Source organism: Flavobacterium olei (assembly GCF_039749035.1).
Lineage (GTDB): Bacteria > Bacteroidota > Bacteroidia > Flavobacteriales > Flavobacteriaceae > Flavobacterium > Flavobacterium olei.
Genome location: NZ_JBDKWC010000007.1, coordinates 1 through 230,686 on the forward strand (window position 1 = coordinate 1; position 230,686 = coordinate 230,686).

The window sequence follows — 230,686 nt, forward strand, 5'->3', positions numbered from 1 at the left end:
GATTTTAGATTTTAGATTTTAGATTTTAGATTTTAGATTTTAGATTTTAGATTTTAGATTTTAGATTTTAGATTTTCAAAAGCAAAGCTTTTGAAAATCTAATTAAACCTTCTTCTAAACTTGGAGCTTACTACTAGATATTCTATTTTCTATTTTCTATTTTCTATTTTCTTTCCTCTTTCCTCTTTCCTCTTTCCTCTTTCCTCTTTCCTCTCTCCTTCCTCCCCTCTTTTTTAACAACTAACTTTTAACTTTTAACTTTTGACATTGATTATTATCTTCGTTACTTTGTAAAAACAGTTTCACTACATGATACAGGCAAAAAACATACATAAATTCTACGACAAACTTGAAGTTTTAAAAGGTGTCGATCTACATATCAAGAAAGGCGAAATTGTTTCGATTGTTGGGGCTTCGGGCGCAGGAAAAACAACCTTATTGCAGATTTTAGGGACTTTAGACAAACCCGATCACAATCCGGATTCTTCTTTGACCATAAATGGAAAAAATGTTCTCGAACTTCAAAATGTAACCTCTGATAATTCTAAACAAGAAAGAAATTTTAAAATTGTAACCTGGTTAGGATCTCTATATATCATTGTGCTGGCGATCTTTTTGATATTTTTCAGGAATAAAATAGAAGACGGTATGTTGGGATATGTAGAAACCGCGGCGATGTTTTTGCCTTTACTTTCCATGTTAATTTATTACAATCGTTATTTCAAAAAGAAAAGCAGACAGGACAAAATATTATCGGACTTCAGAAATTTAAACTTAGGATTTATATTTCAGTTTCATCAGCTTTTACCGGAGTTTACAGCACTGGAAAACGTTTGTATTCCGGCACATATAGCAGGCAAAAAACCTTCAGAAACAGAAGCCGAAGCAAAAAAACTGCTTTCGTTTTTAGGATTATCACACCGAATTAATCACAAACCCAACGAACTTTCAGGCGGAGAGCAACAACGTGTTGCAGTCGCACGTGCCCTAATTAATAAACCTGATGTTATTTTTGCCGATGAGCCATCTGGAAATCTGGATACAAATTCTGCAGAAAATCTTCATCAGCTGTTTTTTCAGCTTCGCGACGAATTCGGACAGACGTTTGTAATTGTAACCCACAACGAAGAATTGGCCAATATGGCGGATCGAAAATTAGTGATGGTCGACGGATTAATTAGTAATTAGGAGCTATTTCCAGCTGTCCACTATATCTCTCTTTGCCTCGTGAAAAAACGAGACAAAAAAAGGATGCCGTTCCCATCTGGGCCAGGACACCGGAATAAACAAGAAGATTTCATTTAAAATGAACCAAAAAGAACTTAAAGAATTTCTCGACGAAAAAGTCATCCAGTATAACAATCAGGATTTTATAGAAAGTGACCCTGTTCAGATTCCGCATCTTTTTTCTCAGAAAGAAGATATCGAAATTGCCGGTTTTCTAAGCGCTTCTATCGCTTGGGGAAACCGTAAAATGATCATTAAAAATTCGCACAGAATGATGGAATTAATGGGCAACGCGCCCTACGATTTTGTCATGTCACATTCTGTGGAAGATTTAGCACGACTGGAAACTTTTGTTCACAGAACTTTCAACGGACATGATTTTGCAGGTTTTATAAAAGGATTAAAAAACATCTATCAAAATCATAAAGGACTGGAAGCTGTTTTTGCTAAAAACCAGGAAAAAGATAGTCTGCAAAAGAGCATTAGTGCATTTAAAAAGATATTCTTCGAAACCGATCATTTAGCACGAACCCAAAAACACATTTCCGATCCGTTGAATAACTCAGCAGCAAAAAGGATCAACATGTACCTGCGATGGATGGTGCGTGAGGATGCAAAAGGAGTCGATTTAGGAATATGGAAAAGTATTTCGCCATCCGCTTTATCTTGTCCGCTCGATGTTCATTCGGGAAATGTTGCCCGTAAACTTGATATCCTTTCGCGAAAGCAAAACGATGCAAAAGCACTTGCAGAATTAGATAAAAAACTTAGAGAAATGGATGCTTCCGATCCTGTAAAATACGATTTTGCTTTGTTTGGTTTGGGTGTTTTTGAAGGGTTTTAATAAGTAAAAAAAGTAACTCATTAAATAACACTTAACGAATTACTTTTCATCATTTTAGCCTTTATCTGGAAGCGATTTCAGCAATTTGATTCAGAATTTCTTGTCTCATCTTAGAATTTCTTTGATCTAGAAGTATAATCACGCCCCAATTTTTAGCTCTATTGTAACAAATAACAGACGATTGCCCCATAGAATCTCCTGATTTTAAATACAACGTACCATTTTCGTCAGTAATAATATTGGTACCCAATCCTAATTCTCTTTTTTCATCTTTGTAAAAGATTTTTTCAGTCAGTATTGCTGCTTTTCCTACTTTAGATTCTGTAATCAAAACTGCTTTTAAAAACTTCACCATATCAGAAGCATCCGATTTTATTAATCCCGCAGCGGCTGTAACATTCCATTTTAAGAATTCCTGATTTCCTCCATTCTGATTATGTCTGGTTGTTCTGTTCTTTACATTAAAATCTTTGGTTAATGTAGTGGTCATTTTTAGAGGCTTTATAATTTTTTCTGTAATAATTTCATCATAACTTTTATCATAAACCGTTTCTAATATTTGTCCAAGCAAAGTATATCCAATTGTAGAATAACGATATTTTCCGTAATCTTTTAATTCTGTACAATTGTTTATTAAAACATTAAGCGTGTTTTGAGTAACACTGCTTAAAGGCTGCTGCGGATCTGTTTCTACCAATCTGCCAAAATCCAAATCAGGCAAACCGGATTGATGAGATGCCAAATCGGAAATTTTTATTTTATTTTGAATATTCTGATGTAGCACATATGACTTTGGAAGATAACCATCAATGTAATCATCCAATTTTATTTTATTTTCAACAACTGCCTGTGCAATTAAATTGGTAGTTAAAATCTTGGTTATCGATGCAATTTCAAATATTGAATTCTTATTAATTTGAGTTTTACTTTCTGCATTTAAAGTACCGTAGGAAGTATAATATTCCTCATTATTTTTAATGAAGCCAATACTAATTCCTAAACCGGGATTTTTTTGAAAATTACTTTTTACTATTGAATCTATTTTTTTAGTAATGTTTTGTCCAAAAGAAAAGTGGCTGGCTACTAAAAATGCTATTAAAAATTTTACTGAATTTTTCATGGTATCGAATTTTAGGTTAAAAATTTATTTCGATACAAAGATGTGGAAGTCTTTAAGCCTGTGCGACCGAATAAAATTACTCGAACGCATTTGTTGTAAAAAACAAGTACGAATAATTAAAACAAGACGTACGGGTAATTACAAAACACTAAATTACAAAGCTTTACGGTAATGAGTTGGCGTATTTCCGGTATGTTTTTTAAATGCAGTATTAAAAGAAGATTTTGAATTAAAACCCACTTCGTAGAGAATTTCAAGAATAGTGACCTTACTTTTTGTAACGTCTTTTAAAATATCTAAAGCATATTCGATACGATACCCATTTATAAAATCATAAAAATGCTGTTCTAATTTATGATTAATTAAAAGTGACAGATCACGAACAGGAATTTTAATGCCATTGGAGACATCCTGAATAGTCAGCGATGGATTAAGAAATGGTTTTTCTTCTGTCATATAGTGCTTCAGTTTCAACAATTCTTCATTGTAGATGTCTTTTACTTCAATTTGCCCTCTACTTTTATCTTCTAAAACAATATCAGAAACCAATTTTAGTCTGGAATCGACATTTCTAAATAAATCCGGATTATTTAAGGCTTTAAATAAATACCAGCAAACAATAAGAAGCTGAAAGACAAGTCCGCCGATTTTTATCCATTCTGAGATATTTTGATATTCAGAAAATTTAAGAATATTTTTTAAAAGGGCAATAGAATACAATATACTAAGTACAATTGTAAATTGAAACAGCCAGTTGTAAGAGTTGATACTGGTACCGGAATTATTTTCAAGATATAGTTTTTTGGCTTTTTTTAAAAGCATAAAAACAGCAATAATATAAGCAAATAACTGAATGTGTATAAGGATATGATTGAACTGAATCTCAATCATATTTTGATGGTTCTTAATAAAACTAATTTTAGAAGCAGCATCTACGGCGTAAAAACGCGGCAGCAAGATGATATTTGAAATTAAAAATGGAAGAAGATGTAGTAAATATAGGGGTTTCAGCTTAAAATCGGAATAGCAAACAGATACTACATAAAGGTAAAAAACAGGAATTTGCAAGAAAGAAAATGTAATTCTAAACATTCCCAGATTAGATGGATTATTGTTCAGCAACTCAAATAACGGAACGCTGCTATCCAGCGCACATAGTAACAAAAAAACAGCAAAAAGAGCATTACTTATCTTATGTTTGGTTTTTACTGTTACCAGAAAAAAAGCAAGAAACAAACAGATGAATAAGGAGATTACAGTAACTATAAGTAATAAATTAATCTTATCCATTCAGGTTATTTTACTTTTGGTTTTAGTAGATTTTCTATCACTTCAAAAATATTCAAAAAAAAATATAAAGTATCAATTGTTGCGTTTTATTTGACAGCAAAATACTGTAAAACATCATTTTGTATTTAGGATAACAGTCAATTCAAAAAATTTCATCTTTGAAAATCAAACAGTTAAACAACTAAAAATTCCTATTAGGCTGATGTTTTATTAATCAAACCGTTATTTTAATGTACCTTTGCACAAAATTAAAAAGCAAATGAGCACTTTCGAAAAATTTAATCTTCCAAAATCGGTACAAAAAGCAATTGATGATTTAGGATTTGTAACGCCAACACCAATTCAGGAAAAATCTTTTTCTGTAATTACTTCCGGACGCGATATGATGGGAATTGCTCAAACCGGAACCGGTAAAACATTTGCTTATTTATTGCCTCTTTTAAAATTATATAAATTTACCAATACCAATACTCCTAAAATCGTAATTCTGGTTCCAACGCGCGAACTTGTGGTTCAGGTTGTAGAAGAAGTTGAAAAACTGACCAAATACATGTCGGTTAAGACCCTTGGAATTTACGGAGGTGTAAATATCAATACTCAGAAAAAAGCAGTTTACGAAGGTGTGGACATTTTGGTGGGAACACCGGGACGAACAATGGACTTAGCGCTAGACGCGGTAGTTCGCTTTGATGATACTCAGAAATTGGTTATTGACGAGTTTGACGAAATGCTAAATTTAGGTTTCCGTACGCAATTAACGGCGCTTTTGGCAATGATGAAAAACAAACGTCAGAACATTTTGTTCTCAGCAACAATGACAGACGAAGTTGATACTATTTTAAATGATTATTTTGATTTCCCGGAAGAAGTTACTTTGGCCGCTTCAGGAACTCCACTAGAAAAAATTACTCAGATTACCTATAATGCTCCAAACTTTAATACGAAAGTAAATCTCTTAAAACATTTACTCGAAACTGACGAAAGCATGGAACGCGTTCTGATTTTTGTGAATAACAAAAAGATTTCAGACATGCTTCATACCCGTATTGATGAAATTTTTGACGGTCAGTTTGGTGTTATTCACTCTAACAAATCTCAGAATTATCGTTTGAGTACGATGGCAGAATTTCAGGAAGGAAATCTCCGAGGCCTGATCACCACCGACGTTATGGCCAGAGGTTTGGATATTTCTAATATTACGCACGTTATCAATTTTGAACTTCCTGAATTACCGGAGCTTTACATGCACAGAATTGGTCGTACAGGTCGTGCAGATGCCACAGGAACTGCCATTAGTTTTGTAACGCCTCGTGAAGAAGAATACAAAATTGAAATTGAAGTTTTAATGAATCAGGAACTTAAAATCGCTGATTTTCCTGAAAATGTTGAAATCTCAGAAAAACTAATCGAACCTGAAAAAGACAGACAGCCAATTAAGTTCTTAATGAAAAAACCAAAACTGGACGGTGAAGGAGCTTTCCACGAAAAGGCAAAAAAGAACAAGAAAGTAAATCTTGGAGGTCCGTCTAAAACCAAAAAGAAAACACACGGCTCTGTTAACAGAAATATGTTGAAAACAAGAGATAAGAAAAGAAAAGATAAGGATAAATAGCCCTTATTTTAGGAACAAAGGTTCAAAGGGAAAAGGAACAAAGGCTCAAAAGTGCATAAATCTTTGCACCTCTGAGCCTTTGTTCCTTTGAACCTTAATATTAAATCTTAGTAAACACCAATCCCACCGGTGAACACAATTGGATTCTTTTTCCGGTGTCTGTGATTTTTCCTGTTGTGATATCTCTTTTAAAAATAACGATATCATTTGTATATTGATGTCCTACCAAAAGGAAATTTCCTGTTGGATCGATGGCGAAATCTCTTGGCCCTTTTCCTAAAGTGCTTTGTTGCTCTACTAATTCTATATTTCCGTCTTTCAGGATTTTATAAACTGAAATTGCATTTGCATCTACACGATCAGAAACATATAAAAATTTTCCGTCAGGCGAAATTTTAATTGCTGCCGCACCCGTTCCTCCTTTAAAATCTTTTGCAAGAATACTGGTTTCGGCGATCTGTTTCAAATTTCCGGTTTTGTCGTAACTAAATGTCGTTAATGTTCCATCTAATTCCTGAACGAGGTAAACAAATTTACCGTCTTTGCTAAATGTCAGATGCCTTGGTCCGCTTCCCGGTTTTACAGCAACACTTCCTTTTAAAGTCAGAATTTCATTTTTAGAAGCCGGATTGTATTTATAAATAAAAACTTTATCCAAACCTAAATCATTAGATAAAACAAACTTTTTATCCGGAGAAAAAACAACCATATGCACATGCGCTTTTTCCTGACGAGCAGCATTTGGTCCTTTTCCTTCATGCTGAATTAACTGCTGTACTTCTGTAATACTTCCGTCGGCATTTTTCTTAAAAACCACGATACTTCCACCAGAATAATTGGCTACAAGTACGTTTTTATCATCATTAATTAAATGACAAGGATCGGCTCCCAAAGCATCATTTTTGTTTAAAAAATTTACCTTTCCGGATGCTGAATTGTATGAAAATGCACTTACTGTACTTTGTGTACCATTCTCGTTTACGGCATAAATAAACTTATTATCTGCAGAAACCGATAAGTAACTCGGACTTACCACATTTTCTGAGGAATTTTTTAATTTAAAATCGCCAGTTGCAGCATTAAATTCGTAAACATAGATTCCGTTACTTTGACAGGTATTGGTATAAGTTCCAACCAAAAGATTGAATTTACTTTGAGCTTTAAGAGTGGTTATTGATAAAGCTGAAAATAATATTAACGATATTTTTTTCATAGTTTGTTTTTTTGAATTAGCTAAAATAAGCAATAATATTGTTTTGAAATATCAAGATTGTTAGAAAGAAATTATAAAAATTCCATTTATCTGTTCTTATTTCATAACTATTAAGTTCAATCTGTCCGTACTTTTGTTTAGTTAGACAATTTACAATTAATAACACTCCTGCTTATAATCTCTATGGTTACGTATATGGTTTAAATAATTTAATTCGTACTTTTGACAAGTAAATCGAAGCCAGAATGCATTTTAAACATCCCGAAATTCTCTACTTTCTGTTTTTATTGATTGTTCCAATTTTGGTTCATTTATTTCAATTAAGACGCTTTAAGACTTCTTATTTTACCAATGTCAGGTTTTTAAAGGAACTTGCAATTCAAACCCGTAAGAGTTCCAAAATTAAAAAACGTCTTTTACTAGCGACTCGTCTGTTGTTGCTTGCCTTTATCATTTTTGCCTTTGCCCAGCCATTCTTTGAAGCAGCAGACAGTAAAAATGCCTCAAACGAAATGTATATCGTTTTGGATAATTCTTTCAGCATGCAGGCCAAAGGAAAAAAAGGCGAATTGTTAAAGCGTGCCGTTCAGGAATTACTGGAAAATACTCCCGAAACGGCTCAATTCTCACTGCTGACCAATACAGAAAACTTTTGGAACACCGATATTAAATCCTCTAAAAGTGCTTTGCAAAATTTAAAATACAGTGCCGCCCCTTTTGATCTTTCCGCCATCACTGCAAAAATTAAAGCTCATAAATCATCGCATCAAAAAGATATTATAATTATCACAGATGCCGTTGGTCTTAAGGAAAAAGATATTGCTATCATAGATTTTAAAGAGAAACCCTATTTTATAGTTCCGGAAGCCGAGCAAAAAAACAACATTTCGATCGACAGCGTTTATATTAACCAGACTTTGGAGAATTTTTATGAAATCGGAATCAATTTGTCGGCTTTTGGAGAGGACTTCAAGCCTGTTTCTACCGCTTTATACAATCAGAACAAATTAATTGCTAAGACGATTATCAATTTTGACAACAAGAAAAAGAAAATCAAATTTACAATTCCCAAAGAAGCTTTTCATGGTTATGTCGTTATTGAAGACAATGGATTAACATATGACAACAAATTGTTTTTCAGCATTTCTAAAAGTAAAAAAACAAATATCATCAGTATTGGCGAACCGGAAAAAAGTAATTTCTTATCGAGAATTTATACTTCCGGAGAATTTAATTACCACAACTACCCTATTAGTTCTCTAGATTACAATAGTTTAGACAAGCAGAATACCATTATTTTAAACGAATTAACCGAAATACCACAGGCTTTGCAAACTACCTTAAAATCGTTTGTTTCTAAAGGGGGAAATCTGGTGGTTATTCCGTCTGAGAAAAGTTCTGTTTCCAGTTTAAATGCATTACTTGGAAATTTGGGAAAAGTTCAGTTTGGAAATTTTGAAAATAACAGTAAACTGATCACAAAGATTAATTTTGATCATCCTTTATTTTCAGGAGTTTTCGAAAACCGAATTACCAATTTTCAATATCCGAAGGTAAACGGTTCATTTGTTGTTTCCAGTTCTTATCCTTCGGTGCTTTCATTTGAAGATCAAACTGCATTTGTAACTTCTGTTCAAAATCAGGTTTCAGGAATAACGGTTTTTACAGCTCCGATAAATGTTACGAATTCTAATTTTCAGCAGTCACCATTAATTGTTCCATTGTTTTACAAAATCGCTCAGAACAATCAGAAAACAGGCGTAAATGCCCTAACTATTGGAAACAATCAGCCTTATTTTGTTGATGTATTATTGACAAAAGATGCGATTTTGGAAGTAAAAGGAAATGAAGATTCTTTTATTCCAATTCAGCAGATCTTAAACAATAAAGTAAAACTAACGTTTAATGATTTTCCGGACACCGCAGGAAATTATGGGGTTTACGATAAGAAAGAATGGATTGAAAACATCAGTTTCAATTATAAAAGAACAGAAAGCGATTTGAGTCAGGTAAATACCAACATAGTCTCTGATTTTAAAACTGCCGACACAATTTCGACCATATTCGATACGTTACAAACGGAGCGAACCGACAGCCAGATTTGGAAATGGTTTGTTATCTTTGCACTGTTATTTTTAGCATTGGAAATGGCCATTATAAAATTTGTAAAATGATGAGATTCAAATTCTGAATCACCATATTTTTACAAAAATCATTTTACTAAAAAATATCTACATATATGAAAATAATCATCAAAAGCGCCAAAATTATCGACTCAAAAAGTCCTTTTCACAATCAAAGTGTTGATCTTTTAATTGCAGATGGTTTGATAGAAAAAATAGGCATTTCCCTGCCTAACGACGATGCAGAAATTGTTCGTCTTGAAAGTCTGTGTGTTTCTCCGGGATGGTTTGACAGCAGTGTTTCGCTGGGAGAACCAGGGTACGAAGATCGTGAAACTATTGCAAATGGTTTAAACGTTGCAGCAAAAAGCGGTTTTACTGCCATAGGTTTACAGCCTAACTCCTTCCCTGTTATCGACAATCAGTCTCAGGTTAATTTTGTAAAAAGCAAGGCAAATGGTTTTGCTACAGAAATTTTTCCTATCGGAGCTTTGACAAAAGGCAGCGAAGGAAAAGATATGGCAGAACTTTTTGATATGCAAAAAGCCGGAGCGATTGCTTTTGGAGATTACAACAAAAGTATTGAGAATGCCAATCTTCTTAAAATAGCACTGCAATACGTACAGGATTTTAACGGATTGGTAATTGCCTATTCACAAGATCCAAATATTAAAGGAAACGGTGTTGCAAACGAAGGAATTGTTTCAACAAGATTAGGTTTGAAAGGAATTCCGAATTTGGCAGAAGAACTTCAGATTTCAAGAAATCTGTTTTTACTTGAATATACAGGCGGAAAACTTCATATTCCGACCATTTCTACAGCAAAATCGGTTGAGTTAATCCGCGAAGCCAAAGCAAAAGGCTTAAGTGTAACATGCAGCGCTTCTGTACATCATCTGGTTTTAACCGATGAAAAATTAGACGGTTTTGATACCCGTTTTAAAGTTACTCCGCCATTACGAACAGAAGTTGACAGACAGGCTTTACTAAACGGAATTGCAGACCATACGATCGACATGATCACTTCTGACCATAACCCGATTGATATTGAATTCAAAAAAATGGAATTTGATACAGCAAAGAATGGAACAATCGGATTAGAAAGTGCTTTTGGAGCGTTGCTAACTGTTTTACCGGTCGAAACTATTGTTGCTAAATTAACTGCAGGAAGAGACGTTTTTGGTTTGGAACATAATACAATTGAAGAAGGTGCAAAAGCCAATTTCACCTTATTTACAACAGACGGAAAATCGACTTTTACGAAGGATGCTATTCTTTCAAAATCTAAAAATTCTGCTTTTTTAGGAACTGAAATTCACGGTGCTGTTTATGGCATTTTCAATCAGAATCAACTTGTTACAAAATAATACAAATGAAGAATACAATAGAAGAAGGAAAAGCAATTGCAATTACCAGTTATATTTTAATTATTGGGGTTTTAATTGCCATGTCAATGAATTCTGAAAATAAAAATAGCTTTGCTTCTTTTCATATCCGTCAGGCGTTAGGTTTATCTTTAACTTTTATTTCGCTGGGCGCTATCATCAGTAATTTTGACAGTTTTTTTATCACTTTCCCCATGTGGATCTGCATTTCGATTCTTTGGACTTTTGGTATTTTTAATGCTATCCAGGGACAAATGAAACCAATTCCGCTGGTTGGAGCATTATTTCAAAAATGGTTCAAAAAAATTGGCTAATTTTTTAATTTTCAACCTGAAAATTAAAAACTTCGTCAAAGTTGAGCAATTCCCAATTAATTTACAATTTACAATCAAAATGAATCTATCGTTAGAATATCAAATAAGAGAACCAAAAGTAATTTTAGAGAAAAATCCGTTATTGCTATTATTGCACGGGTACGGCAGTAATGAAGCGGATTTGTTTTCATTCGCTTCGGAACTTCCGGATAATTACTACGTCATTTCTGCAAGAGCTCCCTACGATTTACAATACGGAAGTTACGCGTGGTATGCCATAAATTTTGATGCCGATCAGAATAAATTTTCAGATAACGAACAGGCAAAAACTTCCAGAGATGCAATTGCTTCTTTTATTGATGAAGTAGTAGCAAATTATCCGATTGATCCAAATAAAGTAACTTTAATCGGTTTCAGCCAAGGATCCATTTTAAGCTATGCAACCGCACTTTCCTATCCTGAAAAAATTCAGCGTGTTGTGGCGATGAGCGGTTATTTTAATGAAGAAATTATTAAAGAAGGTTTTGAAAATAATGATTTTACAAACCTAAAAATATTTGCTTCTCACGGAACTGTGGATCAGGTTATTCCAATTGAATGGGCCAGGAAAACCCCTGCAATTTTAGAAAAATTAAATATTCTGGTTGTGTACAAGGAATATCCGGTTGGTCACGGTGTTGCGCCGCAAAATTTCTTTGATTTTAAGAATTGGCTAAATTCATAATAAAAACGACTCCGTTCTCACTATCGCATCTTAAGATTTAAACTATGAGCACCATAAAAATTGATAATCCGGCATTGATCTTAATTGATATTCAAAAGGGATTTCTGGATACTGCCTATTGGGGCACAGAAAGAAATAATTTGAATGCAGAACAAAAAGCAGGAGAATTATTGGAAATCTGGAGAGCAAAAAATCTTCCTGTGTTTCATATTCAACATTGCTCTTCAAATCCTGATTCTATTTTAAATGAAAAGAATTCTGGAAATGAATTCCAGGATGTGGTAAAACCTTTAGAAGGCGAAATTATCATACAGAAAAATGTAAACAGCGCTTTTATCGGCACTAATTTGAAAGAGTTATTAGATAATGCTAAAATTACAAATCTGGTAATTGTTGGTTTAACAACAGATCATTGTGTTTCTACAACTACGAGAATGGCCGGAAACTTTGGCTATGAAACTTATTTGGTTTCTGATGCTACGGCAACCTTTAATAAAAAAGGAGTAAATGGCGAAGAGTTCTCTGCGGAAATAATCCATCAGACTGCTTTAGCAAGTTTAAATGGAGAGTTTGCCCAGGTTGTAACTTCTGAATTTATTAGAGAGATGGTTTAATTTCTTTAATTGAATACAAAAAATTAAATCTCCAGATTTAGCAGATCTGGAAGATAAATGTCAATAAAAAAACTGCTAAATCTGCGAGAGTTAAATTTTCACAAACACAAAGTGAGATGTAAATTGGTGTCACCATTTCACATCTCACTTTTACTTTTTAATTGGAATATAGAATTTAATTTCCAGTATATATAATCTTTCCGGCTTTCTTCAGAACATATCCTTTCCATGGACTTAACTGCCAATCGCCATTAACCCAGGAATCGCCTTCGGATTTCCTTTCTAAAATAATTGATTCTTTCTGCGTATCTAAAAACAGTTCTGCTTTATTTCCGTCAAAAATCACATACGATACAGTGCTATATTTTTTGCCATCATCGAAATGTGATAATTTTGTTCCTTCAAAAATTCTGATACATTCCTTTTTTAGTTTCGACCAAGTGTAACCTGCCGAGGCTTTACATCCGTGAGAATCCTGGTCTGCCCCCACTGCGGCCTTTCTTTCGTTAGTTATTTCCTTTGGAGTCTTATTCTCCTGAGAAACTTTTTTAGCACATGACATGGCGCTTACAATAATCAAAAACAAAAACATCTTTTTCATAGTCCTATAATTTAGAGGTCAAAAAAAATAGGATTAAAAAATCCTATTTTTGGTATAACCAGGTTTGATTTACTTCAAAAGTAATATTATCATCGTTATCAACAAAATATTTTAACAAGACTTCTCCCCATAATTCGCCGTTACTGTAATCTGCGATGATCCATCGGTGATTCAGGATTTTTACTTTGTTAATAATAAATTTTGTCGAACCAATCTGATCCTGACCTGTATAAGGATTCCCTTTTGGATTTGCGTTGAAGTCTAATAATTTCTCGGTTACAACCGGAATTAATTTTTCGTACAAAATTACTTTTCCACCAGAAGCGCTGTTATCGAAGTAATTCTGCGCATTTTCGTTATGTTCTAATGAAAAATAATCAGCTTCTGCTAATTGGTTTTTTACGAGATTAATACTGTCTCTTAATTTCTTTGTTGTTTTATCATATCTATTTTGCGCAAATTTTACTTCTCCGCTATAAAAAGCGTAAGTAAAAACATTCATTAAAATGGCAAGAATAAAAAGATAAAGCATTAAGGATTTTTTCATTTTGTGGTATAATTAAATTGTAATTTCTAAATTATCGTAGGCCAGAAAAACATTTTCCGGAAGTTGTTTCTGTACTTCTTCATGAAAACCTAAAACGTGACTGATATGCGTTAAATAAGCTTTTTCAGGTTTTACCAAATTGATAAAATCAAGTGCTTCCTGAAGGTTAAAGTGCGTGTTATGAGGTTCAACACGCAAGGCATTTACAACCAAAATCTTTACACCTTTAAGTTTATCAATTTCAGATTGTTCAATTGTTTTTACATCTGTTAAATAGGCAAAATCATCAATTCGGTATCCAAAAACCTGTAAATCTCCATGCATAGCATTTATCGGAATGGCCGTTTTATCGCCGACAGCAAAAGGAGTATCATTTTCTACCTCAATAGTTTTAACGCTTGGTGCTCCTGGATATTTATTTACGGTTTCGAAAACATAATCAAAGCGACGTCTCAGATTGTCTAAAACCCTCGGATGTCCGTATACGGGAATTTCTCCCTGTTTAAAATTAAACGGGCGAATATCATCTAATCCTGCTGTATGGTCAGAATGTTCGTGCGTAAACAAAATCGCATCGAGTTTCTGACATCCACAGGAAAGCATTTGCTGCCTGAAATCGGGACCGCAATCGATTACATAAGAATGCTCGTTCCATGTAATCCAGATGGATACACGGAGCCTTTTATCCTTAGCATCAGTGCTTTTACAAACGGGATGATCGATTCCGATAATCGGAATGCCCTGAGAAGTACCTGTACCTAAAAAATAAACCTTCAATTGAACTTAATTTTTTTACAAAAATAGGATTATTTCTCTTTCATTAGAACCCTAATTTACTAACTTTGTAACAAATCTATTTAAAATAAAATGGGTACAGAAATAAAACTCAAAGGTGACAAGGTCATCGAACAGATTCCTTCTATAAAAGACAAAGCATTACGCATTAATTTAAACGAGAATATTTACGGAACGTTTGCTGAAATTGGCGCTGGACAGGAGACTGTGAGGCATTTTTTCAGATCCGGAGGTTCATCGGGAACGATTGCAAAAGCGATGTCTGCCTATGATAAAGATTTTAGTGATGCCGTTTACGGTGTTGAAAGTGACGGAAGATATGTTACTGAAGAAAGATTAAAAAAAATGCTGACTCATGAAGGTCAGATCATCGAAGAGCGTTTAAGCAGAGAGAAACATCCTACGAAACTTTTTTTTAGCTACGCCAACACTGTTGCCACCATAGATTTTGCCAAACAATTTAAAGGTCACGGATGGGTTGGAATTCGATACCAAATTGAACCGGACGAAGCTTATAACGAAATTATCCTTCACATTCGTTTTAAAGAAACAGACGCCAGACTACAACAGGAAACACTGGGAATTTTAGGAGTTAACTTAATTTACGGTGCTTTTTACAAATACAACGACCCAAAACGATTACTTCGCTACTTATACGATCACTTAGATAAAGACCAGTTAGAAATTGACACCATCAACTTTTCGGGACCTCGTTTTGCCGATGTCGACAATCGTCTGATGAGTTTACAGCTGGTTAAAAACGGTATGACAGATGCCGTAATGTTTAATCCGGAAGGAAAAAACATTCTGCCAGCCGCTATTTTATACAAAAAGAACCTTTTAGCATTAAGAGGAAGTTTTCGTCCGGTTACGAAAGTAAACATGGACATGTATGAGAAGTCGTTAAAAATGTTTCTTGAAGAAAATAAAGTTGAAAAAAGCAATACGCTTGTTATTTTTGAAATTACACTTTCTAACTTACGCTCGGATGGGGAAATTGATGAGCGTGACTTTATGGATAGAGCCGAATTGCTTTGCTCACTGGGTCAGACGGTAATGATTTCTAATTTTCAGGAGTACTATAAAGTGGTGGAATATTTTGCCAATTATACAAAAGCCCGCATGGGACTTGCGATGGGTGTCAATAATCTTGTTGATATTTTTGATGAGAAATACTATCGTCATTTAAGCGGCGGAATCCTGGAAGCGTTCGGGAAATTATTCTATCGTGACATGAAAGTCTTCCTGTATCCGATGCTTGATGAAAATGGCATTTTAATGGATTCAAACAATTTAAAAGTACATCCTAGAATGAAAGAGCTGTATAAGTTCTTTAAATTTAATGGTAAAGTAGTCGACATTGAAGATTACGACCCTAATATTCTGGAAGTTTTCTCCAGAGAGATCTTAAAAATGATCAATCAGGGAAAACCGGGCTGGGAACCAATGCTTCCGCCGGGAATTCCGGAAATTATAAAAGAACATCATCTTTTTGGATATCATCCGCAGAAAGAATTAGAACAAAATACATAATTTTTTTGTTTCAGGTTTTCTTTGTTTCAGGTTTAAGTTATTGAAATAGGAATTAGCGTAGACTGAAAATATATTTTTCACGTCTAAGCGCGCTAAGTTTTTTTTAAATATAAATAGTATATCATAAAGTCCGCAAAGCTAAATCCATAAAGCTTTGCGGACTTTGTTATTCTCTGACTGTAAAACTTTGTAAAACAGTACTGACTTTGAGTAATTCGTAGTTTATGTTGAGGTAAAATTACCGTCAAATGACAAACCTGAAACTTGAAACAAATAAAACCTGAAACAAACAAAACCCTGAAACAAATAAAAACCCTGAAACAAACAAAACCCTAAATAAAAATCTACTTCAAAATCTGCGAAGCGTGTTCTTTTGTTTTTACTTTTTCAATAACTTCCTCTATAATTCCTTTTTCGTCGATTACGAAAGTAGTTCTGTGAATTCCGTCGAACTCGCGGCCCATGAATTTCTTTGGTCCCCAAACTCCAAATGCATTGATAACCGATTTGTCTTCGTCTGCAAGTAAAGGAAATGGTAATTCGTATTTTTCTTTGAATTTTATCTGTGCTTTCTGAGTATCGGCGCTAACTCCTAAAAGCTGATAATTATTTGCCTGAAAGCGATGAAAATTATCTCTTAAATCACACGCTTCGGCAGTACAACCGGGCGTACTCGCTTTTGGATAAAAGAAAACTACTAATTTTTTACCTGAGTAATCTGCCAGTTTATGTGTTTTCCCGTCCTGATCTGTGCCTGAAAAATCGGGCGCTTTATCGCCTGCTTTTAATGTTGTCATATAGTATTTTAGATTTCTGTTTTAGATCCTGAAAATCCTTCACAAAATATTTTTCCTGTTACGGATTTCAGAATTCTTTCAAATTTACTATTTCTTCTGCAAACGGCATAACCTGAGTTTTCTTTTTGCCCCAGATTGAAGGGAAAACCCCGGAATTATGGTAGTTTACATTTTTTGTATTTAAAAAGCGAGTCCCGACGCTTCGGGAGAAGCTCTTTTAAATACTTAAAAATGTTACTACTATAATGAGGAGTTGAAACGGAAAGCTGGATTAGGCACATCATTAAAATTATAGTATTTTTACAATCGATAAATTTACGGAAATGAATAAAGAAGCCCGCGTTCAATTTGTTATAGATACTTTAAAAGAACTTTATCCCACAATACCTGTTCCGCTTGATCATAAGGATCCTTATACGCTTTTAATTGCGGTTTTATTGTCTGCTCAATGTACCGATGTGCGCGTGAACCAGATTACTCCTTTATTGTTTGCAAGGGCAGATAATCCGTATGATATGGTTAAAATGTCTGTGGAAGAAATTAAGGAAATTATTCGTCCGTGTGGTTTGTCTCCGATGAAATCGAAGGGAATTCATGGTTTATCTGAAATTTTAATTGAAAAGTATAACGGAGAAGTTCCGCAGAGTTTTGAAGCTCTTGAATCTTTACCGGCTGTTGGGCACAAAACGGCAAGTGTTGTAATGTCTCAGGCTTTTGGAGTTCCTGCTTTTCCTGTGGATACGCACATTCACAGATTAATGTACAGATGGAATTTATCTAATGGAAAAAATGTGACACAGACAGAAAAAGATGCCAAGAGATTGTTTCCAAAAGAAACATGGAACGATCTTCATCTGCAAATTATCTGGTACGGCCGTGAATATTCGCCGGCGCGAGGCTGGAGCTTAGAAAAGGATATTATCACAAAGACGATCGGGAAAAAATCTATTATCGAAGAAATGGAAAAATTGGCTTTAGGTAAGAAAAAATAAGGCGCAAATATCTTTGCGCCTTTCATTTATTTTTGTGAATAAAACTATCTTCCTGCTTTTAGAGCATTGTATTCGTTTGTCATGTCCAGAGATCTGTAAACCCCTAATAATGTTTTTGTTGCATCCTCATTTTTAGGTTCCAGAGTAAGTACTTTTTGAAGATACGGAATCGCACTTCTTGTCACATCGTCTTTTCTGGCGTTTAGTTTATCGTATTTCTGCATTTCGGCCGGTGAAGTTCCCAAAGTGGATATTTCATCTGCTAAATCCTTTTTCATCTGCAATTTCAAATAAGCGAGATTAATATAGGCATCCACATAATTAGGATTAAGTTCTAAAACATAATTATACGCCGTTTCTGCTTTTGCATATTCTTTTCTCTCCATATATGCGTAAGCCAGATTATTATTAACTTCGATTCTCTTAGAAGGCACTGATTCTGTTCTTGGTTTATCATAAAGTCCCTGCTGAATAGCGGATTCTCTTGCTTTAGGAGAAACAAAAGTATCTTCTTCTTTTGTTTTTTTATTTGAAGCGAAATACAAAACTCCTTTTCCTGAATAATTAATTTTTTTCAGAAGTTCATAATAAGTCACTGCCGAATTATAATCTTTGGCATTGATAGATGAAGAAGCTGCATTGTAAAGATTAAGCGTATCTTTTTTATCAAACAGATATACTTTATAGCTTTTCTCTGCGCTTTCTTTAAATCTTCCGGCTTTAAAATCGGCCATTGCCCCGTTTACAAGGCTGCCTTTCATATCTTTTAAAGCCATATTTGCTTTTACGGTATATTTGTATTTTCCAGATTCGTTCTCGTACAAGAACACATCCTGATAAGCCTGAGAGGCCAAAGTGAAATTGTTAACTGCATCTATATCTTTTGTTGCCAGATCTTTATAGACATTTCCTTTTAAATAATAATAATCTGATTTGTCCTCGTCTGCAGCATTAAGGATAAGATATTCTGCTTTTTTTAAAACGGCTAAAGATTCCTGGCTTTTTCCTTTATCATACAAAGACTGCGCTTCTTTAATTTGTTCTTTTTGGGCAAATGCACCCATACTAATCATAAATAAACATGATAGCATTCTAATGTTCTCTTTCATTTTTCGGTTAAGTTTGGTTGGATTAAATGATTTTTGGTTTTTCTGAATTACAGTATCAAAATACTTTTTTATTTCATTACTATTGGTGAGCAGGATATTTTCTGGTAAAAATATTGCCCGTAATCAGATGAGCACCAAACTTAACAAATTAAAGCAGGGTAGATTTTCTTCATAAACAATTTGATTTTTGGTTAACTATTTAATTCTCTTTATAAAAGCAATTTTAATGAATAAAAAATTACTTTTTAACTAAAATAAAATTAAAAACTATATAAACATATAAAATCGAATCAAAATATTAAATTTTAACAAAAGATCCGAAAAGTGACCTAAAAAACTTATAAAAATTTTTAAGGTTCAAAAAAAATGAAAATTTGTGACTCGAAATGTAAGCGAAGAATAATTTTACAATAAAAAAACTCACTACTTGTATATTCATACAAAAAGTGAGCTTTCAACCAAAACGACCATTTGGTTTTATTTTTATAAACATCCGACCGTAGGAAGCGGGCTGTTTAGTTAGCTATAATCTCAAAGTTTTTATCCTCAATCTTAACAACTGTTAAGGCTCTCGAATAATTCAACAAGAAAGAAACAACTTCTTTTTTTGGATTAAGATTTTTGGAAGCTAATGCTTTTTTTGAGTAAATTTTCCCCATACTGTTCAAAATGATTTATTAGAGTATAACGGGCTTATTATCAAAATAGTATTAGTTGGTTAAAATAATTTGATGTTTATCAATTATTTTTCTCAAATTCATTAATGCATAACGCATTCTTCCTAATGCGGTATTAATGCTAACGCCTGTTATTTCTGAGATTTCTTTAAAACTCATATCCTGATACATACGCATAACAAGGACTTCTTTTTGATCGTCCGGAAGTTCTTCTATTAACTTTTTTAAGTCAAGTTCTACCTGATCAACAATCATTTTACCTTCGATTGTCAACGAATCGTCTGACATGACAGAGAAAATAGAAAATTCTTCTGTTTCCCTGTACATTGGCATTTTTTTGGTTTTACGAAAATGATCTACAATAAGATTATGAGAAATACGCATTACCCAAGGTAAAAATTTACCTTCTTCGTTATAAGAATTACTTTTTAAAGTTTTAATTACTTTAATGAAAGTATCCTGAAAAATATCATTTGAAATATCTCTATCAGCAATCTTAGAATATATAAAACCATATATCTTAGATTCGTGCCTTTTTATTAATGTCGCCAGGGCAGCTTCACTGCCGTCAACATATTTTTTTACTAATAGAGCGTCTGGAGTATGCAGATCAGCCATAATAACTACTTTTTTAGTTTCTGTGTTAAAATTTGGAGTAAATTTTTCTAAAAAGTAGTTTTCTTATATAGGCAATCTTTTTTTGTGAGCAATGTTAATATTGTGACCAAATTTAACAAAAATAAATTCTATAAACCAAATAAAATCATTAATAATTATTAGAAAAAGTTTTGTTAATGAATATTAAACGCAAATTTAATGATTGTGAACTTAATTAAATTAATGAAACAGGAATAAAACCCTTACAAGGCACATTTTAAACCAGCACTTAATAAATATGAAATTAAGTTACGAATTTATATTTAATTAGCCCGTTTTCAATTTCGAATTTTAAAAGCTCCCGAAGCAGATTTTGAAGTTAAACAGCATTGAAAAATATATTTTACAATCAAAAAATATACTTTTAATGTGCTCGCTTTATGATAAAATAGTTAAAATTTGGAACTAAATCCTTAACAAAATCCAATTCAAAATTGTTTACTTTTGTAAAAATTGACTTTTTTATGCAAATTGATCTCTCTAAAATAGACCCAAAATCAAATATTATAATAAAAGGAGCACAAGTACATAATTTAAAAAATGTAGATGTGGTCATACCGAGAAACAAACTTGTAGTAATTACAGGTCTCTCTGGATCCGGAAAATCGAGTCTGGCTTTTGATACATTATATGCCGAAGGACAGAGACGTTATGTAGAAAGTTTATCTTCATACGCTCGTCAGTTTTTGGGACGTTTAGACAAACCAAAAGTAGAATACATTAAAGGTATTGCGCCGGCGATTGCAATCGAGCAAAAGGTAAATACTACCAATGCGCGTTCGACGGTGGGAACTTCGACCGAAATTTACGATTACATCAAACTTTTATTTGCCAGAATTGGTCGTACATATTCGCCTGTTTCCGGACAGGAAGTCAAAAAAAATACGGTTACCGATGTCATTACAGACGTTAAAAATTTACCCATAGACAGCAAATGGCTGCTGCTCTCTCCTATTCATCTTGAAGAAGGAAGACAATTAGAAGACAAACTAAAAATACTTTTACAGCAGGGATTTGCCCGTATTCTGGTAAATAACGAAATGGTTCGTCTGGATGATTTTTCTGCTTCAGATTTACATCAGTTTGACAATAAAGACATTTTATTGATTATTGACCGTATTGTGGTAAAAGAGGAAGAGGAATTTTACAACCGACTTGCAGATGCGGTTCAGACTGCTTTTTTTGAAGGTAAAGGGATTTGCTATCTCCAGGAATTAAATGGAGAAAAAAGATTTTCATATTCTAATAAATTTGAACTGGACGGAATTACTTTCCTCGAACCAAATGTTCATTTATTCAGTTTTAATAATCCATATGGCGCTTGTCCGGTTTGCGAAGGTTACGGAAATATAATCGGAATCGATGCAGATCTGGTTGTTCCCAATACTTCCTTATCTGTTTTTGAAAGTGCTGTTTACCCGTGGCGCGGCGAAAGCATGAGCTGGTACAAAGATGAATTGGTAAAACATGCTTACAAATTTGATTTCCCTATTCATAAACCTTACTTTCAGCTTACTGAAGAGCAAAAAGATATAATTTGGACCGGAAATAAATATTTTCAGGGACTTAATGATTTCTTTAGAGAATTAGAAGAAAAAAATTATAAGATTCAAAATCGTGTAATGTTGTCACGCTACCGCGGAAAAACAAAATGTCATGTCTGCAAAGGCAAGCGTTTACGAGAAGAAGCTTCTTATGTAAAAATCAACGGCAAAACAGTTTCCGATTTAGTCGATTTTCCAATTAAACATTTGGTTACTTTCTTTAAAAACATAGAATTAAATGTTTACGAACAACAGATCGCAAAACGTCTGATGGTCGAAATCAATAATCGTTTATCGTTTCTTACCGAAGTTGGTCTGGATTACCTTACTTTAAACCGAAATTCTGCAACACTTTCGGGAGGAGAATCACAGCGAATTAATCTGGCAACTTCACTCGGGAGCAGTTTAGTAGGATCAATGTATATTCTGGATGAACCCAGTATTGGTCTGCATCCTAAAGATTCTGAAAGACTTATCAAAGTATTATTATCGCTGCGTGATCTGGGTAATACTGTAATTGTAGTAGAACACGATGAAGATATTATGAAAGCTGCCGATATGATTATCGACATTGGCCCGGAAGCCGGAACTTTTGGTGGAAATCTGGTAGCGCAGGGCACTTATGATGAGATTTTAAAATCAGATTCGTTAACGGCTCAATATTTAAACGGTGATTTAGAAATTTCGGTTCCGAAGAAAAGACGAAAATTCAAAAACCACATTGATATTATCGGTGCACGCGAAAACAATTTAAAGAATATCAATGTAACATTTCCTCTGGATGTTTTAACTGTTGTAACAGGAGTTTCGGGCAGTGGGAAAAGTACGCTGATTAAGAAAATATTATTTCCTGCGATGCAAAAGAAGCTGGAAAGTGCTGCTGAAAAAGCTGGGCAATTTAGCGAAATCTCGGGCTCTTTTTCTCAGATTAAACACATTGAGTATGTAGATCAGAATCCGATTGGAAGAAGTTCCAGATCGAATCCTGTAACGTATATTAAAGCGTATGATGATATTCGGGATTTATATGCTAAAGAAAAATTATCAAAAATAAGAGGATATCAGGCAAAACATTTTTCTTTTAATGTTGACGGAGGCCGTTGCGAAACCTGTAAGGGAGAAGGCTCTATTAATGTAGAAATGGTCTTTATGGCCGATGTTTCCCTTCCTTGCGAAACCTGCGGTGGAAAACGTTTTAAGAAAGAAATTTTAGAAGTTACATTTGACAATCAGAACATCAACGATATTCTGACTATGACAATTGATGATGCAATTGCTTTTTTTGAAAAAAACAAACAGTCTAAAATCACTCAGAAACTACAGCCTTTGCAGGATGTTGGTTTAGGATATGTACAGTTAGGACAATCCTCTTCTACTCTTTCCGGAGGAGAAGCACAACGTATAAAACTGGCTTCTTTTTTAGTAAAAGGGGCGACAAAAGACAAAGCTTTATTTGTATTTGATGAACCTACAACGGGTCTGCACTTTCATGATATTAAAAAATTGCTGGCTTCGTTTGATGCGTTAATCGAAAAAGGACATTCTATAATAGTGATTGAACATAATCTGGATTTAATAAAATGTGCCGACTGGATTTTGGACTTAGGTCCTGAAGGTGGAGAAAACGGAGGTCATTTATTAGCTTCAGGAACTCCTGAAGAGATTGTAAAAGTAAAAGAATCTGTTACCGGCGTCTATCTAAAAGACAAATTATAGATGCTATTAAAAATTATAAAAGCCATAAATACAATTGATTAGTTTGTATTTATGGCTTTTTCTTTTTCTTCTACTTCTTTACGCTACCAGACATCGATCTTCAAATGGCAGACCATCTTCGTCAATAGCTACTAAAACCTTTTTTTGTTTTGACGCCTCAAAAGTAAGATACAGCCAGGCAAATGACCATAATCCGAGAGTTAAACAAAAAATCATGAAATTTAAACTGTGGTTAACCACTTTTCCTCCCTTAGATAAAACTGCAAAAAGCAATTCATCGTTTCTTTCTTCCAGCGTAAATCCATTATGAACTTTATTTGATATCATATTAGAAAATACCTGCATACTTTGTTCATGGCTGAGATGATCGTACTTCATAATTTAATCTACAATTTAATTCTGATTACACTTTTATTCGTAATTTCCTGCAAAATTAAGCAATTTTAAAATATAAAAAAATACCTACATTAAAGGGTTTTGTTAGAAAAAAATCTGTATTTTCCTGAAACGGATGCTAAACTTTCATGATAAAGTTAATTTTTATTAGATTAATTACAAAATATTTAAGTGTTAAAATTGTTTTATTAATCTCTAATTTTCAAATACTTAACCTACTTTTAAACTTTATCGCTTACTTCTCAATTATAATTTTATTGTCTGACTGGACTGTTGTTGCAATTCCATCGCGAAAAGCATTGTAATGTGGCGACATAATTTCTATACCTGCCGCATTAAACGAATCCTGAATATTTTGATGAAGTGAAGCTTAAAGTGTGGCTGATTTGCGGTTGCGAATAATTACTACTCTGATAGATAATTGCATTTCTAATTTTAGAGAGGTCTGTTAGCTACAATTAGAAATAATTAGTATCCTTCTACCAAAGAAAACAAAAAAGGTTTCTATTTAAATTACTTGCAATTTTGAAAGTAAAAACATTACATCTTAAATCCAATTTTTTTAAACATACTATCAATGACATTATTAATATCAATAGAAATTTTAAATTTATAATTCAGATATACATATAAAATAGTCACTAAAATAGATTTCAGTGCAATACTTATAAGCTGATAGAATGGAAATTCCCAAAAATAGAAAAGTAGAAATAAGATAAAAGTCAATACAATAGATTCGACTGTTTGCCTTGTAAAGGGATATAAGTGAAGCTTTTTAACCACAAACTGTAATTTTGCCAGACTGTATAAAGTAATCGATAATAAAGTTGCAAATGCAGAACCGAATATTCCCCATTTAGGAATAAAAATCATATTTAATACAAAGGTTAAAAACACCAACATTAATCCTAAATACAACACCATTCGATAATATTTGGTATTAAAAATAATGGCATTATTATTTCCTAAAATCAAATCAAAATATTTAGAAATGCCAATCATAAATACCACGGGAATTCCGCCCCTGTATTCATCGGGAACCAATTCATACAACTGATTGATATTAACGAAAATACATAACATTACAAATCCTCCTACAAACTGAAGATTAATGGAGGTTTTCTTATATAAAGAATTTAATTCGTCATGCTTATTATCATGCATTAATTTTGCAGTGATCGGATATACAATCTGATGCATGGCACGACTTGGAACAGAAATAACCAAAGCGATGTAAGTTGCCACAGAATAGAAAGCGATGTTGTCTATAATCATGTATTGATTTAAGATCATTTTATCTCCGTCTAAAAGCAAATTGGCCACGCTTCCCGATAAAATAATATAAAAAGTATAAATGAGTATGTCTTTGGAATTTACAGGTTTTGTAAATTGAAAATGAGGCTTCTGAATACTAAATGCATAAAACATTGTGATTAGGAAAGCTATAAAATATAAACCCGCCGTTGCATATACAAATCCCTCTACCGTAAGCCAGTCAAAATAAACTGCGATCAGTAAAAACAGAGAAAACAATCTTAAACCGACTTCTTTTATAAAATTACCAAAAACCGAATGCATGTGTACACGAGCCCAGGCATAAAAAATTTCAAAATAAGCCATACTCAAACCTATAATTGGAATAAGCCAGATATAACTTTTGACAATGGTGTTTTTTTTGGACAAAAAGAATAAAATATCATCGTAAAAGAAAAGCCCAATTAACAATAACGGAATTATTAAAAGCATTGGAAACAAAACTGTAAAGGACAAAAAGCGTGATTTTTCCTCGTCTGTTTTGTATTGGGAATAAAATTTTACCAGCGTATTCTGCATTCCAATCGCAAATAACGGCATAATGACATTTGCAGAGGATGTAATGTAATTAGTTAAGCCGTAAAAGGTTGAACCCAGAAAAATAGGATATAAATAAAGCGTATTTATAGCTCCAATTCCAAAGCCAATATAGGTTATTATAGTATTTTTAAAGGACTGGTTTAAGACAATACCCATTGTTGATTTTAGATTGTAGAGTTCAGATTTAGACTTTATATTATTATCCCTTAATCAGCTGTGCCAATTGTCCGGTTAGATTTTTTCTGGAATATTTCTGTAAACCAATTCCATGCGATTGCAATTTTCCTTCCAAAAACTGATTAAAAAAGTCCAAAATTACACTTTTTAACTTCGTTTTTTCAGAATAATCAAAAAATACTCCCGTATTGGTCTGCGTAACGATATCGGCAAAGTCTGAACCCTGCGGTCCGATGGCAATTATGGGACGATTGGAGACCATATATTCAAATAATTTCCCCGGAATTATACTTTTTGTATCTTCAGAATTAATCTCTATCAAAAGCAAAACCTGAGATTTTCGCTGATGGGCAACAGCTTCTTTGTGAGAAACGTAACCCAACAAATTCAGATAATCATTTAATTGATGTTCTTTTATCGCATCTAAAACTTCCTGGCTAACGGCACCAATTAATTTAATTTCTAAATGTTTTTTAAATTCTGGAACTTCGTTTAGCAGTTCAACTAAAGCTTCCCATAAGAAAGGCGGATTTCTGTCTGATAAAAAAGAACCAATATGCGCCAGACTAAATTTAGCATCTATTACCTGTTTTTCTACCGTTTCTATATCGTAACCATTTGTGATTACGGTAATTGGCTTTTTCGTAATGGCCTCAAATTCTGTTTTCGTAGTTTTACTTGTTACAATTATTTCGTCGGCAGAGTTTAATACTTTATGTTCTAATTTTTTATGTTTTTTTTCTGCGTAAGCAGATAATCGCAATGCTTTATGATAACCAATTGTAGTCCATGGATCGCGAAAATCGGCAAACCATTTAACCTTTAATTTCTTTTGAAGTTCTAAGCCAATTAAATGCAGACTGTGCGGTGGCCCCGAAGTTACAATGGTATCGATATTATTTTCCTGAATGTATTTTTCCAAATAAGACACCGATGGTTTTACCCAAAAAACACGAGCATCGGGAATGAATAAATTTCCGCGAATCAACAACAACATTTTATCTAAAAATGTCTGCTTTTTCTTTTGAGGAAAGATTCCGGAACTGATTTTTTTAGTTTTATTTTTTGAGAAAACAGAAGCTAATTGGTAAGGCTCCCAAATTTTATTTTTCAGAACAATTACTTTATCTGAAATTTCGCTTACTAATCCTTCATCAATAATTGGGTATGTTGGATTTTCCGGTACATAAACAATGGGTTGTATATTAAATTCAGGCAGATATTTTACAAATTTCAACCAGCGCTGCACGCCCGGTCCCCCTGCAGGCGGAAAATAATAGGTAATTATTAAAAGCTTTTTTTGTTCCATTTAAGATTTATAGTGTTCCGCAGAGATTCGCAAAGTATCCGCTAAGTGTCGCAAAGCTTTTAATTATTTTTGTGTATCTCCGCTATCCCTTTGTGAATCTTTGCGATAGAATTTTTCGAAATAAATTCCACCCGCTAACAGCAGCAGCATTCCAATTGTACTTATCAAAGTGATAGTTCCCCCGGTTTTTATAACCTGAGGTTCAAATTTGAATTCAATTGTATGTTTTCCTTTAGGAATTTCCATAGCTCTTAAAACATAATCAACAGGAAAATGATCGGTTAATTTTCCGTCGATATAGGCATTCCAGCCATTTTTATAATACATCTCAGAGAATACGGCCAAACCTTCGCCCTTATTTTCAGATTTGTATTTAATATAATTTGGCTTATACGTCACAACTTTAATGGTTCCTGTTGTATCAAAAGGTTTCTTTAAACGTGCATTTTGAAATTTACTTTCGTATTCATGAACATTAAAGACCGCTACTTTTTTAGTATCTAAAGTATTCAACGCTTTCATCACGTCGTCTGGTTTGTTTACCAGTTTTACAGATTCTACAAACCATGCATTTCCATTCGCATCAGGATTTTGTGTCGGAATTTGATTTCCTTCTTTATCCACCTGAATTACGTACTTAACATTTAACATATTAAGCACTTCCAAATTATTTTTAGCGATTTGATAATCGTATAATTGCTGCATTCTTCTTGGTCTTACAGCACTGTAACCACCAATTGTTTTATGGAAATAAGAAGATCTTCCCTGCAATTGTCCCTGAAGATCAAAAACACGGTAAATTGAAGTATCTTTTAAAATCTGAGAATCGGCCTGCGTTTCCTGAAAAGGCGCCGCAATCTGCACCGGACTTACAAAATCCTTTGCTGAAACATATTTCTTATCGACAAAAAACAAGTCAAAAATCATAACGATACCCACAATGATCAATGTTGTACTTTGCGAAAATCTCTTTTTAATAAACATCCAGAGAATCCCAAAAGTAAGTACGATTAAAAATCCGGTACGCAATAAATCTGCATAATACATCGTCATTCTGTCTTCTTTCAATGCGTCAACAAACTCCGGCCCATAACTTTCCATGAAATATTGATCGCTTACACCTGTAAAATGAAAAAAGCCTTTTGCAATTAGTAATATTGCCATTAATCCCAAACCAAAAACTCCAGTCTGAACCAACGCTTTTTGCTGCAATTTTGGCTCGTCTTTCGCTTTAAAAAACGATTGTAATCCCATAACGGCAAGAACAGGAAAACATAATTCTAATATGACCTGAATCGAAGATACTGCCCTAAACTTATCATACATCGGGACATATTCTATGAAAAAGTCAGTCAACAACGAGAAGTTTTTCCCCCAGGAAAGCACCAAAGTAAAAAGTGCGCCGGCAAGGAAAACATATTTTATTTTTCTTTCATCTATAAATAATGCTAAAACGGCCAAAAAGAAAACAACAGCACCAATATAGGCGGGCGCAGAAACAATTGGCTGGTCTCCCCAGTACGTTGGCATTCCTGAAACAAAATCTTCAGCCTGAGAAGCCGGAACTCCTTTTCCAAGCATAAATTCATACATATGACTGTCTGTTCCAACATTTTCATGGCTTGAACCACCAAATATTCTTGGAGCAATTAAATTTAAACTTTCTGCAATACCATAACTATATTCTGTAATATAATCTGTAGTCATTGCTGCAGTCGTCTCATTTTTAGATCCGTCAGGGTTAAAAGTCAATTCACTTTTATCTCTGATGCTATATTTGGCATATTCACTGGTTGCCAGTAAATTTCCTGCATTAGATCCAATAGCAAAAATTCCTGCCACGACTAAAACTGCAGAAGAAATTAAAAGTCCCCTGAAATCTTTTTCTTTTATAAAATTGAAAGCAAAATAACCTGAAAGTATCAATAAGAAAATCAATAAATAATAGGTCATCTGGAAGTGGTTGGCGTTAATTTCTAACGCAACCGCAAACATGGTAAGTAATCCTCCCCAGACATATTTTTTCTGAAAAGTGAGTATAAATCCGGCAATAACCAACGGCATATAAGCGATAGCATGCGCTTTTGCATTATGACCAACTCCCAAAATAATAATTAAATAGGTAGAAAAACCAAATGCAATGGCTCCGATAAAAGCTTTTAGCGGATCGGTTTTTAGAACCAGTAACAAACCGTAAAAACCTAAGAAATATAGAAATAAGTAATCTGCAGGTCTTGGAAGAAAACGTAAAACATCATCTACTTTACCTACAAAATCATTTGGATAATTAGCCCCAAGCTGATAAGTCGGCATACCTCCAAAAGCAGAATTTGTCCAATAAGGTTCTGCATTTTCAACCGCTCTAAAATCATTTTGCTCTTTTGCCATTCCGGTATATTGGGCAATATCAGACTGGAAGATTTGTTTTCCTTGTAATACCGGATAAAAATAAATTAACGATATAAGGATAAAGCCCAGAACGACAAGGGCATGCGGATAGAACTTATTTACTATTTTCAATTTTGGCTGGTTTGGGTTAAAAAGAATCCTAAATTTTCAGGACACAAATCTAATCTATTTCTTCGTAATCCACATAATCACCAACTTTTTTGGTTTCGCGTGGTTTTTTTGCATTCGCAGTATCAATAATGATTTCATCTTTATTAGTACCGGAATTCTGAGAATTATTACGCTGATTATATTGACCGTATTGTTGTTGCCTTTGAAAATTTTCGCTGGCATTTTCAACCGCTTTTTTGACCAATATCGGCAAAAAGATTTTAGCTAAAAATTTAAAAATGTAATAAAAAGCTATAACCCACATGATGGTTTTTATAAAACCTGAAAATGATGCTTCTTGCATAACTGTAAATTTTTTTCCAAAATTAATAAATCCGTTCCTTAAAAATAAAATATCAATCTTAAATAAATAATAAAATATGTACATTTGAAATGCGTTTACACTTTTTTAATCTTAAAAAAAATTTATGTTCAAAATTAAAAGCTTACTTGCCCCGGTACTTTTTTTTATTCCACAACTCTTTTTTGCACAATATACCGACGTCATTAATTCTAACCGACCAGGTGAAACCATGTCTGCTTACGCGGTTGGAAAATCTGTAATTCAGGCAGAGTTTGGTGTTTACGGCATCAAAGAAAAACACGAATTATTAAACTACGACGCCAGCGGCTTTGGTACAGATCTTACTTTGCGATATGGCGCTTTTCTGGAACAATTAGAATTTGTTGTTGACTTGCAATATCAAATGGAAAACGCCGAAACTCCTTATACTAATTACAAAAAAAATAATTTCAGACAAACAGTTTTAGGTGCAAAATACCTTATTTACGATCCTTATAAAAATTATAAGGAAGAAGCAAACATCTACAGCTATAAAGCCAATCACAGTTTTAAATGGCGTGAATTAATTCCTGCCGTTTCTATTTTCGCCGGAGCGAATTTTGTGGGTGCGGATAATCCTTATTATTTTTCTCCTGATGGAGCGATCTCACCTAAAATTTCCCTTATTACTCAAAATTTATTTGGTGGCGGAAGATGGGTTTTTGTAACTAATATTATTGCTGATTATATTGGAACAGATTACCCGAGTTACGGCTATGTCTTAACTTTAACGCGTGGATTTAATGATAAATGGTCTGGTTTTATAGAAAATCAGGGATACAAGAGTGACTTTTACAGCGACGCAATAGTTCGCGGAGGCGCTGCTTACCTTCTTTCTGCCAATATGCAGGTCGATGCTTCTATAAGTACCAATTTTAAAAACACACCGTCAGTTTTATACGGAGGTATCGGAGTATCATGGCGTTACGACGGATGGTATAAAGAAAAACTAATCGAAAATAAAGCTCAGGATAAAGCAAAAAAGAACTCTGATAATGAAGCAAACATTGACTATCAGGAAAAAGAAAGAAAACGTAAAGCGAAATATGAATAAATAACGTTGACTTTTCATCCGAATTAGATTCAAATAATTATGAACAAAGTAAAATATGCAATTCCATTTTTTCTGTTTTTTTATCTGTTCAATCTCAAAATTCGGGAGTAGAAAAATCTATTTATAATATTCAAACCGGCTTTTTAGGTTTTTGGATCAATAATGAATCCAGATTAGCCCATATGGGCTTTTTTTTATGCATTTTTTTTTAGTTATATTAAAGATAACTATCTTCGTTCTTAAATATATCATTTAGTTAAATCGCTAAATTAAACTAATAAAATCTTAAATGATTACAATTAAAGAAGCCAAAAGCAAGAAAGAATTAACAGAATACATCAAATTTCCTTTTTCAATATATAAGGACAGTCCGTATTGGGTTCCGCCCATTATTTCAGATGAACTGGAATCTTTTGACAAGACAAAAAACCCTGCATTTGATAATGCTGAGGCTTACTTTTATCTGGCTTACAGAGACAATAAAATCGTTGGACGTATAACTGCTATTATAAATTGGTCTGAAGTTAACAACCAGCATAAGAGAAAGGTACGCTTTGGATGGTTTGATGTAATTGATGATATTGAAGTTACAAAGGCTTTGCTTGAAAAGGTTTTTGAACTGGGAAGAAAACATAACTTAGAACATGCAGAAGGTCCGATGGGATTCTCTAATTTGGATAAGGTTGGTGTTTTAACCGAAGGTTACGATCAGGTGGGTACCATGATTACCTGGTACAATCATCCTTATTATGTAACCCATCTGGAACAATTAGGCTTTCAGGTAGAGAAACAATATATCGAAAGTATATTTCCTTTTTCTAACGTAAAACCGGAATTTTTTCAGAAAGCCCAGGCCCTAATAAAAAAACGTTACGAATTGAAATCTTTGACTTTCACAAAAACAAAAGACATTATGCCTCATGTAGATAAAATGTTTGATTTGTTTAATGAATCCTATGAAAAGCTGGCTTCGTTTGTAGCGATTTCAGATGTTCAGAAAGAGTATTTTAAAAAGAAATATATAAGTTTTATCAATCCCGAATATATCAAATTCGTTGTTGACAAAGACGATAATCTGGTAGCTTTTAGCATTGTAATGCCGAGTTTTACTGAGGCATTGCAAAAAATAAAAGGTAAGTTGTTTCCATTTGGTTTTCTTCAGTTATTAAAAGCCAGAAAACATAGTAAAGATGTCGTTTTTTATCTTATCGGAGTTCATCCTGACTATCAAAATAAGGGCGTAACAGCAATTATTTTTGATGAATATTACAAAACATTTTCTGCTAAGGGAATTAGAAATTGCATCAGAACTCCTGAATTACTGGAAAACAATGCAATCCATTTATTATGGAAGAATTTTGATCCGAAAATTCACTGCCAGAGAAAAACTTATTTGAAAAATCTGTAAGCTGAACTTTGTAAAGACATAAAAAAAATCCATTCGCCCCCAAACGAATGGATTTTTTATTATGAGTGCATTTTATTAATCTACTTTACAATCAATTTTAGTTAAAGTATTTTTTTGATCAAATTTTAATTTTTTTCTATCTTTAAAAACGACTTTATCATTTGCCTGTACAACATCTCCGTATCCTTCAATCAATAAGCCTTCTCTTTGCAGAAATACCACTTGTCTCATAGACGAAGTTCCTTCAGACATAAAAACATATTCGGCAATAAGCGTATCTCCGACCATATTACCATTTATTATTCCATCGTTTTTATCTTTTCCTCTTATGTTGTAACTTAATTTTCCGTTTACTTCCTGATGAGAATTTACATTAAAACTTAATTCAATCGTAGTATCATCTGTAGACAAGCTATAACACTGATTTCCGGAAGGTTCTACAATCTCAGCTTCTTTTGGCGAACTTGGTGTAATCTGCACTGGTTCTGTCGTAGTCACTTCTTTTTTGCATGAAGTAAGAAGAGCCAGTCCAACTGCTGTTAGCGTTAGTACTTTTTTCATATTCTTTATTTTTATTTTGTGATTATGAAATAAAGTTAACTTAAAATAAAAAAAAATCCATTCGTCAAGCGAATGGATTTTTATATAATTCCCATTTGAAGGGAATGCTATTTTAGAATTATGCGTCCAAATCAACTTTAGTTCTGCTCGCAATTTCTTTATAAGTACCGTTTTCCAATTTTTCACGAATTGCTTCAAATGCGACTAACGTTTCATCAATATCTTCCATTGTATGTGACGTAGTCGGAATCATTCTCAACAAAATAATTCCTTTTGGAATTACCGGATAAATTACAATCGACAAGAAAATACCATAGTTTTCTCTTAAATCGTTTACCATAACCATCGCTTCCGGAACACTTCCTTTTAAATAAACTGGTGTTACGCAGGTATTTGTATCACCAATATCAAAATTTCTGGCACGAAGTCCGTTTTGTAAAGCATTTACATTCTCCCACAATTTGTCTTTTAATTCCGGGTGGTTACGAAGCAATTCTAAACGTTTTAAAGATCCGATTGTCTGGATCATTGGTAACGCTTTTGCAAACATTTGCGAACGTAAATTGTATTTTAAATAATCGATAATATCTTTATCTGCAGCAATAAACGCTCCGATATTAGCCATAGATTTTGCAAAAGTAGAGAAGTAAACATCAATATCTGCCTGTACTCCCTGCTCCTCACCTGCTCCGGCTCCTGTTTTACCAAGTGTACCAAAACCGTGTGCATCGTCTACTAATAATCTAAAATTGTATTTTTGTTTAAGAGCAACAATTTCTTTCAACTTCCCTTGTTGTCCGCGCATTCCAAAAACACCTTCCGTAATAAATAAGATTCCGCCTCCAGTTTCAGTTGCCATTTTGGTAGCACGCTGCAGGTTTTTCTCCATACTTTCAAGATCATTGTGTTTATAGGTAAAACGTTTACCCATATGCAGACGAACTCCGTCTATAATACATGCGTGAGCATCTACATCGTAAACAATAATATCATTTTTAGTAACCAGAGCATCAATCGTAGAAACCATTCCCTGGTAACCAAAATTCAATAAATAAGCAGATTCTTTCATTACAAAAGCAGCCAATTCATTTTCTAATTGTTCGTGGTATTTGGTATGACCGGACATCATACGTGCTCCCATTGGGTAAGCTGCACCGTACTCAGCTGCAGCGTCAATATCTGCCTGACGCACCTCAGGGTGATTCGCCAAACCTAAATAGTCATTTATACTCCAGTTCAAAATATTTTTTCCACCAAACTGCATTCTCGGACCAAGTTCTCCTTCTAATTTAGGAAACACGAAATAACCTTCCGCTTGTGAAGCCCATTTCCCTAATGGTCCTTTATTGTTTTGAATTCTTTCAAATAAATCTTTTACCATAATATAGTGTAGTAATTTTTTTAACTTAAATCAGCGAGCAAAAATAATCATTATTATTCTAAATTCAGAGTGTCGTTTATTTTTATTTAAAAATAATTAGACTTAAAATTTAACAGTATTAATTTGTGATTTATTTTATTGGAATACTTACATACGGCTTGTCGTTACTGGAAACATGATTTTTATCATAATAAAAGATAAAATCATCTTTTATATTTGATCCAGATTTAAACACAAACAAAACCAAGTAATTATGACAAAGAATTATAAAATCTGGACAAGGATGAACATTCTTGCATGTTCATTTTTTATGCTGCTTTTATTAGGAAGCTGCAAAAAACAGGAAGCTGCAAATTATGCAGATGTTATGACTGAAGGTGAAATGGAGGCAGAACTTACTGCCCCGCCAATGGTTCCTAAACCAGTAGGAAACAGAACCGCCATGAAACTGAAGCTAAACATGGAAATTAAAGAGCAGGAAGGCACAATGACCGATGGTGTAAAATATACATACTGGACATTTGGCGGTTCTGTTCCGGGAAGCTTTATCAGGACACGAGTTGGCGATGAAGTAGAATTTCATTTAAAAAATCATCCGGATAATAAACTGCCGCATAATATTGATTTACATGCGGTAACCGGTCCCGGCGGAGGAGCAACCTCTTCTCTTGTAGCGCCAGGGCACGAAAAAGTTTTCAGTTTTAAAGTCATCAATCCGGGGTTATATGTATACCATTGTGCAACTGCTCCGGTAGGAATGCACATTGCCAATGGTATGTACGGACTGATTTTGGTTGAACCTGAGGGCGGACTTCCTCCTGTTGACAAGGAATATTATGTTATGCAGGGTGATTTTTACACTCAGGGTGAATATGGAGCAAAAGGCCTGCAGCCATTCGACATGAATAAGGCAGTTAAAGAAACTCCTGATTATGTAGTATTTAACGGAAAAGTGGGATCACTAACCAATGGTGGTGAACTGACAGCTAAGGTTGGTGAAACGGTACGTTTATTTGTTGGAAACGGCGGACCAAATTTGGTTTCTTCTTTCCACGTTATTGGTGAAATATTTGACAGCGTGCACATTGAAGGCGGAAGTACAATTAATAAAAATGTCCAAACTACCTTAATACCTGCCGGCGGTGCAGCAATTATTGATTTTAAAGTGGAAACTCCGGGAACTTTTATTTTGGTTGATCACTCGATTTTCAGAGCATTTAATAAAGGTGCATTAGGAATGCTGAAAGTGGAAGGAAAAGAAAACAAAAACATTTATTCAGGAACTATTCAGGAAGGTATTTATTTACCAGAGGGCGGTACTATACAGAAAATGCCGGGAACCTCAACTGCAAAAACAGAAGTCCCAAAACGCACTGTTGCAGAGAAAGTTAAAATAGGCAAGGATATTTTTGGAACTACTTGTTTTGCCTGTCACCAATCTGAAGGACAAGGAATTCCGGGTACCTTCCCTCCTTTGGCAAAATCCGATCATTTAAATGCAGATTCTAAACGTGCCATTAAAACTATTCTGCACGGATTAACCGGTGAAGTTACAGTAAATGGTAAAAAATACAACAACATTATGCCGGCGCAAAATCTTTCTGATGATGAAATCGCAAATGTACTTACCTATATTTATAGTAATTGGGGAAATAATAAAACAGAAATTACTCCCGAAATGGTAAAAGCGCTAAGATAACAGCAAATCATCTGCATGAAAAAATATATTTTCATATTAACTCTCTTTTTCTCTGCGTCTAGTGTCGTGAAAGCGCAGGAAACGGGAATGGCTTTCATTAAAGAGGGATCTTTTGTCCCTCTTTATGGGGCTGTTTCTAAAAATCCGGTTGCAGTAAAATCATTTTACATAGACATTTATCCGGTGACAAACCGTGATTTTCTGGCATTTATCAGGAAAAATCCTTTGTATCAAAAGTCACGGATAAAAGGAATATTCGCAGATAAAAGTTATCTGGCTTATTGGCCGGCTGATTTTGATTTTGGAAATGCAAATCCAAAATCTCCAGTTACAAATGTCTCTTGGTTTGCGGCAAAAAAATACTGCGAATGTGAGGGAAAACGTTTGGCAACCATGGATGAATGGGAATATGTAGCGATGGCCGATACCAAAAAAAGCGATGCAAGGACCAAAAAAGAATTCAATGAGTATATTTTATCCTGGTACGAAAAATCTAAAACTTATGAAAATGAAACCGGTAAAACTTTCAGGAATTATTGGGGCGTTTACGACATGCACGGATTGGTTTGGGAATGGACTTCTGATTTTAATTCGATTTTTCTGTCAGGAGAATCCAGAAAAGACAAGAGTACAGATAAAAATCTCTTTTGCGGAAGCGGCTCTGTTAACGCCACAGATTTAATGGACTATGCAGCATTTATGCGTTACGCTTTTCGCGGAAGCCTGAAAGCGCAATATTCAACTAGAAATCTGGGTTTTAGATGTGCCTCTTCTGTAAAACCAAAAATCTAATTTAAATTAGTCTGAAATGAAAAAAACAATACTTGCTTTAACTCTTCTGATAACGCTTTACAGCTGTAAACAGTCAGATAAAAAGGAAACACAACCAGCAACACAAAAGGAAATCACAGACTTATCTGTTTACAATCTGCCTGCTAAATGGACCAATCAGGACGGGAAAGATATCGAATTAAAAAGCCTGAGAGGAAACGTTTTGGTTATGGTTATGATTTACACCAGCTGCAAATCTGCCTGCCCGAGACTGGTTGCCGATATGAGGGATATCGAATCGAAACTGAGCCAAAATACAAAGCAGAATGTAAAACTAATTCTGGTAAGTATTGATCCGAAAACAGATACTCCGAAAAGACTAAAATCTTTTGCTATTGAAAATAAAATGAATCAGGATCCCTGGATTTTTCTCCGTTCATCTGAAGAAAATACCCGCGAATTTGCAGCAGTTCTGGCTGTAAATTACAAAAAAATATCGCCGGTAGATTTTTCTCATTCGAATATTATAAGTGTATTTAATCCGGAAGGAGAATTAATTTTTCAGCAGGAAGGTTTAGGTGTAAATAACCAGAAAACTATCGAAGCTATAAATAATGAAGCAGCAAAAATATAAAGAGTAAATAGGTTGATTAGTAAGAGACAAGAGTAGATTCACTATTGAATTGGCTCTTGTTTTTTATTTATTAGAGATGCCATAATTAGAACCAATCCTAAAACTAAAAATATACTACAAACAAAAATACTCTGATAATATCCGGAAATCATTTTTTCTCCACTATACAAAAGCAAACCTTGTATAAACAATAAAAATTCTGTAGCAATATATCCGAAAATAAAGCAAAATACTCCAATTTTTAGTTGTCGGGAATGAGCCGAAAGTATTTTATTCTGAAGTAAAAAGCCAAATAAAAATCCGGTTATAATACCTAAAGTCGTTAAGTGTATAAAGCCGATTACAAGATTTCTGATTTGATGTGAAACCTCAGCAAGATTTGGGAAAATCGTTAATACTTGAATTCCGATTTTTAAAAACAACGAGCATACAGCGAGAGCATACACCATTTTTGTTGCTCGATCAAGAGTACTTTTGAAATGGTTAATTTGAAGCTGAAGCATTTTATAAAAATAAATAAAAGCTGTTAATTGAATTAAGACACCTAACGAATTTATCCAGTTAAGAATACTATTTTCAATAAACCATCGTACTGGAAACGCCATAGTTAGCAATACGGAAACGATTATTAATAAATAGAACATCTTAAATTTTACCTCATCAATTTTACTCTGAAACTGCTTTAAAAACAGAGCCAAAACGGCCAATATAAACCATCCGTTAAACTGAAAATGAAGAAAGAACTGTATAGCGATCTGGTAAAAAGCACTTTGTTTTCCTAACATACTTACTGCAGGCCCAAGGCACCAGACTCCGAAAGTTGACAAAATCATGAATCCTGTCGAAGCTGCTATAAGTCGGTGTGGGGGCGATTGATCCCTCACACTGTCTTTGTAAACCAAATAGCAAAAAATATAACTTAATAAAATATGTAAGGTAGAAAATACAATTGAAAACAGAGCATATCCCTGAATTGGAAAGGCAATCATCATTCCGACAATAGAAAATTCTGTTAACCAAAACAAACGATTGTAAACTGGTTTTCGCCTTTTTTCCTTCGGTATAAAAAAATGCACAATTAAAACGTACAGAATTAAGTAAACCCAACCCAACATTGCAACGTGAGAATGCACATGAAGCAGGAAGCTATAGTTTAAAAAATTGATCGGAAACAGGTACATAAAACGCATTAATAACCCAAATAAACAAGCAATCAGGAAATTAAAAAAACAGCAGAGTATCCAGCTTTTTTGAGAATTCATAATGTTAGTCTTTTAAACACAAGAAAAAATTGATCTGTAAGCGCATGGCTTTCTACGTATTGGTTTGAGTATAACTAATGCTGCTAAAAATAGCATATTTTAAAATAAAAAGCACCGATAATTATCCTAAGAAACTTTTACCGATGCTTTCCAACTATTAAAATTTACTCTTTATTGTACTTCAACAAAATCTTTTTCTAAAGCAACCGCTTTTGGAAACAAGATGTTGTTTTCTAAATGGATATGCTTATGGAGATCTTCTTCAAACTCTTTCAGCATTGCAAAAGTTACTCTGTAAGTCGTGCAGGCATCTGCGGGCGGTGTATAATTATTCGTTAATTCGGCAATGGCTCTAAAACGCTCGCCTTCATTATCGTGTTCGTGCATCATCATCGCAATCGGATTTGAAACCGTACCAAAAGATGGCTGCTGCAAAATCCCGTCTGACTCTTTTGTTTTTACCATTCTTTTTACAAATGGAAACAAAACAAGCTCTTCTTTCTTCATGTGCTGCGATAATTCTTCTGCACAACCTTTAAAAAGTTCATTTATTTTAAACAACTCCGGATGATTTGCTCCGTGTACTTTGCATAATTTATCTAAAAAAGGAAGCAGGACATTCGATTTCTCTTCTACATAACGATGGTGCGTTTTCTCGATATAATCTGCTAATAAATCCAGCGGCCAGGAATTAAAATCGATGCTTCCGTTATTTTCAGATTGTAAAACTTCGTAAACACTTTGCAGTAAGGTGTCTGCATCTATATTGTGTTTTTCGCAGACTTCGGTAACTGTTCTGTTTCCTTTACAGCAAAAATCAATTTTATATTTAGAAAATACGGCGGCTGTTCTAAAATCGTCGGCGACAAATGATCCGATTGTTTTGTTTTTTAAATTTTCCATGATAATCAAATTTTAAGGTGTTTTATTTTTTGTTTTTTAATGTCAGGTCAAATACAAACCATGCCATTGTAATAAAGCCGATTCCGAAAATCGAATCTCCTATGGCACGAAGCCATTTTAATGTAATCATTGCCGGCTGCTGCATCAGTTCTGATGAACGAGCGTACCACATTCCGTGATTGATACTTTCAATTGCCTGCCAAACTCCAATTGGAAGCAAGCTCAAAATTGCCATTAGAAATAAGCCAATATTTAAGGACCAGAATGTAATTTTCAATAATTTATTATTCCAGCTCACATTTCGGTATAAACTTCTCAGAACAAAAAGAACCAATCCAATTCCTAACATTCCGTATACTCCGAATAATGCAGTATGACCATGCAGAGGCGTTGTATTTAAACCCTGTACATAATAAAGTGCGATTGGCGGATTAATGATAAATCCGAAAATTCCGGCTCCGAGGAAATTCCAAAATGCTACAGAAATCATAAAATATATCGGCCACTTGTAATCGGCAATCCAGTGGGTTGATTTGGAGATTTTATAATTTTGATAAGCTTCAAATCCGATTAAGGTTAAGGGCACCACTTCCAATGCACTAAAGGTTGCGCCCAACGCCATAATTGCAGTCGGTGTACCCGAGAAATACAAGTGGTGGAATGTGCCTAAAATTCCGCCCGACATGAATATAATTGTAGCAAACAGTACATTTAACGTGGCAGTTTTGGTTTTTAACAATCCCAGGCGCACAAATAAAAATGCGATCACAACTGTTGCAAAAACTTCAAAAAAACCTTCAACCCAAAGATGTACAACCCACCATCTCCAATATTCTGCGATTGCTAAATTGGTTTGTCTTCCCCACATTAATCCTGCTCCGTAGAACATAGCGATTGCCGTACAGGAAATTAAAAACAAAATGATTAGATTTTTTTCTTCTGTTTTTTTCTTTAATACCGGAAGTAACGGGCGTACCATTAATGCCAGCCATAAAAACAATCCGATAAGAAGGAAAACCTGCCAGAAACGACCCAAATCAACATATTCGTAACCCTGATGCCCAAACCAGAAATTTTGAACCAGATTTAGTTTTTGCATGACTCCAAACCATTGTCCGGCCATAGAACCCAGCACAATTATCAGTAAAGCGATAAATAAGAAATTAACACCAAAACACTGAAATTTAGGATCTTTTCCCGAAACCGCCGGTGCAATGTACAATCCGGTTGCCAGCCATGCTGTTGCAATCCAGAAAATTGCTAATTGCGTGTGCCAGGTTCGCGTTACAGCATAAGGCAGAATCTGGTCGATTGGAATTCCGTACAATCCATTTCCTTCCACTCCATAATGCGCTGTAATGATTCCGAATGCCATTTGTAAGATCATCAGCAAACTTACAATCCAGAAGTATTTGGTAACCAGGCCCATCGAGCGCGTTTTGCCCTGTTTGATAATCGGATCTTCTTTTGGAAGCGGAAACTCTTCATCTTCTCCGGATTTTGCATGATAAAAAACTAAGATTCCCACACTTAAAATCAGCAGAATAATACTAACTCCCGACCATGCCAAAAGCTCAGTCGTTGCAGTATTACCAACCAATTCATCCGAAGGCCAGTTGTGCGTATAAGATATAGAAGCATCCGGACGATTGGTAACCGTAGCCCAGGTTGCCCAAAAGAAAAACGCATTCATTTTATGCATTCTTTCTAAGTCTTTGACAGAGTTTTTCGGAATTGCATATTGTTCTCTAAGTGTATCAAATTTTGGATCATTTGTGAAAAGACCTTTATAATATTCGCTTAAACTTTCGATAGCAGCAAGACGGTTTTCAGAAATCGTAAGAACACCGGTATCAGCATTGTAACGATTTGTTCGTACATCTCTTTGCAGACGAATTTTTAAAGCTGCCTGTTTTTCAGTATCTAGTTCTTTAAACTTTTTACCAAAGTCTTTTTGCGCAAATTGATCCAGTATAAAAATGGCTTCCCTGTGCAGCCAATCTGCGGTCCAGTCGGGAGCAACATATGCGCCGTGTCCCCAGATCGATCCTACTTCCTGACCTCCTATACTCTGCCAGATATTTTGTCCGTCCTTAATTTCGTTTTCACTAAAAACAACTTTTCCGGAATCGGTTACTATAACCTTAGGCACTGGCGGCGCCTGCTGATAGATTTCATATCCATAATAACCAAGCACTGCAAATGAGACACTCATTACCAATGCAAAAACAATCCATAATTTTTTTTCTCTTTTCATTTCTTGGGGAAAATTATCAATAAAAGACATTTTTATCTTTTATTAGTGTTTAAAAAAACTCCAAATCTTTTTCACTATTTGGAGTCTTTATTATTTACTCAACAATTAATACACCTTTCATCATAGCCACGTGGCCAGGGAAAGAGCAGATAAAAGGATAAGAGCCCTTTTTATCAATTGTAAATTCGATTGTATCTTCTTCTCCGCCACCTAATAATTTAGTGTGTGCAATAACGGAAGCTTTTTCAGATTCCGGAATATAATCTGTTGCTTTGGCATCATTTGCCTTTAAAGCAAAAGCTGCCTGGTCGGTTCCTTCTTTCAGTATTACCAGATTATGTCCCATTGCTTCTTTAGGGATTTTTCCAACATGTTTTAAAGTCAGTTTAATTGGTTTCCCTGCAACTGCTTTCAGTTCATTAACACTAAACTGCATTTGGTCATTTCCTTCAATCACTAAAACATTTTCTTCTGTTGCAACCGCTGTTGGCGCAGCTTCTCCTTCTGTAGAAACTTCCGTTGTTTCTTCTACTGGAGCTGTTTCTTTTTTGCCACAAGAAGTTATTGTTAAAAATCCCATTAGGATCAATAGCGAAATTTTGGTTTTTGTATTCATTTTGTTAGGTATTTATTTATTATTAATCGTTTATATTTAATGTTTTGAGAAAGAAATCTCCAGATTTTACGTCTGATGCCAATTGCTCTAAAGTTGTTTTGGTCAGCATTTCTAAAAGAAGGCCTCTTATCTTTTTAAACTCATGATGAACTGGGCAAGGATGTTCTTCTGAGCATTCTTTAAGTCCGATTCCGCAGCCACTGTAAATTTTGTTTCCGTCGATAGCGTCTACAATCTGAATTAATTTTATTGATTTTACAGCTTCATTCGAAACTTCAAAACCGCCACCTACTCCCTTTGCCGAATGAATAATTCCGTTTTTGGTTAAAATCTGCATAATCTTGGCAGTAAAAGGCTCCGGAGAATCAATTTCTTTGGCGACATCTTTTATACCTACCCTAATTCCTTTTGAAGATTTTGTAGCAATAAAGATAGAGGCTCTTATTCCGTATTCACAGGCTTTTGAAAACATACATCCGTTTTAAATTCTCTACAAAGATATAGAGATCTTATATAAAAGACAAATTTATCTTTAATTAATTTATTATGAATTCAAACTTATTTATAATGAAAATAATTAATGTAGATTTAAGCACTAATTCACCAATCGATTCTTATAAAAACCAATTTTAATTTTAACTTTGAGAGTATTTAATTTTTAATATTAAAATAATGCCTTTAAGCACTTCAAGAGATTTAAAACTGGCTGTTCTGATTGATGCCGATAATGTACCTTACAGTAATGTAAAAGGCATGATGGAGGAAATTGCCAAGTTAGGAACACCAACAACGAAAAGAATTTATGCGGATTGGACAAAACCAAATGCAAATGGCTGGAAAGGTGTTTTATTAGAACATGCTATTACTCCTATTCAGCAATATAGTTATACAGTCGGGAAAAATTCATCTGATTCTGCTTTGATTATTGATGCCATGGATTTACTCTATTCCGGAAAACTGGACGGGTTTTGCATCGTTTCCAGTGACAGTGATTTTACAAGATTGGCTATCAGACTTCGTGAATCGGGTATGAAAGTAATTGGAATCGGAGAAAAGAAAACACCAAATTCTTTTATTGTAGCATGTGACCGGTTTATTTATATCGAAGTTTTGGATGGAGCCATTCAGAAAAAGAAAGTTAAAGTTGCGGCCGATGTTAAAAAGCCGGTCGAAAAACCTACCGAAAAAGCGTTGCATAAAGTAGACAAACAAACCATTGAACTTATAGAAGATACTATCACAGACATTGAAGATGATGATGGCTGGGCATTTTTAGGAGATGTCGGAAACCTGATTGTGAAGAAAAAACCTGAATTTGATCCTCGAAATTATGGTTATTCGAAACTTACACCGATGTTAAAATCTCTTACTGATATTTTAGAAATCGACGAAAGAGAATCAGACAAAAAAGGAATTAAACACGTTTACGTTCGTTTAAGATTCAATTGATTATTGCATTTATTACCTATTTAATTTTATAAAAACATGAGAAAGAAATTCTTTATTTACGGATTCTTATTGTTTCTAATTGTTGCTGCCGTTTATTATTACACAGAACGAGGCTTTTTACTCGTAATTATTTTACCCATTTTGCTAATTGTCGGCGCTTATAATGCTTCTCAAAAAAAGCATGCTATATTAAGAAACTTTCCGGTTTTGGGTTATTTTAGATATTTGTTCGAAATGATTGCGCCGGAAATTCAACAATATTTTATTGAAAGATCGACAGACGGAAAACCTTTCTCCAGAAATCAGCGTTCTATGGTGTACCAAAGAGCAAAAAATATTGATTCGAGTACTCCTTTTGGAACACAGCAAAATCTAAATACTGAAACGTACGAAGGAATAAAGCATTCTATATTCCCGGCAAAAGTAAACGAAGAATTGCCCCGTGTATTAGTGGGCGGAAAAGACTGCAAACAGCCCTACTCTGCTTCATTATTCAATGTTTCGGCAATGAGTTTTGGTTCGTTAAGCGAACATGCGGTCCGTGCCATAAATATTGGTGCTAAAAAAGGAAATTTCTACCAGAACACAGGAGAAGGCGGGTTAACGGAATTTCACCTTGCCGGAGGTGGAGACATTACCTGGCAAATTGGTACCGGATATTTTGGGTGCCGCGATGCGGAAGGAAATTTCAGTCCGGAGAAATTCTCTGAAAAAGCAAATCTTCCAAATGTGAAGATGATTGAAATTAAACTTTCGCAAGGAGCAAAACCAGGTCACGGCGGTGTACTTCCGGCTGCTAAAAACACAGAACAAATTGCTAAAATAAGAGGTGTTGTGCCTCATACTATGATTCTTTCTCCTCCCGGACACGGCGCTTTTTCTGACTCGAAAGGACTAGTTCATTTTATAGAACAATTACGTGATTTGTCTAACGGAAAACCAATTGGTTTCAAATTATGTATAGGAAATACGGCAGAATTTGAAGCAATTTGCCAGGAAATGATTACAGAAAACATTTACCCTGATTTCATTACCGTTGACGGAGCCGAAGGCGGCACGGGAGCTGCACCACTTGAGTTTGCAGACGGAGTCGGAATGCCTTTTGAGCCTGCTTTGATTTTTGTTAATCAGACGCTGATCCGATTAGGAATTCGAGATAAAATGCGCATTATAGGAAGTGGAAAAATTATATCCGGCTATTCTATTTTACATGCTGTTGCACTTGGTGCCGATATGTGTAACAGTGCCAGAGGATTTATGTTTTCTTTAGGCTGTATCCAGGCATTGCGTTGTCATAATAATGAATGTCCAACCGGAGTTGCGACTCAGGATAAAATGCTAATGAAAGGTCTTGTGGTTACCGATAAATCGGAGAGAGTATTTCATTTTCATAAAAACACACTGCATTCTGCCAATGAACTTTTGGCTGCGGCAGGAAAAAGCAGTTTTGCAGATGTAGATATTAATATCTTTATGCGTGGAGACGAATTTGCCAGTTTATCTGACATGTACTTTCCTGATAATCTCAAAAATGTTACTCAATTTTCGTAATACAAAAAAAAGCCTCTTTAGATCATAAAGAGGCTTCTTCTTTTTAATTCTTATTAATTACAATTTTGCAGTTTCCTTATTCTCTGAAGCACTTCCTTCTAAGGCTGCAATTTCTTGCTGATCTACCACTTTCTGAGCGAGGATGGCATTATTATAGGCTAAAAAATAAACATCAAACTTTACACCTTCTGCAACAAGAGATGATGAAATCTGATCATTTTTGATCATTTCTTTTAATAAATCCGGAAAAGATTCTTTGTAGGCTAATTTGTTTGCGTCATTTTCTTCTAAATTGGTTTCAATTCGGATTTCGATTTTATTGTCATTTAGAAAAGCTTTTGCGGTTGTGCTGGTAATACCATTGCCTTTTATGGAAGAAGAATTGTTGTAAGTACTTACGTGCTCCTGAATTTTCTGCTTGGTATTTTTACAGCTTATTATAAACAATGCAAAAGTAAACGCGAATGCGATTTGGGTAATTTTTTTCATAAATTATTGGTTTTATAGTTAATTTTTAACTCAAACATAATTAATTTACCACATAAAAACAACAATTTAAATAGAAAAACAACAACTCAAACATTTGACTACAAATTGATTACAACAAAATCAATCTTAATTTGTAAGAACAGACTTTTTATTAAATTTTAGAAACAATCATAAATCATAAAAAAAGTCTCTTTAAATTAATGAAAGAGACTTTAAATATGTAAGAATTCAAACTTCGTAATTCAACTTGAGAAACTAATTATTTTATAAGAAATCTTTTAGCGATTCTCCTGTTAGAACTTGTTTATCTAAAACAGTATTGTCATCTGCCAGAAAATAAACATCAAACTGAATTCCTTCTTCTATTAATTGTCTTGGAATTTCATCTTTCTCTATCATTAATTTTATCAATTTAGGAAAAGAGGCCACGGCAGCAGATTTATTCAATTCATTTGGTTCCAGATCGGTTTCAAATCTCAATTCGATTTTATTATCGTTGATATAACCTCTTGCTGTCGTAAGTGTTACATTTTCTGCCCTAAAACCCGGAGCAATGTTTTTATTATAAGTAACCACAAATTCCTGCAGTTTCTGTTTGGTATTTTTACAGCTTACAAACGAAAGTGTTGATAGTAACACCAAGACAATTAAGGCGATTTTATTTTTCATATCATTTTATTTTAATTTTTGAAGTCTTAATAATGCTTCAAGATAGTAATAATCTGCATAATTTATAGAACAATCTATTTCGCTTTCCGCTGGTTTATGTCCGGTAGAATGCAATAAAAAAGCCGAATTAACATCCCGGCTCTGATATGAATCAGAAGAAAGCGAAGAGATCATTTTTTTAGCTTTTGACACATATTCATTTTTTAAATTCTTATCTTTTGTATATGAACTTAATTCTAAAAGTGCAGAAGAAACAATAGCAGCTGCCGAAGCATCTCTGGGTACATTCGGGATATTAGGTGCATTAAAATCCCAATAGGGAATCAAATCTTCTGTTGTTAATTTATCGAGATAAACTCGCGCTAATTTATGCGCAAAATCCAAAAATTTAGAATCTTTCGTCTCCCGATAAGTCATTGTAAAACCATAAATTGCCCACGCCTGACCACGTGCCCACATACTATCATCACTATATCCCTGCGCAGTTTTGCCTTTTATTTTTTTACCGGTTTCAAAATCATAAATTATAACATGATATGAAGTATTATCAGGTCTGAAATGATTTTTCATAGTGGTTTCAGCATGTTTTACTGCGATATCGTACAGCTTTTTATTTCCTCCATTTTTAGATGCCCAAAATAACAGCTCCAAATTCATCATATTGTCGATAATCGTATTATGACCGCCCATTTTATTATGCGGCCAGGACTGGATTGTTCCCACTTTTGGATTAAAAAGTGTTGCTAAAGTATCTGCAGTCTTTAAAATGATTTGTTTATAATCGGGATTTTTGGTCAGGCGATATCCGTTTCCGAAACTATTGAATACCTGAAAACCCAAATCATGGTCATTTGCTTTGCTCACAGATAATGGCGTTAAAAACCGAGTAAACTTGTCTGCCTCCTTTTCCCATTTTTTATCGCCCGTGGCTTCATATAAAAACCAAAGTTCGCCAGGCCAGAATCCACTTGTCCAGTCTTTGTAACCGACAAATTTCCAGTCTTTACTTCCATTCGGGATTGTTCTCGGAGAAGTGCCATCATTTGGAATTACCTGTAATGTTTTAGAAGCCTGTGAGACGCAATAATCTAATTGTTTCTTAATGTTAAATGAATTGTCTTTTTGAGCATAACCCATATTCCCTAAGAATAATAAGATTACAAAAAGGCTGAGAAATTTTGAATGCATGTGGTTTTCTTTTTGGGTAGATAATTTGTTGAAATGATAAATTTAGCAAATAAAGTAAATGCAATAGAGAGTTTGTATTTTTGTTTACCAAATATGTACGATTTCAATCATTTTTACTCTGTTAATGAAAGTTCAAATTCACTCAGCCTTTATCAAAGTTTGAAACTTTGACAAAGGTTTCGCTTTTATAAGTACTATAAATCTACATTAATCAGAATCTGATGACAAAAACAAAATTATCAGAGCTTTGAAACAATTCGATAACGTCATTTCTCATTAAATTTGTTTTAAGTGATGATAGAACTGTTAAATATGAAGAAAACTTATACGATTTAAAATTTTCATGAATATCAATCGGATTTTGATGTACATATATAATTACATTTTTCAAATATCGCTCCGACACAATTTTCTTTCTCTTAAATGGTGATTCCAGTAAAGCGCCATGTCTGTTGTAAAGTTTGTTAAATGCCTGCGTATATGAACTGAAAAATTTACTAAACTGTTTACTAGGCAAATTTTGGATTGAATGTAGTCCAGACTCAGTCAATTTGTGATTTTTTTCTTCGAAGCATTTCAATAATTCATTATATGATTTTATTTTAATAACAAAATGAAAATGATTAGGCATCAGGCAGTAGGCATATAAGTTACAAACATCCTTAGAATACTGTAAAAATTTATTCATGAAAAAAAGATAATTTTTTTCTTCTTCAAATATTTTACCGCCATTTATCCCCCGATTATAGATATGATAAAAACAATCAGGTTGCAAATTTTCTAATCTTATATCCATTTTAAATTTAATTACAAAATACAAAAGAAAGAAAATTCACTCAATAAATAGTAATGTTTTGGAGTTTAGAATTTGTTAAGATGAGATCTTTGTCAAAGTTTAAAACTTTGACAAAGAAAGAAAATGAGTAGTTTAGGAAATTTATGATTTCATTGTAGATTTGTTGGCAAAAAAAATCACTTTGACAAAATCACGAATCTATTATTTCTCAGCCTTTCTGGGTGTAATTTCACTTGGAATACTTTCCAGAAGGTTTTCAATAATTCCGTTATGGATAGGTGATTTTCTGTATGCCGTAATGCTGTATTTTTTATTCCGCACAATTTTCATTCAGAAAAAAGCATTTTACATTGCCATCCTTTCTCTTTTAATGTGTTATAGTATTGAGTTCTTACAACTGTATCAGGCAGAATGGATTATCGCTTTACGAAATACTCTTTTCGGAAAATATGTTTTGGGGCAGGGCTTTTTATGGACTGATATTTTAGCTTATACTTTCGGGATACTATTTGTATTTTTAATCGAAAGCATAATTATTAACTTCAGTCAAAAGTCTGTGTAATTTTCTCAATATTCAAACTATTAGCCATTGCCATAAAGATCTCATAATAAACTCCTTTATTATCATACAATTCATCGTGCGTTCCTTTTTCTACACACCTTCCTTTTTCTAAAACCACAATATTTGAAGCATCAATAATTTGCGAAATACTGTGCGAAATAATGATTACAGTCCGGTCTTTTTTTATCGCATCAAGAGATTTTTTTATTTGTTCGGTTGCAATCGCATCAAGACTGGCTGTTGGTTCATCTAAGAAAATAATGGGTGGATTCTTAAGAAATAATCTCGCAATTGCAATACGCTGCTGCTGTCCGCCTGAAAGCAAATGTGCATCAGAATCATATCCTTTTGGTAATTGAATCACTTGTTCGTGAATGTAAGCTTTCTTCGCTGCTTCTATAACTTCCGGATGTGAAGCTTCCGGGTTTCCGTAAAGAATGTTTTCTGCAATTGTACCTTTAAAAATGTGGTTTTTCTGAAGGACTAATCCAATATTTTTACGAAGAAAATCTGTATTATAGTCCGCTAAATTAACTCCGTCCAGCAAGATCTTACCAGATGACGGCAAGTAAAATTTATCCAGCAAATTTATAACCGTACTTTTTCCCGCGCCGCTTAATCCCACCAAAGCAGTCGTTTCGTTTGGTTTTACTGTGAAACTCACATTATAAAGTGCCTGCGTTCCATTAGGGTATTTAAAATCGACATTTTGCACTTCAATTAATCCAATTATTTTTTTAGGAATAAAATTGCCTGTTGTTTCAATTTCATGATCCGATTCTAAAATATCAAAGAATCCTTCAGAATAAATTAGCGCGTCATTTACTTCATCATAAATGCGGTGCAGTTGTCGAATTGGCGATGAAACATTACTAAACAACATAATATGAAACATAATCGCGCCAATTGTCATTTGATTATTTAAGACAAAATAAGCGGTCAAAATGATAATGATTACAACTCCAATCTGCTCTACAAAACTTTTAATACTTTCGAAAATAAAACTCGTTTTTCTGGTTTCAAGTTGATTTTCGGTCATTTCAAATTGAATTTTCTGATGGCGATCTGCTTCGGTTGGCTCACGAACAAACGATTTTATTACGGTTATAGATTCGATCAGACTTATGATTCCGTTATTTTTGGTTTCGCGGTAATTTCGCATCCTTCTTCTAAAACCGCTCAATTTTGTTGCCTGCCGCTGACTGATGTAAAAATAAACCGGAATAATACACAAGCTTACCAAACCAACATATACATTGGCATAAAACATAATTACCAAGGCAACAAAAGCATTGGCAAAAAGCGGTAAAATATCAATAAAAAAATTCTGGACCAGTCTGGTCAGGCTGCTGATTCCGGCATCGATCCTGGTTTGTAATTTTCCGCTTTCGTTTTCGCTGGAAGTATAAAATTCCATTCGGTAACTTAAAATTTTATCGACTATGGTCTGAGAAATATCTCTGGTGACGAAGATTCGAAGCTTTTCGCCGTAGAATTTCTGCCCAAACTGCACTATCGAGTTTACAATTTCTTTAGAAAGCAAAACAATACTGATTATTCCAAGCAAATGAAATCCTTTTGACAAAGGTTCGTGTGCAACCATCAATTTATTAATTGTATCAACGGTGTATTTTAAAATAACAGCATTTACCTGCGCCGCAAAAGAGCCTATAAATGTGAGTACTAAGGTTGCAATAACCATTTTTTTGTATGGTTTTACAAAAGGTTTGATTTTTTTATATAGAACAGCCAGCTGCATTTATTTCTATTTAAAGTATTATATCAAATTTAAGAATTCTAAATTTGTGTTTCTATTCAAAGACCTTTAAAGATACAATTTATGAAACTCGTTTTTGCATCCAATAACAAAAATAAAATAGCAGAAATTCAAAGTATGCTTCCGGAAAACATTCAGATATTAAGTCTGGAAGACATTAATTGTATCGAAGATATTCCGGAAACTGCAGATACAATTGAAGGAAATGCAGTTTTAAAAGCTGATTATGTGACGACAAAATATGGTTACGATTGCTTTGCAGACGATACTGGCTTGGAAGTAAATGCATTGAACGGAGAACCCGGAGTTTATTCGGCCAGATATGCGGGCGAACAAAAAAACGCAGACGATAATATGAATAAGCTTTTGGACGAGCTTAAAAATCAGGAAAGTCGCAGCGCCCAGTTCAAGACCGTTATAGCTTTAAATCTAAATGGAAAACAGCAGTTGTTTACAGGAATTGCAAAAGGATCCATTACAAAGAATAAAATGGGAACCAATGGCTTTGGTTATGATCCTATATTTAAGCCTGAAAATTTCGCTGAGACCTTTGCAGAATTGCCTTTAGCAACCAAAAATCAGATTGGTCACCGCGGAAAAGCTGTGCAGCAACTAATTGATTATCTGAACACCATAAAATAATTGTTTCAAATACAACATTTTAGAGTTCAAATTTTACATTTAAAGACGTGTTTTGGCGCATTTTTATTCAATTTGAAGAAAAAAGGATTTTAATAAATATGTAACTTTTTGATAATCAAATCTTAACAAATACATAATTATTGAAATTGCATTAGTTTTTCTGAATTATTAACAGTAATTTTGCACCCTATTTTAAATACATATATGAATAAATTTGAACAATTAGGATTGAATGAATCGTTACTGAAGGCGATTTTAGATCTAGGATTTGAAAATCCGTCAGAGGTACAGGAAAAGGCGATTCCCCTATTATTGGAAAAAGACACAGATATGGTTGCGTTGGCTCAGACAGGGACAGGGAAAACGGCAGCTTTCGGTTTTCCGCTAATTCAAAAAATTGATGCTGACAATAGAAACACACAAGCATTAGTTTTATCGCCAACACGAGAACTTTGTTTACAGATTACCAACGAACTTAAAAACTACTCAAAATACGAAAAAGGTATTAATGTGGTAGCAGTTTACGGCGGGGCTAGTATTACAGAGCAAGCCAGAGAGATTAAAAGAGGAGCACAAATTATTGTGGCAACTCCGGGAAGAATGCAGGACATGATCAACAGAGGTTTGGTTAACATTAAAAATATAGATTACTGTATTCTTGATGAGGCTGATGAAATGTTGAACATGGGATTCTATGAAGACATTGTATCGATCTTATCAGATACTCCAGATCAAAAAAGTACATGGTTGTTCTCTGCAACTATGCCACAAGAGGTTGCCAGAATTGCAAAACAATTCATGAGCGATCCGGTTGAGATTACAGTAGGTACCAAAAATTCTGGTTCTGCAACAGTTTCTCACGAATTTTATTTAGTTAACGCACGTGACCGTTACGAAGCTTTGAAACGTATTGCAGATGCTAATCCGGATATTTTTTCGGTAGTTTTCTGTAGAACAAAACGTGATACTCAGGCTGTAGCCGAAAAATTAATTGAAGATGGATATAGCGCTGCGGCGTTGCACGGAGATTTATCTCAGGCACAACGTGATGGTGTAATGAAATCTTTCCGTGGAAGACAAATTCAGATGCTTGTTGCGACAGACGTTGCAGCACGTGGAATTGACGTTGACAACATTACTCACGTAGTAAATTACCAGTTACCTGATGAAATCGAAACGTACAATCACCGTTCTGGCCGTACCGGTAGAGCTGGAAGATTGGGAACTTCTATCGTAATTGTTACTAAAAGTGAATTGCGTAAAATTTCGTCTATCGAAAGAATTATCAAACAGAAATTTGAAGAAAAAGCAATTCCATCCGGAATCGAAATCTGCGAAATTCAGTTATTGCACTTAGCAACAAAAATTAAAGATACTGAGGTTGATCACGAAATTGACAACTATTTACCAGCAATCAACAATGTTCTTGAAGATTTATCTAAAGAGGAACTGATTAAGAAAATGGTTTCAGTTGAATTTAACCGTTTTATCAATTACTACAAAAAGAACAGAGATATTTCAACTCAGTCTTCAGGAGAAAGAAGAGAAAGAGGAGAATCTGAAGGAAGAGAATTCAATAATAACGGAGCAGTTCGTTATTTTGTGAATATCGGGTCCAGAGACAATTTCGATTGGATGTCATTAAAAGATTACTTAAAAGAAACATTGGATTTAGGTCGTGATGATATCTTTAAAGTAGATGTAAAAGAAGGTTTCTCTTTCTTTAATACAGATCCACAATTTACAGACAAAGTAATGGATGTTTTAAACAATGTTCAGTTAGAAGGTCGTCGTATTAATGTGGAGATCTCGAAAAATGACGGAGGCGGAAGACGTGACCATAATAATCGTGGTGGCGGCGGAAGAAGTTCCGGACCAAGAAGAGAAGGAAGCTTTGCTCCAAGACGCGAAGGCGGATTTAGAAGAGACAGAAACTCCGGATCAAGAGAAGGCGGATCACGCGAAGGCGGATTTAGAAGCGACAGAAATTCATCTGCTCCAAAAAGAGAAGGTGGTTTCCGAAGCTCTGCTCCAAGAAGCGAAGGAAGCTCTGAAAGAGCTCCAAGACGCTCAGAAAACTTTGGCGACAGCTCAAGACCAAGAAGAACAAGAAGAGATTAATTCTCTTTGTTAATTTTCTTATAATTAAATTCTAAGACTGCGAGATATTTAATCCCGATTTACTACTTTTAGTGCTTTAAATCAGGATATGAAATATTTCGCAGTTTTCTTTTTTACACTTCTGGCTAATTTTGGTTTCGCACAGGAAACACAGCCAACAGTTCCCCAAAGAGTTTCCGGTTATGTAATTAATGATGATAGTAAACAACCTCTTTCTGGTGTAAACATCATCAATACTAACAAGGTTCGGGGCGCAAAATCTGATGAAAAAGGATATTTCGAAATCGACGTACAGGTCAATGACACGCTGCACTTTTCGATCTTAGGATTTCAATCCTTACGAATCAGAGTGACCAATGACTGGATTAAAAACAAAGTCACCAGAATTCAGCTTACCGAAAAAGCTATCGCTTTAGAAGAAGTGGTTATCGCTCCTTTTAGTTTAACAGGATACCTTGAAATCGACTCCAAATTAATTCCTACAAAAGAAAATTATCGTTATAGCATTTCTGGTCTTACACAAGGTTACGAAGCCGGAGAGTACGCTCCAAATGCCTTTGGAAAAGTTCTCGGATCTATTTTTAATCCTGCAGATGTTTTGTATGGTTTCTTTGGTAAAAACGCAAGGGAACTTAAGAAATTAAAAGAAATGAAGAAAGACGATACCGTTAGAAATCTTCTGGAATCAAAATACGATCGCGAAACCGTTGCAGTTTTATTAGGAATCAGCAAAGATGAAATTCCTGAAATCATGCACAGATGCAATTACTCGGATTCCTTTATCCAAACAGCAAACGATTTGCAGATTATGGATGCGATAAGTGCCTGTTATGAGCAATATAAAGTTTTAAAAAGAAATTAATTCAGAATATACTAAATCCTCAGTTTTCATAACTGGGGATTTTTTTGTTTGCTATATAAAGGTTTCATATAACTACAATTGAAAATAACTAAAATCAAAAGATATGTCAAAAGGTCAGGATGCTAAGAAAACAGCAAAAAAAGAACCGTTAAAAACGGCTAAGGAAAAGAAAGAAGAAAAGAGAGACAAGAAAAATTCTCCTAAAAGAGATTAAAAGTTATCAGTGTTCGGTATTTAGTACACAGATTACTGAACTAAAAACCGAACACTGAAAGCTATTTTATTTAACTGGTATATTGGAAAGAATTTCTAAAACGAATTTCCAGTATTTCTGAGCAGATGATATACTGGCTCTTTCATCAGGAGAATGCGCTCCGTGAATCGTTGGTCCAAATGATATCATATCCATTTCCGGGTAGTTTGTACCTAAAATACCGCATTCTAAGCCAGCGTGACAAGCCACAACTTTTGGCTGTTCACCGTTTTGTTTTTCGTAAATTTCTTTTAAAACTTCCAGTATTTCAGAATTAACGTTTGGCGTCCATCCCGGATATGAACCAGATAATTCTACTTCACAACCTACTAATTCGAACGCAGAACGTAACGAATTGGCCAAATCAAATTTCGAAGATTCTACAGAAGAACGCGTTAAACAACCAATTAGAATTTCACCATCTTTCACAATTACTCTGGCAATATTATTAGAAGTTTCAACCAAATCTGCCATGTCCGCACTCATCCTGTAAACTCCATTATGAGCAGCATAAACAGCACGGATAATTCCTTCCTGCACTCCTAAATCCATAACACTTTCCGGAAGATCAGATTTTACAATCTCTATAGTCAGATTAGGTTCTGTAGTTTTAAACTCGGCTTTAATATCGTTAATGATTTCCTGCATATCAAAAAGATATGCTTCGTCAAACATTTCAGAAATAATTATTTTAGCCACACTTTCTCTCGGAATTGCGTTTCTTAAACTTCCTCCATTGATCTCGGCCACCTGCAAACCAAAATTTTCAAATCCGTCAAAAAGAAGGCGATTCATAATCTTGTTGGCATTTCCTAAACCTTTATGAATATCCATTCCGGAATGTCCCCCATTTAATCCTTTAACCGTAATAGTGTAGCCAACCGAGCCTTCAGGAACTTCTTCCTGGTTATAGTTTCGTGTTGCAGTAACATCAATTCCACCGGCGCATCCAATATCTATTTCGTCATCTTCTTCAGTATCTAAATTCAACAGAATCTGACCTTGAAGAATGCCGCCTTTTAAGTTTAAAGCTCCGGTCATTCCTGTTTCTTCATCAATTGTAAACAAAGCTTCAATTGCGGGATGCGGGATGTCTTTGCTTTCTAAAACCGCCATAATTGTTGCAACTCCTAACCCATTATCTGCACCAAGTGTTGTGCCACGTGCGCGAACCCAGTCCCCGTCAACATACATGTCGATTCCTTGTGTATCGAAGTCAAAAACCGTATCAGCATTTTTTTGGTGTACCATGTCAAGATGCCCCTGCATTACAATTGGTTTGCGGTTTTCCATTCCCGGAGTAGCCGGTTTTCTGATGATGACATTTCTGATTTCATCTTCAAAGGTTTCTAATCCTAAGCTGTTTCCGAAGTTTTTCATAAATTCAATAACGCGTTCTTCTTTTTTAGACGGACGCGGAACTTCATTTAAATCTGCAAATTTATTCCAAAGCGCTTTTGGTTCCAGATTTCTTATTTCCTGACTCATTATATTTTTGTTTGATTTATTTAGGGTATTTTGACGGACTCATTGACGTATTAAACACAGATAAAATATTTACTACTTTTAAACTCTCATCAATAAAATAAAATATTATAAATGGGAATTTTTTAATTGGTAAACCGTGATAATCTTTATATCTAATTTGAAAGAAGGGATTTTTTTCTAATAACTCTATATGTTCATTTAACTGATTGTAGAAATATTCTCCCAAATCAGTCTGTTTCGCTTCATAGTAATTAATCGCATCCTGTATATCCAATATTGCCCTCGGCTCGATAACTACTTCAAAATTCATTTTTTCTTTCTAAGAACAAGTTTTTTCCTTGCTTCATTCCACGGAATAAAATCTTCCTGTTTTGAAGTTGCCCTTCTTAGGTCTAATACATTTTTCATTTCTTCAGATAATGAAAAATCAGTAATTATGGTTTCATAATTAAATTTTTCAATCAATTTCATAAAGAAAGTCAATTCTTCATCTGGAATATTTAACGTGATTTGTGTCATTTTTTCCTAATTTATAGTACAACAAATTTATAAAAAATAAAGCAAAGTACTATTTAATTATTATTTTTATAAAAAAGTAAACCCGTGAAAAAAAAATATATTCTCCCCATATTTCTCTTAATTCAAATCATCTTTTTAAAAATCCTTCCTCATTTTCCCGCCTATGTTGAGGGCTTTTACAGCAACAATTTATATATAAGAATTTCTCACTTTTCGAGAACACTGTTAGGCAAAATTCCGTTTTCTGTTGGTGATGTTATCTATGCATTACTAATGATTTCTATAATAAGCTGGTTTTGGAAGATTAGAAAAACATGGCAAAAGGAGTGGAAAGATCATCTTTTAAAAATTTTAGGAAAGGTTTCTGTTTTCTATTTTTTCTTTCATTTACTCTGGGCTTTCAATTACTACAGGAAACCTCTTTTTGAAAAGATGGAAATTAAGAGAGAATACACAGATGCAGACCTTTTAGCTTTTACTCAAAAATTAATTAAGAAGACTAATGAAGTTCACTTTCAAATCACAAAAAACAAGGCTTCAAAAGTAGTTTTTCCCTATTCTAAAGAAGAATCTTTCAGCCAGATTCAAAATGGTTATGATAATTTAGCCCAAGAGCATTCTTATTTTAAATATGAAACTCTTAGCGTAAAAAAATCACTTTTCAGCATTCCGTTGACTTACATGGGGTTTGGCGGCTATTTAAATCCTTTTACCAATGAAGCACAGGTCAACTATTTGCTTCCTATGTATACTTTTCCCATGACAACCGCTCATGAAATGGCGCATCAAATTGGTTTTGCAAGCGAAAGTGAATGTAATTTTATTGGAGTTTTGGCTTCTGTTAAAAATAACAATTTGTATTATCAATATTCCGGTTACAGTTTCATGTTACGTTATTGTTTAGGAATTTTAAGATATAAAAATGAAAAACTCTTTCAGCAATTAAAAAAAGAAGTGAACACCGGGATTTTAAAAAATTATCAGGAAAGCGATGATTTTTATAAAAGATACGATACTTTTATTGATGAAGGTTTTCATTTCCTTTATGATAATTTCCTAAAAACCAACAATCAAAAAGACGGAATGGATAGTTATAGCAAATTTATTGATCTCATGATTAATTATTACAACGATAAAGATTTATAGAAATTAGAACGCGAATTATTATCGAATGAAAATTTAGGAATTCGTTGCAGAAAAATAAGTCTAAAACTGTAACAAAAATGATTTCACAACTACTAACACTTTATGAGCGAAAATCTAGAACAGTCATTTGTTGCGCAATTGCAGGCAAATCAGAATATAATCCACAAGATTTGTAGATTATATACTGCCGGCGAAGATGCTCATAAAGACTTGTTTCAGGAAATTACCATTCAGCTCTGGAAAGCGTATCCTAAATTTAGAGGTGATAGCAAATTTTCTACCTGGACGTATCGTGTGGCCTTAAACACGGCAATTACCTTATACCGCAAAACCAAAAGAACCATTTCTACCGTAGATTATGAAAACCACCAGCATTTTGTAAAAGATGTGGATTACAATTACGAAGAGGAAGAACAGATAAAATTGATGTACAAAGCAGTGTATCAGCTCAATGACATCGAAAAAGCATTAGTTTTTATGTATTTAGAAGACAAAGATTATCAGGAAATAGCTGAGACTTTAGGAATCAGTGAAGTGAATGCGCGCGTGAAAATGAATCGAATTAAAGGGAAACTTAAAAAAATACTAAATCCTTAAAAATTATTATGAAAGAACTGGATTTATTAAAAAAAGACTGGAAAAAGAACTCCGATTCTTTTCAGCAAATTTCTGAAATGGAAATCTATAAAATGATTCACCAAAAGTCATCCTCTATTGTCAAATGGATTTTGATTATCAGCATACTGGAAATTTCATTCTGGACTTTTTCCAACTTATTTATTAATACGGATGATGTTTTACGTAAAATGAATCATCCCGAAATTGTAATGGCTTTAGAATTTTTAACGTACTTTAATTACGTCGTTGTTTTAATCTTTGTTTTTATTTTCTACAAAAATTACAAAACTATTTCGACCATAGTTGCGACAAAATCTTTAATGAGTGCCATTTTAAAGACTCGTAAAACAGTTCAGTATTATGTTTGGTACAATTTGGGAATGATTGTAGTAACCGCAATTTTGAGTTTCTTTATCGCGTTTGTTTACAATCCCGATATGGAATTTCTGAGAGAAAAATTAGCCGTTAACGGAAAAGCAATGTTCGTTACTATTGGAATTCTTGTTCTGGTAATCCTGGGTTTCTTTGGATTATTCTGGTGTTTTTACAGGGTACTTTACGGAACACTTTTAAGACGTTTGTATGCGAATTACAAAGAACTAAAGAAAATAGATTTTTAAAGTTCAAAGATGCTAAGATGCTAAGAGTTTAATACTTAAACACAAATCTAAATTCTAAAATCAGCAATCTAAAATCTTAAATCTTTAATATTCCCACTGTCTTAGTTTATTCAGTTCTTCCTGTGCTTTTATTTCTTCTGCAGGAATAACTTTTAAAAATGAAGGATGTTGCTCTATGGCATACTCCACTTTTTCCACAATTTGTTCAATAGTATCGTTTTCATAATCAATATCAAGAGGTTCTTTGATGATGAAAGATTGTAAAATTCCTTTTTTCTTCATTCTAAGTCCTTTTTTATCAAAAGAACGACGGAAACCATCAATAACAATAGGAATTACGATGGGCTTATGTTGTTTTATAATATGTGCAGTTCCCTTACGAACCGGCTTAAACGATTTTGTAGTTCCCTGCGGAAAAGTAATTACCCAACCATCTGCAAGTGCAATTTTAATATTTTCGGTATCGTTGGGATTAACATCACGTTTTTCAGTGACATCAACACCTTTTGCACGCCAGGTTCTTTCAACTGTGATTGCTCCCACATAAGCCAAAATTCTCGGCAACAAACCAGCCTGCATCGTTTCTTTGGCCGCAACATAATAAATATTCATTTTGGGCTGCCACAAATAACCTATATTCTTAATTGTGTCCTGACGTCCCGATAAACTTGCGTTAAACACATGAAACATTGCCACAACATCTGCAAAATAAGTCTGGTGGTTGGAGATAAATAAGACATTGGAATCCGGAAGTGTCGTAATAATTTCAGATCCTTCAATCTGTAATTCATTAAAACCTCTATATCTTCTGTGAGTCATGGCACCCAAAATACGGATTAACCATTTCTTGATGAATAATATATGTCCGAAAGGATTTCGTTTAAACAATCCCATAACTACTTTATCTTAATTTTTTGTTGGTCGCAAACATACAAAAATTATTCTTTCAGCAACACTTTTAACATTTTTGAACAATTAATTGTTATTGAAATGAATATCAAATCGTTAAATGATTGTTACTTTATATTAATCTTAAAAGTTTCTTTTAGAACGTCTCTCAATTCACTTAAAATCATAGCAGTTGCTCCCCAAACCACGTGATCCTGAATATTAAATGCCGGTACCAGAATATTTGCTCCGTAAGAAGTTGATAATCTTGCTTCCATAATAATATTATCATCTAAAAATACATTTAACGGAAGCTCGATAATTCCGGCAACTTCTCTTATATCGGGATAAAATACCAGCTCTTCCTTTGAAAATCCTAAAAAAGGATGCACTAAAAAATTGCTTGGCGGAATATACATTGGTGTAAAAGGCTTTATAATTTCAATTTTTTCAGGCTCAACTCCAATTTCCTCACTTGTTTCTCTTAATGCGGTATTTTCAAAATTAAAATCACTTTTTTCAAACTTTCCTCCCGGGAACGCAATCTGCGCAGAGTGAACACCTTCGTACGTATTTCTAACAATCAGTACTAAATGCGTCTGATTCTGTTTGGGATAAAACAACATCATAACAGCAGCCATTCTGGGATTTAATGTATTCAGATCAAGACTTTTTAATCCTTCTATACGCTCTTTGGGTGCCATTTTTAGATGTGAAGAAACAGCAGGTAATTCAAATGGAATTATATTGGGAACATATTTCAAAAAATCTTGAAAATTCATAATCAAAGCGTATTTTTGTAATCTAATTAAAACATAAATATACTTCAGAAAACGCAGTACCGCAAGTTTTCTGATTATTAAAGCCTTAAAAAATGTACAGCAGAGAAGAATCACAACGAATGAAAAGAGAATTTTGGGTCGCTTTTGCAGAAAAATATCCACGTAAATGGGTACTTTACGATACAAAAATTAAAGATTTCTCTTTTAAATTTTTTGTTGACAATAAAAAAGCTCAAGTTTTAATTGATATCGAACACCGAAGCGATGAGAAACGTACTGCTTATTTTGAAAAAATTGAAGCTTTAAAAAATATTTTAGAAGAAGAATTTATTAAAGATTTGGTTTTTGAAAAAAATTACACGTTAGAAAGTGGTAAAACCATCAGCAGAATTTGGGTAGAAAAACAAGGAATCGGTTTTAGCAACAGAAATAATTGGGATGCGATTTTTGACTTCTTCAACGAAAAAATGCATGCCCTGGAAATGTTTTATTTAGAATATGATGAGTTTATAAAGGATATTGAGTAGTAAGGTTCTGATATACTGAGTTCCTAAGTTGCTGAGCCTGTAAAGTAAGGACCTTAGAAGCTTATTTACTTAGAACCTTCGCGACTTTAACTAAACCGTCATAATATTATAAACAATAATATGATCGTCATAATTGATATAAAGCTGCTTACGAAAATCCTGCTTTTTGCGTGTAATTATAGAGAGTTTACACTCGCGTCCATCATTGTCTTTGCATAAAAAAGAATAGGTTATATCGGTGTCATTTTCCTCTCTTTCGATATAATCTAAAATACTAAAAAGCTGAATTTCCTGAGAATAAACCACAATTCTGTGTTTATCTGTATCTAAAACAACAGAAAGATTAACCAGATCCAGATTGGACCAGTCGCCCCATTTGCCTCTTTCATTCCTTTCTAAAACGCTAAAACCGGAAGTTTTAAAATGGTAGGATTGCGCCTGAACCTTTTGCAGTCCAAATGCTAAAAAAAGAAGTAATATGCAGGTGCGTATAGAATTCATAAAATATTTCTTGCAGGTAATTAAAACTCAAATGTAGTCTTTTCTTGGGAGGCAATTTCAAATTCGGCAATGATTTGTTCGATAATTTCGTTTACCGGAAGAATTTCATGAATTAATCCTGCAACCTGTCCAATTTCTAATTCACCTTCGTCCAAATCTCCTTCAAACATTCCTTTTTTGGCTCTGGCACGTCCTAAAAGCTGCATTAATTCTTCCTTAGATGGACACTTTTGATACAACTCCTGCACATCATTAAAAAATTTATTCTTAACTAATCGTACAGGTGCTAATTCTTTCAATGTCAACTGCGTACCTCCTTCATTGGTAGTAACTATCGTTTCTTTAAAATTATGGTGTGCAGAAGATTCTACTGAAGCTGCAAAACGACTTCCAATCTGAACTCCGTCTGCACCTAAAACCATTGTCGCCAGCATTGCACGTCCTGTAGCGATTCCGCCTGCGGCAATTAACGGAATCTTAATTTTTTCTTTAACCATCGGAATCAAAGTCAGCGTTGTGGTTTCTTCGCGTCCGTTATGTCCGCCTGCTTCAAAACCTTCTGCAACAACCGCATCTACACCTGCTTCCTGTGCTTTTAAAGCAAACACACTACTGCTTACAACGTGTACAACCGTAATTCCTTTTTCTTTTAAAAATGATGTCCAGGTTTTTGGGTTTCCAGCAGAAGTAAAAACGATCTTGACCCCTTCTTCTACTACGATTTTCATAATTTCCTCGATATTAGGATACAACATCGGAATATTAACCCCAAAAGGTTTATTAGTCGCTATTTTGCATTTCTGAATATGCTCGCGTAGTACTTCAGGATACATTGAGCCGGCGCCAATAAGTCCCAGACCTCCTGCATTACTTACTGCTGAAGCTAACTTGTAACCACTGTTCCAAATCATTCCACCCTGTATGATCGGATATTTTATATTAAAAAGCTGTGTGATTTTGTTCATTAAGAAAATTATTGCTTGATTATCTTTCCGCTTTTATGCAGATTATTGGCATCAAAACTATAAAAATAGAGTCCGCTTTGCAAAGATTGCAAAGAAAGAACCGGATTATTAGTATCGATTTTTCTTTCTATTATTTTTTGTCCCAGAGCAGAATAAATCGTTACAGATGCTGTATTATTTTCATTTAAAAATGAAAAGGTAACTTCATTTTTTGCCGGATTTGGATATACAGAAAAAGCAGCTTCGGCAATAAAGTTATCTACACCTAAAGTTGCTCCAAAATTTGGAATTCCATATCCATAATTATTATCGGGATTATTGTAACGGTCGGCAGAAGCCAAAATCATTTGCCTGATTTCTTCATTTGTTTTAGACGGAAAAGCCGACCATAGAGAAGCAGCCATTCCTGCCATTATCGGACAGGAAAATGAAGTTCCGTTTGCTGTGGTAATATTTCCATTTGGATCCGAAACAACAGCGGCACCACCCTGCGCCATAACCTCTGGCTTTATACGTCCGTCAAAACTTGGACCGATGGAACTTGATGCCACTCTTACTTTTGAGGCATTTACAGAACCTATCGTTAAAACAGACACAGCATCTGCAGGAGAACCAATATGCTTTTCGGTCTTTGCACCTTCATTTCCTGCTGAAGCTAAGACCAGAATTCCTTTACTAAACGCAATTTCAGCACCGCGGGAAACAAAATTCGTAGTACCGTTCATGTCGCTGTAAGTATGATTGTATCGAGGCTCGTCACGTTCTCCAAAATAACCTAAAGAAGTTGTGATTATATCCACACCCAGAGCATCTGCTTTTTCCGCTGCTTCTACCCAAAGCGATTCTTCTACCGGATTTTCAAGTGCATCAATTTCTGTAATAAAAAGATAATAGGATGCATTTGGAGCCGTTCCTACTAACGCATTTACCTTATATCCTCCCATTGTAGAAAGCACTTTTGTACCGTGATCACCACCGGCATAAAAGTTACTATTTCGGTTGGTGTAGTCGTAACCTCCCAGAATTTTGTTATTATTTCGTAAATTCTCAAACGGCTGAGCAGTATTGACTCCGGGAAAACCGGCATCTAAAACAGCTATAATTTTTCCTTCGCCAGTATAATTTTGCTGATGCAAAACCTGACCGTTCAACATTTGGATCTGATTGGCAGAGTTGCCGTAAGAGTAATCAATTGCGGTTTCTGATACCTTTACAGTTTTATTGCTTTTTGCTTCTAAAGCTTTTCGTGAAGTTGAAGCAGCATTCAAAGTCTTATCTGCAAAAGCAACTTTAGAAACAAAAGACAACGATTTCAAAGCATTGATATTTGCCTGGGTTCCTCTTATGTGAAGCGCATTCAGCCATTTCGATTGTGCCATTACAGTAATTCCCGCGCTTGTAGTTATCTGATTCACAAATGTTGTTTCCAACGGCGCATCAGTAATATCTAAGGGAATATTTTGGGTTGTTCTTCTGTTCAGTGCTTTCTGAGAAAGCTCTGTCAGCGGATTGTCATAAAACGATTGTGCATTTGGTTTTGCATTAAAATAAACCCATGCATCTTCCTGCGCAAATAACGAAAACGAAAGAAAAACAAGAAGTAAAGTAAAGTTATATTTCATAGTATACTTTTTTAGGGATACTCCCAAATAAAGTATAAAGCTAAGAAATTACTCCCGAACCAACTAATTCAGCACCTAAATACCAGGCAACAAATTGTCCTTCAGTAATAGCAGATTGCGGTTCTTCAAACTGAACGTACATTCCGTCTTCAAATTGATGCAGAATTGCTTTTTGCAAAGGCTGGCGATAACGAATTCTTGCCATTACTTCCATTGTCTCACCAACTTTCAAATTCATATCTTCTCTTATCCAGTGCACTTCGGATTTTTCGACAAACAATGCTTTTTTAAACAAACCAGGGTGATGACTAGATAAACCTGTATAGATAGTATTAGTTTCAACATCGGTAGCAATCACAAATAAAGGATCGGTAGTTCCGCCAACGTTTAACCCTTTTCTCTGACCTACAGTAAAATAATGTGCGCCCTGATGTCTCCCAACTACTTTTCCCATTGTTGGCAGATAAGCCAGTTTTTTAGATTCCAGTTTTAACTGTTCTTCCAAAGAAAGTTCCGTTTCATTTTCGCGGGTGTAAACAGGATCATTTTTATCAATTTGAACAATTTTACCTTCTTTTGGCTGTAATTTCTGTTGCAAAAATTCAGGAAGACGAACTTTTCCAATGAAACATAAACCTTGCGAATCTTTCTTTTCTGCAGTTACCAATTCCATTTCAGCAGCAATTTCGCGTACTTCCGGTTTCGTTAATGCACCGATTGGAAACAAAGCTTTTGATAATTGTTCCTGAGACAGCTGACATAAAAAATAAGACTGATCTTTATTCACATCATTTCCGGCAATCAATTGATAAACAGGTTTTCCTTCAACTTCAATTTCGCTTTTTTGACAGTAATGCCCGGTTGCCACATAATCTGCTCCCAGACTTAAAGCAATTTTCATAAACACATCAAATTTGATTTCGCGGTTACAAAGCACGTCAGGATTTGGAGTTCTGCCCTTTTCGTATTCGTTAAACATATAGTCCACGATTTTTTCTTTGTACTCTTCGCTTAAATCAACGGTTTGAAACGGAATTCCAAGTTTTTCAGCAACCAATAAGGCGTCGTTACTATCTTCCAGCCATGGACATTCATTCGAAATAGTTACCGAATCATCATGCCAGTTTTTCATAAAAAGGCCAATAACTTCGTATCCCTGCTGCTGCAATAAATAAGCGGCAACACTAGAATCTACTCCACCGGAAAGTCCAACAACTACTCGTTTCATCTGAAATGTTTAATTTTTAAGGTTGCAAAGGTAAGCCAAATAAAAGAATTTTCTGCATTCGCCTTCATTACTTTAAGCAATCCCGCAGTAGACAAAACTTATTGCTTTTTTAAGTACATTTATTCATCAAATTATAAGCATGAAAAAATACCTTTACATATTACTTTCATTAGTCACATTTACCACATTAAATGCGCAGCGGTTTTCTGCTTCTCTCCAAGATTACGAAGCTTTTAAGGAGTTTAAAGGAAAACCCTTGTCAGATAAATTTTCCAACATCGAATCGGTAAAAATCGTCTACGATTTAAGAAAACAAAAAATGTATTATTTCAATAGCCGAATCATTTCACATCATTATGCTTTTGTAACCGAATATTTGGGTTATGACAAAGAGATTGATGTATTTAATTCCGAAAATTATAGCAGTAATGAAAAAGATCGTGATTTTCTACTTGGGAATTTAAATCATATTAAAGGTACTGATAAATGGATTTTTGAACTTGCCGCTTCAGATCATATGGCGGTGAAGCAGATTGAATGGTTTTATAATCAGGTAAAAAACACCTCATTTATTGGAAATAATTTAAAGTTTTATCTGAATGATCCGGAGAAAATAGCATTATATAAGGAAAATAAATTGAAAATTCCATGTGTTAAATCCGACTATATTTTCAATGAAATAAAATACCAGCAGGTTGTCAGCGGAAGCACAATTGGAATTTTAAAACAATATAAAATAAAGGATTTAGATCAAATAAAACCACATTCTGACGAAATCATAATTCTGGACGGAACGCCTAATATGCTTCCCGATGTAAAGGGTATTATTGTAAATGAATTACAAACGCCATTAAGTCATTTAGTGCTTTTGGGGAAAAACAGAAAAATTCCGATAATAGCTTATACAGATGTCGAAAAAGATCATACTATAAAAAGATTGTTGTCTAAAAAAGTAGAATTTCAGGTCGGGATTGATACTTTCTTCGTAAAAGAAACGACCAGGAAAATGACGACCAAAAAAATTTCAAAAAAGAAAAAACTGACAATTGACAATACGGTTACCCAATTGGTTGATCTTTCTTCGATACCTAAAAAAGGAGTTAATTATATCGGATCAAAGGCACAAAATATGGCGTATTTAATAGCAATTTCGAAGGAAATAAAATTTAAAACTCCCGAAAATGCGCACGCGATCCCATTTTATTATTACACTAAACATATTCAGAAATCGTCAATTTCAAATTTAATAAATGAATTAATGGCATTTCCCCGCAAGGATTCAACAGTTTTGATTCATAAAAAGCTGAAACAAATTCGCGATGCTATCAAAAAAGAACCAATTGATCCTGAACTTATTGCAAAACTAAACCTGACTTTTAAAAATGCGGCTTTCAAAAATTTCAGGTTTCGGTCCTCTACAAATGCGGAAGATTTAGACGATTTTAATGGTGCAGGTTTATACGATTCTAAAACCGGCATTATGGGCGACAGCATTAAATCATTTGAAAAAGCGATAAAACAAGTCTGGGCCAGCGTTTGGAATGAAGCTTCGTACAACGAACGGGAACTTTTCGGAATCGATCAGAAGAACATTGCGATGGGTGTTCTCGTTCACCGTTCTTTCCCTGATGAAACAGCAAACGGAGTTGTTATAACAAAAAATATTTTTAGAAAAAACTTTCCAGGATATACTATAAATGTTCAGAAAGGCGAAAACTCCGTTGTTAAACCGGAAAAAGGAGAAATTTGTGAACAATTTACGGCCTATCATATCAGTGAGGGAAATGATGATGATGATTTTGAAATTGATTACACTTCCAATTCGAATTTAAATAATAATGAACCTTTGCTGACTCCAAAAGAAATAAGCAATTTATATAATGTGAGTAAAACTATAGAAACGAAAATGTTTCGATATTGGCATAAAAATCAATTCCATCCCGTTGATATTGAATTTAAAATAGTAGGTGATAAAAGGGAATTATATATAAAACAAGTTCGCCCTTTTAACGATTAATAAAAAACCAAAAGATCAATTTCGTTACTGGAAGTATTTATAAGTACCATTCTAAAATCAAAATCCTCAATTTTAATTTTCTGTTGAATTGATTTCCTGATTAATCCGGCATTTAAGGCAAAATTATCGTCAAGCGGAATTTTCATATCGCCAGAATTGAGGTATTTTGAAGCTTTTTTATTTACCATTATGGAAGCTGCAATATAAAATCCTATAATTATAAATTGAAAAAATAGTAAAATTTCAATTTTTTCAAACGGGTACATAATATCTAAAATAGATAATGTGATGGTCGCAAAAAGAAATATTATAGCATTTACGGTAAAAGACTGCGTTCGAAAACGAAGAATTGAAAAAATCGCAAATAAACCAAAACCTATTCCAACACCAATTTCTATTTTTGTAAAAAGATAACAGAGAGAAAAAGTACAAAGTCCAACGATAACCATCAACGGATTTATAGTCGCATTATCTTTTCTGTTGGAGAAAAAATACAAAATCAAAATCGAAAAAAACAGTACTAAAAACCGTCCTATAAGTTCGTTTAAATCCATTGAATTAGAAATTAATGACTCAAATTTATAAAATAGTTTGCCACGAATTTCACTTCTTTTATACTATTTTTTACTGCACATAAAAGGCTGCCTTTATTGACAGCCTTTTTATTATTTTTTCTTTTCGCCTTTCTCAGCAGCTTTGTTCGTATTTTTAGGATCGCTCATGTTCAGCTCTTTTACTAATTTACCTTTACTGTAAAACTGCCAAATTCCAGCTTTTTTACCATTTACGAATTTGCCCTTAGAAGCAACAGATTTATCTGAATCATAAAAAACAGCATCTCCGTTATACTGATTATTTTTAAAATTAGATTCTTCCAGAAGTGTACCGTCCTGAGCAATCTTTTTATAAAGTCCTTCTTTTAAACCATTTTTATACATCATTTCTTCGGCAACTTTCTCATTTGGATAATAAACGGTTCGCAAGCCTTCCAACTTGCCGCCTTTGTAATTTTCAACTGTCATTAAAATTTTGGAAGCTTTATGATAATATTTCCACTCTCCTTCACGGGACTTTCCAATTTCTTTTCCTTCGCTTACTTTGTTTTTATTCTGATCATAAAAAATGGTGTAAGAACTCCCGTCATTTGCACTAAAATCTCTTGTTGCAATAATATCTCCTTTTTTTGTATCATCAAAAAACTTAAAGATACCGGTCTCTTTTCCGTGACTAAAAGTTCCCTCATATCTTGGATGTTTAGATTCGGCATAAGTCCCTTTCCAAAGGCCGTCCTTTTTTCCGTTTGCATCGACTTTATTAAAATCCTGAGCAAAACCAAATGTGCTAATTAAAAATAAAATCAAAAATTTTTTCATAATCCTTTTTCTTTTATAACAACAAAAACCATTTTTTAGTATTGCAAAAGTATAACCATTTGACTTTAATTCCATGTTTTTGCATTCGAAATAAATTTAAACATTGTTTAAAGAAATCAATGCACTAAAACACGAAAAATCTTAACAAATACAATGATAAAAACTGTAAATACCTAAATATGAATGTTTTAAATATTAAACAAATATGTTAAAGAATTACTAAATTTAGTATTTGTTTAATTTATATTAAAAATTGTTAAACAAAATTGATAACTTTAGGTATGTCAAACAAAAAATAAAAATTATGAAAACAATTAAAATGAGATTTATCGCTCTTATAGCATTAATTTCTATCGCCAGTGTTTCATGTAATAATGACGACGACGATAATCCAGAACAAAATTCAAAAACGATTGTATCTATTGCGAAGGAAAATCCTAATCTAAGCAGCCTGGTCGCAGCTTTGGAAAAAGCAAATTTAACAGCTACATTGAACTCTTCCGGTAATTTTACCGTGTTTGCTCCTACCAATACAGCATTTAGTGCATTTTTAACTGCAAATGGTTACGCTAATCTAAATGATGTTCCAACAGCCGCTTTAAAAGAAATATTACTCAATCACGTACTAATGGCTAAAGTTAAATCTGGCGACATTACTACCGGATATGTAAAAACACTGGCGAAAGGCACAGCTTCGTCGGCTAATACTATTAGTATGTATTTGGAAAAAGGTTTCGGAGTTGATATTAATGGAGGTAAGACAAATGGTGGCGCCACGGTTACAACTGCAGATATCGAAGCATCAAATGGTGTAATACATGTTGTAGACGGAGTAGTAGGTTTACCGACTATTGTAAATCATGCCGTTGCAAATAAAAACTTCAGTACTTTAGTTGCCGCTTTGACTTATAATCCTGCATCTGGTTTTGCGGGCATATTGTCGGGAACAACAAATTCTCCATTCACCGTTTTTGCTCCAACTAATGCAGCTTTTACAAGTTTCTTATCTGAAACGGGATACTCAGGATTATCTGCAATTCCGGTAAATGTTTTGCAGACTACATTAAAATATCATGTAGTTACAGGCGCAAATGTTGAATCTAAAGCCCTGACAAATGGACAAACAGTAACGACTTTTGCTGCACAAAATTTTACTGTTAATCTAACTGGCGGACCAAAGATCACAGATGCCAGTAACAGAGTAAGCGCTATAATTGCTACCGATGTTCAATGCTCGAATGGAATTATCCATGCAATTGACAAAGTTTTGCTACCGAAATTCTAACATAAAAAAAAACGCTGTTTATTCAAACAGCGTTTTTTTTATTTATTTCTTTTTGCCCTGAGCTTTTGCAGCTTCCTGTTGTTCCATTACATCCTGAAGACGCTGTTGAAACTTACTTGGCTTCTTAGGCTCTTTTAATTTATTTTCCTGAATCTGAGCATGGATTTTTTGACTATCCACGATATAATTCTTGATTACAAACATGATTCCTATTGTGATTAAGTTTGAAATAAAGTTATACAAACTTAAACCGGCTCCATAACTGTTGAAGAAGATTAACATCATTAATGGAGAAACATAAATCATGATCTTCATCATTTTTGCCATATCCGGCATACCTTCCTGCTGAGGCGCAGCCATCTGTTGGTCTCCTGAAGTCATTTTCATATAGAAGAAAATCGCGATTGCCGCCAAAATCGGGAACAAACTGATATGATCTCCATACATTGGAATTGTAAACGGTAATTTTATAACCGAGTCAAAAGAAGATAAATCGTCTGCCCAAAGAAAACTTTTTTGTCTTAACTCAAATGCTGCAGGGAAAAACTGGAACGATGCATACATAAATGGAAGCTGAATCAATGCCGGGATACATCCTGCCATTGGGTTTACCCCTGCTTTATTGTACAGTTTCATAGTTTCCTGTTGCTTTTTCATTGGGTCTTTTTTGAATTTCTCTCCCAACTCTGCAATATCAGGTCGTAATACTTTCATTTTTGCCTGAGACAAAAATGATTTATATGTAATTGGCGACATAGCCAATTTGATGATGATCGTAAAAATGATAATTGCGATTCCCAGAGACAATCCTATTGATCCACTTAAAAACCCGAATAGCGGAATGAAAATCCATTTGTTGATCCAACCGAAGATTCCCCATCCTAACGGAATAATTTTTTCAAAGTTCTTATCGTATGACTTTAATGTTTTGTAATCTGAAGGACCAAAATACAAACTCATTTTATAATCGATCTCACCATTTGAAAATGCTAAAGGCAAATTTGCTTTAAACTGCTTTGTAAAAACAGTATCAATTTTCTCGTCCTGAACTAAATCATCAGATTGTAATTTGGAAGTTTCAAAGGGTTTTTCTGTCGCTAGAATAGTAGTAAAGAAATGTTGTTTAAAAGCGACATAACTTACTTTTTCCGGAGTTTCTTCTTTACCTTGTCCTCTTGAAGCTACATTATTGTATTTAGAATCCTCGTATTTATAATCGATTTGTGCATAACGGTTTTCATAAGAAACGCTTTTTTCGTTTCTGTATGTCTTTAAATCCCACTGTAAATCAACTGGTTTAGCAGAATTTAAAACTCGGTTTAATCCCTGCGAACGAATATCAAAACCAACTAAATAATCGTTTGGTTTTAAGACATATTTGTATTCTAAAAATTCGTTGGCTCCCGCTTTTAGACGCATGGTCAAAACCTGATCTGATCCTATTTTTTGTAAGATTGGTTCAAAATATAAATCTTTAGAATTTAAAGTTCTGTTATCTGTAGTAAGAAGCTGTAAATTTAAATTTGAGTTGTTGTTTTTTATCAACTCAACCAATTGACCGGAACCTTTTTTTAATCTTTCGAATTCTTTTAGAGTTGCTTCAACAATATAACCACCTTTATTAGCGATCTTTAATCGTAATTTTTCATTTTCGATTGTAGTAAAAGCTTCCTTTGCAGAAGGAAGTGTCGCAGAATAAGCAAATCCTCCCAAAGTTTTTTGCAATTGAGCTAACTGGACAGTATCACCCGGAGTTACAGCAACAGCAGCAGGTACTACTGCAGTTTTAGCTTTATCAGCTTTTGCTTGTGCCTGTTGTTTAGCAACTAATTCTTTCTTGGCTTTTTCAGCAGCAATTTCTTTATCAGAAGGCTGATTTTGATACATAATCCAAATCAAAATTCCAAATATCAATACAAAACCAATGATTGAATTAAAGTCTAATTTTTTTTCTTCCATTATTATTTAAAAAAGTTATTCGCAGAATTAGTATGAGTTTCACTCAAAAGTTACATCTTCTCAGAATATAATTATTATTTTTTATGCGCATTTACCGCAGCAGCCACAAAGTTTACAAAAATCGGGTGCGGATTTGCAACTGTACTTTTGTATTCCGGGTGGTATTGTACACCAATAAAAAACGGATGGTTCTCAAGCTCTACGATTTCGACTAAACCTGTATCAGGATTAACCCCGGACGCTTTTAAACCTGCCTTTTGTAATTCATCAGCATATTTATTATTGTATTCATAACGGTGACGGTGACGCTCAGAAATGGTTTTTTCCCCGTAAATTCTGTGCGCCAGAGTATTAGGCTTAATATCGCATTTCCATGCACCCAAACGCATTGTGCCACCTTTATCGGTAATTGTTTTTTGTTCTTCCATTAAATTCACAACCGGATGAGGCGTTTTTTCGTTCATCTCAGTAGAATTTGCATCAGCGTAACCTAAAATATTTCTCGAATATTCGATAACAGACATTTGCATTCCTAAACAAATTCCAAAAAACGGAATATTATTTTCACGAGCAAAACGTACCGCTTCAATTTTTCCTTCAATACCTCTTTCTCCAAATCCAGGAGCAACCAGAACTCCGTCAAGAGGTCCTAATTTCTCTTCTACATTATCAATATTAATGTGTTCTGAATGAATAGAGATCACATTTACTTTAGTTTCGTTTGCTGCACCAGCGTGAATAAACGCCTCTAAAATAGATTTGTAACAATCCTGCATTTCTACATATTTACCAATCAAACCAATATTTACAGTTTGTTTTGGATTTTTTAATCTTTTCAGGAATGTATTCCAGGTCTTAAGATCCGGAGATGCTTTTTTAGGCAAATCTAATTTCTTTAAAGCCACAACATCTAATCCTTCTTCCAGCATTAAATTTGGAACTTCATATATAGTAGAAGCATCAATGGACTGAATTACAGCCTCTTTCTTAACATTACAAAATAAAGCCAGTTTTTGACGCAGTTCCTGAGACAATTCATGCTCTGTTCTGCAAACTAAAATATCAGCTTTGATTCCACTCTCCATCAAAGTTTTAACAGAGTGCTGAGTTGGTTTTGTTTTTAATTCACCCGCAGCAGCCAAAAATGGAACTAAAGTTAAATGAATTACAATTCCGTTGTTTTCACCCAATTCCCAAACCAGCTGACGAACAGATTCAATGTAAGGTAACGATTCAATATCTCCGACAGTTCCACCAATTTCAGTAATCACAATATCATAATCGCCAGATTTACCCAGCAATTGCATTCTGTCTTTAATTTCGTTTGTAATATGAGGAACAACCTGAACCGTTTTTCCTAAAAATTCCCCTCTTCTTTCTTTTTCAATAACCGAAAGATAAACTCTTCCTGTAGTAACGTTATTAGCCTGAGAAGTAGGAACGTTCAGAAAACGCTCGTAATGCCCTAAGTCTAAGTCTGTTTCTGCTCCGTCGTCTGTCACATAACATTCTCCGTGCTCATAAGGATTAAGTGTTCCCGGGTCAACGTTAATGTATGGATCAAATTTCTGAATAGTGGTACGGTATCCTCTTCCTTGTAACAATTTTGCCAAAGATGCCGCGATAATCCCTTTTCCTAATGAAGAGGTCACACCTCCTGTAACAAAAATATATTTTGTTTGATTCATTCTGTTGTTGTTTGTAAGTAGTTGTGTAAAAAACTTGGCAAAAGTACAAATTTAATTAGACAATTTGCTAATTAGAAAATTAGAAAATGTCTCAATTTAAAAATTTAATAAATAGACAAGTGTTAATTAGAAAACAATGAATTAAATTCATTTTAAAACAATATTTAAAAGCTATCTCTCTAAACATTATCTAATTTTCTAATTTTCCCATTATCTGATTATTTAAGGTTTTGGATATTGTTTTTTAATATTCCGAATCAGTTCTTCCAAACCATTCAATTTCAATTCATAAATCAATTGCAATTGCTGTCCTAATTCTCCTTTTGGAAATCCCTTATTTTGGTACCATACCACATAATATTCAGGTAAATCAATTAAATAACGGCCTTCGTATTTCCCGAAAGGCATTTTGGTGTGGGCTAATTTTATGAGAAGTTTACTGTCTTGTTCCATTTTTTTTTGAGAAGAAAGAAGCAAGATGAAAGACTTTATAGATTTCTCTGCTTATTTAATATGCGCAAAGCTATGACTTATTTTTTCTTTATGCCAGAGATAAAAAGGATTCGCGCAGATTGTTCATTAAATCTGAAGAAATTTAGAAATATAAAAAAAAGAAGCAAGAACAAAGAATATAAATTTATTCTATTTCTTGCTTCTCTTGCAAAGCTATTGATATTTTAAATATTTAGTCCGCTTCAATACGAACTGTTTTCAACCATGTAAGTAATGTAAGCACATCTAAACAGTACGCTTAAATGAGCTTTACGATTTAAGTGCATATCAAACTTAAATTTACTTACATGACTTATATGGTTTAGACTATTTTACTTTTATTCAAGATCTTAGCGTCTTAGACACTTACTATCTAAGAAACTTAGTAATGCCATCTCACAAAAGCTTCCATCGCTGCATAAGTTGCTAAACCTAACTGATGGTATAAAGCTGCCGTTTCACGGTTTCTGTCTTCGGCTCTTTGCCAGAATTCACGAGCGTCTGTTCCCTGGAACACAACTCCATCTTTTTGAGATTGGTGTTTGAAGATTCCATGACGTTTGGCCAAAACCTGATCCGGACTCATCGGTACTGCCATTTCAACTTCGTCAATTCCCCATTCCTGCCATGCACCACGGTATAACCATAACCAGCAGTCGTTCATGAATTCTTTTGGTTTTAGAATTTTAACCGCTTCAAAAATAGCATCCAGACAAACCTTGTGAGTTCCGTGCGGATCTGCCAGATCTCCCGCAGCGTAAATTTGATGTGGTTTTATTTTTTCAATTAAATCTACTGTTAACTGAATATCTTCTGCTCCAATTGGTTTTTTCTCGATTGTTCCTGTTTCATAAAAGGGCAATTCCATAAAATGAATCTGTTCGTCCGGCAAACCAACAAAATGACTTGTTGCTCTCGCTTCTCCTTTTCTAATTAAACCTTTAATGTAGCGTACTTCCGGAATATCTATTTCGCTGTTTTTTTTGTTTTCCAGGAAAGTTTGTGCTTTCTGATAAATATTGTCTGCTTCCTCGCTTTTGATTCCGAATTTCTCATTGTAATCAATCACAAATCTCGCGAAACGTAATGCTTCATCATCCGCTACAGCGATATTTCCAGAAGTCTGATAAGCAACATGAACTTCATGACCTTGCTCCTGCAAACGCATAAAAGTTCCTCCCATACTAATTATATCATCATCAGGATGCGGACTGAAGATCAATACGCGTTTTTTAGCAGGTTCTGCTCTTTCTGGACGGTTTGAATCGTCTGCATTTGGTTTTCCGCCCGGCCAGCCCGTAATTGTATTTTGTAATTTATTGAAAATCTTAATATTTATATCATAAGCAAGTCCGAATTCTGCCAAAAGATCGCTCATTCCATTTTCGATATAATCGGCATCTGTAAGCATTAAAATTGGCTTTTTAAGATCTAATGCCAATCCTAAAACCGCTTTACGGATTAATTTGTCTGTCCATACAATTTTCTCAACCAACCACGGCTTATTAATTCTGGTTAATTTTGAAGAAGCTTCTTTATCTAAAATAAAAACGGCATTATCATGCTCCTGTAAAAAAGACGCAGGGACTCTGTTGGTAACTTCATCCTCTACTGATCTTTTTACAACATTTGCTTTTCCTTCTCCCCAGGCCAATAAGATTACACGTTTTGCCTCCATGATTTTTTTAACCCCAAGAGTAATGGCAGTTCTTGGTGTATTATTTAAACCATAAAAATCTTTACTGGCAGCAACTCTTGTAATATGATCTAATGCTACTAAACGTGTTTTTGAATTTTGAAGTGAACCCGATTCGTTAAAACCAATATGCCCGTTTCCTCCAATTCCAAGAATCTGAAGATCAATTCCTCCCAAAGCTTCAATCTTAGCTTCATATTCATGACAATAATCGGCAATTTGCTCTTTTGTTAAAAGACCGTCGGGAACGTGAGCATTTTCAGGTAAAATATCAACATGATCAAACAAAAGTTCCTTCATGAAACGAACATAACTGTTGATCGAATTGGGTTCCATTGGATAATATTCATCCAGATTAAAACTAATTACGTTTTTAAAACTCAAACCTTCTTCCTTATGCAAACGCACTAACTCTGCATACAATCCTTTTGGAGAAGAACCTGTTGCCAAACCTAAAATACAAGGCTTGTTTTCTTTTTGCTTCTGCTGAATTAAAGCTGCAATTTCTTTTGCCACTTCTTTGGAAGCTTCGCTTGAGTTTTCAAAAACAACTGTATTGATGTTTTCGAATCGCTTTTCGAAACCTGTTGCCTTGTCAATTTTACTTTTTAACATGATATATTAATTTTATTTTGTTGTAAGCTTCGACTTTAATTACACCCTATGCATTGTTTATCAACACATTAAAAGAATGATTTCCATTAAAGAATAAAAAAACTGCAATCAATTATATAAAGATAATTCCTTTTTTCAATTCTTCAGGATTTTTATTCGTGCTCAAATTCTAAAGAGATAAACAACTTTAATATGTTGCAAAATTTATTGTAATCGATGCATTTTTTTTGCAAATATACGCAAAATTAAAATTGAAAAATATAATTTATATAGCAATTTGCAAATTTTTTGAAATATTTAAGTAATAATTTGCAAATTTTATTCAGGCATTAAAAAGTAATTCCATAAAAAAACCATCAGTTTCCTGATGGTTTTTTAATTAAATATAATTTAAACTGTTATTTCCAGTTAAAAGTGATTTTTTTTTCTATTTCACTGCTTAAACTTAAAAATACAGGACATGTCATTGCCGCTCGTTCCAGAATCGTTCTGCTTTTTTGTTCTGCAACACCCGTCATCTCAAAAACAACTTCGATTGCTCCAATTCTTCTTGGTTCTGCGTTCATAATTTTTGTTACTTCGGCAGTTGAACCTACAAAATCAACCTCCAGATCACGGGCTTTAATCCCCATAATTGTCATCATGCAGCTCGCTAAAGCATTGGCAACAGTATCTGTCGGAGAAAAAGCCTCTCCTTTTCCGTTATTGTCTAATGGTGCATCAGAGATGATCTCGCTTCCTGACTGCACGTGAATTGATTTTGTTCTTAAATCGCCTAAATAGGTTACTTTTGATGTCATTAGTTTGCTACTTTTAAAGTTAAGTCACTGTCGTAATATAAGATATACACACCTTTATTAGCGTGCCCGCCGTCTTCTTTTCTATAATATTGAAATTTATTATCTACTTGCTGCGTTGTCATCAAATCAGCTGTTTCCTGAAATGTTTTTCCTTGCACCAAACGCATCATGGTATCAAAAGTTACATCAAATCCTCTGGTTGCATAAGTTGTTGGGTTCACTTTATTTTTCAGACGGTATTGTTTTTCATAAATTAAAACCGGCTGTTCGTCGCTTTCTCTTGTTACAGAAGGATACATCAGTTTCAATTTAACCAGATTTTCAAAATTAATTTCATCTGTGTCTAATGTACTGTTTGGTTCTAAAATTACCAACTGCACCTGACATGTTTTTTGCGAATCCAGCATTGCTTTAATCGTAGCTTTAATCATGGCTGTATTGGCTGTTTCCATGACAACATAATTCATGCGGTTTGGCATCAGTAAACTTTTTAAATTAGCTGCATCGAGTCCGCCTGTTTCCGTTAAAGAAGCAAATGCAACACCTCGCTGGTTTTGTTTGATATAGTTGATAACTGATTCTTTTTTCTTGTCCACAACGGCAACAATATTTCCGTTTTTAGCGCGCATATAATCAAAAACTGCATTTTTAACCACATCAACAGAAGGAACAGATTGGTATAAATTGTCAATCGGATTTGCGCTGTCTTTTGATAAAGGAGAAATCACCGGAACATTATACATACGTAGGGTATTTGCAGCAGATTCAGCATTATTTTGATAAAACGGTCCAATTACCGCATCGGCATCCTGAAGTTTACTTGTTAATCCCGACACATTTGAAGTTGTCTTAGTTTCCTGAGAATCATAAATTACAACATCAATTGGTAATTTTAATGTTTTAGCAGAATCGATTGCCATCATAGCTCCCGAATAAAAATCTAAAGTCATATTTAAGAACTTATCATTTTTAATTCTGTTAGCCGTTCCCGCAGTATCATTTTGCACTTTAGCCATATTGAAAGGCAATAATAAAACGACTTTTTTACGTTCGTTTGTCTTTTTCTTTGTCAGTGCTACCACTTCCGCATTATTTTCTTCAGATTCGACCCTGTCTACAATCTTAATACCGCTTCCGGTATTTTCAGCAGGTCTTTCTGTATTTCCTGCCGGTTGTTGCGCTACTACAATTGGTGCCGGTGCTAAATATCCTGTTGGAACTTTTATAACCATTCCTTCTTTTACCCCTTCAGAAAGTGACGGATTTAAAGAAGTTAGCTCCTCCTGAGATAAATGAAAAGTTCGTCCCAGACTGTAGAAAGTTTCTTTCGGTTTAACCTGATATTCCATATAAGTTACTGCTTTCTTAGAAGTTTCAGCAGTTTTTTTCGTTTCGACAGGCTTGGCAGCAGTGGGAACACTGTCTGTTTTTGGAGCTGTACCTTTTATCGTAAGTCGGTAACCAACTGGTAAGCTCGCAACAATTTCAGGATTACGCTTTTCTAACTCCTCAACAGAAATATTATACTGTTTAGCAATTCCAAATTTGGTTTCTTTCGGCTGAACGTCATGAAAAACATATTTTTCAGCCCCTTTTTCCTTGACAGCTTTTGCAGCAGCTTTTGGTTTTGATCCTTTAGCAGGAATCACCAGTTTCTGCCCAATCTGAACTCCTGTTTTCTCCAAGTTAGGATTTGCTGCTTTCAAAGCTTCATCAGAAATGCCATATTTATGTTCGATACTGTAAAAAGTCTCTTTTGGCTGCACTTCGTGAATAATTTCTTTTCCCGAAGATACGACCGCTTTTGGTTCTGCAGCAGCTTTTTTAGTTTCTGCATTTTTTGTCGGAATCAACAATACCGTATTCGGAGGCAAACTCGTTCTTGCATCCGGATTTAACTGGTAAATATCATAAGGCGTAACCTTAAATTTCTGCGCAATCTGATTAATGGTTTCACCACTTGAAACTTTATATTTCACTACTTTTTCCTGAGAAAAAGCATTAAAACTAATAAAGAATACAAGAGTCAATAATGTTAAATAATATTTCATAGTATGGCTTAAAACAATTTAATTTCTAATTCAAAAGCAAAATTCGAGCCGTTTGTTCTCTTCATCAAAAATTACCTCAGATCAATTTCTACTTTGGCAATAATGATTTCCTTATATAACTCATCTTCTTCTTTTTTCTTGCATTCGTAAAGCACTTCTTCCATGTTTTCAAATTTATCAGCATAAACATAATAGGAAAGGCTGTTAATATTAAAAAAGAAACTCGCCTTAAAAGCGCCGGAATCAATGAGTTTCATAATCTGTTTATCTCGCTCGACTGCGTCTGTAAATATACCTAAAACTAAGTAATACCCGTTTGAAACTTCTTTAAGATTATCATAAACTTCTACCTTTACCGTTTTATCAGAGCGTAACGGATTGTCTTTCAGTTCTTGTTTCATTTCTTCTAAAGAAATTGTTTTCGAATTTCCGGCAGGATTTATTTTCTGTTGTTTTCTTACTGCTTCGTCCTGATATTTTTGCAATTTAATCAAAGCCAGTTTATCATCAAATTTTCGGGCTTCCATACTATAATAAGAAGCTTTGCTAATATGCCTTTTTACTTCAATTTTTTTCTGAATGTCCAATGAATCTATTTTTGCGATCAAAAGCTGATTTTGGGCATCGCCCCTCTCCTGCTCTGTTTTATAACGTTTAATTTCTTCTAATGATAAACGCTGCTGTAAAGAATTTGAATTTTTGTTTTTTTCGCTTTCGCGGATTTTCTTCTTATATTCCTGATTTTCTTCTACTGCAATTCGCTCTACTTTATTCATCAGACCGGCGTAGGCTTTTCTGTTTTCAGCCAGTTCTTTTTTCAGCTGAGAAGATAAGTTGCTGGTTTTATTGATTCCTTCAAAAGATTGTTTTTCGAGTCTTTTTGATTCCTCTACATTCAAAATATCCATTTGTTTCAATTCCTTCAAATCACTATTCATTGTCACAACCAACGAATCTAATTTTGCCATTAAAATATCCTGGACATTTTTGTTGGCTTCTAAAACCAAACGCAATTTCTCTACCGAATTTTCTTTAGAACCGTTCATATCATTTAGATTCACTTTCAAATCATTAATTTTTATAATTTTCTGATTCATTTCTTTCTGCACGACAAGACGGTCTTTTAAATCTTCTATTTCAACTGTTTTGGCTTTTGTTTTCTCAACTACAACTTGCTTTTCGGCCAAAGCCAGCATTAGTTCTTCGCTCTCATTTGCCGGTTTTATTGTTGCGGTATTAATGGCTAATTTGTTTCCCACAATTAGTCCGTTCACGATTTCGGGATTCTGTGATTCTAACTGGTCAATTGAAATACCGTATTTTTTTGCAATGGAAAATTTTGTTTCTTTTGGTTCAACAACATGAAAAACAGTCTCCTTATTAATGACACGAACCCTCCCGTCCAGCGTTTTTCTTTTATTCGGAATTGCAATGTGCTGACCAATCTGTAATCCGTTTAACAGCAAATCTTTATTTAATTTTTCTAAATCCTCTACCGAAACATTATATTGTCTTGCAATACTGAACAAAGATTCTTTTGCAATAACCTGATGTGTTACTTTTGACGAAACAGCACTTTCTGATTTTGAAGTGTCTGAATTTTGAGGAATTACCAATTCCTGACCAATCTGAAGTCCGCCGTCAAGAGTTTCCTGATTTGCATTTTGAAGTGCTTCTATAGAGATGTGATATTGTTTAGAAAGTCCAAAAAGAGTTTCTTTGGGCTGTACAATATGTTTAAATTCTCTTTTTTGATTTGCTGCTTTTTCCGCATGAACAGGAATCTTAATAATCTGATTATCCTTAATTCCGTTTTGAGAGTCGGGATTAAGTTTGTAAATCTCATCGATAGAAACCTTATACTTTTGGGCGATAAAATAAGCAGTTTCTCCTTTTTGAATTTGATGCTCAATAATTGAATCTTGTGCAGTTATTTTGTTAAAAGACAGAATAAACACAAGATAAATCGTTAAAAGTTCTCTCATAAATAGTAGGTTATAAATTTTAGGGCTTTACAAATGTAACTTAATTTTAAAAATGACACTATTATTCCCTCTATGTTTGTTACAACTTATAACACTATATGGTTTCTCCCAAGGAAAAAATGTTTTCAGCTTATTTCTAAACAAAAAAAATGCCCACAAAGTGAGCATTTTATAATTTAAAGCAGTATTTTATTCCCACTCAATTGTTGCAGGTGGTTTTGAACTAATATCGTAAACGACACGATTTACACCTTTTACTTTATTGATGATATCGTTAGAAACTTTCATAAGGAATTCGTAAGGTAAGTGAACCCAGTCAGCAGTCATACCATCTGTAGATTCTACAGCTCTAAGCGCTACTACTTTTTCGTAGGTACGCTCGTCTCCCATTACACCAACGCTGTTTACAGGAAGCAAAATAGCTCCGGCCTGCCAAACTTTATCGTATAATCCCCATGATTTTAATCCCTCGATGAAGACAGAATCTACATCTTGTAATATCTGAACTTTCTCTGGTGTAATATCTCCCAAAATCCTGATTGATAATCCTGGTCCCGGGAAAGGGTGTCTTCCTAATAATTCAGGATCTATTCCTAAAGTAGCCCCAACTCTTCTTACTTCATCTTTAAAAAGCATTCTAAGCGGTTCTACAATTTTTAATTTCATATAATCCGGCAATCCCCCCACATTGTGGTGTGATTTAATTGTAGCCGAAGGTCCTTTTACCGAAACAGATTCAATAACGTCCGGGTAAATAGTTCCTTGTGCAAGCCATTTTACGTCTTCTAAAAGGTGCGATTCGTCATCAAAAACTTCGATAAACACACGGCCAATAGTTTTACGTTTGGTTTCAGGATCACTGATTCCGGCTAATTCGCCAAGGAAACGATCTCCTGCATCAACTCCTTTCACATTTAATCCCATTCCTTTGTATTGATCTAATACATTCTGGAACTCATTTTTACGTAAAAGTCCGTTGTTTACAAAAATACAATACAGGTTCTTACCAATTGCCTGGTTCAATAAAACGGCAGCAACGGTAGAATCTACCCCTCCTGATAAACCCAAAACAACCTTATCGTTTCCGATTTTCTCTTTTAATTCTGCTACCATTTCTTCAACAAAAGCATTTGGAGTAAAATTTTGAGGAACTTCAGCAATTTTTACTAAGAAGTTTTCCAGCATTTTTGATCCGTCAGATGAATGATAAACCTCCGGATGATATTGAATCGCATAAGTAGTTTCGCCCTCAATTTTATAAGCGGCATATTCTACGTCATGAGTACTTGCTAATTTTACAGCATTTGTTGGCAGACCTTTGATACTATCGCTATGAGACATCCAAACCTGACTGTTTTCTGAAACGCCTTCGAAGAAAACTTCATTCTCTTTAATATAAGATAAATTGGCTCTTCCGTATTCTCTTGTATTTGAAGCTGCTACTTCTCCGCCGCTGAAATGCGCTAAATATTGCGCTCCGTAACAAACGGCCAGCATTGGGAGCTTACCTCTAATTTGCGATAAATCAGGGTGAGGCGCATCTTCTCCACGAACAGAGAAAGGACTTCCTCCTAAAATTACGGCTTTATAACTTGATAAATCACTTGGAATGTGATTGTAAGGAAAAATTTCGCAGAATATATTTAATTCGCGAACTCTACGCGCAATAAGCTGTGTATATTGCGATCCGAAATCTAAAATAAGTACGTTGTGTTGCATGCGCAAAAATACTTTTTATATTTTAAAATGAAAAATTGGAAGTATGAAAAAATTACATTTTTTTTATACTTCCGATTTATAAGATACTAAGCTGCTAAGATTCTTAGTTCCTAAGCTAGAAAAACTCAGATCTTAGCAGCTTAGAATCTTAAATAAAAACCAAAAGATTTTTGTTTTCGTATCTGTAGAAAAACCCATTATAAATTTAACTATGAAATCAAAACTTATTGTACTGACAGTTGCTCTGTCTCTTTTTTTAACTTCCTGTGATGCGGTAGACGACTTATTATCGTTTTCTATATCAAACAGTACATCAATCAAGATTAAAAGTACCTCTCCAATCAATCTGCCATCAGAGATTATCACTCCGGATGTTACTACTAATTCCTCTTCTGAATTTGAAAATAATAAAACGAAGGCCAGTCTGGTAAAAGATGTGAAAATCAGATCGCTGAAATTATCAATCGCAGATCCTTCTGATAAAACTTTTACTTTTTTAAAATCGATTCACTTATATATTTCCACAGGCAATTCTGAAGAAATAGAACTTGCTTATCAGGACAATATAAATGTGTCAACAAACACCATAGATTTAATTTGTACCGATAAAAAACTGGATCAATATATAAAAGCGGATAGTTATAAAATAAGAACTCAGGTAACTTTAAAAGAAACTTTAACCAAAGATGTAACTGTAAATGCAGCTATGAAGTTTAAGGTTACTGCAGATCCGTTTTAGTTAATAATGCCGAGGTACGAAGTAACAAAGGTACAAAGAAACAAAGGTACAAAGGTACAAAGGTAAAAGAAGTGTAAATACTTTGTCCCTTTGTACCTTTGTACCTTTTTTACTTTGTACCTTTTTTACTTTGTACCCAGCGCTAAAAGCGCTACTCTTTCGTTACCACAATCGACGCCTTAAATCCTGCTGCGAGGTTATCCCAATAATCGTTTGTAACTAAGGCGCCTTTGTCGTCGTAGACTTGTATTTCTGCTGTATTTCCGCCAAGGGTACCAATATTTAAGGCTTCAAAATCTAATTTATTAAAACCGGTTGTAAGGTTTATTTTGACCTGTTGAAAATTCGAGTCTAATAAAAGACGGTCCCTAACCACAATATCATTGGAGGATACTTTTACTAAATCACCGTCAATTGCTCCAAAGTCACGGAACTTGACAATAAAAAATTCTGATTTTGTTTTAAAATCTCCCAGCGAAATATTTCTTTTTACTAATACACCGCGTCCTTCGCGTAAACCGGCATCTTTTAAAGCCCGATCCAGATCTTTCTCCATTTTTGCAACATATCTGTCGCCCGGATTTGCAAAATCGGTTTCGGTAGACATTGTAAATTTGCTCTTTTCTTCACCAATCTGAAATTTCGATTTGGGAGTAATGGTTGTATTTTCAAAAACATTCGGAGTTTTGATTCCGGGAATGTCTGCGGTTTGTCCTGCCGGATTTTTAACTTCCGGAATTGGTGTTTTCTTCGGCTTTGCGCTAAACTTTGGTGCTGCAATAGGTTTGTATTTAGTACCAAACTCCTGAGCTGATACTGAAACGGCAGTGAAAAATAATATGAAAAATAAAATGTGCTTCATTGAAAAAGTATTTATCGAATCGGCTTTTATAATTAATATGAAATCAAAATCAAGCTTTACAAAAATAGCATAATTTGATTAGCAACTACAGCTTTAAGACTTTTATAACATATAATTAAGCTAATATTTGGAATCAAAAAACCTGCCATTATTTTTTTTCGAAAAATAAATTCCAGATTAAAATTTGAAAACTAACATTATACGATTATACAATTAACTGCTTCAAATTATAAAGAGGAGATTTGAGTAGATTATACTTTATAAAAGAAAATCTGTTTTGTGTTCGCGATAACGAATTGTCTTATTTGTCTTGTGTATTTATATTTTGAAAATCACCAGATTATTCTTAACTTCAGGACTTTATTTTACATTTAAAAATCGCACTAAAAATGGACTATATAGACTATTATAAAGCATTAGATGTTACAAAATCTGCCACAGAAGGAGAGATTAAAAAAGCATATCGAAAACTGGCGAGAAAATACCATCCGGATTTAAATCCGAATGACAAAGAAGCAGAAAAAAAGTTCAAGGAAATCAACGAAGCCAATGAAGTTTTGGGCAATCCGGAAAATCGAAAAAAATACGATAAGTACGGAAAAGACTGGAAACACGCCGATGAATTTGAAAAGGCAGGTTACGATCCCAATCAGCAACAGGGCAGACAGCAAAGCAGCTCACAATATTCCGGAGGCGATTTTTCCGGCTTTGGCGGGGATTTTTCAGAAAGTGATTTTTCAGATTTTTTTAATTCTATGTATGGAGGCGCGAGGGGCCGTTCCCAATCCAAATACAGAGGTCAGGATTTTAATGCGGAGTTAGAACTGGATCTGGCATCGGCCTATACTACGCATAAACAAAATTTGACGGTAAACGGAAAAAACATCCGAATTACCATTCCTGCCGGAGTAGAAAACGGTCAGGTTATAAAAATTCCAAATCACGGAGGTCCCGGTGCAAACGGCGGACCAAACGGCGATTTGTATATCACTTTTATTATTTCTAATACTTCATGTTTTAAACGCGAAGGTAATAATTTGTATGCCGACGCTCCCTTAGATCTTTATACTGCGGTTCTAGGCGGCGAAACTTTTATCAATACTTTTGATGGAAAGGTAAAAATTAAAGTTGCACCGGAAACCCAGCCGGGAACAAAAGTAAAACTGAAAGGGAAAGGTTTTCCTGTTTATAAAAAAGAGAATCAGTTTGGTGATTTATACATAACATATACCATAAAAGTTCCAACCCGATTATCAGAAAAAGAAAAAGAATTATTTCAGGAACTGGCAAAACTAAGAAATCATGAAAAATAAAAATTTAATCCAGATCAAACAGTTTTGTATTTATCACGAAATTGAAAATACTTTTATTACCGAATTGAATAATTATGGTCTGATACAGATTATTGTGGAAGAAAATGATGAATATCTGGAACCTGAGCAGCTACCTGCGATTGAAAAAATGATTCGCATGCATTACGATTTAAAGATAAATCTGGAAGGAATCGACGCGATTGCCCATCTTTTAAATCGCATTGAAACTTTACAGCAAAACTTAAATACAGCGCATAACAAACTGCGTATTTACGAAGAAAGGCAATCCGAATAAAAATTTAAATATCACAAAAAAGCTTGATTTCCGAATTGATTTCAAGCTTTTTTTAATGACTGTAAAAAGCATAATTCTTAAATTGCGTCCTCTTAATTAACCTGAATTTGCTTTTACAAACCTTAATCAAATTCGCAAAAAATATAAAAATGAAAAGAGAAAACATCTTAACCGGATCGCCTTGGGAAGACAAAATGGGATATTGCCGCGCTGTAAGAATTGGTAATATCGTTGAAGTTTCCGGAACTGTAGCTATTGTTGACGGCGAAAAAGTAAAAGCAGACGATGCTTATGCTCAGACTTATAATATTTTGGAGCGGGTTGAAAAAGTATTGGAAGATTTGAATGTTGGCATGAAAGACGTGATCAGAACCAGAATTTTTACCACCGACATTTCTACTTTTGAAGAAGTTGCCAGAGCTCATGCTTCTTTTTTTAAAGATATAAAACCAACCACAGGATTTTACGAAATAAGTAAACTGGTTGCTCCTGAATATTTAGTTGAAATTGAGTTTACTGCTGTAGTGCAGGAATAAATTTCTTTTTGCCACGAATTACACTCATTTTCACTAATTTCTTGTCGGTTATCTTCTGAGCGGAGCCGAAGGCGCATGAGGAATGGGCTTCGACTCCGCTCAGCCTGACATGAGATCCCGACGAGCCTGACATTAGATTTGATAACTTTAAATTGAAAAGATTTTTTATTCTTCTTAATTAATGCAAATCAAATTCGTGTAAATTTGTGAAATTCGCGGCAAATCAATTTTAAAATTATTAATGACCATTCAAGACCCAAAACAATTATTGCTTAGTATTTTCAAATGGATACTCATTTGTACTTTGATTGGCATTTTTTCTGGTTCTGCATCGGCTTTTTTTTTAGTTTCTTTAGAATGGGTTACAGAATTTAGAACCAATCACAACTGGATTATCTGGCTTTTGCCTTTCGGCGGATTGCTTGTTGGTTTAAGTTATTATTATTGGGGTGAATCTGTTGTAAAAGGCAATAATTTACTGCTCGAGGAATACGAAAATCCCAGAAAAACAATTTCGTTTAAAATGGCACCTCTAGTGCTTTTAGGAACTTTAATTACGCATTTATTTGGAGGTTCTGCAGGACGTGAAGGTACGGCAGTACAAATGGGCGGTGCAATTGCCGATCAGTTCACCAAAATTTTCAAACTCGATACGCCAGAACGCAAAACTTTAATTATTCTCGGAATCAGTGCAGGATTTGCCTCTGTTTTTGGAACGCCTCTTGCAGGTGCAATATTCGCTTTGGAAGTCCTATATTTTAGTAAAATTAATTTCAAAAGCATTATTCTGTCCTTTCTTGTAGCGCACGTCGCGTATTTTACGGTAGAATTGTGGAAAGTAAAACATACTCATTACAGCATTCCGATAATTCCGGAAATTACTTTTACCTCTCTTTTTTACACTATTCTTGTTGGGATCTTGTCCGGATTTGCCGCTTTATTATTTTCCAGAAGCACTCATTTTTGGGGATCACTTTTTTCAAAAATCAAATATCCTCCGTTAAGACCTTTTATTGGCGGTATCTTTTTAGCCGTTGCGATAGCCGGTTTCGGATTTTACAAATTCTCTGGCTTAGGAGTTCCCATAATTGCTGACTCTTTTTCGAATCCAAATCCATGGTACGATTTTTTGCTTAAAATTCTTTTTACCGGATTTACCTTGGGAGCCGGATTCAAAGGCGGTGAAGTAACGCCGCTGTTTTTTGTTGGCGCCACATTAGGAAGTGCTCTTTCAATTGTAATTCCAATGCCAATTGCGCTTTTGGCCGGAGTCGGATTTGTCGCTGTATTTTCTGGCGCGACGCACACCCCGATCGCCTGCACTATTATGGGAATGGAATTATTTGGAATTGCTCCCGGAATCTTTATCGCGATCGCCTGTGTAGTTGCTTATTTTTGCTCGGGCCCTGTCGGAATTTACAAATCCCAAATTGTAAAAGGAGCGAAATTTAAATTGTACCAAAAATTTCATAAAAAAGAACTCGAGAATCTTTAAACTTACATTTGATACCAACTACAATTAAGTTAAGGATTGAAAAGCAACATCAAAAAACTTGCCCATTTCCGGTTAAACACCGAATTCTAAAATTATTTCAGCATTACATTAAAAAAATGTAAATTCGCAAACTATGAAAATACAAGATATTCAGGCGGTTCAATTATTACTCGCTACCCCAAAGAAAATTGCAATCATTCCTCACAGAGGACCAGATGGCGATGCAATGGGCTCTACATTAGCTTTATACCACTTTTTAATAAAAAATAATCATCAGGCGACAGTTATTGCTCCAAATGATTTTCCAAACTTTCTAGCTTGGCTTCCGGGATCTGAAACAGTAAAAATATTTGAAAAAGATACCGAAAACTGCACCAGAATTCTAGAAGAAGCAGAAATCGTTTTTACACTGGATTTTAATGCCTTTCATCGTACAGGTGAAATGGAACATACATTAAAGAAGTTATCGGCAACATTTATCATGATCGATCATCATCAAAAACCCGATGATTATGCCACTTATATGTATTCTGACACGGCATTTGGATCTACTTGTGAAATGATTTACAACTTCATAGATTTTTTAAACAAAAGAGAAGATCTGGATAAAACTATTGCGACTTGTATCTATACTGGAATATTAACCGATTCAGGTTCATTTCGTTTTCCGGGAACAACAGGAAATACACATAGAATCATAGCCGAATTAATTGATTTGGGAGTTGAAAATACCCAAATTCCGGTTTTACTATTTGACAATAGTTCGTACAGCAGATTACAGTTATTGGGTCGTGCTCTGCAAAACATGAAAGTTTTTGAAGAACATAATACTTCATACACCACCCTTACTCAGGAGGAATTAGATTCTTTCCAGTATGTTAAAGGTGACACAGAAGGAATTGTTAATTATGGCTTAAGTATTAAAGATATCGTTTTTACTGCTATTTTTATTGAAAATAAGGAAGAGAAAATAATCAAGATTTCATTTCGTTCACAAGGCGGTTTTGATGTCAACCAGTTTGCACGCGATCATTTTAACGGAGGCGGTCACAGTAACGCTGCCGGCGGAAGATCTGATGCCTCAATGGAAGAAACAGTTAAGAAATTTGAAGATTTAGTAACAAAACTAAAATTATAGTCCAAATCATGAATTACCTGAAACTTAGCATTTATAGTTTGCTTTTTGCTGTTTTACTCATCAGCTGCAAGCATCATGAAGAAGCCAGAAGACCTATCTCAACTGCTTCCGGAACATTTATGAAAAAATCGGCTGACAGAAATAAAAAATTAGTGGCAAATGAAGAAGATGTCATAAAAAAAATCATTCAGAGCAATCCAAAAGTAAAATATTATGCTACCCCAAAAGGCTATTGGTTTAATTATGAAGAAAAGAATGAGGCCGAAACCGCAACACCAAGAAAAGGAGATATCGCTTATTTTAATCTTGAAATGAAAGATATCAAGGGTAACATAATCTATTCTGATTCTGATTTGGGACCGCAAACTTATTATGTAGATAAGCAGGACATCATGATGGGTCTAAGAGACGGAATCAAAAGGATGCATAAAAATGAAACTATTACGTTTTTATTTCCATCCCACATGGCTTACGGTTATCACGGAGACAACAAAAAAATTGGTCCAAACGAATCTTTAATCGTTACAGTAACGCTTAGAAATTTTATTCCGGATCCGGAAGCGCAGACTGCTGCTCCAGCCGCAAAAGCTCCTCAAACTGTCACGCCAAAACCAGCAGTTTCAAAACCAGCAGTAACTCCCAAAAAAGACACATTAACACAATAAAAATCAACATTTTAAAATGAAAAAGATTATCTTATTATTACTATTGGCCGTAAGCTCATTTTATTCCTGTAAAGACGATCACAGTAATCTGCCTGATGGTTTATATGCCGATATTGAAACCAACAAAGGCCACATTATTGTAGAACTTGACTATAAAAAAGCGCCTATCACAGTGGCAAACTTTGTGACGCTCGCAGAAGGTAAAAATGAGTTTGTTACCAATGAAAGCTTAAAAAAGAAACCTTTCTTTGATGGTTTAAAATTTCACAGAGTTATTGAAAATTTCATGATTCAAAGTGGTGATCCATTAGGAACAGGTTCAGGAGATACCGGCTATAAATTTAAAGATGAATTTTCGGATTTAAAATTTGACAAAGCAGGCGTTTTAGCAATGGCAAACAACGGCCCTGGCACAAACAGCAGCCAATTTTTTATTACGCATGTTGAAACTCCGTGGTTAAATAATAAACACACTATTTTTGGTCACGTAGTCGATACAAAGACACAGGAAGTGGTAAACAAAGTAGTTCAGGGAGACAATATCGTAACTGTAACTATCATCAGAAATGGTGAAGCAGCTAAAAAATTTGACGCTGTAAAAGTTTTCCATGATTATTTTGCAGACATTGCAAAAGAACAAAGTAAAGCTGCTGAAGTCCAAAAAGAAAAAGTAGCATCGTATGCGGCTTTAAAATCAAAAGCTATTAAAACAACAAGTGGATTAGAATACGTAATTACCGAAAAAGGAAGTGGCAAAAAACCTGCATCAGGAAGTATGATTTATATTCATTATGCTGGTTTCCTTGAAGATGGTACTTTATTTGACACTAGTATTGAAGATGTTGCTAAACAATTTGGAAAGTTTGATGCTGCCCGTGCAGAAGCAAAAGCATACCAGCCGATTGAATTTAAAGCAGGCAAAAAAGACGGTTTAATTCCCGGATTTATCGAAGGAGTTGAGCAGTTATCACTGGGAGAAAAAGCAGTGCTTTTTATTCCGTCACACTTAGCATACGGCGCAACGGGTGCCGGAGGTGTAATTCCGCCAAATGCTAATATTATTTTTGAAATTCAAATTACAGAAAAACCATAAATAGTTTATCAAAGACTTAAATTTAAAATCAATGAAGTTTAAATTTCTATTTTTATTTTGCTTAGCAATAGTTAATATTCAGGCTCAGACTAAAAAACCTGCAGCAAAACCTGCAGCTAAGGCAAAAACGACAACAACTGCAAAACCAGTTGCAAAACCGAATAATACCGAAGGAATTTTTGCTACAATTTCTACTTCAAAAGGAGATATTGTTGTCTCATTAGAATACGTTAAAGCACCTGTAACCGTTGCTAACTTTATTACTCTGGCAGAAGGAAAAAATCCTTTTGTAAAAGTGGAACGTTTAAAAGGAAAACCATTTTATGACGGTTTAAAATTTCACAGAGTAATTAATGACTTCATGATTCAGGGTGGAGATCCTCAGGGAACCGGAGCAGGAGATCCCGGGTACTCATTTAAAGATGAATTTGTTTCGGAATTGAAATTTGAAAAAGGAGGTGTTCTTGCCATGGCAAATTCCGGTCCGGCAACAAATGGAAGTCAGTTTTTCATTACACATAAAGAAACGCCCTGGCTAAACGGAAAACATACCATTTTTGGACATGTAGTTTCTGGTATGGACAATGTAAATAAAATTGTTCAGGACGATATCATGACCAAAATTACGATTACACGTAAAGGCGCTGCAGCTAAAAAGTTTGATGCTGTAAAAGTTTTTAGTAATGAAATGAAAAAAGGAGAATTGCAAAAAGAAGAATCTCAAAAAGTAGTCTCTGCTAAAGCTGCTTATTTTGCTGCTACTAAAGCAAAAGCAACCACGACAGCTTCTGGTTTAAAATATGTTATTACTCAAAAAGGTACCGGTGTTAAAGGTGCCGACGGCTCTACTATTTACTTTCACTATGCAGGGTATTTTGAGGACGGAAACTTATTTGACAGCAGTATGTCTCAGGTAGCAAAAGCGTATGGAAAATATGATGCCAACAGAGATGCACAAGGAGGATATAAAGCTTTTCCTTTTACAGTTGGAAAAAAGGACGGCATGATTCCCGGTTTTATCGAAGCTCTTGATATGATGACAGACGGAGAAAAAGCCATTTTCTTTTTGCCTTCCAATCTGGCGTATGGGGAAAAAGGTGCAGGCGGTGTAATTCCTCCTAATTCTACTTTGGTTTTTGAAATTGAAACGTATCAAAATCAGCCTAAATAATTTAAACAGAACTATTCTGATTATATAAAACCATCAAAATTCATTTTTTGATGGTTTTCTTTTTTTTACACAATTCACAATTCAGCACTTTAAAATTTAATTTTATTGCTATTAAATCACTATTCTCAACATAGTACCATGAAATCTTAAATAAAATAACTTACCTTTGCCGGCTTAAATTTTTTAAAATTAATAATTATGACGTCGCAAAATAATGTTCTTAAAGGTGTTTTTCTTGTTGCTCTTGGAGCTACAACTTACGGTATGCTCGCAACCTTTGTAAAAATAGCATACACCGAAGGATATACTACCGCAGAAGTTACGACATCACAATTTATTTACGGAATTATCGGAATATTGCTTATCAATCTTTTTCAGAAAATAAGGAATAAAAATAAAGCAGAGAGAAAAGCAACTCCAAAAAACATTTTTAACTTAATGCTTGCCGGAACTTCATTAGGTATGACCAGCTTATTTTATTATCTGGCTGTAAAATATATTCCGGTTTCAATTGGTATTGTTTTACTTATGCAAACCGTTTGGATGGGCGTTTTACTTGAAATGTTTTTAGAAAAAAAACTACCTTCCAAACAGAAAGTGATTGCGGTTTTAATTGTTCTTTTTGGAACTGTGCTGGCCACAAATATCATCAATAATGACATACAGCTGGACTGGAGAGGTTTGCTATGGGGAATGCTGGCTGCAGCATCTTTTACAACCACTATGTTTACCGCAAATAGTGTTGCAACCGAAATTTCATCCGCACAGAGAAGTCTCTATATGCTTTTGGGTGGTGCTATTATCGTTTTTTCTTTTGCTTTTGCAACTCAGGTAACGTCTTTCAATCTTGATATTTTCTTAAAATGGGGACTTGTTTTAGCTTTATTTGGTACTATTATTCCGCCTTTGTTAATGACTGCAGGCTTTCCGTTAACCGGTATCGGACTCGGAAGTATAGTTTCTGCACTTGAATTACCGGTTTCCGTGATGATGGCTTATTTTCTATTAAATGAAGAAGTAATCCTTTCCCAATGGATTGGAATAGTATTAATCATCCTGGCTATTATTATTATGAATGTAAATTTCAAATCCAAAAAGAATCTTTAATAAGTAAAAAAAGTATTACAGCAACGCTGTATCTGCTATTTTTTTTCTAATTTCGTTAGAATAAACTTTATATCATGACATTACCCTGGCATTTATATTTAATGGCTTTGCTTTATATTCTTGCCGGATTCAATCATTTTAGAAAACCGGGAATGTATATGAGGATCATTCCTCCTTTTTTTACAAATCCGAAGTTAATTAATATGTTAAGCGGAATTGCCGAAGTTATTTTTGGCATTTTGCTCATCCTGCCTTTGACTACTCACTTCGCCGCCTGGGGAATTATAGCACTGCTTATTGCTGTATTTCCTGCAAATTTATTCATGTTTCAAAATAAAAAAGCAGGTTTTGGTTTACCAAGATGGATTTTATTTGTACGTTTGCCCTTACAAATTGTTTTAATTTATTGGGCTTACCAATATACATTCTAACATTAACCATTTAAATTGTTTTATTTATGAAAAAATTATTTGCTGAGTTCTTCGGAACTTACTGGCTTGTATTTGGCGGTTGCGGTAGTGCGCTATTTGCGGCGGGATTCCCTGAGTTAGGAATTGGATTTGCGGGTGTCGCATTGGCCTTTGGTTTAACAGTTCTTACAATGGCGTACGCTGTTGGGCACATTTCGGGCGGACATTTTAATCCGGCTGTTTCTGTTGGTTTATGGGCTGGCGGAAGATTTCCTGCAAAAGATCTTTTGCCTTACATAGTGGCACAATGCATCGGAGCTATTGCCGCTGCCGGAACACTATATACAATTGCCTCCGGAAAAGCAGGGTTTGTAATCGATAATACCAGAGCTGGCGCATTTGCTACAAATGGTTTTGGAGCCTTTTCTCCAGACGGATACTCAATGATGTCATGCTTTATAGCTGAATTTGTACTGACCTTATTTTTCTTATTGATTATTTTAGGAGCAACAGATAAATTTGCCAGCACACCATTCTGCGGAGTAGCAATTGGTCTGGCTTTAACACTGATACATTTAATTAGTATTCCGATTACCAACACATCTGTAAATCCTGCAAGATCACTTTCTCAGGCAGTATTTACACTTGGAGAACCCCTTTCTCAGGTTTGGCTGTTCTGGGCCGCTCCTATTTTGGGTGCTGTAACAGCAGGATTTATCTACAAGACGTTATTGCAAAATCATGCGGAAGCATAACTTACATTTCCCAAACAAATTACATAATCATTTAAAAATTTAAATATAATGGCATTTATATATTTCTTACTGATAGGAGCAATTTCAGGCTGGCTGGCCGGACAACTATGGAAAGGCGGCGGATTTGGTCTTATCGGAAATATCATCGTTGGTATTATCGGAGGATTCTTTGGCGGATGGCTTGCCGGACAACTTGGTATTGGCGGAGGCGGACTGCTGTGGCAAATTATTATCGCTGCAGGTGGTGCATGGCTTTTATTATTTCTTATTAGCCTTATCAAAAAATCTTAATAAGATAACCGTTTAATTATTACTTTTAAGAGAAAATCAAATTCCTATTTGATTTTCTCTTTTTTTTTGAATAACGACGAAAGAAAACTCATTTCCAATTAAAGTATTTTATTATGAACGAAATAATTTCTTACTTCAGTACCATTCCTTCTTCTCACAGAAGTCTGATTTTAGTTGGTGGAATTACCATTTTCTGGCTTATAGAAAACAGTTTTCCATTATTTAAAATGCAATATAAGAAATGGCCTCACGCCGGTATAAATTTCTTCTTTACATTTACAACGATTGTCGTTAATTTTATTTTAGCCTTCATATTAATCAGAACAGCAGGCTGGACAATCGAAAATGATTTTGGACTTTTGCAATGGCTTCCAGAAATGCCGGTCTGGCTCTATACGATAATTGGCTTACTTCTTTTAGATCTTATCGGCGCTTATCTCGCCCATTTTACAGAACACAAGATCAAAGTACTGTGGCAGTTTCATCTGGTTCATCACACAGATACATGGATTGATACTACAACAGCCAATCGACATCATCCTGGTGAAAGTGTTGTTCGTTTTATTTTTACTACCGTAGGCGTTTTACTTATAGGAACACCAATGTGGTTGGTTTTTCTTTATCAGTCCTTATCGGTTATTGCTTCGCAGTTTAATCACGCTAATATTTCGCTGCCCGAAAGGCTCGACAGTATTTTAAGCTATTTTATAGTTTCTCCGAATATGCATAAAGTGCATCACCATTATATTTTGCCCTATACAGATAGTAATTATGGCAATATTTTCTCTGTTTGGGACAGAATTTTCGGCACCTTTACTTATTTGCCCAAAGACCAGCTTATATATGGGGTTGATACTCATAGGCTGCCTGAAGAAAATAATGAATTGAAGAATCTGCTAAAAATTCCATTTCAAAAATCACGATCTTTCAAAAACTATTAAAATCCCTAAAAAAAGTGCCGTTTACACAACCAACTTATTATTTTTTTTTTTAATATTGATACAGAAATTGAAAATCAATCTATTAATAATTAAAACCCTATTTTGAATTAATTTTCACGAGATGAAAAAGAGTAACCGCAAAGAATTAACTTGGGAACAAACTGAAAAACTTGTTTCGTTAGCGTTGGAAGAAAGGAATCCATTCGAAATTATTAAAAAAGAATTTGGATTAGCAGAAAAAGAAGTCTTGGAAATCATGAAAAAGAAAATGCCTCTTGAAAAATTTGAGATGTGGAAAAAAAAGGCTGTTGCAAACAAACCAAAACCAAAGCCTGTAAAAATAGATGATTTTGACGAAGATCTGGATGGAAAATATTATATAAAAAATAAATTTGATTAAGCCAAAGCTCCTGTTTTTCAGGAGTTTTTTTTTACCTTTAAATAAAATGTGATTTTTTAGTAACTTTTCAGTCCCTTTTGTGACAAATACAATAATTAAAAATATACAAATGAAAAAAATACTTTACACCTTAGCTCTGGCGGTAACTTTTTGGAGCTGTAAAACCGGTAGCACCGGAGCCGCGAAAAGCAATACAGTAGAAGTTAATATCAATCTAACAGATGTTAAAGACGATAAAGTCTTAGTAACAGTCACTCCACCGGCTATCAAAACAGATGAAATCGTTTACAGTATTCCGAAAACTGTTCCCGGAACTTATTCTACAGATAACTACGGAAAATATGCTGAAGATTTCAAGGCATTTGATGCAAAAGGTACTGCCCTTACAGTAAAAAGAATAGACGATAATTCATGGTCTGTCTCTAACGCAAAAACTTTAAAAAAGATTACGTATTTAGTAAACGATACTTTTGATACTGAAAAAGGAACTGGATTTGGTAATGATGACGTTTTTTCTCCGGCAGGAAGTAACATAAATGCAGGTGTAAACTTTATGGTGAATACACACGCTTTTGTAGGGTATTTTCAGGATAAATTAGATGTTCCATATAAAGTTACGGTTACGCACCCTGAAACACTTTGGGGCGCAACTTCTATGACAGATGAAGATGCAAGCAATACTTCGGATGTGTTTAAAACTTCGCGTTATGCTATCTTAGTTGAGAATCCAATTATGTATTCTAAACCGGATTACACTACTTTTAATGTAAATGGAATGGATATTTTGATTGCAGTGTACTCTCCTACCGGAAAATTTACTGCTGAAAGTATTACACCGGAGATGAAAACAATGATGACGGCACAGAAAAACTTTTTAGGAAAAGTAAATTCTACTAAAAAATATACGGTATTACTATATTTATCAAGTATGGCAAAAGATGACGCTCACGGTTTTGGTGCTTTAGAACATCCAACAGCTACAACAGTTGTTTTACCTGAGACAATGCCAAAAGAAAAATTGGTTGAATCTATGAAAGACGTAGTTTCTCACGAATTCTTTCATATTGTGACTCCGTTAACAATTCACTCCAAAGAGATTCAGTTTTTTGATTACAATGCACCAAAAATGTCTGAACATTTATGGATGTATGAGGGAGTAACAGAATATTTTGCTAATCTTTTTCAAATCAATCAGGGGTTAATTGATGAAGCAGAATTTTATACTCGTATTGCAGATAAAATCGAACAGGCAAAGGGTTTAAATGATACCATGTCGTTTACTGTAATGAGTAAAAATGTACTAGAGCAGCCCTATAAAGATCAATACTTAAATGTATACCAAAAAGGAGCTTTAATTGGGATGTGTATCGATATCATTATTAGAGAAAAAAGCAACGGAGAAAGAGGTATCTTAGATTTAATGCATAAATTATCAGAAGAATATGGTGTTGAAAAACCTTTTAATGATAATGAGTTGTTCGCAAAAATCACTTCATTAACTTATCCTGAAGTAGGTGAATTCTTAACTAAATATGTTGCCGGTACTACTCCGATTCCTTACGATTTTTATATAGCTAAAGTGGGTGTTACGAAAGCTTCTGAGAAGAAAGCCGGAAATCCTTTCCTTAAAGGACAAACACCTTTTATCACAATTGATAAAGCTACCAAAGAAATTGCCGTTCGTTCTGATGTTGAACCAAACGAATTCTTTAGAAATTTAAACTTAAAAGGCGGAGATAAAATTTTAGCGGTAAATAATAAACCTTATTCTTTAGACAACATTTACGATTTGATTACCGAAAGTGAAAACTGGAAAGAAAATGATCCTATTACGGTGAAAGTAAAACGTGGTACGAAAGAAGAAACAATTAAAGGAACAATAAAATTACCATACGAACAGAGTGAAACTTTTAAAGCAACCGATGCTTCAAAAGAAAAACTCAAAAATGCATGGTTAAAAGGATAAGTTACTTTTTAGAATTTTATAAAAACAGAAAACCGACAATCTTAATGATTGTCGGTTTTTTTTGTGATTCTTGTCAGACCGAGCAAAGTTGACGTCATAGTCAAATTCGTATTGTTGAAGGTTCTCCTGAAGTCTCACGACGCTAAGTCTGATCTTCTTTTGTGTATTTTAAAACAGCAGATAATTCAGTACTGATCTGTACCGCTTATTTCTTTACAGGAAACTTCCAGTCAAATTCATCTTTATCATTGATTATCGCACCGATTTCGAATTTTACTACTTCATCAAATTCTGTCTGAAGAATAAACCAGTTGTCTTCGTTAAAATAATTCTCAAAAGTATCAAATGTTTCCTGAGTGAATTTTGTAATGCCTTTTGTTGCTAAATCTTTTTTTACATCAGCAATTTTTCTTCCAATCAGTTTAAAGCCAAAAACTTCCAGATCCTGATGTGAAGCTACGGCGTAACCAAATTTTAAATCTTCTTCCTCATAAAATGTTAGTCTTGCTTTCAATGCATTGTAAACAAAAATCACATTATCATCTTCATCTTTATAATTTTTATCAGGCTTTCCTAATACTGTCGTTACATCGTTTTGCTTCATTCCGAAAAGCAATTTATCAATTCCTGATTTTAAGTTTATTTTCATATTTTTTGTCTCTTTATTTGAAGCGCAAATTTCGTGAAGTTTTTTTGTTTTGCCACGAATTGCACAAATTTTCTCTGTTTTTTTATTGTCAGGCTGAGCGTCCCGAGACTTCGGGAGAAGCCCACGTGCCAATTGGAGCGCCCTTCGACTCCGCTCAGGGTGACAACATTAAAATTAATAAAGTTTACCATCTTTATCAATTGTCAATCTTTACTATAATTATTATTTAATGCGTCCTACTTTTTTTGCAATTGTTATGTAATCTTCAGATTCAACAAAATCTATAGCTTCCAAGATTATTTTTTTCAAATAATCTCTTTCCCTTTCTGCAATATTTATCCCAAATTTAGCTATTCTAATTTCTAAAAGTATTTCTCTTTCTAATTTTGATCGAATTTCAACTTCTTTCCTATTTAACAAAAGACTTCCAGGAATTAGTTTATCTTCCGGATCTCTTTCTCCTTTTTCTAACGACATTTTTTGAACAAATTCAACTTCATATAAAATTGATTCTTCTTTCGTCATTCTTAAAGTTATAGTTCCGCCATCCATCCAAAACATTACCTCTTCAATTATTATTTCTTCCATTCTAAAAACTCACTTAGTTTTGGTAATTCTTTTTATTAGGCTTCGCAGTCATATAAAAAGTAATTTTCCCTCCATTAATAACATCAGAATGTTTTACGAAAGGTTTAGAAAGTTGCTTTCCATTCAAAAGCACTTTACTCACAAAAACATTTTTATCCGATTGATTTACAGTTTCAACTTCAAAGTTTTTACCATTTTCCAAATTAAAAACAGCATTTTTAACCAACGGACTTCCTAATGCATATTCATCAGAACCTGGGGCAACAGGATAAAAACCTAAACTGCTAAAAATATACCAGGCACTCATTTGTCCGAAATCGTCATTTCCGCCTAAACCATCAGCTCCGTTGCGGTACATTTTTTTTAAGATCATTCTGATTTTATCCTGTGCTTTCCATGGAGAATTGGTCCAATTGTATAAATAAACCACATGATGCGAAGGCTCATTTCCGTGAACATAATTCCCGATGATTCCTTCTCGGGTAATATCTTCGGTATTTTCAAAATATTTATCCGGAAGATGCATATTGAATAATGAATCTAAACGAACTTTAAATTTCTCATTTCCTCCCATCAGTTTAATCATTTCAGCAGGATCCTGAGGGACGTATAAACTATAATTCCACGAATTTCCTTCAATAAAACCTTGTCCGTGTGTATCTAATGGATCAAATTCTTTTTTAAAAGTTCCGTCATTTAATTTAGGACGCATGAAACCTGTTTTAGCATCGTAAACGTTTTTATAGTTTTTAGATCTTTCGATAAATTCATTATAAATATCTGTTTTTCCTAATTTCTTCGCCGCCTGCGCAATCGCCCAGTCATCATAAGCGTATTCTAAAGTTTTAGAAACCGAAGCCCCGTTTTTGTCTTCTGGAACGTAACCCATTTTCATATAATATTCTAATCCATCATAATAAGGAACTTTGGCCGTATTTACACAAGCCTGAAGCGCTTTTTCAGAATCAAAACTCGTATTACCTTTTACGATTGCATCGGCAACTACAGAAACGGAATGATAGCCAATCATACACCAGTTTTCATTGGCATAATGCGACCAGATTGGCAGCATTTTATGTACACTCTGATCAGAATGCGCGAGCATTGAACTGACCATATCTGAATTTCGTTTTGGCTGTACAATATTAAATAACGGATGCAAAGCTCTGTAAGTATCCCAAAGCGAATAACTGGTATAATTGGTAAAATTTTCGGCTTTGTGTACATTCATATCCAATCCTTTATAATTTCCGTCAAGATCCATATATTCTGTCGGGCCTAAAAAAGCGTGATACATGGCCGTGTAGAAATTAACTAAATCTTCTTTTTGAATCGTTTCTACCTGAATTTTATTCAGTTCCCTGTTCCAAACTTCCTGACTTTGCTTTTTTACTTTTTCGAAATCCCAGCCTGGAATTTCTTTTTTCATGTTCTCTAATGCACCGGCAGAACTTACGGGTGATAAAGCCATTTTTATTTTGATTTTTTCGCCTTCGGCTGTATCAAAATCAAAGAACAATTTTAGGTTTTGCCCTGCCATTTCAGGGAAATTTTTAGTCTGATCAAATCTTCCCCAAAAACCTCGATAAACACTTTTTTCCAGCGCAGCCTGTCCGTAACTTTTAATTGGTTTACTGAAAGACATCGCAAAATAAACCGTTCTGGTTCTCGCCCAGCCGTTTGTCTGACGATATCCCGTAATTAAAGTGTCGTTTTCTACGCGAACAAATGTCCAGACATTCTTTTTATCATAATTGTAAATTCCGGAAGTCAGATCCAGAATAATATGCGCGTCATTAGATTTTGGAAAAGTATATTGGTGCATTCCCACTCTTGTGGTCGCCGTCAATTCTGCTTTAATATTATGGTCTTCCAGAAGGACACTATAATAAGCAGGTTCGGCTTTTTCCGTTTGATGCGAAAAAGCAGAACGATAACCTGATTCCGGTTTTGAAGCTACTCCGGGATTTAATTGAAGTTTTCCAGTTGTGGGCATAATTAAGAAATCACCCAAATCAGAATGTCCGGTACCGCTAAAATGTGTGTGGCTAAAACCAACAATTGTTTTGTCTTCGTATTGATAACCGGCGCAATATTTATAAACTTCGCCGTTATATTTTCCGTTTAAACTATAGGCAATTGTATCGGTTTCGGGACTTAACTGCACACTTCCAAACGGAACTGTTGCGCCGGGATAAGTATGTCCCATCTTAGCCGTTCCAATCATAGGATCTACATACTGGACAAGATTTTTAAGAGTATTATTTTTTTTCTGTGCATTGGTATGGATAGAAAAAGAAAGAGTAAAAAATAAGTATACAATTATAAAAGCGGGTTTCTGCAGCATATTCATTATTAGTTTTTGGAATATTTATTAGTGTAGAAAATTACAACAAAAACTGTTTTTAAAAAACATAAAATTACATTACTACAAAAAAAGGTTTTAAATATCTTTGATTAATAAATACCAGCCTTCATGAAAAATTACTTCTTTTTATTATTTTCTTTTTATTCTGCCCTAATTTTTTCTCAGAAAACCGAAAGCAGAAAATTAAACAAACAAGAAATTGCGCAGAAACAAATTGAAAATGCGAATGGATTTCCAATTTATAAGGCGTATGAATTGAAAGACAAAAACGGGATAAGCAATATAATTTTATGCGAAAATCAAAAAGTTATTTCTAAAGAGGACACTTTAAATACTAAAATTCAGGCTAATTTTATCACGATAGAAAATGGACAATCTCGTATAAAATGGACTATTAATGATTTATTGGAAGATTATATTCCGAAGGAAACTACGATCTGGTTCTGGACCAAATATTGCAGTTTTAAAGATCTTGACGGAGACGGATATATTGACCCGGTTATTGTATATGGCACGAGAACGGAATATGATCAAGTGCGCAGGGTAAAAATAATCACAGTTTATAAAGACAAAAAGTATGTGATCCGTGCAGTAGAATGCGATTTGGATGATTGCAGAAGTTTTAAAAAAGATTCTAACTGGAATTCTCTTCCTCAGAAAATTAAAACTTATACAGATCAATTGGTAATTAAATTACGAAAAGAACAGAATTTGCTTTTAAAAGACGGGTAATGATTTAATGGTGAATTGTGAATTGTGAAATGTGAAATGTGAATTGTAAACGATACTTATAAACTAATAATCTAATTTAATCATTCATTTCATCATAGCGTTCGGGAACTTGCGGATCGTAAAGCGGAAGTTTGAATTCTTCCATTACTTCCACCAATCTATTCATAGTTTTACCTTCTGTTCCGTAACAGTCAATTTTAATGCTTTGTGGAGTGGTGATGACCTGAAATGCTCCTTTACCTTTTGGATTTTTCCAGCTATTTTCATCTACTCTTTCCCAGTCTGAGAAAACAGAATTGATTCTGTTTAGAATTACTTCTGTCTGAAGAGCAGCCAGACCATCCACTTCTTGTTTTTCTACCAGAGCTTCATAAACTTCCTGATTATTAAGGTAAATTTCGTCTAAATATCTCCAAAAAAGTAATTCGTACATAGTTGGTGTGTTTTTGAAACCATATAAGTCATTTAAGTTCATTTAAAAATGCAACTTAAATGACTTATATGGTTTTAATTATTTATTTAATAATTGAATGTTCCGTATTCACTTGTAATAGTCAGCTTTTTAGAATCTGAAGCTTCTACTCTACCCACGATTTGTGCCTCAACATTAAATGATTTTGAGATTTCAATAATATCCTGAGCAATATTTTCGGGAACATAAAGTTCCATTCTGTGACCGCAGTTGAAAACCTGATACATTTCTTTCCAATCTGTTTCGGATTGTTCCTGAATCAATTTAAACAATGGCGGAACCGGAAATAAATTGTCTTTTATTACATGCAAATCTTTTACAAAATGAAGGATTTTTGTCTGCGCACCACCACTGCAATGCACCATTCCGTGAATTTCTTCCGGCGTATATTTATCCAAAATTTTCTTGATAATTGGCGCGTAGGTTCTTGTTGGAGAAAGAACCAATTGCCCTGCATTTATCGGACTGTTTTCCACTTCATCGGTTAAATTTACCTGACCCGAATAAATTAATTCTTCCGGAACAGCGGCATCATAACTTTCAGGATATTTTTTAGCCAGATATTTTCCAAAAACATCATGACGTGCAGAAGTAAGTCCGTTACTTCCCATTCCTCCGTTATAACTTTTTTCGTAAGAAGCCTGTCCAAAAGAAGCCAGACCTACAATTACATCACCGGCTTTAATATTTGCGTTGTCTACCACATCAGAACGTTTCATTCTGGCGGTTACCGTAGAATCTACAATAATGGTACGAACCACATCGCCAACATCGGCAGTTTCTCCGCCAGTTGAATGAATCGTAACCCCAAAAGATTTTAATTCATTAATTAATTCTTCTGTTCCGTTGATAATGGCTGAAATAACTGCAGCGGGAATTAGGTTTTTATTTCTTCCTATTGTGGAAGAAAGCAAAATATTATCGGTTGCACCTACACACAATAAGTCATCAATATTCATGATTAAAGCATCCTGAGCAATTCCTTTCCATACAGATAGATCGCCGGTTTCTTTCCAGTACATATAAGCAAGAGAAGATTTGGTACCCGCACCATCGGCGTGCATAATCAAACAATGCTCGTTGTCCTGAGTTAAATAATCAGGAACAATTTTACAGAATGCCTGTGGAAATAAACCTTTGTCGATGTTTTTTATGGCGTTGTGTACGTCTTCTTTTGATGCCGAAACACCTCTTTGTGCGTACCTTTTGCTAGAATCTGAACTCATGAAAATTAGTTTGTGTTGATGTGGTGCAAAGATAATCCCTTTTTATCTTATTCAAATATTTGATGGTAAAAAAAGTTTGCCACGAATAACACGAATTCACACGAATTTATCTTTTTACAAATCTTCTAAATCAAAAGATTTATTTTTTAGCAATAATCCGGTAAAATTAACGTTATTCGTGGCAAAAACTATTTAGCCAAAAATATTATTTAGTAAATAACAATTCTCTGTATTTTGTAAGTGTCCAGCTTTCGTCATCAACCAATAATTCTAATTTATCACAATGGTTACGAATTTCGTCAAAATAAGGTTTTACATTATTACAATATACCTCGGCCATTTTTTGAGCATCTGTAAGCTGATTGGCTTTTTTTCTTTCGTTGGTCATCGCCAAAACTTTAGAATTAATGCCTTCAATATGACCTGAAATTTCTTTAATCAGTGTAATTTGTTCTTTTGCAATGGTTTCAAATTCTTTCCCGAAGATTTCTTTTAAACCTTTTACATTTTCAATTAAGGTATTTTGGTAGCGAATTGCAGTCGGAATTACATGATTTCTGGCAATATCTCCTAAAACTCTTCCTTCAATCTGGATTTTTTTAGTGTATTCTTCCAATTCAATTTCGTAACGTGCTTCGGCTTCGACGTGATTAAAAATCCCTAATTCTTCAAATAAATCCAGTGCTTGTTTCGAAACTTTTGCTTTTATCGCTTCCGGAGTGGTTTTAAAGTTGCTCAATCCCCTTTTTGCTGCTTCTTTTTCCCAGGCATCGCTGTAACCGTCGCCTTCAAAAAGAATTTTTTTAGATTGTTTGATATATTCTCTTAATACATTAAAAATAGCATCATCCTTTTTCATGTCTTTCGACTCGATCAGGTTTTCTACTTCATTTTTAAAATCTTTTAATTGTTTTGCCACGATCGCATTTAGCGTTGTCATTGCGTTTGAACAGTTTGAATTGGACCCAACCGCTCTAAACTCAAATTTATTTCCAGTAAATGCAAATGGTGACGTTCTGTTTCGGTCTGTATTATCTAATAATACATCAGGAATTTTACCAACGACGTTTAATTTTAAATCTGTTTTTTCCTCCGGAGATAATTTTCCGGTTGTCACGCTTTCTAATTCTGTCAATACTTTAGACAATTGTGCTCCGATAAAAACAGAAATAATAGCCGGCGGCGCTTCATTAGCTCCCAGTCGGTGATCATTACTTGCGGTGGCGATAGAAGCTCTAAGTAAAGTTTCGTAATCGTTTACCGCTTTAATAGTATTAATAAAGAAAGTCAAAAACTGTAAATTACTCATTGGCGTTTTGCTCGGACTCAATAAGTTAACTCCTGTATCGGTTGCCAATGACCAGTTATTATGTTTTCCTGACCCGTTTACTCCTTTAAATGGTTTTTCGTGAAATAACACTTTAAAATCATGACGCTCTGCAACTCGCTGCATTACATCCATTAGTAACGAGTTGTGATCTACCGCTAAATTGGTTTCTTCAAAAATTGGAGCCAGCTCAAACTGATTTGGCGCCACTTCGTTATGGCGTGTTTTTACCGGGATTCCCAATAACATACATTCCTGCTCCAGGTCTCTCATATATGTAAGAGCTCGGGTCGGAATAGATCCAAAATAATGATCGTCTAATTGCTGACCTTTAGCAGACGTATGTCCTAATAAAGTTCTTCCTGTCATCATTAAATCCGGACGGGAATTGGCCAGCGCTTTGTCAATCAGGAAATATTCCTGTTCCCATCCTAAAGTGGCCGTTACTTTTTTTACGTTTTTATCAAAATATTTACAAACTTCTGTTGCTGCCTCATCGATAGCAGATAAAGCTCTCAATAACGGAATTTTATTATCTAAAGCTTCACCGGTGTAAGCGATAAATACTGTTGGAATACATAACGTTGTGCCGTATATAAAAGCAGGAGAAGTGGGGTCCCATGCGGTATACCCTCTTGCTTCAAATGTATTTCTGATTCCCCCGTTTGGAAAACTGGATGCATCTGGTTCTTGTTGAACTAATTGTGCGCCTCCAAATTTTTCTACAGGATCGCTTCCGTCATAAGAAGTTTCAAAAAAAGCATCGTGTTTTTCTGCGGTTGTCCCGGTAAGAGGCTGAAACCAATGTGTATAATGTGTAACCCCTTTTGCCAACGCCCATTCCTTCATTCCCATTGCGATATAATCTGCCAGCTTTCTGTCGATTTTAGTTCCGTGCTGAATGGCATCTCTTACTCCTTTAAAGGCATCTGAAGTTAAATATTGCTTCATGGCCTTCTCATTAAATACATTCGATCCGAAAAGATTTGACTTTCGGCCAATTTCTTCAAAATGCACCGGCTTTCTGTTAGAAGCTTCTTGTAAAGCTTGAAAACGTAATGTTGACATGGTTATGTAATTTTAAATTCGTACTAATTTTCATTTAAAAAATGAGCGACAAATATAAACAATAAAAGAACCTGTTTCTCATATAAATTTTCAAATTTAAGTCCATAATTATGCAATAGATAAAGCTTTTTTCAAAGAATAATTAATTCTTTCCGAAGATTTATAACAAAACTGTGCGGTAATATTGATTAAATAAACATTTTTTCATAATTTCTTAACTCATAAATTCAAAAATGTGCCGTAATTATTACGAATTTATTTTTTTAGGGTTATAAAAATTGCTTTTTTAAAAATATACCCCTCTAAAAATTGCGCTTATCTAAAAAATAATACTTGCCGAAACAAAATAGCCCCCTAATTTTTAGGACTAAAAAAATAAATCTATATTTGACCCAACGAAAAAAAACAAAAAAATTAATTTATATTATTATGGCTAAAATTAAGTTAGAGTACATTTGGTTAGATGGATATGAACCAACTCAAAATCTTAGAAGTAAAACTAAAGTTGAAGAGCATGAAAACTTCAAAGGAACATTAGAGGAACTTGGAAACTGGTCATTTGATGGTTCGTCAACTAAACAAGCTGAAGGTGGTTCTTCTGACTGTCTTTTAGTACCTGTTGCGATCTACCCGGATCCAACACGTATCAACGGATGGTTAGTTATGTCTGAAGTTATGTACGCTGACGGAACGCCACACCCTTCTAACGGTAGAGCTACAATTGATGATGATAATGATGATTTTTGGTTTGGTTTCGAGCAAGAGTATTTTATCATGGATACTAAAACTCAGCTTCCACTTGGTTTCCCTGTTGGAGGATACCCTGCTCCACAAGGGATGTACTACTGTTCTGTAGGTGGAAAAAATACACACGGAAGAAAATTAGTTGAAGAGCATGCTGATTTATGTATCGCTGCCGGAATCAACTTTGAAGGAATCAACCAGGAAGTTGCCTGCGGACAATGGGAATTCCAATTATTTGCTAAAGGTGCGAAAAAAGCCGGAGACGAAATCTGGGTTGCCCGTTACTTATTAGACCGTTTGACTGAGAAATATGGTTACTATATCGAATACCACCCTAAACCATTAGGAGATACAGATTGGAATGGTTCAGGAATGCACGCTAACTTCTCTAACGAAGTTCTTAGAACATGTGGAGATCAGGCAACTTACGAAAGAATTTGTGAGGCTTTCCGTCCTGTTACTGCTGAGCACATCGCGGTTTATGGAGCTTACAATGACCAACGTTTAACTGGTAAACATGAAACTGCTTCTATCCACGATTTCTCTTATGGAGTTTCAGACAGAGGATGTTCAATCAGAATTCCTTTAATGACAGTTCAAAAAGGATGGAAAGGTTGGTTAGAAGACAGAAGACCAGCTTCAAACGGAGACCCATACAAAATTGCTGCAAGAATTATCAAAACTGTTAAATCAGCGATCTAATTTAAGCATTCATTATACCAGAAAGTGCCGGCATTATTGTCGGCACTTTTTTTATTTTACAGTTTTTCTAACTTCGACACAGATAACAAAGAATAAAACTTAAGATTCGAGAGATAATAATTTTAGTTTTTGAGTTAAAGCATTGTAATGAAAATTAGTACATTTAAATGAGTTTCTTTAAGAATTAATTTTTGAAGTTAAACTTCAAAACCTATCTTTGTAAATCAATAAAAAATTCAATTATGATAGTCTGGTCTCTCTTTTTACTTGCTGTAATTTTTATTCTTGCTTTAGATTTAGGTGTATTTAATAAAACACCGCATATCATTAGTACAAAAGAAGCCAGCAAATGGACATTAATCTGGGTTACTTTGTCATTCTTGTTTTCCGGAGTCATCTACTGGCTTTACACTACAGATTACATTGCAAATCCGGATCAACTAAAACCTACTGTTGCTTCTATGAAGTTTATAACGGGTTACCTTATCGAACTTTCATTAAGTGTCGACAATATCTTTGTTATTGCCATTGTATTTGCTTCTTTTAAGATTCCGCAGAAATATCAGCATCGGGTTTTATTTTGGGGAATTTTGGGCGCCATTGTCTTTAGAGGTCTTATGATTTTCTTCGGTGTGATGCTCATCAACAAATTCACATGGACTACTTATGTATTTGGAATTTTCCTGATTTTTACTGCAGTCAAAATGTTATTTTCAGGAGAAGAAGAAGATTTCCATCCAAAAGATTCTTTTGTATACAAAACACTGGGCAAAATAATGCCGATTACTTCAGAAATGGATGGAGAGAAATTTTTCATCACTACTGCCACTGCTAAAAAAGCTGCAACGCCTTTATTTGTTGCTTTAATAGTAATTGAAGTTATGGACGTACTTTTTGCCGTAGACAGCGTTCCCGCTATTTTAGCCATAACAAAAGATCCGTTTTTGGTTTTCAGTTCTAATATTTTTGCCATTCTGGGTCTACGTTCTATGTATTTCTTCCTGGCCAATATGCTGGCAAAATTCAGTTATTTAGAATACAGTCTGGTGGCGATCTTAGCTTTCGTTGGACTGAAAATGCTTTTACACGACTGGATTCAGGTTCCTGAGTGGGCATCTTTAGGATTTATCGCATTATCCCTTCTTGTTGGAGTGTTAGTTTCCCTAAAGTTTGGAGAAGAAAAAGTATTGAATGATAATTCTAGTGATTTGGAATAAGCAGTCTTTTGATATAAGTATAAAAAAAAAGGAAATCTCGCGATTTCCTTTTTTTATTGTAGTTTTTTATGATTTAGAATTTAATCTTTTGAACTTTACTTTCATCTAATTTAGCAGCTTTCATAACCTCTAAATAATTATTTTTATTAACTGTTGAAGCTAATATAGATGGAATTATAACAACACGAAAGCTTTGATTATTTAAATAGGCAGGAGTTTCCGCAAGATTATAATTTCCTCCTACATAAATTTTAAAATCTTCTTTGCTAAAGTCATAATCATACGTTATTTCATCGCCATTATCAAAATAAAGTGTTGTTGGAATTAATTGCCAAATTGGAGTTTGGGCATCTATTGTTCCTTTTAATCTATATACTAAAACCGTTTCATCGTCAAATAAATTTCCATCAATCCAACTGTCAAAAGTTCCTGATATATTATATCCATCATTAGCATTAAATACAAAATTTTTATTTAGTATTTCAAATGCTTGTCCAGTTAGCCCATCCTGTCCCGGAGGCCCTTCTGGTCCTTCACAGCTCGAAAATGCAACTAAGCCAATAACTGCGAATAGTGTAAGTATCTTTTTCATAACATATTTTTTTTAAGGTTTATACTTATAAAGATATTCCAAAAATCAAACCAAAAAAAGTTTTTCACCAATTGTTTGTTACTATTTCTCGTTATTTCTTTCCAACTAATTGATTTTTAAGCAGTATTTTATTGAAAAATAATACGTGATAAGGCAAAGAATTTTCCCAATATTCCCAGGTATGTGCTCCGGGACGTTCTGTATAATCATGATCTACTTTTGTATAAACCAATCTTCTGTGCAATTCTCTGTTGGGTTCAATTAAAAAATCGTCTACACCACAATCTATAATTAAAGGAAGCTTATTGGCTTTTATTTTATCGATCATTCCTAAAACAGCATTCTGTTCGTATAATTCGGTGTTGCCGCTTTTATCTCCAAAAACGGGCTGCATGAGTTTTACAACCTGAGCAGAAGAATCCCTGTTTAGCATTGTTGCCATATCTACGGCGCCGCTCATACTTCCGGCTGCGCAAAATAAATCGGGATGTCTGCCGGATAAATACAAAGCTCCATGCCCACCCATGGAAAGTCCTGTAATCACTCTTCCGTTCTTGTTGGCAATCGTTCGGTATTTTTTATCTACTTGCTGAATGACTTCCTGCGTAATAAAAGTCTCAAACTGACTTTCTTTATTGACAGGACTATCAATATAAAAACTAAAAGTCTCTCCTTCGGGCATCACAATAATTAAATTGTATTGATCTGCCAGATTTTGAACCAGTTTTTTGTTAGGAGTATTTTTTAACCAGTCACTAAAATGTCCGTAAGCTCCATGCAATAAATACATTACCGGAAAAGTGGTTTTGCTTTTGGAATAAGAATTTGGTAAAACTACCGCCGCTTTATAGGTTTTTCCCATAGCGGTACTGGCAATTTGTAAAGTGTCTACTTTTGCAGCGTATGTGGTCATACACAACAAAAATGCAGCTAAGAGCATTTTAAATTTCTTCATTTCATTTTTTATTTTGATTAGGGATTGTAAATATAACTTTTTTTGGAAATAGAATATATGAAAAATCCGACTATCGTTTCCGCTAAAAAAAACAGCCCCGAATTCAGGAATTAATATTAAAAAATTGGTGAATTCGTGGCAAAAAAAAATCCGATCATTCTAAATGACCGGATTCATATTCCTTTAATTGGGGCAAAATAAATATTAACTAATAATAATCTTATGTTCGTGACGGTATTGCGAAGCGCTCTTACCTGTATATTGTTTAAAAGATTTGCTAAAGTGACTGAAATTATTAAAACCGCTTTCGTAGCAGACTTCGTTAATACTCATTGGCTGTTCTGCCAACAATTTTGATGCATGCACCAATCTGTATTCATTTACAAATTCAGTAAAAGTTTTATTGGAGATCTTTTTAAAATAACGACAAAAAGACGGAGTCGTCATACTTACCAGGTTAGAAACCTCATCTATAGATATAGATTGCTGAAAATGATCTTTCACATAATTAAAAACTACATTAATACGATCGTTATCCTGCGTTTGTAATTCTAAAGAAAAGCCATCAGCATTTAAAACGGTGTAATCCTCAGCAGATTCCAATTCGTCCAGAACACTTAAAAGCGTTATAAGTCTTTGAAATGGAGGTTCGTTTTCCATCATTTCAATTTTCTCTCCGATTCGTTTTTTTGTTTCACCGCCAAAAGCAATTCCGCCCTTAGCCTGATTCAAAATATTCTGAACTTTTTTCATTTCGGGAGCAGCAAAAAAATCACTTCCTAAAAATTCAGGTTTTATATGGATAACGGTTTCATTTGTATTTCCTGTTTGCTCATTTGTAAAACCACAATGTGGCAAATTAGAGCCTATAAGAAGTAAACTACCATTGGTATAATAAGAAACATGGCTCCCTATTTGTCTTTTTCCAGCCCCGCCGTTAATATAAACCAACTCAATCTCTGGATGATAATGCCATAAATGAGCTTTGCTATTGGTCTTTTCGGCGTGTTTAGTATAGGTAAAAGAACTTCCGTATGAGTTAGTTATCACTTCAAGAGCTGGGGCAATAGTCTTCATGATAGTTTCTTTAAAAAATAATAGCAAATTTAACAAAAACACCTAAAAAAATTTAAATTTTAACCTATAACGGTTTCGTAACTGCGGATTTTACATTAAAATAACATTCTTAACAATGAGGATTCTATAGCAAAACGACCCATTTTTTTCAGTACCATTTTTTTTCCCAAGATTTTTTCTATTTATCTTAATTAAAAGATGATTTTATACCGATTTTATAATTTTTGTAAGAAAGATGGAAATTTTGTGAAGTATTTAATATTTACAAAACTTTGAAAAATAACAAGCAAATTAACAGAAACGTAATATTAAAATCAAATTTTAACCTATAACGGTTTCGTAAATGAGAATATAGCACATAAATTGGAAAATACAGATGTTAAAATAACACACATGCTGATATAACTTTGCCTCAGAGAAATGAACTAAAAATTTAATACCACACAATATGAAAAAGATAATGAAATTAAGTTTAGTATGTGCAGTACTTCTAACAGGAATGAGTACTTACGCAATTGATGGGAACGAAGCATTAAATCTTCATGTATTAAAAGGAAATGGCAAGGTAATTGCTTTTGGAATTAATCAATTACAAAAAGCGGTTATCAGTATATACGATGCAAACGGTACTTTGATCTATACAGAGAATGCTTCTGGTAAAGATGGAATTTTAAGAACGTTTAGTCTGGAAGAATTTCCACAAGGAAAATATATTTTAGAAGTTGCTGATAATTTCAAAAAAGTAAAATACGATATTACTGTAGATTCAAAAAATTCAGTTTTATCTTCAAAAGGAACTCCTTCTTTCTAAGAAGAATTTATAAAGCTTAAGTGTTACTTCACGGCACTTAAAAATTTTATACTCTAATACAGTATAAAAAGTGAGGTTAGATAGTTAGTAAGTTAAAAACTTTCAAAAGTTTTAAAAACAGCTCTTTGTGGTTACTGAGCTGTTTTTTTTTGCTCTTTACTTTTTTAAACTAATCTCTTTTATTCCTGCAAAGAATGCAGGGAATTTTTGATACATTATATACACATAACTCAATCTCGAAGCTCCGGTACGCAAAGCTCTCTTAAAATAAGATTTGCAATTTTTTTTCTATGTCAAATTCATTCAAAAAAAACTTAGTGTCTTGATGTAATTATTCTGTAAACTTATAAATTGCTAATTTTACCAAAACGTTAAATTAAAATCATCGTTTTAACCAAATCGATAAATATAATTTAAATTTTAACCTATAACGGTTTCGTAAATGAGAATATAGCATCTAAATAAGAAAATACAGTTGCTTTTTACCACATACTATATAACTAATTTAGCATCAGAGAATTAGAACTATTAATTTTAAAAACTAGTCCCATGAAAAAGATTGCAAAAATGAGTTTAGTAGCAGCGTTGCTTTTCACAGGAATAAGCACTTACGCAATTGACGGAACGTCGGAGTTTAATCTTCACGTATTAAAGGCTAATGGAAAACTGATCACTTTCGCTCTTAACAAAGTTCAGAAAGCCAACTTAGCAATTTATGATCAGGACGGCACTCTTATCTATTCTGAAAGTGCTACTGGCAAGGAAGGAATTTTAAGAACATTTAGTTTGGAGGAATTTCCAGAAGGAACTTATTTCTTAGAAGTAGAAGACAATGTAAAAAAAGCAAAATACGAGATTACAATTAGTGAAAACGCATCTCTTGCGAAAAATGCAGTTTCATCTGTTTACAAATCCGGTTTTGCAAAAAATTCAAATTTAGCTGCACGCTAAAAAGCATAATTATCTCCTGCAGATAATTTTTTTTTGAATTTTTTTAATTTTTTTTTGATTTAGAAACAGCTCTCGAATGGTTACAGAGCTGTTTTTTTTTGTTTTTAATCGATAGACAAAATTTAAATTTTAACATTTTGAGAAAATATTCCTATAAATTAAATATTTTGCTTTTTAGGTGTTAAAACTACTTTTAAAAAATATAAATCCGCAAGCCCAATGTTTACGTACATAGAGCAAAGAAACTACAGAAATACTTTTAATTCAGCATATTAAGAGTTAAAAAAAGGTCTTTTTTTACATTAAATTAAATTTGTATTTGTAGTTTTACGCGTTCCACATTTAGTAATAAATTAAAAAAAAACATGACAAAATTTACCAAAGCAGGTCTGGTTGCAGCCTATTTTTTAGCAACTGTATTTTCTTATGCCATGAATGGAAAAGGAGATTTTATTTTGAATATTAAAACCGGAAACGGAAAAGTAGTAAGTTTTACTTTAGACACGGTTCAAAATTCTTCTTTCTCTATTTATGATGAGAACCACAATTTACTTTATGCGGGTGACGCAGCAGTAAACCAATTGGAGGTTTCCAAAACTATTAGTCTTGAAAGTTTTCCTGCAGGAACATATGTTCTTGAAGTAAAAGAAAATGACAAAGTTGCGAAACACGAAATTAAAGTTGCTGCAAAAAAAATGAAAACAATTAAACTTGACCAATCTGTGAACCAAAGTCCGGGTTTCCGTCGTTAATTGTTTAGTACCACAAAATGAAAAGACAGCAAGTTCCACTGCTGTCTTTTTTTTGCTTTATAGAATAGGAATTACTTTAATGGAATAGCGTATAATTTTATAAATAAAAGAAGCGACTTACTCAATTCTGCAATTTTATCGAGTAACGGTTGTAAGGTTTCGGGAGCTCCAATTAAAGTAGTCAATTATTTTGAACTCGGATGTATTATTACAGATCTGCTGAAATTGTGTATTCTCGCACTCAATCAAAACGCAAATCTGCAAAAGATAAATCACAAGCGATTGATGTTGCGCTTGTTCTGGAAACTGTTCTTTCTATTTTTTCTTTGGATGAAGTGGAGTTTTTAGGATATATTGTCGAGGTTGTAGGGGAATCATTTCTATTTTCGAAGATGAAATTTCTAATGGTAAGAATCTCGCAAAGGCGCTAAGCCGCAAAGTTTTTTTTGCAATCTTCCATTTCGACCGAAGGGAGAAATCTTCACGAGAAACTCCAGAAAGATTGGCGACATTCTGTGCGGAGCTACTGGCGAAGATTTCTCCCTTCGGTCGAAATAACAAACTGACGCGATAAAGTTCAGTGTTCACGAGCGGGACGCTCGTGTTAAGGGGAAATTCACTAATAAACATTTTACAGAATCCAAAATAATACAATAAAACATAGCCAACGGTTTCAACCGTTGGAACGCAATTACTATCACAATACGTTTCCCACAGTTGAAACCGGGCTATTTAAAATTCAAATCTAAAATTTTAATTTTTCAATTTTTTCGGATTTTTTAATCTTATATTCTACATATTCCTTCTATACTGCCCGCCAACCTCAAACAAAGCCGAAGTAATCTGCCCCAAAGAACAAACCTTTGTAGCTTCCATTAAATGATCGAATAAGTTTTCGTTTTTGATCGCTGCTTCCTGTAGTTTATTTAAATGCTCATTTACTTTTTCTTCATGAAACTGATGCAAATTATCGAGCATCGTAATCTGATATTGTTTTTCTTCTTCGGTTGCACGAATAACCTCAGCCGGAATTACTGTTGGAGATCCTTTTGAACTCAGGAAAGTATTAACTCCAATAATTGGAAAATCTCCATTGTGTTTTAAGGTTTCGTAATACAAACTTTCTTCCTGAATTTTAGATCTTTGGTACATGGTTTCCATTGCGCCTAAAACTCCTCCGCGTTCTGTAATTCTGTCGAATTCCTGTAAAACGGCTGCTTCAACTAAATCAGTCAATTCTTCGATGATGAATGAACCCTGAATTGGGTTTTCGTTTTTCGCCAGACCCAATTCTTTATTAATAATCAGCTGAATCGCCATGGCTCTGCGAACTGATTCTTCTGTTGGCGTTGTTATAGCTTCGTCGTAAGCATTGGTGTGCAATGAATTACAGTTGTCGTAAATCGCATACAAAGCCTGCAAAGTGGTTCTGATATCGTTAAAATCAATTTCCTGTGCGTGTAAAGAACGTCCGGAAGTCTGAATGTGATATTTTAACATTTGTGCTCTTTCGTTGGCACCGTACTTGTTTTTCATGGCTTTTGCCCAGATTTTACGCGCCACACGACCAATAACCGAATATTCAGGGTCTACTCCATTCGAGAAAAAGAACGATAAATTGGGTCCGAAATCGTTGATATTCATTCCGCGGCTCAAATAATATTCCACGTAAGTGAAACCATTAGAAAGGGTAAAAGCCAATTGCGTAATCGGGTTTGCGCCCGCCTCTGCAATATGATATCCTGAAATAGAAACCGAATAAAAATTACGAACGTTCTTGGTAATAAAATATTCCTGCACATCGCCCATTAATCTTAAAGCAAATTCTGTAGAGAAAATACAGGTATTCTGCGCCTGATCTTCTTTTAAAATATCAGCCTGAACGGTTCCACGCACTTGAGAAAGTGTCTTGACCTTTATATCATTATAAACATCCAAAGGTAAAACCTCATCTCCGGTCACACCTAAAAGCATCAACCCTAAACCATTATTTCCTTCCGGCAAATCGCCCTGGTATTTTGGTCTTTCAATTCCTTTGTCTTTATATATTTTGTTGATTTTAGCTTCAACTTCTTTTTCTAAATCATTGGCTTTGATGTAAATCTCACATTGCTGATCGATCGCGGCATTCATAAAGAAACCTAACAACATGGGCGCGGGTCCGTTGATAGTCATACTTACTGACGTTAAAGCATGAACTAAATCGAAACCGGAATAGAGTTTTTTGGCATCGTCTAAACAGCAGATCGAAACTCCGGCATTTCCTATTTTGCCATAAATATCCGGACGCAAATCGGGATCATTTCCGTATAAAGTTACGCTGTCAAAAGCAGTCGAAAGACGTTTTGCCGGCATTCCGGCACTTACGTAATGAAAACGTTTGTTGGTTCTTTCTGGTCCGCCCTCGCCCGCAAACATTCTGGACGGATCTTCGCCTTCACGTTTAAAAGGATACAATCCGGAAGCAAAAGGAAATTCTCCGGGAACATTTTCCTGTAAATTCCAACGCAGAATATCGCCCCAGCCTTCATATTTAGGCAATGCAATTTTCGGAATCTGCAGATGCGATAAACTTTCAGAATGCGTCGCAATCTTGATTTCCTTGTCGCGAACTTTAAAGGAATAAACCGGATTTTTATATTTGGCCACTTTTTCATCCCAATTCAGGATAATTTCCCAATTGTAAGGATCTAAATCCATTTTTACTTTATCAAACTGATTCAGTAAAAGATTTAAAAAGATTCTATTTTCGTCATGTGTTTCGATGGCTCTAAGTCCTTCGACTCCGCTCAGGAAGACACTTTCATCGTCAATTCCTGCTTTTGTAATCTGCGGTATTTTTCCGGAAACCGATTCTATAGTTTTGAAAATTCCATATAATTTCTGTGCTACTTTTTGCTGCGAAAGTGCGGTTTCATCATAACTTCTGTTATTCTCTGCAATTTCAGAAAGGTATCTTGTTCTTCCCGGCGGAATTACAAAAATCTTCTCGCTCATTTCTTTCGTGATTTCAAAAGTCGATTTCAGGTCAGAATCGGTTTTCTCTACCACTTTATCCATGATTGCTTTGTACATCGTGTTCATTCCCGGATCATTAAACTGCGAAGCAATCGTTCCAAAAACGGGCATTTCGTCCGGATTTTTATCCCAAAGATTATGATTGCGCTGGTATTGTTTTTTAACATCGCGTAAAGCGTCTAAAGCACCGCGTTTGTCAAATTTATTTAAAGCCACTAAATCGGCGAAATCCAGCATGTCGATTTTCTCCAATTGCGTTGCCGCTCCAAATTCTGGTGTCATTACATATAAGGATACATCAGAATGATCCATAATCTCGGTATCTGATTGTCCGATTCCTGAAGTTTCCAGAATAATCAAATCGTATTTTGCGGCTTTTAGAACCTGAATCGCTTCGGCTACATATTTGGACAAAGCCAAATTGGACTGACGCGTCGCCAGCGAACGCATATAAACTCTGGGATTATTAATCGCATTCATACGGATTCTGTCACCCAAAAGTGCTCCTCCGGTTTTTCTTTTAGAAGGATCGACAGAAATCAATCCGATTGTTTTTTCGGGAAAATCAATTAAAAAACGACGCACCAGTTCGTCAACCAAAGAAGATTTTCCTGCTCCGCCTGTTCCTGTAATTCCTAAAACAGGAATTTTGGAAGTTATATTACTTTCGTGAATTTTATCAAAAACCGGTTTTGCAATTTCGGGAAAATTTTCTGCAGAAGAAATCAATCGCGCAATCGCTGTCGGAATTTTATTTTCGATGTGATCGATTTCTCCGTTTAATTCGTTTCCAATAGGAAAATCAGATTGCTCTACAAGATCATTGATCATTCCCTGAAGCCCTAAAGACCGTCCATCATCTGGCGAATAAATTCTGGTAATTCCATATTCATGCAATTCGGCAATTTCGCTGGGCAAAATGACCCCGCCTCCGCCACCAAAAATTTTTATATGTCCTGCACCTTTTTCATGAAGCAAATCATACATATATTTAAAGTATTCATTGTGTCCGCCCTGGTAAGAAGTCATTGCAATGGCATTGGCATCTTCCTGAATCGCGGTATTTACCACTTCTTCTACACTGCGATCGTGACCAAGGTGTATTACCTCTACGCCTGTTGACTGTATAATACGTCGCATAATATTAATTGCAGCGTCATGGCCGTCAAATAATGAGGCAGCAGTAACAATTCTTACTTTATTTTTAGGAATATAGGCTTTTTGTTGTTCCATTTTATGAATATGATAATTTTCAGGAGGCAATTTACAAAATATTTTAATATTTGATCAAAACCATTTCAATATGTTTGAAAAAGATTGAAGATTTTTGCTCTATAAAGGTCACAATTCTTGTAACTAATTGATTTTGTTAAAGAAAGATTAAAAACATGGCAATTTCGCAACATTTAAATAAAATCTAAAAACATGTCTGGAAGCCTTGTAGAGTAATTTAGCAGGGTAGAAAAGCCCCAAATTTTTACCTAGAACTTAACCATAAAAAGTATAACGTAAAAATTAAAAAAATGAGAACATTTTATTCATTCACCCTAATTTTAAGTTTGAGTTTTTTTGTATCCTCTTTTAACAGAGTAGAAAGTAACGATTTTAGATATAAAAATAAATCAAACGAAACCACTGTAAACATTAATTCGGATGATGTTGACAGCGAAATTAAAAATGACTTCTTCAAAAGATATTCAGATTTAAAAAAATACAAATCAGACGTAATGTCATTGTATAAAAACAGAACTGTAGGATCTATTTGGTACGATGAAGAAGACATAAACGAATTCGGTACTGTTTTGTATGAAAAAGCAAAAGGTACAAACGATTTAATAATTCCGTATCAAAAAGAAATCGATCAGCTTTTTGATGCTTCATCAGATACGAAGTTGTCAAAAACTGATGCAGACATGCTTCTAAGTTCCTTATATATTGTATACGCCAAAAAAAATACTGAAGACGCCAAGAAAAAAGTTTCTTATGATGCCATGCTGAAAGATTTTTTAAATTACAGTACCATTGAAGAATTAACTGCTAAAAGTTCTACTGAAGAAGCAGTTGTTAGTTTTGATCAGTATTATAAATTAGAAACTGTATTGAAACAATATAAAAGACTGGACCGTTCTAAGAAATGGAAACCAATTGTTCCGGAAGAAACTCCGTATAAAGATTTGCGTCCGGATGCCGTTTCAAGCACCATCGCACAAGTAAGAACCCGATTATATCTGTTAGGAGATTTGAAAAATGATTCGAAAAGCAATGTTTACGATCGTGAACTGATGGATGCTGTTATGAAATACAAAGTCCGCAATGGTTTTAAACCTAATTATATTTTATCAGAAGAGCATATTAAGGAAATGAACGTTCCTATTGCAGACAAAATGGAAACATTAAGACTGAATATGGAAAGATGCCGTGAAATCTCCGCTCAGATGGCGGGAAGCGATGAATATGTTTTGGTGAATGTTCCGTCATATGAAATGAAATATGTGAAAAATGGAAAAGTAGTATTAACGTCGCCTGTTTTTGTAGGAGCGCCATTAACTAAAACTACCATTTTTAACGGAGAAATTGACAGAATCGTTTTCAGTCCCTATTGGACAGTTCCTCAAAGTATCGTAAACAACGAATTAAAATTAAAAATGGCTGCAGATAAAAATTATCTTGCCGATCATAATATGGAAATGGTTAATGGAATGGTAAGACAAAAACCGGGACCTGATAATTCCTTGGGATTGGTGAAATTTATGTTTCCTAATGCAGATGATATTTACATGCACGATACACCATCTAAAACGTTGTTTGATTTTGAAAAAAGAACTTTCAGCCACGGATGTATCAACGTAAAACTGGCAAAAGAATTAGCCGTTGCGATGTTAAAAGATTATCCGGAATGGAATCAACAAAAGATTGACAAAGCTATGGACGGAAAAGCAGAAAATAGTTTTAAACTCTCTAAAAAAGTACCCATCTTTATTACCTATTTCACTTCTTTGGTAAATGAGAATGGAGAAATTGGCTTCTTTCAGGATGTTTACGAAAGAGATTTACAATTAAACCCCGAAGCTGCACCAGCCACTGCTGATGTAAATTAACGAAATACAACTTATTGAAGAGAGAATGATCACAATGAAGTGATCATTCTCTCTTTTTATTTTAATACTTTGAAAGAAATACCCTGGATTATCATTTTTAAACCTTTTAGGGGTAAATATACTTTTAGTATAGTGTGAACTTTGTCAGATAATTATACCACTATTTGTAATATTTAAAACGCAATATTATGAAAACAAATAATATAGAAGGTCTTTCAACGTTTGAGATAAACGTTCTGGTTCAGCAAGGTGCCAGATTTGTTATGTTTCCGTACACTATTTCCAGACTGGTACGAAGAATTAAAAGTTCTAACATCTATTTTATTCGTCCCCACGAAAATACTTTTAAATACGCCTTAAAACATTTCTTTTTGAATCTGTCTATAAGCTGGCGTATAATTCCTTATGGTCCAATTTATGTAATGAAATCATTTTTCTACTTATTGAAAGGCGGAAAAGATTATACCCAAATCATTTTAAAAGATCTTGATGTCAACAACACAGATTACCATCCTAACTTACAATACCTGCACTAAATTATTGTCGTAAAGTGTCAGTTTAAAAACGTCTTGTGGTCAAAACTGTTATTGTTTAAAATGAGATTTGTGGAATTTTTTATAGCACAATTTCAAATTAAACAAACAATGAAAAAGCACTTTTTATTTTTAGGTATTGCAGCAATACTACTTTCCTCCTGTAACGGTAAATCTGCGAATGAGAAAGCATCCGGTGCAACTACTGCTTCAGAAGATCAGAGTACTAAACCTAAAGCTCCAAAAGCTGAGGGCACACCACGAATCTTATTTATAGGAAACAGTCACACAGAATACTTTGTCAGTTCTCCTGTTTTATTTGGAGAGATTTGCAAGGCCAACAATCAGCCAATGGATATTGATCAATTGGTCACAATGGGAGTTTCTATAGATAAAGTTTATAATGATCATAAGACCGAAGCCGAAACCTATTTTGCTAAAACCGACAAAGACGGAAATTATTATGATTATGTTATTCTTCAGGAATCGACGCCAGTAGCATTGGCAGAACCTGATAAATATGTCGAAAATGTAAAAATGATTGTGGATAAAATTCAAAAAAACAGTCCGGGAGTTGCCATTTACATTTACGAAGCAATGTCTCCACTTCAATTTACAGATCCTGAATATAAAGAATACTTTGATGAGATCCGCAAAAATGCCATTTCTGTAACCCAATCAGTTAAAAATGCCGGATTATTAAGAGTTGGTGATGCTGTAAATGATGCGTACAATGGAAAAAAGGGTTATAAGTACTTAGTAGGAAATAAAGATAATCTTCGTTATGGAGAAAACAGTTTACATCTGTTAAATGATGGCGGATTTATGCAGGCCGTTTTATTATACGCTACTCTTTTTGATAAAAAACCTTCTACTCCAAAAGAACTGACTTTAAGCACAGGAACCGGAGATAATGATGATATGAAAAAACAAGAGGTCAGCAAAGCGATTAGTAATACTAAAGCTTTAGCGGAAATTGCATGGAGTAACCACTAGTTATCTCTTATTACATTTAAATTAAAAATCATCTTACTTTATAAGATGATTTTTTAATTTAAACGATTCCAAATCAAAAGGTTAAAAAATATTAAGTATCTTTCTGACAGCAAATTAAAACTACTATGGAAGAAGATTATAACAATGTAAAAACCAGTTGGTGGAATCGAAACTGGAAATGGTTTGTACCTACGGGATGTCTGAGTTTAATACTAATTTTTGGATTTTTTATAGCGGGCATTTTTTTTGAAGTCACTTCGATGATCGAAAAATCCGACGCTTATAAGGGTGCAATGGAAGAAGTTAGGAAAAACAAACTCGTTACTGAAAAATTAGGAACTTCAATTGAATCAGACGGAATGACTTCGGGAACAATTAATGTCACTAATGAAACAGGTAATTGTGATGTTGAAATTCCGATAAAAGGTTCTAAAGGAACTGGGATTTTATTTGTTGTCGCCCATAAAAAAGGGAAATGGACTTATGATGTATTATCCGTACGTGTAAATGCAACACAAGAAGAGATTAATTTATTGAAGAATGATTGATCAATTATAAATAACTATTCTTTTCATTTGGATTGAAATACACGATTAAAGGCAGCAATGTTTGTTTTAAAACAAAATGATAATGGCTGTAAAATAAAAAAGTGGCTTTATTTTTGAATAAGTACTATTTTTGAAACTTAAACAAACTCCAGATGAAAAAGATTTTTCTATTAGCCGTTACATTTTCTCTTACTTCCTGCGCGCAGGTACCACAAATACTAAATCAATTACCCCAAATCTCATCCCAGATTCCCGGTGTTGGCGGCGCAGATATTGCTTCGGGACTTAAAGAAGCTTTAAATAAAGGAATTACTCAACAAGTAAGTAAGTTAACAGCAGTTGACGGGTTTTATAAAAATCAGGCGGTCAAAATTTTAATGCCAGAAGAATTACAAAAAGTAGATGCTACTTTGAGAAAAGTGGGCTTAGGCTCGCTGGCAGATGAAGGGATCAAAATGCTAAACCGCGCCGCCGAAGATGCTGTAAAAGAAGCAACTCCAATTTTTGTTACGGCTGTAAAAAATATGACTTTTACAGATGCTAAAAACATTTTATTAGGAAACGACATTGCCGCGACAAGTTATCTTCAAAATAGTACAACAACAGCTTTGTACGGAAAATTTAATCCGGTTATTAAAAACTCTTTTGCTAAGGTTGGTGCTGATGTGGTGTGGACAAAAATCATCAATAAATACAATACCATTCCGCTGGTAAAGAAAGTGAATCCAGATCTGACCGATTATACTACAAATCAGGCTTTGTCCGGTGTATTTAAAATGATTGCCGTTGAAGAAAAAGAAATCCGAAATAATATTTCTGCAAGAACGACGCCTTTATTAAAAAGTGTTTTTGCACTGCAGGATCGAAAATAATTCGCCAAGCCTTAAGATGCTAAGTTTCTAAGTAAAAAACTTTGAGTCTTATCATCTTATTGCTAACTAATCAAAAACCAACCAAAAAAATGCAGAAAATAACCATATTAATTCACTGTAAAGATCAAAAAAACATAATCGCTTCTGTTACTACGTTTATCGCAAATGTCGAGGGAAACATCACTTATATTGACCAGCATGTTGATGTGGAGCAAAATGTTTTTTTTATGCGGCTGGAATGTGAGTTTACCAATTCTCAAATTACCATTGAAAGTCTCAAACAAGATTTTGAAAAAACGCTGGCGACTGTATTTGATATGTCATGGGATTTATACAGTCAGGAACAAAAACCTAAAATGGCCTTATTTGTTTCTAAATACGATCATTGTTTATTTGACATTTTAGGGCGTTACAGCGCAGGTGAACTCAATGTCGAAATTCCGCTGATTGTGAGTAACCATAATGATTTAAGGTCAATTGCAGAACGTTTTGATATTCCTTTTCATTATGTCCCTTTTACCAAAGACAATAAAGAAGAAGGCGAAAGCAGACAAATTGAACTTTTGAAAAAATATGAAATCAATTTTATCGTCCTGGCTCGATACATGCAGATTATCACCCCAAAACTTATTTCACTTTACGAAAATAAAATCATTAACATCCATCATTCTTTCCTGCCCGCTTTTCCGGGTGCAAAACCTTATCATTCTGCTTTTAAACGCGGTGTAAAAATTATTGGCGCAACAAGTCATTATGTGACAGAGGAATTAGATGAAGGCCCAATTATCGAACAGGATATCGCGAGAGTTTCTCATATACATTCTGTAGAAGATTTCATCATGAAAGGACGTGATCTGGAAAGAATTGTTTTGGCCCGTGCCATTAAATTGCATGCAGAAAGAAAAACAATGGTCTACAGCAACAAAACAGTAGTTTTTTCGTAGCAGAAAGGATCAGGTGAATATAGCAACAAATATAATTGCTGCTTATTATTTAAATACAAAAACCCGACAGGATTTATATGCTGTCGGGTTTTATATTTATATTGTTTAGAATTTTTGAGCCTTTGACTCTAAATCTCTAAACCTTATCTGGTTACAATTCCTAATCTTGGGTCGTCAAAATTATCAACTTCCTGCATGGTCATGCCTAAGGCTTTTGCCACTCCTTCTCCGTAAGCAGGATCTGCTTTATAGCAGTTTCTGATATGACGAACCTGAATAAATTTCTGCGCTCCTCCAACTTGTCCTGCCGTATTTGCAAATAAAAGCTCTTTTTTCTCATCCGTAAGTAAACGGAATAAAAGTCCTGGCTGCGTAAAATAATCATTGTCATCTTCTCTAAAATTATACGCATAAGCATCTCCATAGATGGCCAATGGTGGTTCTTTTAGTTCGGGCTGATCCTGCCATTCCCCAAAACTGTTTGGTTCATAGTGTTTACGGCCTCCGTTATTTCCGTCGACACGCATTGCTCCGTCTCTGTGAAATGTATTGTAAGGACATCTTGAAGCATTTACCGGAATCTGATAATTATTTACGCCTAAACGGTAGCGATGTGCATCTCCGTAAGAAAACAAACGTCCCTGAAGCATTTTATCAGGAGAGAAACCTATTCCCGGTGGCACGTGAGCCGGATTAAACGCAGCCTGTTCTACTTCTGCAAAATAATTTTCCGGATTCTTATTCAATTCAAATTCTCCAACCGGAATCAAAGGAAAATCACCTTTTAACCAAACTTTAGTTAAATCGAATGGATGAAAACGATAGGTTTTTGCCTGTTCTTCTGACATAATCTGAACAAACATTTTCCATTTTGGGAAATTACCGTTCTCAATAGCATCAAATAAATCCCTTTGATGACTTTCGCGGTCTCTACCTACTAATAAAGCGGCTTCTTCATCAGACAAATTTTCTATTCCCTGCTGCGAAACCAGATGAAATTTTACCCAGTGTCTTTCGTTTTGTGCATTTATAAAACTAAAAGTATGACTTCCAAATCCGTGCATTTCCCTGTACGATCTCGGAATTCCTCTATCACTCATTACAATTGTAATCTGGTGTAAAGCTTCCGGTAACAAAGTCCAAAAATCCCAATTATTATCAGCACTTCTTAAATTGGTTTTTGGATCACGTTTAACAGCATGATTTAGATCCGGAAATTTCATCGGGTCACGAAAAAAGAAAACTGGAGTATTGTTTCCAACCAAATCCCAATTTCCTTCATTGGTATAAAATTTCATAGCAAAACCACGTATGTCTCTTTCCGCATCAGCTGCTCCTCTTTCTCCTGCCACTGTCGAAAAACGCACAAACATTTCTGTCTGTTTACCAATTTCCGAAAATAAATCGGCTTTTGTGTATTGGGTAATATCGTGTGTCACTGTAAAAGTCCCGTAAGCACCAGATCCTTTCGCATGCATTCTTCGTTCCGGAATCACTTCACGGTCAAAATGTGCCATCTTTTCCAAGAACCAAAAATCCTGAAGTAAAACAGGTCCGCGGGGTCCTGCTGTTTGAATGTTTTGATTATCAGGAACTGGCGTTCCGGTTGCAGTTGTTAATTTTTTGTTTGAATCCATTTTGCTGATTTTTAATGTTTTATCAAATATACAAACTAAACACCATCAATTCTATAATCAAAATTGATTGTTATTATATTTTAATAGCCAAAAATTATTTAATACTACGAAATGCTCAAAACATCGATTCGAAAAATCTTAACGTAGTTCCAACAAAGTAATAACAAAACCTTAACAGCAATACGTTGATTTATATCTGACCTTTGTAATGTAATAAACTGGTTATTTATTATTTTGGTTTTGGTTAGTTAAATGATGCCGGCGTCTTCGAGATGCCGGCATTCTTTTTTATACTAGTTTGTTATTTTTTGTATCAGGGTTTTAAGTTTCAGGTTGTTTTACTTTGAACTTAAATTTAATCGCAAATTCAGCATTTTTTCCATAGTTAATATTACAAGGTTTGCAAAACAGCGAATATATACATGGTGAAATATGCGTTAACTATAATCTCTTCAACTTTTAACCTAAAGCCTGAAACATAAGAAACTCTTCCCCCTCATTTCGGATACAACTACAAGAGATTTGGATACTATAATACAATACGTCTGACGGATCTTTGTGTTAGTTAATATTTAAAACAAAAATCATGGAAGGTATCAAAAAAATAAAATTAGGAAATCAGGGACTTATCGTTCCGAATATTGGTCTTGGCTGCATGGGAATGACTACTATTGCCGGAAATGACATTTACGGAAAAGCTGATGAGGCAGAATCTATCAAAACTATTCACCGTTCCCTGGAATTGGGTGGAAACTTTCTGGATACTGCAGATCTTTACGGACCACTTCTTAACGAGAGATTAATTGCAAAAGCCATTAAAGGAAATCGTGATGCCTACACCATTGCTACAAAATTTGGTTATGAGATCGATGATAACGAGCAGCTTACGTGGCAGTTTAATGGCAAGAAGGAATACGTTAAAAAAGCGGTAGAACGTTCGCTCAAAAACTTAGGGACAGATTATATTGACCTCTATTATCTGCACCGACTTGACCCTGATACTCCAATTGAAGAAACCGTTGCTGCTATGGCAGAATTAGTTAAAGAGGGAAAAGTGGGTTATATCGGGCTTTCTGAAGTTTCATCTGAAACCATTCGAAAAGCACATAGCGTTCATCCTCTAACTGCGGTACAAACCGAATATTCTCTTTTCGAAAGAAATGTGGAAGAAAATGGAACTATAAAAACTTTAGAAGAATTAAATATCGGATTTGTTGCTTATTCTCCTTTGGGAAGAGGTTTTATTTCCGGAGAAATTCAGCATCCAGAAGATTTCCCCGAAAATGATTTTAGAAGATCTATTCCACGTTTTCAGGGTGAGCAGTTTTATAAGAACATTACCCTTTTGAACGAAATAAAAGAAATTGCCACCGAAAGAAACTGTACAGCATCTCAATTGGCATTGGCCTGGATAACTTCAAAAGGTTTTATAGCAATTCCGGGAACCAAAAGAGTAAAATATGTGGAAGAAAATATTGCTGCCGCGCAACTCATTTTAAGCCAAGAAGAATTAAACAGACTTGAGAGCATAATACCAATCGGAACAATTACCGGCGATCGTTACGATGCTGTCGGAATGAGACAAGTTGATTTGTAAACCAATAAGTCTACAGGAAAAGTTATCTTTACGATGCTTTTCCTGTTTTGAATATTCTTATAATACTATGCTATGAAAAAAGAAACCATGATTCCGCATAAAATACATTCTATATCTGAATTACATACTTTACTTAAAATTCCAAAACCCGAACATCCTTTGGTGAGTTTTGTAAATCTTAGACAGATAAGCTGCCAGTTTGAAGATAATTTTAAATCTGTCATGTATGATTTTTATACAATTTCTATAAAAAAGGGATTTGAAGGAAAGATGCGTTACGGACAAAATTATTATGATTTTGATGAAGGCGTAATGACCTTTATGGGACCGGGACAGATTATTTCGACGGAAGTTCCCGCTGTCACATATGTATACGGAGCGATGTTGGTAATTCATCCTGATTTTATTAAGAGTTACGCTTTGGCTAAAAACATTAAAGAGTTTGGTTTTTTCTCTTATGCCGTAAACGAAGCTTTACATCTTTCTGAAAAGGAAGAAAATATGATTATCGGAATTATGGAAAATATAGAGCAGGAATACCTTTCTTCTATAGATGCATTTAGTCAGGATGTTATGATTTCACATATTGAATTACTTCTGAATTACTGCAATCGTTTTTACAACCGACAATTTCTTACACGAAAAACCGCCAATCATACACTTTTATCCAATTTGGAAACCTTACTTGCTGATTATTTTGAAAGTGATAAAGTTCAAAAATTTGGTTTACCAACTGTAGCTTATATTTCGAATGAACTTAATGTTTCTCCTAATTACCTAAGCGATATGCTCCGTTCCTTAACCGGACAAAGCACACAGCATCACATCCATAATAAAATCATCGAAAAAGCTAAAGAAATTTTAAGTACCACTTCTTTAAGTGTGAGCGAAACAGCCTATTCGTTAGGATTTGAATATCCGCAGTCCTTTAATAAATTATTTAAAAGTAAAACCAATATTTCACCTTTAGAATTTAGAAATTCATTCAATTAACTCTTTAAACGTTCATGCAGCAGTTTAAAGTACGTAAAAGCTTTTAATAGCCGGCTTCCGTGCCAGGAGAACATCTCGCCGTCTACAAAAACGGTTTTGGCATGATGGGTAAAACGGCCGATCTCAAAGGCATCTTCTTCTTTAAAAGGATAAGGTTCTGATGAAAGAAAAACAAGATCAGGGTCTCCTTCCAGACGCATTTTCTTTAATTCTATTTCCGGATAACGGCCCTTATCCTGATAAATATTGGCAAAGTGATTTAGTTTTAGCAATTCATTTATATAAGTATTATCTCCTGCAACCATGTACGGATCTTTCCAAATAAAATAAGCTGCTTTTTTAATTTCTGTATTCTGAATGTACTTTTTAAAATCGCTCAGGGCGAAAGTCAGTTTGTCGTTCCACTTTTGGGCTTCGGTCCTGCAATTGAAGATCTGACCGAAATCTGAAATCATCTGAAAATTATCTTCAACAGAGATAATGTTGGTTACCCAAACCGGACAAATTTCACTTAATTGTTTTACAATTTCTTCTGTATTTTCTTCTTTGTTGCAAATAACAATATCCGGCTCAAGAAGTTTAATTTTTTCAAAGTGAACTTTCTTTGTACCTCCAACAATCTTTTTGGTAGATTTTAAATGAAACGGATGAACACAGAACTTTGTAATTCCGATTATTTTTTCTTCCAGACCTAAATCATATAGTAATTCTGTTTGAGACGGAACTAGTGAAATTATGCGTTTTGGAGTTGCTTCAAAAGAATGTAAAGTTCCTATCTGATCTTTTATTTGTTTCATTGAAATTTGGTTTCAGGTTTTCTTTGTTTCAAGTTGTTGGGGCTTCGATTTAACCTCAAATTTCGCAAGGATTTCGCTATGTGCGTAAAAAATCTCAGAGCGTAGCAACTTGAAACTTTAAACCTGAAACAAAGAAAACTTATTTATTAGCTATAATCGAAGCCATTTCTTCCTGCACTTTCAAAGCTTCTTCTCTTGCCTTTTCTGCGAAATCTGTTCCTTTAGAAGCGTAAATAATTGCTCTGGCAGAATTTACTAAGAGACCTATTTTATAGTTCATTCCGTATTTGCAGACTTCAGACAGACTTCCGCCCTGAGCGCCAATACCCGGAACGAGCAGGAAACTATCAGGAACGATTTTTCTAATTTCTGTAAAATACTCTGCTTTGGTAGCGCCCACAACGTACATGAGGTTTTCGCTGTTTTTCCAGCTTTTAGAAGTTTCCAAAACTTGTTTATATAATTCTTTCCCGTTTACATCTAAAGTCTGAAAATCAAAAGCCCCTTCATTTGAAGTCAGAGCCAGCATGATGGTATGTTTATTTTCGAAAGCTAAAAAAGGCTCAACCGAATCTTTTCCCATATAGGGTGCAACGGTTACACTATCAAAATTCAAATCTTCAAAAAAAGCTTTTGCATACATGCTTGAAGTATTTCCGATATCACCGCGTTTTGCATCGGCAATGGTAAAAATTTCAGGGTGATTCTCATTGATATAATTGATGGTTTTCTGCAAAGACATCCATCCTTTTATTCCGTATGCTTCAAAAAATGCTGTATTAGGTTTGTAACCAACAGTCAGATCATGCGTTGCATTGATTATGGCTTTATTAAATTCAAAAATAGGATCTTCTGTTTCTAATAAATGAGCCGGAATTTTAGTGAGATCCGGATCCAAACCAACGCATAAAAATGATTTTTTCAGAAGGATTTGTTCGTGTAGTTGTTGTGTTGTCATACTGTATTTTACTAGTGCTGCAAAATTACAAATAATAAAATTGGTTTTCCAAATTAGGCCGACATTGGATTTCTGTCACATCGCACACAATATATGAAAGAATATATCAAGATTTATATGATTGTAGAATGAAAAGTTTTGAATCTCTGACAACAGCAGTTTTTATATAATGTAAAAATTATTATATTTATTTAAAATTATTACTAATTATTGATGCCCCGTGTGTGCAGTAAAATCTAGCATTATAAGTTAAAAAAAAAATGAAAATTATGAAACAGTCATCGGAATAAATGTAACAGAATTTCGATTGCGTTTTTGCAATTTTACACAACATTAATTTAAAGCAAGATATCATGAATACTACTGAGATAAAAGGAAACTGGAATGAGTTAAAAGGAAAATTGAAACAAAAATATGCAGAAATTACAGATGACGATTTGATGTTTGCAGAAGGAAAAGAAGATGAAATGTACGGAAGACTTCAGCAAAAATTAGGTAAAACTAAAGAAGAATTTCATCAGATTCTGTCAGATTTGTAAATCCTTGCAACTCAATCAGGGAAATACCGTCTAGTAAAAATATTAGGCGGTATTTTTTTGATAATTTAGTCAAAAAAACAAATTTACTTGTAATTCTACCACAATTAAAATTAAAAACACCAAATAAATTAAGTATCTTTAACCAAATTTCTATAAAATGAAACTATTTATAAAGTTCGACATTAACACAATCTGTTCTCTTTATTTAAAACAAAACCTGGAACAAAATAACATAAACTTTACCACTCTGGGATTTGGTGAAATTGAAATTGAAGACAACCTTGATGCCGAAGCACTGGAAAATTTAAAAAATAAATTGGTCCCGTGTGGTTTTGAAGTAGTTGAAAATCAAAAAAGTGTATTAGTCCAAAAAATAAAAGACGCTATTATCGAACTTGTATTTATGGACGACAGCAATAATTATAAAAGTTCTGTGTTTTTAGCTGAGAAGTTAAATCACAGTTATGGTTATCTATCTAACGTTTTCTCGGAAGTAACTTATTCTTCTATAGAAAACTTTATCATTTTACAGAAAATCGAAAGAGCAAAACAGTTAATAATTATTAACGAAATGAGTTTGACGGAAATTGCTTTTTTACTAAATTACTCCAGCGTAGCGCATTTGAGCACGCAGTTTAAAAACACAACCGGAATTACTCCCTCTGCCTTTCAGAGAATTATTAAGAAACGAAGAGAAAATTTAAAATAAAACCTAAATACCCATATTCAAATGCAAAAAAACGCATTACACATTTTATTGGCTGATGATGATGAAGATGACCGTCTTTTCTTTAAAGATGCTTTTGAGGAAATAAAAATCCAAACCAATGTCAATTTCGTACATGATGGTATGCAGTTAATGGATCACTTACTGAACCCAGACAATAAACTTCCGGATATTTTATTTCTCGATTTAAATATGCCTAAAAAAACAGGAAAAGAATGTTTAATCGAAATTAAAAAAACGGATCATTTAAAAGATATAATTATTGCCATTTACTCAACCTCTTCATCTGAGGAAGATATAGAAGATACATTTATTCAGGGAGCTAATATTTATATTAAAAAGCCAAGTGATTTCAATACGCTTAAAAAAATAATTAATGAAGTCGTGACAGTAAACTGGCACTATCACACCTCTGGTTTAAACCGTGATAATTTCTTGCTGCGACTAAAATAAGAGCACACCAATGAAATGGATCCCAAATTTTAATTCTTCAAACTCATTGAGAGTTATTTTTGTAATCGCAGTTTTCATTCTGTTATTTCTTTCTTCAATTGCTTACAAACATAATCAGGACTTGAACGAATCAAGTAAAGTGGTTATGCATACTTACGAAATAAACATCCAGCTCGAACGATTAATGTCGGCTATTAAAGATGCAGAAACGGGCCAACGAGGATATATTATCACTCGTAATGCCCGTTTTTTAACTCCTTATATTTATTCTCGTGACAAGGTTAATACTTCTTTTATTACCCTAAAAAAACTGACTGCCGATAATCCGGAACAGCAACAAAATCTTCAAAAACTTTTCAAACTCATTACGCAGCGCTTTGTTTCTTTTGAAAACTGTTTAAAATACAGCGATCCGAAAACATACGACAAACGAAAACTGGACAACCACATGTTTGGCGGAAGGATCTTAATGGAAAACATCCGTTTTAAGGTTGATGAAATGAATGACATTGAAAAAGCTTATCTCAAAAAAAGACTTAAAATCTATGATGCCGAAATTTCATTAAGTCCGCTTTTTTCCATTTCATTATTTTTAGTGGCTTTGTGTTTCATCTTACTGGCCTACCGCCAGATTAGCCGCGATTTTGAACGACTAAAAGTGTACAATAAAAAGCTTTTAATCTCCGGCGGATTAATGTCAGAATCTGAAAATATCGGGAAATTCAGCACCTGGCAATGGGATCTCGATTCGGATAAAATCGATTATTCAGACAATCAATTTCGTTTATTGGGACTGGAGCCCAATTCTTTTACTCCGAATAAAGCGACACTTTTAAAATATGTACATCCTGACGATAAAGAATCTGTTGCACAAGCTATCGACGGAATTGTAGAAAAAAAACAGCTTCCGTTTGTATATTATAAAATTATTCGTCCTGATTTTGAAATTCGTTATTTTAAAACAACTGGAAAACTACTGACGGATCAGCAGGGAAGTAAAATTCTTTTGGGTATTAATTTCGATATTACAGATGAGCATCTTCTCAATATAGAACTTCAGGAACGCAATAAAGAATTAGAAAAAAGCAATAAAGAATTAGCTTCTTTTAATCACGTTGCAAGTCATGATTTGCAGGAACCACTCCGAAAAATTCAGACTTTTATCTCGAGGGTTTCAGAAGCAGATAAATCTGTGATGTCTGAAAGTGCAAAAAATTACATCGGCAAAATTGAAACTTCTGCTAAAAGAATGCGGGTTTTAATTGATGATTTACTTTTATTCTCAAGAACCAACACTACCAAGAAAGAATTCATTAAGGTTAATCTAAATGAACTCTTAGACAATGCAGAATCTGAATTGGCTGAAATAATCGAAGAAAAAAAGGCGGTTATCAAAACGAACCGACTTCCAAAGCTTTCTGTAATTCCATATCAGATCGAACAATTGTTTATAAACCTTATAGGGAATTCTTTAAAATACAGTCAGCCGGATATGGAACCCGAAATTACAATCACAAGCGAAAAAGTATTGGCAAGTGATTATTCCGGAATATTGGATCAGTCTGTAAAGAAGTATCATAAAATTATTTTTACAGATAACGGAATGGGATTTGACCCTCAATTTAAAGAAACCATATTTGTACTTTTTCAGCGTCTTCATTCCAAAACAGATTATCCGGGAACAGGTATCGGACTAGCCATTTGCAAAAAGATTGTAGAGAACCATAAAGGTCATATTACAGCCGATAGTATTGTAGGTAAAGGCTCCGTATTTACAGTGTTTCTTCCCGACTAAATTTTACCCTAAAAACACATAAAAAACGTTATATAAGCCCGCTGTGGGAATTATATAACGTTTATTTTTTATGCTGTAAAGCAAAATCTTGCATTCGTTAGCATCTTTGTAATGTAATACTTTAGGAAGTAATAATGAAAACAATTCCCCCTGTAAAGACTGCATTTTTCAGAGTCTTTTTCTTATCTGTATTAACGGTCTGCTTGAGTTCTTGCAGGAAAGTAAATCCGATAGAAAAATCTTTAAAAGCGCAGACTTTTGCAAAGACAGAGAAAGAAGAAACAGAAGTGTTTTTTTTTATATCATCGGTGAATGTAAGTACATCAATTATCTCCAAAAGTCAAATTGCACAACAAAAAAGTTCAGACGTTATTGTTCAGGAATTAAGTAAGAGAATCGAAATTCAACAAAATCAATTTCTTGATGAAATAACCAGACTGGCAACATCAAAGCTCATTGTAATTACTGAAATCGACGGAACGCATAAAAGAGACCTGTACAACCTCATTGATGCAAAAGAAAACGATTTTAATAATGTGTATTTATATGCAATGAAGGAAAAGTTATGTAGTCAGATAGATTTGCTTGAGACAATTTCCAGAGAAACAAATGATAAAAAAATTCTGGAACTGGTTCTGAGATTTTTGCCGGAACAATTTAAGCTCTTAAGAGAAACTGAACGAATTATTAAACAAAGCGAGTAAAAGCCTTTAATTATTATCTATTAACTAAATTATTTTTATCATGAAAATGCAAAACAATTTTTTATGCGCCTTAACACTTTTTTTAACAGCTTCATTTGGAATGCTGCATGCACAGGACACTAATGTAACTACCGAATTCGGGGTAAAAGGAGGATTTAATATGTCTAACTTAATCGATAGTGGTGACGAAGTTAACGACAATAATGTTTTATACGGTTTTAATGCCGGAGTTTATGCTACACTTCCTATTTCAGATTTCGTAGCCATTCAGCCAGAGCTTTTATTCACTACAAAAGGTGCTGAATTAGAATATAGTGGTGCTGGTTTAAATGGCGATGCTAAATTTAGACTTAATTATATCGAGCTTCCATTATTAGTAAGAGTAAATATTACTAAAAACTTTAATTTACACGCTGGTGGTTATGCTTCATATTTAGTTGATTCTAAAGTTACTGGAAGCGGAGACATCGATTTTGAACAAAATGTTGACAGAGACGATCTTAACAAATTTGATGCTGGTATCGCTGCTGGTGTAGGTGTAGATTTTAGTCCGGTAAGTATTGGTTTACGTTACAACTATGGTTTAACAACTGTAGGAAAAGAAAGAACTGCCTTAGGACAAACTTACACATTTCCAGATGTTAGAAACAGCAGTTTAAATTTATATGTATCGTATAAATTAAACTAAGAAAATTAATTACAAACCACTAAAATAAAAAACCATGTCAAACTTATTATATACAATAGCAGTGATTCTGGTAATACTTTGGGCTTTAGGGTTCTTTGTTTACAGTTTCGGAAGCATTATTCACGTACTGTTAGTCATTGCCATTATCGCAGTATTACTTAGACTTATTAAAGGTCGGGAAATTTAAACACAATTATAAAATCACAAATATTAATATTAATAACTAAATCAATTATTATGAAAGCAAGTAGCACAATTTTAGGAATATTAGGAGCCGCAGCGGCGGGAGCATTTATCGGAGTATTGTTTGCACCGGACAAAGGATCAAACACTAGAAAAAAAATCAAAGATAAATCAAAAGATTACGGAGATAACTTTAAAACAAAATTTGACGGTGTTGTAAGCACAATTACTTCAAATGGTAAAGATATTATCGAAGAAGGAAAATCTAAACTTAATCAAGTTAAAGATGACTTCAACACAATGAAAGATGAAGCTAAAACAGTAAAATCAAACTATTAATTGAACACAATTAATTAGTGAAATTTTCAAACCATAAAACCCTATATCATGGAACCAAATGCAACAACAAACGAGAATCTTAATCTTTATGAAAAAGCTGAAAACTATGCTAAAACAAGTTTAGAATTACTAAAACTAAAAACAGTAAGTTCAGTGGCCGATGGTGTATCATCATTAGCATCTAAGATTGCAATCGGAATTGTTGTTGCATTTTTTACCCTGTTTCTTAATATAGGAATTAGCTTATGGGTAGGAAAAGAACTTGGAGAGTACTATTACGGCTTTTTTATTATGGCGCTATTCTATTTGATTGTTGCTGTTATAGTTGTAAAATCTCATCATAAACTGATAAAAACACCAATTGGAAATACTATTATTTCAAGTATTCTAAAAGAAACTAAAAACTGATTTAATCATTAATATATAAAAGACTAACTATGGAGGCTATTTACACTATTGATCAGTTAAATCAGAAAATTAATGAATTAGAAGTTCGTCAGGATACCGAATGGTGCGCTATAAAAGATCATATCGATGAGATCAAGGAGAATTTAAAACCTCTTAACTTAATTCGAAATACCGTCGAGGAAATTAACGAAACGGCTGGTTTTAAAGGCCAAATAGCACAATCGGCAATTAGTATCGGAATCGGGTTTTTGGCGAAGAGATTTATTGTTGGCAAAGGAGACTCAATGTTCAAAGGACTTTTGGGCTCACTTATTCAACAAATTGTTACCAAACTTGTTTCTAAACCACATCATGATTCAGCTGATGAACCAGATTTGAAAGAAACATCACAATATGAACCATCTTAAAGAGTAATTGTCAAACTTAATATTTAATTATTATGGAAAAGTTTAGCGATATAATTTTGAAAAACGGCGTATACATGTACTCTAATCTATATAAATGTTTTGAATACACACGAGTATTTTTAGGCATCTAACTTTCATTATACGCTTTTTGGGGAAAGCGATTAATGAAGATAAGACCGTGATATATATACAAAAAAAAGCAGAATATACCTTGTGGTATGTTCTGCTTTTTTTATTAGGCTCAAAGGTTCAAAGTGACAAAGCAACAAAGTCTCAACTTTCTCTATAATTTTTCTTCCAACATTCCACAGACTTTCCTCTGCACCTTTGAACATCTGAGCCTCTGACCCTTTATTTATAATTTTGATAAATCGGCAGCTTTAAACCGGCATAGATATTACATCCCTTTGAAGTATTGGAAAACAGATTGGTAAAAAGCGTTCCTGAGCCAATAAACAACGGGCCGGCTCTAAAACCGGCACCGATCTGTGTACCGCTGTATTGCAAATACGTTAACGGAACATAGAAACTAAACTGTCTTGTTTCATATCTTGGCGTAAAAGTAACAGAATTGGCAATGGCAGTACTGTTTACCTTCTTTGCATCTACGAGATTGAAATCACCGCTTAGATTGAGGTAGAATTTATTATCAATATTCCAGTCAAAGTTGGTATGCAATGCTGTTGGTAAATTAGCTTTTACACCTTTTCTGGAAGAAGTTTTGGTGTAATTGGTGTCAAAAAATTCAAAAATATCATCGGCATTTTCAATATCATCCTGTGTAACGCGACCATTGACATTATAGGTGTTTTCGATAATATTTTTGTAATTCAGTTTACCAATATCGGTTATCGAAGCTGCAGCCTTAAATTTATAGCGGTTTCCAACACAAGTATGACAGTTTGTGCGATATTCGTAAGTAAAACCCAGGTCCAATCCCACTCCTGCTGAACTCATATCAAATTTGGGGTCGTCGCCATTTTCGTAATCGTAACTTGCAGCCGTTTTCATGGTTCCAGTCGAATAATATTCACTCAACTGTGGATTAGCTTCGTTCTTATTAAAAACCACGCTTAGATTGTTTCCGTTGATATAGCCATTCACGCCTGCCATTAAATATTTCAGGGTTATTCCGCCTTTCACAAAATGATCGTCGCGATCTAATAAAACTGTTGCATAACTCGCACCAATTTCTGCCCAGGAATTTGTAACGCCATTCGGATTTCCGCCAGCAATCATGAAACTCTCCGAAAAATTTACATCCTTATTTACCTCATCAATCAGCTGGCCATTTATATCCGTAAGGTTTGTAACACTTCGTACACGTGTAAAAATAGCAACGCTGTGGACAGGATCAATATTAAACATAACCGATGGCCCCAGAATATCAAAATTAAAATTTCCTTTGTTGTTCGATTTGAAATTTTTGGTTGCTTCGGTATCCAGATCGTAACCGCCGTCAAGGATGTCGGCAAAGTTAACACCGTACAAATCATTCTGACCCGTCCCGCTGGCAGAGAAAATGGTTACATCGGCCTTGTACTTAGAATCGACTATGTTAGAAGGATTAAACAAGGCAGACTGAATCCCGGCATAATTATCATCTCTAAAACCAAGATAAGATTGCGATCGTCCATAAAAAAAGCTCCCAAAGAAGCAAAATAAAAGTAAAGTTCTCTTCATAAAAAAATTGGATTGGTTGGTTTATTTTTAGTTTTTGAGGAGCTAAGATACTAAGGCGCTAACATTTTTTATCTATTTATATTAACTTTTTTTTAACACTTTAAAAATTATAAGAAAAACCCTTTTTATTTGAGATTCAAACAAACTATCCCCTAAGGTTCGGAACTAAAAATCTCCAATTAAGTTCTCACTCTTGCTTTAAAGCTCTACTTTTAAACCAAATAAAAAAAGCCGAACAAAAAATGTCCGGCTTTAATATTTACAAGATTCCAAAAAACCTTTGAACCTTTGCGACTTTTTAACTTTGAACCTTTAATAAACTTCTGAAGCTTCTTTCAATTTCTCCATATTGTTAACCAATTGCAGTTCGGCAACAATTTTCTGAATATCACCATTCATGATGTTTCCTAAATCGTAAAGTGTCAGACCAATTCTGTGATCGGTAACACGGCCTTGTGCATAATTATACGTACGAATCTTAGCAGAACGGTCACCAGAACTTACCTGAGACGTACGTTTTGTAGCATCTTCGGCTTCTTTTTTGGCCAGTTCCATTTCGTACAAACGAGAACGTAAAACGGTCAACGCTTTATCTTTATTTTTGTGCTGCGATTTCTGATCCTGACACTGCGCCACCAAACCGGTTGGAATATGCGTTAAACGTACAGCCGATTTCGTAGTATTTACAGATTGTCCTCCAGGTCCAGACGAACAGAAGAAATCTACACGAACATCGTTCATATCGATCTGAACATCAAACTCCTCCGCTTCCGGTAAAACCATTACAGTAGCAGCAGACGTATGCACACGACCTTGTGTTTCTGTCTGAGGAACACGTTGTACACGGTGTACACCTGCTTCAAACTTCAAAGTTCCGTAAACATCTTCTCCCGAAACCTCAAAAATAACCTCTTTAAATCCTCCGGAAGTTCCTTCGTTCATATCTACAACAGAAGCTCTCCAGCCACGGTTTTCGCAATATTTGGTATACATTCTAAACAAATCTCCCGCAAAAATACTCGCTTCATCTCCACCCGTTCCCGCGCGAATTTCCACCATAACGTTTTTAGCATCTTCAGGATCTTTCGGAATCAACATAAATTTGATTTCCTCCTCAAGTTGCGGCAAACGTTCTTTTGCTTCATCCAACTGCATTTTAGCCATTTCGGTCATATCTGCATCACTTCCGTCGGCAATAATTTCGTTTGCCTCGTCAATGTTTGCTAAAACAAGAATGTATTCTTCTCTTTTGTCAACCAGAGCTTTAATACTTTTATATTCCTGGTTAAGCTGCACATAACGTTTTTGATCGGCGATAACATCGGGCTGAATAATCAAATCCGAAATCTCGTCAAAACGCTGCTTTACATATTGAAGTTTATCTAACATTGTATAATCCCTTTTATTTGGAGTGCAAAATTACGAAATTTTTCTTTATTGTATATTGTTTGTGGGTTTATGTTTTTTTGGTTGGGATTTTGGAGGAAATTTTGTGAGATTATGTTTTTTATTTGAAACTGTTTCCTGCTATCCCTTCCAATCTATTATGTCAAACCCCGGCACAAAAGGATTCCACTTCTATCAGGGCTAAAGTTTGAATTTATTTAGACTGTTTACGGTTTTCCGTACTTTAATTATTTTTGAAGAAGCTATTTTTAACAAAGTTAATTTAAATATTATCGCATAAAAAAACAGGTATTTTTACTTAGTTATTGAGTTAAATTAAATACGATGTTTGTGTAGTAATTTACAAATCGACGTTATTTGGTACGACAGCATTAATAAACTTATTATCGAATTATTTATAAAATATTATTAAGATGAAAAAAGATAAAAACATAATTAGTAAAAAAAAAAAGAAACCTAAACAAATTTTAGAAATAGAGAATTTATATGGAATTACTTTAGAACAGAAAAAACAAAAAATTATTTTCTCTGATACAGACCGCTTGGGAAGAAATAGTTTTGTTCTCAATGAAAATAACGAGATAATAGCTTTATCTATTTTTGATCTCGAAGGCACAATTAATATAAAGGATGTTAGACCGATTAGTCAATTTAATAGTTTAATCTATTTAAGTTTGACAAATAATGATATTGAAGATATATCTACTATATTTCCAAAACCAGATTTAAAATATTTGTTTTTGGGCGGTAATAAAATAAAAGACATTAGCCCGATTGTACAATCACCGCTGCTAGAACAACTCGCTATCTGGGGAAATCCAATTGAAAATCCAGATTCAATAAATTCTTTAATCAATATTAGATCTCTCTATTGCCAAAATATTGGTTTAAAAAACTTAAATTTAATTCATTTAATGGATAATCTAAATATTTTAAGTGCTCGGGATAATCAAATATCAGATATTAATATATTAAAAGAAAAAAAAAACTTAAACTATATTGAGCTTAACAACAACAATATTACGAGAATTCCCCATGAAATTGCACTAAATTTTAATTGGAATATCAGTAATAAACTTGATCAATTTCATCTTAGAAAGAAAGGTAAACCAGTTTTTTTAGTTCAAAGTAATCCCTTGGAATTCCCGCCTAACTCAGTAGTCGATTTGGGACAAGAAACAATTAAAAACTATTATATAACTACTGAAAATTTTGGACATGCTCCTCTTTCAGAGGGAAGAATAATTGTAGTAGGTGATGGAAGTGCTGGTAAATCAAGCCTTATCGAAAGAGTTTTGTATAACACTTTTGAGCAAGGAAAATCACAAACAAATGGTATTTTTATTGAACATTGGCAACTGCAACATAGTGATGGCAGACCATTAACATTTCATATATGGGACTTTGGTGGTCAAGAAATCCAACATGCAGTTCACAAATTTTTTTTTACAGAGGGATGTTTGTATGTTTTGGTACTTGATAATCGTAAAGAAGAAGAACCGGAATATTGGCTACAACAAATTGAAAGCCTAGGTGGTAAAGCTCCGGTTCTAGTAGTTTTTAATAAACAAGATGATAATGCTACCGAAATTGCTGATAGAAAATTTTTAAAAGAAAAATATCCTAATATCACCGGTTTTTACAATACAAGCTGTAAAACAGGAATAGGTATTGATGATTTTAAAAGTGATTTGAAGAATCATGTTACAAAATTAAGAACTGTAGAGGAACAATTTCCTAACAATTGGTTTAATATTAAGAAGGAAATTGAAAATTGCACTTCTGGAGAACAACATCATTTAGATTATAGTACTTTCAGTAACATTTGCAAAAAAAATAATGCTGAAAATGAAAAAACTCAAAAATTATTATTAAAGTATTTTACCACAATTGGTGCTGTCACATGGTTTGGTGATACTTATCTTAATTTTCTCCATGTTTTAAGTCCAAAATGGATTACTCAGGGTGTATATAAAATAATAACTGCTAAAAAGACAGCAACACTTTTTGGTATAATAAATATCAATGATTTTAAAGAATTGTTGGAACCGATGAGCGATATGGATTATACATATGAGGAAAATCATTATGGATACATACTTAGCATGATGAAGAAATTTGACTTGTGTTATACTCCAGATGATAAAACTATTTTAATTCCTTCCGCTTTTGGCAAAGTTCCTAAATTAGAATATAGCGATTTCCGAGGGGAAGATGTAGGTACATATATTTTACAATTCAAAGATTATATGCCTCTTGCCTTAATTCATCGATTTACAGCAAAAAAATTACCCAATGCATTTGACAATAATTATTGGTACTCCGGAATCGTAATCAAAGATAGCAAAAGTGATTCGCTGGCTATGGTACAAGCAGATAAAGAAGCTAAACGTATATATATTCGTATCAAAGGGAAAGAAAAATTAGGTATGTGGGAGCACATTCGAAGAGAACTATATGATATTATTTCCAGCTATGCCCAAATCTCATATGATGAATTAATATCGTTAGATAAAAAATCTGAACATACTGTCACATATGAAGATTTAATTAGTCATATAACAGCCAATAAATCTATATATTTTCATCCTAAATTAAAGAAAGATTTTAATGTTGGCTACTTAATTGGAATGTTTGAAAGTAAAGAGCATACTTTAGAAAAATTTAAAAAAGATATATTTGAAGTTAATGAATTTGAAATTCAAAAAAAAGATACTATTCCTCCATTTGTTGTAAATATATTAAACAATAATAGTCCAACAGTAAACACTAATGTAAATACCGAGATTAATATTGATATTGATTTAAATCTAGTAAATAATATTAGTAGCAAAGTCAAGGGTGAAGCGGATTATCTACTCGAAGCATTAGGAGATTCGAATAAGTCGTTAAGTGACACATTGAAAAAGGTAATTCAGTTTGCAGACGATTCGAAATCTGCGAGAAATAGCGGAAGTGTGATAGAAAAAGGATGGGGTAGAAAATTAAAATCAGTTATACAAACTTTAGGTAATGCGGGTGAGCAGATAAAAAACATACAAGATGGAGGTGAGGCTCTTAAGTCAATATTAAATGGTCTCCATAATTTAGCTTCACAATTTAATTTCGAAGATTTAAAAAATTTATTTAACTTTATGCAGTAATTTGACAAGCATAAAATTTCAATATTTGCTTGCAGATATATTCGCTAAACGGTAGTCAAGAAATCCGATAGCGCGGATTTGTAATCCGTGCCCGTAACAAATAAGACATAACACTAATCATTAGAAAAAACCAATCTTTGTGTGCACAGATTACAAATCTGCGCTATCGTTAGTAACCGATCGCGCAGATCTTCTTCACGCAAATAGCGAAGATTTGCAAACCGCTCTGTTAATTATTCTAACATGTTATAATCGCTGTGCGAAGTCTCCCGACTTCGTACCCGTTCCAATTATCTAATGCAGATTAAAACTTGCATCAACCACAATAAATTGTAAAAAGGACTAACGAACCCAACGGGTTCAAATATTTATAGCAATTTATATTTCTCCATTCGAGATTTGACCCCTTCGGGGTCATATTGCTTACCAATATTATTTTTCTATAAATATGTAAATCCTTCGGATTAAAAAAAAACAAAAAAATGCGCAAAAGACTTTAGAAACTTTTTGCGCATTCCTTTATCTCAAAAAGAAAGAAATCTACTTCACCTCTGCTTTTCCAAATGCAGTTTATGCAAATCATCCAGTAATTCCATTTCTTCTTCGGGTAGAAGCTGTAAAGCAATTTCAATCAAAGTCATTACATTAATATCTCTATCTTTTGTAAAACTCGACAAACTTTTAGCTTCCGGATTAAGCAAAATAATACTTGCCTTTAGTAAATCAGAAACCATTAGATTTAATTCGTTGTATGACGAAACTTTAAGCGGTATTGTAAACGAATTAGCTTCTTTATTCTCTGATTTTAACGTGGTAAAAAAATTCGATTTATTCAACAATTCAAAAATTTCAGTAGTTTTTTCATTCATCATTATCATAAGATTTAATTTACATTTTAAACAAATATAAAAATTTTCAGTTGAAAACAATCGGTTTTTTACAATCATATCAAAACAATCTATTACTTGTAATTTCATTTCGATGAAAAGAGAAAGAAAAAATGAAATTCCAGAAATTGTAAAAGAACTGGGAATCAAGATAAAAGATGTGATTGACAGCAATCAAATGAAGCAAAGAGAAGTTGCTCACGATGCTGGATTGGATGTAGAAAATTTAAGAAAGTATATAAAAGGTTCGCAGGAAATGAAAATCGGAACTTTATTTAGAATTGCGCAAGCTTTAAGAATTCATCCGAGCGAACTAATCAAAAACCTATGAAAATCAATGAAACTGAAATCATTCTATCTTAACGGAATATTCAACGACGAAATGGAATTGTTGGATGAATTGTATAAAACGTTTAATCAAAACCTAACAGGTTTTAAAAACCTGTTAGGTTTTGATTACTAAAAAGCAATCCAATTATCAGATAATAAAAACAAAAGAAATATCTTATATTTGTTATCATCAAATATTTCAAAATGAAAAAGTTAGCCAAACTAAATCTTATTGGAGTGATTCTATTTCTTGTTTCTTGTTCTCCCTCTATGTCTCCAATCGAAGTAAGCAATACGCTCCCTACTTTAACAAAATCCAAATTTATTTCTCAGGCTGAAGTTGAAGGTAATAATTGTAAATACTTAACTAAAAACAGAAATTATACTGCACCTATTGGCTTGTTTGCAAAGGACGATCTAAGAGGTGGAGCCAGAGGAATCGATGAATGGGTTCAGCTGGATGGCGGCAACTCTTATGTATTAAGAAATTTTAAATGGATAAGTGTTGGCAACGATGGTGCAACGCAGCTTCATATAGAATTTGACACTTTGTTGTGTGAATAAACTCAAATATTTTTGCTTTGTAATCTGAAGCAACAACTTTCAACTGTAAATTGACGCAAACCTACATTTTAGACAATAAATGTTTTGAATTTGATTGAACCAAAAACTTAGCGTCTTAACGACTTTGCGGCAAAACAAAAAAAACTTCGCGACTCTGCGTCTTTGCGAGAACAAAATAAAAACTTAATTTCGCTTACTAAACAAGAAAGAGAAAATGAAGGTCTGTATTGCCGAGAAACCAAGTGTAGCACGAGAAATTGCATCTGTTTTGGGTGCCAACACCAAGCACGATGGTTATTATGAAGGCAACGGTTATGCTGTGACCTATACTTTTGGTCATTTGTGCACCTTAAAAGAACCTAATGATTACAAACCACACTGGAAAAGCTGGGATTTGAATAATTTGCCCATGCTTCCTGAAAAATTCGAAACCAAAGTGGTTCAGAATGCGGGAATTGAGAAACAGTTTAAAATTATAAAAAGTCTTTTCGACAAAGCCGAAGTTGTTATCAACTGCGGGGATGCCGGGCAGGAAGGAGAACTGATACAGCGTTGGGTGATGAACGAGGCGCATTATAAAGGTGAAATTCAGCGTTTATGGATTTCCTCACTAACTACAGAAGCGATAAAAGAAGGTTTTGAAAATCTGAAACCCTCTTCTAACTACGATAATTTATTCTACGCCGGATTTTCCAGAGCTATTGGCGACTGGCTTCTGGGAATGAATGCCACACGTTTATACACTGTAAAACATGGCGGCTACAAACAAGTTTTGTCAATCGGACGCGTTCAAACGCCAACCTTGGCAATGGTTGTAGACCGTTTTAAAGAAATTGAAAATTTTAAACCTCAGCCGTACTGGGAACTACAGACTTTATACAGAGAAGTACTTTTTAGTTACGAGGACGGACGTTTTTTAAAAAAAGAAGATGGTGAAATCCTCGCCGAAAAAGTTAAAGAAAGTGATTTTGAAATTGTTTCTATCGATAAAAAAAACGGAAACGAATATGCTCCTAAGCTTTTTGATTTAACCGGGTTACAAGTATATTGCAATCAGAAATTTGGATTTTCGGCAGAAGAAACGCTTAAAATTGCCCAAACGCTATACGAGCAAAAAGTAATTACCTATCCCAGAGTTGATACGACATTTTTACCTAATGATATTTATCCTAAAGTTCCGGGAATTCTGCAGAAATTAACCAATTATGCTCCACTTACCGAACCGCTTTTAGGTAAAAAAATAAAGAAATCGCCAAAAGTTTTCAACGATAAAAAAGTAACCGATCACCATGCGATCATTCCGACCGGAGTTCAAAACAATTTAGCGTATAACCAGCAACAGGTTTACGATATTATTACCAAACGTTTTATTGCTGTATTTTATGATGATTGTCTTGTTGCGAATACGACAGTTATAGGAAAAGCAGCCGATGTATTATTTAAAGCCAATGGAAAAGAAATCTTAAAGAAAGGGTTTCGTGTTGTTTTTGAAGATCCGAACGCCAAAGAGAAAGAACCTGATTTACTCCCGGGTTTTGTTGTGGGAGAAAAAGGACCGCATGAACCTTCTTTCCTTCAAAAAGAAACCAAACCGCCCAATCAGTTTACAGAAGCGACTTTATTGCGCGCCATGGAAACCGCCGGAAAACAGGTTGACGATGAAGATTTGCGTGAATTAATGAAAGAAAACGGAATCGGGCGTCCGTCTACGCGTGCCAATATTATTGAAACGCTATTTAAACGTCAGTATATTGTCAGAAATAAAAAACAGGTTCTCCCTACTCCAACCGGAATTCAGCTGATTGATACGATTCAGAATGAATTAGTAAAATCTGCCGAGCTTACAGGTGTTTGGGAAAAGCAATTGAAAGATATCGAAAAAGGTACTTTTACAGCTTCTGCTTTTATCAAAAACATGAAAAAAATGGTAGAATCTTTAGTATATGAAGTCCGAAGTGAAACCAAACATGCCAATATCTCACACGCCGCCACGGTTCAGAAACCAATTGTAAAATCAGAAAAAAAGAAAGCTGCCGGAATTGAGGCCGAAACTTGTCCGAAATGTCAAAAGGGAAATCTTTTAAAAGGGAAATCTGCTTTTGGATGTTCTGATTACAAATCCGGCTGCGATTTTGTATTGCCTTTTGTCTTTTCGAATAAAAAAATTACAGAAGCTCAATATTTGAGATTGATTCAGAAAGGTTCAACTGTAAACATAAAAGGTTTTAAAACCGATTCGGGAACTGTAGAAGGTCTGATTCGTTTTGAAGAAAATTACAAACTGAAATTAGAACCTAAAAAAACAGATTCTAACAAAGCTAAACAGGGAACTTCAGATTCTATTGTTTGTCCAAAATGCAAAAAAGGAACCATTTTAAAAGGCAAAACGGCTTATGGCTGTGCAGAATATAAATCGGGTTGCAATTTTAAAGTTACTTTTGATGAGGTCAGAACAAAACTAGGCGATCAAAAACCAACCAAGGAATTGGTTTATTCTATTTTACGTGAAAGTGTTTAGGCTTTTTTGTCACAGATTAATAAGGATTAAACGGTTCTTTTTGCCACTAATGACACTCATTTTTAAGGAATTTGTTTCACGCAGATTCTACAGATTCAAGCAGATTTATTTTTGATTTTTATATTAAAGAAATCTCCTTGATCTGCTTAAATCAATTTAAATCTGCGTGAAACAAAAAATCATTCTAATCCTTTAATCTATGACAAACAAATAATTTAGTTCATAAAATCCGCGTAATTCGTGGCGAACAAAAAATTTTCATACATTAGTACTTCATTACAAAATAAAACCGCATCAATATGATTCAGAAAATTACATTTATACTTCTTTTACTATTAATTGTCTCTTGTAAAAAAACAGAAACTGTTGAAAAAGATAAAATCAAAACTGCCAACTGGCTAATTGGAAACTGGGAACACACTTCGGCAGATGGAGTTTTAACCGAAAACTGGCAGAAACTAAACGACAGTACTTTTAGCGCTGCTTCCTATTTTATAAAGGGAAAAGATACTATTCATTTTGAGAGTATTGTTTTAGCGCAATTAGGAGAAACACTGACTTACAAAGCAACTGTAAGAGGTCAGAACGAAGAAAAACCAGTTTCTTTTCCTTCTACTTTAGAATCTGATAAACAATTGGTTTTCGAAAATACGAAACATGATTATCCACAGAAAATTACTTATACAAAAGGCAACAATAATACTTTAACGGCTGAGATTTCTGGGAAATTGAATGGGAAAGCATCTTCGGAGAAATTTGTGATGACGAAAAAATAAAATCAACAACATAAATATCAGATAAATACATAAGCTTATACTTACATTTTTATTATTGTTCTTTTATCTTTGCCATTATTTTGTCATCAATTCTTAAATTAAAAAATGAGTTACGATTTATATTTTTTCAAGGAAAAAGCAAGTTTATTGACTGGTAGTGAAGTCGAAAGTTATTTATCTGGGAATTTAGTTAAAGAAGAAAATAATCATTGGTTTTTTCAGAATCCAGATACTGAAGTATATTATACTTTCGAAAATACAGAAAGTGAAGAATTTGATAATCCTAATGCTTTCGAAAATTTTATTGACTTGAATCTTTCTTTTAATTTAAATTTTTTACGTCCAAGTTTTTTCGGCCTTGAAGCATTTGAATTTATCGAAAAATTTATTAGAGATTTAGATTTGTATATTCTTAACCCACAATCTGATTGTGAAAAGCCTTATCAGCCAACTCAAAGTGAATTATTTGAAAACTGGAATAAAACAAATTTAAGCGCAAGTTTAAGTCATTTTTCAGATCAAAATAGTTATCTGGAAATTGAAAAATCTAATAAAATATGGAATTATAATTACAATAGAGTTTCAATTCAACAAAAATTAGGAAATGCATATTTTGTTCCCAAAATTTTCTTTTTCAAAACAAAAGAAAACAATGAAGTAATAACTATCTGTAGCTGGACAGAACATATTCCTAATGTGATTCCTGAAGCAGATTATTTTCTATTGACTCAGGTCAAAAAAAGGTGGTTTAAAACTATAAAAGAAAATGCATTGATCTCGAGAGAAAAATTGTTGTCCATATTTGAAAACCATTTAGATAATCATGATTTTCCGGATTGTAAAATCATTCATCCTGAAAACGCACAAAAAATTAAAACGATTTTTAATAATGTAACTTCACAAATAAATCTCGAAACTTTTGCTGAAAGAATACAAATTGAAAATTTATTTAATGCAAAATAAATTTATTGCAAGATACTAGCGTAAAGAAGGAGCTATAGTCTCGACTGATTTTATAAACTTAAATTTTAAACGTTTAAATCCGTCTTTTCTATGAAACTTTCGAATGTAAATAATCTTAACGGATAAAAACAATTACTGCAATATTTTCCATTCCTGCGGATTATAAACTTTGCGTCTTAGCGCCTTTGTGGCAAAAAACCTTAGAACCTCAGTCCCGAAGCCTCGGGATAGACGCTCAGAAAACTACTCATTATCCCCAATCTTATTGACCATAAAAATCATCAGAAGACCTAAAACGGCCATTACCAGAAATGCCCATTTCATACTTAAATATTCAGAGATAAAACCCACCATTGGCGGAACCAGTAAAAATCCCAAATAACCAATTGTAGATATAGAAGTAAGTGCAGAACCGCTGCTTAATTTTGAAGATCTTCCGGCAATGCTAAAAACCAGAGGAACTACACACGAAACTCCAAACCCAATCAAAACGTAACCAAAGATTGTTGGATAAGCGTATGGAAGAATAAAACAGATTCCAAAACCTATTGTAATTAATATTCCGCTATACAATAGAATTTTTTTTGTACCGAATTTCATTACTCCAAAATCTCCAAAAATACGGCCGAGTGTAACGGCTGATGCAAAAAACACAAATGCGGCACTGGTTAATTTGGGAGACGCTTTTAATATGTTTTCAAAATAAATGCCACTCCAGTCGTACATTGTATTTTCGCACGCCATAGAAACGAAACAAATCAAAGCGAATTTTACGAGATTTTTTTCCGGCATCGAAAAGAATTTCTTTTTGACCGGAACGGGTTCATTATGAATACTCAGCGGATAAAAGCAGGCCGTCAGCGCAAGCATAAAAACACTTACACCCAATAAATGATGCGACGGCGCAATCTTTTGTGTCACCATTACATACCCTAATCCCGCTCCTGAAAAAACAGCAATACTCCAAACAGCATGAAAGCGGGTTATAATAGATTTCGGATATAACTTTTGTACTTCGAGCGATTGTGCGTTAATCGATAAGTTGAAAATATTACGCGACGCACCAAAAATTAAAAGTACAATAACAAGCTGCCATACAAAAGCTACCAGACCCGGAAGAGACAATACAATGTTAAACATAATCGCTCCCAAAAGCATAATATAACGGCTGCTGTATTTATTCAGCAGTTTTCCTGTAAACGGCATAGTAAGCATTAAACCAATTGGAAATGCAAATAAAACAGCTCCAAATTCGGCTTCAGATAGTTTTAGTTCTGCCTGTATGTGCGGAATTCTTGAAACCCACGAAGAATAGCCAAATCCCGAAAGGAAGAAAAAAACCGTATTGGCAATACGATAACCTCTCGGAGTATTTTGAATTTTTTTGAAGACTGGTAAAATCATGAAGTGCTTTTTCAGACTGCAAAAATAAGTCTTTTTAACCTTTATCTAATTACAACTTTCAATAAGAATTTCGCTTAAATGCTCTAAAACCAACATTTAACAATTTAATTAATAAATCATAAAAATAAAAATTGTTAAAGTTATTTAAATTTCTACATTTGCACTGTTTTTATTTATTCTAAATAAAATTATTATAAACCAATTAAATTACCGATGAATTATTCTGCACAGAAAACCTTCCGTTTTCTTTTTTCAATTAGTTTTCTCTTTTCGTTCCTCTCTGTTTTTGCACAACAAAATCATGGAAAAATTAAAGGAATTATAACCACTTCTGACGGTGATCCGGCTGCGGGGGTAAATATTATTCTAAAAAACACTAAATACGGGACTGTTTCTAATGATGATGGTACTTTTGAATTTAATAAAGTAAGAGCTAACAGTTACATATTACAGGTTTCGTTAACCGGTTATGAAACTTCTGAAACAGCGCTTAACGTTACAGAAAATGAAACTACTTCTATAAATATCCCGTTAAAAGTTTCTAACAAAGAATTAAAAGAGGTTATTATCAGCGGTCCAAAAAGTATTGTCTCCAAAAAAACAGATTACGTTGCCAGAATGCCACTAAAAAATCTTGAAAATCCGCAGGTTTACAGTGTAATTCATAAAGAACTTCTACAGGAACAGGTTGCCGTAGATATTAGAAGTGCAGTACAAAACTCTCCGGGTGTAGTTTCCATTAGTTTTCCGTCGGGTGGTGTGGGAGTCATTTTCCGAGGTTTTTCTACGGGTGTTAATTCGAGAAACGGAATGGAAACTGCCTCCGGACGTTCTTCTGTCGATTTGGGAAATGTTGAGCGAATTGAAGTTATGAAAGGCCCATCCGGAACTTTATTCGGTTCTTCAGTTTCTTCATTTGGCGGAGTTGTTAATTTGGTAACTAAAAAACCTTTTGAAACACCTGCTGCAGAGATTTCTTATACTACAGGAAGTTATAGCTTAAACAGACTTACGGCAGATATCAATACGCCATTAAACAAGGATAAATCAGTACTTTTCAGAGTAAATCTTGCTGTTAACAGAGAGAAAAGTTTTCTGGATTACGGTTTTAACAACACTTTGCTTTTTGCACCAAGCCTTACTTACAAGCGTCAGAAAAACTTACTATCAATTTTGATGCTGAACTTTATAACGTAAATAATACCAGACGTACTTACAATACATACTCGGCAACTTCGGGAATTACAAATCCGAACGACTTAAAAATAGATTACAGAAAATCAATGTTTCATGATGATATCGATGCTAAAACAAAAGCTACTAAAGTTTTTGCGCAGGCAGAATATGAGATTTCTGAAAACTGGAAATCTACAACCGTATTTTCATTTGTTGGAGAAGATGTAGAACGCAGTTACCAGAGTTATGCAGTCTGGAGTTCTCCAACGCAGGCAGCCAGAAGAGTCGGACTTTGGGGGCCTATTTATAACAACTACACTAACATACAGGAAAATTTAAACGGAAAGTTCTCAACAGGAAGCATTAAGCACAAATTCCTGGCGGGTATCAACTACAGACTTTATAGTTCTGCTTTTTCCGGAGGAACTACTTTTACGCTTGACAATATAGATGTTACAACTTCCTTTGCTCCCATTAGAAGAAAAGCAGTTGATGCCGGTCTCGCTTTAACGACTTCTGCAATAGCAGACCAAAAGACTTTTAGCGTGTATGCGTGCGATGTTATTAATTTTACAGATCGTCTTTCGGCCATGCTAAGTTTACGTGTAGACAATTTTGACCGCGAAAAAGTTGGAACTGTAGAAGGGTACAACCAAACTGCCCTTGCACCAAAATTAGGATTGGTGTATGAATTGGTTAAAGACCAGGTTTCTGTATTTGGAAATTATATGAACGGATTTCAAAATATGCAGCCTGTAACCCAACCAGATGCCTCGATTTTTGTTTTAGATCCTATTTATGCGGTGCAATATGAAGGTGGTATTAAAGCTGAAGCATTTAATAAAAAACTAACTGGTTCGGTAAGTTACTATAACATTACCATTGATAATGCTACAAGATTAAATGCTGCCGGATTTACAGAACAAGATGGCAAACAAGTTAGTAAAGGTTTTGATTTTGAATTAGTCGCAGCCCCACTCAACGGACTAACCCTTATAGCAGGATATGGCTATAACGACAATCGAATTGTAAAAGCTTCTGATGCTGCAATTGAAGGAAATAAAGCCACGTCTTCTCCGGAAAATGTTGTAAACTTCTGGAGTTCCTATACTTTTCAAAATAAATTAAAAGGTCTTGGTTTAGGTTTTGGAGCTAATTATGTTGACAAAAACTTCTTTACCGCAGACAATACTTTTTATATACCATCCTACACTGTTTACAATGCTTCTGTATATTATGATCACTCCACATGGAGAGTGGGTTTAAAATTTAATAATCTTAGCAATGAAAGATATTGGGATTTTTGGGGAACATCGCAAGCACCCGCTAATATCCTGGCCAATTTAATCATCAAATTTTAAGAAAAATTAGTTTAAAAAGCATCTTATTTAAAAAAGTAAGATGCTTTTAATTTTATAAAACTGCATTAGCAAGAAAGAATGGCTTTTAAAAATTTAATAAAAAAAATACATTTATGGCTGGGACTATCTTCTGGCATTATTGTAATTATCCTGGGTATCACCGGTTGTCTGTATGTTTTTGAGGAAGAATTACGCCCTGTTATTCATGAGTATTACTACGTAGATCAGGTACAAATTAAAAAACTGCCAGTCAGCCAACTTTTAGAAATTGCAAAAAAAGCCAATAAGAAGGCGAATCCAAACCAGGAACTTTCGGGATGCAGGATACTTAATGATGATGCACGCACCGTTGTTGTCTGGTTTTTTGAAGAATTGGATAAAGATGCCATCTGGTACTGGAATCGGTACCAGAATACTTACTTGTATTTGGATCCATACAATGGAAACATCTTAAAATTTGAAGAATATAATTTTGAGTTTTTTGTTTTTGTCCGAATGCTGCACCAGACGCTTTGTTTTACTGGCGAAATTGGTAACCCGATCGTAGGAACTGCCACCATTCTTTTTATTATTTCACTAATTACCGGCTTAATTCTCTGGTGGCCGAAAAATAAAAGTGCCGCCAAACAACGTTTTTGGTTTCGATGGAAAAGCACTACCAAATGGAAACGAAAAAATTATGATCTGCATAATATACTGGGATATTACACGATGTTTTTTTCTTTAATTATTGCACTGACCGGATTAGTGTGGGCTTTTAAATGTTATGATAAAGGGATTCAATGGCTGCTTAACGGAGGTAAGACTTTTGAAAAAGAAAGACTTGTTTCTGATACTTTGCATTATTCTAAAAACACAGCTACAGATAAAATCTATGCCATAACCCGGAAAACTCACCCAGATGCCAAAAGTTACTTTTTGTTTATTCCCGAAGAAAAAGATTCACTGGCAACTCTTCAGTCTTTTATCAAATATGAAAGTCGCTTTGATGATGTTGCAATGGAATTTGACCGGTCAACCGGGAAAATACTAAAAACTACCACCTATCAGGATAAGAATAACGGAGAAAAATTCCGTTTTATAAATTACGATCTGCATGTAGGAAGCATTTTAGGGCTGCCCGGTAAAATAGTAGCTTTTTTTGCCAGTCTGGTTGCTGCAAGTTTACCTGTGACAGGTTTTTTAATTTGGTGGGGACGAAATAATAAAAAGAAAAAGCCAATTAAAATTGCTAATTAATCCGCAGGAAACCAGATCGTTTAAGTTTCTTTGGTCGGGCATTTTTTATTTTTACTTTTGTGTTTGTTTTTAATTATTCTAAATAACCAAATACTAATCCAAAAAAAATACCAATGAATTATTCAAATCATAGCTTTAGCAAGATAGGTACTATAATCTGCATGCTATTTTTGCTTTGCCACAATCTGTTTGCCCAGCAAAATTCAGGAAAAATTAAAGGCATTATTACCACATCAGACGGAGAATATGCTGTTGGGGTAAACATCATTCTTAAGAATTCAAAATACGGAACCATCAGTAATGAAGACGGCTCTTTCGATTTTAATCGTGTCAAACCTAACATCTATACTCTTCAGGTTTCTTTGACCGGATATGAAACACTCGAGCAGCAGGTAACAGTCAATGCAGGCGAAACCACACTTCTAAATTTGCAGCTGACGGTTTCGAACAAGCAATTAAAAGAAGTTATTATTACAAACAACAAAAGAAAAGCTTTTCCGAAACAAAGCAATTATGTTTCAAAGATGCCTCTTAAAAACATTGAAAATCCACAGGTCTATAATATCGTTTCTTCTGAATTAATAAAAGAACAAGCTATAACAAATTATGAAGATGCCTTAAAAAATGTACCGGGAATCCAGAAATTATGGGAATCCACCGGTCGTGGCGGCGACGGAGGATCTTACTACAGTTTGCGTGGCTTTGAAGTTCAGGCCAATATTGTTAACGGCCTTCCGGGAATAACAAGCGGGACGCTGGATCCTGCTAATATCGAAAGAATTGAAGTAATCAAAGGTCCCTCGGGAACTTTGTTTGGAAGCAGTTTAGTAAGTTACGGCGGATTAATCAATACTGTAACTAAAAAACCGTACGGCACTTTTGGAGGAGAAGTCTCTTATCTGGCTGGAAGTTTTGGTTTAAACCGTGTTACTGCCGACATCAATACACCATTGGATGATACTGATAATGTAGCTTTTAGAATTAATGCCGCGTATCAGACTGAAAACAGCTTTCAGGATGCGGGTTTCCGAACTTCTGTCTTTGTAGCTCCTTCCCTATCTTATAATGTAAATGAAAAATTATCCTTTCTGCTTACCACAGAATTTATGTCTGAAGAGAAAACAACACCTTCAATGTTGTTTTTAGGCAGAGATAAACCACTCCAATTTGCCAATCTGGACGACTTAAACTACAACACAGATTTGTCTTTTTACAGCAATGATCTTCCGATGAAAAATCCGAGATTTAACCTGCAGGGACAAATGATGTATAAAATTTCCAATCAATGGACTTCTCAGACCGTGCTGTCCAGAACGTCGTCAAAATCTAAAGGTTATTACTCTTATATTTATGATAACGAAGACGGGAACCGTGATTTTGCTTTATGGATTACCAAGGAATCTTCTCAAACAAGTACAAGCGATATTCAGCAGAATTTTATTGGCGATTTTAAAATTGGTACTATGAGAAACCGTCTCGTAGTTGGCCTTGATTATTTTAATCGCGATCTTATGTTTGGCGGTTCCGGTTATGGTCATTTATATAACGTTACCGCCCAAGGCGAAGTAAGACAACGGGATGATGCAAATCCATTTTATACCACTCAAACTTCTGTCGATCAATTACTGGCGGGAGAACCCGGTCCTAATTATCATTCTAAAGATGCAACGTACAGTGCTTACGCTTCAGATGTTTTAAATATTACTTCTAAGTTATTAGTGATGGCAAGTCTGAGAATAGATTACTTTGATACCGAAGGAAATATCAAAACCAATGATGATGATTACAATCAAACAGCACTTTCGCCAAAGTTTGGTATTGTATATCAGCCCATTCAGGATAAACTGTCTGTTTTTGCCAATTACATGAACGGATTTAGAAATATAGCTCCAACCGCAATTTACGATACCGATGGGAATTTTGTCAGATCCCAGACTTTTGAACCCGAACATGCCAACCAGTTTGAAACCGGTATAAAAGCCGATTTATTTTCGGATAAACTTACAGCAACATTAAGTTATTATGATATTAATGTAGCGAATCTGGTTACAAGTAATCCGATGTACAGTTCACAAGGCGGAGAAGCAAGAAGTCAGGGTTTTGAATTTGATTTGAATGCAACACCGGTTAAAGGTCTGAGTATTATTGCAGGTTTTAGTCACAACGACAGCAAAATTACCAAAGGAGATAAGGTCAATGTCTGGCTCGAACAGGGAAAAAGACCTTTCTGGTCGGGTCCAAAAAACCTCGTGAACCTTTGGGCAACTTATAAATTTGAAGACGGAACATTAGAAAATTTCGGTATTGGTTTTGGAGGAAATTATGCCAGCGAAAACAATATCCTGGACAGCAATGTAACCGGCAAATTTGTACTTCCTGCTTATACTGTACTTAACGGGTCTGTATTCTATAATACAAATAAATTCCGTGTAGCATTAAACGTCAATAATATGACTAATAAAGATTATTTTAATGGAGGATGGTCAACAGTTAATCCGCAAAAGCCGAGAAATGTTGTAGCAAGTTTTGCTTACAAGTTTTAAATTAAAGCATTATAATGTCCCGAAACCAATCAGTCTCTGAAAAGTCGGGACTTTTTTTATTCTTTTATTCTTAATTATTCTAAATAAGCCTTATGTTTGTAAAAAATATCATTCTTAATCATTCAAACTTAATTTTTATGAAAACTAAAACTTTTAAAATCATAGCTTTTTTCTTTTTAATGCTGGTTTCATGTCCCATATTTGCGCATGCACTATGGATTGAAACTAAAGCAACCGGAACAAAAGGTAAAGCACAGGAAATTTCAGTTTATTTTGGAGAATTCTCAGACAACGATATTACAAAAGCAGACAAATGGTTTTCTGATTTAAAAAATTTCAGCCTTATCGTTGTAAGTCCGTCAAAAAAAGAAACCAAACTTTCTGCAAAAGCTTTAGACAATAAATATCAGGCCTTTTTTACTCCGACAGAAGATGGGGTTTATACAATAGTAATGCAACACACTGTTGGAGATGTCTACGGAACAATGGTTTTGGACTATAATTCGAGTGCAACAGTAGTGGTCGGAAACAAAAATGCAGGAAACTATGCTACAGCAAACAACAATAAAGTAGTCGTTTTTTCTGAAAGTGCAGATACTGCCAAAAAGAATGAGAAAATATCTGCATTTGCTTTATATGAAGGTGCTGCTGCAAAAGAGACAAAAATTAAAGTTATTGCCCCAAACGGATGGGAAAAAGAATTATGGACAGATGATAAAGGTATGTTTTCTTTTACTCCAATCTGGTCGGGAAATTATATGGTTGAGTACGCACGCACAGACAAGTCCTCTGGTGAACACAACGGAAAAAAATACGATGAAATCTGGAAAATGGCAACTTATCAAATTGCCGTAAAATAGCTGGAACAAAAGTATTTAAATACTTCATTTATCAAAACCTTGCTTCACGGCAAGGTTTTTTTTTATTCTGATTACAAAATTAAAATTAAATTAAAAAATTCTTAAGAAAATCTTAAGAAAAGAATAAGTAAAATTTAAGCGGTAAAACATTCTGATAAATTTTGTTAACACAACTTGGGCATTGTATATTTGCGATCAATTATTTTTATTGAATCTAAATAAATACCATGAAATATAAACTACTCTTTGCATTAGGACTTTTAAGTTTTGCTTCTTACAGTCAGGATTATACCAGTAATGAAAGTTCGTCATCTATTACTGATACGGTAAAAAATAAAAAAGGAGAAGTGCTGAACGAAGTTACAATTACAGCAAACAGACCTAAAAAGCCAATCGAAGCAGCCCGTTCCGGAATCAAAGTGATGGACTTACCTCAAAGTGTTCAGATTATAGGTAACGAAGTTATCGAACAACAACAAGCTATTAGATTAAGCGAGGTTGTAAAAAATCTAAATGGTGTTTATGTAGGATCTGCTCGTGGCGGCGCACAGGAATCTTTCTTTTCAAGAGGCTATGATATGTCTGCCAATAATATGTTTAAAAATGGCTTCCGTTACAATGCGGGTTCTATTCCGGATGTTTCCGGTTTGGAAAAAGTAGAATTCTTAAAAGGGGGATCGGCTTTATTATACGGAAACGTTGCTCCGGGCGGAATTATGAACTTGGTTACCAAAACTCCAAAATTTACTCAGGGCGGAGAATTATCCATGCAAATGGGAAGCTACGCTTACTACAAACCTTCTATCGACATTTATGGTCCATTAAACAAATCAATCGCTTATAGATTTAACGCATCTTACGAAAATTCAGAAAGTTTTAGAGATTTTGTCAAAAACGAACGTATTTACATCAATCCTTCTTTCTTATTTTTGCTCTCAGACAAAACACAAATCACATTACAGGGAGATTATTTAAGTGCAGACTGGACTCCTGATTTTGGAACCGGGATTGTTGGAAAAACAATTTTAGACTTGCCTCGCAATGAATTTTTCGGAGCACTCTGGTCAACAGGAAACACTAAATCTTCCAGTGCTTCTGTATTATTGAATCATAGTTTTAATGAAAATTGGAAATTAAATTTCAATTCTTCTTACCAATCTTATCACAGAACACAAACTTCTACAGCGCAATTAAGCACCGTTGAAGAAAACGGAAACTGGAAACGTGGTTTAACAAAATCTGACGGTGCCGAACATATCTTTGGAGATCAATTAAGTTTACAGGGAACTTTTTTTACCGGTAAAGTCAAACACCAGATATTTACGGGAGTAGATTATGAAAATTCTATGGCGCCAAGTTACACCTATGGCTTTTATGCAACTCCAAACGGAACAGTTGCAATAACAACAGAAGCAACGCCAATAAATCTTTATAATTATGATTACAGCACTCAAAGTCTTAATATTCCGTATCCGACAAGAGCAACTCAGTTAGCGACTACTAATACCGAACGTTTTGGAGCTTATGCTCAGGACTTAATTTCTGTAACCAAACATATTAAAGTATTAGCGGGATTACGTTGGTCGTGGCAACAAAGTGATGTGGAAACTTCAAAAGAAATAATCTCAAAAGTTAATAATATAGACGTTATAACTACTTCTCTGGACAATGCAACGCCTGTAACAACTCCAAAAACCTTAAACAGAGCTTTTTCTCCTAAAGGCGGACTTGTAGTACAGCCAACAAAAGATTTGTCTTTGTTCGCAAGTTATTCCAACTCATTTACTCCAAACACAGGAACTACTGTAGATTTAAAAACTTTAGACCCTTCTATTATAGATCAATACGAAGTAGGTGTTAAAAAAGATTTCTGGAAAGGTCTTTTGAGTACTAACGTTACTGTTTATCAGATATCAAATAATAATTTAGCACAAACAGCTCAGTTTTTAGCCGATGGAGTGACTCAAAACACAACCACTACACTAAAAGAATTAGTGGGAGCGACAAAAGGTAAAGGTGTTGAAATTGATATTACAGCAAACCCGACAGAAGGATTGAATATTATGGCTGGCTACAGTTTTAACGAAACGAAAGTGTCTAAATCATCCGGAACAAACGGAAGTCTTGTAGTGGGCGACATTTTAGCAAGAACTCCAAAAAATACAGCCAACTTAAGCTTTTTCTACAAATTGCCTAGTGGTAAATTAAAAGGATTATCGTTTGGAGCTATCGCAAACTATGTTGGCAATCGCACAGGAGGTTGGAATGATGATTATGTATGGACAGAAAATAAGCCCTCCACAAATCCAAAAACATATACTGTAACTATCAGGGATCGCGATATTCCGTTAGAAGGATATACAACTGTTGATGCTTCTGTTGGATATGAGTGGAACAAAATCTCAATCTTAGCCAGATTATCTAACATTACAAACGAATTAAATTACACTGTTCACGAAAATTACAGTGTAAACCCAATTAATCCACGTCAGGTAATGGTAAGTTTGAGGTATAAATTATAAATTGAATTAGTTTTTTTTTGTCCAAAGCTTTTTCTGTCTTTTTAAAACTAAAAGCAGAAGAAGTTTTGGATTTTTTATTTTGAAACAGGATTTCAAAGCACACCTCTTCTAGCGCAGATGAGGTTTTTTGATTTTAATAAACGAAAGTGCTTTAATTCTTTTACTTTTGATGCAACTTAATAAATATAAAATTCCAAAATGTCCGATTCCAAGAAAAACCAATTGCAAAAAAGTTTAGGTTTAAGTTTTAATATTGCTGTACTAATTGGAGGAACCATTGGTGTTGGAATTCTGAGAACACCGGGAAACATTGCGCAAATGCTGGACAACTACTGGCTTATTATTGCGTCCTGGTTATTTGGAGGTTTGTATGTTTTATTGGGCGCAAATTCATATTCAGAACTGGCCACCATGCTGCCAAAGGCGGGAGGTTCTTACAATTATATCAAAAGAGCTTTGGGCGATTATGCAGGATTTTTATCCGGATGGTACGACTATATTGTCAATGCGATTCCGCCCGCTTTTTATTGTATCGTTATTAGCGAGTATACGATTATTTTATTTCCGGAATTGGGCAGCTACTCTACCGTAATTTCTATTTCTTTATTGCTGGCGTTTGTTTTGCTTCATTTAAGCGGGGTCAAAAACGGAAGTGTGATTCAGCAAATTACCAGTTTTCTAAAAGTTATATGTTTTGTGGCTTTAGTAATTGCCTGTTTTATGTATTCGGGAGTTGAGATTCCGCCTATTAAAACTGATAATTCTATATTTCAAATCGGACTTATATTTGGCTTCTTTAAATCATTGCAACTTATTATAGGAACTTATAACGGCTGGAATGCGGTTTGTTTTTTTGCTGAAGAAAATGAAGATCCCGGAAAAAACATTCCGAAATCATTGTACAGCGGAGTGCTATTGGTTGTCGCAATTTATGTTTTGGTAAATGTTGCTTTTTTTCATGTTTTATCCATTGAGACATTAGCCAAATCAAATCTCGCTGCCGCGGATGTTGCGAAAATTCTTTTTGGAGAAAACGGTGCTAAAATTGTCACCGTGATTTCTATTTTCTCCTTAATCAGTATTTTGAACGCTTTTATGATGATTCCGCCCAGAATTCTTTACGGATTAAGCCGTGACGGATTTTTTATAGAAAAAGGAACAATTATAAATAAAGGAGGTACACCAATTGTAGCGCTTCTGGTTTCATCGTTTTTTAGTTTGTTTCTAATTTGTATTGGCTCTTTTGAAGTATTGTTCTCATTTGCCGCATTCATTTCCATCATCGTTTGGGGACTGGCGTATTTTTCACTTTTAAAATTAAGAACAAAAGAACCCGATCTTCCAAGACCGTACCGTTCTTTTTGGTATCCATGGACCACGATAATTGCAATCATTGCTTCGGTTGGTTTACTGGCAGGATTTATTTACAGCGATCCTGTAAGTTTTCTTATTATTGTTGGAATTGCCGCTGTTTCTTATCCTTTGTTTTTGATATTGAAAAAGAGAAAAAAGATAATATAAACTACAAAACTTACAAATATTTTTAAATTTAGAAAAATGTATTATACTTACATTTTACAAAATGAAATATGAACTACAACTTATCATTTCAGGAAAGAGCGAAGTTAAGCATGGAACAATTATCCAGGCAGCAGCCAGTTACCTTAGAAGAAGCCAAAGCTCAAGTGAAATGGCTAAAGAATTCAAGTACTTCAAAAGACAAGAAGCAGAAACCTTAATTAGGTTTATAACAAAAACAAATTTTGGGTTTCAGACATTGATCCCGATAATTATGTTTCTGAAGGAGCAGAGCAAAAAGTCTATCTAAAAGATGGAAAAAATGTATTAAAATTAAACGATTCTATTTATTACAATTCCTGGATAGACTATTTTAATAATCTCTTATTGAATAACTTCTTTTTTCCCGATACTGCTTATAATTTATTAGGTTTTTACAAACATGAAGAAATTATATATGCTGTTGTTGAGCAACCATTCGTAAAAGCGACAGAAAAAACAGATCTCGAAATGGTTAAAAATTTTATGTCTGCGAATGGTTTTGAAAACATTAAAAACAATGACTATTTAAATCCTGATCTCGGAATTATTCTTGAAGATCTCCATGACGAAAATGTACTTACGGAAAATGGAATATTAAAATTTATAGATACTGTTTTTTACATCCAAGACACTTTCTATAAAAAATAAAAATCCGACAGCTTATGAACCTGTCGGATTTTTATCATTATGAATCGAGGTTAAGTCTTATTTCAACCCAGCCAGACTTTGCTCAATTGTAGCAATTTTTGCCAAAGCATCAGCTTGTTTTTGTTTTTCTATATTCAAAACTTTTTCCGGAGCTCCGTTTACGAATTTCTCATTAGAAAGTTTCGCTTCTACAGATTTCAGGAATCCTTTTGTATAGTTTAATTCTTCTGTCAGTTTTGCAATTTCAGCTTCAACGTCGATATTTCCGGTAATTGGAATAAAATATTCGTTAGATTTTACACGGAAAGACAATGCACCATCTACTTTATCAGAAACATATTCAAAAGCAGAAATGTTTCCTAATTTGGTTACAATTGAATCAAAATAAGTAGAAACGTTTTCGCTGTTGATTCCTTTTAATTCAATTGCATCCTTAAACGGAATATTTTTGTCTTTACGAATGGTTCTGATTCCGGAAATTACTTCAATAGAATTTTCAAAATCAGCAATTAACTTCGCGTCAAATGGTTTTAATTCTGGCCATGTCGAAACAATTAAAGCTTCTTCCGGAGTTCTTTCTGCAATTAAATGCCAGATTTCCTCCGTTAAGAATGGCATAAACGGATGAAGCAATTTTAGGTTACTTTCTAACATTTCGATCGCTTTCGCGAAAGTTACGCTGTCAATCGGCTGCTGATAACCAGGTTTAATCATTTCAAGGAACCATGAACAGAAATCATCCCAAACCAACTTGTAAATGGCCATTAATGAATCTGAAATTCTGTATTTCTCAAAATTATCCTCAATATCAACCAAAGTCTGCTGCAACTTCGCCTCATACCATTCGATTGCTACTTTCGAAGATTCCGGCTGCGCAATTGAATCTGAAACTTCCCAACCTTTAATTAGTTTAAAAGCATTCCAGATTTTATTAGAAAACGCTTTTCCCTGATTGCATAATTCTTCATCAAACATAATATCATTTCCTGCAGAAGCGCTCAAAAGCAATCCTACACGAACTCCGTCTGCACCAAATGAATCGATCAGATCTAAAGGATCTGGAGAATTCCCTAATGATTTAGACATCTTACGACGCTGTTTGTCACGAACTAAACCAGTCAAATATACGTTTGTAAATGGTTTTTCACCTGCATATTCGTAACCTGCAATAATCATTCTGGCAACCCAGAAAAACAAAATATCAGGACCGGTTACCAAGTCATTTGTTGGATAGTAATATTTAAAATCTTCACTTTCAGGATCCATGATTCCGCCAAAAACAGACATCGGCCAAAGCCAAGATGAAAACCATGTATCTAGAGCATCCACATCTTGTTTTAAATCCTGAGTTGTTAATCCTGAGTTCTTAGTTTTTTCTTTCGCTAAAGCTAAAGCATCTTCAATGTTTTCTGCAACTACAAAATCTTCTTTTCCGTCCCCGTAATAATAGGCCGGAATTTGTTGTCCCCACCATAATTGACGGGAAATATTCCAGTCGCGGATATTGTTCAACCAATGCGCATAGGTATTTTCGAAACGTTTTGGATGTAATTTAATATCTCCGGTTTCTAAAACTGACTTAATAGCCGGTTTAACCAATTCTTCCATTTTCAGGAACCATTGATCTGATAATCTTGGTTCGATTACGGCTTTTGTTCTCTCAGAAGTTCCCACTTTATTCAGGTGAGTTTCAGTTTTTGCTAAAGCGCCAATTTCTTCCAGTTCTTTTGCAATTTCGGTACGAACCACAAAACGGTCTTTTCCCTGATAATGTAATCCGAAACTATTTAGCGTAGCATCTTCATTAAAAATATCAACGATTTCCAGGTTGTGTTTTTCGCCCAGAGTCTTATCGTTCATATCGTGCGCAGGCGTTACTTTCAAACATCCTGTTCCGAATTCTACATCTACATATTCATCTTCGATAATTGGAATTACTCTGCCGCAAATGGGAACGATCGCTTTTTTACCTTTTAAATGTGTAAAACGCTCATCATTCGGATTGATACAAATTGCAGTATCGCCAAAGATAGTCTCAGGACGTGTTGTTGCAATCGTCAGAAAATCTTCTGAACTTTCAATTTTATATTTTAAGAAAAATAATTTTCCTTGTTGTTCTTCATAAATTACTTCTTCATCAGACAAAGTTGTTTTTGCTTCAGGATCCCAGTTTACCATTCTATAACCACGGTAAATTAATCCTTTGTTGTATAAGTCAACAAAAGAACGAATTACAGAAGCTGACATATCTGGATCCATAGTAAATTTGGTACGTTCCCAATCGCAGGAAGCACCTAATTTTTTAAGCTGCTCTAAGATTGTGCCTCCATATTTATCGGTCCATTCCCAGGCGTGTTTTAGGAATTCTTCGCGAGTTAAATCGTTTTTATTGATTCCTTCTGCTTTTAGTTTAGCCACAACTTTTGCTTCTGTTGCAATCGATGCGTGATCTGTTCCCGGAACCCAACATGCATTGAATCCCTTAAGACGTGCTCTACGAATTAAAACATCCTGAATGGTATTGTTCAGCATATGTCCCATGTGAAGGACTCCAGTGACGTTCGGCGGCGGAATTACAATAGTATACGGCGTTCTGTGATCTGGTTCTGAATGAAAATAATTGTTTTTCATCCAATACTCATACCATTTGTTCTCGATCGTCTTAGCGTCAAATTGTGCTGGAATTGTCATTTATATGTGTTTAATCGTTTATTTGTTTGACCGTTTAACCGGCTTTTATTATTGGAATTAAATTGACCATCGCAATTGTTTTTCTGTATTAATACAATCATTTATAACTTAATCTGAACGACTAAACAAATAAGCGATTAAATAGTGAAACAAAAAACTGGTTCAATTTTTGTAAATATTATAATGTACAGCAAAAGTAAATAATTAAGTACACTATAAAAAGCGAATTAATAATTTGTGTGTTAATTAAAAGAATGTATATTTACTTACAATTAAAAACTAATTTCATATGAAAAATGCAGCCTCTTTTATTGCAGTCTTATTGTTTAGTGCAATAGGTTATGCACAAAATGGCCCAAAAATTGAATTTGCAGCCCCGGACAATACAATTGATTATGGAAAAATTTCTAAAAGCGACAACGGACTGCGTTCTTTCGAATTTACAAACACTGGAGATGCTCCTTTATTGATTACAGGTGCAGAATCTACCGTAAGTTCGATCATTGTAACAAAACCTTCGGCGGCGATTCAGCCGGGCAAAAAAGGAAAAATCGATGTTAAATACAACATGGCCGCAGGACCTATTCGTAAAACTATTACTGTCGAAACCAATGCAGTAAATTATCCTGACGGAAGAGTAGCCTTAAAAATTAAAGGTGAAGTGCAATAAGAATTATCAAATTTAAATTATAAAAAAGCCGTTTCTTTAATTAGAAACGGCTTTTGTTTTTAGTCCTTAGTTATTAGTTTCTGTTCTTAACAATAAAGTTCTTACTACTAAAACTAATTACTTACATTCGGTTTTGTCAAATTTATATTTTACAGTTTCAAAATCAATTGGTTTGTCTTTTACCAAATAAGTTACACCCATTGTAGTCTGCATTTCACCATTTCCTAAAATCAGTTGGTTATTGCGTTTTAAAAGTGCCATCGGATTTTTGAATTTTGTATTCTTATTCTTCTCGTCACTAAAAGTATAATCTACAAATAAGGTATCTCCATGAAATTCTCCCTTTACTTCGCCGGTTCTAACTGTTGTCGGGGCCACTTTCATAATCATATCTCCGGCTACAGTTCCGTTTTTTAAAGTATTCAGTTTCAAATCTACAGTATCCTTTTCGTAAATGGCTTTGTAACATGTAGTGCTTACTACTTTTTCAGCTTCAACTTTGGCTGCAAGCGCTTCTTTTTGTTTCTCTTCATTTTTACAGCTCTGCAATCCAACAAAGGATAAAAGCAGGCAGGACAAGGTTAGATTTCTCATAATATTTTCTATTTTGTTGATATTATAAAGTTAAAGAAAAAAGATTTTCTTTCTTACTATCTCTATAAATTTTTAATCACAAATTCAGATCTTCTGTTCAATTCGTGTTCCTCTTCAGAACAGGATTCGTCGGTTTTACATTTTAGAATAGGAACCGATTCCCCATATCCTTTTGCTGTAACACGTTTAGCATCTACGCCAGATTGTATAATAAATTCACGGGTTGAGTTGGCTCTTTTCTGGGAAAGATCTTCATTAAATTTTGCATTTCCTCTTGTATCGGTATGCGAGCCAATTTCGATTTTCATTTCAGGATATTTCTTCAGCAGTTCTACTACTCTTCCTAAAACAACTTTCGATTCTTTTCGGATGTACCACATATTGTAATCAAAATAAATCGGATCTGTTTTAATGATCAACCTGTCTTTGTCTTTTACAACATCTTTTTCCTTTGCTAAAATTTCTTTTACTTTTTCGTTCTTTTTAATCTCAGCGGCAACAATTGCTTCTTCTTTAGCTTTTTTCTCTTTCTGTTTTAATTCTATTGCTGCCAAAGCTTCTTTTTTCCTGTTTTCTTCTTCCAGGATTATTTCCTGTTTTCGCTTATTTTCGGCAATCTGTTTTTCTTCCTGTCTGATAACTTCCAGAGATTTCAACGCTAAAGAAGCATCATTTACTTTGTCTCTTGTTTTGTCCAGAGTCAGTGTTTTTGATGCATTGGTATAATTTTCCTTGAAAGCACTAACTTTATAGGAAGCTTCACAAGGAACAGTAAAACTAAATTTTCCGTCGGCGGAAGTTGTGCTAGTATGTAAGGTTTTATTGTCTGAATCCTGTAACAAAACTGTAGCATTTTCCAAAGGCAGTTTGGTATCAATGTCTGAAATAACTCCGGCAATAAATTGTTTACAATCTTCTACAATCAAATCTTTTATTTCTTTAAACTGATAGATATCATCGCTTCCCTTTCCTCCTTCTCTGTTCGACGCAAAAAAGCCTTCTTTGGTATCAGAATCAATATTAAAAGAAAAATCATCTAAATTGGAGTTTAACGGAAGTCCGACATTTACCGGTTTTGAATATTCATTCCCATTAATTTCCGAGACAAAAACATCCAGGGATCCGTAACCCAAATGCCCGTCAGAAGAAAAATAAAGTTTATTATCTGCAGAAGCAAAAGGAAATTGCTCTCTTTTACTGGTATTAATTTGCGAACCTAAATTTTTCGGAATATCAAATGCCCCTTTATTAATATTTACCGAATAAATATCAAAAGAGCCCAATGATCCCGGCATGTCCGAAGCAAAATAAAGCACTTTTTCATCTGCGCTTAAAGCAGGATGTTCTACCGAATAATTTGGACTATTGAACGGAAGTGATATAACATTACTCCATTTTCCTTCTACTAATTCTGCTTTAAAAATCTGAAGATTAGAAATTTTCTTTTCATCTCTTTTCTTCTTTCCGTTTTTCGAATTATTTCTGGTGAAGTACATCGTTTTGCCGTCTTTTGTAAAGACAGCATTCGATTCGTGCATTCCGGTTTTTAATTCCTTCGCAAAATACTGAACAACCGAATCTGCTGAATTGCTGTTTTTCAGCGGAAGCGTAACCAGATTCAAATAAGTTTCGTTGTCCCATTTGTATTTTTTATCAAATAGACCCGGCTTAAGCTTTACTCCGGCAAATACCAGATTATCTTTGTATTTAACGGCACCAAATTCAGAATTAGGGGTATTTACCGCTAAGTTTTTTATCTCAAAACGTTTACCAATTGCGGTCACATTTTCCAGAGTTTTAACGTCTCTTTCGAAATTTGCAATATCTTCTGAGTTGGAAGATTTAGCGTAATATTCTTTTAAATTCGCATTGGCTTCATCATTACTATTTGTCGCTTTTAATGTCTGAGCGTATCTGAAATAATATTCCCGGTCTAAATTATTGCTGTAACTGGAAATCAAAAGGCGATAATATCTTTGTGCTTTTACTAAATCATTGGTATAAAAATAAGCATCTGCCAGATTTTTTATTACTTCCTGCGTAGGTTTTTCGTCTGCTAATTTTTGATATAAAATAATAGCTTCGCTGTAATATGTTTTATCAAAAAAACGTTTGGCTCTTGCTGTTTCCTGATCTTGTGCGTTTATAAACTGTATTGAAAATACGAATACAATAACGAGTAGTTTTTTCATATTTTTCATTTTAAAAGAATCTTGGCGATTTATCAAATCCTTTTCCTAATAAGTCCAAATCGAACAACAGCATAATTTCGTGTGTTCCCGAATTAAACTGCCCCAGATTGTTTAATGTATAATCGTAGGCATAACCTACACGAAGCGTTGGTGTTACATTAATATTTGCCAAAAAACTGACGGCATCTTCTATTCTGTAAGCAACTCCTAATTCGAATTTTTCATTATATAAAACGTTTGCCGTTACATCTAACGTTATCGGCGCGCCGGGAACAAATTTTGACATAAAAGCAGGTTTTAATTTTAATCTGTCATTGACCTGAAAAACATAACCAGCCGTCAAAAAGGTATGAATCTTCTCTGAGCCAAAAGTATTTACTCCTGATTTTTCTTCGATATGTTTGGAACTCAATAAATTTGGCGCCGAAATTCCGACATATAAGTTATCCCGAAAATAATAGGCTCCAACTCCAACATTTGGTCTTGTAACATTTACATTTTCTGCGAAAGCAGCATCAGTTTGTGGATCTGTAAAACGGAAACCGTTAAAATTGGTTTGTATTGTCGAAAAACCTCCTTTAATTCCGAGAGAAAGCTTGTTCTTTCCTCCTAATTTTAAGACATACGCGAAATCTGCATAGAAGTTGGTTTCTTTTTTTGCCCCATCTCCAATATCATCAGAAACAAGAGAAATTCCGGTTTCTATTTGATCATTTATTGCGGTATGTCCGAAAAAGGTAAATGTTTTTGGAGCACCAACTGCACCAACCCATTGTGTTCTGTACAATCCTCCAAAATTCATCATGGCCGGAACTCCTGTTGCATACGCCGGATTTACCACACTCATATTATACATATAATGTGTATATTCTGGATCCTGCTGCGACATTGCCGGAATTATATAAAGAAGAAAAGTTATTAAAAGTATATTTTTTTTCATTTTGAAAATTATATTAAAATGTAAAGGGATTTATCGATTTAAATAAAGACGGCCTTGTTTTGGCGGCTTATTGTCTTTATTGAAATGCAATACGTAAAAATAAACTCCGTTAGGTGCAATCCCGCCGGCGATCCCGCTCTTTTCGTAGTTCTTACCATCCCAGGCCGGTTTATTTTTATCGCCTTTGTACATTCCATTTCCGTATCTGTTATAAATTTCAAGTGTATAATCCGGGTACAAAAATTCGATATCTTTTATTACGAAGGAATCGTTTACACCATCATCATTTGGAGAAAATCCGTCGGGAATAAAAAAATCATATTCAGCTACATCACAATCCTGCAATGACACTGTAACTTCTGTATAATTTTCTGAAAGACATCTTGTAGTGTCATCTAAATTGTATCCGTAATAGGTAACATGATGAACCAGTAAAGTATTAGAAGGTAACAAATTTCCATTTGCAGCATCATACCAGGAAACAGTTGATGAAACATTGGTTTTATTGGATAAATCACTAATTGTCGGATTGGCTAATCCGCAGAAATCTGCCGTATCAGTCATTTCCGGTGCCGGAGTATTATGAACCATTACCGAAATTTTTGTTGGTTCTGAAGTACAGCCTTCCGCAGAAGTAAATCTCACATAATAATCTTCTGTCTTTAGAACATAGGTTTCTGCAAGAGGCGTGGTTGCTGTCGCAGAATTATACCATTTGTATGGTGCGCCGTTTGGAAGTAAATTGACAATCGTTGCTTCATCGACTTTACAAAATTCCAGATTTCCTGCAACGGGAGCTGCCGGAATTGGATTTATCATAAAATCATCTGATAGATTTAATGTATTTGTACAACCCGTAACATTATTTACAAGACTGCCCGCCGTTAATGTAGTTAAACCAGAATTTTGAAGTAATCCGGATGGAATTGGAAAACTGGCATTTCCGTTTACTACCGCTAAATCAACAGTTTGTAATACCGAAGTGTTGCTGTTTGAAAGGGTGTATGAAAGTTTGGCCGAAGTAAGATTTCCTAAACCTGAAACATTAGCTGTAAAGGGCTGACCAAAACAATTATCATTTATCGATATTCTTACTGCCGAAACATTCGGTAAAGGATAAATGATGAGATTCCCCGCCAAATTTGCTGAATTACTGCACTGCGGATCGGGATTTGTGATATTAACGATACTATAAATTATGATTACCGACAATCCGCTTTGTGAATTTAAGTTTGCCGGAACCTGAAAAGTGGCTTTACCTCCCACAGCTGTCATAACCGCGGTTTCTGCTACTGCTAAATTATCCCCATTTATATTATAGGTAATTCGATAATCTCCATCCAACAACTGAGGCGCAGTAATCTGAATTAATGCAGCTTCTTTCTGGCAGACAGGACTTGATGTTAACACGGCATTATCCAGACGCGGCAATGGGTAAACCGTTAATAATGTAGAAAATGGACTAAAAATATTGACACAGGAATTTCTGCTTGATGTCGAAACTATTTTTGTAACAGTAATGACTGACTTTCCAACTTGTTGAAAATAATCTGAGCTAATAGGAAAGTTAAGCTGTCCGTTTATAAAGTTTGCGATTACTACTTCAGAACCCGATACTGGTCCGTTAACAGTATACGTTACCTGGTACAGTCCATCAGGAATACTATCCGGACCTTGTGTAATTTGTGCAGAATATTTTGCTGTCGTGATAGCCGACTCGCAAATATCTTTTATCACTACAATTTTGGATCCGGTAAAATCGAGTCTTTTTTCGAGTGTAATTTTTAACTCGGCTGTTTTATCACGACATATATTATTATCAGGAACCGCTAAAACAGAATAGGTAAAAACATACTCTCCCGGACCCGACGTGTCAAACAATTCCTGAAGGTTAACATTATGATCTGAATTTGATGTTAAACCCGGTCCGCTCCATGTTCCTCCACTGTCTTCACCAATAAGACGATCGTATAAATCTAAATCTGTATATCCCGCCAAATCTGTTGTTCCGCATAAAACCAGCGGATTTGGAGTTCCTTCTTTTGGCGCCCTTAGAACGGTAACAAATACGGTTACAGACTCCTCTGCCGCAGAACACTCTAATACTGGCGGAACTGTATAGGTATACTGAAGGGTAGTTTTTTTATCTATGCCTCCAATATCTATGGAAGATCTTACCACCTGACCTGCACTATTTCGCCAGACTCCGTTTGCGTGCGGTCCCATCACATTACTATCAAATGCAGTAAAAAGATTGAATCGAACATCATCGTTACAAACAGTTGCCTGAGAACCAACACCGGGATAAGCACCTATCGTAATTGTCACAACCGATTTATTATCTATACATCCAGGAACGGCCGGAGCCGTGTAGGTATAATGGTATACGCCGCCTTTCGTAATTAATTGCGGATTTAAAATACCGGTAACGGGATCAAGACCTTTCAGATTATTATCATCAGACCATGTTCCTCCCGGCGCCGGTGACCCTCCCAGTAAGGCAAATAAGGATAATGTTTCATTTGCAGGATTTTCAATATCACAAATTATTTTTTGTGCATCGGTGCCGGCGCATTGTGCATGAAGTTTTGAAGGCAAAAAAGAAACACAAATGACAAACAATACAAAATGTAAGAAATTAACGTAATTTTTGGCCATAGATTAAATTTTTGTTAAACATAATAAAATATCTAAGGAAAATTTGAATTTTAACAAACATTTTTTCACAAATCAAAAAAGTCGCAACTGTAACTTAAAGTAGTTGAAGATCTATATAATCTAAAGAGTGGTATAATTTACTTAAAGTTCATCTTCAAGCTTAAACCTAAATTTAAGCACTACACTATTTCTTTCTACTTCCAAATTTATCCACAGATCTTCCTGAGACTTTAAAAGATTATTTATTTCCTGAAGACTGTATTTATAGGGTTGAATTTTATTTAAACTTACAATAATATCTCCTTTACGCAGTCCGCTTTTTTCTGCTGCAGAATTTTTTCTGACGTTCACTATTTCATAAACCGGTTTTAGCGCAAATTTATATTTAAAGTTATTATTATTTTTGTTTCTGTCCTGCAACTCATCAATTGTATTTGCAACTTGTACAGTTTCAAGATGTACTGTTTCCTGCACCCATTGAAGTCCATTATGCTGAATCGTGATTCCGCTTTTATTATAGGTAAATGGCTCAGAGAATTTACTATTTTTCCTTAGATAAAGTTTTTTTTCTTTATTGTCTAAAACTACTGTAAACCTTTTCAGGATTTCTCCTCCAACAGAACCAATACGCCCGGGAACCATTTTAACATTACGGATGGAAACAGAATCCGGAAAAGAAACGATTGGCTTTTTAAAGTCAAATCCTTCAATTGAAAATTTATCAATTTTGGCACGATGGCCTTCAATATCGCCACTAAATCCTTTTCCCAAAAAATCAGGAAAATTTTTATCCGGAAGCTTAATTTTATTGTTTTCAAAAACCCAGAAAGCATCACTATTGCCAATATCGATTAAAAGTTTTGCTTCAATATCCTGATTATTTACAGTAGCCTTTGCTAAAATGTATGGTTTTGAACGTTCGATAGAGATAGGAACCGTTGTAAACTTTTTATCCAGCTTTTCGCGAAATGAATTGCTTTTTTGAGAATGCACGATGATTCTCTTTTTCTGATAATTAATTTCGACCAGATTATTTCTAAAGAATTTATGTCCGATAATTCCGTTAACGGGAATTCCGATGTGTGAAGACAAATTAAAGGTCTGATCTAAAATGATAAAAACCATGTGATCGTTAGACTTCAGACCGTGAGTTTCTAAAATATTTTTGGTTGACTTTAATCCTTCAATTTCTTCCTCACTCCCTAATCCGCGGAGTTTGATTTTCTCCACATTATTAAAACTGACTTCCTGTTTGTCTTCCATGCTGAACAAAATGGTTTCTTCTACACCGGAATCCAATAAAAAATTAAGTTCTACTCCATTTACTTTTATCGGAATAAAAACAAGATTATTAATTAGTTTAAATGGTACTATTGCCTTTGCTGCGTTGTTTTCCAATATAAAATCGTTCTGCGCAAATAGCAAAAAAGGTAAGAATAACCCAAAAAATAATACCATATATTTTTTCATTGACAATATTTTATTATAAAATTAGTAAATATATTTATTATTGTTACATTTTTGGAAGTACCTGTATTGTTTACGTTAAATTCGAAAAAAAAATGCAAATTTGCACTTCAATAATTTATACTCATGCCAACAATTTCACACAAGGGCAGAAACATGCCTGAATCTCCGATACGCAAGCTTGCTCCCTTTGCTGATCTAGCAAAGAAAAAAGGACACAAGGTGTATCATTTAAACATTGGTCAACCGGATATCAAGACACCGGAAGTGGCCATGGAGGCGGTAAAAAATATTGATTTGACTCTTATAGAATACAGTCCGTCTGCCGGATATGAAAGCTATAGAAAAAAATTAGCAGAATTTTACCAGCGCCAAAATGTAAACGTTAATACAGAAGACATCATTGTTACAACTGGTGGTTCTGAAGCCTTACTTTTTGCGCTGGCCACAATTACAGATCCCGGAGACGAAATCATTATTCCGGAGCCTTTTTACGCTAATTACCATGCTTTTGCATCGTCTACAAGCGCAACAGTTGTTCCTCTGGTTTCTACCATTGAAACGGCATTTGCTTTACCTTCTATAGACGAGGTTGAAAAATTAATTACACCAAAAACAAAAGCCATTCTGATTTGCAATCCCGGAAATCCGACTGGTTATTTATATTCGGAAGCCGAAATCAGACAATTAGCGGGATTAATTAAAAAACACGATTTATATTTAATTGCCGATGAGGTATATCGCGAGTTTTTATATGATGGTGACGATGTTCATTTTTCTGTAATGAATTTGGACGATGTCCAACAAAATGTAATCATGGTCGATTCTGTTTCTAAACGTTACAGCATGTGCGGTGCCAGAATTGGCTGTTTAGTTACTAAAAATAAAGAAGTACTGGCCACTGTAATGAAATTTGCGCAGGCACGTCTGAGTCCGCCAACTATAGAACAAATTGCCTGTGAAGCGGCTATTGATACTCCACAAAGCTATTTTGATGAAGTAATTGCAGAATACAAAGAGCGTCGTAATACACTGATTGCCGAACTAAACAAAATTGACGGAGTTATTGTTACCAAGCCAAAAGGTGCTTTTTACTGTATTGCAGAACTTCCTATACAAGACTCAGATGATTTTGCACAATGGCTTTTAGAGAGTTATAATTTAAATGGCGAAACCGTAATGATCGCACCTGCAAAAGGTTTTTACTCAACTCCGGGAATGGGACTTAATCAGGTTCGTATTGCCTATGTGCTGAATAAAAAAGATCTTATCACTGCTGTGAATATTTTAAAAGATGCTCTTCTGGTTTACAACAACAGATAATCAGGTTTTTATATAATATTTTACAAAAGACAATAACTCTTTCGTTATTGTCTTTTGTGTTTTATATCCTGCTATTTAAAATTTAAATTGAATTATAATCAAAAACGATTAATTAAATCCTAAAAACCATAGAAAAGGTTTCCCATTTATTAATTATCTTTACCGCCTTAAAAAGGAATACATATACTAATAGTAGTTTTTAATGATAAACAACGAAGAATTTTTAGACGAAATAGGCGACAACCATATCAGCACCAGCGCAAAAAACCCTCTTAGAGATGATGCTTTTGACTTATCTGATGATGAAAAAATAGAAAAAATTAAAAAAGATGTCGAAAACATTCTACAAACTCTTGGAATGGATTTGACAGATGACAGCATTAAAGGAACTCCAAACAGGGTTGCTAAAATGTTTGTCAAAGAAATCTTTGGCGGTCTTAATCCGGCAAAACAGCCAAAAGCTTCTACATTCGATAATAATTACAAATATGGAGAAATGCTTGTAGAGAAAAACATTACGGTTTATTCTACTTGTGAACACCATTTATTACCTATTATCGGACGCGCTCACGTTGCTTACATTTCCAGCGGAAGAGTAATTGGTCTTTCAAAAATGAACCGTATTGTAGAATATTATGCAAAAAGACCTCAGGTTCAGGAACGTCTTACCATGCAAATCGTTCAGGAGCTGCAAAAAGCTTTAGGAACTGAAGATGTTGCCTGTGTAATTGACGCAAAACACCTTTGCGTAAATTCCCGCGGAATTAAAGATATCGAGAGCAGTACTGTAACGTCTGAATTCGGTGGAAAATTCAAAGATCCGCAAACTAAAAGAGAATTTCTTGACTATATTAAATTAGAAACTCAGTTTTAAAAAAGTTTATTGTTTTTGGTTAATTGTTTATTGTTCTGATGGCAAAAATTGAAAAATTTGAAGATTTGGAAATTTGGAGACTGGCTCGAATTGTGTGTCAACAAGTTGAATATCTTATTCAAAATACAAATCTAAAAAGTAATTACTCTTTAACAAATCAAATTGATAGAAGTTCAGGCTCTGTAATGGATAATATTGCAGAAGGTTTCGAAAGAAATGGTAATCGGGAATTTATCAACTTTTTAAGCATTGCGAAGGGTTCCGCTGGAGAAGTAAAATCACAATCATACAGAGCATTCGATAAAAAATTGATTAGCGAAGAACAACATTTAAAACTAAATGAAACGGTTGAGTTAGTTAAAAATAAAATCGGTTCTATGATGAACTATTTAAACAAGTGTGAAATAAAGGGACTAAAATTTAAATAACTTTACACACAACGCATATCAACAAACAATAAACAACAAACAACAGACATGCCACTATATCAAAATCAACATCTAAAAATATACAATTCACTTTCCGGTGAAAAGGAGAATTTCAAACCAATCCATGAGGGAAATGTTGGAATGTATGTTTGCGGACCTACAGTATATAGTAATGTTCATTTAGGAAACGTCAGAACTTTTATGTCTTTTGATGTAATTTTCAGGTATCTTCTTCATTTGGATTATAAAGTTCGTTACGTACGAAACATCACCGACGTTGGACATATTGTTGATGATGTGGACGAAGGTGAAGATAAAATTGCAAAAAAAGCCCGTTTAGAGCAACTGGAACCAATGGAAGTGGTACAGCGCTATACGGTAGATTTTCATAATATTCTAAAAGCATTTAACTTTTTACCACCAAGTATTGAGCCAACAGCAACCGGACATATTATTGAACAAATCGAAATCATTAAAAAAATTATCGATAAAGGAATTGGTTATGTTGCCAACGGATCAGTATATTTTGATGTCGTAAAATATAACGAAACCAACAATTACGGCATTTTAAGCGGTAGAAATATCGACGATATGCTGGCCAATACGCGTGATCTTGACGGACAATCTGATAAAAGAAATCCACAGGATTTTGCGCTTTGGAAAAAAGCAGAACCAGAGCATATCATGAGATGGCCTTCGCCGTGGAGTGATGGTTTTCCGGGATGGCATCTTGAATGTACTGCTATGAGTACAAAATATCTTGGAAATCATTTTGACATTCACGGAGGTGGAATGGATTTAAAATTCCCTCACCACGAATGCGAAATTGCCCAAAATGAAGCCTGCACGGGACAGTCTCCGGTAAATTACTGGATGCATGCCAATATGCTGACTTTAAACGGGAAGAAAATGGCGAAGTCAACTGGGAATAATATTCTTCCCGGCGAAATTCTTAGTGGAGACAATACGATCTTAAGTAAACCATTTTCTGCTTCGGTTACTCGTTTTTTCATGCTACAGGCACATTACAGAAGTGTTTTAGATTTTTCTGATGATGCGATTGTGGCTGCAGAAAAAGGATACAAAAGATTAATGGAAGCAGTTGATGCTTTACCAAATATTGTTGCCGGAACTTCAAGCTCGATAGACTTTGCAGCATGGAAACAACTGTCTTATGACGCAATGAATGATGATTTTAATACGCCCATTTTAATCGCTCAATTGTTTGAAGCTGTTCGTTATGTCAACTTATTAAAAGATGGCAAGGAAACTATTTCAGCGGATGATTTAACCGATTTCGCAACTGCTGTAAATGCATTTGTATTTGATGTCTTAGGGCTTGTTGATGAGAAATCTGCAGACGGCGATAATGACAAACTGGAAGGTGTTGTACATATGCTTATCGGAATGAGAAATCAGGCCAGAGCAGATAAAAACTTTGCACTTTCAGATCAGATTCGCGATCAGTTAATTGCATTAGGAATACAATTAAAGGACGGAAAAGAAGGAACATCGTTTAGTATTCAATAAAAAACATTTTATTTTTGGGGTGTAACAATTTCCTTTAAATACAACTAATAAAGAACAATTGAAAAGATGCTCTCCAAAATTTTAATATATCCGTTTGTTTTGCTGGTACGCTTTTATCAGACTGCGATTTCGCCGTTTACTCCGGCTTCCTGCAGATTCGAACCTACTTGTTCTACCTATATGATTCAGGCACTGCAAATGCACGGATTATTTTATGGAGGATTTTTGGGCATAAAGCGCATCTTAAGCTGTCATCCGTGGGGAAGAACCGGTTATGATCCCGTACCGGAAAAGAAATGCAATCATAAACATTAACTTTTGAAAAGCAGAGTTTTACATTAAATATTTATTTTTAAAGCTATAAAAAAATTATACATGACACACGCGTTAAATATTGTTTGGAATCCTTCAGAAGGAATTGATTTAGGATTTTTTATGATTCGCTATTACAGCTTAATGTTTGTAATCGCTTTTGGTTTAGGATGGTTCCTGATGAAAAAGATTTTCCAAAGAGAAAACGAATCAATTGAAAAACTCGATTCTTTATTTGTATGGACGGTTCTTGCAACATTAATAGGTGCACGTTTAGGACATGTTTTCTTTTACGATTGGGAATACTTCAGAAATCATTTACTGGAAATTTTCCTGCCATTTAGATTTGAACCTGAATTTCAGTTTACAGGTTTTCAGGGATTAGCAAGTCACGGCGCTGCAATTGCCATTATAATTGCCATGTATTATTACAGTAAAAAGATTTTAAAACGCTCTTTGTTATGGATTTTAGACCGCGTTGTTATTCCGGTTGCAAGCGGGGCTATATTCGTTCGTTTAGGGAACTTCTTTAACTCTGAGATTATCGGTCACGAAACCAATTCAGCTTTCGGAATTCGTTTTCTACACGATAAATTCAGCAAAAGTGAGGCTGTACAAAAAACAGGAATTGCAGATCCAAAAGAAGCTTACAATGCTATTGTATCGGATCCAAGATTTGCAGATGTACTGGCTCAGGTTCCTGCCAAACATCCAACACAATTGTATGAAGCATTCTCTTATATTTTTGTATTTGCTATTTTATTTTTCCTTTACTGGAAAACAGATGCAAGACGCAAATCAGGATTGTTATTTGGTTTATTTTTAGTTTTATTATTTGTAGTACGCTTTATAGTCGAATTTGTAAAAGAAAGCCAGGGAGGAATCGAAGAAGAATTAGGTTTATTTTCAACCGGACAATGGTTAAGTATTCCTTTTATTATAATTGGACTTTTCTTCATCATCAGAGCGCAGAGAAATCCTTTAGCAGAAGCTTAAAAAGACTTTCAATCAAAATAAAAATGCCCAATATTTGAAAATATTGGGCATTTTTTTTATAGTTGATACGAAATACCAAATTCAATATTTTTTGTATTATAACCCGCATTACTACTTCCTAAACCAGCATTAGAAACATGCCTTATACCAGGTCGGATCTCCACTTGAACACGATTTATATTTACAGTAAAACCGACTGCTAAAACATCGGCAAAAGCGAAACCTTCAGACATGCGTTCCGTTTCGGTATCGTTAATCATAGGTCCAATGCTTCCTAAAATATAACAGGAGTAGTTTTTCCCAATTGGTTTCCTAATCAAAAAACCAATATTTAAAACATATTCGCGAACATCTTTCAGTTTTAAATATTCTGTTCTTTTCTGTTCAAAATCCGGAGTTTCCGGTTTTACAAAATACAAGTTCAGCAATTGATGTTTAGCAAAATTAATCTCCGGCTGGATCAAAATTTCATATTGCAGGTTGGTGGTTGCTTTTATTTTGTAGTACAACATAAGCTTGTAGAAATGATTTTCAAACGTATAGTTACGATTATTGAATTCACTTCCAAATCCGTAAGCAAATCCGATTTTGTAATTATCGCTCTTCTTCTGCGCATTAAGCTGTAGTACTAAAGAAAAGAGAAAACTAAGAAAGAGTAGTCTTTTAAACATTTCTGGTTTTTAGAAATACAAACATAAAAAAAAGATCCAGCTTTCACCGGATCTTTCTTTTATTTAAGAACTTAAAAATTAAGCTTTGTTGTGTTTGTCTTCAATTGTATGTTTTTCATCACTTGAAATTGTATCTACTAATACCGGAGTAGCGATAAATAATGAAGAATAAGTACCTACAATAATACCAATTAACATCGCAAAGATAAATCCTCTGATTGATTCTCCACCAAAGATAAACATCGTTAATAATACGATAATCATCATTAATGAAGTATTCAAGGTTCTTGATAATGTTGTATTAATAGAAGCATTTACGATATCTTCGAAGCTACCTTTACGGTTTCCGATGATAAATTCTCTTACCCTGTCAAATACAATTACAGTATCGTTCATAGAATAACCAATTACTGTAAGGATTGCAGCGATAAAGTGCTGGTCCATTTCCATATGGAAAGGCATAAATTTATAGCATAAAGAATAAATTCCTAATACAAAGATAACGTCGTGCGCTACTGCAGCGATAGCTCCTAATGAATATTGCCATTTACGGAAAGAAATCATTAAGTATATAAAGATAACCGCCATAGCACCAAGAACTGCCCAGTAAGAGTTCGTTTTAATATCCTCAGAAATAGAAGCTCCCACTTTAGAAGCCTGCAATACACCTACAGTTTTACCATTATATGAATTGGTAAATTTGTCGTACGTTGTATTTGGGAAGTACTTCTGTAAAGATTTGTATAACTTTTGGTTCACTTCTTCGTCGATAGCTACACCGTCTTCTTTAATTTTATATTTAGTTGTGATTTTCAACTGATCGTCATCACCTAAAATTTTTGCTTCCACAGGTGTACCAAATGCTGTAGACAATTCGTCTGAAACAGTTGTTGCATCTACTGGCTTTTCAAATTTTACCTGGAAAGTTCTTCCTCCCACAAAATCAACACCCTCATCTAAACCGTTTACGAAGAAGATAGAAATTAAACTCACTACAACTACAATAGAAGAGAAGATATAAGTGAATTTTTTGATTTTAATAAAGTCAAAGTGGAAGTTTGTAAACCAGTTTTTAGTAATGTTTGTAGAGAAAGTTAAATCACCTTTTCCGGCAATATTTCTGTCAATAAAAATTCTGGCGATAAAGATTGATGTAAACAATGACGTTACAATACCAATTAACAACGTTAATGCGAAACCTTTAATAGGACCTGTTCCAAAAATGAACAAGATAGCTCCGGTTAAAACGTGAGTAACGTTAGCATCAATAATAGAACGCATTGCACCATGCCATCCGTAAGAAGCTGCAACAGCTTCAGAAAGGGATTTTCCTTCACGCAATTCCTCTTTTGCTCTTTCGTAGATAATAATATTCGCATCTACCGCAGTACCTAATGTTAATACGATACCTGCAATACCAGGCAATGTTAATACAAAACCAAAACTTGCCATAATTCCGAATAAGAACAGTAAGTTTAATAATAATGCAAGGTTAGCATACCAACCTGCTTTACCATAATAGAATACCATCCAAACGCAAACTAATAAGAAACCTAATACAGAAGATATTGTACCTGCATCAATAGCTGCCTGTCCTAAAGAAGGACCAACAACAGTTGACTGGATAATATCTGCAGAAGCCGGTAATTTACCTGCATTTAAAACGTTTGCTAAATCTTTAGTTTCTGCAACATCAAATGAACCTGTAATTTCTGATCTTCCTCCGGCAATAGGACCACTTGTTACACCCGGAGCAGAATAAACGATATCATCTAAAACAATTGCAATGTAGCTTTTTTGAGAAAATGCTCTTCCTGTTAATTCTTCCCAAACTTTAGCACCCTGACTGTTCATCTGCATAGAAACTGCAGGTTTACCCATTTGGTCAAAAGTATCTTTTGCATCAGTAACAACACCACCACTCATTGCAGGGTTATTGTCTCTGTTTCCTTTTAATGCATATAATTCTACAGCTTCAAGATCTGCTGCTGTTTTTACATCTTTTGCTTTTGGATCTTTAATAGTTGTTGGTTTACTCCATACAAATTTTGCATAGTGCTGATCAGCAGCTAGTAAAACTCTAATTTCCGGTCTTTTTAAGTAATCATTTACTGCAGCAGTATCTTTAGGAGCGAAATACCCTAAAACTGGTCCGCCACCCTGAACGATCATTTTGTCGAATAAAGGATTGTTTCCTTTTTTAGTATCAAGAGAATCTTTTGCATCTGTTAATAATGCATTTAATGAATCTTTAGCAACTGCTTTAGTTTCAGTTTTCTTAACTTCAGTTTTCTTCAAAGCTTCGTTTGCAGATACTAAGAAATTTCCAATCTCTTCGATTTTATAAGTTTCCCAAAACTCTAATTGAGCTTTTCCACCTAATAATTTTTTAATCCTGTCAACATCCTTAGCACCTGGAAGTTCTACTAAGATTCTTCCTGTTTCTCCTAATTTTTGGATATTTGGCTGTGTAACACCAAATTTGTCAATACGCTCTCTTAATACTTTAAAAGCACTTTCTACAGACTCATCAACTTTTCTTTTGATAACTTTCTGAACTTGCGCATCAGACATTTGAAAATCTACACCACCTTCTCCCTGAAGACTTCTGTTTGCGAAGATATCCGGAGATGCTAATTTTGTAGTTCCTTTTGAATTTGCTTCAAAAGCTTCAAAAAACTTATTTAAATATGTTTTGTTTCCTTCTAAATTTGCAGATGCATCAGCTAATGATTTATTAAAAACCGGGTTTTTAGAATTGTTAGCCAAACCTTTTAATACATCTTTAATAGAAATCTGAAGAATAACATTGATTCCTCCTTCTAAGTCAAGACCTTTATTAAGTTGTTTGTTTTTCACTTCGTTGTAAGTGAAATCAGTAAAACCAAGATTTAATACTTTTTCTTTACCAATAGAATCTAAATATTTCAGCTCTTTATCAGGATTGTCTCCTGCAAAAGCTTTAGCTTCACTTTTGACGCTATTTGCCACAAAAGTGAATGATAGTTGGTAAATACTTACCAATGCAAATAGAATTGCGAAAAATTTAATAAGTCCTTTATTCTGCATTATTACTAAAAATTAATTATGTTTTGTTTTGTTTTTGTTTTAAAGTCCCATAAAATAAGCCCTGATATGATATTTTAAAACAAAAATATGAGATCACGAATTACCAATTTTTTTTTAAACCGAGCAAATATATAATTAACGAAAATATTAACCAATTAATTTATTAATTAATCTCAAAAAAAAGACTGCAAAAGTGCAGCCTTTTTCTTTTTTTTCGCTTTTTATTATATTAAAATCGACTTCAAAGCATCATTCATGCTGCGAACAGCATCTGCGCTTTTAGTAAATAAAGCCTTTTCCTGATCGTTTAAATTTATATCTAAGATTTCCTCAACTCCGTTCTTACCTATTATACAAGGTACTCCAATGCAGATGTCATTTTGTCCATACTCCCCTTCTACAAATACAGAACAGGCAATCATTTTCTTCTGATCGTTTAAAATACTGTCTACCAAATATGCAACAGAAGCTCCAGGTGCATACCAGGCAGAAGTTCCTAATAAACCTGTAAGTGTTGCGCCACCTACCATAGTATCAGTAGCAACTTTCTGCAATACATCTTCAGACAAAAATTCTGTAACCGGAATTCCATTATAGGAAGCCAGACGTGTTAACGGAATCATTGTGGTATCACCATGTCCGCCAATTACCATTGCCGAAATATCATTTGCCGGTTTGTCTAAAGCTAAAGAAAGGTAGGTTCTGAAACGAGAACTGTCTAACGCTCCACCCATACCAATAATTCTGTTTTTTGGAAGACCTGTCGCTTTTAGAGCTAAATAAGTCATTGTGTCCATCGGATTTGAAACTACTACAATTATAGTATCAGGAGAATATTTCAGAACATTTTCTGCAACTGTTTTTACAATTCCGGCATTTATACCAATTAATTCTTCTCTTGTCATTCCTGGCTTTCTTGGAATTCCTGATGTAATTACAACCACATCACTTCCCGCAGTTTTAGAATAATCATTGGTAACGCCCGAAACTTTCGTGTTAAAACCTGTGTTGGTGGCACATTGCGTAATATCCAATGCTTTACCTTCGGCAAAACCTTCTTTAATATCCAACAATACTACTTCGCTTGCAATCCCTCTATAAGAAATAACATCTGCACAGGTAGCTCCAACATTTCCTGCTCCTACAATGGTAACTTTCATATTTTATACTTTATCGGTTATTATTTTATTTGTCTGTTTCCTTAAAAAGACAATTCGTTTAATTGTCTAGTAAATTTAAACAATTAAACGAATTGGAATTATTAATTTTTTATTTTATGCGTCAATATTTGCATAAACTGCATTTTTCTCGATAAATTCTCTACGAGGCGGTACTTCGTCACCCATTAGCATAGAGAAAACCCGGTCTGCTTCTGCAAGGCTGTCAATAGTTACCTGACGTAAAGTTCTGAAATTCGGGTCCATTGTCGTTTCCCACAATTGTTCTGCATTCATCTCTCCAAGACCTTTATAACGCTGAATACCGGCACTTCCACCCATTCTTTCGTTAGCCTGATCGCGCTGAACATCATTCCATGCATATTCTTTCTTATTTCCTTTTTTAACCAGGTATAATGGCGGAGCTGCAATGTAAACGTGACCTTCTTCAATAAGCTCTTTCATAAAACGGAAGAAGAACGTTAATATTAAGGTAGAAATGTGACTACCATCGACATCCGCATCACACATAATGATTACCTTATGATATCTTAGTTTTTCCAGATTTAACGCTTTACTGTCTTCAGCTGTTCCTACCGTTACACCCAAAGCAGTAAAAATATTTCTGATCTCTTCGTTTTCGAATACTTTATGATGCATTGCTTTTTCAACATTCAAAATCTTACCACGTAATGGTAAAATAGCCTGAAAGTTACGATCACGACCTTGTTTGGCTGTTCCACCAGCCGAATCTCCCTCGACCAGGTAAACCTCACATCTTGCCGGATCCTGCTCAGAACAATCTGAAAGTTTTCCTGGCAATCCGCCGCCCCCCATAACCGTTTTACGCTGTACCATTTCACGCGCTTTTTTCGCTGCGTGACGTGCCTGAGCCGCTAAAATTACTTTTTGAATAATGATTTTTGCATCATTTGGATTTTCTTCCAAATAATTTTCAAGCATCTCTCCAACTGCCTGAGAAACCGGAGAAACTACCTCTCTGTTTCCAAGTTTGGTTTTCGTTTGCCCTTCGAATTGTGGTTCTGAAACTTTTACCGAAATAATAGCGGTCAATCCTTCACGGAAATCATCTCCGGCAATCTCAAATTTCAATTTATCCAGCATTCCGGAAGCATCTGCATATTTTTTAAGTGTTCTTGTTAAACCACTTCTAAAACCTTGTAAATGCGTTCCACCTTCGTGAGTGTTGATATTATTTACGTAAGAAAAAATATTTTCGGTATAACTGGTATTATAAATCAACGCTACTTCAACCGGAATTTCACCTTTATCGTGATCCATACTGATAACGTGAGAAACAATTGGCTCACGGTTACCGTCTAAGTAACGGATATATTCTTTTAACCCTTCAGTAGAATGAAAAACTTCACTTCTGAATTCTCCTTTTTCATCAACTTCTCTCTTATCTGTAAACGTGATTGTAATTCCTTTATTCAGGAAAGAAAGTTCACGCATACGAGCCGAAAGGGTGTCGTATGAAAATTCTGTGGTCTGAGTAAAAATAGTATCATCCGGATAGAATGTCTGACGGGTACCTCTTTTATCGGTTTCTCCGATTTGTTTTACCGGATATAATGATTTCCCTCTTTCATATTCCTGCTCATAAATTTTACCTTCTCTAAACACAGTAGATTTCATGTGTATAGAAAGTGCATTTACTACAGAAACCCCAACTCCGTGAAGACCTCCGGATACTTTATATGAATCTTTATCGAATTTACCTCCCGCACCAATCTTTGTCATTACAACCTCAAGTGCAGAAACTCCTTCTTTCTTGTGTAAATCGACTGGAATACCACGGCCATTATCCTCAACTGTTACCGAACCGTCTTCGTTTATTGCTACACTAATCGTGTCGCAATGTCCTCCCATCGCCTCATCAATAGAGTTATCAACAACCTCGTAAACCAAATGGTGTAGTCCTCGAACCCCTACATCACCAATATACATTGACGGACGCATTCTTACGTGCTCCATCCCTTCTAATGCCTGAATACTATCTGCTGAATAATTGTTCTTCTTGATTTCTTCGCTCATATAATTTATTGTAATAAATGTAATTATTGTCTAACACGCAAATATATAAAAATGCAAGCGATATACCCATTAAAATACGACTTAAAGCATGCAAGTTATTAACAGAAATGCACGATTAAATTCCATATTTTCCATATCGAAGGTTCGGTACCTAATCGCGTCATTTATTTTTTAAAAATTACCCAAAAATTAAAATCCGAAATAGTAAAAAAACTATTTCGGATTATTATATATTCTCCAAATTTAAATCTGATTCCGAAGCTTTTGGAAAGAATATTTGGTATGTCTTTTAAACCGTAACACCTGTTTTTATACTTTCAAAATTACCTTTCAGGTGAGCTGCATTTGCTCTTCCGCTCGGATCAAGGTTTTCCTGCCATTTCGGAATCCATTTACGGACTGTTTGTGCCGCGCTGACTTGTGGATAATATTTATGAAAAATTGATCGGTATAAATACGCCTCTTTTGTGGTTGGAGAATTATATGGAAATTCTGCATTTGCTCCGGCCAGCTGTTCGTCTGTTACCTGAGAGGAACAATATTCAATCAGTTCATCTACCCATTTATAACCCACTCCATCAGAAAACTGCTCTTTCTGACGCCATAATACTTCCGCCGGCAGATAAGGATTTTCAGGCGTATCAAATGCTTTTCTTAAAATATATTTTTCAACACCATCGTAGTTTTTCGGCTGTTTTTCCTGAGTTTTGATTCGAATGGCAACGTCTAAAAATTCGGTATCCAAAAACGGAATACGAACTTCTAAACCATTAGCCATAGTGGTTTTATCTGCACGAAGTAAATCGGCCGTAAAAAGCTTCTGAACCCTTTCGATTGTTTCGTCCTGAAATTCCTCTTCTGAAGGTGCATTTCTAAAATACAAGTGCCCTCCAAAAATTTCATCTGCACCTTCACCCGATAAAATCACTTTTATTCCCTGATCTGCAATTGCTTTGGAAAGCAAATACATCGGAACACCTGATCTTACCGAAATAATATCGTAAGTTTCAATATGATAAATCACTTTTTCTAAAACCTTAACACCCTCTTCTACTGTGAAATGAATTTCATGATGTTCAGTTCCTAAGAAAGCTGCAGCTTTTCTGGCTGCCATATTATCCGGAGCATCAGCATCAAGTCCGATAGAAAATGAATGTAATTTTTGACCGTCTTTTTTCAATAATCTCGAGGTTATAGCAGAAATTAAAGATGTATCCAAACCACCTGACATAACTACTCCCAAAGGTACATTTGCCAGTAAACGTTTACTCGTTGCTTTTATTAAACTTTCGCGTATTAATTCTAAATCGAGAGGCTGATTTGCATTTTTATGATCTTCATATTCCGGATGGTAATATTTTACAAAGCCGGTTTTAGCGGTATAATAATGTCCCGGAGGAAAAGTTGAAAATGATTTGCACTGATCTGCGATAGACTTCATTTCAGAAGAAAAATAGATTCTTCCTCTTTCATCCAGACCATAATATAAAGGTTTTACGCCAATTGGATCACGTCCTGCGATGTACTTATCACCTTCAATGACCACGAAGGCAAAATCTCCATCCAGTTTGTTACAGAAATCATAACCAAATTCTTCGTATAGATGCACAATTACTTCTGAATCTGATGCTGTTCTAAAAGTATGATGTTTTAAAACTGTGTTTTTAAGCTCCTGATAATTATAAATTTCTCCATCATGAACCATCCACGCTTTGTCGCTTCCCTGAATAGGCTGCTTTCCGGAATTAAGATCAATAATAGACAAACTTTCATGGCAAAGTACACTGCCATTTTCCATTATATGAATATCTCTTTCATCAGGACCACGATGCGACATTCTTTCAGAAAGTTCTTTTACAAGTTGTGGGTCTTTTCCTTTACCAATTACGGCCAATAATCCAGACATAATACTCTTTTTTATTATATGTTAATGAGTGCACAATGCTAAATTGAACATTAAAAAAACATTAAAATTTTTCATTGAAAGCAAATCTAAATATTAATTTTCGCTTTCCATTATTAAATTCACTAAAAGATTAAGAATTTAACTATAATACTGCAGAGGTCAAATATATTAAAAGAAAGTGAAACCCATTCTAAAAATAAATTATAACAATCTAAAAGTAAAAAAAATTAAATTCTTAAGACGAGAAAAACGCTCTCGGTCTGAGAACGTTTTTCTGGAAATAAATATATACTAATTCTAAAAATTAACTCACATTATGCTTTCGCGTAAGCGTCGTCATGCACGCTCGCAACTGCTCTTCCGGAAGGATCATTCATATTTTTGAAAGCCTCATCCCACTCCAGTGCAATTTTTGTACTACAAGCCACACTTGCTTCCTGAGGCACGCATAAAGCTGCTGCATCACTTGGGAAATGTTCTGTAAAAATAGAACGATAATAATATTCCTCTTTTGAAGTTGGCGTTTGCAACGGAAATTTAAATCTCGCATTTGCCAGTTGCTCATCTGAAACTTCTCTGGCTACAACTTCTTTCAAAGTATCAATCCAGCTGTATCCTACTCCATCAGAAAACTGTTCTTTTTGTCTCCAGGCCACACTTTCCGGAAGCATATCTTCAAAAGCCTTGCGAACAACCCATTTTTCCATTGGATGTTCTTTGTTAATCATTTTATCCTGAGGATTAATGCGCATGGCAACATCCATAAATTCTTTATCTAAGAACGGTACACGACCTTCAATTCCCCATGCTGCTAAACTTTTGTTGGCACGTAAACAATCGTACATATGAAGTTTGCCTAATTTACGAACGTTTTCTTCGTGAAATTCTCTTGCGTTTGGCGCTTTATGGAAATATAAATAACCTCCAAACAATTCATCTGCACCTTCACCAGAAAGAACCATCTTAATTCCCATTGATTTAATCACTCTGGCCATCAGCCACATCGGCGTAGAAGCTCTTACTGTCGTTACATCATACGTTTCTAAGTTGTAAATAACATCACGAACTGCATCTAAACCTTCCTGAATTGTGAATTTAATTTCGTGGTGAATCGTTCCGATATGATCTGCTACTTTTCTTGCTGCCGCTAAGTCAGGAGAACCTTCTAAACCAACAGAAAAAGAGTGCAATTGTGGGTACCACGCATCTGTAGTATCATCTGACTCAATACGTTTTTGCGCAAATTTTTTGGCTACAGCCGAAGTAATAGAAGAGTCTAAACCTCCGGAAAGTAAAACTCCATAAGGAACATCACTCATTAACTGTCTGTGAACCGCTGCTTCTAATGCTTTTTTGATTTCAGGAATACTGGTTTCGTTATCTTTTACAGCATCATACTCTGTCCAGTCTCTTTTGTACCATTGTACAAATTCTCCATCCTTACTTGATAAATAATGTCCCGGAGGAAACAATTCTATTTTTGTACAGTAACCTTCCAGAGCTTTTAATTCTGAAGCTACATAAAAAGTCCCGTGCTCATCCCAGCCAATGTACAATGGAATAATTCCCATGTGATCACGTGCTACAAAATATTCATCTTTATCAACATCATAAATTGCAAATCCGAAAATTCCGTTCATTTCGTCAACAAAATGAGGTCCTTTTTCCTGATATAATGCTAAAATAACCTCGCAGTCACTTTCTGTCTGAAAGTTATATTTTCCTTCAAATTGTTTACGTAATTCTCTGTGGTTGTAGATTTCTCCATTTGCAGCCAAAACCAATTTTTTGTCTTCTGTAAATAAAGGCTGTTTTCCTGAAGCCGGATCTACAATTGCCAAACGCTCATGCGAAAGAATTGCTTTATCATTACTGTAAATTCCGCTCCAGTCCGGTCCGCGGTGACGAATGATTTTTGACATTTCTAATACTTGAGGTCTTAACGCTTCGGCTTTTTGTTTTAGATCAAAGGCACATACAATTCCACACATAATATTCTATATTTTTATTTGTAATTTTTAATTTGATAAGGCAAAGATGAAGTATTAGTTACAATTGAGAAATACAAATATACATTTCAATTACAATTTGAAACCATAAATCTAATTTTACATACAAAATGTAAAATTTTGACAACAAAAAGAGTAGTAAACTTGAAAATTTTAATTTTGAGCCAAAAACCACTTTAAAATTGAAAGTTTTAGAACAGTTTTTAAACTAATTTTTGAGTTTTTCAATTATAATTGAAAGATTTTCAAAGAGGGGAATAGAAGGTGTTTTGGAATTGTATTTTATATAAAGCTTTTAATAGATAATTGTCATTTCACAGAAATTAAAAGTGCAGCTTTTTAAGTTATAAAACTGATAGCGCTGAATGTTATTCCACACTTTCAATCATGTAATGTGTCTTATTTATATCAAACTCAAAACCAACCTTATTTCCCATTAAATGATTTCCTAACGGAGATTGTGGAGATAGCGCAATAACATTTATTCCGTCAATGGAAATTTTTGGCAATGCCACACTTACATATAAGTTGATTTCGTTTGCCTTTACTAAACTTCCTAAAACAATATTTTCAGTTGTTTTAAGCGGATCGATTTTATCTAAAATACTTTTCTGCTCAATTGCTTCTTTAAGTTTATTGGTCAATTTTTCCTGCTCAATATGCATCATAGACAAAGCTGTTTCGTGTTTGTCGCCAGCCGAACCTTTTGCGTCATTTTTAGAATCTTCGGTTAAGTTTGTAATCATATCTTTAAAAACATCGATACGGTCCTGAACCATTAAGCTGTAGTGGGAATATATTTTTTCTTTAAAAGTCATTTGTTTTTGAGATACTAAGGTTCTGAGACACAAAGATGCAAAGGTTTTTTCTTTATTTCATAAAAAAACAGCCATGAATTCACGAATCTACTCCAAAAAATTCATGAGTCCATGGCTGAAAAAAAAGGCACATTCCTTTAAAAAGATCTTTGTGCCCTGGTGCCTGTGTGGCTCTATTTAAAAATCAAATTTATAATTGGCTCCTCCTAAAATCTGGAATCCCTGAACCGGATAATTCAGCCATTTTTGGTAAGCCTGATTTCCAATATTATTTGCTTTTAAGAAAAAGGTCAGACGCTCATTAAATTTATATCCTAAATGTGCATTAGCATCCAAATAGCTTTTAAGCGTTGTTACAACTGGGTGTATTCCTAAATTTAAATTAGACTGCATGTCTTTTCTCTCTCCAACATAAAAAACATTTACTCCTGCATACCATTGTTTAGTGAAATTAACATCCAGGGTAGAACTCAATTTCATTGTTGGCAGATTCCAGGCTTCAATATTATTATCTGTATTGTAACTGTTGAAAGTTCCATTGATTCCAAAAGTTACATTTTCAGAAAAATCAGCTTTTAATTCCCCATAAAAACGGAAAGTTCTAATGTCTTCGTATACGACACCAAAAGAATTTCCGAAAGCATAATCTTCATTTGTAACTACTTCTGTATAATCATTAGCTTTAAATAACGCTTTATCTTTTTCGTTCATATAAGAACCGGTCAGATTATAATTTACATTATTGGCTAATTTTCCTTTTAAACCTGCAAAAACATTATACTGCGTGCTGGACGGCCGCATATTTAAAGTTGGAGATAAAAACGGATTATCATTTACAAAATCTGCATACGAATTCTGATTCAGACCTCCATTTACCCCGGTGTAGAAAATCATCAGATCGCCAACTAATTTATAGGAAGCATTCACTTTTGGATAGATATAAAATTTATTTCCGCTGTTTTCAGAGTCTGCACTGTAAAAAACTCCTGCACCTAATTCTAATGTCCATTCATTTTCATTAATTACAAAACTTGGTTCGATTCCTACATTTGTAAAACTGTATTTTAGGCGATCGACATTATCCTGAGCATAATTGTTTTTAAAAGAACCGCTTACATGATCTACAATAACGTTTGTTTTAATTGCCTGATCCATTACGTCAACCGTAAAAGTTGGCTTGATATAAAATCTGTTTTCAGAAGATGAATAACTGTCTGAAAAATGCGTAAATCGTGCAGAAAGTTTACTAAAAATACTTTCGTTAAACTCTGCATTTCCACCAATTGAAATTGTATTGTAAGAATGATCCGGGCTAATGCTGTTTATAAGATCATAACGTTGGCCCGGAATTGTAGAACCAAAATTTGCAGGAAGTCCATACCAATTATAAATTTGGTTTTGATACCCCAGATCTACTCCCCACGCGGCATCTCTGTTATTTTGTCCATAACCCACATTGATCGAAGTATCGTAGAATTCATCATTTAACTCTACATCCTTAATTCCTCCCTGAGAAGAATGATGACGAAACATTCCAGCAACATAATCATTATTACCCAAATCCTGGTTAACAAACAATTCTGCGTTTAATGTACTGTAATTTCCAAGACCAACAGTCGCATAATTATTAAAAAGTCTTTCCTTTTTTGCTTTTTCAACACCTTCCGCTTTTCCTTTAGACGGTGTAAAAGTCGATGCCACGGGAACAGATAATATACTGTATTTTATCACTTCCTTAGCCTGATTTCCACTATCGTCAAGCGAGGGTGTTTCTTTCACTTTAAATGCATCTGAAATAGTTGGCGAATAAGGCTTTACAACGTTGACTGTTTCAGTTCCGATACTTTCATTTTTCTTTTGTGCAAACGAAAACTGAGCAGCAAATAATACTAACACTATAATAATTTTATGTCGGCAGTTTAATTTCATATTTATTTTTTTTTAAGAGAATAGAGGCAAGAAGCAAGAAAATAGATTTCTCTCTGTTCTTCTTACTTTTACTCTTTCTTTTTCTTAACTCTTTATTCTATTTCTAAAATTCTTAATTGTTCTCTTTATCTTCTTCTTGCTTCTTGCTTCTATACTCTTGGTTCTATTTTCTCACTCAGCCTTCCCACTCGCCTTTGGCAACAAATTGAGCTTTTCCTCCAATTGTAATATCAAACTGATCATTTTCTATTTTTCCTTTAAAATAAATTTGAGAAGGACGATTTATATAATCTCCCTGATGATTGATCAATTCTATTTCAACAGAATGGTATTTCAACAAATAGGCCTGCAGACAAGTACTGGCACTTCCCGTGGCAGCATCTTCAACTAATTGATTGTTTTCTACACACAACATTCTGGTGCTAAGTTGCGAATTCTCCAAACTATAAAAATACAGTCCACGATGATTGGTTTTGCAATGCTGTTTTAACCATTGATCAGTTTTATCTTTATCTAAAACTAAATTTCCCAAAGCTCTTTTACTGTTCAGAGGCACAATTACAAACGCACTTCCGGTGGTAACTTCCTGAATGAGGTATTGATTGTCAAAATCATCGATAGTTAAATTACTGAAAGAAGGAAAATCTTCTTTTGCAAAAACATCCCAAAATTTGGGCTGTGCGGCTTTTAACCAAATCAAATCTTCTGTCTGATGAATTGCAATTGGTCCTATCGGAACTTCCAGTTTTATTTCCTGAGGCGAATTTTCGAAGACCTTATTCATCAGAACCCATGAGGTTCCAATAATAGGATGACCCGCAAACTGCATTTCATTAGCCGGAGTAAAAATTCTTATTTCTGCTTTATTATTTTGCTTGTCCAGACATGTAACAAATGTGCTTTCTGCGAAATTCATCTCGCGTGCCATCTGCTGCATTTCATCCGAACTTAAATGTTCAGCATCCAAAAAAACCGCCAGTTGGTTCCCGGCATATTTTCTGTCAGCAAAAACATCAACTATATAAAAAGGTAAACTCATATTTTTTCTTTTTTAGAAAATAGAACCAAGGAGCAAAGAAACTTTTAATCTTTCTTCTTGCCTCTTGCTTCTCTTCCTCTCTTCCTACTTATTAATCGACGAATTTGTTTTTGCTTCTTCAGATTTTATAGCACTTAATTCTTTTTTGGCTTCCTCCACTACATCAGGATAATCTGTAAAATTGTTAATTACGTTATCCAGAATATAAGTAGCCTGATAGCTGTCTTTCAGACCGTAAAAGTTTTTAGCCATTAAAACCAAACCTTTTGCTCCATAATATTTGTAGGCAGAATAACTTTTCGCCAATTTTTGGACTGCTGTATTTGAGGCTTCAAATTTTCCTTCTTTCGTTTTAAAATATGCATCATAATACAATGCTTCTGCAGCTAATTCCCCTTTAGAATTGGCCGCCAGTTTTGCATACGCTGTTTTTGCTTTATCTTCATTTCCGGTTTGCATTGCGGCACGTGCTACAATAATTTGCGCATCGGCTTTTACTCCGGCATCCGATTTTGGATTTTCTAAAACCTTATCTGCGGCTATGACAGAATTGTCATAATCTTTTTTGTCATAATAACATTTCATCAAATTCGCCTGAGCGAAAGTTTTATTCTGAGGATAATCGGCTTCACTCTCCAGACGAACTAATACCGGAATTGCTTTATCACAATCTTTTGCTTTTAAATAAATCTGAGCCAGTCTGTTTAAAGCCTGTTCTGTAAATTCATTTCTTGGCTGATCGATCACATATTGATAATTGGCAACCGATTTAGTCTCAGAACCTTCAGCATACGTTAATTGTGCCAGATAGAAATTTGCCTCAAGCGCGTGAAGTCCGTTCGGGAATTTGCTCACATAACCTGCAAAACCGGTAATCGCCGTTTTGCTGTTATTTTGGCTATATTGTTTAAATGCTGCGTCGTATGTATCATTATCCAATTCTGCATCGGTTACAGAAACGAAATCAAGTGTTCGAACCCATGTAGCATACTCATCTACTTTTCCGGAATCAACATAAATTAATCTTGCAGTAGAAACTGCTTCTAATGCTTCAGGAGTTTTAGGGAATTCTGCTGCAACTTTTTTAAACTTGGTCAGAGCCTGAGTATCACGATCTGAATTGTAATAAATTAAACCTTGCTTCAAAATTGCTTTGGCAGTAAATGATCCGTTATTAAATTCAGAAATTAACTGATCGTAAGTTTTAATAGCCTGATCGTTTTTCTTCTCCGCAACATACGTATTTCCTAACTCGAACAAAGCGTCATCACGATAAGACGATTTTTTATACATCTGAATAAAATTCGTCAATTCATCGATTTTTTTCGTGTTATTAGACATAAATCCGTAAGAAAGTGCTTTTTGAAATTGCGCATAATCGGCATCAACACCTTTTGCAGCAATTGCTTTTGCGTAAGCTTCGTTTGCGGCGCTGTATTTTGAAGTCACAAAACGACAATCACCCAAACGCAGGTAAGAATCATTTAAGTGTACCTTATCTGAAGGCGAATTATCGATCTGCGCCTGAAAAGAATTTGCCGCCTGATCGTATTCCTTTAGTTTAAAATACGTGTAACCAATATTATAGTTAATGTTTTTATATTCGTCTGTAGATTTTGCAGCGGGCATTCCGGCAAATTGTTTGTACGTTAATAATGCATTCTGCATATCGTCATTCAGATATTCTGTTTCTGCTTTCCAGAAAGTTGCACGCGCTGTAAATTCAGGTGTTTTTTGCTCGCTGACAGCACTTTTAAACATTTTACCGGCTTCCTGATAATTCGATTCGTTGTACAATTCCAAACCTCTGTAAAAAAGCACTTTTTGATAAGCGGCTTTGTTTTCTGCCGATCTGTTTTTTTCTAATAAAACCAAAGCTTCTTTATAGTTTTTAGAAGAAATATAAGAATCTACCAATAATTTCTCTACCTCTGCACGGCTTGAATTATTTGGATATTTTTTAAGGAAATCCAGTAAAATTCCGGGAACGGCCTGATAAGCATTTCCAATATCGTAACTAAGCTTTGCGTAATTTAAAGCGGCATCTTCCTGAATTTGTGCATTAAAATCCATTTCAGAAGCATTTTTAAAAGCATTCAGCGCTTCTTGTTTCTTGCCGATATTTAAGTAACTCAAACCTAAATGATAATAAGCATTTTGCGCCACAAAATCTCTTCCTTCAATGATTTTATTGAATTGTGAAATTGCTTTTTCGTAGTTTTTCTGCTCATAATAAGCATAGCCTAACTGATAAAAATCGGTGTTGCTCCACTTCCCTTTTTTGCCCGAATATTGCTCCAGATACGGAATTGCTTTTCCGTATTGTTTTAAGTTAAAATAACTTTCCCCAATAATTTTATTAAGTTCAGATTTTTCAATTTCGTTAGATTTACCCATCGCCTGCTGCCCTAAATCAATTGCTTTTTGAAAATTTCCCAGTTTGAAATTCATGTCAGCCTGATAGTACGATAACTTTTCCTTGTATTTTTCTTCTCCGGAAACTTCATCAAAGTATTTGGTAGCTGCTTTATAATCATCACCTTCATAAGCCATGAAACCTAAATAATATTTGGCCTGCGAACCGTATTCTTTAGAATTAACTACTTTATTAAAATAATTGGTTGCTTCTTTTTTCTTTTTAGCATTAAAATAGCTGTAACCTTTCATAAAGTTAAACTTATCAGACTCAGATTTGCTCATGTAGCTTTCATCGACTTTATCAAACCACATTAATGCTTTTGGGTAATTGCCCTGTTCGAAAAAATATTGTGCTGCCTCTATATAAGCCTGATTTTGCTTTGTACTTGTCGGATAATCGTTTACAAAATTTTCTACCAAAGCATCGGCATTTGCTTTATTGGTTCTAATTGCGCAATTGGCAATATAAAATGCACAGTCAGATTTTACTTCCTCTGTAATTGCAGGATCTTCCGTATTTTTTACATGCTCAAAAATAAGCTGGGCCGACGCATATTGTTTGTCGTTGTATAAAGCCAGTGCTTTGTCAAATTCCTTTAAATCGTAAGTGTATATAGTTGATTTTTGTGCCGAAATTAGAGTTGAAAAAAGGAATATATGGAATAAAAAGAACCCGGAAAGTTTACGCATTTTTATAATATTTAGTATTCAAATGTATCATTTTTATACGATTTATAACGAAACGTTTCAAGCTTTTATTATCTCTAAAAAATTAAAATGCAGTATTTTTTTAACATAACAATCTCAAAATATTGGTTCTCAAAACCTCAAAGCAAAATTTTAAAACCATATAAGTCATCTGGCCAGCTATCCGAACTTTAAATCTGTTAATGCATTTTTACCAAATGAAGTCACATTATTTACAGTGTTTAATTTTTTAAAGTTTTTCTTAAGAATTGATTCAAATTTATTTTGAATCCAAACGTTATCTTATTACTTTTACCATTCAAATCAATTTATTATGTCACAAACCGTACTGTCTCTTAAAGAAGTCACTATATATCAAGAAGGAAGAAAAATTATATCTCATATTAATCTGGACGTAAATCACGGTGAATTTATCTATATCATCGGAAAAACCGGTTCTGGAAAAAGTAGTTTCCTAAAAACTTTATATGCTGATTTACCACTAGTTGAAGGTGAAGGACATATCGTAGAATTTGATTTGGCAACGATCAAAGAAAATGACATTCCGTTTTTGAGACGTAAAATCGGTATCGTATTTCAGGATTTCAAATTACTCCCGGACCGTTCTATAAAAGACAATATGCTTTTTGTTTTGAGAGCAACCGGCTGGACTGAAAAAGATGCCATGGAGCAAAAAATTGACGAAGTTCTGAATAAAGTCGGAATGAAAGATTTTGTAAACAAAATGCCGCACCAGCTTTCCGGAGGAGAACAACAACGTGTTGCAATCGCAAGAGCACTTTTAAATGATCCTGAATTTATCCTTGCAGATGAACCAACCGGAAACCTTGATCCACAGACAAGTTCTGAGGTTTTAGAAGTTCTAAAAGCGATTAATGCTGCCGGAAAAACAGTTATCATGGCAACACACGATTATGCTTTATTGATGAAATTCCCTTCTAAAACTTTAAAATGTGAAGACGAAAGGATCTTCGAAGTGGTGCAAAAAAGTGTGTAATGCTTTCGATTTTAATTCCGGTTTACAATTATGATATTTTTCCGCTTGTAGAAAAATTATACATACAAGCTTTAAAATGCAATATTCCTTTTGAAATCATTTGTTTAGACGATGCTTCTCAGGATTTTGTAGTTGAAAACCAAAGAATTAACCTATTCAAAAATACTTCCTATTCTATTTTAGAAAAAAATATCGGGCGAAGTGCCATCCGAAATTTATTGGCCCAGAAAGCAGTTTATGATAATCTGCTCTTTCTGGATGCGGATGTAATTCCGGTTCACGATAATTTTATTTCGAATTACATTTCAGAAATAAATAATAAAGTTGTTTTTGGCGGACTTTTGTATGAATATAAAAAACCTCCAAAAGAACAATTATTAAGATGGTTTTACGGTCAAAAAAGAGAAGCTTTAAGTTGGTCTGATCGAATTAAAAACCCTACAAACACCGCTTTAGTTTCAAATTTACTCATCAAAAAAGAAATTGTTATCCGTTTTCCTTTTGATGAAAATCTGACGAAATATGGTTATGAAGATTTACTTTTTTTTGCTGTGCTAAAGTCAAATAAAATTGAAATTAAACATATTGAAAATCCTGTTTTTCATTTTAATTTGGAAGATTCCGGTTTATTTTTGAATAAGACCAAAACCGCCTTACAAAATCTCGCTTTCTTAGTTGCTTCAAAAAAAATCTCAAAAAAAGAAAGTAAAATTATTGCTTCTTTTGAATTATTAAAAAATCTAAAATTGGTTTCTTTTTTTAATTTTACTTTTAAAAAATTCCAAAAGAAAATCGAACGGAATCTACTTTCAGGAAAACCATCACTTTTTCTTTTTGACATTTATAAATTGGGCTTTTTCTGTTCTTTAAAATCAAAATAAATGGCTTTTTTTTCGATAATTATCCCACTTTACAACAAAGAAAATTTCATCGAAAAAACGATGCGGAGTATTCTGGATCAGACTTTTCAGGATTTTGAAATCATTGTGGTAAATGACGGATCTACAGATAAAAGCGAAGAAAAAGTACTGCAGTTTAAAGATTCGAGAATTAATTATTTTGCCAAACCAAATGAAGGCGCTTCTACAGCCAGAAATTTCGGAATTGAAAAAGCAAATACAGATTTTATAACTTTTCTGGATGCCGATGATTTTTGGTATCCGACGTTTTTAGAAACGATGTATGATCTTATTTCAAAAATCCCCAATCAAAAGGTTTTCTCGGGTGCAATTGAGATAGAAACTTCTAAGAAAATTATTCCCGCAGAATATTCAATTCCAAAATCAAATAAAGCATTTGAAGTCGTAAATTATTTTAAAGCCAGCATGAAAGAGACCATTATTTGTACCTCGTGCGCAGTTTTTCATCAATCTGTTTTTGATGAAATTGGGAATTTCGACACTAAAATAAAAAGTGGTCAGGATACCGATTTATGGATTAGAATTGGACTGGTTTATTCTGTTGTTTTTTCCTGGAAAATTTTAGCGCGCTACGTTTTCGATTCAAAAAGTCTTTCGAAAAACACGAATTTCATAAATGAGAAAATAGATTTATCGAAATTTGAAAGTGCTGAAAAAACAAATCCCGATTTAAAAAAGTTCTTAGATTTAAATCGTTTTTCACTTGCTGTAAAAAGCAAATTAGCCGGAGAAAGAGAACTTTTTTATAAATATTCCAATCCAATTGATTTGGCCGAGTTAGGATTCAAAAAAAGACTTTTATTACGTCTTCCCGCATTTGCATTGAACGTTTTAATCTCTTTTAAAACCTTTTTAGCCAATATCGGAATTGGTTCCTCGGTCTTTAAATAATTTATATTTTTTGAATTCGCGAATGTAGTCTTCTTCACTAAATTCAGCAGAAGACAAAACTAGGCAAACGCTTCCGGAGGAGAAATTTTTAAGTTCACGCCAAATTCCGGAAACAATCAGCAAACCGACATTTGGTTTATTTAAAGTCACGGTTTTTGTATTTTTTCCGTCTTTTAAAATCACATCAAAACTTCCGCTTAAAGCGATCAGCAATTCCTGTTGTTTTTTGTGTGCGTGCCCGCCCCTTTTGCTGCCGCTGGGAACATCGTACAAATAATATACCCTTTTGGAAACAAACGGAATCGTTTCTCCTTCAATAACAGAAAGATTTCCGCGTCGATCGTGAATTTTAGGAATTTCAATTAATTGAACATCTGAAATTGTGGTCATTTTGGACGGGTTAAAAGATTTTTCCATTGTTCTGAAATGGTATTTAAAGACAAATGTTTTACGCTCTCAGCAGCATTATTTTTGCAAAAATGATACAATTCTTCCTCGTTTGCCAATCGGTTTATTGCTTTCGCTAAAGCGTTAGTATTATGATTTTCGACTAACAAACCATTAAACTCATTTTGAATAATTTCCCGCGGTCCGGAATTGCAATCAACTGCAATTACAGGCGTTCCAACTGCTAAAGATTCTACAACCGAAAGTGGAAAACCTTCAAACCGACTTGTTAAAATCGTAAATTTCGCCCGACGAACTTCGTTAAAAGGATTTTCTTTAAAAGGAAAAATCTGCACGTAATTAATCAAATCTAACTCTTTTATTTTTTGCTGAATGAAATTTAAATCATTTCCGGTTCCTAAAAGATGGAGCCGGTATCCTTTCTCATACACTTTCGACAAAGAAAATGCTTCCAGCATTAACGTAAAATTTTTTACTTTTTCATCAAATCTGCCAAAATACAAAATCACTTTTTGGTCTTCCTGAATTTCCGTTTTCAATTCATTTTCAGCAATAAAAAAAGGATTATAAATCGTAACAGTATTTTGAAATTGGTACAAACGATTTGCTTTTTCTTCAATCGCTTTTGAAACACAAATTAAAGCTTCAGCATTTTGATATAAAAATCGCGCCCAGAATTTAGAAGAAGGAAAGTAGTTTTGAAAATTATAACTATGAATAACATAGTGTGTTTTTGTATTTCGATAAATAAACTTTGTAATTAGTTCTCGCAAAAGCACGTTTCTCGATCTGCTATCTATTACAATTTGGACATTATTTTCGACTAAATAATTATGCAGTAATATTCCTTTTTTAAGCTTTCTGAAAACAGATAAAAATCCCGAGCTCTCTTTTTCCAAATAATACAATCTTCCTGTATATGAATAATCTACAACATCGTTTACAATAATAGAATGCACATCAAAACCGGAATCCTCCAGCATAAAAGTCAATAAAGCGGCAAAACGTTCTGCTCCTCCTTTTCCCAGAGAATTTGAAACGATGGCAACTTTCCTTTTATTCATGTTTTTAAACCAAAAAAGTAAATATATTTGTCAAATATACACATAAATGAAAGTTTTATTGGTAGGCGAATTCAGCCATTTGCACAATTCTTTAAAAGATGGTTTACTGGCTTTAGGACATGAAGTTTTTATTATTGGTCAGAACGACGGTTTTAAAAATTTTCCTGTTGATTTTTCTATTTATAAAAAATGGGATTCGGGTTTTCTTAAGAAACTAAAAATTGCGGTTTATAAAATTTCTCATTTTGATATAAGCTCCTATTTAACTTATAGACAGTTTTTGAAATTTAAAAAGCAATGTTCCGGTTTTGATGTGGTGCAATTAATAAACGAAAATAGTTTTTACTGTACTCCTTACTTCGAAAAAAAGATCATTTTGCACCTTAATAAAAACAATAAAAAATTGTTTTTATTAAGCTCGGGTTATGATTACCTGAATGTGAAATATTGTTTTGAAAATCCTGATTTTAAATCTGTTATTCCGTTATATCTAAGCAGAAAAATCGATAAAAAATCTTTTGGCAATGTTTTGAAATTCCGCGAAAAAGCGTTTTTAAATTTACATCAGTTTATTTATAAAAACAGCAACGGAATAATTGCTTCAGATTTAGATTATCATCTTCCTTTGCAGGGAAATTCAAAATATCTAGGAATGATTCCGAATCCTGTTAATATCGATAAACTGGAATTTCAACCGATTAATATTTCGGATAAAATCATCATTTTCCATGGAATAAATAACCACAACTATTTAAAAAAAGGAAATGATTACTTTGAAAAGGCGTTAGAAATAATTAAAGCAAAATACGATTCTAAAATTGAAATAATTACAGTTCGAAGTGTTCCGTATTCGGAATATATTAATTCTTATAACCGATGCCACATCGTATTGGACATGATTTATGCATACGATCAGGGATATAATGCGCTTGAAGCAATGGCCAAAGGAAAAGTTGTTTTTACAGGTGCAGAAGCGGAATTTATGTCCTTTTATAACCTTACTGAAAAAGTGTGTATAAATGCTTTGCCAAATGTCGATTATCTGGCAGATCAATTGTCTTTTTTAATTGAAAACCCCCATGAAATTATAGCAATAAGCAAACGTGCCAGAGCTTTTATTGAAGAACATCATCATTATAAAGAAATTGCAGAAAGGTATATTCAAAAATGGAATAAAAACTAAATTAAACTTTTTCTGAAGTAAACTGACAAAACCAGCAGGTATATAAAATTCTGAAACGCATAAGCCAGTACAACACCTTCTAATTCAAATAAATTAACAGCATACAAAGTAGAAAAATACAAAACCATCAGGGAAAATAATTCAGTAAAAAGGAACGCTGAAGTGAGTTTTTTAGCAAAAAAATTATACCCTAAAATTAGGGCACAAACTTTAAAAATATCTCCCAAAAACTGCCAAAAAAACAAATCTGCAACCGGCAGAAACTCTTTGGTAAAAAGAAGTTCGACAACAAAAAATCTCGCAAAGTAGAGCACCGTTAAGCTTAAGCCAAAAATGGGTAAAATGAATTTATAATACTGCCAAAAAATACTTTTGGTTTCCTTATAACTTACTGCTTTGGTTAATTTCGGTAAAAAGTAAACGCTTAAAATCGTGGTGACAAATAGTAAATAATACCCGGAAATTCGCGTCATGGTTTCCCAATATCCTGCCTGTTCGACTCCTAGGTTTTGAATAATGTTATTTCGAATTGCGAGAAATACAAACGGTCCAAGAACTGATGAAACCAATGCCATTAAAGAATACGAGGAAAGATTTTTTAGTATTTTATAATCGAATAACCTGATTTTAATGACTTGCAGTAATTCAATCTCTTTCTGAACCAGATAAAAAGTAATAATAGACAACAAAGCCGGTGCAATTACAATTGCCAGCAAAGCGCCAGTTGTTTTGAAGTTTAAAATCAGTACTATAGAGATGAGCAGCCCGATACTATTTCCCACAATATTGAGCCAGATTACTTTTTTAAATTTTCCTAAACCATTTATGACAGCCGTTAAAAAAATCGATATTGCATAAAATGGCAGACTCAATGCCAGCACTTTAAAAACAATTTGGTATTCATTGCTGCCGAAGATTTCTTTGCTCCAAAATGAAGCTGTAAAAAATAAAATGGCACTTAAAATCAGAGCAATAAATAATAAACTAAGAAAAACGGTAGAAACAATTTTTTGAAATTCAGTCTGATTTTTTTCATTTTCTGCCGTATATTTTACAATTCCGTTTTGAAAACCTAAGGTAGAAATATTTTCCAGTGAAGTTAAAAAATTCCGAAGATTTCCAACCAGCGCCATCCCTGCCGGACCAACGAATACAGCTAACATTTTGGATGTAATTAAGCCGGTACCAATTTTCAATACAACGCTAAAACTGTTTAAGGAAGTAATCTTAAACAAACTTGTCTGAATTATTTTTTTATAAAAATTCAATTAGTATCGATTTAAAATTTCAATAATAAAATCGACTTCAGCATCTGTTAAAACCGGACTTATGGGTAAACTCAACACTTCATTATGAATTTTTTCTGTTATTGGAAATGATATATTATTCCATCCCGGATTTGTGTCCGAAAATGCCTTCTGTTTATGTGGAGGAACCGGATAATGTATGACGGTCTCAATACTATTCTGTACTAGATATTCTTGTAACTTGTTTCTGTTTTCTGTTCGTATTACAAACAAGTGAAAAACATGATTGTTGGAAAAATCCCAAAATGGAAGGATTATTTTATCATTTTTAATTTCTGATAAATAGCGTTTTGCAACTGCTCTTCTTTTTTGATTGTCTGAATTTAAATTTGGCAATTTTAGATTTAAAAAACCAGCTTGTAATTCGTCCAATCTCGAATTGACGCCCATATACTCATTGTAATACTTTTTGTTTGAACCGTAGTTTCGAAGAGAAATAATCACTTTTGCCAGTTCGGGATCGTTTGTTGTGACAGCACCGCCGTCGCCAAGACACCCAAGATTTTTTCCTGGATAAAAACTGTAAGCAGAGGCATGTGAAAGATTTTCGACTTTGCTCAGAGTGACAGCCGAATCAGATTCCGTATTTTGGAATTTGAAATTTGAAATTTCGAATTTAAAATTTTCTACACCATGAGCTTGTGCACAATCCTCTACAATTATGAAATCATTTTTTAGCGAAATCTCAGTTATTTTATCCATTTCTGCCAGTTGTCCGTACAAATGAACAGCCAAAATGGCTTTTGTTTTTGAAGTGATTTTGTCTTCTATTAAATCCGGATTTATATTGTACGTTTCTATTCTTGGCTCAACTAAAACCGGTACTAAACCGGCTTGTAAAACTGCTAATATACTGGCGATATAGGTATTGGCCGGAATGATAACTTCGTCACCTGTCTGTAGTTTTCCAAGCTCCATATATCCTTTAAAAATCAGGACTAGGGCATCAAAACCATTTCCAGTTCCAATGCAATATTTGGACTGATTAAAGGCCGCGAAAGCTTTTTCAAATGTTTCTACTTCTTTTCCTAAAATGTACCAACCGTTTTCCAGAACTAATTTCAGTTTTTCCTGAAAAGCAGTTTCATACGGTTCGTTTATTTTTTTTAGGTCTAAAAATGGAATCACTTTATTTCAATTTTATAAAAATCCTGACCGTATACTGAACAGCCCAATTCTTCTTTTTGTTGTAAAAGTCCGGAATTATATCCCTGTTGATTATTTTCATCGACAATTCCCATATCGAAAAAATGCTTTCCTTTTTGCTTGTATTGCTGAATTAGATTAATGAACAAAAAGTCAAGGGCCCGAAATTGCTCGCCTGTTTTAGAAGTGGCTCCATATTGTGATTTTACAACATTTTGTGTTTCAAAAATGGTAATTCCGGCAATAATTTCATCATTTCTATATGCGGAATATTGTTTGATATTTTGAGGAAATTTAGATTTTAAAAACGTAATTTCATTGATGGAATGTACCGGTTTTACAGCAAACTTTTCGAGTAATCTTGGTTCTAAAATTTTTTCCCAAAAAGGATTGAAATCATCTTCTTCGACAATATCGAGATCCAGGTTTTCTATTCTTCTAAAGTGTTTTAATTTGCTTTTTGAAATTCTTAAAGGCACGTTTAGATTCACTGCCAGATTCATTTCTTTTCGTTCTAAAACGGCTCCTTTTTTTAATAAAAAAAATTCTGCTTCTTTATTTCCTTCCGAAAAATAAAAATCCGGAATTGGCTTATAATAAAAAGTTTGTACTTTATTTTCTTTCAAAAAAAGCAAAATTTCATCCAAAATCACTTCTACATTTTCAACTTTTAATTTTGGTAAAAAAACCAATCCGCCGTACGTAAGTCCCTGATGTGAATAAACCGAATCTGCTTTCTTACTGGCCGGCAGAATCGCAACAAGTTTTTCCTGATTATAAATTAAAAGCGAAAAATCTTCAAAGCGATCTTTGTGATATTCCATAAAATCACGATGAAATAAGAAAGTGGCATTTTTGGCCTGAGCGACAAAATCGTTCCAAACTTTAAAATCGTTGTAATCGTATTTTTTAATGGTTAATTTTGTCATATACTGTTACTTATGATCAAATGCTTTGAGATGCCATTTGTATTTTACCGCCAGTAACCGGACTACGATAATTACTAATGAAGTCACAAGATATAAAACATCATCATTTAAATTAAGTTTTCTTAGACTAAAAAAAACTAATCCGCCCAAAATACAGATGGTGGCGTAAATTTCTTCTTTAAAAACATTAGGTATTTCATTACATAAAATATCACGAATAACACCGCCAAAGCAGGCTGTCATTGTTCCCAGCGCAATGCAAATTACAGGATGAAGTCCGGTTAAAAGCCCTCGTTCCAGTCCGATCAGCGTGAAAACACCTAAACCAATAGTATCAAATAAAAAAAGCGATGTCCGAAGTTTGTCAAATCTTTTTCTGAAAAGTATAGCAAGAAAAAAACCTAAAATAATCACATATACGTATTGCATGTCGCGCATCCAGCCAACGGGAGTCCTTCCTATAAGAACGTCACGCAGTGTTCCTCCGCCAACTGCTGTGACAAATGCAATTATAAAAACCCCAAACGGATCCAGTTTTTTATGCATTGCAGTTAAAGCGCCGGACATAGCAAACGCCATTGTCCCGATAATATCCAGTAAGTGAAACATTCTTTTATGTTGCTAAGGTTCTGAGGTTGTAATCTATTAAACTTCCTGCTGCAAATTTATTATCCTCCAGGGGCCAAAGTTACAAAGTTGTAAGGGAATTCCAATAGCAATGCGGATTTCAAAATTATAAAAAGCACTATTTAAAAGCAATTTCAACTCCTCAACCTTCAACAACTACAATTAATTTTGGTTGTTATTTTTTTACATATATCGGGCTTCTCTTCAATAAATATGTTACCGATTCCATCCAGCTGTCTTTTACTGCCAAAAACGGTTTACGGGTCTGCGAATAGATTTTGTTCTTGTTCTTATACATATCAAAATAAACAGTATAGTAATAATACATTTGATTATTAGCGGTTGTAGTAGAAATATCGTTTGTTTTCACTTTGTTTTTATCCACTTTTGAGGTGCCGCTATTGTAAGTGGTCGCAGTTGAAGCGGTTGACATTGTAAACGAAATTTTGGCTGCTATAATATTATCAACTCCAAGTATTTTTTCGAGATCTTCTATGGGCGTTTCGTCAATATTTTCATGATCAATTCCGGCTTTATGAAGCAAACTATTGGTAGTTCTTAAATCCTGGACTGTGAGAGGAAAAATATTTGCCGATTTATCCAGCAGTTTATTATACATATCGTTCTGGGCAAATTTTGCCATATCTTCAGAACTTTCCTGAGTGTCAGAATTAACGTAAGGAACTGGCAGAACAGCTATTGTATTTGTTTTCATATCTGCAGCCACTATATTTTGACCCGAACTTGTCTGGGAACTATTTGCAGCAACCTCAAAAGTTTGTGATCTTCCGCTGGCAAATTCAATTCTTGCGATTTTCGAAACGTCAAGCGAAATGACCATTGTCTCTCCCGGAAGTGAATATTCTACGGTCTGATCGGACATTTTTGAAATGGTACCTTCAATAACCTGATAATCTCTTTTTATAATTTTGTCTAATTTTTTTCCGCCCTGAGCGAAACTAAAAATGACTGCAAAAAACAGTAATACGACGAGTAACGGCTTTTTATCTTTCATGGCTCTAAAACTAAATTCGGAAATACTAACTAAAAATCAGTTAAATATAAAAAATTTAGTATTAAAATCCTTAGTTAAATTTCAATTTAATATCAATAAATTACATATTCTGAGTGTAAAAGTTATAATCTTTTAAAATGACGCGAACAAAATCGCTGTTATTACCGGATTGATTCTTTATTCCGGTTACACTTTCGATTTTTGCTACCAGTTTATAGATAATTTCATGATCGTTTTTGGCTTCGGCCTTTTGATACGTTTCTTTGATAATTCGCATATCATTGTCTGAAAGTTTGATTACCAATGGATAAGTGGGCACATAAGCTTCTCCGATTTCTTCTAAAATCGTATGACTGATATTAATTTTATTCTTTAAAGTAATTACCGCCGTTCCCGCCGCCATGTCTCCAAGACGCTGTGATTTCTGACTTGTAATTACGGCAATCATTCCCGGGAGTCCGAAAAGGCTGAAAAAGTCGATTACCCTAAAAAACCAACGAATTAAATAATCACCAAAACCTGCCTGATAGCCGTCTATCTTAACTACTTTAATTTTTACCAGTTTTTTTCCAAGCGACTGACCTTCAAAAACACTTTCCAAAACCAAAGAATACACTATAATCGGTGTATAAAGTACTAAATAGATGGCCCCTTTTGACCAGCCGTCTAAATTATACATCAAACGCTCTAGCCCTAACCAGTCAAACACCACTACAGAAATGGCTGTAACATAACAGATTATAATAACAAGATCGATAAAGAAAGCGCCTAGTCTTTCACCTAAAGAAGCGGCAATAAAATTTATTTTGACATTTTGCGTCGTATTAATAGATAATTCTGACATATTTTATATTTTAGCCAACAATGAGAGAAATCGCTTTTATAAAACAAAATAAAGAAAAATGGCTCGAGTTTGAGCTGGCAATTTTCGGTAAAGCTAAAAAAAATCCTGATGAATTAGCAAATTTGTACATTCAAATGATGAATGATTTGTCGTATGCCCAAACGTATTACCCTAAAAGTAAAACGGTTGTATACTTAAATCATCTTGCTTCTCAGATTTATCAAAAAATTTATAAAACCAAGCGCACGGACCAGAACCAGGTTGTAGAATTTTTTAAAACCGAAGTGCCTTTGTTAGTTTACGAATACAAAAGGTATTTGGCTTATGCCTTTGTTTTATTTTTTATTACGGTTTCAATCGGCGTACTTTCTGCCCGTTATGACCGTGATTTTGTGCGTCTTATTTTAGGAGACGATTATGTCAATATGACTTTAGAGAACATTAAAAAAGGCAATCCGATGGCTGTCTACGGTTCTGGAAGCAATTGGGGAAGTTTTATTGGTATTACCGTAAACAATCTTTTTGTGGGTGCCAAGTGTTATTTTTATGGCATTTTTGCGGGAATCGGAACTTTTTATGTCTTTCTGCAAAACTGTATTATGCTTGGGTCTTTTCAGTATTTTTTCTACGAGCAGGGCGTTTTCTGGAAAAGTGTCAGAGGAATATGGATTCACGGTTCCATGGAAATTTTTGCAATTGTAATCGAAACTACTGCTGGCTTTATTTTGGGCGCTTCTATTTTGTTTCCCAAAACGTTTTCGAGAATAAATTCCTTTAAAATCGGTTTTAAGAATAGTTTTAAAATATTTTTAAGTACTTTTCCTTTCACAATAAGCGCCGGATTTTTAGAAGGTTTCATTACAAGATACTCAATTGACATGCCCAATTGGCTGAGCAGTTTGATTATTTTGGTAACTCTTGGTATAATTTCGTTTTACTATTTGATTTATCCTTTTATTGTTCATAAAAAAATAACTTCAAAACAAATTAGTTTATAATGTTTGAGCTATATAAAAAACGCCAACTCAGTGACAATCTGGGAGACACTTTTTTATTTTTTAAAAATTATGGAAAAAACTTTCTGAAGATTTTTTTCATTATTAATGGTGCTTTTTTGCTTCTTTTCGGTATCATAATTTATTTTTTAATTAAAATTAATTTTGAACTTTTAAAGACATCAGGTTTTGAAAATAATATCTCAAAAGAGGATTTTCTGAGTTACTTTAATAATAATGAAGGACTGGTTTTTCTCCTGATATTTATTTGCTTTTTTCTCTTTCTCCTCTTATCGCTGTTCAATTATTCGTATCCGGTTTTGTATTTAAAAATGCTAAGCACCGGAAAAAAGAATTTTCTACTGAATACGGTTTTGGCAGAGTTTACAAAGCATCTTTTTAAACTGATAAAGTTTACCATCGGATTTGTTTTTATAATTCTTCCGGTATTAATGATACTGTTAATTGTCCTGTTTCTTCTGTGTTTCATCATTATTGGTATTCCATTATTAATGATCGGCCTGCCCACTTGTTTTACCTATTTAAACCTTTGTTTTTATAGTTATCTCACAGATGAAAAACGTTTTTTTGAATCGCTGAGACATTCTTATTACTTAATAAAAATAGATTTCTGGAATACAGTGGGTACTTCTTTTATTATGATGCTGATTATGCAGTTTGTCCAGGCAGCCACAACAATGTTTTTTTACTTTGTGGGTATATTTATATTTCTTGCCTCTTTAATGGGAACTTCTGATCAGAATCACGTTGAGTCAATAGATCCTTCACCCTTATTAATTGCATTTGTAACCGTTATTGTACTTGTATTTATTGTAATTAGTAATGTCCTCAACAACATTATCATCATCAATCAGGGAATGATTTACTATAGTTTAGAATCCGGAAATAAAGCAGAATCGAATACAATTGATTTAATTGGAGACCATAGTAATGAATAGAATTTTTATTTTTTTATATTTTCTTTTCTCTCTGGGTATGGCAAATGCTCAGGACACTTTGGCTACACAGGATCCACCTCCTGTTTCCTCTGTTAAGTATACCGAAAAGGATATTCAGATCGATTCTGAAACAGTCGAAGCAAGACATTTTGAGAAAAATTTCAGAAAAAAATATAAGGGAAAAGAATTTGTCTACGAATTTAAAGAACCGGAAAAAAGCTGGTGGGATAACTTTAAAGAATGGCTTGCGCGAAAACTTTTTAATTTATTCAATTTTAGCAGTGTCAATAATTCATTGAATTTTCTGGGAATCCTGTTTCGAATTTTAGCCGTTTTGGTGGTTGTTATTATCATCTACTTTATTGCCAGAGCCCTTACCAAACAAGAAGGAAGATGGATTTTTGGAAAAAATGCTCATAAAAAAACGCTGTTTTATTCTGATGATGAAAAAAATATCCATCTCCTGAATTTCGAAAAATTAATTATAGAAAGCATCGAAGCCGGCGAAAAAAGAATTGCTGTCCGTTATTATTATTTATGGCTTTTAAAAACAATGGCGCAGCATAATTATATTAATTGGGATATTGAAAAAACAAATTCCGATTATGTTTACGAATTACAGCAACAGACTCATAAAGAAGAGTTTACATACCTTTCTTATTTGTATAATTATATCTGGTACGGCGAATTTGAGATTAACTATACCACATTCAGCAAAACAGAAAACAGATTTAAAAAAGCTCTAAAAACATTTGGCAATGGATAATAAAGTTAAAATATACATTGCTGTCCTGGTTTTAATTCTCGGAATTACGCTGCTCGCAGACAAGGGAAAACCAAAACCTATTGACTGGACACCAACTTATTCTGTTGAAGATAAGATTCCGTTTGGGTTGTACATTTTTGATCATGAAGCAGACAGGCTTTTCAGCAATCAAAAAATAGAACGAATTTCGACACAGACTCCGTACGAATATTTAGATGCGCAATACGACGAAACTGAAGGCGTAGAAACGTACAGAGTTAAAGGTACTTTTATAAATATCTCTGAAGCAAACACCATTGACGATCAATCTATGAAAGAAATTTTATATTTTGTATCTCACGGAAATAACGCTTTTTTAAGTATGAGAGGATTTCCGAGAGTCTTGTTGGATTCTCTTAAAATTGAGCTGAAAACAGATTTTATGCCCTCTGAAAAAGTTTTAGTCTGGATGGCCAATAAAAAAGTAAGTCCTAAAAAATATACTTTTAAAAATGGTATAAGCGATTATTTTTCTAAAATTGATACTCTTAATACCAAAGTTTTAGGTTATCAGACAAGTGGTAAAAATAAGCGACAGGTTAATTTTATTAAAGTTCCGTATAAAAATGGTTATCTCTATCTGCACACACAGCCGGTAGCTTTTACCAATTATAATTTACTTCAGAAAGATCACTTCCAATATGCTGAAAACGTACTTTCTTATATTCCCGAAGGAACTGTTTTGTGGCACAATAAACCGCTTAATGATAAAAGAATTTCAAATTCACCGCTGCGCTATATCTTTAGTCAGCCCGCGCTGAAATCGGCATGGTACTTAGGCTTGATTGGAATTTTTATTTTTATGATTTTTAACGCCAAACGAAAACAGCGAATTGTACCCATTATAAAACCATTAGAAAATTTAACGGTCGATTTTACTAAAACAATTGGTAATTTATACTATCAGGAAGGCGACCACACCAATATAATCGACAAAAAAATCATCTATTTTTTAGAGAAAATAAGAACCGATTATTTGATTGATACAGCTAAACTCGATGACGATTTTATAACTAAACTGCATTTTAAAACAGGAAAAGATGAAAAAGACATTCGCGAACTGGTTCGTTTAATAAATGAACATCGAAGTACCTATCATGGCAGTCTGGAAGAAGATCTGATCCGGATTAACACAGCAATTGAAAAGATTTTACACTAACTAAAAATATTGCTCGCGATTAACTTGAAAATTAATTTAAATCTGAGGCAAAACTATTAAACTTACCCAATTATGGACGATAATAATACAACATCAAACGAAATCACAAACGAAAATGTGAATTTTGAAACGAGAATTAATTTAGGACCGCTTTTAGATCACGTAAACACGATTAAAAAAGAAATCGAAACTGTAATTGTCGGGCAGCATAAAATGGTAGATCAGCTTTTGGTTGCTATTTTGTCTAACGGACACGTTCTTCTGGAAGGAGTTCCGGGAGTAGCCAAAACCATTACCGCCAAATTATTGTCTAAAACGCTAAATATTGGTTTCAGCAGAATTCAGTTTACCCCTGATTTAATGCCTTCTGATATTTTAGGAACTTCGATTTTTAATCTGAAAAATTCAGAATTTGAGTTTAAAAAAGGACCTGTCTTCTCCAATTTGATTTTAATTGATGAAATCAATCGTGCGCCGGCAAAGACACAGGCAGCACTTTTTGAAGTTATGGAAGAACGTCAGATTACTATCGATGGCTCTGCGTACCAACTGGAAGCGCCATTTTTGGTTATTGCAACGCAGAATCCAATCGAGCAGGAAGGAACGTACCGTTTACCGGAAGCGCAATTGGACCGTTTTCTTTTTAAAATTACAATTGATTATCCAAAACTGAATGAAGAAATTATGATTCTTCAGAGAGAACATTCTTTACAGGATCATGGAAAACTGGATGCTATAAAAACGATTCTTTCATCTGATGAAATTAAGGAATATCAAAATTTGGTCAAACAAATCAGAGTAGAACAAAATTTACTGGAGTATATTGCCCGAATTGTAGTAAACACACGCGAAAATGCCTTTTTATATTTAGGAGCTTCGCCTCGTGCCTCTATTGCGATTTTGAATGCATCTAAAGGTTTTGCGGCCATTCGTGGGCGTGATTTTGTTACTCCTGAAGACATTAAAGAAGCTGCGATCCCAGTTTTACAACATCGTGTGATTGTAACACCGGAGCGTGAAATGGAAGGTTTGACCAGTTCTGAAATTATCAGACAAATTATTGAAGCAGTAGAAATTCCGAGATAATTGGTTTTAATGGTCGAAAAATTGTAACCTGAAATCTGAAACTATAAAACAGTGAAATTTATAAAAAGTCTATATCTGAATAATTTCTTTTTCTATGTGCTTATGGGCATTATAGGATTATTTATCTGCGCTTTCATCTTTCCAAATATGTACAATGCGGTTTGGCTGATTGTCTTAGGCCTGGGGACTTTTTCCTTACTTGATATTCTACTTTTATATTTTGCCAGAACGGGACTTGAAGCGGAGCGAATTGCACCTGAAAAATTATCAAATGGAGATTTAAATCCGATAAAGATCAATTTAAAAAACCATTATAATTTTACTATTTCGGTTAAAATAATTGATGAAATTCCGGTTCAGTTTCAGATCCGCGATTTTAAAATTGTAAAAACGATAAAAGAGGCATCGCAAAAAGAAATTGGATACGACCTTCGACCGACAGAACGGGGAGAATATCATTTTGGAGCATTAAATGTATATGTTTCGTCCCCTTTAAGATTGATTTCGAGAAGATTTTCTTTCGATAAAAATCAAATGGTTCCAACTTATCCTTCTTACATTCAATTAAGAAAATACGATTTAATCGCTTTTTCAAACACCTTATTTCAATACGGAATTAAAAAAATACGCCGGATTGGTCACACGATGGAATTTGAACAAATTAAGGAATATGTTCAGGGCGACGATTTAAGAACATTAAACTGGAAAGCGACGGCAAAGAGAAATTCCCTGATGGTCAATCAGTTTCAGGACGAAAAATCGCAATCGGTTTATATGGCAATCGACAAAGGGCGTGTTATGCAAATGCCTTTTGACGGATTAAGTTTGCTGGATTATGCCATTAATTCGGCTTTGGTTTTATCGAATGTGATTCTTAAAAAACAAGATAAAGCAGGTCTTTTTTCTTTTTCTAAAAAAGTAGAAAACAGAGTTTTTGCAGAAAGAAGAGCTTCTCAGATGCAGAAAATCCTTGAGACCTTATACAATGTGAAAACCGATTTTTTTGAAAGTGATTACAGCCGACTGTATGCTGATATTAAAAAAAATATCAATCAGCGAAGTTTAATTATTCTGTATACGAATTTTGAAACTATGGACGGTTTAAATCGTCAATTACCTTATTTAAAAGGAATTGCAAAAAGTCATTTATTGGTTGTTGTTTTCTTTAGTAATACCGAATTAAACGGCATTATCAATAAAAAAACAACCACGATCCAGGAAGTTTATGATAAGGTTATCGCCGAGAAATTCATGTTCGAAAAACGGTTAATTGTCAATGAACTTAAAAAATACGGAATCCATTCTGTTTTAACGCAGCCTGAAAACCTGACTCTGGATGCCATAAATAAATATCTGGAAATTAAATCGCGCGGAATTTTGTAGCATTTGCTTTATTAACTTATGGTTATATTATGCAATCGCTGAGTGACTATTACTATTAATCTTTTAGTTTTGAAATAAATATCATTTTTGATTGTAAAAACTAAAACAGATAAGAAATGAAAAAATTAATCGTCTTTCTATTCATTTTATCAGCTATTCAATCTCAGGCTCAAAAAACAGAAAACATCATTATTATTACCACAGATGGCTTCCGATGGCAGGAAGTTTTTAAAGGAATTGATCCCGAAATTACAAACAACAAAAAATTCAATCAGGGCGACAGTGCTTATATTTATAAAAAATACGGCAATCCCGATGTTAAGGAATCCCGTAAAAAACTAATGCCTTTTTTCTGGTCTGAAATTGCTTCTAAAGGTCAGATTTATGGCAATAGAGATTTTGGAAATAAAGTTGACGTTGCCAATCCGTATTGGTTTAGTTATCCTGGTTATAGTGAAATTATGACCGGAAATGTTGATCTTGCTGTAAATTCAAACGGCTACAAACCCAATCCCAATGTTAATCTTTTAGAATTTTTAAATCAACAACCTACATTAAAAGGAAAAGTTGCTGCGTTTGGCGCCTGGGATGCTTTTGACAGAATATTGAATGAAGAAAGAAGCGGTTTTCCTGTCATTTCTGCTTTTGATAAAGTAGGTGGAAAAAAGCCTACAGCATCTCAAAAATTATTAAATGAAATGCGTGACAACTCTTATAAACCTTTTCATGAAGATGAATGTCTGGATGTTTTTACTCATTTTGAAGCATTGGACGAACTTAAAACAAAAAAGCCAAAAGTATTATATATCGCTTACGGAGAAACCGATGAATGGGCGCATCACGGACAATATCGTTCGTATCTGGATGCAGCAAATCAGGTTGATAAATGGATCGGAGAAATTTGGAATTTTGTTCAGAATGACCCACAATACAAAAACAAAACAACGCTATTTATAACTGTAGATCATGGACGCGGTGACAAAGTAAAAACGCAATGGACAGATCACGGCGCTAATGTGGCCGGTGCATCTGAAATTTGGTTTGCGGCGATGGGACCGGAAATTGCCCCAAAAGGCGAAATACAAACAAATTCTCAATTGTATCAGAAACAGTTTGCACAAACGCTGGCAAAATTGATGGGATATGATTTTAAAACCTCACATTTGGTAGAAAAAGAGATTATTGAAGTCTTTGACAAATAGTCTTTTTTTGCCATGAAGTATTATTCCCGCTAATTAGCCTTAATTAAATCTAATAGTTAATGCTTTAATAATTGGCGAGAATCTTTTAACTCAAAAATATGCAAACCTGCAAGGTTTTTAGACCTTGCAGGAAGAAAAAATCTCTGTACCTTTGCCCCTTTGCAACTTTGAGCCTTAAAAAAAATGAAACAAATTACCTCAATTCAAAATCCGTTTATAAAATCTTTGGTTTTACTTCAGGAAAAATCGAAAGCCAGGAAACAAACCGGAACGTTTTTAATTGAAGGATTACGTGAGATTTCCTTAGCCATTAAAGGAGGTTATGAAATTGAAACCGTTTTATTTTTACCCGAATTAGTTTCAGAATCTGAAATCAATAAACTAATTGAAACGCCGTTTCAAATTATAGAGATTAACAAAGAAGTTTATCAAAAACTTGCCTACAGAGATACGACAGAAGGAATTTTAGCTGTAGCGAAAACCAAATCTTTGAAATTATCCGACCTGAAATTATCTGAAAATCCGTTAATTTTAGTGGCAGAAGCTCCTGAAAAACCGGGAAATATCGGAGCAATTTTAAGAACTGCAGATGCTGCAAATCTGGATGCGGTTTTAATCGCCAATCCGAAAAGTGATTTATACAATCCGAACATCGTACGTTCCAGTGTGGGTTGTATATTTACGAGACAAATAGCGACGGGAACAACAGAAGAAATCATTGCTTTTCTAAAAGAAAACAAAATTGATTTCTACTGCGCAACTTTACAAAATTCGACTTCGTATCATACCCAAAATTTTACTACTCCAACTGCTTTAGTAGTGGGAACAGAGGCAACAGGTTTAACGCAGGAATGGCGTGACGCTGCAACGCAGAATATCATAATTCCGATGCAGGGCGAAATCGACAGCATGAATGTTTCTGTTGCCGCCGCAATTTTAATTTTTGAAGCTAAAAGACAGAGAGGATTTTAGTCAAAGGTTCTGAGCTACTAAGTTCAGAGGGACAAAGGTTTCCGTAGAGACGCATCGCAGTACGTTTACCATGTTTATTGTTTCTAAGACTGCTAAACAAAGAAATTACTCCTTTTAATTGTCAGACTGAGCGTCCCGAGACTTCGGGAGAAGTCAAATTTCATTGGAAAAAATCTATCCCGAAGCTTCGGGACTACAATCAGAAATCTACAATGAAACCCCCTTGCGTATGTTGTAACTAATTCTTATTTTTAGTACTTGAACCATGCCGTTATGACAGAAATAGATATCGAAAAAGAGAATAAAGCTATTGCGCAGGAATACAAGGAATTACTTCGAATAAGTTACCAGACTTTAGATACAACCGACAAAAAATTAATTCGAAAAGCATTTGATGTTGCCGTTGATGCACACAAAGAGCAAAGACGTAAATCGGGCGAGGCGTATATCTTTCATCCTATTGCAGTTGCAAAAATTGTTGCCTCAGAAATTGGTCTGGGCGCGACCTCTATTGCTGCGGCTTTGCTTCACGATGTTGTAGAAGACACTCCAATTACGGTAGAAGATATCGAACGTTTGTTTAATCCCAAAGTGGCACAATTGGTCGAAGGCCTGACGAAAATATCCCTGGTTCAAAAAGATTTGAACGCTTCTATGCAGGCCGAGAACTTCAGAAAGATGATTCTCACACTGAATGATGATGTTCGCGTTATCCTTATCAAATTAGCCGATCGTCTTCATAATATGCAGACCATGGATTCGATGGCAGAATATAAACAGACTAAAATTGCCTCTGAAACTTTATATATTTATGCTCCTCTCGCCCATCGTCTGGGATTGTATAATATTAAAACTAAGCTCGAAGATTTAGGATTAAAATATACAGAACCAGCTGTTTATAATGACATTGTGGGTAAAATCCGTGAGACGAAAGAAGAGCAGGATGCTTATATAAAAGATATTTCAGACGTTTTGAAAAAATCCTTGGATACAGAAGGTATTGACTATCTGATAAAAGGCAGACCAAAATCGATTTATTCGATTCGTAGAAAAATGAGGGCTCAAAATGTGACTTTTGATGAAGTCTACGACAAATTTGCCCTTAGAATTGTCTACAAAGCAGCTCCGCATGAGGAAAAATTTATTGCCTGGAAAATCTATTCTATCGTAACAGATCATTACAGACCAAGTCCGAGCCGACTGCGTGACTGGATTTCGTCTCCAAAGTCAACCGGTTATGAGGCGCTTCACATTACTGTGATGGGACCAAAAGGGCGCTGGGTCGAAGTGCAGGTACGAAGCGAACGTATGGACGAAATTGCCGAAAAAGGTTATGCAGCACATTATAAATATAAAAATGGCGCAACAGAAGAAAGCGGACTGGATGTATGGCTGAATCTGCTGCGTGAAGCATTAGAAAATCCGGAAACGAATGCGGTTGATTTTGTTGAAGATTTTAAAATGAATTTATATTCAAAAGAAATTTTCATTTTTACACCGAAAGGAGAAATTAAATCGCTTCCGAAAGGGGCAACTTCATTGGATTTTGCATTTAGCATTCACTCGGAAATCGGAATTAAAACCCGCGGAACAAGGGTAAACGGCCGGTTGGTACCTTTAAACTACGAATTAAAAAGTGGCGATCAGGTAGAAGTGATAACATCGCCAAATCAAAAACCAACAGTAAACTGGCTGGAATATGTAACGACTTCACGAGCTAAAAACAAAATTAAAAATGTTCTTAACGAGAACACAAAAAAGATTGCAGAAGAAGGAAAAGAATTACTTGTTCGAAAATTAAAGCATTTAAAAATTACATTTAACGAACAGGTTACAAACGAGTTAGTTAACTTTTTTAAATTAAAAACAAGTTTAGATTTATTTTACAGAGTTGGAATTGGCGCGATTGAAAATCAGCAGTTAAAAGATTATGCGGCGCAGAAAGGAAATTCGTTTATCAATTTCTTCAAAAATAAAATTAAAAGAAATAAAGACAATACTGCAGCCGAAGATATTCATAAACCTGTTATCAGCAGCAACTACGACATGTTGGTTTTTGGAACCGAACATGATAAACTGGATTACAAACTTTCGCAATGCTGCAACCCTATTCCCGGCGACGAAGTTTTTGGCTTTGTAACGATTAATGAAGGGATCAAAGTTCATAAGAAAGACTGCCCTAACGCTATCGGAATGCAGTCGAATTACGCCTATAGAATTATGAGCGCGAAATGGATTGACTCTTCTCAGGAAGAATTTAAAGCCATTATCAACATTACCGGAATGGATGTTTTAGGACTTACTAACCAATTGACTAAAGTGATTTCTAATAATATGAGTGTAAATATCCAGAGCATTTCATTGAGCACAGATGCCGGTATTTTTCATGGTCAGATTGCTGTTATTGTAAAAAATAATACCATTTTGAAAAAAATGATCAGTGCAATTAAGAAAATTGACGGGGTTGATAAAGTGACAAGAGAGTACAGAACCTAACTTTTTAACCTATCTATAAGGGTTTTATAACTAAACTTTAAACCCGAAACTTTTATTGATTAAAAATAAAAAATTATCTTTGCCGGATATGACACTCATTTCAACTGACAACACTAAGAATCAAGAAATTGTAAAAAACGTTTTTACAATGTATCTTGAACAAAAAGGGCATCGCAAAACTCCTGAGCGTTATGCTATACTTCAGGAAATTTACGACAGCGAGGAACATTTTGACATAGAAAACCTATACATCAAAATGAAAAACAAAAACTATCGTGTGAGTAGAGCTACTCTTTACAACACAATCGAGTTATTGTTAGACTGCGCTTTGGTTAGAAAACATCAATTTGGGCAAAATCAGGCTTACTACGAAAAATCATACTTTGATAAACAGCACGATCATATTATTATGACGGACTCTGGCGAAGTAATTGAATTTTGTGATCCAAGAATTCAAACCATCAAAAAAACTATCGAAGAAATATTTGATATCGAAATTACGAATCATTCACTTTATTTCTACGGAAACAAAAAACAAAATCAATAATCCGGAAAGGAATTATTCAAAAATAAAAAGAAAATTAACTACATTAATCAGTGGGATGGCATTGTTTGTCCCAACGCAAATTAAAACAGAATGACCGTAGATTTATTACTAGGATTACAATGGGGAGACGAAGGTAAAGGAAAAATTGTTGACGTACTTACCTCAAATTATGATATTATTGCCCGCTTTCAGGGAGGACCAAATGCAGGACATACATTAGAATTTGACGGAATTAAACACGTGCTAAGAACAATTCCTTCCGGAATTTTTCATGAAAATTCAATAAATATTATCGGTAATGGAGTTGTAATTGACCCGGTAGTTTTTCAAAAAGAAATCGAAGGTTTAGAGAAATTTAACCTTGATATTAAGAGCAAATTAATCATTTCGAGAAAAGCGCACTTAATTTTACCAACACACCGCTTGCTGGATGCAGCTTCTGAAGCATCAAAAGGAAAAGCAAAAATTGGTTCTACCCTTAAAGGAATCGGGCCAACTTATATGGATAAAACCGGAAGAAACGGTTTACGTGTGGGAGATATCGAATTGGAAGATTTCAAAGAACGCTACAGAGCTTTGGCAGACAAACATGAGGCAATGATTGCTTTTTATGATGTTGCTATCCAATATAATTTGGCTGAATTAGAAAAAGAATTCTTTGAAGCAATTGACGAATTAAAAAAATTAGATTTTATCGATAGTGAAGAATACATGCACCAGGCTCAAAAAGCAGGTAAATCTATTCTTTGTGAAGGTGCTCAGGGATCATTGTTAGATGTTGATTTCGGAACTTATCCTTTCGTAACTTCATCAAACACTACTGCCGCAGGAGCCTGTACAGGTTTAGGAATTGCTCCAAACAAAATCAAAGAAGTGTACGGAATTTTTAAAGCTTACGTTACACGTGTGGGCAGCGGACCTTTTCCAACTGAACTTTTTGATGAAGTGGGTGCTACAATGGCAAGAGTTGGAAATGAATTTGGTTCTGTAACCGGAAGGCAAAGACGTTGTGGATGGCTGGACTTAGTAGCTCTTAAATATGCCGTTCAGGTAAATGGGGTTACTCAATTAATGATGATGAAAGGTGATGTTCTTTCTGGCTTTGAAACTTTAAAAGTTTGTACTGAGTACAATTACAAAGGACAAAATATTTCTCATTTTCCTTATAATATTGAACCGGAAAATGTTACTCCTGTTTATAAAGAATTTAAAGGATGGAAAGCAGACTTAACAGGTTTAACAACTTATGATGCCTTACCAATTGAGCTCAAAGAATATATTGAGTTTATTGAGAAAGAAATCGAAGTGCCAATCAAAATTGTATCGGTTGGACCAGACAGAAAACAAACAATAACAAAATAACACATCGAAACGCTCTGATTATCAGAGCGTTTTTTTTTTATGAAAATATTATTATGAGAAAAAATCCGGAAATAGAAATTACAGAAACAAAATTATTATCTGACAACTGGTATGTCTTAAACAAAGTTACTTTTAATTATAAAAAGGAAAATCAACCGGTCGAATCGCACATTCGTGAAGTTTACGATCGCGGAAACGGAGCAGGAATTTTACTCTATAACTCTTCTAAGAAAACAGTAATTCTGACGAGGCAATTTCGTTTGCCCACTTTTCTTAACGGAAATAAAACCGGAATGATGATTGAAGTTTGCGCCGGACTTTTGGATAAGGAAAACGCAGAACAGGCTATTATTCGCGAAACCGAGGAAGAAACCGGCTATCGCTTAAGCAAAGTGCAAAAAGTCATTGAAACCTATATGTCTCCCGGATCTGTAACAGAAATTTTGTATCTTTTTGTTGGAGAATATAATGAAAGCATGAAAGTAAGCGAAGGCGGCGGACTTGACGCTGAACAGGAAAATATTGAAGTTCTGGAATTTACTTTTGAAGAAGCGTTTGCCATGATTGAATCCGGTGAGATAACGGATGCTAAAACTATTATGCTCTTACAGCATGCTAAAATAAAAGATTTGGTATAGAATTATTATTTTTTCTAAAATGTAAATCCCGAAAACATTTGAAAAAATTGTGTAAGCCATTTTACGCTCTCTGGCTATAACTTTGTTTTTATAAAAGCACAACCTATGAAAAAGTTATATTACACAGCAAATGCATTACTATTATTGACGTTAGTTTTATTAGGATCTTGTAAGAAGAGCGATACTATAACCTTGACAGAAAATAAAAAAGAGAAAAAGAAAGTAGTCGAATATAAAAAACCAAAAACAGTTGGTTTCCAAATAGCAAAAACAAAAGACTGGTTAAAGATCAACGAAGCTGACAGCAGCAAAATGGATATCGTTTACGCTTTAAACAGAACCGATAAAGCCAATTTTAAAAAACTCGATTCTGTCGTTGTTCCGGCAGATTTTAGTGGAGATTTGGTTTATTATCTTCCGTTTCCTATACATGTTGCGGCTTTGGAGGAAGTTTCAAAAATCATTTTGTTTTCTTATCCAACACAAACGTTCGCAGCATACGAAAATGGTGAACTCGTATATACCGGACCTACAAATATGGGTAGAAAGAAAGATCGTACGCCAACCGGATTATTTTTCACTAACTGGAAAGCAGAAAAAACAACCAGTACATTTAATGACGAGTGGGATTTAAAATGGAACTTTAACATTGAAAATAAACTTGGCGTTGGTTTTCACCAATACGAATTGCCGGGCTATCCTGCCTCTCATTCTTGTTTGAGATTACTAGAAAAAGATGCAAAATACCTTTATAAATTTGCCGATGAATGGATTTTGAAAGACAAAGAAAACGTTAAAGTAAAAGGAACTCCTGTAGTCGTGTTCGGCAGTTATGATTTTGACGGTCCAAAAAAACCATGGCTTAAACTGGCTTCTGATCCTGAAGCTTTAAATATATCGGAGTCAGAAATTGAAACTCAGACGAAACCATTTTTAAAAGAAATTCTGGAAAATCAGAATTTAAGAGAATCTAACCAGCCTAAAGAAATTTAAGGCGTCTCAATATATCTTCCTTGAAGCTTGCAGAAATATCTGCGAGCTTTTTTTATTTAAAAACATAATTATTTTTTAGACATAAAAAAGCGAACGTTCATTTATTATTTATATCTTTGCATCATAATTATCATAAATTATGAGAACAAGAGATTTAAATAAAGAAGAAATTGTAAAACAAAAAGCCATCGAAATGATTGTTTCGCAAGGCGTAGAAGGTTTCGGAATGAACCGTCTGGCTAAGGAATGTGGCGTTTCTGTCGCAACCCTGTACATCTATTATTCTGATAAGGAAGATTTAATTAGAAAAGTCGGAATTGAAATTGGCCGTGATTTTTTTAATAAAATGCTCGATGGATTTTCTGCAGATATGTCTTTTAAAGATGGTCTTAAAAAGCAATGGGAAAATCGTATTCACTTTACTTTAAATTTTACACAGCAGGCTATTTGTTTTGAAATCCTGAAACAATCTACACATGGCGATGCAATTGTAGCCGAAATAACTGGAGATTTTAAAAAGACAATGTCACAATTTATGATGAGGGCTATTGAACAAAAAGAAGTTGTGCCGGTTACTTTTGAAGTTTTTTGGAGCATCGCTTACGGATCTCTATACTCTCTTCTGGAACTTCACAGAGAAGGAAAATCCATGTCGGGAAAACCTTTTAAGTTCACTGAACAAATTAAAAATGAAGCTTTTAATCTTGTTTTAAAAGCTTTGACTCCGTAACCGTTCAAATAAATTCTATTTCAATATTAAACTCAATCCTGTAAATTTCAAAAACTATGAAAACTTCCATTATAGAAAACAAAAAAATTGCCATCATCGGTGGTGGCCCGGTGGGTCTTACGACTGCCAGAATTCTACAAATTAACGGTGCCGATGTCACAGTTTACGAGCGGGACATTAACGCAGAAGCAAGAACTTCGGGCGGAACTCTGGATATACATTCAGATTCCGGGCAGTACGCGATCCAGAAAGCGGGATTAATGGAGGAATTTTACAAATATGCCCGACCAACCGGAGAAAAAATGGCAGACATCGACGGAAATATTACTTCTGATGAAATGCCGGATGAAACGAATGCTTTTTCACGTCCGGAAATTGACCGCAATGATTTAAGGAAAATTATGCTGGATCATCTTGAAGAGAATACAGTGGTGTGGGACAGTCAGTTAACTAATATTGAAAAAACTGAAGACCAGTATGTTTTAGAATTTAAAAATGGAACCAGAACAATTGCTGATTTTGTTATAGTAGCAAACGGTGGCCGTTCGAACGCAAGAAAATTTGTGACCGATCAGGAACCAAAGCTCTCGGGAACTTATATAATACAGGGAGAAATTACAAATCCGGATCTGGATTATCCTGAATTTAAACTGAAATTCGGAAATGGAAATGCGATGGCAATGGGAGAACAGAAAATGTTTTATACACACACCATGCGTGATGGTTCTATACATTTTGGAGTTTCATTTAAAGCGGATGAGAACTGGATTTCGAATCATGGAATAGAATTTGAAGAGGACCAATCTGTGATTTCTTTTTTGAATGAAACTTTTAAAAACTGGGGAGAAGATTATAAAAAATTCTTTGCCGCTGCGACAGATTTTTCCGGCCTGCCTTTGCGATTATTTTCACTGGAGGAACCGTGGAAACAACATTCAAATATAACCCTGGTTGGCGATGCAGCTCATTTAATGCCGCCATTTGCCGGAGAAGGGGTAAATATGGGCTTATATGATGCCTTCCATTTAACTGAAAACCTGACAAATGGAAAATTTAATACGATACAGGAAGCTATTGACAACTACGAAAAAAAGATGTTTGATTACGCTTTAGAAGCGCAACGTATGACCAAAAAAATGGAAGATTTATTACATTCTGATATTGTAGCCGAGGATATTTTAAACAGCAGATCTTAGTACAAATAAATTTTGAATTTCCTATTTAAAGAAAACTGTCTTAGGGCCATAAAGTCGTTTTAAATTATTACTTTAGTTAGAGAAAAAATCATACAAAATCCATGAAAAAGCTTTTCTTCCTTCTTTTCACTTCTATTTCTTATTTAAACTACGGTCAGTCAAATCAAATTTTAGATTTTAAAATACATTTTAAACCACAGACCAACTACAATCAAACTATGGCAAGTTCGTCAGAATATGAACTTACTTATGAAGGTTCTGATGAGCTGATCAAAACTATAACAGATAGTGGTGTTAAAAATCCAACTATTACCAAAAATACAAGTTTGGTGGAATCAGTGTTAAAGACTGGTAAAACTAATGCTGAGGGAAATTTCCCTGTTGTAATAGAATATCTGAAAACTTTAGATACGAATGGAAATACTATAATTCCAAAAGGTACTCTAATTTACGGAAAAGGCTCTGTATCAGGTCTTCCAAAATTAGATTCAATCGTGGCAAAGGATATGGATGAGACTTTTAAAAACAGTATATTCCAAACTGTACAAAGTTCATTTGCGCAGATTGCCCTTCCGGAAAAAAAATTAAAAATCGGAGAATCTTTTTCTCAGGAAAGTCCAATCAACATTCCGGTTGGAGCACTGAATATTGATATGATGATCACTACCATTTATAAATTAAAAAATATAACAGGCACCAACGCCTACTTTGACATTACTCAGGCCTACACTGCTAATGTTAGCTCTGAAAGTCTTAACAATATCACGGCTTCCGGTACAGGAACGGGAAAATTAATTTACGATATTCCGAATAACTATGCCTCTGAGAACAGTTTAGATTTAGAGCTGTTGTTTAATGTGAAACAAGATGAATTGGGAATTAAATTAAAGTCTATAAGCAAGATCAAACAAACTGCCGGAATTACTAAATAAAATAAAAAAAGGCGTAACTAAATCTAACGCCTTTTTTATATAATAGAAATACTAATTATCTGGAATAATTTGGAGCTTCTTTTGTAATCGTAACATTATGTGGATGACTTTCAGTGATTCCGCTTGATGTAATTCTTACAAAACGCCCGGATTCCTGTAAAGTTGGAATATCTTTTGAACCACAATACCCCATTCCAGCGCGAAGACCGCCAATGAACTGAAGCATGCTTTCGTTTAATTCTCCTTTGTAAGGAACACGACCCACAATTCCTTCCGGAACTAATTTTTTAACGTCGTCTTCAACATCCTGGAAATAACGATCCTTAGACCCTGTTTGCATGGCTTCAACAGAACCCATTCCACGATAGGATTTAAATTTTCTTCCTTCAAAAATAATAGTTTCACCAGGAGATTCTTTTGTTCCGGCCAATAATGAACCTAACATGACACAGTCGGCACCCGCAGCGATTGCTTTAGGAATATCTCCAGTGTAGCGAATTCCACCGTCTGCAATTACAGGAACTCCTGTTCCTTTAATAGCTGCAGCTACTTCCAGAACTGCAGAAAACTGAGGAAAACCAACACCTGCAACAATACGGGTTGTACAAATAGAACCCGGTCCGATTCCAACTTTTACACCATCTGCACCATTTTCTACCAAATATTTGGCAGCTTCCGGTGTTGCGATATTTCCAACAATAACATCTATTTGAGGGAATTTAGATTTTACTTCTTTTAGTGTGTTTACAACACCTTCGGTATGTCCGTGCGCTGTATCAATAATAATTGCATCAACACCCGCATTTACTAAAGCTTCTGCTCTTTGTACTGCGTCTCCCGTAACTCCAATTGCAGCCGCCACTCTTAAACGACCAAAACTGTCTTTGTTAGCGATTGGTTTTTGAGTTAATTTTGTAATATCTCTAAAGGTAATTAGGCCAACTAATTCGTTTTTATCGTTTACAACCGGTAATTTTTCGATTTTATGACCTTGGAGAACCACTTCTGCCTGCTCTAGAGAAGTTCCTTCGGCAACAGTTACTAAATTTTCTTTTGTCATAACCTCGACAATTGGTCTTGCTCCGTTTTTCTCAAAACGTAAATCGCGATTGGTTACAATTCCTTTTAAGATTTTATTTTCGTCAACGATTGGGATTCCGCCGATTCCGAATTCCTTCATTGCATTTTTTGCATCTGCAATAGTGGAAGATAATGGTAAAGTTACCGGATCGATAATCATTCCGGCTTCTGCACGTTTTACTTTTCGAACTTTTCCGGCTTGTTGTTCGATTGTCATATTTTTATGTAAAACACCAATTCCGCCTTCCTGTGCCATAGCGATTGCCATTGCACTTTCTGTAACTGTATCCATAGCAGCAGATACAATCGGAACGTTTAAAGTAATGTTTCTTGAGAATTTTGATTTGATACTCACTTCGCGGGGAAGCACATTCGAGTAGTTAGGTACTAATAATACATCGTCGTAAGTTAAACCTTCGCCGATAATCTTGGAGTTGTGTGCTATCATGTTGCAATTTCTAGTTGAATTGCGTGCAAATATAGTGATTAAATTGCTAACTTGAATACTAACCTATTCATAAATTTATATTTAGCCGAAAAAACGGACAAATAAATTTAATGTTTTAACAACGAAACTAAGTTGCTCATTTAAATATTTGGTGTTGAAAAATATAAATTAAAATTATTTAATCTCTTGCTGAAAAAGGGAATTTGAACTGCAAACCTGAATTTACAGACCAGATGGAAATGGAAAGCCACGAAAAGACAAAAAACATTTTTTCTGATTTAAAAATGCCACGAACGGAAGCTCTTTTTAAATCCTGAAGAAAGTGTTTTGGCCCGATTGCCTGAAATCTACAGCTGAAAATAGATTCTACTCTCGTTTATCCTGAAAAACAAAATTGATTCCGAGTTGAAAGCCCGCGCTATTGGCTTTTGATAAATCCCTGTATTCTAATACATTATTTACCATTGCGTAGAGATTGACCGAACCGATTGTGCCGGCAAGTCCCAGACCAATGTTTGTACTGGAAAATGTATCAACGGTGTATGTTGCTTTAAAATCTAATTTCTTGAAAATATTTCTTTTATAAAATGCCGTTAGTGCAACCAGTGGAGATCGTGGCGCCGACATGAGGAAGAGCTGCCCTCCTACTGCATTTTTATAATATTTATCGCTCGTACCGCGACAATTGCAAGCATCGTCGGGGCGGGCTTCGCCAAATGAATATTGCATTGATGAATAAAACTTTGTCGGTCTCCAGGTGGTGTATTTATTATAAAGTGTGTCTCGCGGAATGGCTTTTTCAAATTCATCAAAAACGTTTTCCGGATCATCATTTCCCATAAAATCCGGATTGGCACCGTCGTATCTGTATGTTCCTTTATAAGTTAGGGTTTCAATATCTTTGGTTTGTCTGACAAAGCCTAAGTCTATTATACTGGCGGTAAATTGTAAATTGTCTTTAAAATAATAGGTAATACCGGCATCGACTCCGAGTCCTAAGCTTCCGTTTAGGAAAGTATTATTGACGATATCACTGACTACATTTCCGTCATATTCATCTTTGGTAAACTTAGAAATTCCTGAAGTTTTAAGTTCTAAATTTGATGAAATAGTCTGATTGTAAAAATTAGGATTTGCACTTTCAGCTGTATAAATATAACCCGAGTTTTTGGTAGAAGTTGCATTGGCGCCACTCGAATAAATTTTAGCACGTCCTCCGTACACGAGTTTTTCATTTACTTTTTTATGAAATCCGACATGCCAGACCGATAAAACCTCAGCTTTCATACTCAGATCACCCAGATTAAAAGATTTTCCGATATAATTCTTGTTTCCATTTAAAGCTAATAAGGCAGGATCTTTAGGAACAAACATGAAAAAGTCAAATTCCTGATACAAACCAAATGATATATACGAACGGCTTTCTCTTCCGCCAATTCTGAATCCTCCTGAAAATATTTCCAGTTGCTGATTGGTTACTACTTTGTCATTTGCAGAAGTTTTACCAATTACATTTCTAACTTTTTGGTTAAAGTCTACACCATTATCCGCAAAGAGATCATAAGCCGAGAAGCTGTTTGAACCCAAATTCGCTGAAATTCCGGATAAGACAGGGAAACCAAAATAAAATTTATACGATACATCGGCTCCCGGATTTACTAGTAAAGATTGCGGGACAGAGGTAAAGTTATACAGCACTTCTTTATTTTGAGACAAACAGGAGAGCTGAATGATGAAGCTGAGAATTAGATATACTTTTCTCATCCTATTATTAAATAAGCTGTTGCACTTGATCTTAATTTGAGGTTTCCTATGCTTGCATTATTTAAAGGATCTCCGGAAGCAATCATGACAACAAAACCAATGTTTACAGTTTGCTTTAAAAGCTCTAAACGCTGATTTTCAAAAACTTCTGTTGGATATTTAATAATATTAGTACCGCTTGTGTAAGCCGGAACGGTGTACGATATAGTTTCTAAAACCTGATTATCTGCATTTAGCAAAAGCAGATTTACTACAAAAGTGCGATTGATCGTATTTTCTATTTCAAAATTAAATTCTGCCTTCTGTAAGCGATTGGTAAAAAATTTATCTTTAAAAACATCAAATCCTCTTATATCAGATATTACGTGATTTTCGCCATCGTCTATAAGTTTGTTGGCAGGAATATCAAAATACGCCAGATTTGCCACTACGGCCGGCTCCAGTTTAAGATCATTAATCTGATCGAAATCTAAATCGCTCGAACAGGAGAAAAATAAAAAAGCAAAAAGCATTAAGCTGACTATTTTATGGGGAGGGCTTGATTTCATATCAATATTTATCTGAATACTAAATGTAACGCGAAATGTTTACAATCATCATCAAAGGTAAGAAAATATATCTTTTTTAATGAAACTTTTGAAACAATTTGGAAGCTTCGTTATAGGCGCTTTCAAAGCTTAGAGAATTTAATTCTGTATTTTTTTTATGGGCTGTAAAATATGAAATCAGTTTTTCTGTTGGCATATTTCCCGTTAATTTATCTGTTGCCATTGGACAACCACCGAAACCCTGGATAGCGCCATCAAAACGCGTACATCCCGCCTTGGCTGCTGCATCTATTTTTTCGAACCAGCTTTCTGGCGTTGTGTGCAGATGTGCGCCAAACTCAATATTTTTATATTTAGGAATTAATTCTGAAAACAAATACGTAATAACTTCAGGTGTTGACGTTCCCACGGTATCGGAAAGCGATAAAATCCTGACACCCATTCCGGACAATTTCTCTGTCCACTCCCCTACTATCTGCACATTCCACGGATCGCCGTAAGGATTACCAAAGCCCATTGAGAGATACGTCACTACTTCTTTATTTTTTTTATCGGCTACTTCCAGAATTTCTTCAAGTGTTATTAAAGACTGCGCAATAGTTTTGTGCGTATTACGCATTTGAAAATTTTCGGAGATAGAAAATGGAAAACCTAAATATTGTATTTGGGCATAATCTGCAGCGGTTACTGCTCCTTGCGTATTAGCAATAATAGAAAGTAATTTACTGGTTGTCTGAGATAAATCAAGTTGTTCCAGAACGGCAGCGGTATCCTGCATTTGCGGAATAGCTTTTGGGGAAACAAAACTTCCAAAAT

Annotated in this window: 200 protein-coding genes and 2 pseudogenes (1 of these 202 cut by a window edge); 112 read left to right on the forward strand and 90 right to left on the reverse strand. The window is 34.3% G+C overall.

Translation table 11 applies throughout. The features are described from left to right. Window positions 1–309: 309 nt before the first annotated feature. The 3 genes and pseudogenes from ABEB31_RS21705 to ABEB31_RS17920 all read left to right on the forward strand — a co-directional run. Window positions 310–561 (forward strand): annotated as a pseudogene (locus tag ABEB31_RS21705) (ATP-binding cassette domain-containing protein); the annotation flags it as partial. A gap of 177 nt (window positions 562–738) precedes the next feature. Continuing rightward, window positions 739–1,188, forward strand: a pseudogene (locus ABEB31_RS21710) (ABC transporter ATP-binding protein); the annotation flags it as partial. A gap of 118 nt (window positions 1,189–1,306) precedes the next feature. Further along, complete coding sequence (locus ABEB31_RS17920; protein WP_347053027.1) at window positions 1,307–2,071, forward strand: TIGR02757 family protein; 765 nt, start codon at window positions 1,307–1,309, stop codon at window positions 2,069–2,071. A gap of 61 nt (window positions 2,072–2,132) precedes the next feature. Here ABEB31_RS17920 and ABEB31_RS17925 read toward each other — a convergent pair whose 3' ends face one another. Together ABEB31_RS17925 and ABEB31_RS17930 are read right to left on the reverse strand one after the other, a co-directional pair. Beyond that, window positions 2,133–3,191 carry a serine hydrolase domain-containing protein gene (locus ABEB31_RS17925; RefSeq protein WP_347053028.1) on the reverse strand — a complete coding sequence of 353 codons (1,059 nt, stop codon included), beginning with the start codon at window positions 3,189–3,191 and terminating at the stop codon, window positions 2,133–2,135. 153 nt (window positions 3,192–3,344) lie between these two features. Continuing rightward, window positions 3,345–4,481, reverse strand: coding sequence for a helix-turn-helix domain-containing protein (locus ABEB31_RS17930; RefSeq protein ID WP_347053029.1), 1,137 nt, complete (start codon window positions 4,479–4,481; stop codon window positions 3,345–3,347). A gap of 259 nt (window positions 4,482–4,740) precedes the next feature. Between ABEB31_RS17930 and ABEB31_RS17935 the strand changes: the two genes are divergently transcribed. Further along, window positions 4,741–6,093 (forward strand): DEAD/DEAH box helicase, encoded by a 1,353-nt coding sequence (locus ABEB31_RS17935; RefSeq protein WP_347053030.1) that lies wholly within the window; start codon window positions 4,741–4,743, stop codon window positions 6,091–6,093. A gap of 100 nt (window positions 6,094–6,193) precedes the next feature. On the opposite strand, the gene ABEB31_RS17940 is transcribed toward ABEB31_RS17935, so the two are convergent. After that, the gene (locus ABEB31_RS17940; protein WP_347053031.1) at window positions 6,194–7,306 is read right to left on the reverse strand and encodes a lactonase family protein; all 1,113 of its coding nucleotides are present in this window, start codon (window positions 7,304–7,306) and stop codon (window positions 6,194–6,196) included. Between the two features lie 245 nt (window positions 7,307–7,551). Between ABEB31_RS17940 and ABEB31_RS17945 the strand changes: the two genes are divergently transcribed. From ABEB31_RS17945 to ABEB31_RS17965, 5 genes are all read left to right on the forward strand, one after another. After that, window positions 7,552–9,480: a BatA domain-containing protein gene (locus ABEB31_RS17945; protein WP_347053032.1), complete on the forward strand. Its 1,929-nt coding sequence runs from the start codon at window positions 7,552–7,554 to the stop codon at window positions 9,478–9,480. A 65-nt stretch (window positions 9,481–9,545) separates the two neighbouring features. Further along, entirely contained in the window at window positions 9,546–10,796 is a 1,251-nt protein-coding gene (locus ABEB31_RS17950) for a dihydroorotase (RefSeq protein WP_347053033.1), read from the forward strand. Between the two features lie 5 nt (window positions 10,797–10,801). Then, window positions 10,802–11,128, forward strand: coding sequence for a hypothetical protein (locus tag ABEB31_RS17955; RefSeq protein ID WP_347053034.1), 327 nt, complete (start codon window positions 10,802–10,804; stop codon window positions 11,126–11,128). A gap of 79 nt (window positions 11,129–11,207) precedes the next feature. Next, a complete protein-coding gene (locus ABEB31_RS17960; RefSeq protein WP_347053035.1) occupies window positions 11,208–11,852 on the forward strand; it encodes an alpha/beta hydrolase in 645 nt (214 codons plus the stop codon). Between the two features lie 44 nt (window positions 11,853–11,896). Continuing rightward, window positions 11,897–12,466: a cysteine hydrolase family protein gene (locus ABEB31_RS17965; protein ID WP_347053036.1), complete on the forward strand. Its 570-nt coding sequence runs from the start codon at window positions 11,897–11,899 to the stop codon at window positions 12,464–12,466. Window positions 12,467–12,641: 175 nt separating this feature from the next. Here ABEB31_RS17965 and ABEB31_RS17970 read toward each other — a convergent pair whose 3' ends face one another. From ABEB31_RS17970 to ABEB31_RS17980, 3 genes are read right to left on the reverse strand one after another with little or no spacing between them, the layout of a single operon-like run. Beyond that, on the reverse strand, window positions 12,642–13,067 hold the full coding sequence (locus ABEB31_RS17970) for a hypothetical protein (RefSeq protein WP_347053037.1): 426 nt from the start codon (window positions 13,065–13,067) through the stop codon (window positions 12,642–12,644). A gap of 43 nt (window positions 13,068–13,110) precedes the next feature. Then, on the reverse strand, window positions 13,111–13,614 hold the full coding sequence (locus ABEB31_RS17975; RefSeq protein ID WP_347053038.1) for a hypothetical protein: 504 nt from the start codon (window positions 13,612–13,614) through the stop codon (window positions 13,111–13,113). 12 nt (window positions 13,615–13,626) lie between these two features. After that, on the reverse strand, window positions 13,627–14,391 hold the full coding sequence (locus ABEB31_RS17980; RefSeq protein ID WP_347053039.1) for an MBL fold metallo-hydrolase: 765 nt from the start codon (window positions 14,389–14,391) through the stop codon (window positions 13,627–13,629). Between the two features lie 90 nt (window positions 14,392–14,481). Here ABEB31_RS17980 and ABEB31_RS17985 point away from each other — a divergent pair, with 90 nt between their 5' ends. Beyond that, window positions 14,482–15,942 (forward strand): TonB-dependent receptor, encoded by a 1,461-nt coding sequence (locus ABEB31_RS17985; RefSeq protein WP_347053040.1) that lies wholly within the window; start codon window positions 14,482–14,484, stop codon window positions 15,940–15,942. A 344-nt stretch (window positions 15,943–16,286) separates the two neighbouring features. Here ABEB31_RS17985 and bcp read toward each other — a convergent pair whose 3' ends face one another. After that, window positions 16,287–16,739: a thioredoxin-dependent thiol peroxidase gene (gene bcp / locus ABEB31_RS17990; RefSeq protein WP_347053041.1), complete on the reverse strand. Its 453-nt coding sequence runs from the start codon at window positions 16,737–16,739 to the stop codon at window positions 16,287–16,289. Window positions 16,740–17,062: 323 nt separating this feature from the next. On the opposite strand from bcp, the gene ABEB31_RS17995 reads away from it, so the two are divergent. Further along, entirely contained in the window at window positions 17,063–17,731 is a 669-nt protein-coding gene (locus ABEB31_RS17995) for an endonuclease III domain-containing protein (protein WP_347053042.1), read from the forward strand. A gap of 44 nt (window positions 17,732–17,775) precedes the next feature. On the opposite strand, the gene ABEB31_RS18000 is transcribed toward ABEB31_RS17995, so the two are convergent. Both ABEB31_RS18000 and ABEB31_RS18005 read right to left on the reverse strand, forming a co-directional pair. Continuing rightward, window positions 17,776–18,840: a tetratricopeptide repeat protein gene (locus ABEB31_RS18000; protein ID WP_347053043.1), complete on the reverse strand. Its 1,065-nt coding sequence runs from the start codon at window positions 18,838–18,840 to the stop codon at window positions 17,776–17,778. A gap of 710 nt (window positions 18,841–19,550) precedes the next feature. Then, window positions 19,551–20,135 carry an RNA polymerase sigma factor gene (locus tag ABEB31_RS18005; protein ID WP_347053044.1) on the reverse strand — a complete coding sequence of 195 codons (585 nt, stop codon included), beginning with the start codon at window positions 20,133–20,135 and terminating at the stop codon, window positions 19,551–19,553. A 503-nt stretch (window positions 20,136–20,638) separates the two neighbouring features. Here ABEB31_RS18005 and uvrA point away from each other — a divergent pair. Next, complete coding sequence (gene uvrA, locus ABEB31_RS18010; protein WP_347053045.1) at window positions 20,639–23,434, forward strand: excinuclease ABC subunit UvrA; 2,796 nt, start codon at window positions 20,639–20,641, stop codon at window positions 23,432–23,434. Between the two features lie 78 nt (window positions 23,435–23,512). Here the strand turns inward: uvrA and ABEB31_RS18015 are convergent, their stop codons facing one another. The 5 genes from ABEB31_RS18015 to ABEB31_RS18035 all read right to left on the reverse strand — a co-directional run bounded on the left by ABEB31_RS18015 (window position 23,513) and on the right by ABEB31_RS18035 (window position 30,033). Then, window positions 23,513–23,812, reverse strand: coding sequence for a DUF8108 domain-containing protein (locus ABEB31_RS18015; RefSeq protein ID WP_347053046.1), 300 nt, complete (start codon window positions 23,810–23,812; stop codon window positions 23,513–23,515). Between the two features lie 558 nt (window positions 23,813–24,370). Beyond that, window positions 24,371–25,840, reverse strand: coding sequence for an oligosaccharide flippase family protein (locus ABEB31_RS18020; protein WP_347053047.1), 1,470 nt, complete (start codon window positions 25,838–25,840; stop codon window positions 24,371–24,373). A 43-nt stretch (window positions 25,841–25,883) separates the two neighbouring features. After that, complete coding sequence (locus ABEB31_RS18025; RefSeq protein ID WP_347053048.1) at window positions 25,884–27,170, reverse strand: glycosyltransferase family 4 protein; 1,287 nt, start codon at window positions 27,168–27,170, stop codon at window positions 25,884–25,886. A gap of 63 nt (window positions 27,171–27,233) precedes the next feature. Further along, window positions 27,234–29,690, reverse strand: a complete 2,457-nt coding sequence (locus ABEB31_RS18030; RefSeq protein ID WP_347053049.1) for a YfhO family protein — start codon at window positions 29,688–29,690, stop codon at window positions 27,234–27,236. 49 nt (window positions 29,691–29,739) lie between these two features. After that, the gene (locus ABEB31_RS18035) at window positions 29,740–30,033 is read right to left on the reverse strand and encodes a DUF4834 family protein (protein WP_347053050.1); all 294 of its coding nucleotides are present in this window, start codon (window positions 30,031–30,033) and stop codon (window positions 29,740–29,742) included. A gap of 124 nt (window positions 30,034–30,157) precedes the next feature. Here ABEB31_RS18035 and ABEB31_RS18040 point away from each other — a divergent pair, with 124 nt between their 5' ends. Both ABEB31_RS18040 and ABEB31_RS18045 read left to right on the forward strand, forming a co-directional pair. Next, complete coding sequence (locus tag ABEB31_RS18040; protein ID WP_347053051.1) at window positions 30,158–31,126, forward strand: transporter; 969 nt, start codon at window positions 30,158–30,160, stop codon at window positions 31,124–31,126. A gap of 289 nt (window positions 31,127–31,415) precedes the next feature. Next, on the forward strand, window positions 31,416–32,534 hold the full coding sequence (locus tag ABEB31_RS18045) for a GTP cyclohydrolase (protein WP_347053052.1): 1,119 nt from the start codon (window positions 31,416–31,418) through the stop codon (window positions 32,532–32,534). Window positions 32,535–32,609: 75 nt separating this feature from the next. Here the strand turns inward: ABEB31_RS18045 and ABEB31_RS18050 are convergent, their stop codons facing one another. Further along, window positions 32,610–33,095 (reverse strand): hypothetical protein, encoded by a 486-nt coding sequence (locus tag ABEB31_RS18050; protein ID WP_347053053.1) that lies wholly within the window; start codon window positions 33,093–33,095, stop codon window positions 32,610–32,612. A 118-nt stretch (window positions 33,096–33,213) separates the two neighbouring features. Continuing rightward, complete coding sequence (gene capB / locus ABEB31_RS18055) at window positions 33,214–34,476, reverse strand: cysteate-C-fatty acyltransferase (RefSeq protein ID WP_347053054.1); 1,263 nt, start codon at window positions 34,474–34,476, stop codon at window positions 33,214–33,216. Between the two features lie 283 nt (window positions 34,477–34,759). Between capB and nirK the strand changes: the two genes are divergently transcribed. From nirK to ABEB31_RS18070, 3 genes are read left to right on the forward strand one after another with little or no spacing between them, the layout of a single operon-like run. Continuing rightward, a complete protein-coding gene (nirK, locus tag ABEB31_RS18060) occupies window positions 34,760–36,175 on the forward strand; it encodes a copper-containing nitrite reductase (protein WP_430408236.1) in 1,416 nt (471 codons plus the stop codon). A 15-nt stretch (window positions 36,176–36,190) separates the two neighbouring features. After that, window positions 36,191–36,967 (forward strand): formylglycine-generating enzyme family protein, encoded by a 777-nt coding sequence (locus ABEB31_RS18065; RefSeq protein WP_347053056.1) that lies wholly within the window; start codon window positions 36,191–36,193, stop codon window positions 36,965–36,967. Between the two features lie 16 nt (window positions 36,968–36,983). Beyond that, window positions 36,984–37,580: an SCO family protein gene (locus ABEB31_RS18070; protein ID WP_347053057.1), complete on the forward strand. Its 597-nt coding sequence runs from the start codon at window positions 36,984–36,986 to the stop codon at window positions 37,578–37,580. Window positions 37,581–37,621: 41 nt separating this feature from the next. Here ABEB31_RS18070 and ABEB31_RS18075 read toward each other — a convergent pair whose 3' ends face one another. The 5 genes from ABEB31_RS18075 to ABEB31_RS18095 all read right to left on the reverse strand — a co-directional run bounded on the left by ABEB31_RS18075 (window position 37,622) and on the right by ABEB31_RS18095 (window position 43,090). Then, a complete protein-coding gene (locus ABEB31_RS18075) occupies window positions 37,622–38,842 on the reverse strand; it encodes a hypothetical protein (RefSeq protein WP_347053058.1) in 1,221 nt (406 codons plus the stop codon). Between the two features lie 171 nt (window positions 38,843–39,013). Next, window positions 39,014–39,745, reverse strand: coding sequence for an iron-sulfur cluster repair di-iron protein (ric, locus tag ABEB31_RS18080; RefSeq protein ID WP_347053059.1), 732 nt, complete (start codon window positions 39,743–39,745; stop codon window positions 39,014–39,016). Window positions 39,746–39,767: 22 nt separating this feature from the next. Continuing rightward, entirely contained in the window at window positions 39,768–42,002 is a 2,235-nt protein-coding gene (locus ABEB31_RS18085; protein ID WP_347053060.1) for a nitric-oxide reductase large subunit, read from the reverse strand. A 94-nt stretch (window positions 42,003–42,096) separates the two neighbouring features. Continuing rightward, the gene (azu, locus tag ABEB31_RS18090) at window positions 42,097–42,618 is read right to left on the reverse strand and encodes an azurin (protein WP_347053061.1); all 522 of its coding nucleotides are present in this window, start codon (window positions 42,616–42,618) and stop codon (window positions 42,097–42,099) included. Window positions 42,619–42,640: 22 nt separating this feature from the next. Continuing rightward, window positions 42,641–43,090: an RrF2 family transcriptional regulator gene (locus ABEB31_RS18095; RefSeq protein WP_347053062.1), complete on the reverse strand. Its 450-nt coding sequence runs from the start codon at window positions 43,088–43,090 to the stop codon at window positions 42,641–42,643. Window positions 43,091–43,290: 200 nt separating this feature from the next. Here ABEB31_RS18095 and ABEB31_RS18100 point away from each other — a divergent pair, with 200 nt between their 5' ends. Continuing rightward, a complete protein-coding gene (locus ABEB31_RS18100) occupies window positions 43,291–44,067 on the forward strand; it encodes an NYN domain-containing protein (protein WP_347053063.1) in 777 nt (258 codons plus the stop codon). A gap of 36 nt (window positions 44,068–44,103) precedes the next feature. Further along, entirely contained in the window at window positions 44,104–45,618 is a 1,515-nt protein-coding gene (locus ABEB31_RS18105) for an FMN-binding glutamate synthase family protein (protein ID WP_347053064.1), read from the forward strand. Window positions 45,619–45,675: 57 nt separating this feature from the next. Here ABEB31_RS18105 and ABEB31_RS18110 read toward each other — a convergent pair whose 3' ends face one another. The 3 genes from ABEB31_RS18110 to ABEB31_RS18120 form a co-directional block, all read right to left on the reverse strand. Continuing rightward, on the reverse strand, window positions 45,676–46,107 hold the full coding sequence (locus ABEB31_RS18110; RefSeq protein WP_347053065.1) for a hypothetical protein: 432 nt from the start codon (window positions 46,105–46,107) through the stop codon (window positions 45,676–45,678). Between the two features lie 264 nt (window positions 46,108–46,371). Next, window positions 46,372–46,776 carry a hypothetical protein gene (locus ABEB31_RS18115; RefSeq protein WP_347053066.1) on the reverse strand — a complete coding sequence of 135 codons (405 nt, stop codon included), beginning with the start codon at window positions 46,774–46,776 and terminating at the stop codon, window positions 46,372–46,374. A gap of 6 nt (window positions 46,777–46,782) precedes the next feature. Next, on the reverse strand, window positions 46,783–47,964 hold the full coding sequence (locus tag ABEB31_RS18120) for a glycoside hydrolase family 88 protein (RefSeq protein WP_347053067.1): 1,182 nt from the start codon (window positions 47,962–47,964) through the stop codon (window positions 46,783–46,785). A gap of 977 nt (window positions 47,965–48,941) precedes the next feature. Here ABEB31_RS18120 and ABEB31_RS18125 point away from each other — a divergent pair. Further along, window positions 48,942–49,322, forward strand: coding sequence for a ribosomal maturation YjgA family protein (locus ABEB31_RS18125; protein ID WP_347053068.1), 381 nt, complete (start codon window positions 48,942–48,944; stop codon window positions 49,320–49,322). On the opposite strand, the gene ABEB31_RS18130 is transcribed toward ABEB31_RS18125, so the two are convergent. Continuing rightward, the gene (locus tag ABEB31_RS18130; protein ID WP_347053069.1) at window positions 49,303–51,081 is read right to left on the reverse strand and encodes an ABC transporter ATP-binding protein; all 1,779 of its coding nucleotides are present in this window, start codon (window positions 51,079–51,081) and stop codon (window positions 49,303–49,305) included. The two genes, ABEB31_RS18125 and ABEB31_RS18130, sit on opposite strands and share 20 nt — an antisense overlap. Before the next feature lie 81 nt (window positions 51,082–51,162). Here ABEB31_RS18130 and ABEB31_RS18135 point away from each other — a divergent pair, with 81 nt between their 5' ends. From ABEB31_RS18135 to ABEB31_RS18145, 3 genes are all read left to right on the forward strand, one after another. Then, on the forward strand, window positions 51,163–51,741 hold the full coding sequence (locus ABEB31_RS18135; protein WP_347053070.1) for a non-canonical purine NTP diphosphatase: 579 nt from the start codon (window positions 51,163–51,165) through the stop codon (window positions 51,739–51,741). Between the two features lie 204 nt (window positions 51,742–51,945). Next, window positions 51,946–53,862 (forward strand): DEAD/DEAH box helicase, encoded by a 1,917-nt coding sequence (locus tag ABEB31_RS18140; RefSeq protein ID WP_347053071.1) that lies wholly within the window; start codon window positions 51,946–51,948, stop codon window positions 53,860–53,862. A gap of 88 nt (window positions 53,863–53,950) precedes the next feature. Further along, the gene (locus ABEB31_RS18145) at window positions 53,951–54,724 is read left to right on the forward strand and encodes a carboxypeptidase-like regulatory domain-containing protein (protein ID WP_347053072.1); all 774 of its coding nucleotides are present in this window, start codon (window positions 53,951–53,953) and stop codon (window positions 54,722–54,724) included. Window positions 54,725–55,004: 280 nt separating this feature from the next. Here ABEB31_RS18145 and ABEB31_RS18150 read toward each other — a convergent pair whose 3' ends face one another. From ABEB31_RS18150 to ABEB31_RS18160, 3 genes are read right to left on the reverse strand one after another with little or no spacing between them, the layout of a single operon-like run. Beyond that, window positions 55,005–56,465, reverse strand: coding sequence for an aminoacyl-histidine dipeptidase (locus ABEB31_RS18150; RefSeq protein ID WP_347053073.1), 1,461 nt, complete (start codon window positions 56,463–56,465; stop codon window positions 55,005–55,007). Between the two features lie 16 nt (window positions 56,466–56,481). After that, window positions 56,482–56,775: a type II toxin-antitoxin system RelE/ParE family toxin gene (locus ABEB31_RS18155; RefSeq protein WP_347053074.1), complete on the reverse strand. Its 294-nt coding sequence runs from the start codon at window positions 56,773–56,775 to the stop codon at window positions 56,482–56,484. Next, window positions 56,772–56,984 (reverse strand): hypothetical protein, encoded by a 213-nt coding sequence (locus ABEB31_RS18160; protein WP_347053075.1) that lies wholly within the window; start codon window positions 56,982–56,984, stop codon window positions 56,772–56,774. The genes ABEB31_RS18155 and ABEB31_RS18160 overlap by 4 nt, the downstream gene beginning before the upstream one ends. An 84-nt stretch (window positions 56,985–57,068) precedes the next feature. Here ABEB31_RS18160 and ABEB31_RS18165 point away from each other — a divergent pair, with 84 nt between their 5' ends. The 3 genes from ABEB31_RS18165 to ABEB31_RS18175 all read left to right on the forward strand — a co-directional run bounded on the left by ABEB31_RS18165 (window position 57,069) and on the right by ABEB31_RS18175 (window position 59,368). After that, window positions 57,069–58,130 carry a DUF3810 domain-containing protein gene (locus ABEB31_RS18165; protein WP_347053076.1) on the forward strand — a complete coding sequence of 354 codons (1,062 nt, stop codon included), beginning with the start codon at window positions 57,069–57,071 and terminating at the stop codon, window positions 58,128–58,130. Window positions 58,131–58,232: 102 nt separating this feature from the next. Beyond that, a complete protein-coding gene (locus ABEB31_RS18170) occupies window positions 58,233–58,727 on the forward strand; it encodes an RNA polymerase sigma factor (protein WP_008462500.1) in 495 nt (164 codons plus the stop codon). Between the two features lie 8 nt (window positions 58,728–58,735). After that, on the forward strand, window positions 58,736–59,368 hold the full coding sequence (locus tag ABEB31_RS18175; protein WP_347053077.1) for a hypothetical protein: 633 nt from the start codon (window positions 58,736–58,738) through the stop codon (window positions 59,366–59,368). An 84-nt stretch (window positions 59,369–59,452) separates the two neighbouring features. On the opposite strand, the gene ABEB31_RS18180 is transcribed toward ABEB31_RS18175, so the two are convergent. Both ABEB31_RS18180 and ABEB31_RS18185 read right to left on the reverse strand, forming a co-directional pair. Next, on the reverse strand, window positions 59,453–60,262 hold the full coding sequence (locus ABEB31_RS18180) for a lysophospholipid acyltransferase family protein (RefSeq protein WP_347053078.1): 810 nt from the start codon (window positions 60,260–60,262) through the stop codon (window positions 59,453–59,455). Between the two features lie 122 nt (window positions 60,263–60,384). Continuing rightward, a complete protein-coding gene (locus ABEB31_RS18185) occupies window positions 60,385–61,038 on the reverse strand; it encodes an NUDIX hydrolase (RefSeq protein ID WP_347053079.1) in 654 nt (217 codons plus the stop codon). A gap of 92 nt (window positions 61,039–61,130) precedes the next feature. Between ABEB31_RS18185 and ABEB31_RS18190 the strand changes: the two genes are divergently transcribed. Then, on the forward strand, window positions 61,131–61,565 hold the full coding sequence (locus tag ABEB31_RS18190) for a DUF4268 domain-containing protein (RefSeq protein WP_347053080.1): 435 nt from the start codon (window positions 61,131–61,133) through the stop codon (window positions 61,563–61,565). 90 nt (window positions 61,566–61,655) lie between these two features. Here ABEB31_RS18190 and ABEB31_RS18195 read toward each other — a convergent pair whose 3' ends face one another. The 4 genes from ABEB31_RS18195 to mnmA are packed head-to-tail and all read right to left on the reverse strand — an operon-like array spanning window position 61,656 to window position 65,881. Beyond that, entirely contained in the window at window positions 61,656–62,066 is a 411-nt protein-coding gene (locus ABEB31_RS18195; protein WP_347053081.1) for a hypothetical protein, read from the reverse strand. Window positions 62,067–62,086: 20 nt separating this feature from the next. Further along, window positions 62,087–63,031 (reverse strand): NAD(P)H-dependent flavin oxidoreductase, encoded by a 945-nt coding sequence (locus ABEB31_RS18200; protein WP_347053082.1) that lies wholly within the window; start codon window positions 63,029–63,031, stop codon window positions 62,087–62,089. An 8-nt stretch (window positions 63,032–63,039) separates the two neighbouring features. Next, window positions 63,040–64,653: a S8 family serine peptidase gene (locus tag ABEB31_RS18205; RefSeq protein WP_347053083.1), complete on the reverse strand. Its 1,614-nt coding sequence runs from the start codon at window positions 64,651–64,653 to the stop codon at window positions 63,040–63,042. Between the two features lie 40 nt (window positions 64,654–64,693). Beyond that, window positions 64,694–65,881: a tRNA 2-thiouridine(34) synthase MnmA gene (gene mnmA / locus ABEB31_RS18210; protein WP_347053084.1), complete on the reverse strand. Its 1,188-nt coding sequence runs from the start codon at window positions 65,879–65,881 to the stop codon at window positions 64,694–64,696. Window positions 65,882–66,020: 139 nt separating this feature from the next. Between mnmA and ABEB31_RS18215 the strand changes: the two genes are divergently transcribed. Next, the gene (locus ABEB31_RS18215) at window positions 66,021–67,898 is read left to right on the forward strand and encodes a PEP/pyruvate-binding domain-containing protein (RefSeq protein WP_347053085.1); all 1,878 of its coding nucleotides are present in this window, start codon (window positions 66,021–66,023) and stop codon (window positions 67,896–67,898) included. On the opposite strand, the gene ABEB31_RS18220 is transcribed toward ABEB31_RS18215, so the two are convergent. Then, complete coding sequence (locus ABEB31_RS18220) at window positions 67,895–68,452, reverse strand: DUF4956 domain-containing protein (protein WP_347053086.1); 558 nt, start codon at window positions 68,450–68,452, stop codon at window positions 67,895–67,897. The genes ABEB31_RS18215 and ABEB31_RS18220 overlap by 4 nt on opposite strands. Window positions 68,453–68,563: 111 nt before the next feature. Next, window positions 68,564–69,271: a toxin-antitoxin system YwqK family antitoxin gene (locus tag ABEB31_RS18225; RefSeq protein WP_347053087.1), complete on the reverse strand. Its 708-nt coding sequence runs from the start codon at window positions 69,269–69,271 to the stop codon at window positions 68,564–68,566. 304 nt (window positions 69,272–69,575) lie between these two features. Here ABEB31_RS18225 and ABEB31_RS18230 point away from each other — a divergent pair, with 304 nt between their 5' ends. Next, a complete protein-coding gene (locus ABEB31_RS18230) occupies window positions 69,576–70,556 on the forward strand; it encodes a fasciclin domain-containing protein (protein ID WP_347053088.1) in 981 nt (326 codons plus the stop codon). A 42-nt stretch (window positions 70,557–70,598) separates the two neighbouring features. On the opposite strand, the gene yidC is transcribed toward ABEB31_RS18230, so the two are convergent. From yidC to guaA, 8 genes are all read right to left on the reverse strand, one after another. Then, window positions 70,599–72,515 (reverse strand): membrane protein insertase YidC, encoded by a 1,917-nt coding sequence (yidC, locus tag ABEB31_RS18235; RefSeq protein WP_347053089.1) that lies wholly within the window; start codon window positions 72,513–72,515, stop codon window positions 70,599–70,601. A 74-nt stretch (window positions 72,516–72,589) separates the two neighbouring features. After that, window positions 72,590–74,203 (reverse strand): CTP synthase, encoded by a 1,614-nt coding sequence (gene pyrG / locus ABEB31_RS18240; RefSeq protein WP_347053090.1) that lies wholly within the window; start codon window positions 74,201–74,203, stop codon window positions 72,590–72,592. Window positions 74,204–74,425: 222 nt separating this feature from the next. Beyond that, window positions 74,426–74,656, reverse strand: coding sequence for a DUF3820 family protein (locus tag ABEB31_RS18245; RefSeq protein ID WP_347053091.1), 231 nt, complete (start codon window positions 74,654–74,656; stop codon window positions 74,426–74,428). 421 nt (window positions 74,657–75,077) lie between these two features. Then, a complete protein-coding gene (gene nagB, locus ABEB31_RS18250) occupies window positions 75,078–77,006 on the reverse strand; it encodes a glucosamine-6-phosphate deaminase (protein WP_347053092.1) in 1,929 nt (642 codons plus the stop codon). 398 nt (window positions 77,007–77,404) lie between these two features. Beyond that, window positions 77,405–77,806, reverse strand: coding sequence for an OsmC family protein (locus tag ABEB31_RS18255; RefSeq protein WP_347053093.1), 402 nt, complete (start codon window positions 77,804–77,806; stop codon window positions 77,405–77,407). After that, window positions 77,806–79,857 carry a PBP1 and LysM peptidoglycan-binding domain-containing protein gene (locus tag ABEB31_RS18260; RefSeq protein WP_347053094.1) on the reverse strand — a complete coding sequence of 684 codons (2,052 nt, stop codon included), beginning with the start codon at window positions 79,855–79,857 and terminating at the stop codon, window positions 77,806–77,808. Before ABEB31_RS18260 ends, ABEB31_RS18255 begins: the two co-directional genes overlap by 1 nt. A 71-nt stretch (window positions 79,858–79,928) precedes the next feature. After that, entirely contained in the window at window positions 79,929–81,842 is a 1,914-nt protein-coding gene (locus ABEB31_RS18265) for a LysM peptidoglycan-binding domain-containing protein (protein ID WP_347053095.1), read from the reverse strand. 189 nt (window positions 81,843–82,031) lie between these two features. Further along, the gene (gene guaA / locus ABEB31_RS18270; protein ID WP_347053096.1) at window positions 82,032–83,561 is read right to left on the reverse strand and encodes a glutamine-hydrolyzing GMP synthase; all 1,530 of its coding nucleotides are present in this window, start codon (window positions 83,559–83,561) and stop codon (window positions 82,032–82,034) included. A gap of 211 nt (window positions 83,562–83,772) precedes the next feature. Here guaA and ABEB31_RS18275 point away from each other — a divergent pair, with 211 nt between their 5' ends. Further along, window positions 83,773–84,300, forward strand: coding sequence for a hypothetical protein (locus ABEB31_RS18275; RefSeq protein WP_347053097.1), 528 nt, complete (start codon window positions 83,773–83,775; stop codon window positions 84,298–84,300). 151 nt (window positions 84,301–84,451) lie between these two features. Here ABEB31_RS18275 and ABEB31_RS18280 read toward each other — a convergent pair whose 3' ends face one another. After that, window positions 84,452–85,162, reverse strand: a complete 711-nt coding sequence (locus tag ABEB31_RS18280) for a hypothetical protein (RefSeq protein ID WP_347053098.1) — start codon at window positions 85,160–85,162, stop codon at window positions 84,452–84,454. Between the two features lie 389 nt (window positions 85,163–85,551). Between ABEB31_RS18280 and ABEB31_RS18285 the strand changes: the two genes are divergently transcribed. The 15 genes from ABEB31_RS18285 (at window position 85,552) to ABEB31_RS18355 (ending at window position 98,738) form a co-directional block, all read left to right on the forward strand. Further along, entirely contained in the window at window positions 85,552–86,475 is a 924-nt protein-coding gene (locus ABEB31_RS18285; protein WP_347053099.1) for a DnaJ C-terminal domain-containing protein, read from the forward strand. Continuing rightward, a complete protein-coding gene (locus ABEB31_RS18290; protein ID WP_347053100.1) occupies window positions 86,465–86,770 on the forward strand; it encodes a chaperone modulator CbpM in 306 nt (101 codons plus the stop codon). Before ABEB31_RS18285 ends, ABEB31_RS18290 begins: the two co-directional genes overlap by 11 nt. Window positions 86,771–86,919: 149 nt before the next feature. Next, complete coding sequence (locus ABEB31_RS18295; protein ID WP_347053101.1) at window positions 86,920–87,306, forward strand: RidA family protein; 387 nt, start codon at window positions 86,920–86,922, stop codon at window positions 87,304–87,306. A gap of 241 nt (window positions 87,307–87,547) precedes the next feature. Further along, window positions 87,548–88,801, forward strand: coding sequence for a voltage-gated chloride channel family protein (locus ABEB31_RS18300; RefSeq protein ID WP_347053102.1), 1,254 nt, complete (start codon window positions 87,548–87,550; stop codon window positions 88,799–88,801). Between the two features lie 133 nt (window positions 88,802–88,934). Continuing rightward, entirely contained in the window at window positions 88,935–89,939 is a 1,005-nt protein-coding gene (locus ABEB31_RS18305; RefSeq protein ID WP_347053103.1) for a DHH family phosphoesterase, read from the forward strand. 8 nt (window positions 89,940–89,947) lie between these two features. After that, on the forward strand, window positions 89,948–90,604 hold the full coding sequence (gene gldI, locus ABEB31_RS18310; protein WP_347053104.1) for a gliding motility-associated peptidyl-prolyl isomerase GldI: 657 nt from the start codon (window positions 89,948–89,950) through the stop codon (window positions 90,602–90,604). Between the two features lie 16 nt (window positions 90,605–90,620). Beyond that, on the forward strand, window positions 90,621–91,697 hold the full coding sequence (locus ABEB31_RS18315; RefSeq protein ID WP_347053105.1) for a peptidylprolyl isomerase: 1,077 nt from the start codon (window positions 90,621–90,623) through the stop codon (window positions 91,695–91,697). Window positions 91,698–91,728: 31 nt separating this feature from the next. Then, window positions 91,729–92,868 (forward strand): peptidylprolyl isomerase, encoded by a 1,140-nt coding sequence (locus ABEB31_RS18320; RefSeq protein ID WP_347053106.1) that lies wholly within the window; start codon window positions 91,729–91,731, stop codon window positions 92,866–92,868. A gap of 198 nt (window positions 92,869–93,066) precedes the next feature. Then, window positions 93,067–93,975, forward strand: coding sequence for an EamA family transporter (locus tag ABEB31_RS18325; protein WP_347053107.1), 909 nt, complete (start codon window positions 93,067–93,069; stop codon window positions 93,973–93,975). Window positions 93,976–94,049: 74 nt separating this feature from the next. Further along, window positions 94,050–94,406 carry a DoxX family protein gene (locus ABEB31_RS18330; protein ID WP_347053108.1) on the forward strand — a complete coding sequence of 119 codons (357 nt, stop codon included), beginning with the start codon at window positions 94,050–94,052 and terminating at the stop codon, window positions 94,404–94,406. 26 nt (window positions 94,407–94,432) lie between these two features. Further along, window positions 94,433–95,140, forward strand: a complete 708-nt coding sequence (gene aqpZ / locus ABEB31_RS18335) for an aquaporin Z (protein ID WP_347053109.1) — start codon at window positions 94,433–94,435, stop codon at window positions 95,138–95,140. A 48-nt stretch (window positions 95,141–95,188) separates the two neighbouring features. Then, the gene (locus ABEB31_RS18340; RefSeq protein WP_347053110.1) at window positions 95,189–95,431 is read left to right on the forward strand and encodes a GlsB/YeaQ/YmgE family stress response membrane protein; all 243 of its coding nucleotides are present in this window, start codon (window positions 95,189–95,191) and stop codon (window positions 95,429–95,431) included. Window positions 95,432–95,544: 113 nt separating this feature from the next. Further along, a complete protein-coding gene (locus ABEB31_RS18345; RefSeq protein ID WP_347053111.1) occupies window positions 95,545–96,372 on the forward strand; it encodes a sterol desaturase family protein in 828 nt (275 codons plus the stop codon). 121 nt (window positions 96,373–96,493) lie between these two features. Further along, window positions 96,494–96,772, forward strand: coding sequence for a DUF2805 domain-containing protein (locus ABEB31_RS18350; RefSeq protein WP_347053112.1), 279 nt, complete (start codon window positions 96,494–96,496; stop codon window positions 96,770–96,772). A 109-nt stretch (window positions 96,773–96,881) separates the two neighbouring features. Beyond that, window positions 96,882–98,738: a M61 family metallopeptidase gene (locus ABEB31_RS18355; RefSeq protein ID WP_347053113.1), complete on the forward strand. Its 1,857-nt coding sequence runs from the start codon at window positions 96,882–96,884 to the stop codon at window positions 98,736–98,738. A 205-nt stretch (window positions 98,739–98,943) separates the two neighbouring features. On the opposite strand, the gene ABEB31_RS18360 is transcribed toward ABEB31_RS18355, so the two are convergent. From ABEB31_RS18360 to ABEB31_RS18370, 3 genes are all read right to left on the reverse strand, one after another. Beyond that, window positions 98,944–99,387 (reverse strand): hypothetical protein, encoded by a 444-nt coding sequence (locus tag ABEB31_RS18360; RefSeq protein ID WP_347053114.1) that lies wholly within the window; start codon window positions 99,385–99,387, stop codon window positions 98,944–98,946. Window positions 99,388–99,609: 222 nt separating this feature from the next. Continuing rightward, window positions 99,610–99,975 (reverse strand): hypothetical protein, encoded by a 366-nt coding sequence (locus ABEB31_RS18365; protein WP_347053115.1) that lies wholly within the window; start codon window positions 99,973–99,975, stop codon window positions 99,610–99,612. A 13-nt stretch (window positions 99,976–99,988) separates the two neighbouring features. Next, window positions 99,989–102,322, reverse strand: coding sequence for a GH92 family glycosyl hydrolase (locus tag ABEB31_RS18370; RefSeq protein ID WP_347053116.1), 2,334 nt, complete (start codon window positions 102,320–102,322; stop codon window positions 99,989–99,991). A gap of 129 nt (window positions 102,323–102,451) precedes the next feature. Between ABEB31_RS18370 and ABEB31_RS18375 the strand changes: the two genes are divergently transcribed. Continuing rightward, window positions 102,452–103,075 (forward strand): M949_RS01915 family surface polysaccharide biosynthesis protein, encoded by a 624-nt coding sequence (locus tag ABEB31_RS18375; protein WP_347053117.1) that lies wholly within the window; start codon window positions 102,452–102,454, stop codon window positions 103,073–103,075. A 76-nt stretch (window positions 103,076–103,151) separates the two neighbouring features. Here the strand turns inward: ABEB31_RS18375 and ABEB31_RS18380 are convergent, their stop codons facing one another. The 3 genes from ABEB31_RS18380 to ABEB31_RS18390 form a co-directional block, all read right to left on the reverse strand. After that, complete coding sequence (locus ABEB31_RS18380; RefSeq protein ID WP_347053118.1) at window positions 103,152–103,508, reverse strand: hypothetical protein; 357 nt, start codon at window positions 103,506–103,508, stop codon at window positions 103,152–103,154. An 86-nt stretch (window positions 103,509–103,594) separates the two neighbouring features. Then, complete coding sequence (locus ABEB31_RS18385) at window positions 103,595–104,773, reverse strand: AIR synthase related protein (RefSeq protein WP_347053119.1); 1,179 nt, start codon at window positions 104,771–104,773, stop codon at window positions 103,595–103,597. Between the two features lie 205 nt (window positions 104,774–104,978). Beyond that, the gene (locus ABEB31_RS18390; protein ID WP_347053120.1) at window positions 104,979–107,168 is read right to left on the reverse strand and encodes a glutamine synthetase III family protein; all 2,190 of its coding nucleotides are present in this window, start codon (window positions 107,166–107,168) and stop codon (window positions 104,979–104,981) included. Window positions 107,169–107,597: 429 nt separating this feature from the next. On the opposite strand from ABEB31_RS18390, the gene ABEB31_RS18395 reads away from it, so the two are divergent. Both ABEB31_RS18395 and ABEB31_RS18400 read left to right on the forward strand, forming a co-directional pair. Then, window positions 107,598–108,614 (forward strand): glutamine synthetase beta-grasp domain-containing protein, encoded by a 1,017-nt coding sequence (locus ABEB31_RS18395; RefSeq protein WP_347053121.1) that lies wholly within the window; start codon window positions 107,598–107,600, stop codon window positions 108,612–108,614. 242 nt (window positions 108,615–108,856) lie between these two features. Next, entirely contained in the window at window positions 108,857–109,831 is a 975-nt protein-coding gene (locus ABEB31_RS18400) for a TerC family protein (protein WP_347053122.1), read from the forward strand. A 73-nt stretch (window positions 109,832–109,904) separates the two neighbouring features. Here the strand turns inward: ABEB31_RS18400 and ABEB31_RS18405 are convergent, their stop codons facing one another. The 3 genes from ABEB31_RS18405 to ABEB31_RS18415 form a co-directional block, all read right to left on the reverse strand. Further along, window positions 109,905–110,423 (reverse strand): hypothetical protein, encoded by a 519-nt coding sequence (locus ABEB31_RS18405; protein ID WP_347053123.1) that lies wholly within the window; start codon window positions 110,421–110,423, stop codon window positions 109,905–109,907. A gap of 91 nt (window positions 110,424–110,514) precedes the next feature. Then, window positions 110,515–111,378 carry an alpha/beta hydrolase gene (locus tag ABEB31_RS18410; protein ID WP_347053124.1) on the reverse strand — a complete coding sequence of 288 codons (864 nt, stop codon included), beginning with the start codon at window positions 111,376–111,378 and terminating at the stop codon, window positions 110,515–110,517. A 204-nt stretch (window positions 111,379–111,582) separates the two neighbouring features. Continuing rightward, window positions 111,583–112,455, reverse strand: coding sequence for an AraC family transcriptional regulator (locus tag ABEB31_RS18415; protein WP_347053125.1), 873 nt, complete (start codon window positions 112,453–112,455; stop codon window positions 111,583–111,585). A gap of 448 nt (window positions 112,456–112,903) precedes the next feature. Here ABEB31_RS18415 and ABEB31_RS18420 point away from each other — a divergent pair, with 448 nt between their 5' ends. The 3 genes from ABEB31_RS18420 (at window position 112,904) to ABEB31_RS18430 (ending at window position 114,969) form a co-directional block, all read left to right on the forward strand. Further along, the gene (locus tag ABEB31_RS18420) at window positions 112,904–113,266 is read left to right on the forward strand and encodes a T9SS type A sorting domain-containing protein (protein ID WP_347053126.1); all 363 of its coding nucleotides are present in this window, start codon (window positions 112,904–112,906) and stop codon (window positions 113,264–113,266) included. 549 nt (window positions 113,267–113,815) lie between these two features. After that, a complete protein-coding gene (locus ABEB31_RS18425) occupies window positions 113,816–114,217 on the forward strand; it encodes a T9SS type A sorting domain-containing protein (RefSeq protein WP_347053127.1) in 402 nt (133 codons plus the stop codon). Window positions 114,218–114,582: 365 nt separating this feature from the next. Then, window positions 114,583–114,969 (forward strand): T9SS type A sorting domain-containing protein, encoded by a 387-nt coding sequence (locus ABEB31_RS18430; protein WP_347053128.1) that lies wholly within the window; start codon window positions 114,583–114,585, stop codon window positions 114,967–114,969. Window positions 114,970–115,761: 792 nt separating this feature from the next. On the opposite strand, the gene ABEB31_RS18435 is transcribed toward ABEB31_RS18430, so the two are convergent. After that, window positions 115,762–119,220 (reverse strand): methylmalonyl-CoA mutase family protein, encoded by a 3,459-nt coding sequence (locus ABEB31_RS18435; RefSeq protein ID WP_347053129.1) that lies wholly within the window; start codon window positions 119,218–119,220, stop codon window positions 115,762–115,764. Between the two features lie 290 nt (window positions 119,221–119,510). Between ABEB31_RS18435 and ABEB31_RS18440 the strand changes: the two genes are divergently transcribed. The 6 genes from ABEB31_RS18440 to purU all read left to right on the forward strand — a co-directional run bounded on the left by ABEB31_RS18440 (window position 119,511) and on the right by purU (window position 124,978). Then, the gene (locus ABEB31_RS18440) at window positions 119,511–121,085 is read left to right on the forward strand and encodes a L,D-transpeptidase family protein (protein WP_347053130.1); all 1,575 of its coding nucleotides are present in this window, start codon (window positions 119,511–119,513) and stop codon (window positions 121,083–121,085) included. Window positions 121,086–121,273: 188 nt separating this feature from the next. Further along, entirely contained in the window at window positions 121,274–121,621 is a 348-nt protein-coding gene (locus ABEB31_RS18445; protein WP_347053131.1) for a hypothetical protein, read from the forward strand. Between the two features lie 108 nt (window positions 121,622–121,729). Continuing rightward, entirely contained in the window at window positions 121,730–122,614 is an 885-nt protein-coding gene (locus ABEB31_RS18450) for a hypothetical protein (protein ID WP_347053132.1), read from the forward strand. Between the two features lie 125 nt (window positions 122,615–122,739). After that, window positions 122,740–123,162: a cytochrome c oxidase assembly factor Coa1 family protein gene (locus ABEB31_RS18455; RefSeq protein ID WP_347053133.1), complete on the forward strand. Its 423-nt coding sequence runs from the start codon at window positions 122,740–122,742 to the stop codon at window positions 123,160–123,162. Window positions 123,163–123,314: 152 nt separating this feature from the next. After that, window positions 123,315–124,034, forward strand: coding sequence for a DUF4197 domain-containing protein (locus ABEB31_RS18460; protein WP_347053134.1), 720 nt, complete (start codon window positions 123,315–123,317; stop codon window positions 124,032–124,034). Window positions 124,035–124,123: 89 nt separating this feature from the next. Continuing rightward, window positions 124,124–124,978, forward strand: coding sequence for a formyltetrahydrofolate deformylase (gene purU, locus ABEB31_RS18465; RefSeq protein ID WP_347053135.1), 855 nt, complete (start codon window positions 124,124–124,126; stop codon window positions 124,976–124,978). 143 nt (window positions 124,979–125,121) lie between these two features. Here the strand turns inward: purU and ABEB31_RS18470 are convergent, their stop codons facing one another. Next, the gene (locus tag ABEB31_RS18470) at window positions 125,122–126,615 is read right to left on the reverse strand and encodes a catalase (RefSeq protein ID WP_347053136.1); all 1,494 of its coding nucleotides are present in this window, start codon (window positions 126,613–126,615) and stop codon (window positions 125,122–125,124) included. Between the two features lie 586 nt (window positions 126,616–127,201). Between ABEB31_RS18470 and ABEB31_RS18475 the strand changes: the two genes are divergently transcribed. After that, the gene (locus tag ABEB31_RS18475) at window positions 127,202–128,212 is read left to right on the forward strand and encodes an aldo/keto reductase (protein WP_347053137.1); all 1,011 of its coding nucleotides are present in this window, start codon (window positions 127,202–127,204) and stop codon (window positions 128,210–128,212) included. Window positions 128,213–128,284: 72 nt separating this feature from the next. After that, window positions 128,285–129,205: a helix-turn-helix domain-containing protein gene (locus tag ABEB31_RS18480; protein ID WP_347053138.1), complete on the forward strand. Its 921-nt coding sequence runs from the start codon at window positions 128,285–128,287 to the stop codon at window positions 129,203–129,205. Here the strand turns inward: ABEB31_RS18480 and ABEB31_RS18485 are convergent. Beyond that, window positions 129,202–130,002 carry an ABC transporter substrate-binding protein gene (locus tag ABEB31_RS18485; protein WP_347053139.1) on the reverse strand — a complete coding sequence of 267 codons (801 nt, stop codon included), beginning with the start codon at window positions 130,000–130,002 and terminating at the stop codon, window positions 129,202–129,204. The genes ABEB31_RS18480 and ABEB31_RS18485 overlap by 4 nt on opposite strands. A gap of 139 nt (window positions 130,003–130,141) precedes the next feature. Next, window positions 130,142–130,960 carry an orotidine-5'-phosphate decarboxylase gene (gene pyrF, locus ABEB31_RS18490; protein ID WP_347053140.1) on the reverse strand — a complete coding sequence of 273 codons (819 nt, stop codon included), beginning with the start codon at window positions 130,958–130,960 and terminating at the stop codon, window positions 130,142–130,144. Between the two features lie 353 nt (window positions 130,961–131,313). On the opposite strand from pyrF, the gene ABEB31_RS18495 reads away from it, so the two are divergent. From ABEB31_RS18495 to ABEB31_RS18540, 10 genes are all read left to right on the forward strand, one after another. Continuing rightward, entirely contained in the window at window positions 131,314–131,499 is a 186-nt protein-coding gene (locus tag ABEB31_RS18495; protein WP_347053141.1) for a CsbD family protein, read from the forward strand. Between the two features lie 157 nt (window positions 131,500–131,656). Continuing rightward, window positions 131,657–132,208 (forward strand): helix-turn-helix domain-containing protein, encoded by a 552-nt coding sequence (locus ABEB31_RS18500; RefSeq protein ID WP_347053142.1) that lies wholly within the window; start codon window positions 131,657–131,659, stop codon window positions 132,206–132,208. A 21-nt stretch (window positions 132,209–132,229) separates the two neighbouring features. Beyond that, window positions 132,230–132,679, forward strand: coding sequence for a response regulator (locus tag ABEB31_RS18505; RefSeq protein WP_347053143.1), 450 nt, complete (start codon window positions 132,230–132,232; stop codon window positions 132,677–132,679). Between the two features lie 10 nt (window positions 132,680–132,689). Next, entirely contained in the window at window positions 132,690–134,474 is a 1,785-nt protein-coding gene (locus tag ABEB31_RS18510; protein ID WP_347053144.1) for a sensor histidine kinase, read from the forward strand. 134 nt (window positions 134,475–134,608) lie between these two features. Next, complete coding sequence (locus ABEB31_RS18515; protein ID WP_347053145.1) at window positions 134,609–135,178, forward strand: DUF4142 domain-containing protein; 570 nt, start codon at window positions 134,609–134,611, stop codon at window positions 135,176–135,178. Window positions 135,179–135,218: 40 nt separating this feature from the next. Next, the gene (locus tag ABEB31_RS18520) at window positions 135,219–135,866 is read left to right on the forward strand and encodes a porin family protein (RefSeq protein WP_347053146.1); all 648 of its coding nucleotides are present in this window, start codon (window positions 135,219–135,221) and stop codon (window positions 135,864–135,866) included. Window positions 135,867–135,900: 34 nt separating this feature from the next. Beyond that, window positions 135,901–136,053, forward strand: a complete 153-nt coding sequence (locus ABEB31_RS18525) for a lmo0937 family membrane protein (protein WP_347053147.1) — start codon at window positions 135,901–135,903, stop codon at window positions 136,051–136,053. Window positions 136,054–136,103: 50 nt separating this feature from the next. Then, entirely contained in the window at window positions 136,104–136,388 is a 285-nt protein-coding gene (locus tag ABEB31_RS18530; protein WP_347053148.1) for a YtxH domain-containing protein, read from the forward strand. A gap of 48 nt (window positions 136,389–136,436) precedes the next feature. Further along, on the forward strand, window positions 136,437–136,796 hold the full coding sequence (locus ABEB31_RS18535; protein ID WP_347053149.1) for a hypothetical protein: 360 nt from the start codon (window positions 136,437–136,439) through the stop codon (window positions 136,794–136,796). A gap of 29 nt (window positions 136,797–136,825) precedes the next feature. Next, complete coding sequence (locus ABEB31_RS18540; protein ID WP_347053150.1) at window positions 136,826–137,203, forward strand: hypothetical protein; 378 nt, start codon at window positions 136,826–136,828, stop codon at window positions 137,201–137,203. Window positions 137,204–137,554: 351 nt separating this feature from the next. Here ABEB31_RS18540 and ABEB31_RS18545 read toward each other — a convergent pair whose 3' ends face one another. Beyond that, window positions 137,555–138,886, reverse strand: a complete 1,332-nt coding sequence (locus tag ABEB31_RS18545; protein ID WP_347053151.1) for a DUF5723 family protein — start codon at window positions 138,884–138,886, stop codon at window positions 137,555–137,557. 312 nt (window positions 138,887–139,198) lie between these two features. Beyond that, window positions 139,199–140,275: a peptide chain release factor 1 gene (prfA, locus tag ABEB31_RS18550; RefSeq protein WP_347053152.1), complete on the reverse strand. Its 1,077-nt coding sequence runs from the start codon at window positions 140,273–140,275 to the stop codon at window positions 139,199–139,201. Between the two features lie 431 nt (window positions 140,276–140,706). On the opposite strand from prfA, the gene ABEB31_RS18555 reads away from it, so the two are divergent. Beyond that, window positions 140,707–143,436, forward strand: coding sequence for a COR domain-containing protein (locus tag ABEB31_RS18555; protein ID WP_347053153.1), 2,730 nt, complete (start codon window positions 140,707–140,709; stop codon window positions 143,434–143,436). Window positions 143,437–143,981: 545 nt separating this feature from the next. Here ABEB31_RS18555 and ABEB31_RS18560 read toward each other — a convergent pair. Next, on the reverse strand, window positions 143,982–144,308 hold the full coding sequence (locus ABEB31_RS18560; RefSeq protein ID WP_347053154.1) for a hypothetical protein: 327 nt from the start codon (window positions 144,306–144,308) through the stop codon (window positions 143,982–143,984). Between the two features lie 109 nt (window positions 144,309–144,417). Here ABEB31_RS18560 and ABEB31_RS18565 point away from each other — a divergent pair, with 109 nt between their 5' ends. The 6 genes from ABEB31_RS18565 (at window position 144,418) to ABEB31_RS18590 (ending at window position 149,474) form a co-directional block, all read left to right on the forward strand. Beyond that, window positions 144,418–144,654: a helix-turn-helix domain-containing protein gene (locus tag ABEB31_RS18565; protein WP_347053155.1), complete on the forward strand. Its 237-nt coding sequence runs from the start codon at window positions 144,418–144,420 to the stop codon at window positions 144,652–144,654. A gap of 6 nt (window positions 144,655–144,660) precedes the next feature. Continuing rightward, a complete protein-coding gene (locus ABEB31_RS18570; protein WP_347053156.1) occupies window positions 144,661–144,786 on the forward strand; it encodes a hypothetical protein in 126 nt (41 codons plus the stop codon). A 71-nt stretch (window positions 144,787–144,857) separates the two neighbouring features. Then, window positions 144,858–145,217, forward strand: a complete 360-nt coding sequence (locus tag ABEB31_RS18575; protein WP_347053157.1) for a hypothetical protein — start codon at window positions 144,858–144,860, stop codon at window positions 145,215–145,217. A gap of 214 nt (window positions 145,218–145,431) precedes the next feature. After that, the gene (locus ABEB31_RS18580) at window positions 145,432–147,735 is read left to right on the forward strand and encodes a type IA DNA topoisomerase (RefSeq protein WP_347053158.1); all 2,304 of its coding nucleotides are present in this window, start codon (window positions 145,432–145,434) and stop codon (window positions 147,733–147,735) included. 299 nt (window positions 147,736–148,034) lie between these two features. Continuing rightward, on the forward strand, window positions 148,035–148,511 hold the full coding sequence (locus tag ABEB31_RS18585) for a DUF6265 family protein (protein ID WP_347053159.1): 477 nt from the start codon (window positions 148,035–148,037) through the stop codon (window positions 148,509–148,511). Between the two features lie 105 nt (window positions 148,512–148,616). Beyond that, window positions 148,617–149,474 (forward strand): hypothetical protein, encoded by an 858-nt coding sequence (locus ABEB31_RS18590; RefSeq protein WP_347053160.1) that lies wholly within the window; start codon window positions 148,617–148,619, stop codon window positions 149,472–149,474. A gap of 243 nt (window positions 149,475–149,717) precedes the next feature. Here ABEB31_RS18590 and ABEB31_RS18595 read toward each other — a convergent pair whose 3' ends face one another. Continuing rightward, window positions 149,718–150,878 carry an MFS transporter gene (locus tag ABEB31_RS18595; protein WP_347053161.1) on the reverse strand — a complete coding sequence of 387 codons (1,161 nt, stop codon included), beginning with the start codon at window positions 150,876–150,878 and terminating at the stop codon, window positions 149,718–149,720. Window positions 150,879–151,091: 213 nt separating this feature from the next. On the opposite strand from ABEB31_RS18595, the gene ABEB31_RS18600 reads away from it, so the two are divergent. From ABEB31_RS18600 to ABEB31_RS18640, 9 genes are all read left to right on the forward strand, one after another. Continuing rightward, the gene (locus ABEB31_RS18600; RefSeq protein ID WP_347053162.1) at window positions 151,092–152,075 is read left to right on the forward strand and encodes a carboxypeptidase-like regulatory domain-containing protein; all 984 of its coding nucleotides are present in this window, start codon (window positions 151,092–151,094) and stop codon (window positions 152,073–152,075) included. Window positions 152,076–152,119: 44 nt separating this feature from the next. Continuing rightward, a complete protein-coding gene (locus ABEB31_RS18605) occupies window positions 152,120–153,415 on the forward strand; it encodes a TonB-dependent siderophore receptor (RefSeq protein WP_347053345.1) in 1,296 nt (431 codons plus the stop codon). A gap of 78 nt (window positions 153,416–153,493) precedes the next feature. Continuing rightward, complete coding sequence (locus tag ABEB31_RS18610) at window positions 153,494–154,654, forward strand: PepSY-associated TM helix domain-containing protein (RefSeq protein WP_347053163.1); 1,161 nt, start codon at window positions 153,494–153,496, stop codon at window positions 154,652–154,654. A 113-nt stretch (window positions 154,655–154,767) separates the two neighbouring features. Continuing rightward, window positions 154,768–157,197: a TonB-dependent siderophore receptor gene (locus ABEB31_RS18615; RefSeq protein WP_347053164.1), complete on the forward strand. Its 2,430-nt coding sequence runs from the start codon at window positions 154,768–154,770 to the stop codon at window positions 157,195–157,197. A 137-nt stretch (window positions 157,198–157,334) separates the two neighbouring features. Next, complete coding sequence (locus tag ABEB31_RS18620) at window positions 157,335–158,057, forward strand: DUF4198 domain-containing protein (RefSeq protein WP_347053165.1); 723 nt, start codon at window positions 157,335–157,337, stop codon at window positions 158,055–158,057. Between the two features lie 227 nt (window positions 158,058–158,284). Further along, window positions 158,285–160,579 carry a TonB-dependent siderophore receptor gene (locus tag ABEB31_RS18625; RefSeq protein WP_347053166.1) on the forward strand — a complete coding sequence of 765 codons (2,295 nt, stop codon included), beginning with the start codon at window positions 158,285–158,287 and terminating at the stop codon, window positions 160,577–160,579. Between the two features lie 198 nt (window positions 160,580–160,777). Then, window positions 160,778–162,100 carry an APC family permease gene (locus ABEB31_RS18630; RefSeq protein WP_347053167.1) on the forward strand — a complete coding sequence of 441 codons (1,323 nt, stop codon included), beginning with the start codon at window positions 160,778–160,780 and terminating at the stop codon, window positions 162,098–162,100. Between the two features lie 61 nt (window positions 162,101–162,161). Next, window positions 162,162–162,407 (forward strand): hypothetical protein, encoded by a 246-nt coding sequence (locus tag ABEB31_RS18635; RefSeq protein ID WP_347053168.1) that lies wholly within the window; start codon window positions 162,162–162,164, stop codon window positions 162,405–162,407. Further along, window positions 162,356–162,787 (forward strand): putative polyvalent protein kinase domain-containing protein, encoded by a 432-nt coding sequence (locus ABEB31_RS18640; protein ID WP_347053346.1) that lies wholly within the window; start codon window positions 162,356–162,358, stop codon window positions 162,785–162,787. Before ABEB31_RS18635 ends, ABEB31_RS18640 begins: the two co-directional genes overlap by 52 nt. A gap of 57 nt (window positions 162,788–162,844) precedes the next feature. Here ABEB31_RS18640 and ABEB31_RS18645 read toward each other — a convergent pair whose 3' ends face one another. Beyond that, window positions 162,845–165,478: a valine--tRNA ligase gene (locus ABEB31_RS18645; protein ID WP_347053169.1), complete on the reverse strand. Its 2,634-nt coding sequence runs from the start codon at window positions 165,476–165,478 to the stop codon at window positions 162,845–162,847. 289 nt (window positions 165,479–165,767) lie between these two features. On the opposite strand from ABEB31_RS18645, the gene ABEB31_RS18650 reads away from it, so the two are divergent. Beyond that, the gene (locus ABEB31_RS18650; protein WP_347053170.1) at window positions 165,768–166,148 is read left to right on the forward strand and encodes a DUF1573 domain-containing protein; all 381 of its coding nucleotides are present in this window, start codon (window positions 165,768–165,770) and stop codon (window positions 166,146–166,148) included. A 117-nt stretch (window positions 166,149–166,265) separates the two neighbouring features. Here ABEB31_RS18650 and ABEB31_RS18655 read toward each other — a convergent pair whose 3' ends face one another. The 5 genes from ABEB31_RS18655 to ABEB31_RS18675 all read right to left on the reverse strand — a co-directional run bounded on the left by ABEB31_RS18655 (window position 166,266) and on the right by ABEB31_RS18675 (window position 174,002). Further along, window positions 166,266–166,742: a hypothetical protein gene (locus ABEB31_RS18655; RefSeq protein ID WP_347053171.1), complete on the reverse strand. Its 477-nt coding sequence runs from the start codon at window positions 166,740–166,742 to the stop codon at window positions 166,266–166,268. Window positions 166,743–166,804: 62 nt separating this feature from the next. Beyond that, a complete protein-coding gene (locus ABEB31_RS18660) occupies window positions 166,805–168,934 on the reverse strand; it encodes an OmpA family protein (protein ID WP_347053172.1) in 2,130 nt (709 codons plus the stop codon). 10 nt (window positions 168,935–168,944) lie between these two features. Beyond that, complete coding sequence (locus ABEB31_RS18665; protein WP_347053173.1) at window positions 168,945–169,874, reverse strand: PorP/SprF family type IX secretion system membrane protein; 930 nt, start codon at window positions 169,872–169,874, stop codon at window positions 168,945–168,947. Window positions 169,875–169,904: 30 nt separating this feature from the next. Next, window positions 169,905–172,532: a T9SS type B sorting domain-containing protein gene (locus ABEB31_RS18670; protein ID WP_347053174.1), complete on the reverse strand. Its 2,628-nt coding sequence runs from the start codon at window positions 172,530–172,532 to the stop codon at window positions 169,905–169,907. A 141-nt stretch (window positions 172,533–172,673) separates the two neighbouring features. Continuing rightward, window positions 172,674–174,002, reverse strand: coding sequence for a PDZ domain-containing protein (locus tag ABEB31_RS18675; RefSeq protein ID WP_347053175.1), 1,329 nt, complete (start codon window positions 174,000–174,002; stop codon window positions 172,674–172,676). 123 nt (window positions 174,003–174,125) lie between these two features. Here ABEB31_RS18675 and ABEB31_RS18680 point away from each other — a divergent pair, with 123 nt between their 5' ends. The 6 genes from ABEB31_RS18680 (at window position 174,126) to lgt (ending at window position 179,462) form a co-directional block, all read left to right on the forward strand. Beyond that, window positions 174,126–175,322: a pyridoxal phosphate-dependent aminotransferase gene (locus ABEB31_RS18680; protein ID WP_347053176.1), complete on the forward strand. Its 1,197-nt coding sequence runs from the start codon at window positions 174,126–174,128 to the stop codon at window positions 175,320–175,322. A 202-nt stretch (window positions 175,323–175,524) separates the two neighbouring features. Then, a complete protein-coding gene (gene folE, locus ABEB31_RS18685) occupies window positions 175,525–176,196 on the forward strand; it encodes a GTP cyclohydrolase I FolE (RefSeq protein ID WP_347053177.1) in 672 nt (223 codons plus the stop codon). A 38-nt stretch (window positions 176,197–176,234) separates the two neighbouring features. Next, window positions 176,235–176,624, forward strand: coding sequence for a four helix bundle protein (locus tag ABEB31_RS18690; protein WP_347053178.1), 390 nt, complete (start codon window positions 176,235–176,237; stop codon window positions 176,622–176,624). A 48-nt stretch (window positions 176,625–176,672) separates the two neighbouring features. After that, window positions 176,673–178,154, forward strand: coding sequence for a cysteine--tRNA ligase (gene cysS / locus ABEB31_RS18695; protein ID WP_347053179.1), 1,482 nt, complete (start codon window positions 176,673–176,675; stop codon window positions 178,152–178,154). A 66-nt stretch (window positions 178,155–178,220) separates the two neighbouring features. After that, window positions 178,221–178,469 (forward strand): membrane protein insertion efficiency factor YidD, encoded by a 249-nt coding sequence (gene yidD / locus ABEB31_RS18700; protein ID WP_347053180.1) that lies wholly within the window; start codon window positions 178,221–178,223, stop codon window positions 178,467–178,469. 60 nt (window positions 178,470–178,529) lie between these two features. Further along, complete coding sequence (gene lgt, locus ABEB31_RS18705; RefSeq protein ID WP_347053181.1) at window positions 178,530–179,462, forward strand: prolipoprotein diacylglyceryl transferase; 933 nt, start codon at window positions 178,530–178,532, stop codon at window positions 179,460–179,462. Between the two features lie 56 nt (window positions 179,463–179,518). Here lgt and ABEB31_RS18710 read toward each other — a convergent pair whose 3' ends face one another. From ABEB31_RS18710 to ABEB31_RS18755, 10 genes are all read right to left on the reverse strand, one after another. Further along, a complete protein-coding gene (locus ABEB31_RS18710; protein WP_347053182.1) occupies window positions 179,519–180,133 on the reverse strand; it encodes an acyloxyacyl hydrolase in 615 nt (204 codons plus the stop codon). Window positions 180,134–180,211: 78 nt separating this feature from the next. Continuing rightward, on the reverse strand, window positions 180,212–183,202 hold the full coding sequence (secDF, locus tag ABEB31_RS18715; protein WP_347053183.1) for a protein translocase subunit SecDF: 2,991 nt from the start codon (window positions 183,200–183,202) through the stop codon (window positions 180,212–180,214). A 224-nt stretch (window positions 183,203–183,426) separates the two neighbouring features. Continuing rightward, entirely contained in the window at window positions 183,427–184,362 is a 936-nt protein-coding gene (gene mdh, locus ABEB31_RS18720; RefSeq protein WP_347053184.1) for a malate dehydrogenase, read from the reverse strand. Between the two features lie 114 nt (window positions 184,363–184,476). Continuing rightward, on the reverse strand, window positions 184,477–186,417 hold the full coding sequence (gyrB, locus tag ABEB31_RS18725; protein WP_347053185.1) for a DNA topoisomerase (ATP-hydrolyzing) subunit B: 1,941 nt from the start codon (window positions 186,415–186,417) through the stop codon (window positions 184,477–184,479). A 289-nt stretch (window positions 186,418–186,706) separates the two neighbouring features. Further along, entirely contained in the window at window positions 186,707–188,323 is a 1,617-nt protein-coding gene (gene asnB / locus ABEB31_RS18730; RefSeq protein ID WP_347053186.1) for an asparagine synthase B, read from the reverse strand. Window positions 188,324–188,637: 314 nt separating this feature from the next. Beyond that, window positions 188,638–190,314: an asparagine synthase B gene (gene asnB / locus ABEB31_RS18735; RefSeq protein ID WP_347053187.1), complete on the reverse strand. Its 1,677-nt coding sequence runs from the start codon at window positions 190,312–190,314 to the stop codon at window positions 188,638–188,640. Window positions 190,315–190,700: 386 nt separating this feature from the next. Continuing rightward, the gene (locus tag ABEB31_RS18740) at window positions 190,701–191,150 is read right to left on the reverse strand and encodes a hypothetical protein (protein WP_347053188.1); all 450 of its coding nucleotides are present in this window, start codon (window positions 191,148–191,150) and stop codon (window positions 190,701–190,703) included. Window positions 191,151–191,327: 177 nt separating this feature from the next. Further along, window positions 191,328–193,079 (reverse strand): TonB-dependent receptor, encoded by a 1,752-nt coding sequence (locus ABEB31_RS18745; RefSeq protein ID WP_347053189.1) that lies wholly within the window; start codon window positions 193,077–193,079, stop codon window positions 191,328–191,330. Window positions 193,080–193,254: 175 nt separating this feature from the next. Next, on the reverse strand, window positions 193,255–194,118 hold the full coding sequence (locus ABEB31_RS18750) for a PhzF family phenazine biosynthesis protein (protein ID WP_347053190.1): 864 nt from the start codon (window positions 194,116–194,118) through the stop codon (window positions 193,255–193,257). Between the two features lie 84 nt (window positions 194,119–194,202). Further along, complete coding sequence (locus ABEB31_RS18755; RefSeq protein ID WP_347053191.1) at window positions 194,203–197,226, reverse strand: tetratricopeptide repeat protein; 3,024 nt, start codon at window positions 197,224–197,226, stop codon at window positions 194,203–194,205. A 331-nt stretch (window positions 197,227–197,557) separates the two neighbouring features. Here ABEB31_RS18755 and ABEB31_RS18760 point away from each other — a divergent pair, with 331 nt between their 5' ends. Genes ABEB31_RS18760 through ABEB31_RS18770 form a run of 3 tightly spaced genes read left to right on the forward strand, consistent with a single transcriptional unit; the run spans window position 197,558 to window position 200,052 of the window. Further along, window positions 197,558–198,241 carry a cell division ATP-binding protein FtsE gene (locus ABEB31_RS18760; protein WP_347053192.1) on the forward strand — a complete coding sequence of 228 codons (684 nt, stop codon included), beginning with the start codon at window positions 197,558–197,560 and terminating at the stop codon, window positions 198,239–198,241. Further along, a complete protein-coding gene (locus ABEB31_RS18765; RefSeq protein ID WP_347053193.1) occupies window positions 198,241–199,122 on the forward strand; it encodes a glycosyltransferase family 2 protein in 882 nt (293 codons plus the stop codon). Before ABEB31_RS18760 ends, ABEB31_RS18765 begins: the two co-directional genes overlap by 1 nt. Beyond that, a complete protein-coding gene (locus ABEB31_RS18770; protein ID WP_347053194.1) occupies window positions 199,123–200,052 on the forward strand; it encodes a glycosyltransferase family 2 protein in 930 nt (309 codons plus the stop codon). It begins immediately after the preceding gene. On the opposite strand, the gene ABEB31_RS18775 is transcribed toward ABEB31_RS18770, so the two are convergent. Then, window positions 200,014–200,442: a sugar 3,4-ketoisomerase gene (locus ABEB31_RS18775; RefSeq protein WP_347053195.1), complete on the reverse strand. Its 429-nt coding sequence runs from the start codon at window positions 200,440–200,442 to the stop codon at window positions 200,014–200,016. The genes ABEB31_RS18770 and ABEB31_RS18775 overlap by 39 nt on opposite strands. Beyond that, window positions 200,439–201,524 carry a glycosyltransferase gene (locus tag ABEB31_RS18780; protein WP_347053196.1) on the reverse strand — a complete coding sequence of 362 codons (1,086 nt, stop codon included), beginning with the start codon at window positions 201,522–201,524 and terminating at the stop codon, window positions 200,439–200,441. The genes ABEB31_RS18775 and ABEB31_RS18780 overlap by 4 nt, the downstream gene beginning before the upstream one ends. A 46-nt stretch (window positions 201,525–201,570) precedes the next feature. Here ABEB31_RS18780 and ABEB31_RS18785 point away from each other — a divergent pair, with 46 nt between their 5' ends. Next, window positions 201,571–202,707, forward strand: coding sequence for a glycosyltransferase (locus ABEB31_RS18785; RefSeq protein WP_347053197.1), 1,137 nt, complete (start codon window positions 201,571–201,573; stop codon window positions 202,705–202,707). Here the strand turns inward: ABEB31_RS18785 and ABEB31_RS18790 are convergent. The 6 genes from ABEB31_RS18790 to ABEB31_RS18815 all read right to left on the reverse strand — a co-directional run bounded on the left by ABEB31_RS18790 (window position 202,704) and on the right by ABEB31_RS18815 (window position 208,575). Continuing rightward, complete coding sequence (locus ABEB31_RS18790) at window positions 202,704–203,975, reverse strand: O-antigen translocase (protein WP_347053198.1); 1,272 nt, start codon at window positions 203,973–203,975, stop codon at window positions 202,704–202,706. The two genes, ABEB31_RS18785 and ABEB31_RS18790, sit on opposite strands and share 4 nt — an antisense overlap. Beyond that, window positions 203,976–205,142, reverse strand: a complete 1,167-nt coding sequence (locus ABEB31_RS18795; RefSeq protein ID WP_347053199.1) for a DegT/DnrJ/EryC1/StrS family aminotransferase — start codon at window positions 205,140–205,142, stop codon at window positions 203,976–203,978. It abuts the gene before it with no gap. Beyond that, complete coding sequence (locus tag ABEB31_RS18800; RefSeq protein WP_347053200.1) at window positions 205,139–206,089, reverse strand: FemAB family protein; 951 nt, start codon at window positions 206,087–206,089, stop codon at window positions 205,139–205,141. The genes ABEB31_RS18795 and ABEB31_RS18800 overlap by 4 nt, the downstream gene beginning before the upstream one ends. Before the next feature lie 6 nt (window positions 206,090–206,095). Further along, window positions 206,096–206,698 (reverse strand): trimeric intracellular cation channel family protein, encoded by a 603-nt coding sequence (locus tag ABEB31_RS18805; protein WP_347053201.1) that lies wholly within the window; start codon window positions 206,696–206,698, stop codon window positions 206,096–206,098. A 193-nt stretch (window positions 206,699–206,891) separates the two neighbouring features. Next, window positions 206,892–207,731 carry a hypothetical protein gene (locus ABEB31_RS18810; RefSeq protein ID WP_347053202.1) on the reverse strand — a complete coding sequence of 280 codons (840 nt, stop codon included), beginning with the start codon at window positions 207,729–207,731 and terminating at the stop codon, window positions 206,892–206,894. Between the two features lie 100 nt (window positions 207,732–207,831). After that, window positions 207,832–208,575 carry an RDD family protein gene (locus ABEB31_RS18815; protein WP_347053203.1) on the reverse strand — a complete coding sequence of 248 codons (744 nt, stop codon included), beginning with the start codon at window positions 208,573–208,575 and terminating at the stop codon, window positions 207,832–207,834. A gap of 20 nt (window positions 208,576–208,595) precedes the next feature. Here ABEB31_RS18815 and ABEB31_RS18820 point away from each other — a divergent pair, with 20 nt between their 5' ends. From ABEB31_RS18820 to ABEB31_RS18895, 16 genes are all read left to right on the forward strand, one after another. After that, window positions 208,596–209,573 (forward strand): stage II sporulation protein M, encoded by a 978-nt coding sequence (locus tag ABEB31_RS18820; protein ID WP_347053204.1) that lies wholly within the window; start codon window positions 208,596–208,598, stop codon window positions 209,571–209,573. A gap of 329 nt (window positions 209,574–209,902) precedes the next feature. Continuing rightward, window positions 209,903–210,529, forward strand: coding sequence for a hypothetical protein (locus ABEB31_RS18825; protein WP_347053205.1), 627 nt, complete (start codon window positions 209,903–209,905; stop codon window positions 210,527–210,529). Beyond that, window positions 210,522–211,295, forward strand: coding sequence for a DUF4129 domain-containing protein (locus ABEB31_RS18830; RefSeq protein ID WP_347053206.1), 774 nt, complete (start codon window positions 210,522–210,524; stop codon window positions 211,293–211,295). The genes ABEB31_RS18825 and ABEB31_RS18830 overlap by 8 nt, the downstream gene beginning before the upstream one ends. Then, complete coding sequence (locus ABEB31_RS18835; protein ID WP_347053207.1) at window positions 211,288–212,493, forward strand: DUF4350 domain-containing protein; 1,206 nt, start codon at window positions 211,288–211,290, stop codon at window positions 212,491–212,493. The genes ABEB31_RS18830 and ABEB31_RS18835 overlap by 8 nt, the downstream gene beginning before the upstream one ends. 72 nt (window positions 212,494–212,565) lie before the next feature. Then, on the forward strand, window positions 212,566–213,579 hold the full coding sequence (locus tag ABEB31_RS18840) for an AAA family ATPase (RefSeq protein WP_347053208.1): 1,014 nt from the start codon (window positions 212,566–212,568) through the stop codon (window positions 213,577–213,579). 51 nt (window positions 213,580–213,630) lie between these two features. Next, a complete protein-coding gene (locus ABEB31_RS18845) occupies window positions 213,631–214,962 on the forward strand; it encodes a DUF58 domain-containing protein (RefSeq protein ID WP_430408235.1) in 1,332 nt (443 codons plus the stop codon). A 116-nt stretch (window positions 214,963–215,078) separates the two neighbouring features. Then, a complete protein-coding gene (locus ABEB31_RS18850; protein WP_347053209.1) occupies window positions 215,079–216,164 on the forward strand; it encodes a phosphoglyceromutase in 1,086 nt (361 codons plus the stop codon). Between the two features lie 183 nt (window positions 216,165–216,347). After that, a complete protein-coding gene (locus tag ABEB31_RS18855; protein ID WP_347053210.1) occupies window positions 216,348–217,136 on the forward strand; it encodes a TrmH family RNA methyltransferase in 789 nt (262 codons plus the stop codon). Window positions 217,137–217,409: 273 nt separating this feature from the next. After that, on the forward strand, window positions 217,410–219,632 hold the full coding sequence (locus ABEB31_RS18860; protein ID WP_347053211.1) for a RelA/SpoT family protein: 2,223 nt from the start codon (window positions 217,410–217,412) through the stop codon (window positions 219,630–219,632). 88 nt (window positions 219,633–219,720) lie between these two features. Continuing rightward, a complete protein-coding gene (locus ABEB31_RS18865; RefSeq protein ID WP_031453777.1) occupies window positions 219,721–220,179 on the forward strand; it encodes a Fur family transcriptional regulator in 459 nt (152 codons plus the stop codon). 90 nt (window positions 220,180–220,269) lie between these two features. After that, window positions 220,270–221,541, forward strand: coding sequence for an adenylosuccinate synthase (locus ABEB31_RS18870; RefSeq protein ID WP_347053212.1), 1,272 nt, complete (start codon window positions 220,270–220,272; stop codon window positions 221,539–221,541). A 53-nt stretch (window positions 221,542–221,594) separates the two neighbouring features. Next, window positions 221,595–222,179: an NUDIX domain-containing protein gene (locus tag ABEB31_RS18875; protein ID WP_347053213.1), complete on the forward strand. Its 585-nt coding sequence runs from the start codon at window positions 221,595–221,597 to the stop codon at window positions 222,177–222,179. 105 nt (window positions 222,180–222,284) lie between these two features. Continuing rightward, window positions 222,285–223,172, forward strand: coding sequence for a L,D-transpeptidase (locus ABEB31_RS18880; RefSeq protein ID WP_347053214.1), 888 nt, complete (start codon window positions 222,285–222,287; stop codon window positions 223,170–223,172). 139 nt (window positions 223,173–223,311) lie between these two features. Next, entirely contained in the window at window positions 223,312–223,902 is a 591-nt protein-coding gene (locus ABEB31_RS18885) for a TetR/AcrR family transcriptional regulator (protein WP_347053215.1), read from the forward strand. A 56-nt stretch (window positions 223,903–223,958) separates the two neighbouring features. Then, window positions 223,959–225,098 (forward strand): FAD-dependent oxidoreductase, encoded by a 1,140-nt coding sequence (locus ABEB31_RS18890; protein WP_347053216.1) that lies wholly within the window; start codon window positions 223,959–223,961, stop codon window positions 225,096–225,098. Between the two features lie 101 nt (window positions 225,099–225,199). Further along, window positions 225,200–226,030: a hypothetical protein gene (locus ABEB31_RS18895; RefSeq protein ID WP_347053217.1), complete on the forward strand. Its 831-nt coding sequence runs from the start codon at window positions 225,200–225,202 to the stop codon at window positions 226,028–226,030. A gap of 55 nt (window positions 226,031–226,085) precedes the next feature. Here the strand turns inward: ABEB31_RS18895 and guaB are convergent, their stop codons facing one another. The 4 genes from guaB to ABEB31_RS18915 all read right to left on the reverse strand — a co-directional run. Next, on the reverse strand, window positions 226,086–227,558 hold the full coding sequence (gene guaB / locus ABEB31_RS18900) for an IMP dehydrogenase (RefSeq protein ID WP_347053218.1): 1,473 nt from the start codon (window positions 227,556–227,558) through the stop codon (window positions 226,086–226,088). 366 nt (window positions 227,559–227,924) lie between these two features. Next, complete coding sequence (locus ABEB31_RS18905) at window positions 227,925–229,322, reverse strand: DUF5723 family protein (RefSeq protein WP_347053219.1); 1,398 nt, start codon at window positions 229,320–229,322, stop codon at window positions 227,925–227,927. Then, window positions 229,319–229,870, reverse strand: coding sequence for a hypothetical protein (locus tag ABEB31_RS18910; RefSeq protein WP_347053220.1), 552 nt, complete (start codon window positions 229,868–229,870; stop codon window positions 229,319–229,321). Before ABEB31_RS18910 ends, ABEB31_RS18905 begins: the two co-directional genes overlap by 4 nt. 76 nt (window positions 229,871–229,946) lie before the next feature. Beyond that, on the reverse strand, window positions 229,947–230,686 hold the 3' portion of the coding sequence (locus ABEB31_RS18915) for a beta/alpha barrel domain-containing protein (protein ID WP_347053221.1). Its footprint extends 127 nt past the window's final position; the window shows 740 of its 867 coding nt (coding positions 128–867); its start codon lies beyond the right edge, outside the window — the gene reads right to left on this strand; the stop codon is at window positions 229,947–229,949.

Bases quoted from the DNA above. Each gene is read 5' to 3' on its own strand.
- ABEB31_RS18815 (WP_347053203.1), bottom strand. From the start codon at position 208,575: ATGTCAGAATTATCTATTAATACGACGCAAAATGTCAAAATAAATTTT.
- ABEB31_RS18475 (WP_347053137.1), top strand. From the start codon at position 127,202: ATGGAAGGTATCAAAAAAATAAAATTAGGAAATCAGGGACTTATCGTT.
- ABEB31_RS18655 (WP_347053171.1), bottom strand. From the start codon at position 166,742: ATGAGAAATCTAACCTTGTCCTGCCTGCTTTTATCCTTTGTTGGATTG.
- ABEB31_RS18660 (WP_347053172.1), bottom strand. From the start codon at position 168,934: ATGAAAAAACTACTCGTTATTGTATTCGTATTTTCAATACAGTTTATA.
- aqpZ (WP_347053109.1), top strand. From the start codon at position 94,433: ATGAAAAAATTATTTGCTGAGTTCTTCGGAACTTACTGGCTTGTATTT.
- ABEB31_RS17940 (WP_347053031.1), bottom strand. From the start codon at position 7,306: ATGAAAAAAATATCGTTAATATTATTTTCAGCTTTATCAATAACCACT.
- ABEB31_RS17935 (WP_347053030.1), top strand. From the start codon at position 4,741: ATGAGCACTTTCGAAAAATTTAATCTTCCAAAATCGGTACAAAAAGCA.
- ABEB31_RS18150 (WP_347053073.1), bottom strand. From the start codon at position 56,465: ATGAGTCAGGAAATAAGAAATCTGGAACCAAAAGCGCTTTGGAATAAA.
- ABEB31_RS18835 (WP_347053207.1), top strand. From the start codon at position 211,288: ATGGATAATAAAGTTAAAATATACATTGCTGTCCTGGTTTTAATTCTC.
- ABEB31_RS18595 (WP_347053161.1), bottom strand. From the start codon at position 150,878: ATGATTTTACCAGTCTTCAAAAAAATTCAAAATACTCCGAGAGGTTAT.
- ABEB31_RS18295 (WP_347053101.1), top strand. From the start codon at position 86,920: ATGAAAAGAGAAAACATCTTAACCGGATCGCCTTGGGAAGACAAAATG.
- ABEB31_RS18765 (WP_347053193.1), top strand. From the start codon at position 198,241: ATGCTTTCGATTTTAATTCCGGTTTACAATTATGATATTTTTCCGCTT.
- ABEB31_RS18365 (WP_347053115.1), bottom strand. From the start codon at position 99,975: ATGGAAGAAATAATAATTGAAGAGGTAATGTTTTGGATGGATGGCGGA.
- ABEB31_RS18485 (WP_347053139.1), bottom strand. From the start codon at position 130,002: ATGAAACAAATAAAAGATCAGATAGGAACTTTACATTCTTTTGAAGCA.
- ABEB31_RS18195 (WP_347053081.1), bottom strand. From the start codon at position 62,066: ATGAATTCTATACGCACCTGCATATTACTTCTTTTTTTAGCATTTGGA.
- uvrA (WP_347053045.1), top strand. From the start codon at position 20,639: ATGCAAATTGATCTCTCTAAAATAGACCCAAAATCAAATATTATAATA.
- ABEB31_RS18470 (WP_347053136.1), bottom strand. From the start codon at position 126,615: ATGGATTCAAACAAAAAATTAACAACTGCAACCGGAACGCCAGTTCCT.
- ABEB31_RS18050 (WP_347053053.1), bottom strand. From the start codon at position 33,095: ATGAAAAAAGTACTAACGCTAACAGCAGTTGGACTGGCTCTTCTTACT.
- ABEB31_RS18185 (WP_347053079.1), bottom strand. From the start codon at position 61,038: ATGAATTTTCAAGATTTTTTGAAATATGTTCCCAATATAATTCCATTT.
- ABEB31_RS18860 (WP_347053211.1), top strand. From the start codon at position 217,410: ATGACAGAAATAGATATCGAAAAAGAGAATAAAGCTATTGCGCAGGAA.
- ABEB31_RS18645 (WP_347053169.1), bottom strand. From the start codon at position 165,478: ATGACAATTCCAGCACAATTTGACGCTAAGACGATCGAGAACAAATGG.
- ABEB31_RS18020 (WP_347053047.1), bottom strand. From the start codon at position 25,840: ATGGGTATTGTCTTAAACCAGTCCTTTAAAAATACTATAATAACCTAT.
- nirK (WP_430408236.1), top strand. From the start codon at position 34,760: ATGAACATTCTTGCATGTTCATTTTTTATGCTGCTTTTATTAGGAAGC.
- ABEB31_RS18045 (WP_347053052.1), top strand. From the start codon at position 31,416: ATGATTACAATTAAAGAAGCCAAAAGCAAGAAAGAATTAACAGAATAC.
- ABEB31_RS18000 (WP_347053043.1), bottom strand. From the start codon at position 18,840: ATGAAAGAGAACATTAGAATGCTATCATGTTTATTTATGATTAGTATG.
- ABEB31_RS18840 (WP_347053208.1), top strand. From the start codon at position 212,566: ATGGACGATAATAATACAACATCAAACGAAATCACAAACGAAAATGTG.
- ABEB31_RS18255 (WP_347053093.1), bottom strand. From the start codon at position 77,806: ATGACATCAAAAGTAACCTATTTAGGCGATTTAAGAACAAAATCAATT.
- ABEB31_RS18340 (WP_347053110.1), top strand. From the start codon at position 95,189: ATGGCATTTATATATTTCTTACTGATAGGAGCAATTTCAGGCTGGCTG.
- ABEB31_RS18665 (WP_347053173.1), bottom strand. From the start codon at position 169,874: ATGAAAAAAAATATACTTTTAATAACTTTTCTTCTTTATATAATTCCG.
- ABEB31_RS18325 (WP_347053107.1), top strand. From the start codon at position 93,067: ATGACGTCGCAAAATAATGTTCTTAAAGGTGTTTTTCTTGTTGCTCTT.
- ABEB31_RS18910 (WP_347053220.1), bottom strand. From the start codon at position 229,870: ATGAAATCAAGCCCTCCCCATAAAATAGTCAGCTTAATGCTTTTTGCT.
- ABEB31_RS18855 (WP_347053210.1), top strand. From the start codon at position 216,348: ATGAAACAAATTACCTCAATTCAAAATCCGTTTATAAAATCTTTGGTT.
- asnB (WP_347053186.1), bottom strand. From the start codon at position 188,323: ATGTCTGGATTATTGGCCGTAATTGGTAAAGGAAAAGACCCACAACTT.
- ABEB31_RS18870 (WP_347053212.1), top strand. From the start codon at position 220,270: ATGACCGTAGATTTATTACTAGGATTACAATGGGGAGACGAAGGTAAA.
- ABEB31_RS18455 (WP_347053133.1), top strand. From the start codon at position 122,740: ATGGAAGAAGATTATAACAATGTAAAAACCAGTTGGTGGAATCGAAAC.
- ABEB31_RS18115 (WP_347053066.1), bottom strand. From the start codon at position 46,776: ATGAAAAATAAAATCGCCTTAATTGTCTTGGTGTTACTATCAACACTT.
- ABEB31_RS18555 (WP_347053153.1), top strand. From the start codon at position 140,707: ATGAAAAAAGATAAAAACATAATTAGTAAAAAAAAAAAGAAACCTAAA.
- ABEB31_RS18885 (WP_347053215.1), top strand. From the start codon at position 223,312: ATGAGAACAAGAGATTTAAATAAAGAAGAAATTGTAAAACAAAAAGCC.
- ABEB31_RS18760 (WP_347053192.1), top strand. From the start codon at position 197,558: ATGTCACAAACCGTACTGTCTCTTAAAGAAGTCACTATATATCAAGAA.
- ABEB31_RS18905 (WP_347053219.1), bottom strand. From the start codon at position 229,322: ATGAGAAAAGTATATCTAATTCTCAGCTTCATCATTCAGCTCTCCTGT.
- gldI (WP_347053104.1), top strand. From the start codon at position 89,948: ATGAATTACCTGAAACTTAGCATTTATAGTTTGCTTTTTGCTGTTTTA.
- ABEB31_RS18650 (WP_347053170.1), top strand. From the start codon at position 165,768: ATGAAAAATGCAGCCTCTTTTATTGCAGTCTTATTGTTTAGTGCAATA.
- ABEB31_RS18025 (WP_347053048.1), bottom strand. From the start codon at position 27,170: ATGGAACAAAAAAAGCTTTTAATAATTACCTATTATTTTCCGCCTGCA.
- ABEB31_RS17960 (WP_347053035.1), top strand. From the start codon at position 11,208: ATGAATCTATCGTTAGAATATCAAATAAGAGAACCAAAAGTAATTTTA.
- ABEB31_RS18035 (WP_347053050.1), bottom strand. From the start codon at position 30,033: ATGCAAGAAGCATCATTTTCAGGTTTTATAAAAACCATCATGTGGGTT.
- ABEB31_RS18805 (WP_347053201.1), bottom strand. From the start codon at position 206,698: ATGTTTCACTTACTGGATATTATCGGGACAATGGCGTTTGCTATGTCC.
- ABEB31_RS18265 (WP_347053095.1), bottom strand. From the start codon at position 81,842: ATGAGAGAACTTTTAACGATTTATCTTGTGTTTATTCTGTCTTTTAAC.
- ABEB31_RS18590 (WP_347053160.1), top strand. From the start codon at position 148,617: ATGAGTTACGATTTATATTTTTTCAAGGAAAAAGCAAGTTTATTGACT.
- ABEB31_RS18015 (WP_347053046.1), bottom strand. From the start codon at position 23,812: ATGAAGTACGATCATCTCAGCCATGAACAAAGTATGCAGGTATTTTCT.
- ABEB31_RS18400 (WP_347053122.1), top strand. From the start codon at position 108,857: ATGATAGTCTGGTCTCTCTTTTTACTTGCTGTAATTTTTATTCTTGCT.
- ABEB31_RS18810 (WP_347053202.1), bottom strand. From the start codon at position 207,731: ATGAAAGATAAAAAGCCGTTACTCGTCGTATTACTGTTTTTTGCAGTC.
- ABEB31_RS18895 (WP_347053217.1), top strand. From the start codon at position 225,200: ATGAAAAAGCTTTTCTTCCTTCTTTTCACTTCTATTTCTTATTTAAAC.
- ABEB31_RS18120 (WP_347053067.1), bottom strand. From the start codon at position 47,964: ATGCATTCAAAATTTCTCAGCCTTTTTGTAATCTTATTATTCTTAGGG.
- bcp (WP_347053041.1), bottom strand. From the start codon at position 16,739: ATGACAACATTAAAAGCAGGCGATAAAGCGCCCGATTTTTCAGGCACA.
- azu (WP_347053061.1), bottom strand. From the start codon at position 42,618: ATGAATACAAAAACCAAAATTTCGCTATTGATCCTAATGGGATTTTTA.
- ABEB31_RS18440 (WP_347053130.1), top strand. From the start codon at position 119,511: ATGAGAACATTTTATTCATTCACCCTAATTTTAAGTTTGAGTTTTTTT.
- ABEB31_RS18405 (WP_347053123.1), bottom strand. From the start codon at position 110,423: ATGAAAAAGATACTTACACTATTCGCAGTTATTGGCTTAGTTGCATTT.
- ABEB31_RS17955 (WP_347053034.1), top strand. From the start codon at position 10,802: ATGAAGAATACAATAGAAGAAGGAAAAGCAATTGCAATTACCAGTTAT.
- ABEB31_RS18075 (WP_347053058.1), bottom strand. From the start codon at position 38,842: ATGAATTCTCAAAAAAGCTGGATACTCTGCTGTTTTTTTAATTTCCTG.
- folE (WP_347053177.1), top strand. From the start codon at position 175,525: ATGATAAACAACGAAGAATTTTTAGACGAAATAGGCGACAACCATATC.
- ABEB31_RS18245 (WP_347053091.1), bottom strand. From the start codon at position 74,656: ATGGAACAAGACAGTAAACTTCTCATAAAATTAGCCCACACCAAAATG.
- ABEB31_RS18670 (WP_347053174.1), bottom strand. From the start codon at position 172,532: ATGGCCAAAAATTACGTTAATTTCTTACATTTTGTATTGTTTGTCATT.
- gyrB (WP_347053185.1), bottom strand. From the start codon at position 186,417: ATGAGCGAAGAAATCAAGAAGAACAATTATTCAGCAGATAGTATTCAG.
- ABEB31_RS18330 (WP_347053108.1), top strand. From the start codon at position 94,050: ATGACATTACCCTGGCATTTATATTTAATGGCTTTGCTTTATATTCTT.
- ABEB31_RS18230 (WP_347053088.1), top strand. From the start codon at position 69,576: ATGAAAACAATTAAAATGAGATTTATCGCTCTTATAGCATTAATTTCT.
- ABEB31_RS18070 (WP_347053057.1), top strand. From the start codon at position 36,984: ATGAAAAAAACAATACTTGCTTTAACTCTTCTGATAACGCTTTACAGC.
- ABEB31_RS18830 (WP_347053206.1), top strand. From the start codon at position 210,522: ATGAATAGAATTTTTATTTTTTTATATTTTCTTTTCTCTCTGGGTATG.
- ABEB31_RS18390 (WP_347053120.1), bottom strand. From the start codon at position 107,168: ATGTCAACATTACGTTTTCAAGCTTTACAAGAAGCTTCTAACAGAAAG.
- ABEB31_RS18825 (WP_347053205.1), top strand. From the start codon at position 209,903: ATGCTAAGCACCGGAAAAAAGAATTTTCTACTGAATACGGTTTTGGCA.
- ABEB31_RS18500 (WP_347053142.1), top strand. From the start codon at position 131,657: ATGAAACTATTTATAAAGTTCGACATTAACACAATCTGTTCTCTTTAT.
- ABEB31_RS18130 (WP_347053069.1), bottom strand. From the start codon at position 51,081: ATGCAGCTGGCTGTTCTATATAAAAAAATCAAACCTTTTGTAAAACCA.
- ABEB31_RS18580 (WP_347053158.1), top strand. From the start codon at position 145,432: ATGAAGGTCTGTATTGCCGAGAAACCAAGTGTAGCACGAGAAATTGCA.
- secDF (WP_347053183.1), bottom strand. From the start codon at position 183,202: ATGCAGAATAAAGGACTTATTAAATTTTTCGCAATTCTATTTGCATTG.
- ABEB31_RS18890 (WP_347053216.1), top strand. From the start codon at position 223,959: ATGAAAACTTCCATTATAGAAAACAAAAAAATTGCCATCATCGGTGGT.
- ABEB31_RS18175 (WP_347053077.1), top strand. From the start codon at position 58,736: ATGAAAGAACTGGATTTATTAAAAAAAGACTGGAAAAAGAACTCCGAT.
- ABEB31_RS17920 (WP_347053027.1), top strand. From the start codon at position 1,307: ATGAACCAAAAAGAACTTAAAGAATTTCTCGACGAAAAAGTCATCCAG.
- ABEB31_RS18285 (WP_347053099.1), top strand. From the start codon at position 85,552: ATGGACTATATAGACTATTATAAAGCATTAGATGTTACAAAATCTGCC.
- ABEB31_RS18040 (WP_347053051.1), top strand. From the start codon at position 30,158: ATGTTCAAAATTAAAAGCTTACTTGCCCCGGTACTTTTTTTTATTCCA.
- ABEB31_RS18505 (WP_347053143.1), top strand. From the start codon at position 132,230: ATGCAAAAAAACGCATTACACATTTTATTGGCTGATGATGATGAAGAT.
- ABEB31_RS18800 (WP_347053200.1), bottom strand. From the start codon at position 206,089: ATGACAAAATTAACCATTAAAAAATACGATTACAACGATTTTAAAGTT.
- ABEB31_RS18740 (WP_347053188.1), bottom strand. From the start codon at position 191,150: ATGACTTTTAAAGAAAAAATATATTCCCACTACAGCTTAATGGTTCAG.
- ABEB31_RS18545 (WP_347053151.1), bottom strand. From the start codon at position 138,886: ATGAAGAGAACTTTACTTTTATTTTGCTTCTTTGGGAGCTTTTTTTAT.
- ABEB31_RS17985 (WP_347053040.1), top strand. From the start codon at position 14,482: ATGGGTACAGAAATAAAACTCAAAGGTGACAAGGTCATCGAACAGATT.
- guaA (WP_347053096.1), bottom strand. From the start codon at position 83,561: ATGCAACACAACGTACTTATTTTAGATTTCGGATCGCAATATACACAG.
- ABEB31_RS18215 (WP_347053085.1), top strand. From the start codon at position 66,021: ATGAAAAAATACCTTTACATATTACTTTCATTAGTCACATTTACCACA.
- ABEB31_RS18135 (WP_347053070.1), top strand. From the start codon at position 51,163: ATGAAACTCGTTTTTGCATCCAATAACAAAAATAAAATAGCAGAAATT.
- ABEB31_RS18880 (WP_347053214.1), top strand. From the start codon at position 222,285: ATGAAAAAGTTATATTACACAGCAAATGCATTACTATTATTGACGTTA.
- asnB (WP_347053187.1), bottom strand. From the start codon at position 190,314: ATGTGTGGAATTGTATGTGCCTTTGATCTAAAACAAAAAGCCGAAGCG.
- ABEB31_RS18510 (WP_347053144.1), top strand. From the start codon at position 132,690: ATGAAATGGATCCCAAATTTTAATTCTTCAAACTCATTGAGAGTTATT.
- cysS (WP_347053179.1), top strand. From the start codon at position 176,673: ATGCCACTATATCAAAATCAACATCTAAAAATATACAATTCACTTTCC.
- ABEB31_RS18140 (WP_347053071.1), top strand. From the start codon at position 51,946: ATGAATAAATTTGAACAATTAGGATTGAATGAATCGTTACTGAAGGCG.
- ABEB31_RS18395 (WP_347053121.1), top strand. From the start codon at position 107,598: ATGGCTAAAATTAAGTTAGAGTACATTTGGTTAGATGGATATGAACCA.
- ABEB31_RS18105 (WP_347053064.1), top strand. From the start codon at position 44,104: ATGAGAAAGAAATTCTTTATTTACGGATTCTTATTGTTTCTAATTGTT.
- ABEB31_RS18305 (WP_347053103.1), top strand. From the start codon at position 88,935: ATGAAAATACAAGATATTCAGGCGGTTCAATTATTACTCGCTACCCCA.
- ABEB31_RS18205 (WP_347053083.1), bottom strand. From the start codon at position 64,653: ATGAAATATAACTTTACTTTACTTCTTGTTTTTCTTTCGTTTTCGTTA.
- ABEB31_RS18445 (WP_347053131.1), top strand. From the start codon at position 121,274: ATGAAAACAAATAATATAGAAGGTCTTTCAACGTTTGAGATAAACGTT.
- ABEB31_RS18585 (WP_347053159.1), top strand. From the start codon at position 148,035: ATGATTCAGAAAATTACATTTATACTTCTTTTACTATTAATTGTCTCT.
- ABEB31_RS18565 (WP_347053155.1), top strand. From the start codon at position 144,418: ATGAAAAGAGAAAGAAAAAATGAAATTCCAGAAATTGTAAAAGAACTG.
- ABEB31_RS18750 (WP_347053190.1), bottom strand. From the start codon at position 194,118: ATGAGTTTACCTTTTTATATAGTTGATGTTTTTGCTGACAGAAAATAT.
- ABEB31_RS18680 (WP_347053176.1), top strand. From the start codon at position 174,126: ATGCCAACAATTTCACACAAGGGCAGAAACATGCCTGAATCTCCGATA.
- ABEB31_RS18160 (WP_347053075.1), bottom strand. From the start codon at position 56,984: ATGACACAAATCACGTTAAATATTCCAGATGAAGAATTGACTTTCTTT.
- ABEB31_RS18170 (WP_008462500.1), top strand. From the start codon at position 58,233: ATGAGCGAAAATCTAGAACAGTCATTTGTTGCGCAATTGCAGGCAAAT.
- ABEB31_RS18280 (WP_347053098.1), bottom strand. From the start codon at position 85,162: ATGAAGCACATTTTATTTTTCATATTATTTTTCACTGCCGTTTCAGTA.
- prfA (WP_347053152.1), bottom strand. From the start codon at position 140,275: ATGTTAGATAAACTTCAATATGTAAAGCAGCGTTTTGACGAGATTTCG.
- ABEB31_RS18615 (WP_347053164.1), top strand. From the start codon at position 154,768: ATGAATTATTCAAATCATAGCTTTAGCAAGATAGGTACTATAATCTGC.
- ABEB31_RS18495 (WP_347053141.1), top strand. From the start codon at position 131,314: ATGAATACTACTGAGATAAAAGGAAACTGGAATGAGTTAAAAGGAAAA.
- ABEB31_RS17970 (WP_347053037.1), bottom strand. From the start codon at position 13,067: ATGAAAAAGATGTTTTTGTTTTTGATTATTGTAAGCGCCATGTCATGT.
- ABEB31_RS18300 (WP_347053102.1), top strand. From the start codon at position 87,548: ATGACCATTCAAGACCCAAAACAATTATTGCTTAGTATTTTCAAATGG.
- ABEB31_RS18675 (WP_347053175.1), bottom strand. From the start codon at position 174,002: ATGAAAAAATATATGGTATTATTTTTTGGGTTATTCTTACCTTTTTTG.
- ABEB31_RS18775 (WP_347053195.1), bottom strand. From the start codon at position 200,442: ATGACCACAATTTCAGATGTTCAATTAATTGAAATTCCTAAAATTCAC.
- ABEB31_RS18315 (WP_347053105.1), top strand. From the start codon at position 90,621: ATGAAAAAGATTATCTTATTATTACTATTGGCCGTAAGCTCATTTTAT.
- ABEB31_RS18110 (WP_347053065.1), bottom strand. From the start codon at position 46,107: ATGAAAAAAATTACCCAAATCGCATTCGCGTTTACTTTTGCATTGTTT.
- ABEB31_RS18850 (WP_347053209.1), top strand. From the start codon at position 215,079: ATGAAAAAATTAATCGTCTTTCTATTCATTTTATCAGCTATTCAATCT.
- ABEB31_RS17930 (WP_347053029.1), bottom strand. From the start codon at position 4,481: ATGGATAAGATTAATTTATTACTTATAGTTACTGTAATCTCCTTATTC.
- ABEB31_RS18620 (WP_347053165.1), top strand. From the start codon at position 157,335: ATGAAAACTAAAACTTTTAAAATCATAGCTTTTTTCTTTTTAATGCTG.
- ABEB31_RS18875 (WP_347053213.1), top strand. From the start codon at position 221,595: ATGAGAAAAAATCCGGAAATAGAAATTACAGAAACAAAATTATTATCT.
- ABEB31_RS18005 (WP_347053044.1), bottom strand. From the start codon at position 20,135: ATGGCTGATCTGCATACTCCAGACGCTCTATTAGTAAAAAAATATGTT.
- purU (WP_347053135.1), top strand. From the start codon at position 124,124: ATGCAGAAAATAACCATATTAATTCACTGTAAAGATCAAAAAAACATA.
- ABEB31_RS18540 (WP_347053150.1), top strand. From the start codon at position 136,826: ATGGAGGCTATTTACACTATTGATCAGTTAAATCAGAAAATTAATGAA.
- ABEB31_RS18710 (WP_347053182.1), bottom strand. From the start codon at position 180,133: ATGTTTAAAAGACTACTCTTTCTTAGTTTTCTCTTTTCTTTAGTACTA.
- ABEB31_RS18260 (WP_347053094.1), bottom strand. From the start codon at position 79,857: ATGAAATATTATTTAACATTATTGACTCTTGTATTCTTTATTAGTTTT.
- ABEB31_RS18770 (WP_347053194.1), top strand. From the start codon at position 199,123: ATGGCTTTTTTTTCGATAATTATCCCACTTTACAACAAAGAAAATTTC.
- ABEB31_RS18570 (WP_347053156.1), top strand. From the start codon at position 144,661: ATGAAACTGAAATCATTCTATCTTAACGGAATATTCAACGACGAAATG.
- ABEB31_RS18560 (WP_347053154.1), bottom strand. From the start codon at position 144,308: ATGATGAATGAAAAAACTACTGAAATTTTTGAATTGTTGAATAAATCG.
- ABEB31_RS18220 (WP_347053086.1), bottom strand. From the start codon at position 68,452: ATGGATTTAAACGAACTTATAGGACGGTTTTTAGTACTGTTTTTTTCG.
- ABEB31_RS18575 (WP_347053157.1), top strand. From the start codon at position 144,858: ATGAAAAAGTTAGCCAAACTAAATCTTATTGGAGTGATTCTATTTCTT.
- ABEB31_RS18785 (WP_347053197.1), top strand. From the start codon at position 201,571: ATGAAAGTTTTATTGGTAGGCGAATTCAGCCATTTGCACAATTCTTTA.
- ABEB31_RS18525 (WP_347053147.1), top strand. From the start codon at position 135,901: ATGTCAAACTTATTATATACAATAGCAGTGATTCTGGTAATACTTTGG.
- nagB (WP_347053092.1), bottom strand. From the start codon at position 77,006: ATGTTAAAAAGTAAAATTGACAAGGCAACAGGTTTCGAAAAGCGATTC.
- ABEB31_RS18420 (WP_347053126.1), top strand. From the start codon at position 112,904: ATGAAAAAGATAATGAAATTAAGTTTAGTATGTGCAGTACTTCTAACA.
- ABEB31_RS18345 (WP_347053111.1), top strand. From the start codon at position 95,545: ATGAACGAAATAATTTCTTACTTCAGTACCATTCCTTCTTCTCACAGA.
- ABEB31_RS18460 (WP_347053134.1), top strand. From the start codon at position 123,315: ATGAAAAAGATTTTTCTATTAGCCGTTACATTTTCTCTTACTTCCTGC.
- ABEB31_RS17950 (WP_347053033.1), top strand. From the start codon at position 9,546: ATGAAAATAATCATCAAAAGCGCCAAAATTATCGACTCAAAAAGTCCT.
- lgt (WP_347053181.1), top strand. From the start codon at position 178,530: ATGACACACGCGTTAAATATTGTTTGGAATCCTTCAGAAGGAATTGAT.
- ABEB31_RS18755 (WP_347053191.1), bottom strand. From the start codon at position 197,226: ATGCGTAAACTTTCCGGGTTCTTTTTATTCCATATATTCCTTTTTTCA.
- ABEB31_RS18530 (WP_347053148.1), top strand. From the start codon at position 136,104: ATGAAAGCAAGTAGCACAATTTTAGGAATATTAGGAGCCGCAGCGGCG.
- ABEB31_RS18430 (WP_347053128.1), top strand. From the start codon at position 114,583: ATGACAAAATTTACCAAAGCAGGTCTGGTTGCAGCCTATTTTTTAGCA.
- capB (WP_347053054.1), bottom strand. From the start codon at position 34,476: ATGGTAAAAGATTTATTTGAAAGAATTCAAAACAATAAAGGACCATTA.
- mdh (WP_347053184.1), bottom strand. From the start codon at position 184,362: ATGAAAGTTACCATTGTAGGAGCAGGAAATGTTGGAGCTACCTGTGCA.
- ABEB31_RS18355 (WP_347053113.1), top strand. From the start codon at position 96,882: ATGAAAAAAATACTTTACACCTTAGCTCTGGCGGTAACTTTTTGGAGC.
- yidD (WP_347053180.1), top strand. From the start codon at position 178,221: ATGCTCTCCAAAATTTTAATATATCCGTTTGTTTTGCTGGTACGCTTT.
- ABEB31_RS18690 (WP_347053178.1), top strand. From the start codon at position 176,235: ATGGCAAAAATTGAAAAATTTGAAGATTTGGAAATTTGGAGACTGGCT.
- ABEB31_RS18820 (WP_347053204.1), top strand. From the start codon at position 208,596: ATGAGAGAAATCGCTTTTATAAAACAAAATAAAGAAAAATGGCTCGAG.
- ABEB31_RS18290 (WP_347053100.1), top strand. From the start codon at position 86,465: ATGAAAAATAAAAATTTAATCCAGATCAAACAGTTTTGTATTTATCAC.
- ABEB31_RS18515 (WP_347053145.1), top strand. From the start codon at position 134,609: ATGAAAACAATTCCCCCTGTAAAGACTGCATTTTTCAGAGTCTTTTTC.
- ABEB31_RS18415 (WP_347053125.1), bottom strand. From the start codon at position 112,455: ATGAAGACTATTGCCCCAGCTCTTGAAGTGATAACTAACTCATACGGA.
- ABEB31_RS18435 (WP_347053129.1), bottom strand. From the start codon at position 119,220: ATGGAACAACAAAAAGCCTATATTCCTAAAAATAAAGTAAGAATTGTT.
- yidC (WP_347053089.1), bottom strand. From the start codon at position 72,515: ATGGAAGAAAAAAAATTAGACTTTAATTCAATCATTGGTTTTGTATTG.
- ABEB31_RS18225 (WP_347053087.1), bottom strand. From the start codon at position 69,271: ATGAAAAAATTTTTGATTTTATTTTTAATTAGCACATTTGGTTTTGCT.
- mnmA (WP_347053084.1), bottom strand. From the start codon at position 65,881: ATGAAACGAGTAGTTGTTGGACTTTCCGGTGGAGTAGATTCTAGTGTT.
- ABEB31_RS18155 (WP_347053074.1), bottom strand. From the start codon at position 56,775: ATGAATTTTGAAGTAGTTATCGAGCCGAGGGCAATATTGGATATACAG.
- ABEB31_RS18095 (WP_347053062.1), bottom strand. From the start codon at position 43,090: ATGTTTTCAAAAGCCTGTGAATACGGAATAAGAGCCTCTATCTTTATT.
- guaB (WP_347053218.1), bottom strand. From the start codon at position 227,558: ATGATAGCACACAACTCCAAGATTATCGGCGAAGGTTTAACTTACGAC.
- ABEB31_RS18610 (WP_347053163.1), top strand. From the start codon at position 153,494: ATGGCTTTTAAAAATTTAATAAAAAAAATACATTTATGGCTGGGACTA.
- ABEB31_RS18535 (WP_347053149.1), top strand. From the start codon at position 136,437: ATGGAACCAAATGCAACAACAAACGAGAATCTTAATCTTTATGAAAAA.
- ABEB31_RS18635 (WP_347053168.1), top strand. From the start codon at position 162,162: ATGAAATATGAACTACAACTTATCATTTCAGGAAAGAGCGAAGTTAAG.
- ric (WP_347053059.1), bottom strand. From the start codon at position 39,745: ATGGAAAATTTAAAAAACAAAACAATCGGATCATTTGTCGCCGACGAT.
- ABEB31_RS18745 (WP_347053189.1), bottom strand. From the start codon at position 193,079: ATGAAATTAAACTGCCGACATAAAATTATTATAGTGTTAGTATTATTT.
- pyrF (WP_347053140.1), bottom strand. From the start codon at position 130,960: ATGACAACACAACAACTACACGAACAAATCCTTCTGAAAAAATCATTT.
- ABEB31_RS18180 (WP_347053078.1), bottom strand. From the start codon at position 60,262: ATGGGATTGTTTAAACGAAATCCTTTCGGACATATATTATTCATCAAG.
- ABEB31_RS18780 (WP_347053196.1), bottom strand. From the start codon at position 201,524: ATGAATAAAAGGAAAGTTGCCATCGTTTCAAATTCTCTGGGAAAAGGA.
- ABEB31_RS18450 (WP_347053132.1), top strand. From the start codon at position 121,730: ATGAAAAAGCACTTTTTATTTTTAGGTATTGCAGCAATACTACTTTCC.
- pyrG (WP_347053090.1), bottom strand. From the start codon at position 74,203: ATGAATCAAACAAAATATATTTTTGTTACAGGAGGTGTGACCTCTTCA.
- ABEB31_RS18385 (WP_347053119.1), bottom strand. From the start codon at position 104,773: ATGAGTTCAGATTCTAGCAAAAGGTACGCACAAAGAGGTGTTTCGGCA.
- ABEB31_RS18100 (WP_347053063.1), top strand. From the start codon at position 43,291: ATGCCTTTAAGCACTTCAAGAGATTTAAAACTGGCTGTTCTGATTGAT.
- ABEB31_RS18375 (WP_347053117.1), top strand. From the start codon at position 102,452: ATGAAAAATTACTTCTTTTTATTATTTTCTTTTTATTCTGCCCTAATT.
- ABEB31_RS18630 (WP_347053167.1), top strand. From the start codon at position 160,778: ATGTCCGATTCCAAGAAAAACCAATTGCAAAAAAGTTTAGGTTTAAGT.
- ABEB31_RS18380 (WP_347053118.1), bottom strand. From the start codon at position 103,508: ATGTACGAATTACTTTTTTGGAGATATTTAGACGAAATTTACCTTAAT.
- ABEB31_RS18480 (WP_347053138.1), top strand. From the start codon at position 128,285: ATGAAAAAAGAAACCATGATTCCGCATAAAATACATTCTATATCTGAA.
- ABEB31_RS18370 (WP_347053116.1), bottom strand. From the start codon at position 102,322: ATGCTGCAGAAACCCGCTTTTATAATTGTATACTTATTTTTTACTCTT.
- ABEB31_RS18145 (WP_347053072.1), top strand. From the start codon at position 53,951: ATGAAATATTTCGCAGTTTTCTTTTTTACACTTCTGGCTAATTTTGGT.
- ABEB31_RS18520 (WP_347053146.1), top strand. From the start codon at position 135,219: ATGAAAATGCAAAACAATTTTTTATGCGCCTTAACACTTTTTTTAACA.
- ABEB31_RS18320 (WP_347053106.1), top strand. From the start codon at position 91,729: ATGAAGTTTAAATTTCTATTTTTATTTTGCTTAGCAATAGTTAATATT.
- ABEB31_RS17945 (WP_347053032.1), top strand. From the start codon at position 7,552: ATGCATTTTAAACATCCCGAAATTCTCTACTTTCTGTTTTTATTGATT.
- ABEB31_RS18625 (WP_347053166.1), top strand. From the start codon at position 158,285: ATGAAATATAAACTACTCTTTGCATTAGGACTTTTAAGTTTTGCTTCT.
- ABEB31_RS17975 (WP_347053038.1), bottom strand. From the start codon at position 13,614: ATGAAAAAATCCTTAATGCTTTATCTTTTTATTCTTGCCATTTTAATG.
- ABEB31_RS17965 (WP_347053036.1), top strand. From the start codon at position 11,897: ATGAGCACCATAAAAATTGATAATCCGGCATTGATCTTAATTGATATT.
- ABEB31_RS18360 (WP_347053114.1), bottom strand. From the start codon at position 99,387: ATGAAAATAAACTTAAAATCAGGAATTGATAAATTGCTTTTCGGAATG.
- ABEB31_RS18425 (WP_347053127.1), top strand. From the start codon at position 113,816: ATGAAAAAGATTGCAAAAATGAGTTTAGTAGCAGCGTTGCTTTTCACA.
- ABEB31_RS18275 (WP_347053097.1), top strand. From the start codon at position 83,773: ATGAAATCAAAACTTATTGTACTGACAGTTGCTCTGTCTCTTTTTTTA.
- ABEB31_RS17995 (WP_347053042.1), top strand. From the start codon at position 17,063: ATGAATAAAGAAGCCCGCGTTCAATTTGTTATAGATACTTTAAAAGAA.
- ABEB31_RS18190 (WP_347053080.1), top strand. From the start codon at position 61,131: ATGTACAGCAGAGAAGAATCACAACGAATGAAAAGAGAATTTTGGGTC.
- ABEB31_RS18350 (WP_347053112.1), top strand. From the start codon at position 96,494: ATGAAAAAGAGTAACCGCAAAGAATTAACTTGGGAACAAACTGAAAAA.
- ABEB31_RS18065 (WP_347053056.1), top strand. From the start codon at position 36,191: ATGAAAAAATATATTTTCATATTAACTCTCTTTTTCTCTGCGTCTAGT.
- ABEB31_RS18410 (WP_347053124.1), bottom strand. From the start codon at position 111,378: ATGAAGAAATTTAAAATGCTCTTAGCTGCATTTTTGTTGTGTATGACC.
- ABEB31_RS18200 (WP_347053082.1), bottom strand. From the start codon at position 63,031: ATGAACAAAATCACACAGCTTTTTAATATAAAATATCCGATCATACAG.
- ABEB31_RS18085 (WP_347053060.1), bottom strand. From the start codon at position 42,002: ATGAAAAGAGAAAAAAAATTATGGATTGTTTTTGCATTGGTAATGAGT.
- ABEB31_RS18600 (WP_347053162.1), top strand. From the start codon at position 151,092: ATGAATTATTCTGCACAGAAAACCTTCCGTTTTCTTTTTTCAATTAGT.
- ABEB31_RS17925 (WP_347053028.1), bottom strand. From the start codon at position 3,191: ATGAAAAATTCAGTAAAATTTTTAATAGCATTTTTAGTAGCCAGCCAC.
- ABEB31_RS18865 (WP_031453777.1), top strand. From the start codon at position 219,721: ATGACACTCATTTCAACTGACAACACTAAGAATCAAGAAATTGTAAAA.